The sequence below is a fragment of the Prolixibacteraceae bacterium genome (assembly GCA_019856515.1).
GTDB lineage: Bacteria > Bacteroidota > Bacteroidia > Bacteroidales > Prolixibacteraceae > Halosquirtibacter > Halosquirtibacter xylanolyticus.
This window is the reverse complement of the sequence record CP082230.1, coordinates 115,343-346,028: the sequence shown is the minus strand read 5'-3', so window position 1 is coordinate 346,028 and position 230,686 is coordinate 115,343. Positions and strand designations below refer to the sequence as shown.

The following is a 230,686-nucleotide window of genomic DNA, read 5'->3' as shown; positions in this document are numbered from 1 at the left end:
AATCAATACCTAAACGATCTTTAAGGAACTTTAATTCTGCACCAATTTCCCATGAATAAGTTGTCTCAGGTTTAAGTTCCGAATTTGGCAAGGTATTGGGTGTACTATAACGTGGAACTCCACCAAAATTCGGCTGATAGTTTGTATAAGTCTCTTTCAAAGAGTATGGATCAGTATCATTACCAACCATTGCCCAACCAGCACGAATCTTACCAAATGAAAGCCACTCATACTCTTTCATAAATTCAAGAGAAGATAGCACGACACTTGCAGTAAATGAAGGATAAAAAAATGATCGATTCTCTTTTGGCAAAGAAGATGACCAATCATTACGGAAAGTTCCATCCAAGTAATAAGTATTTTTATACCCTAAACTAAAACTTCCATAAGCACTTACAACCATTTTCTCTTCCTCAAAATCAGTAACAGTTGCTGGATCTTTTGAGTTAGTAGTTGTATATAAGTCAGGAAGCACTAAACCTCCAGCTGTAGTCGCTGAATTAGAATAATAATTATTCGTTCTAATATTGGCACCAGCTAGTGCACTTAAATTAAAATCATCAGTCAACTGCTTATTATAATTGAACATCATTTCATAATTGTTTTCAATTGATTGACGAACCATTTCATAATAAGATGAAGTTTCTTGTGATCCAAGTGCAATACGCTGATTAATTCGAAATGTGTATGAATCATGATATGCTTTTAAACTACCTTTCAAACCATCTAAAATATCATATGTCAATCCAATATTCCCAATATATCGATTCCTTTGATCCTCAGTATAATTCTCATAACGAATCCAATAAGGGTTATTTGAATAAGCAGGCGTAGCATCATCGTATGCCGTTCTATTCCAAGATCGTTGACTACCATCAGGAGCTTTATAGAAACTTAAATGATCCATATCTAATTGACGTTGACCCCACTGAGTAAATTTCACCATAACATTACCATCACCATATCCAGTCTCTGGTCGTCCTTTAGCTTTAGTATTTATATACGAGACCCCAGCCTGAATCATAAGTTTCTCGTTTAAATATCTAGTACCATTAAAACTAACAGTATATTTATCCAAATTAGAGTGAGGCATATACCCGTTAGTATTCACACCTGAAATAGACATGCGGAACGATCCTTTATCATCGGCTCCAGAAAAGGCAACAGAATTATTATATGTAACGCCAGTTTCGAAGAAATCCTTAACATCGTTTTGTGAGGCTTGCCAAGCCCTTGGATTTAAATAATTAGCAGAATCATACTCATCATATGCATCCCAATGTAAAACTTTATGAGATGAGTCATATTTCGGTCCCCAACTAGTATCTTCATTATATTCTACAGCATCATACTGAACACCATCTATCGTTACCACATCAAACTTACCGGAACTACCTCCACCATAAGAATTTTGATAATCAGGTAAGCGATTAACAGATTCAAAACCAATACCCATATTTACAGAAACACCAAATGACTTAGCTCCACCTTTTTTGCTTCCTTTTTTTGTAGTGATCATAATAACACCATTCGCTGCTCTAGAACCGTAAAGTGCAGCAGCAGAAGGCCCCTTCAAAACAGTCATTTTCTCAATATCCTCTGGATTAATATCCTGGGCCATACTACCATAATCATAACCACCTGCACCTCGAGATGCATCCGTGGAATTAAAATTAGAGTTATCAATAGGAATACCATCCACGACAAAAAGTGGTTGATTATTTCCTGTTACAGAACTAGCACCGCGAATCAAAATTCGGCTAGAACCACCCATCGAACCAGAAGCTCCAGAGACTTGAACACCTGAAACCTTACCAGACAATGCTGCAATTACATTGTCTTGTTTGGTTTTATTCAACTCATCACCGCCTACATTTTGGACTGCATACCCCAATGCTTTCTTATCTCGAGATATTCCTAATGCAGTTACAACCACTTCATCCACACCGATCATCTTAGACTCCATCTTAACATTTACAGTGCTCCCTTTTATTTCGACAAGCACTTCTTTCATTCCAACATAACTAAATTTCAGCACTTTAGTTCCAATAGGAATTTTTAACGAATAGAATCCATCAATATTTGTTACGGTACCAACTGAAGAATTAGGAACTGTAACAGAAACGCCTGGAACGGTTTGCCCATTCGCTGCATCCGAAACAACTCCGGTTATGATTTTAGTTTGACCTCGAAGAGAAAAACTGATCATCATAAATAGACTTGCTACGATAAAGATCTTTTTCATAAATTGAAGATTTAGATTGAACATCAAAAACAAAATATTTCATATTAACAAACCTATTTTAGGTTAACTAACACAAAATACTGTTAACTGTTATCAATAGAAAAACAAACGACACATCCATTTGTTAATGAAAATCAATCTTTTTTTTGAATTTAGTTCATGGCACAGACTTTGTGTAACAGTTAAACAATTGACTATGAACATTATTAGCCTAAATCTTGTTTTATAGAATATTATGCATTTTTTAAATCACACACTATGAAAGGTAGATTTCAAGTTATAGCCATCACACTATTATGTTCATTATTCTTCTCCATTTCCATGCTACAAGCACAAGAACCCGAGAAAGAAATGACTAGAAAAGAGAAAAAAGCTCTAAAGAAAAAACAGAGAGAAGAGAGTGAGAAACTTCAGTTTGACAAAGCATCTAATGCATTAAAAAATGACAGGTGGGTTCTCGAAGCAAACACTGTTTATAACAAACGAGGTCAATCACTTCAGGTAACATCAAATACAAACTTTGTTACAGTACAAGGAGAAGATGTATATGTACAGCTAGCTTTCACCAATTTTGTAGGAGGGCCTAATGGTATCGGTGGGATAACTTTAAAAGGGAGACAAACAAAGAAAGAGTTAAATACAGACAAACATGGAAACGTTACACTTAGAATGTCTGTTATCGGAAATGCCTTAACTGTAGACATTACTGTAAACCTAACAACAGGAGGTAATTATGCTGATGCAACTGTCGAAGCAATCACTCGTGGCACAAGATTAAGATTCTCTGGAAACTTATTCGATATTGCAGAAAGCACATATTATAAAAGTGGAATGGACTTCTAGAGTATACTGTAACACACCAAAATAATAATGGGTTGCACTTAGCTAAGAACAACCCATTATTATCTAGATACACATAAACAACAGACTCGATGAAAGTTAACTACTTTAACTCTATTGATTTACCAATAACTGTCATCCCTGCTTTGTTTACAAACAGATCTGCTTTATCATTCTTGTCAGGAAAGAGTAAACTTGTCGAGATAAAGATCAATAAGCTTATAAGAACTCCAACAATAGCCTGTGTCGAAGATGCTATTTCCCAGCACACAGGAAGAGATAGCCCCATAGCTACTAGAAGATTATATGAAGAGAACAATAGCCCAAACAACATCGACAAGATTGCACCAGTAGCACTTCCTCTTTTCCAAATAAACCCTAACACTAAAGGAATAAAAGCACCTGTAGTGAGAAAATCTGATCCAATCCAAGAGATCTTTAATACAGAATCAACCCTCATGGCTATCAAAGCTGCCAAACCTCCCATAATAAGAGTTGATACTCTTCCGACCATCACATTCTTTTGTGGAGATACCGAAGGTGAAATATATCGTTTAAATACATCTATTGTTAATGACATCGCACCTGTATTAAGCAAGGAGTCCATTGTCGACATTATCGCAGAACAAAGTCCAACAAATATAATAGAACTTAACAATGGATTACTAATATTACGAACCATATCTGGAACAATACCACCAGTTGGAATAGATGAGTAAGACACTAGACTAAACATGCCTGTAAAGGTCACCATCAAGTAAAGTGGTATAAATGCAAAAAAACTAATCAACATCATCTTCTTTGCTGAAGTAGCATTTTTTGCTGCAGAAATTCTTTGCCATATATTTGCTTGAATCATCCAAGATGCCCCAAAAGTAATCACGTAAGCTAATTGATCTGAAACATTATGAAACAAAGAGGTATATCCTATTTGACCTTTTTTTTCTGCTAAACGTGAGACATTCTCTAGTCCTCCCGACGTATCATATGCAACATAGAATAAATAGATCGCAGTAAAAAGGAAAAATACAAATTGAATAAAATCAGTCAGTACAACTCCCTTAAACCCACCAAAAAAAGAGTAGCTCAGAACAATACCTGTTCCAATTAAAATCCCTGAATTATAACTTATTCCAAAAAATGAATGAAAGAATTTCCCAATCACGATAGCCTGAACAGAAGCTGTCAAAACCATAAAAACAATAATAAAAACAGTAAGTAATAGTCCAGCCCAACGATTATATCTTTGCTCCATCAATTGAGGTTGTGAGACAGTCCCAACCTTCCTTATTGCCTTCGCGAAAAGAAACATCAAAAAAGTTGATAATAATACAGGAACACCATAGATCCAGAATGAGTTAATTCCATTCCTAAAGGCATGATCAACCAGATCTATGGCTGAACCACCACCCCACCATGATGCAATAAAAGTAATCGCCAGAAGCCATGAAGGTAACCTTCTCGAAGCAAGAAAATAGTCCTCACTATTTTCACTTTTTCGATTATATAAACCTACAGAAATAATTAGAATGGTATATACCGATAAAAATATTATAGAGAGTGATGTTGTCGAAATCATTATACATTGTTTTTAGTCTAAACAAAGATAACATGAAAAAAAGGACTACCATAACAGACAATTACCATTTACATAAAAAACACCTAATTTTAATCTTTTGCCAATGAGTAGTACTTGGTGACACATATATTGTAATCAAAGAAAGAAGCACTTATTTGAATTAAAGTATCAATTGAACTAGGTTATTTGGAGATCTCGCTCCCAAACAACCTTAGAGAATAGAATATAAATGTATATTCTCTAATAAATTGACGGTAAAATAAAAAATAATTTTACAATCTTATCGCCATAGAACATTCATCTATTTAACATTTTAGATGAACCAAGTATCAACAAAGTATCCTTGAAGTATCAACAAACTACGAAGGAAACCTATAGAGATCCAAGATGCATTGTACATTTTAGACGCACGTCACTATTATAATCCATTGCTTAGATAGGGGTTGCTCAGAAAGTTTCAGAAAAATAAAATTGGCTCAGCGCCTCTATTTCTACTCCACTGATGGTAATCTATATTTTCAGAAAGAAAGTCCCTTAGGATCACTAAAATGCAGTTTAATTTCAGATAGGCACAAGAAAACTTCTGTATAAGTTTTCTTTGAAGTTTCATTAAATTATACACAAGACATATTGAAGCAATCCAGCTTTCACTTGTATCTTGTCTTCGTGCTTTTATATTGTTTAAACCATATTTTCTCTTACATGTTTCAAAGAAACCTTCAACTTCATTCCTCTTTCCCATCTCTTTTTGGAGTATTTTACTCCTCTCTTTTCCTTCTTTACTTTGAGCCTTTCTTCCCAACGGTTTTCCTATAATCTGTATATTTAAATCCTTCAAATAGCCTCTGTTTTCTCTGTTTAGATAGATCTTATCTGCATAAATTCTTGCTGGATAATAACCATGTAAGGTATAGTAGGCTTCCACCTGTTCTTTTAAATATACACCTTCATTATAAGCATTCCATTTTAATTGATCGATCTGTGCAAAACCATTAGAGATGCTTACATTAATCTTTGCACCGAATTCAGTTTTACGAGCCAGTTTGCCTCTCACAATAGGTCGAACAAAAGGCATGTGAAAGCTTACAATACGATCTTTTACTTTTTTGCCTTCAGCGATTTTAAACTGTTGTTCATAAATCTCTTTGATGAAAAAGTATTTATCTACAAGTCTCTTCATAAAAGGACTTTCTGAATTAAACTCCTGAAATAGAATGCTAACGGTAGTAATATTACGACGCAAGTAACGTAATTGTTTCTTACATCCATTCTTATTATTGCGACCTTTTTTATTCATGGCAAATGCAAGGTAGTCTTTTCTTGCCTTTCTACGATAAGTCCGTGGTTTAATAGATCCCTTCCCAGATTTACTCCATAATGAATCAATCATCCTCTCACTTTCTTCTCTTGTCTTATTCAATAAATTAAGATCCAAAGGAAAACGGATATCTGCATCTGCCACAGATGCATCAATCTTTAAGTCTCCATGATTGGTCTCTTCTTCATAATCTAGTTCCGTTACATTTGTCACTTTTAGTTGTCCTTTTTTTACAAAGGATTCGTCTGATATAATCATCGCTTGAATCATTCTCTCTAATATATCTTTTCCTACTCTTTTCCGGATATCCACAAATAACGCTGCACTAAAAACGGGGTGTTTACTGAAGGAAGGTAATCCAACAAAATATTGCAGATAGATATTCTCTTGGATCATTTTAAGGGTGTCTCTATCGGATAAATTCTGCTCATGTTTTATGATTAATGCTCCTAGAACTATACGTGCATCTTTACAGGGAGCTCCGTGGTCTCGACTCATTACACTGTAATAATAAGATGCAAAGGTGTCCCATGGTATAGCATTTGCCAAAATAACCCATCGATTCTTTTCATCGAGTTCTTGATCAAATGGATGTTTAAAACCTTCAAATAGGGACTGTTGTGTACTAATATATCGGATCATAATCTGCAAGCTTTTTGATTCATTGAAGATAAAAAATGATTACTAAAAGCTACTATAAAACCCGTATTTATTTGATAATAAACAATATACACTCTCTGAGCAACCCCTATATATTTAAAAAAGTCGCTCTAAATGTATTAGAACGACTCATTTACCAATCATCAAATCAATTAAATATTTCTGACACAAGGCATATAATAATTATGCATCAACGGGTATCAATTTGATCGTCTTTATATCAATATTCATTGTTTTATATTTTGGATTCTGTTTCTTGAATTCCACAATAGTTGTCACAAAAGGAAAATCTTCCCCTTGATTCAAATATAAAGTATTACGACCTTTTGCTCTAAGTTTTATCGTTCCAATACTCTGGGTTTTAAACCCTTTACTTTGTTTATGCCCTTTACTCTTAGATTTGACCTCTTCATTTCCATCAATCATATCAAGCTTTGCTTTACCTTTCCCACTACCAAAAAGCATAAAAGGATATTTCTCTTCACCAACAGCAAACAAAAATTTCTTATTTTGAAACTTCATCTTATAAGTGATCTCAATTCGATAAGAACCAGGTTTCTTTACATCAATATCCCAACTCCTTGAAAAATCTTTTAATATAGATCGATAACTCTCTTTTCCATATTTACCATAACAGATAGCATCACTCCCTTCAAGTAAAATTACATTATTATCCAGTGGCTCAACGATCGGATCTTTAATAACGAGAGCATTAGACAAATGGACTTTTATACCTGTAAGATATTCATCTTCATTCATATTCGACAAGTCAACAATAATATCATTTCCTTCTTTATGAAATGCAACTTTCTTTGTTGGTTCATTCATCGAGTTTATTGAGACAACAGGGCTACTTAATCCTGGAATTCTTAACTGATCAGACTCAGGCCAATTATACACAAAGAAATAAAGATCGTTGCCTTTCACAGTACACTCTCCCCATGATAATTTCTTAAATGGATTGGTCTCTACGCCCCAAATTCCCTCTTTATGATTCTTCATCCAAGAACCAATACCTTTTAATACATCTTTTTCATACTGCAAAACAGTTCCATCAGATTTAGGTCCAATATTTAACAAAAAGTTTCCTCCTCTAGCTGCAACCTGAACTAGTTTCCGAACCTGTGTCTTTATTTGCACAGGAAGTGTATCTCCTTTTACCCAAGATTTGTAACCCCAAGTGTGATAGAATGTACCAGGTGTTTCCCATGCTAGAGTATCGACAGGGATATCAGGCACATGATTATCAGGCATAGTGATAAAATCACCTTGATTATTCATTACTCGCCCATTAATCATACAGTGAGGTTGTAAATTATGTACAGTATTTGCGAAACGAACACTTTGCTCCTTTGTTGGTTCTCCCATGTCAAAAAACAACTCACAAATATCACCATAATTAGACAGAATCTCTTTCAATTGAGCAACTTGATAATCCTCATTTTCTTTGGAGACCTTACTAAAAACAGAGATCTTCTTATCATGAGGATTGACCTCAGGATTTGGTCCATTAAAATGCCAATCAGGAGTCGAGTAATAAACACCTAATTTCATATCATATTTTTTACATGCTTCAGCTAACTGCTTAAGAATATCTTTTTTATATGGAGAGGCATCCACAATATCATAAGTAGTATGCTCACTTTCGAACATACAAAAACCATCGTGATGCTTTGCAGTTAAGACCACATATTTCATTCCTGCATCTTTTGCCATCTTTACAATTGCATCAGGATCAAATTGCGTCGGATTAAATAGCTTTGCCAACATCTCATATTCATCATTTGGAATATGAGCATGACGTTGAATCTGTTCTCCTAATTTCTCTATCTGTTTTCCTTTCCACACCCCTGCTGGGACAGAATATATTCCCCAATGAATAAATAGCCCAAATTTCATTTTCTGCCACTCTTTAATTGCAGTAACATTCTGAATAGGTTTATTACTCTTAGGCTTTGGTTTTTCTTTACAACCAATGAAAAAAGACTGCATCATACATAGTATAAGCAATCTACAAATCCTCTTTTTTGAAAATTTAAGCATACAAAAATTATTAAAATTAAACGTGCAGCTTATCGGTAAACAAGCTGCACGCATCTATAATTAATTTACTACCGTAGTAGGTGTCCACTTTGTGGACTCTTCAAATACAATACTTTCATCATAAAATTGGTAATCTCTATGATTATACAAATGCTTCTTAACAGACTTTGGTTTAACATATTGACGCATAAAGCGATCTCCTCTTTTTGTTTTTAAATAAGGATGATTCTTCTTGAGTCCAACATATTTATTCTGTAATAGATCTTTAAACATCTGAAGTGTCTTTTGAGAGCCCTTTCTATCTTCCGCTCTCTCATAACCTTTGCCATTATTATGTTGTCCACAATAATAATAACGACCATTGGGCACCCCCAATATTGGATCAACAACTTCCAAAAGGTGATCTCTAGTTCGAAGCATTTGTGTTGAAGCAGAGCATGCCATAATCACATCCTTATGTGTATCACTCTGTCCAGTTAAGAAAGGGGTCATATCAACACCATCACAGGAAAAGTTTTTAGGGTAATCATTTTCTGATAAACCAATGATGGTTGGAAGAATATCAGTTGCATCACATATTTCATGTGTCATACCTCTTTTCTTGATCCCCTTACCACAAACAATATACGGCACATGAACGGCACGTTCAACTCCCCTCGATTTTGCAGTTACTGCAGTTCCATTGTCCGCAGTAAAGATGATTACTGTATTATCAATTTGATTATTTCTCTCAAGAGTTTCATAAATACGACCAACAAGAATATCAATATAATCAATCATCTCCTCAAATCTCTGATCATTAGGCATCTTTGAACCTTTGTTAGGATGATTACTTCCACTCTTCGTTCTCAGAGGTGTTTCGACATAGGGACCATGAGGCAATGTCATTGGATAATATGCTAAAAACGGGGAGCTACTCTTTGAGGAAGTATCAATAAAATCACAAATAAATTTACAGAAAATATCGGGGCCAAAATCAGTAGAATTTGTCTCAACCTCTTTATGGTCTTGGATAATACATGGATGCCAATAACGTGCTGATTTTACACTTTTTGAATTGGTGACCATAGCTGGAGTTTCTGTTCCGCCACTCCATGTCTTATTTGTAATCTCTTTATAAGTTTGAACTCCTTCCCACATACAGTAAGTATCAAAACCAGCACATGCTTCATCTTGATGTTCCGCACCACCGATATGCCATTTACCTGCGACTGCTGTCTTATACCCTTGGTCCTGTAGTATCTTAGAAAAAGTTGGGTGATTATGAAAAATCTTATTTGTATTTTTCCGGTTATTCCCTTCTGGTATTGCAAAAGCATTATAATAAGAACCTGTTGTTGTACCATAACATCCAGTCAAGATCTCCGCTCTCGCAGGGCTACATATGGCTGAATTCCATGCAGTACTAAACACGACTCCTTCAGAGGCTAATTTATCAATATTGGGAGTATGCGTTTTTGCGTTGCCATAACACCCAAACATATCGAAACTCACATCGTCACACATAATAACGACGAAATTCGTTTTCGAATCATCTCTTTCAGAGGCTACCACTGTAGTTGGAGCAAGAATCCCAACAGAAGCCATACCTAAAAGTAATTTTCGCTGTACATTATTAAATAAATCCATTAAAAAAAATTGAGAGTGTGAAATTCAATGTATAAATAATTAGGCGACGTCACCACAACATTGATGATTGCTAAAATATAGCTATTAGAGGTTAGCTTATAAAACGAACATCACAATTCGTAACAATGGAGTAACCATTTGAACACCATAAACAATCAATCACTCTCCATCTCCATTTATGATATATTCTCTATCATTATTTGCAACTATTGTATCACTGTCCTTAAGGAATAAACACAACAAAAAAACATGACACAAAAACAACAACAACCTAATAATAAAACACTTAATATCGATAATAATATGACAAAGTCTAATATTATCACAACTCTAGCTTGAAAAAATATACAATGTCATTTTTTCACTATTCAATCATTATTTCTTTCAATGATATGATTCAATTAATAATAGTTACAATACAGTCATTAATAGAGCACAAAAACGGTATAAATCATATTATTAAACTCTAAAACATCTTCAAATACATTTTTCGACTCTAAGATATTCACAAGAATCATGTCTATCTAAGTATTTTTCTAATATCACCAACCAGATAACACTCGAGGATGACCAAAGAAATTAATAGCGATAACAATTAACAAAAACATTCATTCGAATAATGTGTTAAGAAGCAATATAAAACCCTCAACACTTAGATATTATGAAAACAACTATCACCATTCAAATATTCACCATAGGATTCATGATAATTCTATTCACATCATGTAGTAATGATGTGAATCATGACAGTAACAATCTAATGGATAAAAAGCAAGTCACGTTTACAACATCTATTAAATCACTAGAATCAATCGATGTAACGAAACGTAAAACAGCATTTTATGGTATTAGTTTCAACAACGATGACAAAATAGGCATCTATTCATCTACAGCAACCTTAGCTGCCTCAGGAAATTATTTCGAGAATATCAGTTACACCTCTGATGCAAGTGATAATATTTCACTATCTGAAGGAGAGACTCCGGTTTATTGGCCAACGAACATCAGTTCTTTAAATTTCTTTGCCTATCATCCATATAAAGAAGGAGGAGTAGATGCTGGAACAACAACGTTAAGCTTTTCTGTGGCTTTAAACCAAAACATAGGGAATTCTGCTTTTGATTATGATTTAGTATATGCAAAATCATTAGGTGTAACATCTGGAGCTGATATTCCTCTTTCATTTGAACACAAGCTATGCAGGGTAGCAGTACAACTATTTAGTGGAACAGAGACACTCATTACAAATCAAATCGACAGTGTTGTAATCAATAATGTTTACAAAAATGTGGAGCTAAATTTAGCTTCTGGAGATCTAACAATACCATCACAACCCAAAGTTAATATTCGATTGGATCTCTTTGATGCCGGACAAAATTTCACATCAATCATCCCTCCGATTGATGAAGCTACAGATGTTGAAATAGCTGTATATCGTAATGATGGCAATAGTTTTATTGCATCACTTCCATCTACTACCTTTCAAGGTGGTTACAGTTATAAATATAATGTTTTCTTGGATAAAAAAGTTATTTCAGTTTCACCCGTTACTGTTGGATATTGGTGGTCAGAAGATTCTCAAGATGTCAATGCAACATCTACAAATTAACCATTACAAGAGTCTAAGAACATAATTCTGTTCTTAGACTCCCTCTTTAATAGAAACAACACAGAACCATGATGATAAAGATCTCTTTAATCCTAACAAATATTATCATTTTGTCTTCTTGTTAATACTGATTACACAACGATAAAGGAACCATTGTACATATCCACTCATATCGAAGACAATCACATAAACTCTAATTCTGGAGTTTTTTTTAATGAAGGAACAGCAATAGGAGTCTACTCCAACAATGGAAGAATGCTTACAGGATCCATCAATGTTTTATTTCAAAAAAATCAAAAATACATTTCAGATAGGCATCACTTATTTATGCCTGAGAAAAAACATATTGGCCAGAACATAGACCAATAATTACAATATATGCATATTCACCATACTGGAATACTAACCGATAAACAAATTAATTAATGATTCTCTATTGGCATTTTCTATCTTATTAAATCAAAATATTATGCCTCAAGAGAATGTATTGTATGCAAAAGTTGAAGATTTTGACAAAAGGAACAATAAGCTTCCAATACCATTATATTTTAAACCACTCTTAAATAAAGTCACTGTAGATATAAAAAAATCATTGACCAACTCTAAGGTCCAATCAGTTTCAATATCCAATGTATCTACATCTTTCAAACTATACATCGACAATAATACAAAAGACAAAATTAACCTCAATAAAAATAATAGAACCTCTTTTTCTGCTCTTGTTCCACCAATGAATAGGTATACACATGGTACCCTTACAATAAGCTATCAAAATGGAGATATATTTAAAATTCCTATTCCTCCTATTGATTTGACAAGCAATACTAATTATATCTTCCAAGTTATGATACAACAGAACAACGCTTATATTCAAAATATTGAGATAAACTCTTGGATTAATAGCACAACTTCAATTATTCATGGAACTCAGAATGATTAATTCAAACAACTATGATCATCCTATAAATTTGAGATCTCCAATGAGTAAAAACAAGCAGTTCTGCTACGGAAATTATTCTATAAAAAAAACCTAAATTATTACCTAACCAGAATTTCGCACAAACTATCTTGGAATCTTTTTGTACTTTCATAAGCAAAACACTGAAAATTACATACAACTAATAGAAAAAGTGATTATTATGAAGACAAGAAGAACTCTTTTACTATGGATATTGCTGCTAAACTTCACCAGTTTCGCACAGAATATACCATCTATTTTTCCAACTCCTCAACAAATAACACAGCTAAACATTAAGGATGGAAAGAAATTTGATTTTGATCGCTCATACCAAATAAAGAGTGATCCAAAATTATCTATAGAACACTCCAATTCAATTAAACTTATATTTCCTAATAGTAACCCTAGAGCAGATCTTAAAATAATTATAGGACTCAGTTCATCAAAACACTTTAAGAAGTATGGCAAGGAAGTTCCTAAGAAATCTGGAGCATATAAAATACAGATGACCTCAAACAAACTTTGTCTTATTGGTTTTGATGACAGAGGAGTACACTATGGATTACAAACTCTTAAGCAACTTTTAAAGCAGGAGTGCAATAATATAGAGATTATTGATTTTCCTGATGTTAAACACAGAGGAGTGGTCGAAGGTTTCTATGGAACACCATGGAGCTTTGAAGACAGAAAAAGACAATTAGAGTTCTATGGAAAACACCGTCTAAATACTTACATCTATGGCCCCAAAGACGACCCATATCACAGTTCACCAAACTGGAGAAAACCTTATCCAGAAAAACAGGCCAATGAAATTAAAAAACTTACTGCCATTGCCGTAAAGAATCACGTTGATTTTGTCTGGGCAATTCACCCAGGAAAAGATATTCAATGGGATAATAAAGACCAACAAGCATTGGTTGACAAATTCGAAAGTATGTATAAACTTGGAGTCAGAGGTTTTGCAGTCTTCTTTGATGACATCTCAGGAATTGGTACCGATCCTAAAAACCAGGCATCCCTTTTGAACCATCTTATTGATAAATTCTACTCAAAACATGCCGATCTCACACCTCTAATTATGTGTCCTACAGAATATACAAAACAGTGGGCTGATCCTAGCGATACAGGATATCTAAGTATCTTAGGAGATGACATGAATGAATCGGTTCAGGTAATGTGGACAGGAGATGCAGTGGTTGGACATATTACTAAATCGACACTTGATTGGGTACGAAAAAGAATTAATCGTAATGCTTATATATGGTGGAACTATCCTGTAAGTGATTACTGTACGCACAATCTTCTTCTCGGCCCATGCTATGGATTAACCAGTAAAGGTGCAAATGGTATGAATGGTTTTGTTGCGAATCCAATGGAATATGCAACGGCATCAGAAATATCGTTATTCAGTGCATCTGAATATGCATGGAATGTAAAAGCGTTCGATCCCATTAAATCATGGAATAGATCGATTGAAACCTTATTACCCGAAGTAGCTGACGAATACAAGTTTTTCGCAGACTTTAATGTTGATGCGAACGCATCTTGGGGATGGAAAACTGGAAAAGAATCCATAGAATTTAAAAAACTAATAGATAGTCATAACTTAGAAGCATTGAGAGAGCAATTTCAACAAATGATTATATCAGCGGAGAATATTTTACTTCGACTAGATGATACTGATCTAAAACGTGAAATTACACCTTGGTTACATCAGTTTAAATGGGCTGGTTACCTTGGAATAAACTTACTAGATCAACAAAAATATCTAAACGACGGAAATCTAAAACAGGCTTGGCAACTTTTGCTTACGACATCAAAAATAAAAGATCGAATAGCCTCAATAAGTCAAACGGAAAACCTTGGTCGTGGTGTTGAAGTAGGTAGTAGTGTTCTACAGCCATTTTTAAAAACTACGGATAAAAAACAAAAGCTAGAATTCATTTCAAAAATAACAGGCAATGAAGTAAAAGAACCAAAGTTATTTGGCTATACTACCATTGGAGCTAATTCTAATAATGTATTTGATGAAGACATAAACACAAGCTATACATTTAAAAAGCCTATAAAAGAAGGGGATTATATTGGTGTTGACTTAATGAATCCAACGCCAATACATTCTATCGATATATATCAATCTAGCTCAAGAGATCATATCAAAGAAGGAGTACTAGAGTACTCAAACGATGGAAAATCATGGAAGTTACTATCAAACCAAAAATATTCTGGACCTATTATTCACTTTACTGGAAATGACCATCCTTTACAAGCTCGTTATATCAGATATGTTTCGAAATATAATCCAACAAAAGGAAAAGGTAATTGGGTGAAGATTCATGATATTTTTATCAACCGTAACGAACCATACGCTACATTAATATATTCAAGTCGTCCATTTAGAAATATGCCATTTAATATGGATCAAAATAGTCTTAGTTTTAATAAAAAACTCGAAATTACTACTATTAACCCAAATCAAAAAATCATTCTCTCTTTCTTGAGAAACGAAAACATAAAAGAACTGAACCTTGATCTTGGAGAGCAGTATAATCAATTAGAGTGTTATGTCACAGATAAAGACAACAAAAAAATTGTACTAAAGACAGGGATTATTAATGGCTCTTTTAAAATAGATCGTTCAATTAAAAGATTGGTTATTCAAAATAAAACCAATAAATCCGAGCCTGTAAGACTCTTAAAATTTAATTTGGTATTTAATCATGCTATAGATATTGAAAATCGTCTTTATGATAGAGATTTCCAAACAGCATACCCATTAAAACCAAAAAATGAAATTACGATTACGAAACGGGTAAAAGAACATGGTTATATTTTATTTAAAGACAACACTGATGGTCTTAAAATAGAGTTAACTAGAAATAATGGAGAAATATTACGACATAACATAAATGAGAAGTTATACAGAATTCCTCAAGTTGAAGAAATAATCAAATGTAAATTAATAAACCAATCGAATCGAGTAATTAATATTGTAGAGATACTATAAATCCATAATTTAGAGCAAAGAACGATCTTCTCTTTAAATTATATTGAAAAGAATCAATGAAATAATATCTTTTCATTGATTCTTTTTTATTAGCACAAAGTAGTTAACTGACATATCGAAAGTTTCTTGTTCTACTTCGACTTAAACTTCATCCTTATATCTTTATAAGAATATCATACTCTTTTTATGACCCAAATAGAACGAGATTCGAAATAAATCATCAATAACACACCAATAAGTTAACTTAAGATAAATAACACATCTCCATAAAACATATTTTAACGATATTTAGTTTATATCAATTGAACAATATAAACTAAATGAAAATGAAAATCAATTTTCTAGACAAAATCAAATTTGAAATCAACAAGAGAGACTCATATCAGTATTTTTATCAATACTGGCATTACAAGAACAACCTTGATGGATCCAAATTACAAGAAGCACTTAAGCAAATATATAGTCATTACCCAAAACTAAACAAGAAACTTAAGATCATAGATGATGATTATATGTATAATGATCATAAGTTTTCATCATTTTATCATGAATTAAAACCATCCAAAGAGAGTATGGATGAAAGTATTCAGCATTTTTTATCTATGCAGGTCAATGAATATATTTCAAGCTCTAATGAAGCCCCATTAATTCTAGTACACATTACCACAAAGAGTCAAAGCACATTACTCTTTTTACATAATCATATCTACTATGATGGGCATTCTGCTTTAGCTCTGACTGAACAATTATGGAATATTATTGACGAAAAACAGGTCGAATCACCACCTTATGATGTGAGTGATGCAGAAATCTTAGACTCTCTTAGCCACAAAACAATCCTCAAGAAGGTTAATTTTCCTTTCTGCCTTGCAAAACATCTTATTCGTAGCATGAAATTCTCTAAAAAAGAGAAGTCTATAGAAAAGATTTATACAAAGGCTTCTACAAAAGTAAACTACCACTCCTTTTATATCCGTAGGGAAAAACTAGGAGCAGAGTCTCAAGATTACTCGAACAATACGAAGTTAGTAGCTCTTATTTCTGAGCAATTAATAGAAATGAAGGGTCATTTAACGGCACATCAATGCATTATCTCCATTCCACAAAACATAAGAAACAAAAAACTTGATCTTTTCGGAAATGCAGTGAATAGCATTTCCATAGAAGTAGATAAACACATGAATCTTTCAAAAAAAATGGAAACCATTCACCAAACGATACATAAATATAAATCACCGAACTATATTAAAGCATCTTACCTCCTTTCAACGATTCTGACAAAGAATAAAAAAGACAAAGAGCTGCTTTCTCCATTTGTTAAATTAAGCAAGAAACATCACTGTTATATTAGTAACCATGGCAAATCGGACAAGCTCTTACAGAATCCGGATCTTATTCGTAATGGTGCATTTAATTATCCACTTCAGGAGTACTATGGACTTATTTTCACTCTATCATATACCAAAGAACATTTTTGCATCGGTATCGCCTCCTCAGATCAAATCTTTATACGAAAAGAGTTACACGACTTTGAAATTGGAATAAAAAATAAAGTAACACAATAAGAATTAACTATAAAAATGAAAAATAGAATGTTTATTTCACATATTCAACTTTCACTATTTAACCGATTAAAATTATCATAATATCAAACAATAAGTAATAAACCAATGTAATTATCGCTCCCCTTCAAGTTACCAATACTGTAAAATCAAAAACGTACTATGAATAAAAAAATTATTCTATATCTATGGGGAGCGATTATCATATGTCTAATATCCATATCTGAATCTCCAAACTACTTCATTCATACCAAAACAGGTCAATTTGTTACATGTAGACTCTTAAACCAAGGTCTAACATTTAAACCCAAAGGCAAAAATAGAGACACATTAACAGCGAAAGGTTACATATACTACAATTCAGTCTCGGATTTCAAATGTGCCATCAAGAAATTCCCCAAAGCAAAAACACTTATTCTTGACACCATTCCAGGTAGCTTTGATCAAAATCAAAGCATTATACTCGGCAATATGATTAGAGTTTTAAATATGAACACAGTAATTCCTAAAGATGGGATTGTTTACGGATGTGGGATAAACTTATTCTTAGCAGGAAATAATCGGATGGTTCATGACTCTTGTTGTATAAAAATCCCTGCACTAAACAGTCGTGAAAGGTTAACGGTCACAGTTGAAGAACAAAGAAACAGAGAACAACAGGAATATTACTATCAGAAGATGGGATTAAAACACAATTTCATTGAATATATCGAAGAGAACCAACCACTGAGTCAACTAATTATAACAGCTAAAGAACTAAAGAATTTTCTCTCGAGATAAATTGTATCGTTAAACTTAAACATTTACACCAAAGACTACTCATTCTTGAAGCTAAAGCTTCTCGCATTTAAAGAGTAGCTCTGGTGTAAAAAGCAGGAGACTTTTTTAAAGTTTCAGAATAAATGCCTCCTTTAATTAACGAAATCAATATGAAAACAGAAATTGTACAATTAAAATTAGATTCTATCACAACCCAGTATTTTGCGATAAAACCCATTCTATAATTATTAGACAAACGAATACCCCATTTTGTTACAATTAAAATGTAAAAAAATCATAAACCTGATAATATTACTGTTACACCTAAAATCAATTAAGAACATTTTATCTTCGAACCACATACCTCCTTCTTAATCAAAGGAAATAAAAAACACCTTGACAACAGCCTCTATTGGACTCTAAACATATCAACAAACGAAAAAAAGAATATACTCATCAAAATAAAAACATGTAATCGTATGCCCAATACGAAATAACAAATCATTAAAACACAACTTGACAAATCAACTTCTGACATGGATACGATCTCACTCGACTCTGTCCCGACCCTCTTCCTACTATTATTCGTACATTGGTCATATATTGTTTAGATCTACATCACATATTGTGTGAAGAAGACATAACTAATATGTGCCCAATATGTGAGGGATATATGAACAATAGTCGAATGAGAGTAGAAAGAGAGTCGAATCAGAGTGCTTTGAACTAGGAGCTTTATCGATTTTCAAACAAACAATCAGTCTTTAGGTCATGTTTGGCAGGCAAGAGAGTCATTTATCTAAACTAGTAAGATTGAGATAAAACAAGTAACCTGAAGTTAATATTCATCACATAAACATGCATTACAATCATATCCTTGAAGCTTTTAATTCATTACGTTTTTGTATATCTTAGATCTATATACAAAGTGTAAAGTAACACACCAAGGTACAATAAAAGGATTTAACATGATGAATTTTGCCATAAATATCACCTCTTTTCAAGAACATAAAGATAAAATATGTGAGATCTTTGATGGAGATTGGATTACACCAAACTTCTTACAAGTGGATACTAATTCTGCTTCAGGAATCATCTATTTTCATGAAATTCATCAAACCTACTTTATTCTATTCTACCTCACATTCCATGAAGACATCCACTTTAATATAACTTATCAGAGGAATGATCACTTTACGCACGTCTCTTCATTTTTCAATAACAGTCTTCAGGTGCAGAATCTTAATAATGACAATCTATATAAGTTTCGTCATCAAGGCTTTTATACAAGTACAACGAATATAAATATTAAAGGTGATTACAAAAAGGGAGATCGATTTCACACAATCAAAGCATTCTTTTCGCATAATTCATTTAACCTTTTAACAAATCCCAAAGCCAAAGAGTACTTTGAAAAGAAAGAAAGCTTTTTCTATTACTTCGATGCGAAAGTAGATTTGATCCATCTTCTTAGTTCTCTAGGCCATGTATTTCTTTATGATAAAGAAATACAAACAAAACTTTTCCGTCTAAAACTAGAAGAGCTCTTCTTGGTTTCCATGACCTATCTTAATGAGGTTGAAACAGAACCTATTCCTATTGACAATAAGGTGTCTGATTATCAACAGAAGAAAGTAACCGATATACGTGATCGAATTATATCAGATCTATCACATCGCCCAAATGTTACAGAATTATCAAAAGAGGTTGGTATACACAAGAACCAATTACAAGCATTATTTCAACAGTATTATGGTAAAACTATCTACAATTACTACACGACCATTAGAATGCAGAAAGTACGAGAGATGCTTCTTGCTCAGGAAATGACAATTTCGGAAGTAGCTTACCATTTTGGGTTTAGTAGTATTCAACACCTTTCTAGTAGTTTTACTAACTTTTTCGGGATGTCTCCAAAATCATACCTAGACATAATGAAGTAAAAAAATTAAAGGTTCAAGAAGCTTTTCAAAAGCCAATTGAACCTTTTTACGAAAATCTATAACTGACTTTTATCAATCAAACAATGCTTTTGTAGAAAGCAATTGTTTCACTACACCAACAATATGAATTACAATCAACATACAGAGTAAAAGAAAAAGTAATTGATGAAAAAGCAGTGGAACTTCACTAATTTGACCTTGATTCAATAGTGTTGCCACCCCAGTAATGGGAATAATAAACAACAAAGCATATATCAAAAAATGAACAATATTGATTATTTTCTGATGAAATAGTGAAATATTATTTATCCTTTTGATTTGGGTCTTACGTAAAGATAGCACACGAATAAATGTCAAACAAAAAATCAGTGAGCCTATAATAAGATGGATAATAACACCTATACTAATACGATCAACATCTAAGAAAATATTCACTCCAGAAATTGCAACGAAGATCAATAGTACAAATGTAATCCAGTGTATTAAAGAAATAAACCTAGAGTCATTACGAAGTTTGTTCATAGTTAATATTTTAAATTAGATGAAAGATATTTATAGTCGAACAAATATCTGCATATGCAAGATATGACTGACTTCGCAGCTATGACAGGCTAAATAATATTTTGTTCTATTCTCCTAAGAAGATCTAATATCATATTTTGTTCGTCCTCTCCTATATCTCTCATACTTATTTCAGTTGATGCAATCCAACAAGACTCAACGGCATTCTTTATTTCGTGAGATTTTGAAAGCGCTTCAACATAAGTTATTCGATTATCTTCTGTGGACTTCTCCTTCCTAACATAACCGAGATTAACTAGTTTATCAACGATTCGGGTAATGTTAGCATAATCTTTTCTCGTGACTTTGGATAAGTTGCCAATAGTCATTTTTTCATGTTCCCATAAATAATATAATATTACCCATTGGTCAGGCGTTATAGAAAGATCATAATCTGCAATAATTTGTGTAACCTTCCTTTTTAAAAGCATCGCTATTCGAGCAATATTATAATTAATCGACGTCTCTAAATTAAATTTATCCATCTATCCTATCTTTTATTTTTTGCCATGCATGAGTGCCTTGTAGACAGCATTGGTCAAAAGTATGATACAATTCTTCAAATCGAGACATCGGAATAGCAAAAGTTAATATATTCTCATTAAAATGACTTCTAGCTGCTGGATCGAAGAGTCCAATAAACGTTCGTTTACCTCCGAGACTATTCTCGACTAATGTTTGTGATAATAACGAGCTACATCCCGATCCAAAAGGAACACTAACTGCATCATTATTATTACTATCAAATTGGGCCCAATAAACTAAACCAGAAAGCACATCAGGAGTAGCAAAAAACACCAGTCCTTCAACCATTTTAAGATCCTCAATGTAAGACAAAGGAGCAAAATTCAAGTATTTTGTAGACAAGTTTGGCAAATTAAGTTCATCAATAAAACGTGTAACCAACTCAGGTCTACTTTTAAACTTCTCTTTTCCAGAAACAAACCCACTTAAGAAAGGTGGTTCCTCTGAGAACCCAGCATAGACTTTACCTCCAGGACAACTAATATCATCTAAACCATAACTCAAAAGCCCTCCTTGTCTACATTCATCAAGGTCTTTTAAGTAACATCCTTTACTTTTTCTGCATTGAACAGCAGGTTCTTTGGAATACCAAAAAACAATTGGCAATTCATAGTTACCAAAAGCTGTTCTATAATTCTCAATAAAAGTTTCTTTATTCATAACTCGAAAATGTTTTTTATTCACAACACAGAAATACTTGTCATGACAAATATATAACTTTTATTTGTCATGACAAACATTTCCATATTTGAGAATATTATCAAACCTTAAAGAAAATCATGAAACAAAAGAGTTGTACTATCGGTTAGTAATAAAACATCTAAAACTCTTAATAATGAAAATATCAATTTCTGACTTTCTCCTTAGAAGACTTAAAGAGGTGAATGTAAACTATCTATTTGGCATCCCAGGAGATTATGTCCTCCCCTTCTTTGATGTATTACTTGATGGAGACCATGGTGTTAAGCATATTGGTGTTACCAACGAATTAAATGGTGCATACAATGCAGATGGTTACTCGAAGATCAATGGATTTGGCGCAGTCGCTGTTACTCATGGACCAGGAGCACTCAACACTACAAATGCTGTAGCAGGAGCATACGCTGATGATATTCCTTTAATCGTAATCGCAGGTAGCCCTAAAACGGAAGTATTCAATACACCATCTGATAAATTATATCATCATGTACTAGGAACAGATTTGGATGCTACACTTAGGTTGTTTGATCAAATAACAATTAAGTCTAAACGATTAATGAGATCAGAAGATGCGATAACAATGATAGATGACTTGATTAGAACATCATTGTGCTATAAAAAACCTGTATACATTGAATTACCATATGATTTACAATCCAAGGAAATAGAGTGGGATGGGAATCCCATCAATCTAATGCAAGGACAGTCAAACAAGCTGAATTTAGTTGCTTGTCTTAAACAACTCTCGGTGATGCTTACAAAAAGTAAAACTAGGAATGCTCTCGTAGGACACCTAGTACAAAGAGAATATCTTGAGAAAGATGTTTTATCACTTATTGAAGAGATTGGAGCAACAGTTGCAACAAGTTTTGTTGGGAAAAACGGATCATTTGAAAGGTTAGATTGTTCTGTTGGATTTTATATGGGAGCAATGAGTACTGAACTATGTCTTAATCATGTTGAAAAATCAGATCTTACACTAAAGATAGGAGTCACTAATAATGAATTTGACACAGGTATTTTTAGTGGAAACATAAAGAACGGTGTCGATTTTCTTCAAAGCAAAGTCATTATTGGAGACAAAACTTATGAAAATGTATTCCTTAGAGATATTATTCCTGCGTTGGTTAAACAAGAGAAGCATAATATCTACGACTTTCCTCTCATTAAGGAAGAGAAACGATTTTATTATGACGTTTGTGAAAAGGTCGTACCGACTGATGATCCAATCACTATTGATCGTCTTATGTTGATGTTTGCACACTACTTTGATAAAGGGGATGTCTTTTTTGGAGAGGTCGGTGGCTATATCAACTGCTCACAAATAGGATTTCCTCCCAATACGATCATTCAAGGAAATGGAAATTGGGCCTCATTAGGATCTGGATTTGGAACACTGGTTGGGGCAACTTTTGCTGACATAAAAAATCGCAGGGTAATTGGAGTTCTAGGAGATGGAGGATTCCAAATGACTGCACAAGAGATGTCAACTCTTATTGCACATGACAAGAACATTGTTCTTTATGTACTTAATAACAAAGGATACGCTGCGGAGAGAGCGATTCATAAAGATGTTTACAGATCATACAATGATATTCAAGTATGGAACTATCATCTTCTGCCAATTGCATTTGGAGCACATGAGAATAACGCAAAAGGGTTTGAGGTATATACAGAAAATGAGATGAAAACAGTTCTCAATTTAATGAAAAAACCCAAAGGATTAAATGTTGTAAATATTCATCTTGATCCTAATGATCTCGCCTCTTTTAATGTTGCTTTTAGTGAAAAATTACGACATTAATTTATTCATCCACACTATGTTGTATTATATTATGCAGCATAGTGTTAACTTCTTAATTTCTGATGACACACCAATTGAGACTTAGTATTATTTTTGGAACAATCATACTAATATACCTTTTTTTAACAGAGACATTCGAGATTCGTCATTCTGAATGGGGGCTCATGACTATAGTTGTTATATTCTCGCCATCCAAAGGTCTTTCTGTAAGTAAAGCAATACGGAGAATCTTTGCAACCCTACTTGGAGCACTTTCTCTTATCATTTTTTCCTATATTACTGAAAGTAGATGGTACTACCTGTTATGTTGTCTTTCGATAGCCATAGCAGGTGTTCTATGTATTAAAGACAGCAGAAATTCATATCTATATTTTGTATATATAGCGACTATTGGTGTATTTGGAGTTGGAGTTAAAAATATTGGATTTAATCTTGAATTTATTTCAATCTTAATGTATCGTATTTTGATTGTTGCAAGTGTAAGTATTATTACAGCACTCATCATTACCACATATGATCATATATTTAAGCCAAACTTTGAACAGCCTAACATTCAAAATCATTCTGACAACAAAGTCATAATATATCTCTTCAGGGTTATTATCTGCTATATATTATTCACAGCTTGGATTAAAACATCTCCAGAATCGATGCATGCAGGAGCAGGTGTTATTCTCACAATACTCCTTGGAATAACTGCAACTAAATCACAAATACTTCCCACGATCAAAGCAGTACTAGTGTCCCTTATCATTTCGATTATCATCATTTTTTTATGGAAATACTTATTAATTGAAACTACTCCCAATACAATTCAATATATATTAATTGCAATAATATATTCTTGTATCATGTATGTGTCAATGGGTAACAAAAAACTCAGATCTATTTTACAGTTAACCCTAGTTATGTTTCCACTCATGTACAATATCACCCCTAATTCAATGTCATCCATTAGCCCTTTCATCAAGATATTGCTCATTATGCTTAATGATATTATGATTTTTTTGATTGGCTGTTATCTTGCGACCAAAATCGATCTAATGCTCCTAAAAATGATAAGAATAAAACCCCAATCATAATCCAAAGATGAAATTTGATCAATCAAAAAAGGAAAGGTGATGTGATTATGAAACAGATCTTTACAAACAACCATTTATTTAAGGTCATAAAGAACACATTTTGGTATCACCCATCAAAGTTTTTTGCTTTGAAGGTTACCATATCTATGGTAATCCTAATTTCAATTGCAACACTGTTCAAGAGTGCATTTTTTGCGATAAGCCTCACCACGGGTGTTCTATGCACAGCCATATCTGATGGAGGGGAAGCTACCAATCATCACATTCGTTTTACGATTTTAAACTCGATGGCTTACTTCATTATAGGTAGTATTATTGAGCTGGTTTCACCTCACCCAATAGTATTCACTGTGACATTCGTAATATTAAGTTTTATATTGGCATTTTTGGGTGGTGTTAATGAAATATTCAAAGGGATTACAACAGGAGCAATTCTGATATCAATTTATGCCTTCTTGGGATTGCCACACAGTAGCACATGGTATGAACAACCTACTCTTTTCGCAATAGGAGCATTTGTCTTTGGATCTATCTCATATATTTTTTCGTACTATAATCCATATAGAAAAACAGAAGAGCATCTCTCCAAAGCATTCTTCGCCCTAAGCAAATATATAGAAATTAGAAGCTCGATTCGGTCAATAGAAGCAAACCCTCAACAACTACATGAATATGAATCAACGTTACTGTATGAATCACAACGTTGCTATATTCTTATCAAGAAAAGCAAAAGACATCTATATGAAAAATCATTTCTTATTAATAAACTAAACTTTTTTGAAACAGTATTCGGCTATATACAGATAGAAGTAAAAAAAGAGGATCGTTCAGAAGACACAAAAAATCAACTTATAAGAGGGCAATTCTATATCCTTTTATCGAATCTTTGTAAAGAACAAGCAACCTCTATTCTAGAACAGACAACACACCTCCAGTTAGAACGAACATTCGAAATAATCCAAACCTTCTATATTACCTATCACGATATATTAGAGAAAGAGCCACAGGATCATAAATTTAGAAATATAATTGAAGCATTTAATCTTTCTGAATCCACGAAGGAAGATCAATCAAACCTCAATGGAAGTAATTACCGAAATTACACGATCAGTCTAAAAGACCAACTACTCTCAATCTTCACACTAAACCACTCGTCACTAAGATATGCAGTAAGATTAAGTTTGTGTTTTTTTATTGTATGCATACTAATATATGCATTCTCATTCCCTAAAGGTGGTTGGGTTATTTTAACAAGTTTCTTTGTATGTCAACCGACGATTAATCAAACGACAGAGAAAATTTTTGAAAGAATCATAGGATCTATTATCGGCATATTAGCTGGAGCTGCATTAGCATTTATGGCACCAACATATGCTGGTCAAATTTTTATAATGACAACAGCGAGTTACGGCTTCTTTATATGGTTGAAAAGAAGATATTACATTGCCGTTATATTCATTAACATATTCACAATATCTGGCTTTAGCCTTCTATCTGAGTTGAATGACATCATCATGATAACCCGTATTATGAACGTAGTTTTAGGATCAATAATTTCATTCCTAATCGTAAGGTTCATATTTCACCGTTGGCAATCCAAAGACTATATCTCACTTCTTGAACAGACCTCATCTATTAATCGTAGATTCTTAAAAGAATCACTTTATTCTATCATCCACCAACAACATGACCAAAATAACAGCACTAGAAACAGAGCTATGATATTAGATACCATTCTTATGAATATTTCTAGAGAATTAATAAAAGAACCTTCAACAAAAGAATTAGAAACAGCAATGATTTTTAATCAAATTTTTCTTAATCATACCATGCTGAAAAACGCTATTATTATTAAGAATAGAGTTCTTCAACAATACAGCGAGAGCATAAAACCAATAATCAACGAAACATATCAAATTCTCTTTGAAGAATCAACGACATCATCTCAGACTGATTGGACAATAAAAATAAATCAACTCAATACGAACGTAGACAATCATAGGCAGAATACTTCAAATAATAATGATAGAATCATATTGTATAGTTTGGATAATGTTATTTCAATCTTCAGACAATTGAAACTCAATGACCACAGCAATATGATGTAATAAACTACTACCGATAATAGAACTATCGTATTTTACAACTACAGAATACCTCTGACTACAATACACTTACATCCAACCAGAAAATATATAAGTTCTAAATTGGGATATCACGAGAACAAAATAAGTTATTAATGGTTTATACAAGAAACGAGTAATCATAAAAAAAGATAATCATGAGCGATGAGAATAAAACTCCACTAGTAGCCGTTGCAAGGTATACTTATTTGCATCGTGCTTATCTAGCAAAAGGTTGGTTAGACTCAATGGGTATAGCAAATAGCATTATTCATCAAGGTCTTGACTACTCTATACATACTAATGTTCCTAATGGAATTGAACTATTGGTATATGAAGACGATCTAGACAAAGCAAAAGAAATTCTAAAGAAAATGGGGAGTGTCTATGACAAAGAGAACCCAAATCCTGATGGAATGAAGTTAGACTATAAAGTTGACAAGATTCTTGTTCCCGTTGACTTCTCAACAAATGCATACAACGCAGCAAAATATGCACTTCATGTTGCGAATAAAAAAGGAGCTGAATTAACCCTATTCCATACATATTTCAACCCTATCATAAGTCCTTTGACTTATGAAAACACATTCTCATTCTCTAGCTCCGTCAATGAAGCACTAGCAGATATTGAAAAGAATGCACAAGAGAGTATGGAACGTTTTGTTAAACAGCTTACAGGCTACATTGCAGAACATGATTTAAATCATTTAGCAATTCATACTGATCTTATTGGTGGTATTGCTGAGGATACTATATTGGACTACGTAGAAGAGGCAGATTATAATTTAATCATCGTTGGAAACAAAGGACGAAGTAACAGTGACTATTGGTTCGGAAGTGTTACATCTCATATTATATCTAAAGCTCATGTTCCAGTTGTTGCAGTACCTGAAGATTCAGCATATTTAGAAGGAGAGAAATCCGTTGTTTATGTTACAAGCTTTGAAAAATCAGACTTTGTCGCATTGCATAAATTGATCAACATTTTTATGCCTCACACTCCTAAACTAAATATAAAAGTTCTTCATGCATCTTCCAAAGGGTCTAAATCGCCTTATGATGATGATGAGATTCAACGCTTCGAGATGAAGATTAAAGATGAATTTCAAGATGTGATAGATCTAAAGTTTTATACCGAAGAGATGGATGATATCACCACTTGCTTAGATAGCTTTATCGACAAACATCATTGTGATATGATTGCGATGACAACCCATCGAAGAAACCTTATTACATCACTGTTTAATCCAAGTAAAACAAAAAAAGTATTGTTTCATACAACAAAACCGTTAATTGTTTTCCACGCATAAATGATAGATCAAGAAATGTCACAGTGTTATTTAAACATTAATTTTTCACTATACTAACAGTATTAATTTATACAAAGCATCGATAATTGGTTACATTACTTTTATGCCTTTGGGTCACTTCATTTAAAGAGTTGTGATGACAAAAGCTCTAATAAACAAAAAAGAGAACAGAACTGATTAAAGAAGACCGATGAAGAGAGTTTCTATACAAGGAATAAAGGGGTCGTTTCACGAAGATGCTGCATTGAAGTATTTTAAAAACGAAGAGGTTGAAATTGTTGAATGTAAAACATTCAAACAAGCGGTAGAAATGGTTGACAAAGATCACGTTGATCTCTGTGTTATGGCTATAGAAAACTCTATTGCAGGAAGTTTACTTGGTAATTACTCTCTAATGAGACAATATCATCTTCGTATTATTGGTGAAGTTTATCTTCACATCGAGATGAATTTATTAATGAACAAAGGAGCTGATCCACAAAAAATTAAAGAGATCCACTCCCACCCGATTGCTTTAAAACAATGCATGGAGTATATAGAAAAGCATGCACAAGAGGCAATTCTTCTTGAGAAGAGTGATACTGCAGGTGCCGCAAAAGCACTTATGGAGAGTAAAAGAACAGATGTTGCAACAATCGGAAATACGAGAACATCTGAACTTTATGAGTTGGAAATAAAAGAGAAAGGTATAGAGACAAACAAACGTAATTATACACGTTTTTTAGTTTTAACAAAACAATCGAAAACAACATTGGAGAATAATAAAACATCAATATGTTTTGAATGTGGTCATTATCATGGATCCTTGGCAAATGTTCTAAAAATCTTCAGTGAATATGAAATTAATCTTACTAAAATTCAGTCTATTCCTATTTTAGGTAAACCAGAAGAGTATTCTTTTCATGTCGACCTAGAATATTTAGATCAGGATAAGTATGAGAAAGCTATTCACAAAGCATTAAAAAATGTGAGTAGTCTTTCAATATTGGGAGAATATAAAAAAGGAATTATGCCTAGATAGAATCGATCTCCCTTATAAAAACCACTAACACCTTTATTTTAATTATGAATAAAATCGCTTTAGTTTATGGTCCTACTGGAGGATCAACAGAAAAAGTAGCAAAGTTGATTACTGAGAAATTTGGCAAAGATAAAATTGATCTCATCCCAGTAAAAGAGATCACTACAGAAAAATGGTTATCATATGATAATCTAATCTGTGGTACAGCAACCATTGGAGATGATACATGGGATCAAACTTTCCGCAAAGATGATTGGTCTAATTTTTTTCCAGAACTCCTTAACTTAGACTTAAAACATCAGACGATTGCTTGCTTTGGACTTGGAGATCACATTACTTATTCTGCTCATTTTGTGGATGGATTAGGTAAATTAGTTAAAATATTAGAAGATAGAGGAGTAAAAACTATCGGCAGAGTGGATGTTAAAGACTATGAATTTTCTCATTCTGAAGCAACAGATGGAAATCAGTTTGTAGGCCTACCAGTCGATGAAGATTTTGAATCGGACAAGACTAATGGACGAGTTCTAAATTGGCTTTCATTGATACAACCAGAATTTAACAAGTAAACAGCTCAAAGACAAATAGTTTAAATCAATTCTTCAATTTAAACTATTTGTCTTTTATTTACCTCAAAGGTTAAGCATCTAGGATAAGACAAAACTATTTCTTATATTTAGATCAAATTTATTTCCTATAACATGTGTATAATCATTGCAATTACACACATTTTTTATAAGGATGCGCATAAATACCTTGACATTGCTTAAAACCTAAGATGTTTACCTCACATTATTTCTTGTGAAAGTTGACGCCCTTCATAACCAAATAGTGTTTCACCGCATCATACGACGATAAATACAACAATGAATCAAACACCTATTGAAAACCATATAGTAGCTCGCAATATTCAAAAATTAGAGCTAAAAAGTTTAGATCAAGCTTCCATTAGAGAAATTGTTTTATTGGCAAACAACATTCAAAACGAAAGTGGAGTTCCATTTATTCGTATGGAAATGGGAATTCCAGGAATTCCTGCATTGAATGAAGGTATTCAGGCACAAATAAATGCTCTTAATGATGGAGTTGCATCTCAATACCCTCCGATTGAAGGAGTAGCTGCCTTTAAGAATGAGAGTCATCGTTTTATTAAAAACTTCCTTAACATTAATATTAACCCACAAAATTGTATTCCTACAGTTGGGGCAATGCAAGGAACTTATGCGGCTTTTTTAACATGCAACCAGATAGATGCAAAAAAAGACACTACTCTTTTTATTGATCCAGGCTTTCCTGTTCAAAAGCAACAGCATATGGTTATGGGACATCGTTATGAATCATTTGATGTATACGAGCATCGAGGAGAGAAACTAAAAGCAAAACTGGAAGATTATCTTTCAAAAGGAAATATTCATTCAATAATATATTCCAATCCAAATAACCCTTCATGGATATGTTTAACAGAAGAAGAGTTAAGAACGATTGGAACTCTTGCGAATAAATATGATGTTATTGTATTAGAAGATTTGGCATATTTTGGAATGGATTTCCGACATAATTACGGAGATCTAGGTAACAGTCCATTCCAACCAACAGTGGCAAATTACACTGACAATTACATCCTATTTATCTCTAGTTCAAAGATCTTTTCTTATGCAGGCGAACGCATTGGCCTCATTGCGATCTCTGATAAACTGTCGAAGAAATCATATCCACAACTTAAAGAAAAGTGGAACATTTCAAACTTTAGTGGTGCAATTGTTTATAGAGCACTATATTCTCTTTCATCAGGAACTTCTCATTCAGCACAATGTGCTATGGCAGCAATGTTTAAAGCTGTAAATGATAAAAAAATAAACTTTTTAGAAAATTTAGATGAGTATCGTCATCGTGCAAGTGTTATGAAAAGCATATTTTTGGAGAACGGTTTCAATCTTGTTTATGATAAAGATTTAGGTGAAGATATTGGAGATGGGTTTTATTTTACCATTTCTTACCCGAATATGGACGGAGCAACATTACTAAAAGCTCTTCTTCACTATGGAGTCAGTGCTATTACACTGAACAATACCGGAAGTAACCAAGAGGGATTAAGAGCATGTGTTTCACATGTAAATAGAGAGCAACTAGAAATGTTGCGAGAAAGAATAGAAAAATTTCAATCACAATATCGACAATAGTATTTCACATATTTATTGTCACTAATAAATAAAAAAACCTGTAAGTTATGGCTAAAATAAAAGGAGCTGTAGTGGTGGATCGAGAAGAATGCAAAGGGTGTAACCTTTGTGTTGTAGCTTGTCCGACACAAACACTAAGCCTAAACCGCAACGTCAATGGCAAGGGCTACAATTTCTCCTATATGGAGAATCCAGATAGTTGCATAGGATGTTCCAACTGTTCGTTGGTATGTCCAGATAGTTGTATTACAGTGTACCGAGTAAAAACTGCTTAAAAAGATTTAGATAATGGGAGAACTAAAGTTAATGAAGGGAAATGAAGTAATTGCTGAAGCAGCCATTCGTTGTGGTTGTGATGGATACTTCGGATACCCTATTACCCCTCAATCAGAGGTTATGGAAACCCTAATGAATAGCCGTCCATGGGAAACTACAGGTATGGTTGTTCTTCAAGCAGAAAGTGAAACTGCATCTATTAACATGCTTTATGGTGGTGCGGGCTCTGGAAAAAAAGTAATGACATCGTCATCTAGCCCGGGTATTAGCTTGATGACAGAAGGTCTTTCTTATTTAGCAGGTGCAGAACTTCCTTGTCTTATCCTTAATGTACAAAGAGGTGGACCAGGCTTAGGCACAATACAACCTTCACAAGCTGACTATTTTCAATGTGTTAAAGGTGGTGGACATGGTGACTATAAACTAATTGTTTTGGCACCTTCTTCAGTACAAGAGATGCACGATTTTGTCGAACTTGGTTTTGAGCTTGCATTTAAATATCGCAATCCAGCATTAATCCTTTCTGATGGTGCTATTGGACAAATGATGGAGAAAGTTAATCTTGCTCCACAGAAGCCACGTTGGACCGACGAAGAGATCCAAGAGATATCTGGATCATGGGCTACAACTGGTAAGTCAAAAGATCGTAAACAGAATATTGTCACTTCATTGGAGCTTGATTCTGAACAAATGGAACAGAACAATCTTAAATTCCAAGCGAAATATAAAGAGATTCAAGAAAATGAAGTACGTTACGAAGAGATCGACTGTGAAGATGCAGATTATATCTTTGTGGCTTTCGGATCATCTGCACGTATTTGTCAAAAATCTATGCAAATAGCAAGAGATAAAGGATATAAAGTAGGACTATTACGTCCAATTACTCTTTTTCCTTTTCCAACAAAGCAGATTGCTGCATTGGCAGATAAAGTTAAAGGATTCTTGACTGTAGAGTTGAATGCTGGACAGATGGTTGAGGATGTACGTTTGGCTGTAAATGGTAAAAAGCCTGTAGAGCATTTTGGAAGAATGGGTGGAATTATTCCTTCTCCAAGTGAAGTAGTCACTGCATTAGAGCAAAAAGTTATCGGAGGATAAAAGATGACAGAAATTACAGAAGCACTAAAAAATATTATTAGACCAGAAAACGTTGTTTCACAAAAAAGTTCTGTGCTGACTAATGAAACAATGCATTATTGCCCAGGCTGTAGCCATGGTGTAATACACAAAATTATCGCAGAGATAATTGACGAAATGGGAATTCAGGAGGACACAATTGGTGTTGCACCCGTAGGCTGTTCAGTGTTTGCATACAACTATATCGATATCGATTGGCAAGAAGCAGCACACGGACGTGCTCCTGCACTAGGAACTGCAATCAATCGCCTTAATCCTGAGAAAATTGTATTCACCTACCAAGGAGATGGTGACCTTGCAGCCATTGGTACCGCGGAAACACTGCATGCAGTTAACCGTGGAGAAAATATGGTTATGGTCTTTGTCAACAATGGTATATATGGTATGACTGGAGGACAAATGGCTCCAACGACAATGCAAGGACAAGTTACAGCAACAACACCTTATGGCCGTAATATTGACCTTCACGGATATCCATTAAGAATTACAGAAATGTTAGCGCAACTGCCTGGTGCATGTTATGTCACTCGTCAAAGTGTTGAAACACCTGCCGCAGTTAGAAAGACAAAGAAAGCTCTTCGTAAAGCTTTCGAAAACACAAAAAACAAACAAGGAACCTCTTTTGTTGAAGTTGTTTCAACATGTAGCTCTGGATGGAAGATGACTCCTGAGGCATCAAACAATTGGATGAGAGATAATATGTTCCCATTCTATCCACTTGGAGTTTTAAAAGATGGAGAGAAAGTAAAACCAGAAGATCTACCTAATGTAGGTAAATAATTTGTGTAATTAACAACATTTCTAACGCTTGAATATTATGACAGAAGAAATAATCATTGCAGGTTTCGGGGGGCAAGGTGTTTTATCAATGGGTAAGATCCTTGCTTATTCGGGAGTGATGCAAGATCAAGAGGTAACATGGATGCCTTCTTATGGACCTGAAATGAGAGGTGGAACAGCAAATGTTACAGTAATACTTAGTGATGATCGAATCAGCTCTCCTATCCTACATGAATACGACACCGCTGTTATTCTGAACCAACAGTCTATGGACAAATTTGAAAAGACTGTTAAACCAGGTGGGACATTAATTTATGATCCCAATGGAATCATTCACCCTCCAACTCGAACAGATATTAATATCTATAAGATTGAAGGAGCAAAGAAAGCAGCAGAGATGGGTAATCCAAAGACATTTAACATGATCATTCTTGGAGGTTACTTAAAAGTGAAGCCTGTTGTTCGTCCTGAGAATGTTAAGAAAGGATTAGAGAAATCTCTTCCTGAAAGACATCATAAATTAATCCCAATAAACTTGGAGGCAATTAAGCTTGGGCAAGATAGTATTGAAACGGTTCATCTTGCATAAAACTACAAGTTGATAATCATATTTTTAAGAGAGAGGTCAGAAAGTTGACCTCTCTTTTTTTGTATCACCACTTGAATCAAACGAACACACAACTCCATTTAATTCAAAACATCAATCAGATCACAAAGCCAATACTCATTAAAAAAAGCATCTACATCAGTGGTTAAAATAGTCGAAATTAGTTAAATTACATCAACCTAATATTTTATGGCACAGAGATTGAAATAGATTAAATAGAATCTAAAACTTAAAACAATGATGTGTAATATTAAACGACTAAAAAATGTATGGGGAACTGCTTTGTTATTTACATTAATCCCAATACTCTTTTCTTGTGAAGAACAAGGACCAGAATATGTAGAAGACTACGATTTAGTTGTCACAACTCACGATGCTAAATTCAAATTCGCAGAACCGACTTACTACGAGATCCCTGATACAATAGTACATATTGTACCTGAAAGTTCCATTAAAGATCCTATATCTCATAAATACGATGATCGAACAATTAGCCTAATAAAGGAAGAGCTAAATTCATTAGGCTATTTAGAAGCAAATGAAACTAATGGTGCGACACCACAACTTATGCTTACTGTTTCGGCAATGTCAACAACATATGTAGGTGCCATATCTTATGATTGGTACGATTATTGGGGATGGTACGGATGGGGAAGCTATTACCCATGGTTTGGACCAGGCTATTCTCCTTGGTACCCATATTACAACAGCTACTATGCTTATAAAATTGGAAGTGTCATCATACAAATGATAGATATGGAAAATGCAGATACTAAAAACAAGAAACTCCCGATTGTTTGGGAAGCAAATATCAGTGGACTATTACAAGGTTCTGACAGCTACATACAGTCTAGAATTGAAAAAAATATTCCTCAAGCATTTGACCAATCTACTTATTTAGGTAAATAATAAAACTAGAACGTCATGAACATTAAATTATATATTACACTACTTGTACTTGCAATATCCACGACAGCTCTTCAAGCTCAACGAACCTATGCAAATACAACACCTGCGAGACTTACAGAACCATCTATCAATAGTTTATTTATTGTAAACTATAATATGGGATTCGCAACTGGTGAGATTCAAGATTTCACACAAACCAATAGCTTTAGAGGTACCTCTATTGAATATCGCACATTTGTTAGCAACAAATTATCAGTAGGTTTCAGTGGTGATTTTCAAAACTTCTATGATGCGAAAGGAAAAGAAACAATGGAATATAAAGACATCGTTTTAACAGGAAATGCATACAATTGGGTCTATACGTCATCTTTAATGGGAACGTTTCATTACTACTTAAAGAATCCATCAACGTCAAAACTAGTGCCATACATTGGTATTGGAGCTGGAGGGGTATATACAAGTTACGAGAAAACACTGGGTGGCGTAGATTTCCAAGCAGATAATTGGCAATTTGGAATCGCTCCAGAAATAGGTATAATGCTTAAATTAAATAGTCATCTATTTTTTAATGGTAGTGCAAGATATAATTACACCATCGAGAATAATAATATGGCTTCACAAGAATATTGGTCTATTAAAACAGGTTTTGCCTTCGCATTTTAGACCATTGATATAATTGCTACCAAGAGGAGATACAGTTACATGTACCTCCTCTTGATTTTACACAAAACCTTCATATTAAATGACAACAATCCACAAACACAGCTCTAACATAAGATTAAAATTATTCTAAACTAGTTTGACTGTTTTCTTTAAAACAAGACGATTAGCAGGGAAAGATTGAAACAGTTGGACTAAATACTGCTATTTTTTTCCTATATTTGGGCTTTAAAATTTAGTGCATACTTTTATATCAATCTAGTTACAATGAACAACAAGGTAGTAGATAAAGCAGCGGATAATATTCGAATCCTTTCAGCCGCTATGGTTGAGAAGGCAAAATCAGGTCATCCAGGTGGAGCAATGGGTGGAGCAGATTTCATCAACATTCTTTATAGTGAATTTTTGAGATATGACCCAGACAATAAATTGTATCCTCATCGCGATAGATTTTTCTTGGATCCAGGACATATGTCTCCAATGCTCTATTCGACTTTAGCTCTAGCAGGAAACTATAGTATGGAGGAACTTGCAAATTTCCGCCAATGGGGAACAGTTACACCAGGACACCCAGAGGTTGATTTTGCACGCGGAGTAGAAAATACATCAGGACCACTAGGACAAGGTCATACGATGGCTGTTGGTGCTGCAATTGCCGAGCGATTCCTTGTGGCTCGATTTGGAGAATGGATGTCACACAAAACGTATGCATTCATTTCAGATGGTGGAGTTCAAGAAGAAATCTCTCAAGGTTCAGGTCGTATTGCAGGAACTCTAGGATTGAGCAATTTGATCATGTTTTATGATTCAAATGATATTCAGCTGTCAACGACTACAGACGCAGTTACATCTGAAAATACTGCAATGAAGTATGAGTCTTGGGGATGGAAAACAATTACCATTGATGGTAATGATGCAGATGCTATTCGTCAAGCACTTATTGATGCAAATAATGAGACATCAAGACCTACACTTATTATTGGTAAAACAGTGATGGGTAAAGGAGCTTTAAGTGCTGAAGGAGAATCATTTGAGCGCAAAGTGTCTACACATGGTCAACCATTGAGTGCAGCAGGTGCTTCTATGGAAAACACGATCAAGAATCTTGGTGGAAATCCAGAAAATCCATTTCAAGTATTTGATGATGTAAAAGCACTATACGCAGAAAGAGCAGAAGCTCTACGTTCATGGATGAAAGGCCAGAAAGGCATTGAAACTGAATGGACTGCAGCAAACCCTGAATTAGCTGATAAACTAGTTAAATTTTTCAGTAAGGATGCAATAGACTTTGACTTCGATAAGATCGAACAAAAAGCAAATAGCGCAACCCGTAATGCATCAGCAACGGTTCTTCAATATTTCGCTTCTGAAATTGACAACATGATTGTAGCTTCAGCTGATTTATCAAATTCGGATAAGACAGATGGATTCTTAAAAGGTGGAAGTTATCCTTTCAAGAAAGGTGATTTTACAGGTAGCTTCTTTAATGCAGGCGTTTGTGAACTTACAATGGCTTGTATTATGAATGGTATGGCTCTACATGGAGGTATTATCCCTGTTTGTGGTACTTTCTTCGTATTCAGTGACTACATGAAGCCAGCAATCCGTATGGCAGCTTTGATGGAACTTCCTGTAAAGTATGTATGGAGTCATGATGCTTTCCGTGTAGGAGAAGATGGGCCAACGCATCAACCTGTAGAGCAAGAGGCTCAAATTCGTTTGATGGAGCACCTAAAGAATCATAAGGGTGAAAACTCAATGTTGGTTCTTAGACCTGCAGATGCACAGGAAACAACTGTTGCTTGGAGATTGGCACTAGAGAATACATCAACTCCTACAGGAATGATATTTTCACGTCAAAATGTTCAAGATCTTCCAACAGAAGATTCTCGTTACGAAGATGCTAAGGCTGCAGCGCAAGGAGCATATATTGTTGAAGATGATGAAAATGCAGAAATTATTCTTCTTGCATCTGGATCAGAAGTATCCACATTAGTAGAAGGAGCTCAAAAACTTCGTGCTGATGGTATTGCTGTTCGTATTGTTTCAGCACCTTCAGAAGGACTTTTCCGCAGTCAGTCTGCTGAATACCAAGAAGAGGTTTTACCTACAGCACTTCCTAAATTTGGACTTACAGCTGGTCTTCCTGTAACACTACAAGGCTTAGTAGGAAATAATGGATGTGTATGGGGATTAAGCTCATTCGGATTCTCAGCACCTTATACTGTTCTTGATCAAGAGCTTGGATTTAATGGTGAGAATGTCTATAACCAAGTAAAAACATTTCTTGGAAAGTAAATTACTCTAAGAAACTGTATATTATTCACAATGGGGATGGCATTAGCTATCCCCATTGTTATATCAACACTATTTCACTTTAAAAACATAAGCCTAAAAGAAACGTTTTATATCTTTACAATCAAGAGAACTATCGACCGTTCTCAAAAAATCAATTATTAGCCTTATGAATACTATTGGAAATATATTACGATTAACAACTTATGGAGAATCTCATGGAGCAGCAGTAGGAGGCATACTAGATGGTTGTCCTGCTGGAATAAAAATATCCTTAGATGATATCCAGTCAGAATTAGATAGAAGAAAACCGGGACAATCTCATATCACGACACAAAGAAATGAATCTGATACAGTAGAGATTCTTTCTGGAGTACATGATGAAATGAGCACAGGAACACCAATAAGTTTCATTGTTAGAAACAAAGATCATCACTCATCAGATTATAATAATTTAAAAAATATCTTTAGACCTTCTCATGCTGACTATACCTATATTGCAAAATATGGAATAAGAGATCATCGAGGGGGAGGCAGGTCGTCTGCAAGAGAAACAGTTGCAAGAGTAGCTGGTGGAGCAATAGCAAAAGCTATTCTTTCACATTTTAAAATTGATATTGCAGCATATGTTTCACAAGTCGGTGATATACACTTAAACAAAGACCACTCCTCTTTAGACCTATCAAATATTGAAAGCAATATCGTACGCTGTCCAGACAATCAAGTTGCAGAAGATATGATTGAAGCAATAGAGAATGCTAAAAAACAACAAGACTCTCTTGGCGGAGTCATAACTGGCATTATAAAAGGAGTTCCTGCTGGATTAGGAGAACCTGTATTTAACAAACTCCATGCTGACTTAGGTGCAGCAATGCTAGGAATAAATGCTGTAAAAGGATTCGATTATGGTTCAGGGTTTGAAGGGACATCTCTACCTGGATCAGTTCATAATGATTCTTTCTATAGCAAAGACGGAGAAATACAGACAAGAACAAATAATTCTGGGGGAATTCAAGGTGGCATATCCAATGGAATGGACATTAATTTTAGAGTCGCGTTCAAACCTATTGCAACTTTAGTTAAAACTCAAAATACGATCAATAGACAAAAAGAAGAGGTAACCATCCAACTAAAAGGACGTCATGATCCATGTGTTCTACCAAGAGCAGTTCCAATTGTTGAAGCTATGGCAGCACTGGTTATTGCAGACCATCTTCTTATTCAAAGAACTAGACAGTTATAACTATTAAAAAGCGACAATAGATATCTATTGTCGCTTTTTAATAGTTATAACTTATCCCCCTAAAACATTTATTGAGGCCAAGAATTTACACCATTACCAAAAGTCTTATTCGGCTCTGCACTCATAAAGAATTCAAGTTTAGACCCGGATAATATATGATCAGTTGTTATATACAGTTTATTATAATCCTGACCATTTAATTTCACATGATCAACGTATATAGCATCTGCGGACTGTCCATGAGCAACTACTTCAAAATGTTTCCCATTTGGTAAATTCCACTTCACATGATCAAATATCGGTGATCCTAATACATACTGATTAGATCCGGGTGTAACAGGGTAGAAACCCATGGCACTAAAAATATACCATGCAGACATTTGACCACAATCTTCATTATTTATCATTCCATCGGGAGTGTCGTTATACATTTCTGACATAATCTGTCTTACATATTTCTGCGTTTTATAAGGGGCACCTACATAGTCATAAAGATATGCAGTAGAGTGACCAGGTTCATCACCATGAGCATATCCTCCAATAAATCCAGAAATATCTACATGTTGTTCCCCCTTCATATTCAGAGGAGTTGTAAACAAAATATCTAAATCTTTTTCAAAAGCATCTGTACCTCCTTTTAACTTAATTAATTCAGCCATTTGGTGGGGAACAAAATAGTCGTAAGCCCATACATTTCCAGAAACCCAATATTTATTTAATCTTTTCCAGCTATCTGTTTCAAAAGGCTCAATCCATTGTCCCTTTCTATCTTTTGGCCAAAAACGTTTCATGTTATTATTGAACAACGATTTATATGACAAAGCTCTTTTACGATACTCGTTCTCTATAAGAGTTTCGCCTAAATCCTTAGCCAATTCTGCAACACACCAATCGGCATAAGCATATTCTAACGTTTTTGAGACAGATTTCGGAATCGTTGCAGGAACGTATCCTAATTTCATATAATCCTCAAGACCGCCATCACCATCAGAACTACTTATTTTATTATGCGTTGCTAAATCAACCATTGCTTCTAGAGCTTCGTATGGATCTATACCAGGAACTTTTTGTTGTATAGCATCATAGATAAAGATAATAGCTGGATTTCCAATCATACATGTATTGTCATGTCCTAACAACTCCCATAAAGGGATGTGTCCTTTTGAGTCACGATATCTTGAAATTAACGAATTAACCATATCAGACACATCGTTAGGGCGAATCAAAGAGAGGAGAGGAAATGTACCTCTAAAAGTATCCCATGTCGAAAATGTACTATAATTAGTAAACTCTTTAGTCTCGAAGACCTTTCCCTGTGCAACAAAAGACCCATCTGTATCCATCCATAAATTGGGAGCAATAAAATTGTGATAAATACCTGAATAGAAAATTCTTCTTTGTGATTCAGTACCACCACTCACCTCAATAATATTTGCAACCTCATGCCATTTCTTTACTGTTTCACTTTTTGCTTCATCAAAAGACAGTTGCCCACCACCAAGTATTAAATTATTATTTGCTCCTTCTTGACTAACTCCAGAGATTGCCACTTTTACTTCTAAAGGTTTAACTAAACTTTTATCAAAAAAAACAATGACTCTCGATGATTTATCATCGAAACTTTTACGGGCATTAACTTCTTTATTCCCATCTGTAAAAATTACATCTTTGATTGATTCAGAGAACCACGCAGTAAAATAGATATATCTATCACCACCCCATCCCGTACTATGACAATATCCTGACACTGTGTTATCATCAATAACTTCAACCTTTGTGTCCAATACCTTTCCAAATATTTTGTTCGTTGGATCAATTACTACCCATTTATCTTTCGTATCATTGGAATAAGTGTATCGATGAAAACCGACACGTTTATTGGCGGTCAACTCTACATTTACATCACTATCTAGTAGTTTGACTTGATAATACCCAGGAGACGCAGACTCCTCTTTATGTGAAAATCGTGATCTCCACCCCTTGTCGGGGTTCGATTTTGGACCAGCATCTAAGAAATATTTACCCGAACCAGGCATGAGTAAAATATCCCCTAGATCAGACCAACCAGTACCACTCAAATGATTATGACTAAATCCTTTTAAATTTGTATCAGAATAATGATACCCAGCACACCAATCCCAACCCTTGGTATCAGCATCAGGGCTCAATTGAATCATTCCAAAAGGATATGTTGCTCCTGGGAATGTATGAACATGCCCTCCCGTCCCAATAAAAGGATCCATGTAAGAATATAAATCATCTGTAGACACCTTAGCTAGCACACCAGTACTTGAGGAGGAAGATTTCGAGCTACACCCCAATAATAATGAACTTGCCATGATTATTGACAAGCAACATATAAGAGTATTTTTTTTTCGTTGCATAAGTAATGTTTTATGTAGTATAATTAATTCGTCTCAAAAGATTCGATTCGCATAATAAATATAGCCAATATTATTTGATGTAAAATTAACAAGAACATCATAATTTAAAGAGAAATGCATCTTAACATTATCTATCATACACATTAATGAAGTATCTTATTTTAAAAACGCTTAATAAAAAAAGGGAACCCCAACAAATAAATACTATATAACCATAATTTTCAGGTCAACTTTTTTTACATTTGTAATTCACTTCGATACTATAATATAATCTATAGATCGATTTTGGGAAAATTAATTTCATTACAAACACTTCTTTTCATATTTACTTTTAATGATGCTAAACAGATTTTTATTCGTCATTGTTTTTGTTCATTGTTTATTTCTTTCCATGGGTCTCATGGCACAATCCAATGAAGACACTAAGGTCGTAGTGGGGAAAAAGGTATATATCCTTCACAAAGTAAAAAAATTGGAAACAGTTTACTCAATACAAAAAAAATACAGTATTAAAGCGTCAAAGCTCTACGAGGTCAATCCTAAATTGTCTACAGAAGGATTGAAATCTGACACTTATATAAAAATCCCAATCATTAAGAAGAATCAGAAGAAAGAAAAAAATCTCCTCTTCAACAACATCCAAGATAATGACTCTATTCGTTTTCATAAAGTAGAAAAAAAAGAGACGCTATTTTCAATTGCAAGAAACTATGGTATTTCTGTTAAAGAACTCGAAAGAGCTAATAGCCTTCAAAGCAATGACATCATAAAAAAAGGAGATCTTCTTCGTATTCCTATTGAAATTAAAGAGAAGAATGATGTCATTAATGAAGAACAAAGCATATCCAACTATCAGAAACATATAGTTAAAGATGGAGAAACGCTCTTTTTCCTTTCTCGAAAATACAACATCCCTTTTGAGAATATAAAAAATCTAAATCCGAATATTTCATCTAGTCTTAGTATCAATGACACAATCTTGATTCCAACAATCATTGGAACAACAATTGATAATAAAACAAACAAAGTGATTGAAAATAAATTCTTTCACTATAGAATATCGAGCAAAGATTCATACTGGAAGTTAGAGCAAAAATATGGTGTAACTAAAAGTGATATACTTCATTTTAACCCTATTCTTAATGACGAACTAATTCCGAATGTAGTCATCAGATTACCATATAGAAGAACTACAAATGAGGTTGTTCGAATCCTTGACAATGATAACTTTTATCAATACCATGTAGAAGGAAAAGAGACTTTATATACGATTGCAAATCAACATGGAGTTACGGTACATATTCTTAAAGAATTAAATCCTAGATTAAAGATCCAAGGATTAATGAAGGGAGATGAAATTACGATTCCTAAACCTGAAGTAGCTCGCAGCTTCGAATTAGGAATAAATGACTCTCTACTACAAGCATCATACTTAATTGATAAAATAAGCTTCTTATCAACGAAAGATTTTATTATCAACCCAAATGCTGAAATATTTAATATCGGAATAATGCTCCCAATCTATTCAGAAGTTAATCTACAACTGAATAAGGAGAGGTTTAGTTCTTCAAAAAATGATTCAGTCAATGTTAATTCACCTCGTTTATATTCAAGGTCTAAAAAATTCTTATCCTTTTATGAAGGTGTAATGGTCGGAATTGATTCACTTAACAGAAAGGGGTTAAATGTTAAACTATATCTTTTTGATACAGAGAAAAAGACCCATAGTATTGATTCCCTTTATGCAAAAGGCTTATTTAGTAATTTAGACCTTATTATTGGTCCTATTTTTCCAACGACACAACAAGCATTAATGCAGCATCTCGGAAACAAACATGTCCCAGTTATCTCTCCATTATCATCAGATTCTCAAACGACTAGAAATTATGAGAATCTATATCAAGTAAACCCATCGGCTTCGTTCAAAGCAACAAAAACGGCTGAGTATGTCATCGATACTTATGCAGATAAAAATATCATTACAATTAAGACAAATGATAAAGGACTAACCAATGAGCTAATCACTCCAATAAAGACGGCTCTATTTAAAGAACATATTAATCAAGATAGCATCACTCACTATACAGAGTTTAAACTTGGATTATATGGACTAGAAGGACTTCGATTCATATTAAAGAAAGATCAACCCAACATAATACTTTTACCATCACGTAATGAAGCAATCGTGAGTCAAACTTTAGGACAATTAAATGCGCTCTCTCTAGATTTTGACATCACTGTTATTGGTTTTAATGAATGGACAAAATATCGTAGTATTAAAGAAGAGGTATTACACAATCTAAACCTTCATTATCTTGCTCCTTATCATGTTGATTACAACAGTACAACCACTTTATCATTTATTAAACGCTACCGCAGCTATTTTAATGTTGAACCCAATAATTATGCACTCCAAGGCTATGATATTTCACTCTATTTTGGATCGGCAATGTTAAAATTTGGTAGCAACTATACCCAAATGATCTACAATAACAAAGTTAATCTAAATCAGATGGATCCTAACTTTGTCAAAGTGTCAAAATTCGGTGGTTTCATGAACAACACCTTGTTTATCATGAACTATAGTAAGAACTACGAAATAAAAAAGATAGATACCATTGGTAATAGTAGATCTATTCCAATACAGTAGTTAACACTTAGACGACTGACCGAATCTACAAACAGTCGTCTAAATGTTACCATTTTATGAAGTAAAGAAGGTCAATAAAGAAGACATAAGCAAGGCCTTACAACAGTGCCTCAACACAGGGAAAACGCTTTTAAAACTATTTGATTATCAGGCATTAATTATTACAGAGGAATGCATTCAATAATTTCTCACGGTAGTTGTCATCTAATGTCGACCTTGTAATTTTCTCTTTAAATGAACCTTTTTTTTCTTTACTTTTCCTATCATCAGTCATTTGCATTAGGTTGAGTGCTATTTTATAGATTATACTAAAGTTGGCAGCTGAATTCTCTTTCTTACGCTGTTTATTGTCTTCCCTAAAGATTACATCTAAGCACCAATGAAGATTGTTCTCGATGGCCCAATGCAATCTAATAATACGATTAAATTCCTTAGCACTAGTATTTAGTGATGAAATATAATATCGTGTCTGAACTGTTTCTTTGTCGCTATCCTGATCTATTACACAAGAAGTAACACGAATGAGACTTTGTATACCTTTCCATTTTTCTAGCGTAGAATTCTTCTCAAAGTTTGTTATTATCTCACATATACGAGTCTCAATCCGACCATGACCAACATCCTCTGTAATATTCGAATCATCAACTAGATCTGGATTGAATTGTATCTTTAACTCCTCTTCTGTCTTTTCTTGATTCCCTTTTACCTGTAGAACATAATCTCCTTCTTTATGGATAATCTTTTTTGCTATTTTTGTTTGACATCCCATAGCATCTATTGTAATAACCTTGTCTTTTATCGAAATAAGATCTATTAAATCAGGAATGGCAGTAATTTCATTACTCTTTTTATCTGTGACAAGCTGACTAAGAGAAAGACCCTGTTCCGAAGCGAATGCTGACACGATGTGTACTCCACCTTTTTTACGTTTAGCCGAACCTTTGATACATTTGCCATCGATGCTTATAACACTCTCCTTATTGGTAAAAGAATACTTAGATATCCATTCAGTAAAGCAGTCATTAAAGGCCTCATTATCTATCTCTTGAAATAACTTTGAGATCGTGTCATGGGAGCTTATTCCTTTTTCATAAGGAAAGTATTTCCTTAACCAATCAATTTTAATTTCCCCGAATATTACAATGTCATTATAAGTGTCACGCCCAGATAGTATTGCCGAAATGGTGAGAAATAAAATCTCCAGCATTGGGTAAGTATAATTGCCATTAGTTGTTCTGCGGGGATCAATTAATGAAGAAAAGGATGAAATAAAGTGTTTATCATAATGATATGAAGAATCTGTATACATGGTTTTTTTTTGAAAGGGAAACCTCCCTTTTGTCATGAATTACCTGAGTCGATAAACAACAAAAGCATAACGTCCTAAATATACGTATTTTTTATGTAAATCTTAAAAGCGTTTTCCCTGGTCCTCAACACATCTTTACCCATAAAAACGGTAGCTCTCCCCTGCTTCAATACAGTCATATAACGGCTTTGATACGGTTCGAATACGGTGATGATTCATACTTCGTTCAAGGTTCCTTCATAGTTCACTCAAGAATCAGGTCTTTTTCATAAAGCAACTTCGAAAGAGGCTTGAGCTATGTTAATAGGATCACCGTATTTGAACCGTTTCGACTCCGTATTAATACCCTTTATGGTAGAGGTGTAAACATTGTTTAATGATAGTATAACAACCACTTCACCAATTCCAACAATAGTAAAACTTAATAACTTAAAATATAGAAGGTTGAGTTAACTTCACATCATCTTGACTCACATTACTTCAGTCCTATATCAATAATTGTCATAGATCATTCGGGAAACTATTTCACGAATACAGAAGCCATATTTGTTATATGGAGTGAATCACAAGATATTATCTATAGAAACTGTATTGTAGTCACTCCTATCCCTTCCTATCAATAGGAATATAGTTTAAGGATACTTGGCACTACAAAAATATAATATAGCTCAATAGTCTATCAAATTATAATGTTTACAGGTTCTAAGTAATTGCATTCATATATTGCACCTATCCTATTTTCACGACTTAGAATATTTTATGCTAAAATTTAAATAATGTATGAAATCATATACACAAAAAGCGGATAAAATATATCTTAAATATGAGGCTAATTAATCTTTAATTGAGTTATTTTATTCGCGTTTCCATTGAAATTAAAGAAGGCACAATTCTCCCAAGAAGACCCTGTTCCCCATTGATCTTTCATAGAGGTCGTTATCCAACATGGTTCCCAGTAGAAAACACCGTCACAATTTGCTCTTTTCATTATGTCTAAAAGCGTCTTCCAATACTCGGCTTGCCCTTCTTCGGAGTAAGGAAAACCCGAAATAGGATCTTGCTTATAATAAATATTTGCATAGTTGTCATTATTTTGTTCTGTAAAAGGATATGCTGTTTCCATTATCATTACTTTCTTCTTAAACTTTCTTTTGGAATCCACGACAAGTTTCTCAAGATTAAAGAAGTCAACTTCAGTATGCCAGATATGATAATAAGAAAAGCCTATAATATCATAATCTGTAACAGCACCATTTTGTGTTATATTTGTAAACCACCAATCAATATTTTTGGGATCTGCAATATGAAGCACTATATCTATATCACATGAATTCTCTTTTTCGAAGTCCCTTACCGATCTAATCGCACTATTAATTAATTGTCCTTGTGCTCTCCAATTACCATCAGAAATTGAAACATTAGGAAAAGAATCTAGATTCGGAGTTGACATAATTCCATTGTTTATCTCATTTCCTATTTGGATTAACTTAGGAATAACAGTTTTATCTTTAAACGAATTTAATACCGAATAGGTATAACTATATATAAGCTCATTCAACTCTGTCAGACTTTGAGTATTATCCCAAGCTTTAGGGGGAGACTGATGCAGTGGATCAGCCCAATTATCAGAGTAATGTATATCTAAACATATATCCATTCCATTTTCTTTCGCTCGTACAGCATCATTAACAACCTGACTTATGCTACTATAGTGTGACCTTGGATTATTTGATTCAGCGACAGGACTCCAAGTAGGGTTGTGCCAAAGTCTCAAACGAACGATATCATTCCCTATTTCAGAAAACAACTGATACGAATCAACAACACCTCCTTCAGTTTTAAAGCTACCTCCATTATCTTCTAACTGACTTACATAACTAAGATCCGCACCAATCAGCATAGGTTTTTGAACAATTTTATCCACTTCATTTCTTTCATCATTCTTATTACAAGAAACAAGGAAGAATGAGACTAAAATAACGACAAACAGGTATTCTTTGATCACACAAAAAAGATCTTCTATATATTGCAATATATTCTTCATAATGTATTTATCCATTTTAAATAATGACAAAACCAATTATCTTTAAGACCATCACCTTTTCCAAATCCATGTCCTCCTATATCAAGAATAAACTTCTCATGATAAACGGAGAACTCTAAAAGTTTATCTAAATATAAAACAGAATGTTTAGGTGAGATCCGTTGATCATCTCGTGCATATATAATAAAAGATGGCACAGTATTAGATGAAATTAAACACTCTAATGAGTATAACTTGATGTTCTCCTGAATATTCCAATCACTTCCAATCTTAGCTAAACATCCTTCGTCTTTAAAACTCTCTATCATAGATACAACAGGATACCCCAAACACAATGATTTTAAATTAAACCACAAAGAATGATGATCAAAAGGAAAGTTCACGAGATTTGATATTAATCCAGCAAGGTGACCACCGGCAGAAAAGCCAATAATGTGCATATTATTCCAATCAATTTTTTTACCAATCGGAGATAACCAAAGTTTATGCAATGCATAGTATATAGAAGCTAAAGAGTCACGAATATCACCATAAGGTAAGCAATACTGGACAATAATCGCATCATCACCATGTAAACAAATATCTCTAGCAATCTCAACTCCTTCTGTATTCATAGAAAGTTTACGATATGCTCCTCCAGGAAATATTAAAAAGCAACGATTTTTTCGATTGTGATTTGAAGCAAACAGATGTAGTATAGTCTGATTACTCTCAAATAAAATTCCATCGTGATCTAATTCAGCAAGAGTCTTTTTATCTTGATCAGAATACAGACACTTCTCTTTTTTATCGTATGTTATTACTGTAGCCATATTTTACCAAACATTTGTAATAATATAACTGTTCCATTTATTAAAAACAACTATATGAGAGTATTAATCACAGGAGCAACAGGATATATTGGAAAAAGGCTTATAAATGTTTTATTGAAAGAAGGGCACCAACTCTACTGCACACACAGAGGTCACAATGAAATGATTGAAGAGTTAACACAGACAGACAATCTCAAGTGGATAAAACATGACTTTTTAGATGATGAGACAGGGCTTCATAATCAATTTCAGTGCGATGTGGCATACTACCTTATTCATGCTATGAAGAGTAGTAATAAAGGCTTTGAATCTTTAGAAATACAAATGACTAAAAACTTCTTGCTTTTAGTTAATTCAATCGGGGTATCAAAAATTATATATTTGAGTGGAATAGTAAACACACAACAAACCTTATCCCCTCACTTTAGATCTCGATTTACCGTGGAGAAAATTCTAAACAATGGAAATATACCTGTAATCACATTAAGAGCAGGAATTATTGTAGGATCAGGTAGTGCTTCTTTCGAAATAATACGAGATTTAGTTGAGAAATTACCCATAATGGTAGCCCCCAAGTGGCTTCTTACAAGATGTCAACCAATTTCTATTCGAGATGTATTATTCTATCTTGCACAAGTAATCCATCTATATCCTGACCGTTCTATTCATTTTGACATTGGTGGCCCAGAAGTATTAACATACAAACAAATGTTAATACAGTATGCTGAAGTTCGTTCGTTACATCGATATATCCTTACGCTTCCAGTAATGACACCAAGACTCTCTTCTTATTGGTTATATTTTGTGACTTCAACAAGTTATAATCTAGCAATCAATCTTGTTGAAAGCATGAAAATTGATGTCGTGTGTCATGAAGAAAATATCAAAGAGTTATTTCCCTCTCGATTACTAACATATAAAGAGGCAGTAAAATTCTCTCTATCTCACTACGATGGTAATGATGTGGTTTCCAAATGGAGTGATGCTCATCTACTATCAAACATATATGACGCTATTTCTGAAGAAAAAAGAACAGCTCCATATGGAGCATATCAACAATTATTTAAGAAAGAAATCACAAAAGAAGAGATTAGTAATATCACAGAGAAAATATGGGCCATTGGGGGAGAAAATGGTTGGTATTATGGAACTATTCTATGGAGACTAAGAGCCTTCTTAGATAAATTGGTTGGTGGAGTAGGATATCGTAAACGAAATAACAAAAGCACGTTGAACAAAGGAGAGGCACTTGACTTTTGGAGAATAATAGAAGCTGATAAAGACAAACCGATGCTAACACTAATAGCCGAAATGAAACTTCCTGGGACAGCCATGCTAAAGTTGTACATAACTTATCATAACAACAATTACTACTTTATTCAAAATGCACTATTTTATCCTCACGGGCTTTGGGGAAGAATTTATTGGTGGTTACTTTACCCTGTTCACGTATGGATATTCAAAGGAATGGCACGAAAGATTTGTGCACAATAATAATATCGATGAGATTGTTTCTAAAAAACAATCTCATCTCTTACCTATCCCGCCTTCGGAATAGTTATTTTATATTGCTCAATTTCAACAAGAAAACTGCTTTGCAACGCATCAAAACGAACAATAACTTTCTCTTTTCCATGATGTTCAACCATCTCACCAATATAACCAATAAAGGGACCTTCAATTACTTCTACGGTTGTTCCTGGTCGTATTCTATCACTAACAATTTCAATCTGAACCGAGGTCTGTTCAAGAAAAAGCTTTAGATTTTCAATTTCAACATCTCGGATTACTGCATCACGTTGAAGATGTCTTACGAATTGAATTACATTTTGACATTTTAAAACAATCAAACGCTCAGCAATATTAATACGAACAAATACATAACCACTAATTGCAGGAGTTTCAACAAGTTTCTTGCGGTCACTCCACTGACGCCACTCCCGTTTTAACGGCACATAATTTTCAATACCTAATTTACACAGCGCTTCACCTATCTTTTTCTCTGTTCGAGATCGTACATAGATAGCATACCACTGTCTTTCTTGCAATGCCATATTTGGTTTCATAATTTGAGGTTACACAACAATTTGTCGATGCTAAATTATCAAACATACTAATTTGCAATCTTTGATAAATCAACAACTCCATTCATTCTTTATACTTCTTCTTCGTAAAAAAGAAAAATCAGATCTTTCGATAAGCAAGAATAAACCACAACACATATCATAAACAACGTTAATATTATTCATAATATTGCTCACCTATAATTCATCTGTAAAATAAAAAACATACAATTATAATAATATAATGAAAGACAAATGGTTATGACAAGCGACTTTTTGTTTTTTTAATATCCGATTCTCTACTCTTAATCACGGATGGTATTATAACTGTTTCAGCAATTGATTTATCATCTTCTATCAATTCAATTAAACGTTCAACAGCAACTTTCCCCATCTCCTCACCAGGTTGTCTCACAGAGGATAACTTCGGTGTCAACACAGCACTAAACGGCTCATCACTAAATCCATGAAGAGAAAAATCCTTAGGAACAGATAGCCCTTTCTCTTGTGCTACCTGTAAAAAACTCAGCGCTGTTGTATCATTTGAACAGTAAATCGCATTGGGGAGATTATTCGACGACAAGATTTCCTCAGCTATTCGACGACCTGAAATTCGAGTCAAGTCACACTCTCTATATAATGTTTCATCCCAAACAGAACCCATTTCAAAAAGAGCTTGCTGAAAACCTTTTAAACGATTTCTAAAAACTAATATATTTGATGGACCATTCACAAAGAATATTTTTTTATGTCCATTGCTCAATAATCGTCTAGTTACTTTAAATGAAGACTCTTGATCATTAGTTACCACTCGGTTGAGCTGATCATTATCAGGTACACGATCAAAAAACACGAGTGGAATATTATTCTTAATAAACAAATCGAAATTCAGCTCATTTTCAGTCTCTAATGAAGTCGATACCAATAACCCATCCACACGTTGATTAAACATCGTTAGTACAGCCTTACTTTCAGCAATAATAGATTCTCTACTTTGGGTAATCAAAACAGAGAATCCATGTTGATGTGCATATTGCTCGATAGAAGAAATTATAGTAGATAAGAAGTGACGATCGATCCTAGGAACTATAACACCAATGGTTTCAGTTCTCTGCTTTCTCAAGTTAGATGCAACAACATTTGGACGATAACCATTTTCTTGTGCATATTTTATTACCCTCTTCCTTGTTGCTTCACTTATTCTTTTATCATCTTTAAGAGCCCTAGAAACAGTCGACGCACTGACGTTCAATGCCTTTGCAATATCATGTATAGTAATATGTCCTTTATGTTTAGCCATTCAATTAACTTTTATGATTATTTAGGTAGTGAATTACAAATTTAAGCCAAACATAAAGAACTAAAAAATTTAATGTGTATTAAAACTGATATACAAGTCCCACTCCAATATTAATATTTGAAGTGTAAGAATTATAAGAAACTTCACCTACTTTTTCAATTGGAGTTTCATTTGTGACCTCCTTGGGAACATAATTTTGAGAATAAGTACTTTTGACGTTTGCTCCAGACCAATCACAGTTAAATCTTAAATATATTAGATCTTTAATTGGAATGCTATAGGCAACGCCAACGACAGATGCTAAACTCATATTTTGATCTTTCTCAGAAGATTCTATATACGTCATATTAGGTCTATTAGGCACATTCGGATTACTTAACTCATGCTGAGGAAGAAACCATATCTGAAGACCTAACATCCCATAAACATCTAAATGAGTATTATAGATTGTCCATCGATATTGCGCTCCAGCTAAAATGGCACCTGATAACCAACCATTTATTTCAAAGTCGGTATCTTCGTCATCTGCCTCAAGAGCCATTCCGGGGTAGGATTGCGCTACAGCACTCTCATATGCAGAAAGGTCATCGATTGGATTATTTACAAACCTAACTCGCCCAACCCAACTAAAAGAGCTGTTTACTTCATAATATGCTGAGGCATCTAAAAAGAATCCAGGGTCTGCAAACCCGGACTTACTGTTTGATAAATCTGAGGATGCGTAATTGCCGATAGGCAACGATGTCCCCATAGACAATCCGTAGCTCCAATCATTAGATTGTGCAGAACAAACAAATGAGCTAATATACAAAACGATCAATATTGCTACTTTTTTCATATATAGTGTTTTTGATTTTAAGCATAAATCGAAGAACTAATATACTACAAATTTACTAGTATACATCCCCTCAACAGATACAACCTTTAATAGATAAATCCCAGGATTCAATGTAAATGACTCTTCATTAATACCTTTGAATTGAAAAGACTCAATCTTACTTCCTAAGACATTAAAAATCGATATTTGTTTTTCAACCTCCGTTAAAGACCTAATACATACTCCATGATAAATATTTTGTATAAGAACCATATTAGACATTTCTTGCTCTATAATGTCAATATGAAGTCGAAAGCGATTAGACTCAACATTACCATCCACAGATAATTCAATTTCACCACCCCTTTTAAAATCCCAACACTGTCGATCACCAACTTTCTCAATCCAAAGGTGAGTATTCTGTTCTTGATAATTCATTTCGTCAATTGTCAATATAATTTGCTTCATCTTGTCACTCTGAATCTGAAACTCAATCTTCTGATTTTTTATCTTCCGTTGATCTATCACAAGATTCTTGCCATCAACAACAGAATAGATCTGAGGCAATCCATTCTTTTGATATATTAACTTCACTGCATCTTCTTTAAGAAAATAAGAGTCACTAGCATTCTGGCTTAAAACGACCTTGAGATTATCTTTTTCAGATCTATCCTCATTAAAAACATTCATTGTTATGGAATAGTCATTTTCATGATTCTTACCAGATGATTTCACCTCCACATCTTCTGCATTTGGATTCCATGTAATAGTTCCATCACTTAACTGCTCTACAAAAAATGCTTCATTAGGTGCAATACCTGTAAAAGGAGTTTTCTCATCTAAACTCACCATATTTCCATTATAAACCTGATACCCTGGCTTCTCAGAATCAAAAACATAAATAAATGAAGTTGTAAAATCTTCAATATCATGAGGAAATCCATGATACAAACCACAAGGATTTCCAATAAGAGCCCATTTTTTTACCTCAACTTCTTCATCAATAGTATAATACTCGGTTTTTTTCGAATCACAAAACATAAAATTATTTTCAACGCATAAAGCAGACTTTGTTGAATAAATAATGTAACCTTGATTATGTTTAAGTTGCTCTGTAGGATCTAAATCGACCCAACGACCATTCCATCTTTTTATATACAAAGAACCACTTTCAGGCTCCCATTGCTCCATATTACAGATATTTTCAGTTGGACAGATATAATACCATTGACCTGGCGAAATAATCTTATGACAAGACAAAAATTGATTTGGAGTTAAATTATTAAGACCATAGAAATGTGTTCTATCTGAATATATTATATCGTTTGCGACGATTCGGTCATCAAAAGTGACAGAACCAAATGTTTTTGGAATTACTACATCTGAATAAGTCGAAATACTTTTATGATACATCCAATTTTCCGGATCACAAAAACAAGATGGATTTTTCCCTTGCCAAACCATCTTCCCAATACTTATTCTTCGTCTATACTCATTAATCATCTTCAGCTTAGATAAATGAATAGATCTAAGTTCTCGATCACAGTTGTGGGTCGTTAAAAAGAGACACCACCTATCCTCTATGTTCTCTGTAATTTCTTCGGACTTACACGACACTGATGGAACAACATTATCAAAGAATGAATCTTTAGGACTTTTACACACTCCTATTTTTTGATACTCTATCAGCTTTTCCTTATAGAACAATGCAACCGAACAAGGTTCGATAGAGACGTTCTTAGCGTTACTCATAATTGGAGGTAGCAGCACTGACATACCACGATTTGCTCGTTCAACAAATTCTTCTGAAATTGGAACAACATCTAACACTTCGCCATTTATATCAAACAGTTTAATACTTAAATCTTTAAAAACATCATCTCTAAAAGCTTGTTCAACACAAACACCAAAGGCCCATTGCCCATTTTCAAATTTACCGCCACCATATAAGAAGATCTCGGGGATAGAGCTATGCAAACCGGAAAACACTTGTTTTATATTAATACTTTTTTCTTGAAGAAGTATTCCAGTGTCACCTTCATAATTAAAAGGGATCACCTTTAAGTAGACTTTTTTTGATTGAAATGGAGGTACAATCTTTGCAGATCGTACATCTTTTGAATATTTATGAACATAGTAAGTTCCATTGGAACAATAATTATTAGGATCAAAAACAATAGTAGGTGTTTTCGAAATGATGAGATAAAGTCCATCATAATCACCCTGATCACTCTTCGATTCCCAATTCACATCCAAAATTTCATATTTATCTATTGAAGTTTTAGTAATATCAAATTGTGTAGTCGAAATAGGTGTTTTCACAAGCCGTGTCAGAACAATTACTTCGGGATCCATCTCTTGATCATATTCAAATTCTATTTCATGAGAGTAAACACCACTTTCATGATGTTTGCACTGAACAAAGAATCGAACTTCACCATTTGTAAATTCACTCTTCTCAACTACATAAGATTTTTCAAGACTCCACCACTGATTCTTATCTCTTGATATACGCACTTTCGAATCCGCATGAAATATAACATCCTGAACAAGATTCTTTGCGGTGACATCGATACTTCCAATATCTCCCCATTTATCACACCAATCATTTGCTGCTGATGGTTCTACAAGTTCAAGTTCTATACTAGGCAACAACCTTGTTGTACCTATGTTCTTTTCAAAAATATCACCTGAACAAACAAATCGATTACAATACTCCACCCGAATAAGATAATTGGTTAAAGGTGATAATTGATTGAAAGAACAGTTGTACTGCTGAGATAATTCTACATCTATTCGTTTTTGACTCACGATATGATTGGTATTTTCATTCAGAATTGTCACATTAAGATATTCGGTATTGATATCGTTGGCGATATAAGTAAGGTTAATCATGTTTGAAAAGGCTTTCAATACAATTTCTTGATCGACCCTAGGAGTGATGGCTTCGATCAATATTTTATAAGTATCTGAAACAGTGACAGCAGACTCATCATCTTCTATCTGAATCAAAAAACTTTTCTCACCTAAAGAATTAATATAGCCACTAAAAACCCAAAGTTTTGTTGGTTCATCATAAGTTCCATCCCATTTTATTCCACTCTCTTTAAATGTCAGAAATGCACTCTTTACCTTTCCATCTTTGTCCTCAAAAAAACCTTCTATTCTTACAGTCTTTCTATAATTACATTTTTCATTATAAACAACACTCACAATATGTGGAGATTTATTTTTATTATACACTGGTACGCCTGATAGAACAGGTGGAGGAGGAGGAACAGACTGTCCAAAGATTACACTATGAACGGTTAAAAGTATTAGTAATATTAATAATTTAAATGCAAAAGGCTCTTCTAATAACATTATCTTTTTTTGACTACTTTTACAGTCCAATCTAAGAAAAGTGATCATGTCTAATAATTTAATTAATAAAAAAGAAAGAGATTATTTGAAATCTCCGATGTATTCCTACCTAATCGTTCTGTCATTTATTGTTGCCATTGGATTCCAAGGATGGAGGACATTATTTAACAATTTCGCAATAGATTTAGTTCATTTAAACAGTATAGAAATTGGAGCGATTCAATCTATTCGGGAGATTCCTGGGTTTTTATCTTTACTAGTAGTATATCTCTTACTTGTAATTAAAGAGCATAAACTAGCTTCGCTATCAGTGCTTTTAATGGGGATAGGGATATTGTTCACTGGAGTATTTGATTCATTTTGGGGAATCGTTGCAACAACCCTACTTATGTCAACAGGCTTTCATTATTATGAAACGACAAATCAATCATTAACGCTTCAGTACTTTAAGCCAAACGAAGCCGCATTAGTTATGGGCAAAGCCAAAGGATATGCAGCAGGAGCAAATATACTTGCAGGAATATGTATTTGGGTACTCTCACAGATTCCTTCGATATCTTACAAAATACAATATTTTATTTTTGGAGCTCTTGTGATTATCGTTGCTCTTTGGGGATTAAAATATAATCCAACGCAAAAATTAAAACATGCACAACACAAAAAAATAATATTAAAAAAGAAATATTGGCTGTTTTATGTTCTTAATTTTCTTAGTGGATCAAGAAGACAAATATTCGTTGTTTTCTCTGTATTTATGCTTGTAAAGAAGTATCACTTCTCCATTGAGTGGATTACAATACTTTTTATTATCAATAATATTATTGGTTTTTTTGCGAATCCTTTTATCGCCAGATTGATAAATAAATTTGGTGAAAAGAGAATGCTTACCGTTGAATATATTGCTCTCACATTGATCTTTTGTGGTTATGCAATTTTCGAAAATGGCTATATAATTGCATTTCTCTATGTATTAGATCATATCTTCTTTCCATTTTCAATGGGTATACGTACCTGGTTTCAGAAAATAGCAGATCCTAAAGATATAGGGTCTTCAATGGCAGTTGGATTTACTATTAACCATATATCTGCAGTAGTTATACCTTTTTTAGGGGGGATTCTTTGGAGCATCAATTGGAGAATCCCATTTATATTTGGAGTCGCGATTGCACTTACATCTCTCTATTTTACAAGATTCATAAAGACCCCTATACGCAAAATAGAAAATCACTAATATACTTGAGAAGAGATTGAAGTGAAATACAAACGGTCGCCATCATTAAATGTGGCGACCGTGAAAGAAAGAATACTTATGTCTCGTTAGACCTTTAAATTAAAACCAGCAAAATTAAAGATCTGTATTGCAAACAGAAGTATTACAAAAATACATGATAAACAAAATTTAACATACTGTATTTCATAATATTAAGATAATCGGGTAGATGGCTGGAAGATATTTAATCTTCCAGTACACCTCCCACACCACCGTACGTACGGGTCTCGTATACGGCGACTCCCTAAATCACGACTTTACTTTCTGATAATAATCACTTAGCGTAATATAGCCTGCCTTCTCCAAATTCTTATTCGTTATAGTCGTTTGTAGAATTGGACTCTTTGAAATGAAATGCGCCAATACTTTTTCCTCGTATTAGCATATTCATACGCTTTGCTCTTCAAAACTCCGATCAAATATGCCGCATGAAATAATGATAATTCGCCATCGGGTTAACACTTACCTTTTCGTAGTTCTGTTATTAAAACTTTTCGATGAAATCTGAGATAATCTTTTAAGGATTCCACCTGCATCTCATCAACTCCATGACTCCCTTTATTTCGATAAACCTGTAAATAAGCCTTATTTAGGTTATCTGATTCTAGGACTCGTTCTAATAAATTATCTGTTGTAATGGTCGTTTTCATAATGGCTTCAGTTATCCCATTGAAAGTGTGCGCTCTTGAGTTATTATCGAGTTCCGCTCTACCTTCACTCAAGTAGCTATCTTCCGATATTTTCTGCATTGATCCCTTCATTAGGTAACAGTCTGTATTATGAACAATTTAAGATTCAGTCCTTCCTGTAAAGTGGATACAGTACTATGACCTCGGCTGACTTCTCACAGTTAACTTTTTGTGAATGGACAGGAAAAAAAATACACTGTATCCATCTGTGAGACCTCCCATGGTAAGGAAATTAACTTTCACTCCATCTATCCGCCACATCTACGGTATAAACTCCGTGTAGAATTCGGACTTCACTTTGTTTGGCAAGCTTATCCAGTTATATACCGCCTAATGAGATTCGTATACCTCGGATCAGAGTTTTGCATACGGCTTCCTTCAGGTTATACCTCACGATAAGCACCCTTGCCTTCTGCTAGGTGGTTGGCTCTACAAACCTCCACTACGGACTTGCACCGATTAGTTAATTTACATGCATGGCACACCAAAAAGCTAACAATAAAATACTTTTTTTGTTACCACTACTTATGTATTTCATAAATTTTATAATTATCATAAGAACCAATTGCAGGAACCATAAGTCTTATGGCTGTTTGACCTCCACCTAATGATCCCTCTTTCGTTTCATCAGTAAAGCTAAAACACAACTTATTGTCAATATACCATGCAATATAATTTTTATATTTAACAACCTTTAGTCTGTGTGTTCTATTTGGATGTTTCAATGTTAGATCTTCACCCTTTACTGTTAATATTCTTCCAGGACATTTCCTCATATGTGAAGTCCCACGAAATGGAGCAAAAAAAGATATCCTATAATTTTTAAGATCACCTTTAGTATACTGCGCAGCAACACCACAACGAGGGTTAAGCTTTTTATCAAAAACACTCTGACCTTCGATTCCAGTACAGCTAAACATCAACATATGTAAAGCATGTGGAGATAACGATTTAAAGTCACAAGAAAGAATATAGTTATCAGGAGTATGAAATTTGTTCCAATAAACAATATGTCCTCCTTTAAAAGCTCCTTCATAATAATACTTCTTCACCTCATCTCCAATTTCACTTTCTATCGCGTCTTCAAGAGGTTTATAATAATCAGTGATCCTACCATCAAATATTTGTCCTTTTGATGAAAAATAATCAGCTACTACTTTCTGATAAGAAGGGGTAAGAATTAACTTCCCATTTCTAATGGATGCCACCCCAGGACCTTCCATCACCCAATCATTTAAATCCTCTTGTTTAGAAAAATTACAAGAATAAACGAGTTTCTTTTTGTAATGTTCTCGTTGTTTAGCATGTGTTAATGTTGACATGACACAAAGTAAACAGACTACGATAATATGTTTCATTTTTACCATTTAATTTGATATTGATGCAGAGGAATATCAATACTTTGACCATTCTTCGTTAACACCTTAATCTCTGTATTATTTCCTAAATATTTAATGGATACTAATTGATCCAACTCCTTCTCTGGTTTCCACTTTCCATCTAGTAAAATCGTAACAATTTCCCCTCTCCCATTGGCATGTACAATTGAGTTAGGCATAAAAGACATATTATGATTCCATTTTGCAATATTTAAATCTGGATTTGCAACCGTCAGATGTACTTTATTTTTTTTATTCACTACATAAGCGAGGATCGGATGATTTACAGATTTAATCAATCCATGTCCATCAAATTTCTTCGAATCAAATATAGCAAATGCAGTTGTATTCTTAATCTGGTGCTGAACAATATGAGCCACTTCATCCTGTTCTATAACTCGATATGGGACATTACTCTTATACGACATTGCTTGTTTCCTACTATGATTCATCAACATTGCATACTGATAATGACCTCCTTTAGGAGTAACCCCATGATCAAACCACGCTTTGACATGTAGAGTCTTAATTGGAACATATTTACCTTTTTGATTTAGAAGTGATGACTGTTTATTGTAACGAATAACTAAAGAGTCTGAATTCTTTCCGATAACATATTGTATACCTTGAACATCTGTTATACATGACAGTGAATACTTTTTAGTTTCCCCTAAAACATTTGGGAACTGTTCATTATTAACCCATGGCAAACCCTTTGAAGGAGTAACATCCTCTAAGTTTGTCTGAAACAAAGTTGTTACAGTATGATATTGTTTATCTTGATTAGATATATTCGAACCTAAGCATATAATTTCATCATCAAAGTAAAAATATGATTTTCTTGCTCTAAATGTATCATCAAATAGAACTCCATCAGTATTAGGCCCAACATCATCTCTAAGCTCCATTGCATAAAGTCCATTTTTATGATTCGAAGATAAACCTCCCGCAAAAGTAGTATTTGCAAAACTTCGATGATACCCTTCCTTATATTTACCCGTCGGTTTATTCTCATAATAGACCTTTTCAATTGGCAAGGCTTTTGTCGTAGCACCTGGCAGATATGCCCAATGAAAACCTTTATTTTGTTCAATTCCGGCACGTCTCATAGCATCCCTAGGTGCCCCTTTTAATGCGAGTACTGAGCCAAAGCTTAAATAACGACCAAGATTATTCTCCCCTTTATGTCCTGTTTCATAATCCCAAATATATTTGTTATAACCTTTCACTGAGAAGTACCAATCTTTACCTCTTTGTACAGATAAACTGGAATACGGCATTGATATATTTTGAGCTTTAGGAAGTTCAACGACATGTCCCATCTGTTTGTGTACTATATCAATTAAAGACAAAGTTCCAAGAGTACCTGTATAGGTTAATTGTGGAAATGTCAATGCATAGCAAGCTTCTGGAGAAGACAATGAGTATATATCATTAAGACGTGCTGCCAAACTTCTATCTTCCACTCGCTTATCATCTACACTTAAAAAGGCAAATGAAGTAATTAAATAACGATCTAAAGCTGTATTCTTGTAAGGGAAACGACCACAAACACCCATGTTTAAATAGAGACCATAAGCAATATCACTCTGCCTCAACAACACTTTCTTCAAGAAATCTTTTTTACTATTAGAGAGACTAAAGCTACCATCATCCATCAACCAACTTAACATCGATACTGTATTCAATGTTTGGACTCCATATGAATTTAAATAAGTTCCTCTATGATGATAAACAGAGTAGTCTGGCTTAAAAGTATCTGCATAACCAGGTGCAACTGAAGCAATATGTTCCAAATATCCATTGAAATCATTCATTAATTTATTCTTTTTTGCTCCTGAATCCATTAACAAAATAGAAATTAGTTTTGGTAATGCACCACCTCGAACAAGATCTGTATTTTCCCCCAACGAGTAATCCATTGAAATGATATTCCCTATTCGAGTATGCCATGCCAAGCATGCCTGTATACGATGTCTTTGCTCATCACTCATATCATTTCTCATCAAGAATGCAGAAACAGCAAATCCATTTAGTCGTATTACATGATCTAATGTACCAACAGCACTTCCAGCAGCCCAACCTTGATCCTCTAAATATTTGTATAATGTAAAGACCTTATCTTTTGATGATTTTGTATTATTAAACCTATAATCAAAAGACAATGGGAATAGTGTTGATTCAATCACACGCTGAAAGTTATGCCCATATAATTCTCCTTGTTCATCACGACAAGAATATAGGGGTACCCCTTTAATTCCCTTAGGTGTATCTTTTATCTTCAATTTACTATAGAAATCATTTGCTGTATTAATTCTTTTAGAAAGTTGATCACTGATGGAGCCATAATGACTTTTCCAATCATTAGCTTTATCACCTAAAATAAGATAATCCAAACGATTCTCAATATTTTTAAAATCACCCTTATTTACTACAGTGTTCCTTTCATTCTTCTTTCCAATCCCTAAGTACTTCTGGTAAGAGCTATAAATCTCATATGTATCTGATCTGACAGCTTTTTTGTTATTCTTAAACACTAAATCAGAATGCCTCTTATATGATACAAAATCAACCAATTGAAAGTGATCAAAGAATATTTTACCCGAAGAAATTGAGTTGTTAGGTTGAAAAACAAAGGTATTTACCTTGTTATTTCCCTTATATGATTTCACTTTCGCATCCTCTTCAAACTGAACCCAAACGGCTCTCCATCCAGTAAAATTAAGATTCATCGAAAATCTATATTTAGGGTTAGTCAAAGCTCCTTTTTTTCCATCACCTAAATAACACCACATCTCTCCTTTCTTGGCTTTTTCTTGATATATCCAAAACTTCACACCTCCATATTTATTCTTCCCATAGTATGCAGGCTCATAAACTTCAGGTTGACCTCCTGAATATTCTGATGTAGCTCTTTTAAGACCGATAAGACCATTGACTACGAGAGCATCATCGCTGCTCATAGACCACAGCAAAGAACTCTTCCCATCTTTTTGATGAGATCTACTTAATTTCACCTCTCCTGTCAAAGATCTCCAACTTGACAATACCGAGTTATCTTCAAAAGTGATCTTTTCCGCAATAATCTTATCCTGGACAACAAGTTTCTTTGCAGCAAAAGAAGAGTTGCCTACCAATAGTAAACTCATCGCGAAACCTAACGCTGTTTTTTTAATCTTTTGTGTTATCATATTGAAATCGGTTGTAACATTTATTACTTGATTTAGTAATAGCAATTTTACGAAACACTCATGACACGATATTTCTTTTACAATTCAAATAACCTAATCAATGTTGAAACGATTTCAAATACGTATTTCGACATTCTTTAATCATAGTAATAAAACGATATTCTCAACAAAAACAAACAAATAAGACACAGACGCAAAACCTCTAATAATTAATGTATTGCAAATTTAAATAAAACAATTTCAAAAGTAAATTCAACATTTGCAAACCAATTAATCAAATGGTTTTAGAAAAAAATGAACTACAAATAAGACGATTCAAATTACCTTTACAATAATTAAAAAACAATAATGCCGGCACAATAAAACATACTACAATGATAAAAAAGACTTTATACATGATCAGTTGGATAGCTATACTATTCACAACAACTGGAGCCCTCTCACAAGAAAAGCAAAATACAAAACAGCTATTAAGTAGACTCAGTGCACAAAAAGATATCGCAAAAAGAAATGAGATAATCGACAATAAGTTTATCATTATTGGGAACAAACCACCACATGGAATTGTAAGCAGAGAGGTTACTACAACCGATACGATCTATCATTTTCAGGCAGATAATAAAGCCAACAGAATCGAGTTTACGACCTGCTTTGCTTCTGAAATAAATCTAAAAGGAGTCACCTCGAAAAAAAGAGAAACATTAAGCAAAATAAAAAAACTATATAAGTATAGCCACCAAGGCAACTATGGAGATCTTGTTACTTATGAGTGGAGCGTACGGTTCCCTGAGAAGCTAACAAAACAACATGGAGGCATCTTTGCCCAATGGCACGGTCGCCCAGATAGGTCTCTTTTGAAAAATCCAAGAGGAGAACTAAAATATTGGAATGAAAACACCTTCGCATCGATGCTTGACACCATGTATTTTAAAAAGAATATTGGTTACAGCTACAAAACAAAAAGAAAAAATGGCTGGCAGGTAGAGCAATCAGCTGGTGGACCAATTGGAGCTTTTATTATTAAAGAGGGAGACATCTATCTTATTATGAGAAGTGATGCAAACAGAATGTCTGATCCCTCATTCAAAGTGAGACCAAAACCATTTAATGATAAGTATAAAGATGTAGGTAAAGATGGTAAATTTGGATCTGTGGTTTATGAAAATAAAATATCGTCTATCGCATTTAATCAATGGATCAAAATGAAAGTTGAAATTAAATACTCAACTTATAGTAAAACAGAAGACCTCTCAACTTCGAAAGGAAGAGTAAAAGTTTGGATAAACAACAAAATGGTTGCTGATTGGAAAGGTTATGTTGGAAAAAATGATATCCAAGGTCCATACTTTAAATTCGGAATCTACAAACCAAAAGAACTCGGACTAAAAGTAGATTGTAAAAATTTGAATATAAACATTGAAACCAAGTAGTTTTAAAGAACACAATTCACTCTTACCATAATATCAAAAACAGGAGGCACTTTATCACGATCTCAAATAACGTATGACAATTGCCTCCTGCATCTTTTTACAGACAAAAAGTACATTTTGAACGTCAATATTAAACCTCAAATAAATTGAATGATATTCATAGCAAATGACAAAGAGTCTATTTCATTATCGTTCTTAAAATGGTAGTTCCATTTTCCGTGTCTCCAACCAGAATTTGCACTTTAAATGTACTTTAAGAGACATTAAGTTCTTTGAGTACAATACGACGTGTACCATATTATTTATGAGGAATAGGGACATTTTTTATTCAAAATTGAGTATTCCATAACAAATATATAGTCTATCTTGTTGCTAGTATTTAAACACATGCAATATGATCGAAAAGAAAAACAAACTACACCCCAAAGAAGCTTTTAAAATAGCACCATTTAGAAAGCATATAAGAAAAACAAGACCACATATTCATCACGGCTACTTAGAAATTGTCTACCTGTATCAAGGTCAAGGATCTCATACTATTGATGATCATAGATACGAAATAAATACTCCTTCTATTTTTATCGTAAAGAATGGACAAGTCCACCATTGGGATTTACGATCTGAACCTGATGGTTTTGTGATTCTAATACAGAAAGATTTTTTTCCAAATTGCAGCGATCAAGAGCTCGAACTCTTAAAGGTTAAATTAACTCAATATGAACACATTGAAATAACATTCCAAAATAGTTTAACAAATTTACTCGGTGTCCTCAATGAAGAATACCCAACACTGAACTTAACATTTTTCCATAGTCTTCTTAAAACTATATTCTCTAAAATCCTAGAATTTGCAACTGAACCATTAAGAGTAAAGAAACATCAAACTGATTACAATACATTCTTTCAACAAGTAGAACAATACGCAACCAAAGAACGGAAAGTTAGCTTTTATGCAGCCAATCTAAATACCACACCTCAGAACCTTAACTCAATATGCAAGAAATGTGTCGGGATGGCAGCATCCGAAATCATATCAGATGTAATTATAAAGGAGGCTAAAAGACAAATAAAATATACATCTCTATCCATTTCTGAGGTAGCATATAATATGCATTTTAAGGACCCATCTCATTTTGTGAAATATTTCAAAAGGGTAACGAAGCAAACACCCAATGATTATCGCAAACAAATCTAATTATACCATTTCTTTTTCATTTATACCATAGATAGAGTAAGTAGTTCTATTCTTTTGCATATAGAGAAATATCATAACTTATGTAGATTCTTCTTCACTTAAAATGATTATGCAATCGATAATACAACAAAACTAAATATTTATGAAAACGAAACAACTACTTGTTTTTATTCTTCTCTTGACAGCAAATACACTATTTGCTCAGAAAGGAATTAAAGGACTAGTCAAGGATGCAAATTCAGGAGAGACACTTCCATTTGTGACAGTAAAAGCCATAGAAAAGGCTTCAAATAAACCATTTGGTGTTTTCACTAACAACAATGGAACATATGAATTAAAGCTTAAAGAAGGTAAATATGATGTCATATTTTCATTCATAGGTTATCAAAATGACACGATAAAAAATATCTCAATTACCCAAGGAGGAAAATGGAGATCTCTTTCAACAACGTCACTTTCAACTGCCACACATAACATTGGTGATGTCAATGTCATTGCAAAAAGGAGCACTGTTCAGGCAACCATTGAAAAGAAATCATATAACACGAAAGATTTCGAGACTGCAAAAGGAGGTACTGCAGTAGACATTTTGAACAAACTTCCTTCAGTTGATCTTGATGCTGATGGAAATGTTAGCGTCAGAGGAACTACAGATTTCATGGTATATTTGAATGGAAAACCAACACAAATGGACCCATCTGTTCTTCTTGGTCAAATTGCAGGCGATGCCATTAAATCAATCGATGTTATCACCATACCAACAGCAAAATATGATGCTCAGGGAAAAGGTGGAATCATTAATATCGAAACAAACAAAGGAACAACGGATGGATTTTCAATTACAGCCAACGGACTTATTGGAGGTTCTCCGTGGGGAAACCTTACAGATAAATACAGTGGATATGAATTAAATGATAACAGGTATAGTACAGGGGTTAATGCTTCGTTCACAAAAGATAAATTTTCCATCTATGGAGGTCTTTTCTACAATAAAAAGAATGTAAATGGAAATCGCTCTGGAGATGCTCGATTATTACAAAAAGATGGTTCATACTATCACATGGTAGCACAAGGTGAAAGACCAGAGTGGTATGAATATTACACAGCACAACTTGGTGCAGATTACAGCTTCACGGACAAGACAACATTATCCGCATCATATTTCTATGGAAATAGAAATGATGGACGTTCGGCATTCTATGTATACGACACATTTTATGCTGATGAAAACAAAAAAGATATTGCTGGCATTGACAGAAATGAGAAGTGGATATACAATCCGAACACGGATAATAGATATGGTCAATTTCACTCTTCAGACTTGCATCTTGCCCATAAATTTAGTGCAACAAGTAAGATCGACATTGACCTTCTTTATGAATACTCTGCATTGAGTCGTGAGTTGGATAACAGAAACTATGATTTCAATAAACCACTTGATCAAGTGGAGACTAAGACAGATCATTTTAAACAGACAGACGACACACCTTTACATGCTTACCGTGCGAGTATCGATTATGAAAAACAATTCGATAACAAAAGTCAACTTACAGTCGGATTCCAACCTCAATGGATGAGTATTGCAGGAACATTCAGCTATGATACATTAAATGTGAATACCCAAAAGTGGGGTGATTATAGTTCACTTGAAAATGGAGTAGATATGAATCGTGGAATCTATGCATTCTATGCAGACTATCGAGGAGATATTGGTGCATTCAGCTACGTACTTGGACTTAGAGCAGAGTACATGGACCAACAGATGAAAATCGACAACCCTGATTACTTTAACATTTTCGACCGTAAGACGGATGATCAATATAACACCCAAAAATTAGATTGGTTTCCTTCTCTTCATTTAAACTATAGTCTTAGCGAGAATAACTCTATTTCGGCTTCTGCAAGTCGCAGAATTAATAGACCTGCACTAAAAGACATGGCTCCTTTCCTATATCGCCGCCACTACGAAGTGTATGTCGTGGGAGATCCTACTCTTGAACCTGAATATTTGAACAACTTGGAAGTTCAATATGGATGGAAAGGATCAAACGTTTCTATCAACCTGACAGGATTCTATAGAGGAACTGACAACGCAGTATTCCGTGTCAACACGGTTTATGAAGAAGAGAATGTACTTATCAGAAGTTACACAAATTCAGGTAACACTCAATCATTAGGAGCTGAATTAAACTCTTCGATTAATATGGGACGTTTTGGAGATCTATTTCTTGGTGGATCACTATACAACTATAAAGTAGAAGGGAATATCTTTGGTTATAAAGAGAGTAATCAAAGTACAAATTGGAGCTTCAAAGGAAACCTAAACCTGAATATTACTAAAACGATCAAATGGAGTAGTGACTTTAATGTAAAATCGGCAACAGTTACAGCACAAGGTCAGAATGAACTATACTACCAAGCCAACACCGCTTTAGTTTATAAACCAACAAAACTAAAAGGATGGGACTTCTCTGTAAGAGCACTAGATATACTAAGCTCGAATATTACAGGTTTAAGTACAAGAGCATATGATACAAATGGAGTTCAAATCTTCTATCAAGATACTGAATACAGAAGAAATGGCCCAATACTAGAGCTAAGAGCATCCTATAGCCTAAACAAGATATTTAAGAAGAGTAAAACCGACAGTGCATTCGGTAAATCTCAATTCTAGAAGAGACTGTTTCTAATTGGCGTTAGTCTATAGTATCTAGAGGATGGTAGTCAATCTACCATCCTCAAATTTTATTCTACAACGAGAATCAGACAGACTCTATTTTAAATAATCGACAAATTGCTGTAAATATATCTTGTTGAAATAAAGCGATTCATCTAAATAACAAGAGATCTGTACCATCATTAATCACGAGAATATATATCAATATTCTTAATCAATACGGAGGCAGGAAACCATAAGGTACCTCTTGTACGAAGAACAATATGACCTTTTCCATAAGCGTTATCATCTACGGTATTAAATAAAAGTTTACCATCTACTTTCATCCAAACTTTATGGTCAACTTTCCCCACTTCCACACGATAACATCTACCTGGTTGCATTACATTTTGCTTAGCCATCGCTAAAAATTCATTTCCCTTCTTTGGAACTTTTCTCACAAAAGGAGGATAATTATGTGCGAGATTGTGATAAGCAAAGAAATAGCCATCCACCTCTTTTGTCCACATACTAATAGCTCCATCATAGTCTTTCGGGATAATCAATTGGCCGTCTTTATTTCCATGATTCGATACAGAAAGCATTGATACGACAACAGTCATAGAAGTTAAAGGCACAACATCATATTGTAAAACAACATCTTCTCCATAACTCTTTGGACTAATCAACACCACGCCTCTTGACTTCTCTGATTCAGCCATACAAAACTGTTTATGTACATCTCTCTTACCTCTGCCAATTCCATAAAAACCCCAGTTCTCTAGGTCAAAAGAAGTAACACTCTCATGGGTGAAATGTTTCTTCAGTGCCCCCTTCCCAACTTGACTATATCCAAATTGTAATCCTACAAACATTAGCATCAAAAACGTTGCAACCGATCTTTTTATCATACCTACTTAAATTAATAAATTTATCTCACTTATAATAATTCCAATAATACATCATAACGTGTCAATTTTCAAAAATAACAACCTCTAACCACACTCTTGTGAGTCGACGCACATCAACTTATCAACTGAATACGAGTTAATTTATAAACATACAAAGACAAAAACGATCTATGGTTCAACATTTCACCAAATCATTCAATTCAACATCTTTTAAGTTAGCCTCAACCATACTATAACAATATCTGTATTGAAAGCATAGAAAATGAGAAACTCATAAACGAATCTCTTCATGACATACATACATTTGTTAAAACAGAAAAGAAGTCTAATAACTAACATCGAATAACAATCACTCATTAAATATGATCAAGAAAGGTATACTATCGCTTATCATTGGTTGCACATTATTGTCATGTAGTAACAACGAGCTTAAGAAAGATAACATCAAGTCAACATTTGACAAAACCCCCAAATGGGTATCCAAATCATTTAACACCATTAATGGACATGCAAAAAACATGCTCTCAGAAGTTCTCAAATTTAAACAGACACCGAGATCGACAGAAAGAGGACTCAAACCATCACGCGATTGGACCAGTGGATTTTACCCAGGAACATTATGGTATTTATATGAATATTCCAGAAATGACCAATGGCAAAAAGATGCCCAGAAAGTAACGCAATTGCTAGAAAAAGAACAATACAATACAGAAGATCATGATGTCGGATTCAGAATTTATTGCAGTTATGGAAATGGTTGGTTACTCACAAAGAATAACAGTTACAAAAAAGTAGTTATCCAAGCAGCAAAATCATTAGCAACAAGGTTTAATGAAAAAACAAAAACCATTCAATCTTGGAATGCCAATGAAAAAAGAGATTGGAAATTCCCTGTCATCATAGATAACATGATGAACTTAGAGTTAATCTATGAAGCATATAAATTATCAGGAGACAAGAATCTTAAAAGGGTTGCTCTAACTCATGCAGACCAAACAATGAAATATCATTATCGTAAGGATTTCTCATGTCCACATGTTATTGACTATGATCCAGAAACAGGAGAGTTTAGAAAGATGGATTGGAATAATGGTTTTTGTGATCCAAACACTGCAGCATGGAGCCGAGGACAAAGCTGGGGGCTTTATGGTTACACGATGATGTATAGGGAAACTAAAGATCCAAAGTATCTTAAGTTTGCTGAAAACATTGCCAACTTTATCACAGATCACCCTAAAATGCCAAAAGACTTTGTTCCCTACTGGGATTACTCTTGCCCAAAACCAAAGTCAATGAGAGATGCATCTGCTGCTGCAATTATGGCTTCAGCGCTCTTAGAACTAAGTGAATATAGCGAACAATACGGTCAGAAATACTTTAATATCGCTGAGATTGCTTTAAAAAGCCTCTCCTCAATTGAATACTTAGCTCCAGTAGGCACCAACGAAAACTTCATTATCAAACACACAACAGGAAACTATCTTGCAGGCAGTGAAGTAAATGGTTCGTTAAGCTACGGAGACTACTATTACACAGAAGGATTAATTCGATATCTTAAAATAATTAACAATCAAAAACTCTACTGAAAAAAATGACAACCAACACCATATCCAGATCATTACTTCTAGGAGCTGTAATCACAGCTCCTTACTTCTCATATTCAAGTGAAAAAACAGAGAAAGAGGCTTCTCATCCTAATATCATTATTCTATTCGCAGATGATATGGGGTATGGAGACATTGCAGCCTATGGATCTAAAGTAAACGAAACACCCAATCTTGATAAACTAGCAAATAGAGGAACACTATTCTCCTCATTTTATGTTGCTGCAGCATCATGTACACCCTCAAGAGCTGCATTACTAACAGGATGTTATCCACAAAGAGTTGGATTAGAAAGTGTCGTAGATGACAATTCCAATAAAGGATTGAGTAGTCATGAAATCACTATTGCAGACCTTCTAAAACAACATGGTTATCACACAGGAATGTTTGGTAAATGGCATCTAGGACATCATTTAGAATTTATGCCTAACCAACATGGTTTTACTGAATTCTTTGGTATTCCATACTCTATGGACATGTGGCCTTTTCACCCTAAACCAAACCATGATTACCCACCTCTGCCCGTATACGAGAATGAAAAAGTCATCGAATATAACCCTGATGTCAATCAGATGACAACCAACTTTACCAATAGAGCCGTAGAGTTTATCAAAAAGCATAAAGAAGAACCTTTTTTCTTATACCTACCATACTCACAACCACATGTACCACTTGGTGTGTCCAATAAATTCAGAGGCAAATCTAGAAATGGCATATACGGTGATGTTGTAATGGAACTAGATTGGTCCGTTGGACAAATTACCACAACACTGGAGAAGTTAGGTATAGATAAAAATACAATTGTTATGTTCTCGTCAGATAATGGACCTTGGCTTACATACGGTAACCATGCTGGAAGTGCTGGAGACCTTAGAGAAGGGAAAGGTACAGTCTATGGTGGAGGACATAAAGTTCCATTTATTGTATCCATGCCAGGAACGATACCATCTGGTATAGTCAATGATCAAATGATTACAGCAATGGATATCTTACCAACGATTATGCATATGACCAAAGCGGAATTTCCTCGAATGAACCCTATCGATGGTAAAAACATATGGCCTATACTATCTGGACAAAAAGGGGCTAAAACACCCTATAATTATTTCTTCTTTGTCAATAAAAAAGATGTTCAAGCTGTTCGTAAAGGAAAATGGAAACTACACAAAGCCCATAACTATCGTATTCCAGGTACCGTAGGAAAAGATGGAATGCCAGGAACACAAGATAACGTTGGTGGGTATACTGGAGTTGCACTCTATAATATAGATAAGGATCCTATGGAGTCAACAAACGTTGCGTCAAAACACCCTCAATTAGTCAAAGAATTAACCCAACAAATAGTACTATTTCAAAAGGATATTGATAATAACCACCGTCCTGTAGGCATAGTAAACAAATAATTTTCATTCATCAGTTATGAGAAATTTGGATTCTCATAACTGATTTACACCACATACAACATGGCCACAAAGAAGCTAAATTCGTTTCTATTAACAGCTATTGCGTGTTTTTCAATGTCATGCACGAAGAATCGTAAGCAACCACAACCCAATATCATTGTAATCATGGCAGATGATCATGCCACCAATGCTATCTCAGCATATGGTTCTCATTTAGCCTCAGTAGCACCAACCCCAAACATTGATCGCATTGCAAATGAAGGTGTTTTATTAAACCACTGTTTTTCAACCAATGCTATCTGTACACCAAGTAGAGCAACACTCCTCACAGGTCAATACAATCATATCAATAATGTACGAACGTTAAAGGATCATTTCTATCCTAAAGAAGATCACCTCGCACAGATCATGCAAAAAAATGGTTACCAAACTGCTATATTTGGGAAATGGCATCTACATAGCGAACCAACTGGATTTGATCAATGGCAAGTACTACCTAGTCAAGGTCACTATTTCGATCCTGAATTTAAAGTAAAAGGATATGATAAAGATACCTCCTATGAGGATCGTAAGATGGTCAAACAAAAAGGCTACGTAACCGATATTATTACGAATCTTTCTTTAAAATGGTTAAAAAACAGAGACACAGAGAGTCCATTCATGCTCATGGTCCATCAAAAAGCGCCACACGCATTATGGGAATACCATCCCAAATATAGATCTCTTTTTAAGGGTATTACCCTACCCGAACCTCCATCCCTTTTCGAAGACAAAACACATCGAGCAAAAGAGACAATTGTAAAACAAAATGATCTCCATCGTTTGGCTCAACGAATGTCAGGACAAATAAAGATATCAAGCGTTCATAATTACACGGAGTGGCCAACTGGAGCATTAGATATTGAAGGATTATCTGAACATGATATGATCAAAGCAACCTATCAGAAATATCTTAAAGATTATCTACGGTGTGTTGCATCAGTAGATGAAGGGGTTGGAAAAATATTAGATTATCTCGATCAAAACAACTTGACAGAGAATACAATTATCATTTACACTTCCGACCAAGGCATGTTTCTAGGAGAGCACGAATACCTTGATAAAAGATGGTTCTTTGAGGAAGGCATTCGTATGCCCTTCATGATAAAATGGCCAAAAGAACTATCACATGATCAGAAACGAAACCACATCATCTCAAATGTAGATTTTGCTCCAACAATTCTAGATATGTGTGGTATTAATACACCTAGTCGTATGCAAGGAAAAAGTTTCCTTCCTGTTTTAAAAGATGAAAATACAGACTGGGAGAATCTCTTATACTATCGCTATTGGATGCATCGTGACATGACACCTGCTCATTTTGGAATTCGTACTCCTAACTACAAACTAATCTACTACTATGGAATGAACTTAGACACCCATAGCTTTGGCCATCCAAATAGCAAACCTGCTTGGGAATTCTACGATCTTAAGAATGATCCTCACGAAATAAATAATCAATACCGTAACGCCAATTATCGTAAAACAATCGATTCATTAAAGATCGTATTAGAAATGAAGCGTCAAAAAGTAAAAGATTACGATCTACAGTATCCCGACCTTCTTTCCAATTACATGAAGTCCAACTAGGTTAAACAAATGCCAATGATCAACATGCTTCATTGGCATTTTTACACTCTATTACACTCCGAATACCCCTAACACTGAATGGAATACAAAAAAAGAGTGCCACACCATTATTACAGATGTAGCACCCTTCGATAAATTTGACAATCTATAGAAGTTTATCCAATTGCACCATTAATCATAAATGCAGCAGCAAAAGCTACAATAGCATAAAGCTCAGGGAATACAGCAAGAATTAGAGTCTTACCTGCAACATCATAACCTGCGCCAACAGCAGCAATACCGTTTGCAGCAACTTGTCCTTGACGAATTGCTGAAAACAAACCAGCTAATCCTACCGCAAGACCAGCACCAAATACACCTGATGCTTGTAACCAACCGATTGTTTCAGGATTTAATGCATCACCAAAGTTTAAGAACACGAAGAATGCAGCAAAACCATAAAGACCCTGTGTTCCTGGAAGGGCTGACAACATCAAATAGCTACCAAACTGATCAGGATTTTTTTTCATTGCACCTACAGATGCATTACCTCCAATCGTTACCCCATAAGCACTACCAATTCCAGAAAGTGCCAACATTAATCCAACTCCGATATACGCTAATGTAATAGGTTCCATGATAAAATTATTTTATGAATTATTTTTTATTTTCTTATTTCAAACGTTACTTTACTCTTTTACGGAAAGGGTTATATCTTATCCCACCTCCTGTAAAACCAGAGTTCTTATAGAACTCCACAAATGTCAGACGTACAGGGTGAACAAATGACCCTAATACCCCCATAAACAAGTTCAATCCGTGACCAATTATAAGAATTATTGTCATCACAATGATCTTGCCTACTATATTCTCTGGTGCAAACTGAACTGCCAGATTATTAAATACAAATCCTAAAATTGAAGACGAGATACCCAATGCAAACAGACGGATATAAGAGAGAATATCTCCCATCACTCCTGTTGCCATATTATAACTATCCCACACTCCTGCACCTACATTCGCAAAAATAGAACGATCTGGATTACTAAAGAACAGAGAAACCAATGCCCAAAATCCAACCACTACATATCTGAAAATCGACACGAATCCTTCGGAAACGCCAAAGGATGGAAGGAAGTAAGATAGAACTAATCCAACAAAAAGAGTAATCCATCCAATTGTTCCAACAGCATAACGAACTCCAAACTGTTTGGCTTCATTCACGGCTTTCAGTACCATTCCAAAAATAACCTGAATGGCTCCAAAAATCAAAGCCAAGTTAAACAGGTGATCATTCATGGTCTTCCCTTGCGCTTTCAGCATCTGACTCAAATTACCATAGAATCCCCAGCCTTCATCATAAAGGTTAATACCAAAAAAAGTACCCCCTATCAATCCAAATAGAATCGTCGAAGCTCCAAGCCACTTACATAGTTGCATTGCACTCTTGGTTGCACCAGTAGTTTTAGGAGTAAATACAAAACCAAGAATCATTAATAACAATCCATAACCTGCATCTCCCAAACAGAAACCAAAGAACAATAAATAAAATGGTGCAAAATATGGTGTCAAATCTAACTCCCCATATTTAGGCAAAGAGTAGAGGTCTCCGATCATCTCAAACATACGCACAAAACGATTGTTCTTTAACAATACAGGAACTTTTTCCTCATAAGAGGGAGCACTCTCCTCATAATAAACTCTCTCTTTCTCCAAGAACGCTCTTATCTCATCCGCTTTCTCTTCAGGAACAAATCCTTCGAGTAGATAGACATGGTTCTCCGCCATCTTATCTCCATTCAAGCGTACTTTAGCAAAATCAACACGATCTTGTATCTCCAATTGATAATCTTCAAGCAATGGTAATCCTACCTTTGTAAGACGAACCAACTGTTCTTCAATTAAAGCTATTTTGTCTTTTACTATATCTGCTTCTCTATTCGATTCACTAAAAGAGATCTCAGGTAGTTCAACTTTATCTGCCTCAATACTTACGGTATCCTCAGCAGAAGAAATCACAACAAAATATCGATTCACACCAATTTGAGCAACGTTAAGAATGTCATATTTATCATCCCATTCATCATTCCAATCACGTGAATTACAAGAGTAGAACTCAAGGTTCCAACCTGCATCTTTTAACTTCTCTAATTTCGAGATATCAAAATCTCCCCATGGCAACCAAACCTCTTTGAACTTCTCTACTTGTTGTTGTCTTGCCACTAGTGTATCACGTTCTTCAACAAGCTTATTATAAGCTTCAAGAACTGTATCTACACTCTCATATTTCTGTACGCCAGCCGAATCCTCTAGCGTATTTTTATCTCCGTTGAGTTTTACAAACTCCTTTACTAAGGCATCTACCCGCGACAACTCTTGGATTGTTTCGTCAAATTGTGGATCTTCTACTCCACCCTCTTTCTCATTCACATGAATCAATCCAATAGAACGTAATTGTTCTAAAAATGATTCATACTCTTTATGAAAAAGAAGGAAGGAAAATTTCTTCATCTTTACAATCATAACGTTTCCTCCTCTATATTTTGTTGACGCGACTTCACGATTTTCTGTGCCGACTTTGAAAGATTTTCTTCATCCTCCATAAAACGCTTAATCTTACGAATGGCATCCGCATAACCAGGTATCTGAACCTTCTCAAAAAGATTCACCTTCTGCGTAGTCTTTTTACGAGCATACTCAAGCAGTCCCATCTTACGAGCAAAAAATTCTCGCTCGATACCCACTTTTGCTAACTCTTTTATTAATTCCATACCATCTAAGAACCACAATGGAGTACTGAATAGGCTAAATGGTGTGATTTCAAAATCCACCCCATCCAAGACAGGAGTCATAACCCCTGCAATCTTTTTTACCGACATTCGAACATCGCGAACACGAATCAGTGACGTATCAAACTCTCCCCACAGTGCCACCATACTATCGTACGATCTCATGGCAGTCTCTAACTGTAAGTCAAGTCGTTTCACCTCATCTTTGGCCTTCTTCACCTCCACACGTAGAGCCGACTCCTTACTCTTGATCGTAGGCAATGCACGCTCACGAACCTTAAGGTCCTTCTCTAACTTCTGGAGCGAAGTTTTATTATATTGAAAATTTATAGCCACAATGTTCTGTTTTTAAGGTAAACAACCGATGAAATATCACTCCTAAGCCTCTGGCCAGTATTTATCAACCATCTCTTGCTTCATAGCCACCTCATCCTGAGTAAAGTGACGACTGAATAGATCCCAGCCTTTATCTAGCATCTCAGTGGTATTTATATTCACATCAATTGCAAGCAAATCATTCGAATACTCTTTCGCAAAGGCCAAAGTCCTCTCGTCGTAATCACTTAGGTCAAACCCATTCTCCATCTTTGTCTTTGCATTGGCAGCATCAGCAAACAGACGAACCGCGGTATTCATCACTTGTGGGTGATCTTCACGCGTCTTCTTACCTGCCACCAACTGCTTCAAACGAGACAATGAACGGAAAGGATCGACAATCACTTTACCAATATCAGTATCTTTACGCAAGAATAACTGCCCCTCAGTAATATAACCCGTATTATCTGGAATAGCATGAGTAATGTCACCACCAGCTAATGTTGTTACCGCAATAATGGTAATTGAACCACCCTCAGGGAACTGAACTGCCTTCTCATAAATCTTCGCCAAATCTGAGTAAAGTGATCCTGGCATACTATCCTTAGAAGGAATCTGATCCATACGGTTTGACACAATTGATAATGCATCAGCGTACAATGTCATATCGGTCAATAGCACCAACACATTCTCATTCTTCTCAACGGCAAAATACTCTGCAGCTGTCAAAGACATATCTGGGACTAAAAGACGCTCTACAGGAGGGTTCTCCGTAGTATTAACAAACGAAATAATACGATTTAATGCACCTGCATTCTCAAATACATTACGGAAATACAAATAATCATCATTTGTCAAACCCATTCCACCCAAGATAATTTTATCGGCTTCTGCTCTAAGAGCTACATTTGCCATCACTTGGTTAAAAGGTTGATCAGGATCAGCAAAGAAAGGAATCTTCTGCCCCGAAACCAATGTGTTATTCAAATCAATACCTGCAATACCTGTTGCGATCAATTCTGAAGGTTGCTTTCTTCGTACAGGATTCACAGAAGGACCTCCAATAGCCACCTCTTTACCTTCAATAGCAGGACCTCCATCAATAGGATCACCAAAAGCATTAAAGAAACGACCAGCCAATTGATCACTTACCTTCAATGTCGGCGATTTACCTAAGAAAGTAACTTCAGCATTTGTCGGAATACCATCGGTTCCACCAAATACCTGCAAAGTCACATCATCGCCCATCATTTTTACCACTTGGGCCAATCGCCCATCCACCGTAGCCAACTCATCATATCCAACCGCTTGGGCCTTCAAAGTGATCGTTGCTTTGGTTATCGCAGTAATCTTTGTATATATTTTTTGAAAAGCTTTTGTTGCCATTTCACTCTTTTTTATGATTAAAAACTCATGTCACGAACTACAATACAGCTCTCTCAGCAACAAGATCAAATAACTCCTTTTCAAGATCTTTAAACTTATCCGTTTCGAATTCAGAGTAATTCATCTGACGCATCTTATTAATCAAACGCTTGAAGTAAACTGACACTTCTGTAAAAGAGTCAAATTTAAAGTCAGTATGAACAATCCTCATCACCAAGTTCAACATATATTCTTGACGTACAATAGGAGTCATCATATCAATAGCATCGAAAGCATCCTGTTGTAATATAACGAAATCGATCATCTCAGACTTCATAAATGTCACATGATAATCAACTGGTACACCATCATCACCAAGAATATTGATCTGCTCACTCACCTCAAGACCTCTCTGAAGAATTGTTTTAACCTCGTTGATCATTGGAATCCAATTGTCGCCAATACGATCTTGAATATATGCCTCAAATTCAGGATACTCAAGATACTTCGAATACGAATCAATTGGATTTACAGCAGGATATCGTTTACTATCTGCACGACTCTGTTGAAGTGCATAGAAACAACGTGCGGCTTTCTTTGTCGACTCTGTTACTGGCTCTTTCAAGTTACCCCCTGCTGGAGATACTGTTCCGATGAACGTAATCGATCCTACGGCTCCATTGTTCAAATAAACATACCCAGCACGAGCATAAAAGTTCGCAATAACAGCAGAAAGGTCCATTGGGAAAGCATCCTGTCCTGGAAGTTCCTCCAATCTATTCGACATCTCTCTTAAAGCTTGTGCCCAACGCGAAGTTGAATCGGCCATCAAAAGAACACGTAATCCTTGCGAACGATAATATTCAGCAATAGTCATTGCGGTATATACCGAAGCTTCACGCGATGCCACTGGCATATTTGAAGTATTCGCAATAATGGTAGTACGCTCCATCAATTTACGTCCTGTATGTGGATCATCCAACTCAGGAAACTCGGTAAAGATCTCTACCACCTCATTTGCACGCTCACCACAAGCCGCGATAATTACGATATCGGCCTCTGCCTGCTTTGAAATAGCATGCTGTAATACGGTCTTTCCAGTACCGAAAGGACCAGGAATAAATCCAGTACCCCCCTCTACAATAGGATTAATCGTATCAATAGTACGAACACCTGTCTCTAGAAGTTTAAAAGGACGTGGTTTCTCTTTATAACCTTTAATAGGTTTTTTCACAGGCCACTTCTGAACCATAGTAACCTTATGTAGTTTACCCTGTTCATCCTCAAGCTCAGCAATGGTGTCATGAATACTATACTGTCCAGCGTCAACCAAAGTCTTCACCGTAAAGCTACCGTTCATAACAAATGGAACCATGATCTTATGAGGCTGACCATTTTCATCGACCTCACCAAGCCATGTAGCAGCTTGAACACTGTCACCTACTTTTGCAATAGGCTTAAAGTCCCATAATTTATCGTTATCTAAAGGATAAGTATAATCTCCTCTTTGAAGAAATACCCCATCCATCTTATCTAAATCATTCTGTAGTCCATCATAATTCTTTGATAGAATACCTGGGCCCAAAGTTACCTCCAACATGTGACCATCAAAGTTCACCTTATCGTTAATCTTCAGCCCTCGTGTACTCTCAAAAACCTGGACATAAGCATTCTTGCCAGTTACTTTAATCACCTCAGCCATCAGCTTGGTGCCAGCGGTTTCTAGGTAGCATATCTCGTTCTGCGAAACAGGACCATCAGCCTCCACTGTAACTAAGTTGGCAATAATACCTCTTACTATACCTTTTGTTGACATGCTTAATATTAGCGTTTTAATGAAAACTCATCTTCAAAACGGAAAGATGACTTTAACTGGTTAACAAACTCTCTAAATACTACCATACCCTCTTCCTCATTCAGCCCGCTCCATCTTTCGATCATTTCAAGCTGTATAAGATATCCAAAGATCCTCTCTAAACTAAAATAGAAAAAGAATGTATTCTCCTCTATATAGTTCCAATACAACGCATCCAATGCTTTCTCTCTATCATAGAAATTTGGCATCTCCATCACTTTCATGACTTGAGAAACATACGGAAACTCCACGGTGACACCAAAATCTTTAGCGTTACTTGTCTTCAGTTTCAATGAAAACTCATCTTCTCCTAACACATAAATAGTTCGATCCAATTCAAATTTACGACATTGAATAGCTGTCATAATATTACGAACACTATACTGAAACTTAAACCATTCAGCAATATATCCGTTAGAACAATCTATTCCGGCTTCATAATAAACCGTCGTCAATTGATCTTCCCATGACATATTTGGAAACAGTGTGTCATTCGTTTGATATGCGGGAATAAATCGACGAAACCAACTAGGAATATTAATGTGGCGAGGATCCTCTTCTTCTTGAAATGCCGTTAACATCTCTTTGACCTCCTCTTCACTATAATTTCCTCGATGATCCCACGACCCTTCCACAGCACCTAAACTAACTAATAAGTTTTGGTTATCGAACTTTCCATAGTAGTAAGCCAATAGATTCCAGTCTTTCTCATTGACGGTCTCTGAAAGCAACTCTTTTATAGAAGATGTGGTATGATACGCTTTTGCATCTTGAAGTTGTATCTCTGGCAATCCTGCTACGAAACTGTAATAATTGCTCATGATATCCTCCTCAATTATTTATTCTCAAATAACAATTCAACAACCTTAGGGCGCAACTGCTCTTGAAAATAAGCATCAAAATCAGAATCTGTAAAACGCATCTTAAATCCTCCTGAAGCAGGAGCCATCTCAAATCCACTAGTTAATGTTCCACTTGGTTTAACAGAGAAACCTTTCTCTAATGCGTCTTTAACTGCACTAGACAATTTTGTCTCCAACTCTGTAAACATCGCTTCTGGAACACGTATCTCCATCTCTGGATTATCACTAGAAGACCAATTTAGAATTAATGATTCGATCACCTTTTGTACAAAGGATACATCCATCATAGAAGAAGTAACTGGCTCTGATACGACTTTACCATCTATAAGGGAAATAATTTCCGACTTAAGACGTTCTTTGGCTTGATTCGATGCCATTCGTAAATCAGAGATCGTAGTCTCTTTTAAGTCTGCAGCTTGTTTCTGGGCCTTAGCTACAATATCAGCAGCTTCTTTCTTTGCTGCATTGATAACATCGGCTGCTTCTTTCTTTGCATTAGAAAGAACTTCATCTGCAGCCTCCTTCCCCTTTTGTACACCTTCTTGATATAACTTATCCGTCAGATGTTGAAGTTTATTGTCCATAATAAAACAAATATTTTGGGATTAATTTTTCTTCTCAACATTAATCAATCAAAACAAGCTCTTTTCATACAAAAGAACTGTTCTTTACTCTCTACCATTCATCTATAAAAAATCACAGATGAGACATAGATCATTCCCAAACAACAACAAACTCTCAAGCAAAATGTTCAGACTAAATCATAGCCTAATTCATTCATAATTTATTTCTCAACAACAGTTCGAATAAACAAATTAATTCGTGTCTTTCCCAACACTCAACCGTTTATTAACATTTATTTAACACTTCCAGTCTTCATAAAAAGATGAAGCCCATTGTATAAGATACAGTTACATTTATGAAGTGATAAATCCTTTTTATGACAAAAACAATCACAAATCAACACATTCGATTGAAATATTTCATTTCGAAATAATTATACATCTTTTACAACAACTTCACAAAAGAAACACCATAACAACCAACACTACAAGCAATTACCCCTCACATATTATACAACATACGAATAAAACTCTTTATTCAACACAATTTAGTTTGCATCCATCTAAAATCCATACCATTGGAATATATTCATAGAAAAAGGCCTTAAAAGTTTTAAAACACAATCTTTCCTTTTCTATAGACAAACTAAGGACAATCAAAAAATAGACTTAACAAGAACAAATTAATATAACACCCTTCCTTAATTTGCCTTCTCCATAGCGATAAAAGAACTCTGATTTTCAAAACATGGATTTTATTCCTACACTTTTCAATAATCGGGTAGATGGCTGGAAGATATTTAATCTTCCAGTACACCTCCCACACCACCGTACGTACGGGTCTCGTATACGGCGACTCCCTAAATCACGACTTTACTTTCTGATAATAATCACTTAGCGTAATATAGCCTGCCTTCTCCAAATTCTTATTCGTTATAGTCGTTTGTAGAATTGGACTCTTTGAAATGAAATGCGCCAATACTTTTTCCTCGTATTAGCATATTCATACGCTTTGCTCTTCAAAAACTCCGATCAAATATGCCGCATGAAATAATGATAATTCGCCATCGGGTTAACACTTACCTTTTCGTAGTTCTGTTATTAAAACTTTTCGATGAAATCTGAGATAATCTTTTAAGGATTCCACCTGCATCTCATCAACTCCATGACTCCCTTTATTTCGATAAACCTGTAAATAAGCCTTATTTAGGTTATCTGATTCTAGGACTCGTTCTAATAAATTATCTGTTGTAATGGTCGTTTTCATAATGGCTTCAGTTATCCCATTGAAAGTGTGCGCTCTTGAGTTATTATCGAGTTCCGCTCTACCTTCACTCAAGTAGCTATCTTCCGATATTTTCTGCATTGATCCCTTCATTAGGTAACAGTCTGTATTATGAACAATTTAAGATTCAGTCCTTCCTGTAAAGTGGATACAGTACTATGACCTCGGCTGACTTCTCACAGTTAACTTTTTGTGAATGGACAGGAAAAAAATACACTGTATCCATCTGTGAGACCTCCCATGGTAAGGAAATTAACTTTCACTCCATCTATCCGCCACATCTACGGTATAAACTCCGTGTAGAATTCGGACTTCACTTTGTTTGGCAAGCTTATCCAGTTATATACCGCCTAATGAGATTCGTATACCTCGGATCAGAGTTTTGCATACGGCTTCCTTCAGGTTATACCTCACGATAAGCACCCTTGCCTTCTGCTAGGTGGTTGGCTCTACAAACCTCCACTACGGACTTGCACCGATTAGTTAATTTACATGCATGGCACACCAAAAAAAAGAGACTGCTCACTAACGAACAACCTCTCTCTTTACCATATAAAATAGACCAATTGAATTATGCAATGAGCAATAAAAACTTGCGAATTTATTTTGTTTAGACAAGGCACATAAATGGTATTATAGCTTTCCCTTCGGGGATATTTTAACGACAGATAAACAACACAATCAAATAGCCCAACGAATAAATTCAATTGATATTGATATCAACCTAAAACTCACGCGTTACTTCATGTAAACGAACCAACTTGGTCAATAAACTCTCCATCTTATCTAAATGTAACATATTAGCACCATCAGAAAGAGCATTAGAAGGATCTGGATGCGTTTCGATAAACAGACCATCACACCCAACTGCAATTCCAGCTTTTGCTACAGTTTCGATCAACTGAGGCTTTCCTCCAGTCACACCACTCGTTTGGTTAGGCTGTTGTAGAGAATGTGTAATATCAAGAACCACAGGACATGCATTCTCCTGCATCTCTGGAATACCACGATAATCGATAACCATATCTTGATATCCAAACATCGTACCTCTTTCAGTCAACATCACATTCGGATTATCCATTTCACGAACCTTCTGCACTGCAAATTTCATTGAACCAGCTGCAAGAAACTGACCCTTCTTGATATTCACCATCTTACCAGTTTTTGCCGCAGCAACCAAAAGGTCTGTCTGACGACATAGGAAAGCCGGAATCTGAAGTACATCAACATAAGCAGCAGCCATCTCCGCATCCGCTTCCGTATGTATATCTGTCACTGTTGGAATATCAAAAGTCTCACTCACTTTACGTAAGATCTTCAAAGCTTTCTCATCTCCGATACCAGTAAAACTATCCAAGCGTGAACGGTTTGCCTTCTTAAACGACCCCTTAAAAACATAAGGAATACGAAGTTTATTGGTTATCTCTACCATCTTTTCCGCAACATGCATTGCCAAAGACTCACTCTCCACAGCACAAGGCCCTGCTAATAAGAAGAAATTACCACTATCGGTATGCTTTATTTTAGGTAACTGACCAATCATATCTATCTATATTTAATATTCTCAGAATACAAAGGTCGCAAAAAACTCCCTATTCACCCAACAAAATAGAGGTGAGTAATTAAAATCTTTACCCCCAATCCAACAAGCACAACCCCACCAAACATCTCAATGCTTCCATTCATCTGATTTCCCAATCTCTTACCAAGATAAACTCCTGCAGATGAAAACATAAATGTAGTCAATGCAATAATAAACATAGTGAGTCCAATATTAATCTCAATCAGCGCAAAACCAACACCTAATATCATAGCATCAATGCTTGTGGCTACGGCAACACCAACAAGCCCCAATATACTATTTGTAAAAAGGGTCTCTTTACATCCATCTTCCCCATCATGTGTCAAACCATCATAAAAGAGTTTCCCTCCAATGACTGCTAACAACAGAAAAGCAATCCAATGATCACAAGCCTGAACCTGCTCCTTAAAAGCGAATCCAACAATCCAGCCAAGACAAGGAAGAGCACCTTGAAAAAAAGCCATACATGATGCCACTTTAAACACTTCTCGTCGTCGGATATCCACACTGCATGCTCCCATAGTAACACTTGCAGCCAAACTATCAATAGAAAGCCCAATCCCAATTAGGATAATGGATAGAATATTCATTTTGCCATAGATTTAAATATAGTGTCACAAAATTACGTCAAATCAAGAAAACGCAATCACCAATTTCTTATTTAAAGCCATTACAAATACACCTTCATCCCTTTGAATCTCATACGATTTAATATTTTCTTTAAAGACGTACATTCATTGAAAACTAAAATCTAAAACCATAAGCCCTTCATAATTTGATATTTTTAACATATATTTAAATACATATTAATTTAATTACGCACTAAATGAAAAATTATCTATCCTCAAACATTTCATTAAAAGGATGCATTATTCCAATGATCTTTATGATCATCACATATGCAACACTTATCTTTACAATGAATCCACAAAGTAGTTATGTAGCTTATGGCTTTCTATCATTCATCGCCTTTTTTGCATCTGCTATAAGTTTATCTTTCTGCATGAGGAAAGGTATTATCAATGGACTATTTATTGAAGAAGAACCATTAAAATTCGATGGATCCTTAGGCAGATATTTCTTAATATTGATTGGCTATACTCTTTTATCCATGATTACAGTGGGAATTACAATACCTCTATTGATAAAGAAAAGCCAGTGCTTTTTTATTGATAATACAACATACAAAAAGGAGGCATTTAAGTTTAAAGGCAAAATCCAAGCAATGGTAATATTCATGATAATCTACCTTGCTGCATTCATAACAATATCGATAATAGCTGGAACTCAATTAAAAAATGGCAATATTCCAAGTGGATCAAATTTCCTTCCCTTAGTTATAGTATATCCTCTTATCCTTGTCTTAATTAGTTTTATATCCGCTTATCTATATAACTGGTACGCAAATATAGACTACAAAAACTACAACTTCCACTTTAGATCAAGCTTCAGCGCATATATCACACCATGGTTGTTGACAATATTGGGAACAGTATTCTCTTTAGGTTTAGTAACTCCATTTCTGAACATATGGATTGCAAAAAAATATATAAACGACTTAGAGGCTACAAATGAAGAAAGCACTGTTACCTTCTCTGAAGAATTAGATATTAAAGAAGATGGTATTTATTTACTAGGACAAACGATCCTTACAATCTTTACCATCGGAATCTACCTCCCAATCGCACAACAAAAAATATTGAATCGTATCATCCCTAAGATTGCTTACACCAAAGAGTCGTAATCAATCCATGCTATAATTAACAACAAAAGCATAGAGTCATCTCTATGCTTTTGTTATATCCAGACAATCAAAAGATTTGGCAAACCAAACCACTACAATGAGGTTGGATAAAATAAGAACCAATGTTCATCTATTGTATCATCCGTATTCCATCACGTGTACCTCATCCCATCGTGTCTTTGGACTTATTTAAATCTGTAGTCATCATTTTTTAGACACAATCATTGTGTCTCTACCAAGTATGGAAATTCAAAGAAAGATCCGTTTAATCCGTGGCCACATCTCCCATACACCTCAACCCTTCGTAGCTTAGTGTCTTTGGGATTCTTTTTAATCTAAGGCCGGTCTCTTCTCTATAATAAAAATCGCCAACTTTTATGGATAAAGCTTAGCACAGAAGGCTACTTATTACTTTTTATACATAAATTTGTTTTTTATCATATAACTATTAACATTTACCATGAAAAAGAATCTTACAGCCAATATCTCTCTACGTAACTGCATTTTACCGATGATCCTTGCAATCATTATCATAATATACATTTACACACCGCCAATCATTCCAATTTCAAACATATACCTGTCCACCTCACTAGGACAACTCACAAGAATAATATCTTGGCTTAGTTTATCCTTCTTATCATTTAAAATGGTCAAAGGAATTCTAGAGGGTATAATGATTGACAATGAAGTACTGGAATTTCATGGCATATTGAAAGACTACCTAAAGATAGCACTAATCTACAGTGTCATAACAATCATAACTTTGGGTTTAGCATTTCCACTATTCCTTAAGAAGAAGTATGAATATCTCGTGGCGAACACAACCTATAAAGGGCAACCACTTCAATTCAGAGGTTGCATAAAAGCAATGACGATATTTATATCGGTTATAATGTGCTCAATTTACGCATTTCTTGCCATCGCCATGTTGGATATAAATATTCCATTCTCATTCGACCTATCTGGAGACGCACAGTTTGCAATATTCTATCTACTGCTTATATCTTTCGTAATCATATCTACTGCCTATCTCTACCATTGGTATGCAAGATTCAATTATAAAGACTACAAGCTAGGATTCAAAAATCACTTTACTAGCTATATCCCATACCTACTTCTATCATTTGTTGGCTCAATACTGACATTAGGACTAGGCTCAATATTTTTCAGCTTATGGGTTAAAAAGATATACATTAAAGATTTCGAAGCAAAAAGCGAAGAACAGCTAATTACATTTTCTGAAGAGATCGATATATTTAACGACGGCTTCTATATTCTTGGACAAATGCTACTAATAATAATTACTATTGGAATCTATACTCCAATAGCTTATCAAAAAATATTGAATCGTATCATCCCTAAGATTGCTTACACCAAAGAGTCATAATCAATCCATGCTATAATTAACAACAAAAGCATAGAGTCATCTTTATGCTTTTGTTATATCTAGACAATCAAAACATTTGGCAAACCAAACCACTACAATTAGGTTGGATTAAATAAGAACCAGTGTTCATCTATTGTATCATCCATATTCCATCCCGTGCACTTCATCCCATCGTGTCTTTGCACCTTCGTGGTGAATTAAATCTGTAGTTATCATTTTTTAGACACAATCATTGTGTCTCTACCAAGTATGGAAATTCAAAGAAAAATCCTTCTAATCCGTTAAATCCGTGGCCATATTTTCTTAGAGCCTTTGTGTCTTAGTGGTTCCATTTAAATCTATTTCATCTGTGTGTCATACCCTGCACATCACCCAGCCTCCTTTTTAAAACCTAGACTTCCACCACTTCCTTAAACGTTCGAGAATCTTCTTCTCTTGGGCATTCTCTTGCGGCGTATAGAAACGGCCATTCTGCAACCCTTCAGGAAGAAACTGCTGGTCAGCAAAATTCCCATCATAAGCATGAGAATACTTATACCCTTTCTTATATCCGAGATCAGACATTAACTTAGTTGGAGCATTACGCAGGTGTAATGGGACAGGCAAATGACCCGTACGACGAACTTCAGCAATAGCCTCATTGATGGCACTATATGCAGAGTTACTCTTAGGCGAAGTAGCCAAGTAGATCGTACATTCCGACAGTAAGATACGAGACTCTGGCATTCCCACTTTATGTACCGCATCAAAAGTTGCATTAGCAAGAAGCAATGCATTCGGATTTGCTAACCCTATATCTTCCGAAGCCAAAATCACCAATCGACGCGAAATGAACTTTACATCTTCTCCCCCCTCCAACATTCGGGCAAGATAATACACCGAAGCATCAGGATCCCCACCTCTCACCGATTTAATGAAAGCAGAGATAATATCATAATGCATCTCTCCTTTCTTATCATAGAGAGCCAAATTCTCTTGTAAATTCTTCTGAACAGCATCATTATCAATCACAAGTTTATCCGTATCATTTTGAGAGACCATCGCATTAACCACGATTTCGATCACATTCAAAAGCTTACGTACATCACCACCAGAAAAACGCAACAATGCCTCATACTCTTTAATCTCAACAGATAAAGAAGCCAGATATCGATCCTCATCTAAAGCCCTATCAACAATTTTCTTCAATACCGAAGCATCCACATGCTTCAACACATAAACCTGACATCGAGACAACAGAGGAGATATCACCTCAAAGCTGGGATTTTCAGTAGTCGCACCAATCAACGTCACCACCCCCTGCTCTACTGCACCTAGAAGAGAATCTTGTTGCGCCTTACTAAAACGATGAATCTCATCAATAAACAAGATCGGATTAGGCGTATCAAAAAAACGCTGCTTCTTTGCCTTATCAATCACCTCTCGAACATCCTTTACTCCTGAATTTATAGCACTCAACTCGTAAAAAGGTCGTTCCAATAATCTCGCCACAATCTTAGCCAAAGTGGTTTTCCCCACTCCAGGAGGCCCCCATAAAATAAACGATGAAACGGACTTATTCTCGATCATTTTGCGAATAGGACCATTAGGACCCACCAAATGCTCCTGACCAAAATAATGATCTAGATTCTGTGGGCGTAATCTTTCGGCCAAAGGTTGATTCAAAATACTATCTCCTTCTCTTTAAGAATGTGTTATACGAATTCAATAAAAACATCAACTCAAAGATACATATTTTCCTTCGCTGCTCCTTTATTTCAGACAGAAAGAATGATCACATCGAATTCATCTTATATCACAACACATATCACCCACAACACACCCACATCAACCAAACATCTATCTTACAACAAGATACACAAAAACAAAATCAACATAAAAAACCATCAATACTCCAACCCAATTTCACACCTCTAATTCCACCCATAAACACGGAGCCATTTTAACATATCACCTAGGAGGCTTCATAAAAAATGTATATATTTGTTCCCATTCAAATAAGGTTCCATAGTTCAACTGGATAGAATGTAGGATTCCGGTTCCTATGATAGGGGTTCGAATCCCCTTGGAATCACCCAATTAGAATAATGAAGCCCATAAAATGGGCTTCATTTATTTTACTCCCAGCCAATTACATAACTCTTCAAAGTTTTTCGTATCTTTAATAATAGAGCAAAAATCGGATGTTTGTGATACCCGTTTGTTACACTTAAATTATAGAAACGAATGAAAGCAAAATACAGTTATGTTTATAATAGAAGGAACAAATTAAATAAACAAGGGACTGCTCTTGTTCAAATTTGTGTCTATTTTAAGAGTCGGCAAAGAGTTTATATTTCCACTGGAATATACATTCGTCCAGAAGAGTGGAGCGACAAAGATAAATGTATTTGCAAAAATCCCAATGCTATAAAATTGAATCACCAAATCCGTTCTTTGAGGAATAGAATCGAGGACAAAGAGATGGAACTTTTGGATAGAATAGTTGTATTTGTCGCTTGAATCCACGAAAAAACTATGTTACTTTTAGATATAAGAAATCGCGCATAAAATGATTCTACGAGATTACATGCGTATATCAGTATATTAGCAATAATTTGTGAATGACATGATTCGAAATAACAGATTTGAATAGCATAATATAGTAATAACCAAAAATCGAAAAGGTATAACTTTATGACTAGAAAAGGCTTTTTAAGAATCTCAATATTCTATTTGATAGGGATAACACTTTCAAATGTATTCAGATTTGATTTATTTAACATATATGAATCAGGAGAAAAACTATCTGTAATTGAATTATTATTAACATCTTCTTTAGGAGCAATTGGATTGCTAATTGGATCCTTAATTTCGAGACATTTATTGAGTAAAGAGATAAAATTACAGTATAGTCTATTTGGGACATCTTGGAAATGGAGTTTAATAATGCTAGTTATTCCTATCATCCTTCTTGTCATATTTGGAGTGCAAAACGAGAATGAGATAAATGTACATTATTACGGTTTGATCGGAGGGATTGGAACTCTGTTTTATTGCTTTTGTGAAGAAATAGGTTGGCGAGGATATTTGCAGGATGAATTGCAGTCTGTAAAAGAATGGAAAAGAGTAATATTAATTGGATTCTTATGGTATTTATGGTATCTATCATTTATTTCAAATCAAAATTTCATTGATAATATTCAGTTTCTGGGATGGATCATTTTTGGTAGTTGGGGTCTTGGAAAAGTTATAGATTCAACAAAATCAATAATCGCATCTACCTGTTTTCATATGATTATTAACTGATGTTTCCCATGTCTTTATTCAGGTTCATAAACCATTGATTCAATGAGCCTAAAGAATTTATTATTTTCGGGTTTATTTTTAAGTACACTGATTATCAATTCATTAAAATCACTATCGATGATTTCTGCGAGAGTTCTCATCAATTCGAGGATAAAACCCCAAATTCGTTGTACTATTACAAGTTCCATTCCTTGATCTTTTACATGAGCAAAGATTCCACCTAGCGTCTCATATGCCTCGAACCTTTTTGCTAAACTAAAAACGTTAAACTCAATAATAGCTACAGATAGATCTGCTATTTGAGCATCAAAATCACTCGATTGAGATTTTCCTAAACCAAAATAGTTCTTTGATTCCTTAAAAAAGACCTCAATACTCCATCTAATACTATATATCTGATAAGCTTTCTCTATGCTCAGCTTTGTATTTGAAGATACCAATAAATGCCATTTCCCTCGCTTACTGTTCTTGCAAAAGAATAGTTTTACATCTGTACCTTTATATTTCACTGTGACTTCTGCACAATATAGACTAAGTGACTTTACCCATTTTACTCTCTTTCGCTGTTTAAGTAAGAGAGCAAGTTCTTTGGTGCTATATTCTTTGTCTTTGAAAGAATATTTAGCACTAGACATCTTAGCCATTGCAACAAGATGCATACCATTAGAGATCACAGTTTTTAATATTGAATCACAGAAGAACCAACTGTCCATAAGTATGTAGTCTACTGTAATTCCTTGTTTAATAGCATTTACCATCATCTCTTTTGCCATCGTTATTTTATCAATAACGAGTTCTTTCTCTCGGTTAAACCCATTACTCTTTGTTGATCGTTTCTTTGAGAACTGTTTTTTACGTTGTTTGGCAGTGAGTCCAAATGGAGTCTTTTTATTCTTCCCTCTTTCTTTATGTAGAGAGAAGTCCAATGTAAAATAGCTTTTGCCATCCCATAAACCTAGAAATAATCCTTTAAAACCAAATATATAACGATGGGTTACATGCGACCATATTTTACTAACATGTTCAGTTTTGTAGGTAGACTTCTCAAAATCAGTATCGTCAATAATTAAGCATCTTTCTGCTTGATTACAGTCATCAGAGTGAGAGTTTTTGGCTATTTGACCAAAGAGTTTATTATTACATGATGAAACTATAGTACGCCAATCTATCTGGCTGTTATTTTTAAATCGATAGAATGTATTCTTTTGTGCTTCTAACATCTCTGATAGATAATGCTTACTGTAGCTATAAATATTAGGGATAGAGAAAATTGGGAAAAGTAGTAAGCCTAATAGTATGTCACCTTTGAAGTAAGTAGACTGAGGCAACTCTTTATTTCCTAATTTCAGTTGTCTTAAGTTGAGTAACTTGTAAAGGCTAATAATTCGATTAATTCCTTTTTCACTTGAACTGAAAAAACTCTGTGTCTCTGAAAAAACTTTTGTACTTTTATTCTGAAGCATGATTTATTTGGTTATTGGAACAACATTAATTTACTGATAATTAATGAATTATCAAAATAAACATGCTTCTTTTTATGCTGTAAATCAAGATGTTAGCCTACATGGGAAACATCAGTTATTAATATTATGATGTTTAATGGGCAAATGACAAAAGGGATTGAAAATACATCAAAACATTACATTCTTGGAATTTCTGTTGCTTTATGGATTGTTATAATTGTAATATGGGGAAAACAAGAAAAAACTATTGCTAACAAATTATAAACGTAAAGCGAGCGAAGTGAGTAAAATGATAGAGGGTGAAATATACAACGATAGCGGCAACTTGAAAGTGTAGTGCGTTAAAACCCGCACTACACTCATAAAGTGGCCGTTAGCCATCATTAAAAAAAATCTATGGCTCTTTCCGAAACTTGGTAGGTAACCATATGGCGTTGCAACCAAATCATCAATGCAACGCTATATTCTCCAATCAAATTACGATAAACAGACCATCGTTTATTGTAAGTTTATGCTTTTTGAACCCATATCGTTATGGTTTGTTAACTCTTTTGCATCACTAAACCTATAGCATGACAATAGAATATTGATCTATTAAACATTTTTGATGAATGAAGTATCAATGAAGTATCCTTGAAGTATCAATAAACTACGAAGGAAACCCTATCTAAAATGTCGGTTATTTCCTAAAGTAGAAGCACTTTTCCGATCCAAGTTATCATAAGAACCATGAACCACCTTAAAGGGGCAATTCATGGTCTTTATGCACCTCTTAGAAACACGCAGCTACAGTTCGGAAACAGAATCGATTGCAATTACACTCCTGTATTCTCCATGCCACATATCGCCTTCACCAAAACTAGTAACATAGAAGAGTTTAGATGCCTATTAAAGCAGTGCAATTATTGAACAACACATTCAAGGTTGAAGAAGATGACGAATCATTGAAATAGTAGCCTAAAGGACACAACCTGCGAGATTAAGACGTTTTAGATAAATAGTGATTCATAAAGAACTCTTAAAGCCCCCATCACCTGACTAACATGCTACTATCCCCTGCTTTTTCTTGGGTATCAATCCAAGTATATTCGAAATTCCCTCACCCAAAATGGGAAATCGATGAATGAACTTCGAGTGAACTTGGAAGGAACTTCGAGCCATCTCAGGGGAAAAGCAGGAGCAAGTAGCTTGTTGGTCAGAGTAAGGTGATATTGATGTGGTCGGATGTAATAATGGTATTTAAGTATTGTTCTATTTAATATGGTCACCCTCCAAGTTTCGAAAAGAGCCTTATTTTTTATGGGGAACAAAATTTTGACCATAGATCTTGTATTAGATTGGAATTGTCAAGTGGATTTTTGGGATGATCGTTTTATGTGATATGAACTGAGGCTGAGATAACATGCAAACGTCTATATTTCAAAGCATCTATATTGATCCACTGGAAGTTCTCCTACCTGTTTGAAAATGAAACCCGGGAGTGTGAATTTTACACTACCTTACACTATCACACACTCCTCATATTTTAGAGATCTTCTTTTATTTTTCCGATTTTACATTGACACAACTAGATGATTAATTGCAGATTATGGAACTAAAATCTATTATCATCGGACTTACAGCCCTTCTGTAATTTTTTCACTAATATCCAGCGCTTCGCACTGGATTAGAAAGTGTAGCCCTTTCAGTGTATGTTGCAATAACGTGGATTAGAAACAATCAATCTAATTTCTACGAATAAGATACCGGTTAATTTGCATGGTGGTGTATTCTGCGACTCTTAGGGTTGCAAGAACAATAGCGACGGCATCAATGACGGTAAGGGTATGTCTAGAGTGATGTGCTCCTGTGTTTCCACTAGATTGTAGAAGTCGGAAATAAGATAACATCCAACCAGCATCTTCAAGAATCTTTGTATGAAGCATGGAGAGCATCTCATTTAAAGAGAGTGTAGTCGTATCTATATCTGGAGACCAGATGTTAATTAGACACTCACTACAAATCTCTGCTAATACTCGTCCTGCAACCGCAATACTTTTGACCGAAGGAGTGGGGGTATTAAGGAGGTTATTGATCTCTTCAATATGAGGTAATAGTGTTTCACTGAATCCACCGATTTTCCCCTCCAGCTCTTGTTGACATGTGCGAAGTAGCTCTAGGGAAGTTGTACTGGAAGGTGCGGTGTCTTGTCCAAAGAATGCATCGATAGTATGGTTTAATTTTGATGCTGCTTTCAGGTCATATGCAAAAACTCTTACGGTCTTCAAGGAATCACAACGCATAGCCCATTTTCGTACGACACTCATAATTCCTGTTGCGGTTTCATCTAGAGATAGATTCTGGGCTCCCGATCCTAATAGGGGGATCGAGATGGACTCTAACTCAAGGTACTCGATCACGTCAATAAGCTTTTCAAGTCGCTTCATCGATGCATAGAAATTGGAGTTCTGCTCCTCTCCTGCCTCTTTACGATTGGTCATCTCTAATACCCATAAACATTTATATGCTTCTGTTTTAGGACTGCTTAAATCATAGATACCTTGTCGTAATTTGATGGCATTGTCGGGTAGACCATTCTGAAACGATATATCAAAGCGTTCATGAATACGTCCTAATACGGTTCTTTTGGTTGGATTAAAATCTCCTTGAAATGCAGAGACCAACAATATATCAGAATAACGAGATGTAATATCTCCACCATAAAACTCTAGCGTTAAGGCCTGTCCATTATTACTAGGAATCTCTGTAATATTAAAAATAAAGCTATTGTCCAATCATCATAAATTTAGGAATGACTATTTGTAGACGTATGTGTTGTCACGTCCATTGTAAATATAGAAAAATATGATCACGGATTAAAGGTTAATGCGTAAGGTTTATTAAAAAGAAGCCCAAAGACGCAAAGGCACGAAGAGTTGATGTGGTAGGATTATTAAAAGAACCACAAAGACGCTAAGGCACGAAGGTTGATACGCATGGATTATTAAAAGAAGCCCAAAGACGCTAAGGCACGAAGGTTGATACGCAAGGATTATTAAAAGAATCACAAAAATGCAAAGGCACGAAGAGTTGATGCGGAAGGGAATGTACCGCAAAGACGCGAAGGTTGATTCGAAAGGACGGAATACGGATGATAGGGATAAACTGATTTTTATTCACGCTCCTCATCCGACAGGGACAGCCCTACGTAGAGAAGCGATGGTCGCGTCTAAAAATAGTCGTAGGTTCTTTCAAGAATGTACTCAGGTCTACCATTCATGTGGTCGATACGCTTTGTCCAATTACCATGCTTGTCATACTCATAATGGGACACAGTTTTACTGTCAGGGTCTCCTTTTAAGTCGTATGAAATTCTCTGGCTACGATATCCATTTTGATTGAAGTCAAACGACAATTTATAGTCCAATTGGTTGTCTGCATTAAAATAACTTCTCTCAACACATTGCCCATGATTATCATACCTCATTAAGAGTTTACTGATCAAATGAGACTCTGAAGTATATCTCTTTTCCTCAACACATCGGTTGTCATGATCAAAACGATAGGTGTAGCGATACTCTAAGTTTGCCTCTGCATCATAATCTTCTTGTGCAATACAATTATCCCGAGTATCATATGTAAAGATAGATTTATTCATCAATCCCTCCTGTAAAGAGTAATTTTGTTTTTCCACGCAAAGCCCGTTGTTATCATATACCATGATAGACCTATTCACTAAAAGATCGTCTGAATTATAACTGTTTTGTTCTATACATCTACCATTATTATCATAAACAAGTTGTTGATCATAACCATATGGCCTAGCACGTATGCCTTTAACCACAACATCAGCACTATCCTTTGCGCGATATGACCATTCGGTAAACGATCTCACCTCCCCTTGTAGACGATCCTTAGTCCAATCGTTATAGTGCTTCTTACTGGAACAGCTAAATAAAAATATGGAGAACAATAGTGCTAGAATAAACTTCATATGTTATATAATTTGTATCATGATATTGGGGGCATTCTTCTCTTTCGAAGATGCTCTTTGCATAGTACATAAATTCTGTTTTATTTAAAAACATTATTACAAAAATTATGAGCTACTCTTATGTCTAAAGATAAGAATAGCTCATTGCAAGATGTAATTAGTTAATTTCTAAATATTAGTGACCTCAAATCTATGAAGGGGTACCGATTGGAAGATAGACATGGATGCTCCCTAGACCATGAGGAAAGTATTTGCTTTTCGTTTTCATATCTACAGGAATGATCTTCTTCACCGACATATAATCAGAAAGAGAAGGTTTCTTGCTTGCATGATATGTTTTCAATTGGGTATGACAATGATCGCCATTGACCGCTTCTCCCTTTAGTTCATATTCACCATCACAGTTAAAAAGTACACCTCGATCTTTTGTCGCCACTGCATCGTCATGAAGTTGCATTCCACAAGAGATCACAATCTGAATATCTACAGCTTCTATTTTACCCTCTTTTAAGTAATCAGCCAATCTCTTGCGACGATGATCAAGACATATCTCCACTCCTACCTTAAGGTTTTTACACTTGATATTGGATAGTGGAAGGGTATCCACAGGGTTTATTTTGGCATCTATTGAGGGGTAGTTAACCATTGTTTGAAGATAATAGTCGACATGATCCTCTGTGGCAGAAGGGTTGTTCAGGATAAAATCCTCTTTGGACTTATGTTCCTTTTGAATAGCATAACTGTTTCCAGCATAATATACAAAACAGCGGTTATATACCATCTTCTTTGCCAACGCGTCACTGAGGTCTAATAGATCTGTTAGTAATGCGGAAAGGTATTTTTCTTTGTCACTATTTGATCTCTTCTTTTTATCCGCAATCTTTACCACATTGGCAAAAAGTTCACGTATATGGCTGTTTGATACTGGATCAAGAATATTATATACCCCCAAGTAATCGTTCCCTAATTTCGCGAGCGTTTTATCCTCTTTTGTGACACTATCGGTGATATCATGGGTCGTAAGAATAGAACCAAAAAGGAAGAGCCAGTCATCTAGATTATACTTTTGCTTGAGTTGATCCACCATATTAATAAGCTCTGATGTAATCTTTTGGTAGATACGATCCTCTTTCTTTACATCGTAGTGATATGCTCCCTTGATTCCTCTCCAAAAGAATTCAGGTAAGGCAAAGATTTTTAACGTAGTATTGGTGTGATCAATCTCTTTTGCCTCTAGCAATTGTAATAATACAGAACGAACGACATCCAAACGAGTTTGGATGTCGTTGGCATCCTCCTTGTCTCCTAGATATTTCCCCCAATCACTCATTCCTTCCACAGAAACTTTCAGTTCTGGTGTTGTGGAAAGTGCATGTCCTATAAACTGTACTTGCAAATATTGACTTTCAGCGACCATAGATTAAGTATTAATGGTTAGATAAAATACCTCCATATGAGATAACACCGTATAAGTTAATAAATATCAACCACATAACAAAAAACGAGCAAGTACAAAAGAGGCATTTCACGATATAGATCATATTCATCAGGTCGATAAGGTAGAGCGTATGTGAGTGAAACGCATCCTTTGATGATAAGAGAATTCTTGGCTTTAGGTTATATTGTGACGCACCGAGGAGTTATGCCCATTAATAATTCGATGGGGATAGACTATCTCTTCTTTTGTGATCTCATTGTATGAATCACTGTAGCTAATCCGCCAATTGTTATGATATTCCCTATCCATCCCAACCAAGAGACAAATTGAGGTTCCTTATCAACACCGTAATGTAGTCGTAGGATTGTAAAAGTCAGGATAAACATCGACCCCACACCTATAATTATTGCACTTCTTTTCATATGATATAATTTATTTTTGACTCATTAATCAATAACAATGTTTAACAAATACAATTAAAACTTACACACTAAAATACAGTAAATCAATGGCAAATTTTCAATCATCGAGTCCTTTTAGAAGAAAGAGTTTAAAAGATTCATCAGCCCAAAAGCTACTGAAGTTAGGCGTATGAGGTGCAAAAGAGGTTATCGGTGTAATTGGAGTTATTTGTTTCATCGACTTGTATGGCTCAATACTACTTACAGTCCCCATTGCTTCTTTTGTCTTGGCCACAATCTCTCCGTCATGATTATAAAAGATACTCTTATCAATCCAACCAAGATGGACACCATTAAAACCAAACACATTCATCACGCCATCTTCTCTTTCGATGAAAGCCACAGGGGTACCATCCCATAGAAATATTGGAAGGTCATCATCTTCGGTGTCAATATAGGCAATACACTCCCCATCCTCATTAAATAGTGTAATCTCATCTTGAGCTTTTGATATCAGACTAGATATCAAAATAATAAAAGCAAACACACATCTCTTCATATTATTCGTATTGGTTAGTTAATAAATAAGCTCTACACAATTGATTGTTTCAAAACTAAGTTGGTATTACGATATTGTCTGATAGATGAAAGGGTAAGCGGACTAAGTAGAACTCTTCCATAAAGATCGTCGTATCCATTAAACTTTGTATTAAAATATTTTGTCTATAAAAATCAGTATTCCTATAATTAATGAGATAAATGCAGTAACAAGGACACTTGCTGCGGATAGATCTTTTATCTTTTTTATCATCTCATGTTTATTCGGGGACACATAATCTGCAATATTTTCTATGGCAGAATTAATAATCTCAAGACTTATAACCAAACCTATGCATAAAAGAATAGCTATCCACTCTCCTATGGATATGTGGTAATAGAAACCGGCAGCTACAACAAGTATGGTTGCGAATAAATGAATGCGTGCATTATGCTCTTCTTTGATTAATACCCGCAACCCATTGAATGCGTACTTAAAACTTTCTAGCCTCTTTGATAATGAAAAGTTCTGTTGCTTCATAAGAATTGATTTTTCTATATTGTTCCATAGAGAGTAAGTACGTTGAAATGGTTATATTAAAGTCTCCAATTACACGCAATCCGAATGACTTGATATCTGTAAAATAGAGACTATTATATAAAACGAACACAAGGTAATGTTTATTTAAGTTAAAACAACACCTTGTTTATTTATGGAAACACCAATAGTATCTCTTTTCGAGTTGTGAACTACTCTTTACAATCAATCCTTAACTTTTTTCACCGAATAGTAACTATAATACGTATTTACAATAGGTCCAATTGCGCCGAGCACTGCAAATAGGATTCCTGCAGATACCCTTCCAATAATGATAAATGAAATTGATGCCCCAACTAATGTTAAGCATACAATAATAGTAAAAATAGAGGCACTTTTTCTAGCATTTACAAGAGACTCTGCATTCAACTTCTTTATCTCAAGTTGTTCAGATTCTAGTTGTTGTTTATGTAATCGTTCTTTCTCAGTCATAGACATTATCCTCTCAGGAAAACCAGAATCAATATCTCCGTATTGTTTCATAAGTTCCGGAGACATTACCAATTCTCCTTTTTGTATATTCTCATGTAGTTCAGAGGATTGAACACGACCCATCTTTATTGTTTCAATTTCTTTATCCATAACGCAGTTTTATTTATACAACATTAATTTTGCCAAATAAATTATGAAATGAGCTATAAACCTTGATTCTACACTGTTCATACTTCATAAAAAGATAACACTGAAGGGAAAGCTATGCTACCATTTTTGTGGCTTTGTCTTAACAAAATAAATTTACAAGCTAGGATTGCTCATTTCGAAATTCAGCTGGTATTATCACTTCTCATCATACGAACAATAGAAATATCACTTTGTTTACTTTTGACATGGTAACGAGACGGAATTGTGACACAATAAAGGGACAAAAAAAGTACTATGAATCTGCTCTATGCTAATATCAATATTGAGAACTGGAGTGGTTCTCCTCAACAGATTACAGAGAGCATATAGTAGGAAATTTTGTAGAAGAGAAATTACGATAGATTAGTATAGAAGTAGAAAATCAGTACTTCTATACTAATCCATTCAATGCTTAATGCTTCTTTTTGGGGCCGTAATTATAATTTGGTTTTTTCATGATTCCACTCTTTTCTGACCAAGAAATATGTCGATCAAAAAGAGTAGAGTAGATTTCATAGTTATGTCCTTTTACCGAGTTTCTTGACCATACACTAACCTCATTATCATACAACTTTCTCATTTTAATTAGTTGTCTCTTCGCAGAAGTCTCATTAACTATATTGTGCATCTCATAAGGATCATCATTCAAATTGAACAACTCCTCTGTTGGCTCCATTCCCTCACCATAAAACCAATAAAAGTATTTATAACCATCTGCAACTAGACTAAGACAGTGTGTTGGATTTTCGCCCCATACTTGTATTAAGATTTCATGATCTTTCACTTCTCTCGTTGGATTTGAAAAAAGAGGAGAGAGACTCACTCCATCCATATTAGAAGGGATTTTAACTCCTGCGGCATTCAATATTGTTGGTGCGATATCGACATTGGAAACCAATGCTCCACAATGCTTTCCATTCCCTTTTGCTCCCGGAACGTAGGCTAAGAGTGGTGCTCTTGAACCTTCTTCGTAAGTTAGCACTTTACCTCCAAAACCATGTGCACCACAGTGGTAGCCATTATCAGAGGTAAATATGATTATCGTATTCTTATCCAGACCTTGGCTTTTTAGTTGGTCAAGAATCATCCCTACAGCTTTATCGACACCATATATCTGTTGGTAATATTTTGCGAGCTTCTTATCATATTGAGCAGGAGACCATGTGTCGTTAATTCGTTTATATTGACGGCCCTGTTTAGATTGTTTTGCAAGGTGCTCGCCATTTTCTTTCCAATAGTTTTCCTTTTTGGTAAAGGTTTTATTGGCATAAACATGGTTATATTTCTTATCAGGACTCATCGGACCATGTGGCGCTTTAAAACTTACGGATAAACAAAAAGGTTCTTTTTTATTTCCATAGTCTTCTAGAAATTCAATCGCAGCAGCTCCCAAAGCCCCTGATACATGTGGGTACTTTTTAGCATAAGGGATCATATACTTATTCTTTTCGGTTTTATAGTCTCCTTGTCCAGGCCACCCTCTCCACCAATCGAATTTATCGACAGGTAAGTCTTTATACTCGTGGTATCCACAGAACTTAGAATTTTTTCCTCCTTTAATAGCATAACCAAACTTCCCAGCAAAGCCGACCTTATACCCCGCTCTCTTTAGTAGCATTGGATAAGACTTTTCAAATTTATCAGGTGTCATGGCCCCATGAGAGAAGTTGCAACCAGTTTTGTTTTCGTACATCCCAGTCATAATTGTCGCTCGTGAAGCCATACATATTGCCGTCGTATTATAGTATTGGGTGAAGATGATTCCTTTCTGTCCAATTTTATCAATGTTAGGTGTCTGTATTTCATTATTACCTAAACACCCTACTGCTTGATAACTTTGGTCATCTGTTAAAAGGAAAATGATATTGGGTCTCTCCTCTTTCTCTTTTGCAAAAGATTGATATGCCCCAGTTGCCATTAAGAACGTAGCAATAATGCTTTTCTTCGTTAAGTTCATAGTCTTCTTTTTATAGTTTATTGGAAATAATTATTTACGTCCACAAAACAGCAACAACAGTCAATATGAACTGACTAAATAATCATTCAAGGCAAATATATTATAAAGAGATCCAAAGGGATAACACGATTATTACATTGGGTAATACACCTCAAATTAGGACGTCCCAATAGTGAATTACAAGTAACATGGTTCGATCATCTTTTGAAGGTCAGATGTAACATAAATTCCCTTTATCTAATTTAGTCTATGGATATCATTCAACTGATTATCAACACAAAAAAAGCATATACCCAAAAGAGAGATATGCTTTCTTAATGTTCTTTTCACGACTTCTTTAATAGGAGAAGCTATTCGTTCCACTCTTCAAGATCAAAAGTTGTATTTAACTTCTTTTCAGTCCATTCCCATAGTTTTAGAGCAGCTACGGGATCTTTTGAGATACGTGAAGAATCAACTACAGTAGGCTCCCCTTTTAACTCCTTAAAACCGTCAGGTCCAACAAAGCTCCCAGGGTTTAGATATGGATCAAGTAGAGCTCTTAACGTAGGCATCGAGCCATCTTCCGCATCTTGAAACAAGAATCGCTCTAAAAGCCTTATGAATGGTCTTTGTATTGGAGAAACATACTGAAAGAGGTTGGTTGAGGAAGCCCCTGGATGTGCAGCATATGACTTCACATGGCTACGACTCCTAGAGAGTCTACGTTGAAGTTCGTAAGCAAACATTAGACAAGCTAATTTACTTTGCCCATAAGCCTTCTTCTTATCATATGTAGACTTTGAGTTGTAATAATTCCATCTTGTATCCCCCCAGCGGTGTGCAATGCTACTTAACTGAATAATTCTTCCTTCAGGGGCATTTTCGATCATCGGGAATAGTAGGGAGGTAAGTAGAAAGTGTGAAAGATAGTTTACGGCCAATTGAGACTCGACATCCTCATATTGAAGGTCTAGTGGAGGCATCATGATCCCAGCATTGTTTACAAGAAAATCAATCGTATCATATTTTTTCTCAACTTTCGGCACAAACTCTTCTATTGATCTTCGAGAAGAGAGATCAAGAGGCATAATTTCGATCTTTGCGTCAGGTAAATCTTCAATGATCTCATTCTTTGCTTTGGCTGCTTTTTTAAGATTACGACAAGCCATAATTACAGTAGCCCCCTTTTGGGCAAGCACTTTGCTCGTTTCAAGTCCCAGTCCGGAGTTGGCACCTGTTATTAATGCTACTTTTCTATTTAAGTCAATTGTAGATTCGTAATCAAAATAATCGTCGTCCATTTGTTTATTTAATAATGAATTAGGTATTAATTATGACAATTGTTTCTCCTAAAAATAAGAAATAGATTGAATAAACCACACGATTTATTCGTTATATATTAAAAAATATTTTTTTCTATCTCTTAACAACAACATTAATGTGTAACTTGTTTACTTTATAGAAATTGTCTTATAGTTATACCCATGAAAAATGTAGTTCTACCACTTGTGATTATTATTCTTTCATTATCTCGCCTATTTGGACAGGGTACTGGAAGTTATGGTGGGTACCCACTACATCAAGACTGGAAGTATATCGAAACTGATATTGCCAGAATTGTCTATCCCAAAGGGTTAAAACAGACAGCTGAAAGGGTCATAAATATGGTTACCTATATTTCTTATGAAAAGAATTTATCTATCGGAACCAAGAAGAAGAAAGTAGCTATTCTAATTAATAACACCAATGGTATATCGAATGGTTATGTATCGGTATTTCCTTTTCAAAGTGAATTTTATACACTCTCTCCCCAAGACCTGTATCAACTAGGATCAACCAATTGGATGGATCAATTGACTATACACGAATATAGACATGTTCAACAGTATGTCAATATGAAAAAGGATGTTGTCGCATTTTTATCATACTTTACAGGAGATTATGCATGGGCTGGTATTTCGAATCTAATATTTCCAAAGTGGTTTTTTGAAGGAGATGCGGTAGTTGCAGAAACTGCATTATCAAAAGGAGGAAGAGGTCGTCTGCCAGCTTTCTTTAAAGAGCAAAGGGCACTTATTTATGATTCGATACAGTATCGGTATCGAAAGATGGAGAATGGATCATTAAAAGATATTGTTCCCAACCATTATAATTTGGGCTACAATATGGTTAGAGAAGGTAGAGAAATCGCAGGTCCCAATGTATGGAATGATGTTGTAAATAGCTCAACCAAGTTTAAATTAAAGAATCTATTCTATCCATTTTCTGTATCCACAAGACAGTATGTAGGGATGAGCAGTAAGAAGTTGTATCAGAGGATGCAGAAGAACCAAGAGATCAGATGGAGAGAAGAGTGGCGTAAGATGAGTCTAGATAGCAGTTATCAGATCCCCCTTCGCACTTCCGCTCATAGAGTTTATTTCTATCAATATCCAACGTTGGCAGAGAATAAAGAGATTTATGCTGTGAAATCGAGTTATAATCGAACATCAAAGATTGTACAGATCACAGAAAGAGAGGGATGTAAGGAGAAGACCATTACCAATATTGGTATTACTCAAGACCGATCTATCACTTATAATAATTTTAATTTGGCATGGACAGAGTCTGTGGTCAATCCTTTTTATAAAGAGAAGGTTAGGAATAAAATTATGATTTATGACCTAGGCAAAAAGAAGAAATTTCAGTTGGGTAAAGTCGGATACTATTATGCACCAGAAGTTAGTCACGATGGTAAAAGAGTGGTAGTGGTGGAGAAGAGTGATGATTTGACATATAAGATGTTAATCTGGGATATTGAAAAAGAAAAGATTATAAATACCTTACCCAATAAGGACAACTTCTTCCTCTCACAACCCCAGTGGAGTATGGACGATGGAGAGATACTTTTTATAGCTCAAAAAGAGGATAAAGTGGCTATTATGAAACAGTCGTTATATAATGAAATGCCAACGTCGATGATTACGTCATGGAGTCACCACACCATAAGCGGATTAGACGTAGATGAGAAATATATCTACTTCGGTGCTTCTTTTAGCGGTATTGACCAGATTTATAGTGTTTCTATAACTGGAGAGAAGCGAATACGTCAACATACCAATGATAAGATTGGTGCATACTATCCGACTGTAGATCCAATTTTAGATACTCTGATCTACTCTAATTTCACGTCTAAGGGCTATCGTTTAAGAAAAGTTTCAAAAAGGGACTTTGTAAAAGAAGTACCTCAAATCCCATATAATGCGAATACCGTCGGTGGAGAATTGGTTTTAAATGATGAGGAAGAACCCATAGAAGAGATAAAATTTGACACTTTACATCAAGAGAATAGTTTTCATAAGCCATTATATCATTTCCGACCTTATGCATGGACCATCTATTTCGATCAAAACTACTTTGGTGGACAGGTTCTTTTTTCAGATCTTTTTAAAGAGCTATATGCCAATATTGGGTTTAAATACAATTCGATGGATGAGATCCTCCATTTTAATGGGGAACTAATCTATGCTAGATACCCAGTCCATCTATCCATCAAAGCCGTGATGAAAGAGAATCATGTTCCTAGAGATGATATAAACAGCTATGAAGATTATCGTTGGAGCCTTGGGGCTAACCTTCCGCTACTATGGTATTACGACAATTTTTCCATAGGGATAAACTTATCTGGCAGTTACACATATCATCGGGTTTATTTAACAGGACAAAAGAAGAAGTCGAAACCTGAATCATACCTTATATCAGGAGATCTAAGTGTTATGCATCAAAAAGCAAGAAAGAATATATATCCTAAATTTGGACAATATGTACATTTACAATATCAAAAGGTTAGATCAAGTCCTGAAATCGTATCGAGCTTAGAAGGGGCTACTTATATTCCTGGTCTGGCAGTAAACCATGGAATAAAGATTGATTACGGTTATCAGTCAGAAACACCAAGTTATATTTTAGATGATACATTTGATTATTCAAGAGGTTATAGCAATCGGTTACCTTTTATTGATAAGACAAAGAAGATAGGGATCAATTATGCATTTCCACTATGTTATCCTGATTTCAGTATTGCAGGAATAACTTATCTCAAAAGGTTGAGAGCAACTCTTTTTTATGACTACCAATCAAGTCAATTAAATAATTATCAAGAGTATGTTGATGTCTATAAGTTGATAAACCCGAGCGCTTCTGATGAGCAGATATACAATAGCATCTACCATGGAAAGGATGTACAGGAGGGGCTTACTGAGAACTGCAATAGATATTTTCAACGAAGCTATGGGGTAGAGCTTTATTTAGACTTAAATATTTTTAACAGCGCACTGATAACTGTGGGGGCTAGAGCAAGTTACTTACTAGATCCATCGCAATACATTAATTCCAATATGGCATACAATTTTATTTTGGCAAAAAACTTTTAGAAGAGTATTCTGTCTTTATTTAAGAACTACTATATTTACAATAAGTTTCAAATCAGAAGGCATATCATGAGTAGAAAGAGTGTTGGTGTATTGCTTATTAATCTAGGGACACCGGAATCAACAAGTGTCAAAGACATTAGAAAATATCTAAAAGAATTTTTAATGGACCCACGAGTCATTGATATATCTACATGGAAACGCTGGTTGCTTGTCAATGGTATCATTGCTCCTTTTAGGGCTCCTAAAGTTCAAAAAGAGTATCTCAAACTTGCATTACCTGAGGGGTTGCCACTGCGTATCATCAGTGAAGACCTTGAACGACAATTACAGGAGAACACGGACTTCGAAGTAGTGTTGGCCATGAGGTATGGTGCTCCTAGCATAGCGTCACAGCTAGATATTTTACGTGATAAGATGGTAGATCAGATCATTATACTTCCACTATTTCCACAATATGCATCTGCAACTAACGGCACTGCTATAGAGGAGGTATTTCGCTGTATTAAAGGATGGAATGTTATTCCAAATATGAGAGTGATATCCTATTTTCATGATCATCCATTGTATATTAAAGCGATGACTAACAAAATAAAAAGAGATTTAGATCATCATCAACCGGATCACCTTTTGTTTAGTTTTCATGGAATTCCTGTAAGCCAACTTAAATCACTTGGAAACCATTGTAAATGTATCCAATCCACAACACATTGTGATGTATGTTCAGTTTATTGTTACCGTTCAGCATGCTTTCAAACGGCATCTCTTATTGCAAAAGAGTTAGGCATTTCGGAGAAAGATTATAGTGTGGCTTTCCAAAGTCGATTAGGAAAAACACCATGGATTGAACCATATACAGACCAGACTATCAAACAGCTAGCGAAACAGTATAAAAAACTTCATGTGGTAGCTCCATCGTTTGTTACTGATTGTCTTGAAACCACTATTGAAATTGGAGAACAGTATAGGGAGTTGTACTACTCTTTCGATGGGGAGCAGTTTACTTGGACCGAAAGCCTTAATCAAGACAAAGAGTGGATTGAAGCTTTATCTCAGATTATACAGGAAAAGGTCGTTTCATAACATATTCAGAAAATGGAATGCATGCTTTCAAATAAATATTATCTGCATAAACCATATTCTATCGCCCATTCAGTTCATATTTGACCTTATTATGAAGGGGATATATGTTAAAAAAGGAAGATATATAGATATCTTCCTTCGACCTTGCACTAAATAAAGTGCAATTAACAACCTTTAATTCACATTTATTATTTATATACTTCTAGCACACAATAAATTATGTGCTAATCTGAAATATCACAATTAAATAAAATTCTATCTCTCTTTTTCATATCCGAACACTACTACTCCTCGGGATAAAAGAGGAGTAGTAGATAAAAACATGAACGGATGTTTATTAGATAAACTACCTAATTAACAACTCAAAAAGATGTAACAAATATTATTCTTCAAGAACAATATTTGCAGTACTAAACACAGTTCAAATATATCGGTTTGAATTCAATTATGAGTTAGCAATTTGTACACATATTTTGTGAAATTATAAAGAGTTGAATAGATCGGAAGGTTTCAGACCCGTCATTTTCACGACAAATCGTGAATAGGAGCTTTGGCTATCAAAATGGAGATAATGGCTAATTTCTTTATGAGAAAACTTCTCTATAATCATTAGACGCTTTATCTCAACAATCAAATATTCATGTACAATCTCCAATGGTGTTTTGTCAATATCTCCTTTAATTTGTTTACTCAGAGTCGTTGTAGAAACAAATAAACGATCTGCATAGTTTCGTATATTGCGATCTTCCTTAAAGTGTTTCTGTACCTCATCAATAAATCGTAAAGTTAATGTAGAGACCTCTTTTTCATTACCTCCTTGTAATCGTTCGTGTAGGTCACATAAAAAGAAAGATAAAAATAGTTTTATCTTTTCATTAAATACTCCATTGCTGTCTTTTAATAGCTGATCTAGGATTCCCATATACTCTAGTAGCCGCCTTGTTGTATCATGTTCTAATTTTAAAGAATTTTGGTTTCTTAGTGTAAAAAGAATTGCAGAGGAAAGGTATGGCAAACATGACTCAATGATCTTTTGGGAAAATTGAATAATACATCCATCTTCACTCATTTTACGTTGGATTAAATGAGCTTGGTTTGGAGCAACCATATAGAGCATATCATTCTCTATGGAGAATTGCTCAAAATCAATGACCTGATTTCCTCCTGCACCATTTTCAAAGAGCAGTATCTCATAATATGTATGACGATGAATCTTTGAAAAGTCATAGTGATTTTTGTAAGAGATAGGACGAATGAATATATCTCTATCTTTTGATTCGAGGTTATGTGTCTCCATTGGGATGATTTTTAGTTGTCGCTAATTACAAAGAAAGAACAATCCTCTATTGCAACAAAAAATGATACTAAATAGTTTTTATTAAGATGAAAGTTAATTCCACTTAAATTAAACCTATCTTAAATAGACCAATTTAAGATAGAGATCTATTATCATTCATTTTGAAATAAAAATGATCATACATTAAATGACATTTTCCTATTCAAAATTTAATTAATATCATTTCAAGCACATAAAACAACACCTATCACACTCACTATCAATACACATAAAAAGGTAACACACCATTGTCACATCGTCTCGTTTATCATACATAACGTTTGTGTTATTGTTCAGTAATATTTTTCTATATTTTAACATCTGAAAACAACAACATTAATAGTCTATGAAAAAAATAATTATTTTAATTTATCTAATCACATGGTTATCTCCTGTGATGGGCATGCGGAATCTCCCAGCATCACAAACAGATTGGGAATTTACTGAAATCACCATTAATGGAGACAAAGGTATAAGCCTCAACAAGTATATCGGCAATGATGTTTCTATTGAGATTCCTTATAGTATTAATTCACAAAAAGTTTTGGCAATATGTTATGAAAACAATAGACATCGAGGACTCTTTGACCAAAGTATTATCAACCCTAATTTTACGATTGAAGAAGTTAATCTATTAAATACAGATGTAAAAGTTATTGGTGCATACACATTTGCTTATTGTAAAAGTAGGAACTTTAGAGTACACTTTAATCACTCGGTAGAGGAAATTGGAAAATTCTGCTTTAAGGAGTGTACTGGCATGTTTAATTTTCAATTCCCAAATCAACTAAATAAGTTAGGCCCCTATTGTTTTGCTGGTTGTGAAGATTTATCATGGACTTCTGTACTTCCTAAAGGAGTAACAGTAATCGAATCAGGTACATTTTCAGGATGTAAAGATTTATATGCAACCCTTAAAGGAGACCTTCTTCACGATGAAGTTGAACGTATTGAGGCATATGCATTCTATAAATGCATTAGCATCCGAGGTAAATTATACCTTGGCAATGTTAACTTTATCGGAGAAGCCGCATTTTCTGGGTGTACAACTTTGATGGGAGATCTAATCATTCCCAATAGTGTTGTGGAGATGGAACCTTATGCATTTAGCGACTGTACAGGATTTAATGGAATAATTAAATTATCAGACAATCTGAAAACAATTCCACATTCTGCATTTACACGAGATGAAAATATTACTGGAGATTTAACCATTCCTGAAGGAATTAAAATAGTTGGCGCTGCATCCTTTTTAGACTGTAAAGGGTTAAATGGGCAATTAACTTTACCTTCGACATTAGAAGAGGTTAAATATTCCGCATTTTTAAACTGTCATAAGTTACAAGGCTCGATTAATCTATCAGATAAATTATATGCTATTGGGTTCTCTTCTTTTGAAAACTGCACTAGCTTAAAAGGAGACCTAAACTTTCCATCAACACTAAATACAATTGGCTCTAAAGCATTTAAGAACTGTACTGGGTTGAGTGGTGGTCTTAAGTTCCCAGAGTCAATATCAGAGCTTAAAGGAGGCACTTTTAGAGGATGTAAAAATTTAGATGGGGAGTTAGAACTCCACGAGAAGATTCGCTCCATAGGAGAATACTGTTTTGACGGTTGTAAAAACTTAAAGGGAAGACCAAAAACAAAAGATGCAATTCATACTATTGGAGCAGGAGCTTTTAGAGGTTGTAAAAGCTTTGAAAGAGGCAGTCCCCTCTCCTCTAATATTTACAAAATCAACGACTATACATTTACAAATAGCAACTACTTTAAACGAGATCTTTTCATTCCATCTAAAATTGAATATATTGGGTATAGTGCCTACCAAAATACAGATGGAGATAGTAAGGGTATCAAGACATTAGATTTACCAAAGAATCTAAAGACCATAGGAGAACAAGCATTTCTAGGTAGTACGAAAACACTAAAACAGATAACGATTCATGCAGTAGATCCTCCTGCCATCAAGATGTGGCCAGCAGGCACTTATTCTATTAGTCGATCGCACGCAGACGAAATAATTGTTTTCAACAAGGCTGCTTATAAAACAACAAGGCTGATAGTACCTAAAGGATCGCTTGCAAAGTATCAGAATGCGAAACTATGGAAACGTTTTATTAATATAGAAGAGAATAAAACGACAGGAATTAGGGATATAGACCAAACAGATATCTATAAGTATTGTAGCAATAGAAAAACGTTAGAGTTAAGCTCCTATAATGAAATTCACAAGATTGTATGTTACAATATAATGGGAAATATCATCTTGAATATTCATCCTAATACAAGCATAATTCCGCTTCCAATTAGATCAAATGAGATTTATCTACTTCAAATTATATTAAAAGATGGCACTGTTTTAAAGGACAAATTGATGTAAGATAATACTTACATCAAAAAAAGAGGATCAAATGGATCCTCTTTTTTTATATGAATCAAATATATGACCTATCGATCTTTATACTCTTGAAAGAAATCATTCCCTTTATCATCTACAATAATAAATGCAGGGAAGTTCTCAATACGGATCTTACGAACAGCTTCCATCCCTAACTCAGGGAAATCAATTACCTCTACCGATTTGATGCTTGTTTTAGCAAGAATTGCAGCAGGACCACCAATAGACCCTAAGTAGAAACCACCATGCTTTGCACAAGAATCAGTTACTTGTTGTGAACGGTTTCCTTTTGCAACCATTACCATCGCACCTTTATTGCTCTGGAACAGATCTGTATAAGGATCCATACGTCCAGCTGTAGTTGGTCCAAAACTTCCAGAAGCCATTCCTTCTGGTGTCTTAGCTGGTCCAGCATAATAAACAGGATGATTCTTCATATACTCAGGCATCTCCCCTCCATTATCCAAAATCTCTTTGATTTTAGCATGAGCAATATCACGAGCAACCACCAGTGTACCACTTAGATTCAATCGTGTTTTTACAGGATATTTAGAAAGCTCTGCACATACTTCCTCCATTGGGCGATCAAGGTCAATATCGATTGCCTTTACCAATTCTGGAGCATGCTCAGGAATAAATTGAGAAGGGTTCTTTTCTAATTGCTCTAAAAAGATCCCATCTTCAGTTATTTTCCCTTTTACATTACGATCAGCACTACAACTAACACCAATACCTACGGGACAAGAAGCAGCATGACGAGGCAGACGAATTACGCGTACATCATGAGTAAAGTATTTGCCTCCGAACTGGGCACCAACACCATACTCTTCGCACATCTTCTGCACTTTTGCTTCCCATTCAAGGTCACGAAATGCACGACCACTCTCATTACCTTCAGTTGGCAAATTATCTAAGTAACCAGCAGAAGCTTTTTTCACTGTAGCGAGGTTACCTTCAGCAGATGTTCCACCAATAACAAGAGCCAAGTGATAAGGAGGACAAGCAGATGTTCCTAAATCTTTTATCTTAGCCTTAACAAACTTAGTTAGTGCTTCCTCGTTTAGAAGAGCTTTTGTCTCTTGGTATAAATATGTTTTGTTTCCTGACCCACCACCTTTGGTTAAAAACAAGAACTCATACTTATTTCCTTGATTTGAATAGATATCAATCTGAGCAGGGAGGTTAATACCAGAGTTTTTTTCATCAAACATGGTAAATGGCACCACTTGAGAATATCTTAAATTACGATCCTGATATGTGGTGTAGATTCCTCGAGAAAGTGCTTCTCCATCATCTATACCAGTATAAACATCCTCTCCTTTTTTTGCAACAACAATTGCAGTACCTGTATCTTGACATGTTGGAAGTTGCCCTTCGGCTGCAACCACTGAATTTAACAACATTGTGTGAGCAACAAAACGATCATTATCTGTTGCCTCTGGATCTTGAAGAATCTTTGCGACAGATTGCAAGTGAGCCTTTCTCAAATAGAAAGATACATCAGCCATTGCCTCTTGTGCAAGAAGTTCTAATCCTTTAGGATCTACCTTCAAAATTTTTCTACCATCAAACTCCACCAATTCCACATAGTCCTTGGTTAATAAGCGATACTCTGTAGTATCTTTACCAAGTTGAAAAGGCTTTTCGTAAATAAATTCAGCCATGACTTATTTTTTCTTTTAGATTACTATTAACTACATAAATAAGAAGAACTATCGAATATTAGTCCGTCTTCTTCAGATATGCTAACAAAGATAAGGCTTCATTTATATTAGACCTCGAAGAATGAATGGTTTTTCCCTTTACATGATCGTAAAAGCATCAATTTAAAAATGGTCTAAAAACGAAAAGAACCAATGAGAGATCAACTCGTGTTTTACATTTAATTATTAATTCACACAATATCAAACGATACTGCATGTGTTCATTGCATCTAATTCATCACCGACAATCTTATTCAAAACCAAACTTACTCAATAACAAGAGGAGCATCTCTCATTAAGACACCCCTCTTGTTTGCTTTCATGTCTACACAAAAGACTAATTTGCTTGTATTTTCAAACTTGCAGGTCTTCCTTTCACATTCCATGATATCTCGTTGGAATAAGAGACTGTCCCAGTATCATCTGTGACTCTTACTGCAACGTCATGAAGCCCTTTAGGTAGTCCGACAAAATCAGCTTGGTAATTTGTACTATTGACTTTCTTAAATACGACAGTGTTGTTCACTACACCATCCAATAATAATTCTATTGTACAATCTCCAATCGATCCTACAATAGTCAACTCTAATGAGGTCGATTCATCTTCACACAGAACGATTGTTGGATCGGTAAGAGACAATATAGGATCTAACTCATGAATAATGATGTCGAATGAAACTTCTGCACTCGAATTACCACCAGCATCGACTCCCTTATATCTGATAGAATGTGTTCCTATTGAAAAGCTACTACCACTTGGTTTTCCTTCAAGACGTGTCGGTATAATACCTGTCGTACAATTATCCTCAAATATAGGTTCAGTATAACTAACCACTTTTGAAGTCACTCCCTTAGGAACACTATAGACTTGACTAGAAGGAGCATCTCCTTTTAAAATTGGATCAATAGGATCAACAACAGTAAAAGTTGTTGAACAACGACTGGTAGCTCCCTTAGGATCACTAACAACTAAATCCACTGGAATATCCGTTCCTACATAACCACAATCCAATGTGACACTTGTTGCACTACCCCAAAGTACAGACTCCATACTATAGGTTAAGGCTTCGCCATCAGAATCCGAAGATCCATTATCTAACATAGTAGCATTGAACTCTACGTCTCCTGTACTTGTTAAATGAAAATCTGCAGGTTTTTGACATTTAGCTATCGGAACTTGGTTCAATTTGCTTATCGTGACTTCAACAGTTCCAGTTAAAGACCTTTTACTTGGTTGCCCATCAATACCTAAATCATTTACTCTATAAGTGATAACACATACTTCATCTACTCCTTTTTTAGGCGTAATCTTAAGCATGTTATCTTCATATACAACAGTCGCTTGTCCGGTTATACTTTCTATAGCGAAAGAACTCACATCAATAGTATTCTTTCCATCAATATCATTATCGTTTACCAAAGGATCAATTTCTACAGGAGTTTTATCATTAGTACTCACACGATCATTTGTTAATATTGGAGCCTCATCATTATAATAAGCTACTTCTATTTGGCATTTGCCTACTGAGGTTTGTGTCGCTTGTTTTTGATCAACAATTCGGTATGTAAAATAATCTTTAGGTACAGAAGGAACCAAATCATCGCTAGAGAAAAACTGAGGATCTGGATTATACGTAAAACTACCATCTTCATTTAATACAAGTGTACCATGTTTTACATCTTCTATTAACTGTACTTTCACCCCATCTCCAAGTCCAACATCATTCGATAAGACATTTTCTGTTAGTGTCGCATAACTTGGGTGTGTTCGCTCCTTTGAAGTATATAAATCATCATTAGCCACAGGAATATCATCCACTTCTAGAACACGTACAAGCACTTTTGCAGGAGGTGTTACATCTCCATCCGCATCTTCAATAGTGTAGCTTAAAGAATCAATTCCAGAAAACTCTCTTGGAGGTGTGTAAGAAAACTGTCCTGTCGTTTTATCAAATGAGATTTGAGATACAGGAAAACTCGACTTTACAATCGTAAACCCTTTTGAAGGTAAATCCCCCATAAAATCATTATCACCTAAAGAACGCACCAAGCCTTCTCCTTCGTTTATAGTATAAGAATCATCTCTAGCAATTGGAGTTGAATCATTATCGTTAATCATAACAGAAAGCCTATCCACAGGCATCTCAACTAACGTATTAGAGGTAGTAAAACGTATTTCAAAATCTTCATCCCCTTCCTCTTCGGTATCTTCAATCGTTGTAATATCAAAACCTAGTGCAGCGGCACCGGCAGGAATAGTTATCTGACGTGTAAGTATTTGATAATCTTGTCCAGCTTTTGCACTTCCATCAATATAGTTTATATCCAAAACCAGATCACTTCCAAGTGGAGTCGTCAATGTCACATTAACACGTGCCACTTGTCCCTCTTCAATAGACCCAACAGCAAAAGAGAGCTGTGGTTTTGCATTGATATCTAAAATCGATAAATCGACAAATCGAGTGACATCCACTATCTTACTGGTTCTAAATTGCATCATAAATTTCTCCTGGACTTCAGCCAATCCATCAACTAATGTTGATACAGTGATAGCCCCATCTGTAGTACCTGGTAGTAATTGGACATCTGTCAACGGAACTTCTGTATAATCTAAATTCGCAGTAGCATAACCAGAACCAGCCTTGGTAGTCGTCTTGTACCCAACAGTAAATGTAGAATCCAAAGGAGTTGTTAAATGATATTCCACTCTAATATCATCTCCTTCACGTGCAGTTAACACACTTGATCCTTTAATTGCTAAAGATGGCTTTGTTTCATCATCAACAATAAAAACCTCTTTCTTTGGGTCGATAGACAACTCAGCTTCAGAAACATTATTCAACATTAATTTAAATGATTCTTTGCTCTCAATATCATATAAATTATCATCTATAACCATAAGATGGATCTCTTTTTCCAACTCACCTGGAGCAAAAGTAATAGTCCCTGGGGTTGCATTATAATCTTCACCATTTTTGGCTGTAATATCAATAAATTCATAATCTACGGAAACAAAATACCCTGTTTTTTCAGAAAGTTTCAACGACAATGTAATATCTTTTCCTTCTGTTCCAGCCTCATCAATTCCATCCTTCCAATTATCCTGCTGTAAATCGACACTAAGCTTTGGCAAATCATTATCATTTTCTTTAATCGTAGCTACACATGTTCCAATATTAATTTTCGACATGGTACTTCGAGTAATACGAACCGTAAAATGCTCTTCAGGTTCTCTTATGCTGTCATCCATTAAATCAAAGGATACGGTTGACAATAAAGTATTTGCTGGAATGGTAATTCCCGTTAAACTTCCAATAACCTTGTAATCTGTACCATGGGTTGCAATACCATTACCACTTTCCGAAACAATTTCTAAATCATATGTAACAGGAAAAGGAACTGATTCTGACAAAACAATATTAACATCTAATTGCTCTCCTTCTGTAGCACTTGCTAATCCATCAATATTGATACAAGGGAAAAGATATATAGGATCAGAAGGATAAGTCTTTGACACCCTCCCATTACAATTTAATCCAGCTTCAACAGAGTAATAACCACTACCATTTGTCGTATAGGAAGAACTTGTTGCTCCATCAATTTTTTCTCCATTCTTATACCAATTATAGGTCCATCCTGGCTGGTTATTCTGAACAACAATTCGTGTATTCTCGCCACAGTTTTCCACTGCTCCATCCACAGACAATTCTGGAACAGTAATAGGACGTGTTCCAAACCCAGAAAAGTATCCTGCGGCTCCAACATTCCCACTCTCCCCATACAGTGCTACATTGATGGGGTCTTTTTGAGTATTTTCAACTACATAATGTCCATTACGAGGAACTTGATAAGAAAATGAATACCATCCAGAACCTCCAGGCACTGCTGTATAACTAGAATTGGAAAGAGCTGTACCATTAATCGTAATATTTCTACTTGATGTAGAGCCTTTAATCACAGTATTAAGAGACCGATTATTTCCATTATAACTACGACCACTACCATCAGCTTCAAAGGCTCTTGCAAAAGGAATCGTCACTTTATAATCCGAAGTACATTTTAAAGGAGGAATAAAGCTCATTCCTGTCGTCTGATCTTTATCTCTTACTCCAGTAATCGTTTGATAAACATAAATTGGTTTAGTCGACTCTAAATAAACTGAAGGTAACATCTCATAAGGATCAATATCCCCTGTTCTATAATTATACCATATACGATATCCATCAATTGTTCTTCGTCCTCTAACGCTAGATTCGAAATATTTATCAAATAACTCCTGATCAATAAAGGCAGCATCCCCTTTTTTTGCTAATGTTATCGTTCTTGAATTACCTCCGTTACCATGATAAGTTACGACAGTATTGTTTTTAGTAGCAATAATCACTGCAGCCTCTCCATGTTTGGTTTCATCAAAAGAGGAGTTTGGACTCTTGTTCCCTTGCCCTTTCACAAGAATATACTGATCACCAACAACATTTACAGGAACAATTTGGTCAAAACCAATATCTCTTGCTTGCAAACCCGATGGGCTCGCCGACCAAGAACCTGAATTTACGACGATAGGCTTTGTTGCTGTTATTTCTGTTCCATTTGGACTCTCAAAGGCCACTCCATTTGACGGAAGTCTGCTGCTCGCATTACGAAACTGATCATTATCATAACCTAAAGTAATCGTTTCGCCCTTATTCAACCTGCGAGAATATTTATTCTGTGATGCTCTTTCTAACGTCCAACCTGATTGATCATTCTGATTGCGAGAAAACCAATTAAAATTTTTGTTCTTAATCGACACCACTGTATTATTAGATGTCGCCATGATGGATATAAATTGTGAATTATTTCCATTATATGGAGAAAAGCAACTTTTCATAAATCCCGCAAAAAAATGAGTTCCAGCCCCCACTAAACCTTTTGAAGTCAAACTAGCACCTTGTGCTCGTGTAATGATTCTTACATTAACAAAAAATTCATGATCTCCTTCTAAGACAATTCCCTTATCCGAAAGCACCTTACCTCTGTCCGATGCTTTTATAAATAAAGGTTGCTTATAGGTTACAGAATTCTGTAGAAAATTTTCAATGAGAGTCGGCAATTGGTAATTTACTGAATTGCGAACAGATAACCCATTAATTGTCGTAATTAAAGTCCCATCTCCTCTTTTTATTGTCACATCAAAAGGAGTAGTCTCGTTAGTTGACAAGTATAGCGTAAAATACCCTCTAGCATCATGCATACTAGAAGTAATATTACCATAAAATGGAGGCAAATAGTGTTTCTTCGACAACTGACCTTTACTGATCACTGTAACTAAAGATAACCAAAGAATTAAGACAAATTTGGAAAAGTTATTCATATGCACGTCGTTACTGTATATAAATCATAATTTTATCAAAAATAAACATTATACGTAGACACACAATAGATTACCACTAGAATAACAAACAACAATAAAAGATCAATAATACATACACACAAGACTCAAAAACAACAACATAACAAATAAAACATCCACAAACAGAGAAACAAAATAACTATTAAGGAGCAAATGGCTATTTCACCTCTTACACTTTTAATATTTAAAGGTCTTTATTTCCATATTACTCAATAAAAAAAACCTCAATAAACTAGTTATTAAGGTTTCCTTACAGAAAAACATCTGCATTTAAATCTATCTAATACGATCAGTTGCTCTTACCAAAGCTTCATCTTTTCCGATAGAACGAATTGCCAAATAATCAAAAATCAATGCAATAACAGGAAAAACTAACACATAGTTTAACTTTACATCTCCGTGAATAAGCGAAGCTGTAGTTGAAGCATAAAAATAAGCAACACCAACAACACCTAACTTTAAAATCAAGTTTACCACAGTGATTCGCATTTGCATAATACGATTACGATACATAAAGATCGTGATCAATGATAATATTATAATTAAACCCACAAATATTACTAGTGGTATTAAAGACACATTATCAGCATCGGTTAGTGGCAACGCAGGTGTAAACTTAGTCAATCCCATTGCAAAAGTTTCGCTCTTTGTTTTAATCCACACCAATGTCGGCACGAATAAACTCGTCATCATGATAGCTGACAGTAAAAGAAATAAACTTTGTATTCTTTGAATCATAATTAAACTACTTTTTGATTAAGAGTCACTATTCGATCGACTCTATAACACATTTTTCTTATACAAAGAACGGATAAATAATTATTTATCCGAAAAGTTTAATTAATTATTTCCTAGAATTAGAGGCAATCCATCTTTACTAGAACCAACAACAATTACTTTACTATTATTACTCTTCGATAATTCTAAGGTTGCTTCAATTCCACGCTGCTTCAACACATTATCTGAAAGTGAAGCACTAATAATTTTATTATAATCAGCAATACCATTAGCTTCGATTCTCTTTCTCTCCGCTTCACTCTTCTCTCTTTCTAACTTAAATCGATATGCCAAGGCTTCTTGTTCCTGCTTCAATTTGTTCTCAATTGCTTGTTTAATTTGATCCGGCAAATTAATCGAACGAATTAATAAGGCACGCATTTCAATATGATTCTTCTCCAATGAGGTCATCGACTCTTCAATAATCGATTTCTCCACTTCTCTTCTCTTTGTAGAGTAAATCTCTTCAGCGGTATAACGTCCAGCAACTTGCCTTACTGTAGATCTCACTTCAGGAACAACTAATTGATCAATATAATTACGACCAAAACGTTCATGCAGAAAACCAATCTCATCGTATACTGGATTAAAACGAACTGACACATCAATATTAATTGACAATCCATTCTTATCAAGAACATCCATTCTCTCTTCACGTTTCTGCTCTTTTACATTATATATCGTTATCGTATTCCACGGAGCCTTAATATGGAATCCTGGTTGATAAATATTTTCTTTATCTAATCCGCTCGAATATGGGCGGAAAATCACACCTCTCTCACCAGGATTTAAAGTAAAAAAAAGTTGGCTACCAAAAGCGATGACTCCTAATACCGCAAATACAATTACACCAAGAGTTATTGTCTTTTTATTCATAATCAAACATTTTACATGAAAATAATACTATTCATTACTCTTTCCGAAAGATACTGCTTTTTATTCAATTATAATACATGTGAAAAAGTCATAATTTCATTTCAAATAAAATAATACTTTTACAGTCTTTCTCAAAAAAATTAGATAACATAACGCTTTTTGCTAGTAAAAATTAAATCTATATAATTATGAAAACATTTAAACCTTCAGAACTTATCATCAATCCAGATGGCACTATATTTCACTTACATTTGTTACCAGGGGACATTGCGAAGAAGATTTTATTGGTAGGCGATCCTGGGCGAGTGAGGTTAGTTGCAAGTCTCTTCGAGAATATAGAATTTGAAAAGGAAAATCGAGAGTTTGTTACTATCACTGGAACATATAAAGGTGAAAGATTTACGGTGCTTTCTACAGGTATAGGAACTGATAATATTGACATCGTTGTCAATGAATTAGATGCTTTAGCTAACATCGATTTTGAAACGAGAACTGAAAAAGTAGACAAGACTCAACTTACACTAGTTCGTATGGGAACTTCAGGAGCTCTTCAACCGAATATCCCTGTTAACAGTTTTGTTCTTTCAAAAACATCAATTGGGTTTGATGGTTTATTGAATTTCTACACCGCTGTCGAGAAGATTACAAATATTGATTTTGAAAACAAGTTCATGGAGCACACTTCATGGAATACTCGTTTAACGACACCATATGTTGTGGATGGATCAGATGAGATTTACAACAAGATGAATTCTAATCAAACAGTAGAAGGAATTACAATATCAGCTCCTGGTTTTTATGCACCTCAGGGACGTGAACTTAGAATTCCTCTTTTAGACCCTGAATTAAATGACAAAATTGGGGCATTCCGTTACGAAGGCCGCGCCATTACTAATTTCGAGATGGAATGTTCTGCAATCTATGGACTTTCAAAGCATATGGGACATAAAGCCATGACTATCTGCACCATTATTGCAAACAGAGTTCGTAAAGAAGCTAATGTAAACTATCACGGAAGAGTAAAAGAGATGATTGAATACACTCTTGAACATCTTCTGGATTAATCATTACACACAAATTTAGAATCCCGATAAAATTACATATTACTCCTGGATAGGATTCTCTTATCGGGATTCTTTCTTCATCTTTTCTAAATATTGCAAAAAAGTACAATCACCCAAGAGCCTCATATCCAATATTATTTTCATTTATATTTATATTCTTCTTATTGGGGTACTAAAATCTATTTGACTTACACTCCATAATTATGATTTAATACTTAACTTTAAGCAACGATTAAATCATTGTATTATGACGGATTTTCAAAAAATTCCACTGACATCTATCTACAAAAGACAGAAGTCTGACAGAGATATCTTTCAAGAGTTAATGCCCACAAAAGTCAAAGAAATACTAGTTGTGGCAACCGTTTATGATGCTTACTCTATTGTCAGAGAAGGACAATTTTCTGATAAAATATTTGGTGAATATCTTCAATTGAACCTATATGCATCTCCTCGTTTTAGCTCAGTAAATTCACAAGAGGATGCCCTTCAAATTATACACAAGAAACACTTTGACATGGTGATTATTATGGCTGGTGTCGATAAAAATCTTTCTATCGAGATTGCAGAGAATATTCATTTCTCTAAAAGTCGACTTCCAATCCTGATGCTTGCCAATAACAACCATGGACTTGAAGATCTTCAAAGAGAAGTCTCCAAAGTACCTGCGATAAACCGTCTATTTGTTTGGAATGGAAATTCCAATGTCTTCGTTGCGATGATTAAGTATGTCGAAGACATGAAGAATGCTGCACGTGACACAAAACTAGGTAATGTTCGCATTATTCTTTTGGTCGAAGATTCGGTTCGATACTATTCACGATATTTACCAGTCTTATATACGGCAATCATGACTCAAACACAGAATCTAGTCTCAGAAGAGTCTTCCGATGAGCTACATATGATTCTAAAAATGAGAGCACGACCAAAAGTACTTCTAGTTAGCAATTATGAAGATGCCATTAAAATCATTGACGAATATAGTGAAAACCTTCTATGTGTCATATCTGACGTACGATTCCCTCGCCATGGCATAGACGATGAGGATTCTGGAGTTAACCTTCTTATTGAGGCACGCAAAAAACTAAAATACTCAATTCCGACGCTTCTTCAATCTCACGACCCATCAAACAGAGAAAGAGCTAAAAAGATTGGAGCTAATTTTATAGATAAAAACTCAGAAAAACTGTCGCTTGAGATCATGAAATTTATCAATGATAAACTTGGTTTTGGTGACTTCATTTTCAGAGATCCAGATGGGAACAAAATTGGTATTGCTACAGATCTAGATGAATTTGAAGAACTACTACATGAGGTCCCTAGTGACTCTCTTATTCGTCATGCAAGAATCAATGCATTCTCTTCGTGGTTGATGGCTAGGGGTGAGATTAATATTGCAGAACAGCTTTTACCTTATAATATTGAAGACTTCTCTTCTCCAGAAGAGCTTAGAGAGTTCTGTATCAGAGTATTTCTTGATGCCAAACAAAAAAAACATAGAGGGCAGATTATTAACTTTACCCCCAAATTATGTACAGGAAACAGGTATATTGTAAGAATGGGGAGAGGATCACTTGGAGGTAAAGGACGAGGACTCGCTTTTATCTCGAATTTAATTGAAAATATCGATTTTAAACACTTAATAAAAGGTATTAATATACGTCAACCAGCCACAGCTGTAATTGGAGCTGTTGAATTTGATCGTTTTATTGAGATGAATAATCTATATGACGATATTTATCAAGAAAGACCTGCCGAAGAGATCCGAAAACTATTCCTTGAAGCAGAAATTGGAGTCGTCCTAAAAGATCGTCTATACAACTATCTAAAAGAGATGAAAAAGCCACTAGCCATCAGGTCATCAGGGCTTTTTGAAGATTCATTACTACAACCTTTCTCTGGGGTATATTCTACATATTTAATCCCGAATAATCATACGGATATAAACACACGATTAGAGCAACTATGCAAAGCGATAAAGCTGGTCTATGCATCCATTTTCACTGAGACTGCCGAATCCTATTTTCATGCTGTAAACTATAAGATTGAAGAGGAAAAAATGGCAGTAGTAATTCAAGAAGTCGTTGGACATGACTATAATGCTAAATTTTATCCAAATATTAGTGGCGTAGCTCAATCCTATAACTACTACCCATTCTCATACATGAAGCCAGAAGATGGATTTGCTGTGATTGCTGTTGGATTGGGAATGCATGTCGTAGGTGGCAACAAAGCATTCCGTTTCTGTCCAGCCTACCCACGTCTTATCAATGGATCATTACAAGATCAAATGAGGGATTCACAGAGATTCTTTAATGCAATTGATCTTTCAAAATCTGAGATAAATTTAGAAGAACAGGATGAAGATGCTGCAATTCTTAAACTTCGCATTGCAGATGCTGACAAAGATAACAACCTCAATGACTGTGCATCAACATATAACCATATTAATGATATTGTTGAACCTGGGACATTTATTAAAGGTCCACGAATTATTAACTTTGCAAATATTCTTCAATATGACTCTATCCCCTTAGCACAAACGATACAGTTACTATTAAACCTATTCGAGCAGGCGATGGGATCACCTGTTGAGATGGAATTTGCTGTGGATTTAGAAAAAGGTGAAGATAACAAGCCTACATTCTATATTTTGCAGATCAAACCATTAATTCAACAAGAAAAATCATACCACATTGATTTAGATCAAATTGATGAGGAAAAACTGATTATGAAAGCAAAAAAAGGAATGGGCAATGGGAAACTTGACAATATAAAAGACATAGTATATATTGATCCTGACTTATTTGACAAGCTTTCTACCAAAGAGATGGCAGAGGAAATTCGAAAGATTAACACTGAGATGGTAGATCAAAACAAAGAATATGTCTTGATTGGGCCAGGTAGATGGGGAACAAGAGACCCTCATACTGGTATCCCTGTACTTTGGGCTAATATTTCAAATGCTAAAGTTATCGTCGAAATAGGGCTTCCTGATTTCCCTCTAGACGCATCTTTAGGCTCTCATTTTTTTCATAATGTTACTTCAATGAATGTTGGCTACTTCTCAATACCTTTTCAAAGCGAAGACACGTACATCGACTTGAATAAAATAGCAGCAATAGGAGAAGTTACATCATACGGGAAGTTCACCAAGCATGCACATATTGAAAATGGGGTCACCGTACTTATGGATGGAAGTAAACAAACTAGTATAATCCAGATCAATTAAATATTCAATTCTCAATATACAAAAGATGGCCTCCTATATGACCATCTTTTGTATATTCTCACATCCACGAATAATCAATCATTAAGACAATCACTCCAAAATCAATCTCTTATATTAGCTTTGATTACACAAACACATACTGCCTAAATATTTAAGGTAGAATTGAGGTAAAGCACCTTCTTTATTTTCATTAAAATAAAAACAACCAAACCTCCCTAGATGACAACAAACAAGAAAAAAAACCATAATTTTCGTCAAATATTAATGCTACCTTCATTCTCTGAGAATGATATATAAGATTTAAATCTAGTAATATTCGGTAAATATTTAGGAAGAAACGGTGAAATGGATTTAATAATTACACCTTTTTAACGAGGAGTACTATATAGTAATTAAACAAACAATAAAGACCCGTAAGAAAATGAATACAACCATTTTCTTACGAATAAAACACACCTATTACATGAGCCTAAACTGTCCCCATTCATAAGTTTCCAATAACTCATGATCTAAGGAGCGTAATTCCACCTTGAAATCTCGAATTACCGCATAAGTACCGACTCCATATTTCCCTTTTGGGATAGAGATAGAACCAGGGTTTACCATAAAAGTTCCTTTATGGATTTTACACAATGGAACATGTGTGTGACCTGTAAAAATCCAACGATAACTAGAGGTATCTACATGATCAAGATGACCGTGCGTTGCAATACAAAGAGTATCATGCCACTCAAACTCACGATAATCATCCATCATTGGAAATGATAACAACATTTGATCTACCTCACTATCACAATTCCCACGACATGCATGTATCACCGATGCATATTTATTGAGTATTTCAGCTACCGAGGCAGGATCATAATCTGTCGGCAAAGAATTTCGTGGCCCATGATACATCAAATCTCCACACAGAACCACTTGAAAACTCTCTTTCTCATTCGAAAGGACATCATCCAAATGGTCTAATGCTGCTTTATCACCATGAATATCCGAAAAAACATACAACTTCATGATCCCTTATGATTAAAACTTATGAATAATAAATATAGCAGGGCGTTTATGTAGAGATGGTTTATTCTTCTTCCACTCTGCCACGGTAGCTGTTTTAATATACTCACTCTCAAGTGTAATATCACATGCTACACATATATGTGTGTTCGATGCACAAGTCGATAAAATATCATCAAACATCGTATCGTTACGAAACGGGGTCTCGATGAAAACCTGAGATTGTTGTTCTTGAAAAGAACGCTTCTCCAAGTGTAGTATTTTCTTCACTCTATCAGGCTTTTTCATTGGCAGATACCCATTAAACGCAAAACTCTGTCCATTCATACCTGATGCCATCATTGCCAACAAAATTGAAGAAGGACCAACCAATGGCACTACACGATATCCTTTCTTATGAGCTAACTGTACCACTGAAGCACCAGGGTCAGCAACCCCAGGACATCCAGCTTCAGAAATCACTCCAACATTCTCTCCTTTCGCAAGTGGTTGAATCATCTCTTCAATTTCACGACTCTTAGTTCTTTTGTCCAAAACATAAAAAGTAAGAGTATCAATGTCGATTGCTTTGTCTACACGCTTCAAAAAACGTCTAGTAGTACGGATATCTTCAACAATAAAAACTTTTACACTTCTGATGATCTCTTGAACTTCTAATGGAATTACTCCACCAACTGGTGTTACCCCTAAAGTATTAGGGATCATATACAATGTTGCCATACGCTTTATTCGAAGGTTTCTTTGTGATTAAATCGCGAAGATACAGGTTATTTTAATATGCCAAAAATTATATTTCGTCTCTTTTACGTCGCTGATTTTCCATCATCAACACAACAGAACCTAAAATAAAAACGATGATAGCCATCAGCACCATAGAAACATGCAATCCTAACCTATCGGTCACACCACCTAAAATAGGTCCAATAACCGCAAACAATATACGTATTAAGAAGTTACGAATCGACAATACAGTTGCTCTAATAGATGATGTAGTTCTTTGGTTTACCATATTCTTTAAAGTCGGAGTTGCAACTCCCCGTGTCAAATAAAATATAATCACAAAAGTAAACACCCAATAACCACTCACCAAACCTACAGCCAGGTAGCCACCAACAACACCAATAAGAATAATTACTGACAACCATCTAGATTGAATCCGCTTTTCAATATAAAAAGCACGAATACTCCCCCAAGCAACCAATAAATTCAACCCAGTCCACAATACACCATATTGAGAAACCGGTATGGACATTTCCTTAAACAACAGCTGAAGTAACCAAGCCATGGTTAAAGTTGCCGTTCCGATAATCGAAGAAAACAAAAGTGCATTTCTTAATGCAATATGTTCAACGAACGAAGATTTCACAACCTGTACCACTTCACCAAACGAAGCAATACGATGCTCCGAACTTGAAGACGGTTCGCGTAGCATTAACGCCGCCGGAATACCAATTAAAGAGACAAATGCCTGTCCTATCATAGGATATCGAATAGAGTATGTTGCCAATAAGCCAGCCAACACCCCAGCAACAGCTTCCAACAGATTTCCCCAAGAAGTAATTCGTCCTTCAACTAATAGATAGTCTGATGTTCGCTGTTCATCTTTTAATGTGTCATATAGAAGTGCTGAATCCGAACCAGAAATACAGCTTTGACCTATACCCAACAATATCTCTGCAATTAAAAAGAACCAAAAACCCGAAGAGGTAGCATAACATCCATACCCCATAGCACCAAATACAGTACCCAATACCAAAGCATTCTTTCGCCCCCATACATCCGAAAGGTAGCCAGAGGGTATCTCACACAATACGACCATTACCGAATAGACTGCTTTCAAAATAAAAACTTGTTGCACATCCAAATGAGCAGATTCATAAAAAAGCATGATCACTGGCATAGCCAGCATAAACCATTTTGCGGCCTTTATCAAGTAAAGTTGTACAATATTTCGACACATAAATACTCTCCTAATTAGAATATCGCACAAAGATAATAGGAAAACGATTCATTCTTCAATAAGCACTACAAATCCGAAACTATCATAACATCAAATTAAACTATCCGTACCTTTGTGTATTCTAAATAAGACCTAAATAATCAACTTTCTTTGTGTTATTGTCTATCTAGAATACTTTTACATTAGAAATCACAAATTTTAATGATGCACTAAAGAGAATATCATGATCTCATTTATCCAAGAATTTTTCTTCGAATTCATACGCCTATTCAATGAAATGTCCATATATCTTATGGTTGGATTCTTCTTTGCAGGGCTATTACATAATTTCCTTAAAAAAGAGAGTATTGTTAAATATTTAGGCACCAACTCAAAGAAGTCTGTGTTTAATGCCGCTTTTCTTGGTGTTCCTCTTCCATTATGCTCATGTGGAGTAATTCCCACAGGACTTTCATTATATAAACATGGTGCGAGCAAAGGTGCCACGAATGCATTTCTTATCTCGACACCACAAACGGGTGTTGATTCTCTCCTTGCAACATACTCTCTTATGGGATTTCCATTTGCAATTTTCAGAGCCATTGCAGCTTTCATTACAGGTATTTTCGGAGGAGGGATCACCGATTCACTCACCAAAGAACAAAAGAAAGAAGAGATTCCTTGTCAAGAAACTAAACAGGAAGTTGATACGAATTTTAAAGATAAAGTTATTGGCACATTCAAGTTTGGATTTATCGAATTTCTTGCCGACATTTCTAAATGGTTGATCATTGGACTAGTTCTTGCGGCACTTATTAGCACCATTCTTCCGGACAACTTCTTTGGAACCTTGTCCTCAACTCCATTGCTCAACATGCTGTTGGTACTTCTAGCATCTATCCCTATTTATGTATGCGCAACAGGTTCCGTCCCTATTGCAGCAGTATTAATCATGAAAGGTCTAACACCAGGGGCTGCCTTTGTTTTTCTTATGGCTGGCCCTGCTACTAACATTGCGACACTAGTAGTATTATCTAAAACAATTGGTAAAAAAGCAACCATTATCTATCTTTTATCAATAGTCGTTGGAGCCATTAGTTTTGGTTTAATAATTGACTATCTTCTTCCTGCTGAGTGGTTCACTTTTGCAATGAACCATACAGGACACATCCATAAAGGAGTATCTTCACTGCAAATCATATCATCTATTGTATTTGCAATCCTTCTAATAAGAGTATACATACTTAAGTGTGTTCATTATTTCCAACAAAGGAAAAGAGCCCAAAAGAGCTATGGGGATCAATGTGAGTACACTATCAAAGGAATGGGGTGCAATAAATGCAAAATAAAAGTAGAGACGAATTTACAGCACATAAATGGAGTAGAATCAGTTCAAGTAGATCTTTCGACTGGAAAAACTGTTATTTTGGGAGAACACCTTTCACCCAAAGAAATTCAAGATAAAATAACATCTTTAGGCTACAAGATAGATTGAACGGATTCTCTCAATATCAATACACGATACTTGAACTGTATAAAGAATTCAACCAGCAAAACAGTCCACCAATTAAATCTACACTTAACTGAAATTAAATATAGAAAAAATATAAAGCACCTACAACTCCTTATTATTAGTAGAACCTAAAGTTGATTAAAAGCTGAGGCATGTTTAATAGAGATAAGATAGATGTTACTACAGTTTCAGAATAAAATTGCTTCAACAACCTAAATGGAGTAGTATATCCAAAGCATATATTTTAGGCATTAACGACAAAACACATAAGAGACAGAGAATGAAAAACCTAAATATATAATCCTTTGTTGCATAAAATAATGTATTTTAACAGCCGGTTCAAATACAAATATGGTTCTAAATAATAGAAGCAAAATACTGGATCAAAAAAGCAACGGATATGATAAAAAACTACATTCAAGTCAACCATGACATTAAGTTCAGATGCATCAAAGATACCCCCAATGATAATGAATGGTGCTGGAGGGCAAAAGTTCTTTTAAATAGTAGAAACATCGAAGTAGAGATTGATCAAGAGTTTCATAATAACACTGAGATTGATTGGAAACATGTTGAACAATTTATCGGATTTCTTCAATCCGATGCTCCTCTAACCAAGCTTTTAGAAGAAGGAAAGGCAAGACTTTTACAGCTAGGACTAAATCTCTACGAACACAAGGAAGAGGTCAAGCAATGGGAAATGTTATTCGATCAGACAATTTACTACAATGGGCAATCTAATAATAACAGTTCGAAAACATCCTATTCTCTAGTCTTTAATTTTATGAAAGATAAAAAGAATAATATTATTGGAGATAAATACGGAATGTATCTTGTCGAGGTTGAAGACCAAGAAATTATTGATGTACAAAGAATCGAATGTTAACTTCATAAACTAAATTCGTATAAAAGAGATGTCCAGTATAGCGATGGACATCTCTTTTTAGTTTTATCCTCAATCAAAAAAAATGGAGACCTATTATTTAAAAATAGGATTTTGTTTACTTACAGAAACCAACACGATATTATTTATCGCAATATTCTCTTCATCAACATCGAATAAGATGACACAGAACTGCCATCTATTCATGTCTGACTACAATGAACATGGTTACTTCTGCCACCACATAGAATCACCCAATGTTGCCGATTTATTATACTCATTAGGATTTAGGTTCTTCTCAACTTGTGGATAAGCAATTCGGCTTATAAATTCACCATTGAGCCCAGCTGATGGATCAGGAGAAGGAACAGGAATAAAATCAGGATAACCCGTTCTTCTGAACTCAGTCCAACCTTCAAAACCATCAGGAAATAGAGCAAGCCATTTCTGTGTACTGATCTTCTTCTGATCAATAGTCCCTCCTACTTCAGTAATATAATTAGAGATCTCTTGTGACGATGGTACTGGTCCAGAATAAGTATTACTCTCCTCTTCGCTCCATTGAAGCATACTGGCACGAATTCCTTGATCATAATTGGTCTTCACATCACCACCTAAACCCCATCGAAGACCAGCTTCTGCTTTTAAAAAACACACCTCAGCGTAAGAAAAGATAAACATTGGCAAAGCTTTACCTGCATCAACGGCTTGATAAGTTTGATTTTCTGCATCATAGTTATATTTCGATGCAATTGGACCAACATTTGAATAACCACCTAAATTATCTAATGGAATATTACTCACAGCCAAGCCATTCTGTACTCCTTTAAAATTTATCTCATCATATTCATCAACAACATTATTTCTTTTAGCAATTGGAGCCCAATACATCTTCAGTCGAGGATCAACAACTCCAAGTTTGTCTCCATTCATATAGACTTCCATGGTCTTACTCATACGGAACTCATTCCAATAGGCTATTTCATGAATTGGATTTGTTGCTTCACGGTTATTCGGATCACTTGGTAAAATAGCTGCATCTGAATTAGCACTCATTACACCAGAAGCAATAGCTTTGGTAGCCACATCTTGTGCAAACTCAGTATCGACATTCGACATATGAATAGCAATACGTAAAAGTAATGAGTTTGCAAAACGCTTCCACTTGTCTGTTGCACCTTGATAGATAACATCAGCCGATCCAAATCCACCAGCTTCTTGCGAACTATCTAACTTTGAAATTGCATCCTGCAACTCATTCACAAGATCACGATAAATTGACTCTTGTGAATCATATTTTGGTTTTGAAATTCCACGACTCGCTTCGCTATAAGGAATAGCCCCCCATGTATCAGTCCAACGTTGATATAAAAAAGCACGATAAATACGTGCAATTTGCACCCTATTAATATTTTCGTTTGGATTCTCTACAATTTGATTCAACACACGAAAATGCTCACTATAGAATTCATTCCAAACCCCTTCAATCCAACCATTGTTCATGGTGTAACGATCAGAAGGGAAATAGCTTGTTGTATTTGCCCAATATTGAGCATACTGATTTACATAAAGACTTTGCATCAACTGATAAATTCCCCAGTTCGAAAATCCACCTCGTTTCTCTACTGTAGTGAAGAGATATTTAGAGTCTAACTCTGTTACTTTTGTTGGGTCTGTGTTCAATGAATCGAAATCGGAAGTACAGCCCGATAAAATTATCAATGCTACACAGATCTTTAGTATATTATTTTTCATCATCTTATGTGCTTCTTAAAGGTTAAATCCTAGATTAAAACCAAAACTTCTTGTATATGGCTGGCTAAAAGCTTCAATTCCTTGAACTGAATCATAATTACTAGACGAACTATTAGGCACCCACCCATTAGTATTTTTATAAGCATACCATAGATTGCTACCATATACACCAACAACAACATTCGTCAAACTAAACTGATCATTTCCAATCGTTCCAACTTTATAGCTTAAAGAAAGATTGCTTAATGAAATATACGAAGCATCATAAAGGAAAGGCTCAACAGCACCATTCTCGCCACCAACAGCTTGCCAATATTCTTGTGCAGTTACTTCCTTGGTATTCGGTTTACCTGTTTTTGCATTTACACCAGATATAATCATACCACCTTCACGGTTGTCTGTAGTAAATGAAGCATTACCATTTCCTGCAAGAACCGAATTAGTCCAAGAGTAGACATCTCCACCAAAACTCATATTAAACATGAAGTCTAATGTCCATTTTTTATACTTGAATGTATTACCCCATCCTAATAATACATCAGGCTGATTATTTCCAAGATTTACATAATCTGAAGTTAGTAACGGAAGGCCATCATCTCCAACAAGGACATTTCCATCATTATCTCGCTGAAAACCTCGACCATAAATATCTCCATAACCACCTCCTGCAGTAATGCGAATATTTGCAGGAATAATATTGGAGTTAGACATTACTGAATAATAAGGAAGATCATCAGTTAACGAAACGACGTAATTTGTATTCTTACTAAAATTAATATTACTTGTCCAATTTAGCCCTTCCTTATTCTTTAAAACATCACCTGTAATAGTTAATTCATGACCATAATTCTGAATTTCACCAGCATTAACGACTCGTTGTTTGTATCCTGAAGATGGAACGTCATCAATTACTAATATCTGATCCTTAGTACTGTTATTATAGTAAGTATAATCCAATGAAAGGCGACCATTAAAAAGCTTAAACTCTGCTCCGAATTCATATGATGTAGTTTGTTCAGGTTTCAAATCCTCAGCAGGCTTAATCGGATCAACACGTCCAAATTGATTACCATCTACCCCAGGTTCAAGCTTATAAGTATAATTAGTTAGATAAGTAGGTGCATCATTACCAACAATTGCAAAAGATCCTCGTAGCTTACCATAACTCATCCAACTTGGTAATTCAACACCACTTCTTTTTAACATATCACTCCAGACCCAACCCAAGGAAACAGATGGATAAAAGTAAGAACGATTACTCGCAGGAAGTGTTGAAGACCAGTCATTACGAGCAGTTACATCAAGGTAAGTACTCGCAATGATGTGTTTTATGCTATTTCTATATGATTAATTTAAGGTAAAACACTTATTTACAGATATTTAAATATTCTAAATAATCAGAATTAATAACATAAACTAAATAGGTTGATGTACTTATAAAAAGTGTCCATATGATATCTGACCGAAAGCATATAGAGAATTAATCTTCTTCTCTTCATGATTCCAAAGAGTGATTGGACTCGGCGTATTCGTGATAGAAAACCAACCAGGAACTGTAAGTTGCTCTGCTTTTACTTCCGTATTATCAAAGTAGTGATAATACATATTTCCACCAGCTGAAAATGACGCAGACCAGTTCTCATTAAAATCTTTTTGTGCTGTCAATAAGAAGTCATTATTGATATCAAAAGATTTTGCATTAGCTTCAGCATAGCGTCCTTGTTGGAAAGTAGGGTTTGCATACTTTGAATCAGATGTAAAACGACTGTAATAGTCTACGCCACTACGAACAAATAGAGATAACCAATCATTCAACTGATAAGATAACTTAGCCATTGCAAGTGTACGGGTTTTTCTCGCTTCTGACATAGTATTCTCTGTTAACCAATAAGGATTTAAGAAAATAGTATTCTCATTAAAGTAATGATATGCATGATCATCAGTCACATAACCTTTCATAATACTGTTTGGCATCGAAGTTGGTGTATACACCAACCCTTTCACTGGATTAGCAGCAGAGCTTCCGAAATCACGCTTGTTCTGATCATCATTATGAATAAGATTAATTTTTGTATCAAGATCAAACTTTTCACTTAAATTAAACGTAGTTCGTAGACTCATATTATACTTTTCCAATGAAGTGTTTGGAGAAACGCTGTTCATATCAGTATAAGTAACACCGAGTGTACTTTGAACCTTGTCAGTTCCTCCAGAAACGTTTACGCTATTAACAAACTCATGACCTGTTTCATAAAAATCACTATAACGATTTGCACTTTGATTGGCATTATATTTTGTTCCATCAGGAAGAACTAATTCTTGTCCTGTATTTTTAGGCCCCCATGAGCTATATAGGTTACTATTGTTCCCAGTTGTTGTTGTAAATTGTCCATTATTTCCTTGGACATAATCATACTGTAAACGCTCATCATTCTCTTTTGCTACAGTATTAAAAGTAAATTTCCCACTATAACTAACATTTATCTTCCCTTTAGCCCCTTTTTTTGTTGTTATCAAAATAACCCCATTGGCGGCTCTAGATCCATACAAAGCAGCTGCTGTTGGACCTTTTAATACAGACATACTTTCAATATTGTCTGGATTTATATCGGCAGCAGTATTACCATAATCTTTACCTCCCCATAAGTCATCACCACCTAAGCTACGGTTATCCAGTGGGATACCATCCACAACATATAGGGGTTGATTATTTCCTGCAATCGATGAGCTACCACGAATAGTGATACGAATAGATCCCCCTTCACCTGAAGCAGAGTTGTTCACCTGAACTCCTGACACCTTTCCGGAGAGTGAACTAAGAGGGTTCGAATCCCCCTTATTAATATCATTTGCATTAAGGTCTTGAACAGAATATCCTAAAGATTTTTTCTCTTTTTTTATACCTAAAGCAGTAACTACTACTTCATCTACATTTTGCACATCACTCATTAAAGTAATAGAGTAAGGCATCTCATTATCAACAACAATCTCTTTTGAAGTCATTCCGACATAAGAAATAAGAAGGGTTGCTCCTTTTTCAATATTGATTTTAAATCGACCATCAAAATCTGTTATCGTTCCTATCGTTGTTCCCTTTACGACCACAGATGCGCCCGGAATTGATAGTTGATCCTCTCCTAAAACCTGACCTTCTACAAATAGCTTTGTTTGGGCCTGCGTAAAGATGCTCAGCCCCATAAATAGCAACCATAACATCCCTTTTTGTCCTATTCTCCGATATTTCGAAAAAAGTATAATACAAGAATTCATAAACTGTGTGATTTAATAGTTTTACAACTTTATTAACCATTTTCAACATTGTGGTTTTTAACACCATAACATGTTATTGAATCAATCAATGGTCAAAGTTACGTTCAGATGTATGTGACTATTTAGAATCGACTAGTCTATAAAACAGACCAAATTATTTGCCATTATACAATATCTTATCTTAAAACTCGTTAGACACTATTGTTAAAAAAACACAAGGTCACAAACTACTACTAATAAGGACACTACAGAAATGTTAAATACTTACCCATGGTTTATATCTTATCACATTAGCACAGCTGCAATCGATTTAAATCATTAAACTATGTCAATATACTTGACATAAACAAATAACAAATCTTCTCAAAAAAAGAACTTTTTCATCCTATGACATTTTTATTTACGAACAGCTATTTGTTTTACATCTTTAAATAGTATTTTACCCAACGGAAATTACGCCTTAAGCTCAATGCATATTAGAATCAATTATAAAGATGCAGTAATTGACAATAGTTTCTCACGACACCCATCAACGCAAACAGCTCTATTTCAGAGGATTTTTATTGTCAACATCCAACTTTAATATAGTCAAAGCATATTCATCATATCTCCAGCATTATTACCTTTCTTGTGTTGTTGTTTATTTTTAGAGGATTAATCTCTCATCAGAGGAAGATCATCCTCTGATGAGAGATTAAACTTCATAATGTGGTATGAAGGGAAGAAATATATTATCACAGCTCTTTCTATGATTATTCATCACTCTTTATCGAGATAAAAGTGTGATAAATCCCTAGGATATAATTAAAGTACAATTTATTTTGATATAATCTCATCATAAAAGCTTCATACTCCTTTTCTCCTAGTCCTTTGTATAACTGTTGATGATAAGTAAGATTTAAACGCTGAATTTTCTCATTTGCATTATCTTCTATAGTCAAGTTTTGAATCTTAGTTCGAAAAGAAATATATTGTTCTTTCACTTGATCTAACAGTACTTTAGAACAAGTTGTAGTACCATTAAGAATATTACAATAGATAAATGATTTTTCTTGGATCGCATCATGGTCGTTGTGAATGTATAAACATTTATCCTTAAATTCACCTTCCATATATTGTTTAAGATAGCTCAATGTATCTACGACACCTATAAGGCTAAAACTATAGGTTTCAAAGTCTAACACTTTTAATTTAATAAATTCAAAGTGTACAGACTGATTGTTTCGGCAAGAATCAATATGCTGTTGCATTTGACTATACAGCTCAAGTCTTACATTATACCTTTTACGATCAAGGTGGATTCTTTTACCAAATTCTTTATTTAAACTATCTCCTAACAAAGATCTAATAGTATTATTATACTTCTTCAGTAGATTACTATAAGCATACGATTTCTGTTCTCGTAACATCATCTCACGTGCAATCTTACCTCGTTCTGTGCGATAGTAGAAACAAAAATATCTTATATTATCCGCAATTGTATCGTTAACACGACATGCTTCGATACACATATCTGCGTAAAGGTTTGTAGCCAGATGATTCTCGGATTCATTTAAATATCCATAATACCAATAGTTATTTTGCATCTGTTGTACCAATAAATTTTGCTTTTGTAATAACAAATCTAGATAACCATTGGGGATGATATTAGGAATAACATATTTATCTTCTTTATGTACAAACTTAATTTTCTTATTCTGCACGATGAAATCTTGATTATTGCCTGAAGGAATCATAAATACAGAAGCATTAAGTAGTGATTCTGATTTCATTTTAATCAACTTATCGTGTAAAGCAACCACTTGACGACTCCATCTATTATAATTATTCAACTCTTTACGCTGAAAATGACGTAAAACCATATAAAGGCTATCTCCCAAAATCCGTCGCTCCTGTTGCGCCTTTAAGTTCTTCGCATCTCCGAACTCATGAGAATTAGAACCTAATCCAACAGAAGTTGCATTTATGTTATAACAAACATCACAATAATCATTATTAGTTTGACGAATACGCTCAACAACATCCTTAATAAAACTTTCGTTATTCTCGAGAACAGACATATACGATCCAATATATTTATCTCTTGTCTGAAGGTGAAATGGTAAATAGCTATTATAATTTGATCGAAGTAGGAGTAATAGGCTATCGTATTTAAATTTAATCTGATCAAACTTCTTATTGCAAAAATTTGTGCTATTTTCTTCTTTCTTTTGGGTTTTCTTCTTGCGAATAGGACAACTCAGAGTCTCATTTGAAGATAATTTTAAATTACCAGCATCACACTCCTCTGAAGTTATCAATACAGCGATAACAGGTACTAAAACAACGGTTAAAAAAGTCTTTAAAGAAAATAATCGCCTAGGAACAGTATTTTTAATAATTCTCGAAATCCCCGTCCCATAGAATAAAAAGATGATAACACATACTCTTTTTATTATCCAACTTCTCCTTTATATAAAACACAACAAATGACACTCTTGTTTAAAGGGAGTAACTTTAATTCAAATTATTATGAGCTTACGAGACTTGCGATAAAACGTTGATTGAGATTATAGATTCCTAAATCGGGTAGATGGCTGGAAGATATTTAATCTTCCAGTACACCTCCCACACCACCGTACGTACGGGTCTCGTATACGGCGACTCCCTAAATCACGACTTTACTTTCTGATAATAATCACTTAGCGTAATATAGCCTGCCTTCTCCAAATTCTTATTCGTTATAGTCGTTTGTAGAATTGGACTCTTTGAAATGAAATGCGCCAATACTTTTTCCTCGTATTAGCATATTCATACGCTTTGCTCTTCAAAAACTCCGATCAAATATGCCGCATGAAATAATGATAATTCGCCATCGGGTTAACACTTACCTTTTCGTAGTTCTGTTATTAAAACTTTTCGATGAAATCTGAGATAATCTTTTAAGGATTCCACCTGCATCTCATCAACTCCATGACTCCCTTTATTTCGATAAACCTGTAAATAAGCCTTATTTAGGTTATCTGATTCTAGGACTCGTTCTAATAAATTATCTGTTGTAATGGTCGTTTTCATAATGGCTTCAGTTATCCCATTGAAAGTGTGCGCTCTTGAGTTATTATCGAGTTCCGCTCTACCTTCACTCAAGTAGCTATCTTCCGATATTTTCTGCATTGATCCCTTCATTAGGTAACAGTCTGTATTATGAACAATTTAAGATTCAGTCCTTCCTGTAAAGTGGATACAGTACTATGACCTCGGCTGACTTCTCACAGTTAACTTTTTGTGAATGGACAGGAAAAAAAATACACTGTATCCATCTGTGAGACCTCCCATGGTAAGGAAATTAACTTTCACTCCATCTATCCGCCACATCTACGGTATAAACTCCGTGTAGAATTCGGACTTCACTTTGTTTGGCAAGCTTATCCAGTTATATACCGCCTAATGAGATTCGTATACCTCGGATCAGAGTTTTGCATACGGCTTCCTTCAGGTTATACCTCACGATAAGCACCCTTGCCTTCTGCTAGGTGGTTGGCTCTACAAACCTCCACTACGGACTTGCACCGATTAGTTAATTTACATGCATGGCACACCAAAAAAAACGTACTTCTATAAAAAGAAGTACGTTCGACCTAACTATTAAAACAACTAATAACTACTCCACTGACAGGATTAAACCATCGAGGGCAGGTATATCTACAATGAAAAATGCATCTTGTGATTCCACTGTAATCGTGGATGTAATTTCATGTCCTAAATGATCTTTTAGAACCACTTGATGATCTTCTATTTCCCAATTTTTCACTATAGATAATGGGATATGGATTTTAACATTTAACAACTCCTTCTCAGAAAAGTTTGAAAGGATGAGGAGATTCTCTTCATTAGACCAACGAGCATGTATAAATAACGACTTCACATAAGGGTTCCCCATCGCATCATTAAAACGTGTAAGGTCCTCATATTGCCCCATTAAAGCGGTACTATTTATCGTAAAGTTTAATAACTTATTATAGAAATTTCTTAATGATTTCTCTTCAAGGGAAAGTTGACCGCCATCAAATTTTCCATTATTCATCCACCTTTGATGATGTGGAACTCCTATATAATCAAAGATTGAAGTTCTTGAATGATTTCCGAATCCAGCATTTTCGTTGCCAGGTTCACCAACCTCTTGTCCAAAATAGATCATTGTTGGTGATGTTCCTAAAGTAGCAGAAACAATCATTGCAGGAACTCCTTTCTTAGCATTGCCCGCAAATTCAGGGGAAGCAATACGCTGTTCATCATGATTCTCTAAAAAATGCAACATATGGTGTTCTATATCTGACGTTGCTTCCACAACACTAGTAATATTACGAACATCTCCGTGACCTTGCATTATATGCTTTAGAGTATCGTACAAAGCAACCTTATCATATAGGTAGTCCATTTTTCCTTTATTGATGTAATCTCGATAGAGTTTTGGTTGATAAACTTCAGCCATCAAAAACGCATTTGGATTCTTCATTTTAATTGATGAATTCATAAAACTCCAGAACTCTACGGGTACCATTTCTGCCATATCATATCGAAATCCATCAACACCTCTATCTAACCAAAACAGAGCAATATCACGAAATTTAATCCATGAACTCGGCACTTTTTTATCTTTCCAATAAGCATAGTGATTTTTGTAATCTAAAGTATCTGCTCCATCAGGTAACTTCAGAAAATGGCTCTTTCCTGATGGATCTATGCCATAATTAATCTTAACTGTTTCATACCAATCATAAAAATGGGGTTTCGCACTTCTTGATCCATTTCCAGTCCATTTGGCAGGATGCTCATCAAATTTCCCATCCAGCATTTCTGCCTTATCTCCACCTAGTGGCATATATCCGTTTAATGGATCAGGAACCTCAAAATGGCTTTGGGGAATATAATAGAAATTATTATCCACGTCAAATACAATTGTAGTATCATCCTCTGCTCCAAAATCGAGCTCAGGTTTTGTTATACTATGATAAGAACGAGCAACATGATTCGGAACGATATCAATAATTACTTTCATATTATGCTTATGTGTACGATTAATTAATGCTTGAAATTCATCGAGCCGTTTTGACGGATCGACTGCCATATCAGGGTCTACATTATAATAATCTTTCACAGCATATGGAGATCCAGCACGACCTTTGACCACATCAGGGTCATCCATAGAGATACCATACTTTGTATAATCTCCAACCAATGCATGATGAGGAACCCCCGTATACCATATATGTGTAACCCCTAAATCATTTAATTCAGACAGAGCTTTATCGCTAAAATCATTATACTTACCTACGCCATTTTCTTCCTTAGTTCCCCAAGGTTTATTCGTAGTATTAGTATTACCAAACAATCGAGTAAATACTTGATAAACGACAACTTTCTTTGGAACTTCTTCTTTTATCTTCGTTACATGAGGCTGGCAGTTTAAGAACACCAATCCTAAGAGAAATAATATCGATAAGTTTTTTGGATTCATCATTTATTCTTTATTTTAAACTACAATTCTTGATTAAACTTTGAGCAATCTATAAACATATATACAAAACAGCAATAGTTCATATAACCTTTCATTATGCACACGTTTCCACAAACGTTTGCAGGCTGCATGTTATATAACACATACTAAAATTATATCATCTACTCACAAATATTCAGAAATGAAAATCACCATTTTAATTGACAACACCCCTCATCCAGGGTGGATATCAGAGCATGGGTTATCACTCTACATCGAAACAGAAGAGATACAAATTTTGTTCGATATGGGAGCGACTGATGGATTCCTTCATAATGCTAAAAAAGCAGGAATCACATTAACAAACACTACTCGAGTTCTTAGTCATGGGCATTGGGATCATGGTAACGGACTAATATACCTACAAGAAGGAAAATTGATTGCTCACCCGTCTATATTCACACAAAGGTTTAGAGATAAAGATAATTCATATTTAGGACTAAACATGAATAAGGCAGATCTATCAAAACGGTTTGATTTACATCTTACCAAATTGCCACTATGGCTTACTGATCAAATTGTTTTTCTTGGCGAAATACCAAGAAAACGCAAAGGAAAAACGAACTTCCACCTAGAAGACTTTTCGCCTGATAATATTTTTGACGATTCAGCGATTGCGATAAAAGAGAATAATGGTATTCATATCATAACAGGATGTAATCATGCAGGAATATTTAATCTAATACACCATGCAATGAATGTAACAGAATCTCAAAACATAATAAGTATATCAGGAGGGTTACACCTAAAAGAGATCAATGACGAGCTTTTAGAGTATATCGATTTGCTGAAGAAGTATCAGAATCTTACCCTTGTCCCTTTACACTGTACTTCCCCCATTGTAGTTAATAAGCTAATGGAATCACTTCATGTAATTACACCCAAAATTGGAGAGACTTTTCACCTCTAGTCTGCTTATTTATAAAGATTACGGGATTGTATCATTATTCAGTCAGAGAAGAGATTTAAACGACACTGCGAATAACTGAACATATCCATCAAATAGTTGTTTTAAACAACAAAAGAACTATAACAACAATGCTTATGGGAGCTAAAACGATACTACTAGATAAAGAGACCTTCATCGAAAGAGTGATGGATTTCACCAAAGATTTAGAATGGAATTATAAAGGAGATAAGCCATGTATTATTGATTTTTATGCAGATTGGTGTGGTCCGTGTAAAGCAATTGCTCCTATACTCGAGGAACTTGCAGCTACTTATCATGAGGATATATACATTTTTAAAGTCGACACAGAGAAAGAGATGGAAATTAGTGCATTATTCGGGATACAAAGTATTCCTTCTCTTCTATTTATCCCATTAGATTCAAAACCTCAGATGGTACAAGGGGCACTACCAAAGAATGTACTTGAAGATCATATAAATTCTATTTTGTTAGATTAATTTACAAAAAAGGACCTCCGATATTATTATTGAAAGTCCTTTTTAATGTAATAAATACCGCATCAAATAGAATACTGAGTCAATATCTCAACACAAAAAGAAAAAGTTCATAACTCCTACCATCAAAAGCCAAGACTCGTCAATATCTTTTCGTTTAATTTACGGTTTTTCCCTTTATATGGAAAACAATGAATATGAATGGCAGGATTAAAATTCATTTCAATGATACCGTAATTGTTATCTGAAGCAACATCCTTTATATCTTGTATCATCATATCCAACCCCGTGATTTCAACACAGATAACTTGCGCCGCATCTTCAGCAATTGCATAATAAGAAGGATGAATATCATCAGTGTAATCAATACTATCGCCACCAGTACTTATATTCGAATTCTCTCTAAGGTATACAACTTCACCATCCTTCGGAATATCGAGAGGTGTATGTCCAGTCTGTTTTAAAAAGAAAATTTCTTCTGCTCCTAAATGTAATTTTTCTAAAGGAGTACGATAACCTTTACCTCTTAATGGATCGAGGTTTTTTAGTTCAACAAGTTGTTTTATTGTATGAGAACCATCTCCTAACACATTAGCTGGAACCCTCTTTAATACAGCAACAACTTTCTTATCTATTAAGAATATACGATACTCTTCCCCTTCAATAAAATGTTCAACTAAAACACTTTTATCATATCTAAAAGCCAAATCTAGTGCTTCAGCATAATCACTTTCTGAAAATGACGGATGCAATATCGTGATCCCTAATCCGAAGTTTGTTGACTGAGGTTTTACAACCAATTTATGAGACCTGTATACAACATATTGACTTTTAGCTTTAGCCAAACTATCATATGTATTTCCAGATGGCACATGAATACCAGCACGATTCAGAACCTTCTTCGTTACTGTTTTATTCTCCATCATCAACACGACGCTATATGGATCTAAAGAGGTTTTAGTCGCTTGAACAACATACTCTTCTTTTGTCGCATTAAAAAGTCGAATAAAATTTTCTTGGCGATCCATTATCTCATAATGAACACCTCGATGTAAAGCTGCTCGAAGAAGAAGTTGGGTAGATAGCTCCATATCTTCCAAACCATGAAATTGATATCCTTGCATCTGTGCTTGAAGTTTGAACTTCTTGGCTTGTTTCATATGAAATGCGACAAACCCTTCTCTCTGAATATTTTCTACCAAACGAACTGCAACTCTATTATCGGGCACAATAGATAAAGACTCAACCTTTGCTAATGAATCGACATAACAGTCGGGAAGTTTCAATCCAATCTTCTCAAAATCATCAACCATCTGTCTGATAAATGACCTGACGACATCTTTGATCTTTACTTCTGAATCATTTGGAAGTACTCCATCAGATTGTAGACCATTGCAACAAATCCAATCTTGAAAATCTTGTATCTGTTTTTGCTTATCCACATCAAGTACATCTCTCTCTTCAATAAGAAGCATATGTAATAGAAAAAGATGAACAAAACGTAAGGTATCAATATTAATTCCAGTCTGCTCAAATGGGTCAATGTCTAATAACCGAACTTCAACATGGCTGATATCATCATTTATTGTCTTTATTCTTATTGGAAGATAAAGCTCCTGAGGGCCAATAAGTCGACCTGCCTTAACATGTTTATCAATAGACTTTTTAAATCTATCCCATGTTGAATAATCTAGTTCTATCAACTCATGATTTCGATAACCTAAACGTCCTGATCGAATACTAACCCCTTCTAAACAGACCGGATGGATTTTCTTTTCATCAAAACCATCAATCTTTTTAACCTTTAAGGAACCATCTGCAATAGGACTTGCACCAAATAACCATATTAAAATCCAACGATAACGAATAAAATTACGCATCATCTTCATATAAACAATAGGCTTCAAGTCACTCCGCTCCTGACTCTGATCAAGAGTCCAAATTTCATCAGACAAAGACACATTAAAATGTATTCCAGAGAAGGTTTGCACTTCTGGACCGTAGGTATCTAGAAGATATTCTCTATAATCTTGCTTACCTGAATGATCTCCCGTAAACTTAGCGATTGGAATCATATGAGAGTCTGGAAGCAAACATGGTAGACTCTGAGGCCATAAATATTCATCATCAATATTATCAAAGACAATATCTTGTGCTGTTTCAATAAATCCTAATGCTTCTTTTATTGTAGACATTGGAGGTGAAATCAGCTCAATCTGACTTTCTGAAAAATCCGTTGTAATAAAAGCGTGAGTTGACTTATCACCTAAAGATTTGGGGTGGGGAAATAAAGATAATAATCCTTTTTCATCCACTCTCAGAGCCTCTTTTTCAAGCCCAAACAACCCATCTAACAACAAGCCAGGAGCTTGTTTATTTATATTCTTTAACCACTGTTCCATTATAACCTTTTCTTTTATGAAACACTATCAATACCATAACTGTTAGAACAATTCCTTTTAGGATACTTGTTGCAGAAATACTCCACCATATCCCCGTTAATCCAAGCGAAGTCGAGAACGCTAAAAAATAAGCGATAGGAATACGAATAGAAGTTAACAAGATACTATTAATTGGAGGAAGGACCGTCATTCCTAAACCATTTAATGTTCCCATTCCGATCATCTCAGAGGTCATAAATACCTGTGAAACTCCTATTATTCTGAGATACCATGCCCCTCCTTTTATGATTTCAGGACTATCAACAAAAAGTCGAATAAGATATTCAGGGATTAACAAAAAAGTTAGAGTTAATATAACTCCTGCACTTCCCGATAACAATAATGCCTGCCGATAAGTTTGTTTAATTTCATTATACTTTCCAGCACCATACAGTTGTCCAACAATAATTGTTGATGCTTGTGAGATCCCTGCGACTAATGTAAATGTGATCGATTCTATCTGAATTCCTATTTTTTGTATCGCAATTGCATCTGTTCCAAATGTAGCGATAAACTTCCCCATCACGATATATATCAAACCAAAAATGATTCTCTGTACAGATGTAGGAAAACCTAAGCGAACAATCTCACGAAGACATCTGATTCCATCATTATTAATAGACACTCGAATATAAGATTTACGATAGACTTCTATAGCCAGAAAGTATAAGGTGACCGCTTTAGATATTAGTGTCGCGATGATTGCCCCTTGTACTCCTAAATCCAATAGAAAAATCAATATTGGATCTAATACGATATTAAGTATAAAACCTATCGAATTTATCTTAAATGCTCTTTTAGTCTGCTTATAACTGTTAAGTATGCTGATAAATAACAGGTTTAAGAAAGTGATTATTGCCCCCCAAGAACCTAAGAAAAGATAGTTACTTGAAGCTTCATTTACCCATTGATTATCCATCTGAAAAAGAGATATCCAATAGTCTGTATTGCTTCCCATTAATACGGAAAACAATAAAGCTAAGAACACCATTCCAAGTAGGCCACTTTTAGCAATGACCTTAGATTCCAACTCTTTCTTTGCTCCTATGGATTGGGATAACTTCACATTTACCCCTACAGTAATAATAGAGGCTAATGCCCATCCAAGGTTCAGAAAGAATCCAGCAGTCCCAACAGCTGCGACAGCATCTCCTCCCAACTTACCGACCCAAATCATATCGATAAAATTATAGGTAAGTTGTAGCAATTGAGACCCAACCATTGGTATTGCCAACGTCATAAGTGAACGAAGACCTTGTGAATATTTTTGTTGTTTTAGAATCATCTACGTCTTGAAAATTTCAACATGTTTCGCAAATATACGAACATAGATCCTTTAGCTTATTAAAGAGTGTTATTCTTATAGAAAATTAAGAATTCTATATCACAGTAACATGAACCAACCTTTTTACTAATAAACAACTTAAGTCCCCAAATGGGTTTGACAACAGATAGAAAGAGTGTGAAATAATATAAAAAAGTTACATTTGCGTCTTTAAGACAAAGAAATACTGGACTTAAATAATTTCACAATGAATGTAATATATCAAAGCCAACATCAGGTACACTCTTTCCAAGTAGATTTTCGTAAACAAATGCGCCCATCCTCAATGGTGAGAATCTTTCAAGAAGCAGCAACAGTTCATGCAGAACAATTAGGAATAGGTTATGACGCGCTTATAGAGAAAGGACTTTTTTGGGTACTCTCGAAGATTGAGATGAATATAATCGAACCTTTATATTGGGAAGATGAGTTTGTTATCGAAACATGGACTGTTGAATCCGAAGGACTGCTTTTTCGTAGAGATTTCCAGTTTAAAAAGGAAGATCGCGTAATCTGCAAAGGCAGTTCAGGATGGTTAATTGTGAATGAACAAAAAAGAAGACCTGTACGTCCATCAACAATAAAAACGGATTTACTTCCTTTTCAAAACGAAGGGACAGAGCTATATTTTGAAAATAAGATTAAAGTAGAAGACGATCAAGTCAAAGGGCATATTAGAATTGGTTATAGTGATATTGATATGCACCAACATGCCAATAACACTCGTTATTTTGATTGGCTACTACAATGTATACCTCAGGAGACACTTAAAAATAACCAGATCAAATCCATAACAATTGAATATATAAAAGAAGCAAGTTGGGGCGAAATCTTAGATGTAAAAGCAACCCAAACTGTAACAGATGAGACTTCTTCTATAAACGTAGAGACGGTTCATCCTAACGATGGTAAAATATGTTTTAGGGGCAGGTGTATTCTTGCATAAAAGAGTATATACTTCTAATAATTGTCAGTTATTTCATCCCCCCAATCACGAAATGTGATTGAGGGAGATCTATTATTTTGTATACAATCGACCTTGATAGGTATCATTTGCTTCTAATTTCTTCTCTAATTTAGCAACAAATTCAAAATTCTTTAATCCCCATTTAGGTGCCACTAATAGCTCTGGAGGAGCCGTACTAATAAAACGCTCAACAATGATATTGGGGTTCAATATTTCCAAATAAGCAATTACTAGATCCATATACTCTTCGGCACTATATAAAGAGAACAACTCTGGGTTTTCTCTATATTGGCGAAACATCTTAGTTCCTTTATGGATCTGAAGTTGGTGTAATTTTAAATTCTCTATAGGTAGCTCAGAAATCACACGTGCTTGTTCTAATAGCATCTCTTTATCCTCACCAGGAAGACCTAATATAGTATGAATACAGTTATGAATTCCTCTTTCATGAAGCGCTTGGATTGCTTCGAGCGTCTCTTCATGTGTATGTCCACGATTGATAAATTCTAATGTACTATTGTTGGTCGATTCAACACCCAACTCAACCATTATATAACATTTCTTTGACAGCTCAGCTAAATAATCAAGTATCTCAGCAGATAAACAATCTGGACGTGTTGCAATCACTAAACCAATCACATCTGGATGAGATAAAGCCTCTTCATAGAAACGCTTAAGTACATCAAATGGCGCATAGGTATTTGAAAAAGCTTGAAAATATGCTAAAAAAGAGATTGCATTATACTTCTTTTTAAAAAACTCAACTCCTTGATCTATTTGTGTCGTAATCGGAACTTTTAGGTTTGTATATGAAGGAGTAAAAGTATCATTATTACAATATGTACATCCTCCTCTTGCTTTTGTCCCATCCCTATTTGGACATGTAAATCCTGCATCTATAGATACCTTTTGAACCCTTCTTTCAAACATACGTTTAAAATGGGTGGAAAAATCATTATATCTTTTTGGGTGTCCCCAATTATATGTGTTACTCATCTATCTTTCTTTCCATTAATATTTTGGCACAAAGATACAAAACCATATTACGTATAAAAGATTTTACAAAAAGATGTCAAAAGTCCCATACTGGTTGGTAATTTTTTGACTTTATTCAACATTTTGCTTAACTTGAAATCAAAATAAACTCTATTTTCCAATGATGACAAATAAACTTACCGATCAAAATTCTCTCGTCTCAGAAAAGCAGATTCAACATCAATTACAACAATTTATTGATGGTTTTCCTAGTATTGTACTTAAAAAAAGTGCAACTATTGGAGATGGAATCCGCAAGTATGATAACACAGAAGTAAAGAATAACATTTTGTATTACCAAAATGAAATAGGGCGTGGACTTAAAGTTGAGAAATTTGTTCCTGCTTCAGGAGCAGCGACAAGGATGTTCAAACATCTTTTTGAATTAAAAGAACAACTTGAAACAGGAAAGAGTCTCGATCTAAACGATTCAAAAACATCTGCTTTTTTTTCAAACTTAACAAAGTTTGCCTTCTTTAAAGAACTATGTGATATACATCCAGCAGCAGCTAATATTGACATCGATAACCTAAGTGACACTCTCGCTTTAGAAATTATAGATTCTCTTTTAACTTCAAAAGGACTGAACTATGGCAACCTCCCTAAAGGGGTTCTAAAATTTCATCTATATGAAGATGAAGTTCGCACTCCTCTTGAAGAGCATCTTTTTGAAGCAGCTCATTATGGAATGGACAAAAACAGACACTGTGCAATCCACTTCACTGTTAGCCCTGAACATCAATCAATATTTAAAGAACTCACACAAAGCACTGTTCCTGTTTTTGAAAAGAAATATGACGTTAAGTATGACATCACTTTCTCAACTCAAAAAAAATCGACTGACACCATAGCCGTTAATCCCGACAACACCCCATTTATCAATGATGATGGAACTCATCTATTCAGACCAGGCGGACATGGTGCTTTAATCGAGAATTTAGATGATCTCGATGCAGAGATGATTTTCATAAAGAACATTGATAATGTAACAGTAGAAGATCGTTCAGAAGATACCACGACCTATAAAAAATTATTAGCTGGAGTACTCTTAAAAGAGAGAGATACAATTTTTAGTTGGCTAAGGAAATTTGATGATAACAAAATAAGCACTAATAATATTTCTATTTTAGAAAACTATGTATTAAATAAATTATGTGTCATTTTACCAGAAGATTATCCTCAATTAGAATTCAATAAGAAAAAAGATCTTATTTACACTATTCTAAACCGACCTATTAGAGTATGTGGTATGGTTAAAAATGAAGGAGAGCCAGGTGGAGGACCATTTTGGGCAAAAAACAATCATAATATTTTTTCTTTACAAATCGTAGAGAGTAGTCAGATGGATCATAATGATTATCAACAACAAACCCTTATAAATGGAGCGACTCATTTCAATCCTGTTGATTTAGTATGCTACACTCGAGACTATCATGGCAATAACTTTAATCTAAAAAACTTCATTGATCCTGAAACTGGTTTTATATCACATAAATCAAAGAATGGTCGTCAACTAAAAGCATTAGAATTGCCTGGTTTATGGAATGGTGCAATGGCAAATTGGAGTACCATTTTCGTTGAAGTTCCATTATCAACCTTCTCTCCCGTCAAAGAAGTCAACGATTTACTTAGAAAAGAGCACCAATTGTAGTTTTTTTCATTTTTTTGTTGGAAAACAAATCGTTCTCGTTATATTTGATAGCAAAATAAGGGATTTTTTTAACATTTAACTATATATAGAGGATCCTTCTATATCATTTCAATAATAGTCATCAACACCAACCTTGACTATAAACTGGAGTCAAATGATATAGAGGGAATTTCTATGGTGTAGTATGTTCAAAATGATTAAGCATGGAACAAGAAACCAACAACAACCAACGATCAGGGTCGTGTGCAAAAGAAGCACATGAACTCATTCGTCGTCTTAATCAAGGTGATGCAATCTATTATGATGTAGATCAATATGAAAACTTCATTGACTACTTTATCCAGAAGAATCAACTATCAAACTCTTTAAGAGTTGTTGAATATGCAAATAGACAACATGATGGAGCCATTCCTCTATGGATAAAAAAGTCTCAAATTATATTTAATCTAGGTCAAATAGATGAAGCAATCTCTCTTGCCAAACACTGTATGAAGTTTGAACCATCTAATGCAGAATTATACTATTTAGTTGGAACAGGATACTTAAACAAGAATGATGGAGACAGAGCAAAAAAATATTTTGAACATACCTTCCATTGCGAAAGTGAACATCTAGATGAGGTGCTTTTTAATATTGGATATGCTTATGAGCAAGTACTTGACTATCATAATGCCATATTATTCTTTCGAGGAGCAGTAAAGAACAATCCCAAAAACACCAATGCAATTTATGATCTCGCTTACTGTTATGATAAAATAGAGAATTATAAAAAAGCAATATGGGCATATAAACACTACCTAGAACTCGACCCTTATAATACATCTGTATGGTTCAATTTAGGAATTGCATTAAACCACGAACAGAAACAAGATGAAGCACTTGAAGCATATGAATATGCTCTTGCTATCAATGACAAACATACTGCAGCACTATTCAACAAAGCCAACATCCTTGCGAATCAGTACCTGTATGATGAAGCGATACAAGCATATAAAGACTATATAGAGCTTGATTCAGAATCAGATGAAGCTTATTGTTATATTGCAGATTGTTATTTTAATAAAAGAGAGTATCGTGAGGCTTTAAATTCATATAAGCAGGCAATAAAGATCAATGCTACCAATGACTGTGCATGGTATGGTGGCGCATTAATACTACTCCTAACGGAGGATTACGATCAATGCATGACGTTCTTAAAACAAACGGTAAACATTAACCCTGATATTTCTGACTATTGGATATCAATTGGAAAAGTATCGTTAGTATTAAATCACTACGAAGAAGCGGAATATGCTTTTGAAAAAGCCATTTCACTTTCACCACATGAAACGGAAGTATGGACTGAGATGGCTTCCTTCTACCATCATTACGATCAGACAGCAATGGCTGTTGATACCCTTAATAGATCAAAAACATTTATTCCCAATGATGTAGAAATACTATATGCACTATCTGCATACGCATATATTGATCATCAATTAAGTACGGGGCATCAGAATCTTAAAAAGGCTCTTTCTATTGATTCTGATTCCGCAGAATCATTATTATTTGAAGTATTCCCAGAACTTGAAAAGATTACAGAAATAAAAGAATTACTACATAATCACAAACAAAAAACTACGGTTAAAGTTCCATAGTATTCTCAATTAACGTAACATCTATTAAAGTAGGATATTCAACATTGATTGAATATCCTTTTTTTGTGTCAATTAGGAGGTTATACAAGGGAGTATTGCTAAGTTAATCTTATACCGTCCTAAAAAATTACCGAACTCGACACCCCCAACATCCTACACGCATTGAATTAATCTTAACTCACCTACTAGAGCTACCTAGTAGAATATAACAGTCAAAATATGCATCACAACAGAGCTCAGTTTTATCTATCTCCATATTTTTATATGAAATAAATTCCAAATTAACTCTCAAACCAACAATCTCGACACACCAAACGAGAATCAAATCAATCTAACTTCATATGACAACACTATGACCATACGAACACGACACAAACAAACAACACCTAATATAAGACCTAGCTATCAAATACTTGGACAAACAAACACATTAAAAACACGTCTTGATAATCTATTATAACCATAAAATTTAAAAGTTTGTATTAACTAAGTAAATAATCAAATCTTTATAAATGAAAACAAAACACATTATCATTATTCTTCTTTTATGTTGTACATTAACTACATATGCAAAGAAATACAGTATAGAGAATCATTTTATAAAAAGAACAATCCAAGTAGACGATGGTATTGTTTCAACTGTTGCAGTTCAAAATAAACTAACCCACAAAAAACTAGTTATTGATAATCCTATTGACTTTCAATTGAGGTTGTCTAACGACGTAGACAGTCACACTGGAGATATATACCTCAACAACAAAGACTTCTCTTGTTACAAAGTAGATAACACAGATAAAAGACACCTAATCTTTTTCTTAAAGAACAAGACACAGAAATTATCTATCCAATTACATTATTTAATTAATGATAGCAATAATTTCTTTCACAAATATCTTGTAATCACTTCCCAAAAAGAGATTACTATTGAAAGAGTGGATGTAGATATATTAAAAAATAATGATATCTATCAGCCATATAAAGAGAAGCAACTAACTGCTCAAGGTCCAGCTAAATGGAGGCCAGGACTAGGGCAACCACTCTATTCAAAAAGAACAAACCTATTCTTCGGCGTAGAATTTCCTGGATCATATAATTTTGTAAAAAGCCAAACAGCTTATTGTGGCTATCTTCAAGGGAAGAAACTATCAAAAGGTCAAAGTTATACGACATATAAAGCGGTAATTGGCGCAGGATCAAAGAATAGAACAATTCAAAAAACTTTCTTCTCATACATAGATAAGATTCGTATCAGGCCTCTTAGACTCCAAACACAGTACAACAGTTGGTTCGACTTCTATCAAGGTGTAACTCGTGATAAATTTATTAAAAGTGCAAACAAAGTACATCAAGAATTAGTAGAAGAGAGAGGGGTTACCCCTTTAAAAGCATATGTAATTGATGATGGATGGGAAGACACAAAAAAAGATTGGTCAAAAGAGATGTGGGCTGTTAACACAAACAGATTCGACAATGATTTCCATACAACACAAACTAATATTATCAACAAAGGAAGTAAACTAGGCCTATGGATGAGCCCTGGATGTAACTTTGGATCACAAAGAGCTGTTCCACAAATGAGAAAGAGTGGACTTGAGGCTCTCGACAAATACATGTCGCTTGCTGGTCCTAAATATATGGGGCTTCTAGAAGATCGAATGGTTAACCTCGCATCCGATGGTATTTCTTATTTCAAACTAGATGGTCTTTGGGGGCATCTAAACAGACGAGAATTTGACCTTCATGGCAAGTCATATGGATTACCTGAATTACCATATCTAAAAACAGATGGTCTATCTCCTGCGGATAAACGTCTTAATGCTGTCAAATATGATGAGCTAAAAAGTTACTATTTAGTTCAAAGTACTGAGCGATTAATTGAGATTTTCAATAAAATGGGGAAAGTGAATCCAGATGTATATATTGTCATTTCAAATGCTGCCTACCTAAGTCCATGGTGGCTAATGAGTGTAGATGCCGTATGGATGATTAATGCAGGAGATGCTGCTAAGGGTGCTGGCAGAACTCAAGAGCTAGTCTACAGAGATGGCGTTTACTATCAAACTTGGGTAGAAGAGAAAACACAATATCCAATCAATGCCATTTTCAACCATGAGCCTAAAAAGGTTAAAACGGGAGAATCATCTAAAACCTTTAAGGACTATTTGTGGATGAACCTTTCAAGAGGAACTGGATTTGTTGAACTATACCTGAAAACAACCAAACTATCCTCTTCAGATTGGGATATCCTTGCTGAAGGTCTTAAATGGGTAGAAAATGTATTCCCATATTTCGAATACGTTCAGATGCATGGAGGTGATCCTCGAAAAAACGAAGTGTATGGTTATACAGGATGGTCATCTAAAGGTGGTTACATTTCAATACACAATCCAGACACCACCAAAACACAAACATATCGAATAGCTCTGAATAAAGAGATAGGCACTGACAAGTCATTAAAGAATTTAAAAACGATCTCTGTGTTGAATACTGATGATAAAACACTTAAAACGAATTACAAATATGGAGAGACCATAGAAATCAATATATCTCCTCAAGAAGTTGTGATTATAGAATTACAAAAAAGGTAATACCAATTGAATTATGGAATGAAATATAAAAGCTTGCCAACATATTTTGTTTAGACAAGACACCAAAATAGATGTATAGCTCACCCAACGATGTTATCTTTTAACGAAGTCGAAAAACACAAAGATGTAGCTCATTGCATGATTTAATTGATAAAACACACCTCTGGTTAACATATCTACAGAGCAATGCAATATAGATATCGCAACTTAATGAAAAGGTCTTCTTAACAAGACCTTTTCTGCATTCTATACTCGGAAGGTGTTGCAAGAAATCGCCCTTTAAATGATTTATTAAAGGAAGCTCGACTCTCAAAACCTACATCAAAAAGTATATTATAGATGGGCTCATCTGTTGTTTCTAAAAGCAAGGCAGCCCTATCTAAACGTAAATTACGAATAAATACTTTGGGGGATACCTGGAAGCAATCATGTGTCATTTGATATAAACGAGTACGGCTCACTCCAACATCTCTAGCAAAATCATTCACCGTAAAAGAAGTATTCTTAAGATTCTCTCTCACCACCATCAGCAATTGCTCATTATATCTCTCACACTGCTCATTATCCAAAGTTGCAATGGAATCTTTTTGTACTTTTCGAACTTTTATTATCCCCAAAAACATCAACAATACAATTAGAGCAAATATATAACGAGGCCTAGTTGATCCAACATAAAAAGTACTTTCCAACGTCGAAGCAGATTGCCTATACACCTTCTTAATCTCATTTGAGGTCAATAATCTATTCCATATCAGAAGATCATCAATAGCTCCGATATAAGAATCATTCCAAGCAGAACTACCAATTTCAAGATACTTGGGAACATCCTTATAGGCCTCCCATTCAAATGTTTTCACAACAATGCCATTATAATATATCTTTCCACCAACTCCCTCTTTAAAAGAAAAAGCCACATGTTGCCATTCATTGTTTTTAATCAAATTTCTCTTCGAGGCAAAATCACGAATTTGGGGAATAGTAAATAATAAAGCACCTCTCGGGTTCACACGAAAAGCAAAAGCATGTCCCACAGAAACCAACGCATCATACTTCTTTTCATCCCTTTGCGGCGAGATCCACATAGAAGCTGTAATCTCACGATCAACCTTAAGAGGATCTATCTTAGCATAACTTGAAGACTTATCAAACAGAATATAATCACCCCTTAACGAATCTTTTTCTTTTCGTAAAGAAGACTGCTCCATTTTTCTTCCATCATAGAATCCTCCTTGATAGTGAAAATATGGAAATACCGCAACCAAATTATCAACATAAGGAAATGAGGATACCATTGGCCTATACTGTTGTTTTACCTCATCATCATTTAATGCCCTATCATATAACTCTATTCCTCTCATTTTCCCATGAAAATGGTCTTTCCAAGAGTCCTTACCAATAATAAAACGATGGGAATCAATAATTTTATTTTTAGGAGACTTCACTTTGAAACTATCCACCACAACTCCATTAAAATAAACTCTTGTTGAGTGCTTTGATACAACCATCGCAACTTGACTCCAACCATATGAATCCATATCACAAATAGCGGTATTGTTATCCACTAAACCTGGTTGTGTTAGTTGCAACGTTCTCATTGGAGTCGTTCTAAACCAAAATCGAGAAGGGATACCTGCAATCGACATATTCTTATTCACCAAATCAAAAGGCTGTATCCATGTAATAAAAGTAAAGTCGTCACTATGTAATAACGGCAACGACATATAGGAATTCTCCCCATTAAAGAAGTAAGTAGTATAACCATTTCTGCTATCTTCTTTTACAACTTTATGCATTTCAACATGCTCATCGAATATTAGGTTATTCGAAATACCATAGACATGATTAATACAGCCACAATGTCCTAATAATAGGAAAAAGAACAAAAGGAATCTCCTATTTAAATCTACACTCCACACGCTTCAAATAATATATTTTAATAAGACATCCAACTATGAAACGATCCAAGTCCAGCCTATGTCACCGAAACCAGATAATCGATTTGTTCTATCAAACTCACCATCTTCCATATCCAAACCAATAAAGCTTTGGTCCATACTTACAAAACCTTTCTTAGCATCTTTTGACTTTTCAAAGAATGACCCTACAATATCTGCAACATCCATAATCGACTTGCCTACTGTATACCAAGGCATCGCTCCACCTAATAAGTTTGAAATAACCTGATCAGACTTATCTGCGCCACTAACTTGTTGTAACACTTCACCCAGATTACGATTTCTATCGCGACACTGAACCACCCATAGTCGTGCTTTTATACTAGCATCCTGTGGCATATCGCGCTCTAAGATAAACAAACCGTTCAAATCACCAGCATCCCCTTTCGGTTCAAAATCAATTCTATTCTCATCTCGTGGATGAAGACGAATAGGATGAGACGGAGCAATGGTAATAACGGTCTGACGTGCATCTTGAGGATCCTCAGTAGCAATCAGAAAATATAAATTCCACCGCTTCCTTCGACGTTCAATTTCAATAAAATCAAGTTCTAAACGTAATCTTTTCATAATAAGTAAAGTTTGAGGTTTGCTTAAAATTACAGAAAAAAAAGCAAATGATTAAAAGTTAGACCTCTTTTCTTAAGGCTCTTTCCTAACTAAATGGAGGTATCAAATAATCATCTTACGATCAAACCTCACTTATCATGAAAAATTTATTTTATTTCAGAATTACATATTGAGAACCCATCTATTGATAGTTAACATCTATTTATTTTGTATCAATGGAACGGGATAAGCATCAATCTCTCTCTGAGGAATATAACATACCGTTTCATTCGCATCAAAAGCCACTTCAAGACGTACCGCATCTTTCGTTCCAAGTGTATGAGTACCAGGATAACGTCTATCCAGCACTTGTTTTGTTCGAAAAACATCATATTTACGATGTCCCTCATAAGCGAGTTCAAGACGTCTCTCTTTATACACTCTATAAAGTGCTTGCTCCATATCTTTAGGCACATCAGGGTATGATGAAATATTAGCTCTACGTCTTATTATATTAATATCATCATTGGCCTCTTTTAGTTTACCTAATTGAGCACTAGCTTCTGCTCTATTCAGATAGATTTCAGCCAAACGAATTACAATAGGAGACCAATTATGTGTCTTACCCTCTTGCTTCGAACATTTTAGAACATAGTATTTCGGATACCCATTTCTTACATTCATCATATAAGTTTTCAAAACTTCTATACGTTCTCCTCCAAAGAGGATATAATAGTGTTTGACTCCATGGTCTATAACAATTTCGCCTTCTTCAGTCTTTCCTCCTGTCTCTTTATAAGTAAATAGACTGTTTGTTTCCGAAACCACAGAAGCTTGATGATAACGATAACTCTGATGACCTTGTTTCTCACTAAAATAAGATTCAACCCACTGAATGGCATTCGTTTTGATCTCATCTGTTTTAGTATACTGTGCTTCAATAAAACTCCATCGATAATCTTCAGGATGCTCTCTCAATAGTTCCAAATAACTATACGAAGCATACATTTCGCCCCAACCAGCACCATCAATACTAGCATACATGGAACCTACCGTATACCAAGCACTATTAGATGGCAACTCCACATCGGTGATCGTTCGAATAGCAAATATTGTCTCCTTATTATCCTCTGGAACAAAAGTTGAATACTTTCTATAACTCTCCCCCTGCAGCAGTTCATATCTCTGAGATTTCATTACATAATCACAATATTTACGACACATATCATAAGCCCCCATATATAAATAAACTCTCGACAACAACGCTTGGGCTACCTCTTTTGATGCATAACATGACGACTTATTTGATTCCATCAACTGTTCTGCTTTCTCCAAGTCAACTATAATCTGCTTATACACCTCCGCTACACTACTCCTTTGAGGGTAATCATTCACATCAGAACTCAACTTAATTGGGACACCAAGTCCAGCACCTTCATCTAAGGTATATTGGTGACCAAAAGCATTTACTAAAGTAAAATATAGATACCCTCTCAAAAAATAGTTCTCTCCTAGCAGTTGGTCCATCTCTGATCCTTCTCCTTCTTTAATTCTCTCAATAAGTTTATTACACGAAACGATCACTTTATAACTATTACCCCACAAGCCAGAGAGATGACCATTATTCATATTCCTCTGATAATTATACAAATAAAACAGTCCATCTGTCGTCGAGCCACTTAAAGCTACATTATCGCTACCAAATTCAGGGATATAATGATTGGGTTTAATAAAATACTCCTGCTTGAGAAATGAGTAGTTTCCCACGGTAGCTTTTTTCACCCCTTCTGGAGTAGCCAAAACATTATCATCATTAATACTTTCATATGGGAATCGTTCAATATCGCAACTATACGACAGTAGCATTAAAATAAAAGGGATATATCTAGTTTTTTTCATAATTCATTGATTTGAAAGTCGATTAAAAAGAGAGGTTGATACCAAAGATAAACTTACGAGACTGAGGGTAAAGTGAATCTGCAGTTCCCTCTGAAAAGTAATCACCACTTACCTTAACGGTATTTCCGACAATAGCAGCCTCAGGGTCCATTCCAGAAAATTCGGTCCACGTAAATAGATTATCACCTGATACAGACACAATACAAGAATTCACACCAATTTTCGACAACAGCTTATCAGGCAATTGATAGCTAAGAGATAAGTTTCTTAAACGCAAATAATCGCCTTTCTCTAAATAACGAGAAGATGGTTTATAAGCCTGGTTATTGCCTCCTTCAACTCCTTTTGGATGCGTTGCAATATCTCCCTCTTTCATCCAACGAGACCAACCATCTTTCAACTTCATCTGATTATACGTACTATATCCACCATCGCTATCAAAAGTCTCTCTAGAACGATGATAAATATAATTTCCAATCGAATAATTAAACCCAGCAGTCAAAGTCAGATTACGAAAAGTAAACGATGTTTGTATTCCACCAAACCAATCTGGATCAGAACTCTCATCCAAAAGTTGCCTTGTAGCATTACTATAATTCTCCGTAATCTCCTTTGTCCCATCTTCTAACTCCTTAAACCACATGGGTGCTCCTGTTTTAGAGTTGACACCAGCCCACTCCTTCAGGTACCATTGATTCATGTTATGTCCTTCTGTATATCTTTTGTTACCTGAAGTCATCGCTTTTCCTTTATACAGTTCATTGATACGATTGACATTCTTTGTTGCATTTAACGACAAGTCCCAAGTAATACTTTTTCTATCGATCAGTGTCAGTCCCAAATTTAGCTCAACCCCTTTATTGTTCATCTCACCTATATTTTGCCACTGGCTACTATATCCAGACACTGTAGGCATGGAGACACGATATAGTAATCCCGAAGTGTTTTTACTATACAAATCCATCGAGAAGTCAAGACAATCCCACAGACTTAGCTCTATTGCAATATCTGTCATATACGATTTCTCCCAAGTAAGCTCATCATTTTTCAATTGTGAGGGGAAAGCACCAGGCTCCCCATTATAGCTATAAGAATTAGAGTATAAACCCAATGAACCATAATAGGAAGTAGGCATATTACCAACCGATCCATAACTCCCTCTTAATTTAAAGAAATCCACCCATGACAAGGACTTCATAAATTCCTCTTCATGAAGCGACCATGCCCCACTTATCGTTGCAAAGTTTCCATACTGCTTCTCTTTCCCAAATCTAGATGCACCATCTCTTCTTGCCGAAAACTGTAACATATATTTCACATCATACATATAGTTCAGATTAAAGATATAGGACTGTATCGCATCTTCTTGTTTCCGTCCCTCTACTTCTTGAGGCTTGGAAGCCAAATCGAGTATCTCAGCACCTACAGGAACACCTTTACCATTCGCCTTAGTTGTCGAATATTCAAAGTCAGAATACTCATAAGCAAACAATGCTCTCACGTGATGTACATTCTCAAAAGAGTGGCTAAAGCGTAGCAATTGATTGGTAAATTTCTGCACATCCGTATAGTGGTAATCACTCAAAACCCCTTTATCTGCTTTTCCTGATGTCGAACGAGGGTCTGTATACGTTTTCGACACATAATGATTATATGAGGCACTATTTATCGACTCAAAGGTGACCCCTTCCGCAATCCTAAAATCAAAACCTACATTCAAAGAACCATTATAAGTAACACCATTCAAATAGTTCCATTGCAAATCATACAGATAGTTACTTTGATCACGACCTAACCAATAATCACCATGATCGTTAACAGTAGTTCCCTCATCTCCTCTCAACATCTCCCCTTTGCTATTATAAGGCTGGTCCCATGGTAAATATCGATACATAGAGTAAAGAGAATGTTGACGATCCGACACATCTTTGTACGAAGCAGACACTTTCGTTTTTAAACGAAAACGATCACTAAATTGATATTCGTTGTTCAACCTTGCTGAATACTTAGTGTAAGAATAGCCCTTAATCGCACCATCTTCACTATAATAATCCCCGAGAACATAAGTACTTGATTTCTCACCAGCTCCTTGAAAGGCAACATTAATATTTCTAACCTCTCCCACTTCTACTGCTTGGTCAAACCAATCATAATTACGCTCTTTAAGGCCTTCAGTAAACCAAGGGTTTGTATTCCACTGTTTATGATAGTCATATAATTCATGACTATTCATCAGCTCAAAGTTCCCCATATTTAGTTTCGACACCCCGAAAGTTCCATTTACATGAATTTGGTTAACGCCAACTTTACCTTTCTTAGTGGTCAACACAATGACACCATTGGCTCCTCTTGATCCATATAAAGCAGTCGCAGAAGCATCCTTGAGTATTGATACACTCTCAATTTCATTTGGGCTCAGAACACTTCCATCTGCCCCTACGACACCATCGACAACCCACAGGGGATCGACATTAGAACTCAATGATCCTTTCCCTCGGATACGAATTTTAGCAGGGCTTCCGGGTTGTCCACCTGCATTAGATACAAAAACACCAGAAGCCTTCCCTTGCAGTGCTGATTCAACCCTTGGAGACGTCACATCTACCAATGACTCTTGATCAATAGAAGCAACAGAACCAGTCAATTCACCCTTTGACACCGTCGAATACCCCACCACCACAAGTTCATCAATCATCTCAGTGCTTGGAATCAGTACAAAATCAACAACGGTCTGCCCATTGAGATCCATCTCTTGGCTTTTATAACCAATATAAGAAGCCACCAAAATACCCTCTTTTGATGGTAGCTTAAGCACATACTTCCCATCAATATCAGTTACTGTTCCTACAGAACTACCTTTCAAGAAGACACTCGCACCCACCACAAGCTGCCCATCTCGATCTTTTACAACACCTTTTACCACTTTTTGATGTTGTGCCACCATCTCCTTAGGAGAAGCCATAACATGCCCATTAAGCATAGGGGTATACAATGCCCCTATCAACATTAGGAAAAAACAAATACTTCTAATTTTCATCTAGGTTATATTATTGATTATAGATAGTTAACCCCTATATCATTAATAAATCATATAGAGATAAGATAGTTTCAAAAACGATGGTTAATACGAAGAGAAAAACATAGACCAACCCCAGTAGATAGTTTGTTTCAATTAAAAATGAGATACAATATTGGTTACAAGAAATCCAACATATTAAGATCCCCCCATGCGACAAACGATCAATGATCGTTTTAATGCACCAAAAAAAATTAGCCAACCAACATTACAATCCACTTTAACATCAGGACAATGTCTAGATCCATTACGAACCTCTTTGCATAAACTAAATTTAACAAATAATCTTATAGATCATTAAACAAACCTCCTGTTTTACAACAACCACAAACTAAAAGTTAATTTAAACAAACAATTTCAAAGAAATTCATCACATCTCAATGCTCATTGAGAAAGTAATCATCCCACTACACTCAGAATGAAAGATGTTCACAAACAGACAACAGATACCGACTAGAACAATACACTGCATCTGACTCCTTATTAGCATAGCAAATAGATGAAGTGCATTGTATCTACCCCCTATTCAATTTCAAGTAATCAGAATGCAAAAACCTTTAGACAAAACAACGTTGTTAGATCTTAAATAACCAATCCCTATTCCACACAATAAAATGATGAACTTCCTTCTTGGACCCAATTACTACAGCTTAATGATAATTAATAAAAACAACTATTATCAAACTCAATTAACCCTCATAACAACGATACAATCATGATTAACAAAGAGATAACTTCAACTAAAAATCAGAACAAAACAGTATAACATAAATATATTTTATATACATTTATCAACCAATATAAAAACCCATTATATATCCCTAGTCATTACATTATTGTTATGCGGACCTCTGAAACTAAGCAACAACTCAGAGCGACGATAACCTCTTTACACATGCTCCTTTGTAGTACAAACTGCATTAAGGACAACAACACGATAACGTATGAAAAAAACACAGACATTGGTCATTGATATGAACGATCAATTCAATGCCATCATCGAAGATGTACATGCGATGGAAGCATCCATCTATCGCAAACAGTATCAAGAAGCTGGGAAATGCACCCTCGAAATCTTAGAACAAAGCGACAGGTTGGTCGAAGATGCTTGTAAAAAAAGAGGTTGTAACCACCTCAACCCTTTAGACAAGTACAAAGAACAGGATTTTAATAACATTATCGCTTTTTGTGGTGAGAGAGGTACTGGAAAAACCTCCACCATGATCAGCTACGCCCAATTCCTTGTCGAGTCAAACAAAGAGAGCGAAAAGACTTTTTGGGGAACAGACCATCCCATCTATAATGACAAAGAGAACACATCAAAACACTTACACCACTACGAATACCATGTCACGGATGTGATTGACCCTTCGGCATTCGAAAACAACGAAAACCTATTTGAGCTGGTCTTAGCAAAAATGTTCTCCAAGACCATTCAAAAAATTCAAAGAAGTCATCCCAACGAACATCAAGAGAAAGAAGGCAAACGACAACTTCTCGAACTCTTCTCTACCGTCTATAAAGATCTGGGAGCCATCCACCAAAAAGAAGAGGATCGCTACAAAGGCGAAGCACTCGAAACCTTAAGTCGCTTGGCATGCGGTTCCAACCTTAGAGACAATTTCAAGAAGCTAGTTAAAACGTACTTGCGATTCCATAACCATGACCATTACACCAACAAACCTGGGGTGTTATTAATCCCCATCGATGATTTTGACCTTAACACGGAAGCCGCAACAGAAATGGGCGAACAGATACGCAAATATCTGATGATTCCTCAAGTAGTAATTCTGATGGCGGTTAATATGGATCAACTAACAAATGTCAAAGAACAAGCCGTTCGCAAAAAATTTGAAACTCTAATTAAGGCAGACCGTCTTTATGAGGATCCCAAGGAGTTTGCCGTAAACTATTTGGTAAAACTTATTCCATACTCAAGAAGAATACAACTCTGTTTTCTAGATGATTTTGCAAAAGACACTACACTTCAATTAAAGCAATGGAGGCATCGAGAACCTCAAACAAATAAAGGCAGGTCTATTGAGAATATTGAAGAATTTACTCTCAATATTCTTTATGAATTAACGGGATTACTTTTTATCCCAAACAACCTTGGAACACACTTCCTAATCCCCAAAACATTAAGGAAATTTAGGACTTTAGTCTACCAATTAGGTAAACTTTCTCCTACACTTGGAAAATGCAAAGAACAACCAATTAGTGAGATACAGAAACAAAACTTTAAACAATTCAAGAAATATATATACAAGCAAATAATTAATGACAACCTTGATAAAGACTCAAAAGAACTTGTCGAATCTATTATTGCCGCAGATGCTCAATATCAAAATAAAATAACGATCGATGGAATCTATAGACTTCTTGATAAAAGGTTTAGAAAACGTATTGGAACAAATCAACCCATACAAGTAGAGAGCCTATTCTCAAAAGTCAATTCAGCCGACACTCCAGATCAACTTCTTCGAGATATATACAATTCAGATAATTTATCCCACAATATATCTCTAAGAGATGTAAGGTATATTCTATCTAAATTATCGAATGTAGCAGATATTGATAACAACTATACATTAATAGAAACAATACGAGTTGTAATTTATCTTGAACTCTTTTCAAAAGCAATTATCGATAATAAGACACTAGATTTTGAAGTTCTTTGCGGAGAGAGTATCTTACCATTTTTCAAAAAAACCGTTGAATTACAAACTTGGCATCAAATAAATTCATCTTATAATATTCGAATTAATCTAGACGACACATTCTTAAAACTTAGACCAGTAGATAAATATAAAGACCATGAGAGATATAAAGAAATCATAGACGAACTAAACATATTTCAACAAAACAATTATGTAGTTGCACAAGATGAAGGAAGTAATCTATATGTAATTCATAATTACTTAGATCGCAGAAAAACATCTTCTACGACAGAGCTCACAGCAAGGGTTATTAAATCTGATAGTGATCCGTATTTCATTAATGAAAGAATTGGAATTCATCTTAATGTTTTCAACGAATACATCGCGCTAAAAGAAGTCAAAAAGAAACCATGGTTATTGAGTCTTGATGTAATAGACCAATTATTCATGGGGATCAGCGAAATTCCTACAATATACGAAAACCCATACCCTACATCAAGTAATGATATTGATGAGGTGATAAACAATAATACTTTACCGCTCATTCATGATTTTTTTCAGAAAATAGAAGATACAATGAATAGCAATACTATTCTTAGACGACACTCTATTCATAGTTTTAGTAGCAAGAACCTTATTTCATTGTTTACAAATATCACAAAATACCTTTACGTATACAATGTCGAAACAGAACACCAAAAATATTACACAATTGAAGAAATAAATAGACGAGATAAAGTCACTCGAGACAGAGAGAGACGGAAGTATGAACAGAATATTTATAGTCTAAAGGATGACATCGATGAACTAAGAACTAGGATTAAAGATCATAAAATGTATTCACCGAAAGTTATCGAATCTATTTTACGATCCCAATACTCTCAGCTAACAGATGTAATTGTTCTTGACAAATTACTCGAAATGTACCCTGACATTTTTGAAGGGTACAATCCAAGCTTACTCAAAAGCCTAAAAAAAAGATATCAGAATCAAGAATATATCAAGAAAAGCACAGAAGAGCAAATTCATGACATTCTCGTTTTCACAAATATGTTCTAAAACCGACACCGATTATGACTACACAAAATTTTAAAAATACATTGGTCGTAGACCTTCATGAGCAATTTAATGCCAAAGTAGAATGTTGGGAACAACTAAACAAATCCATATTCTACGACAAATATCGAATTGCAGCAGGTTGTACTGTAGAGATTATTCAAAAACAATGCAAAGCCATCAATCCTTGTGGAGAGAAATACCCTAGTTATCTCCGTTATCAAGAACAAGACTTTAATAATATTATCGCATTTTGTGGAGAACGAGGAACAGGAAAGACCTCTGCTATGCTAAGCTTTGCAGCTTACTTAGAGCATATCCATAAAGATGATAAAGAAGTATTTCAGCATCACTCAAGATCTTTACAGCAACATCATTTCCATATTACCGATACCATCGACCCCTCTCTTTTTGAGAACAATGAGAACCTCTTTGAAGTGGTTTTAGCAAAGATGTTTGCCAAAACTATAGAAAAAATACAAGGCAGGCATGAAAATGAACACCTCGAAAAAGAGGGTAAAAGAAAACTTTTGGAAGCCTACTCCAAGGTCTATAAATCATTGGCTGCCATCCACACCAAAGAAGACAAACGTTATGAAGGAGAAGCACTCGAAACTCTTTCTAAACTATCTTCGGGGGCAAATTTAAGAGATGATTTTAAAAAGTTGGTAAAAGAATACCTCACCTACCATAAAAAAAATAGTTGTAGTCGAGATCCATTGAAACACCAAGATATATTAGTTATTCCTATCGATGATTTCGATCTTAACACCAAAGCTGCAACTGATATGGGAGAACAGATCCGTAAATATCTAATGATTCCCAATGTAGTCATTCTAATGGCAGTCAATATGGAGCAGTTGACCAATGTCAAGGAACAAGATATTCGTACGAGCTTTAAAACAATGATCGATGCCAAACGATTATATGAAGATCCAAAAGAGTTTGCTGTAAACTATCTAATAAAACTCATTCCTCACAACCGTCGAATCCATCTCAATGCAACCGAACTTTTTGTTAAAACGACAGCCCTTCAGTTGATTAATTGGAAACACGAACCACTTCCAAAGAACCCCAAAGACGATGATGGTTCAACAGAAATAAGCATCGAAGAATTTATTCTTCAAACCATTTACCAACTCACGGGATTAATCTTTATTGCTCCTCCCCAAGAACCACATTTTCTTATACCAAAGACCTTAAGAAGATTGAGAGGAATGCTCTATTTATTAAATAGCCTCGCCTCTAAGTCAGATTCAATTAATGTAGTTGAAGTTCCCCAACGCAACATAGAAGCATTAATTATAGAGAACTTAAAGAAGGAGAATATTCAGATCAATGACAAGGAGTTGGAATCATACCGATGTGCCTTAGATAATTTGTCAAAAGTAGTCATCAAAGATCCTCAATTGTCTGAAATACAATTAACAGGAATCCTACCAAACCATGAATCAGATCAAAACCTTTCAAGGTTTAAGGAGTACGTTTTAATCAATTATCTTCCTGAAATCCTTCATATAAATCAAGTTAACATAGTAGAAAATTTTATTAACACCACCCCAAAATGCAAGAACAAACACTTAATTCAGAATATACGCAACTACTTAATTGACACAGCAGGTAAAAAGAATAAAATAGAAGGAGATATGTGCGCTTATTTCCTTCAAGATATATTGTTCATCAAGGAAAACAAGAGACAAAACAGCCATTATGATCTTCTAATGCAGATATTAAACACTGACAATAAATCAGATAATATCTCTTTAAGAGACGTACTATATTTTATCAATACACTGGAAAACTGCATCTATATTGATCATGCCAAACAGATGATTCAAGCTATCAAGCTAATCTACAGCATAGAATTATACGGACAGATGATAAACGAAGATACGCTTTGTGATGCACAAACCATGATTGGTGAAAGCATTGTACCATTAATAAAAGAGATGGATGAAAATCATAATGGAGATAATTCGTCAGTATTCCTTGTAGATATTTTATCTTCAACAAACTTCAAAATTAATTCTAACGAAGACAAGAGTATAATTATTCCTAAAGAGCTACAACCGTTTCTCACCTACTATCCTCCAAATTACAGCATCACAGAAAAATCAAATTCAAGACCCCAAAATCGTAGATCATTCACTCAAAATTATGCCTTACAAGATGTACAAAAACAAATAACTCCAGATACTTTTATTCTATTATTTGACCTATGGAAACCTCTTCTTCAAACCAAAGACAATAAATTCATAAACATATTTTTCCATAGTATCGACCTAATTGAGTCTATTTTTAGCAAAGAAATAAATATTCTAACAGGCAAGTCTGATTTTGACACATTCCAATCATTAATAACTCAAGTGCTTAATGACCTGAAAAATTTAAATTTAAATGCCAATCTAAAAAATAACATTTTAACTTCGTTTAACAACTTGCAAAATCACCTTCTTCGTAGCCAAACAGAAAAAGAAAGTAATCCTCTTAAACACTTTAACTCTCTAATTATCCCATTAAATAGATTTGAAGAACTTCTTAGAGATGACTCTAATAAGGATAAATATTTATATAAATTAAAAGGAGTAAGCAATCTCGATGCTACTACAAAAGAGATAATTGGATGGATTACAGAGGATTTTATTAAACATATAGAGGCAACAAAAGAATTAGATAAGGATCAACAGTTAACAAAGAAATCTAGTATAAGATCCTTTAACGAACATAACTTTATTGATTTTTTTAACATCAGTAAATATAATTATATCGCAAAGATAGAAGCAGGAAGAGCTGCAAAAATTAAGGAAACTGCAATCCGTTAATAGAATGTGACAAGTTTTAGACGATAAATAATCAATATGAAAACACTTAGAGCATCCATACAGTTATTCTTTCGGCAAGTAGATATTTCAGACTTAATAAAAAAACGATATAGTAGTAATAGTATTACGCATAGGAAAGCATTACGTCTGATTGAAGAGATACTTTATGATGAAGATATAACGCATCGAGGGTTCGAAGAGATCTCGGGTTATTCGATGGACGATTCGGAAAGAATGCTACAGAAAGTACAAGAAGATTGGGCCAAGTCGGATCGCAATGAAGGACGTAGGGCACATATATTTGGTTTGATATATCGCTTCTGTACCCATGTACTAACATTAGAACATAACAAACCGACGATACAGTTTGATCATATGTTGCGCTGGAGGGAGCTTAGTCTCCTTCTTGGCGAAGATCTCTTTACATGCCTGTTTACGGCATATGAAGATCTAAGATATCGTCACCAGCGCAACTACTTTGACTGGGCGCCTATCATTAGTACCAATAACTTACGTCTTAAAAACCTTTTAAATAAGGGAATTGCAGAGAACCACTTCCATCTTTTTGGTTCTTCCAACCATTATGATTTAAGCTGGATCAACCTGATGAATAATATCGAAGGCAGATCAAAAGCCTTTAATAAATTTAAAACACATAAATCTAGAAACGAACGTTTTACCTCTAAAAATGATTTAGAACTACTGGTCTGGAAAGCGGCTTATATTCGCTGTATGCTTTTCAATAAGATTAAAGAGCTAGATATTATCGATGCAGCTGGAGATCCATGTAGAGAAACGAAAACAGAAAAGATAGACGGAAACGAAAAAGAGAGTAGTGAAAATAAAAAAGCAACGACCTTAGATGAACTCTTCTCAAAACAGACGGAACAGAGTTGGATGGAGGCAGGCAAAAAGGAAATTCGATCTCGCCTCTCCCAACTGCAAGTAAAGATCGATGCATTGAAAATGCAATATGGCACCGCCTATACCATTGCTGATACTACTGGTACACCAGACTACTGCTATGGACATCAGATTGTCGCAAAAAACAGAGGTGCCAACGAACTACTGACAGGGGAACGGTGGTTCCTCTATCGCTGTTTTCGAAAGGTTGCTGCAGAAACCCCAGCATTTGCACCCTATGAAGACCTACTCTACCTGTATCTATTGATCAAACAACAATTCAGAGACGAAATTATTCAACAAAACAAACAAGTCGGGTTTGCCAATTTCTCCGCCTATCAAAATAGGAAATGGCACTTCTTAGATGGTTACCCTCTGTTTGGTTCTGCACTATGCAGTATGGCTGTCTCGACCACGCTTTTAAATCAAACCATCCAATCTTTAGAGGCCCGTATAACACCAGAAGACACCCCTGACGAAATGTGTGCTAACATCCGAAAAAACGACCGGCTCTGTTTAGAGAAGTTCAATGAGGTAGAACATTTTATGGCAAAAAATGGCTTGGACCAAGACCTGCCTTACCTCAAAGACAAAAACGAAAGTCCGTTGTTCTACAATATTCACTTTATAAAAAAGCCCGACAGCTCAATTAAAAAACTAGGGAAAGAAATATCCAAGACGATATATGAAACGGCAACCCATATCGCCTTATGCCGCCATGACCAATTGAGAAAAACTCTTAAAGTACAAGCTCTTTCCCTTATGAATACCAAGTGGAGTACCAGAAAGGAGGGAAAAAGGATACAGGGAATCGATGCCGCCTCTTCAGAGTTTAGTGCACGTCCTGAAGTCTTTGCCCAAACCTTTCGCTATCTGAAATTCTGCCGCTCTTCACACAACGACGACAACCTTCTTGAGGAGCTTCCAGAGAAACTCCCTGCCACATTTCATGCAGGAGAAGACTTCTATGATATAGCGGATGGGCTAAGAGCCATCGACGAATCGATCAAATTCCTTAACCTAGACAATGGGGATCGTATAGGTCATGCGCTCGCCTTAGGGATCGATGCCGAAGCCTACTATCGATGTAAACACAGTGTGATTATGCTTCCTCGACACTGGCTATTGGACAACTATTCTTGGCTAATTTCTCGTATCCACAAGTATAACCTCACCCAATTTTCAGCCTACTGTGGCTCCCTAGAACGAGAATTTGATGTACTCTTTCAGGATATCTATGGTGATTTTCTCAACGAGCATCAGCACAAAGGAGCAAATGGCATACAAGGTGAGAATCTTCAGAATCAGATCAATGACTACAACGAATTTGTTGCATCCGAAGAAGATGGACCATTTCATATGACCCATATCACACCAACGCTCTATTTTGAAGCGTGGAAGTTACGAGGAGACAACCCTTATTACTACACCTCCACAGGCTATTTCCAACGCAAACGAATGTATTCGCTATGGGATGAAGCGGGAGAGAACTGTATGTATCCCACAGGAGGCGTAAAACGTAGCTCCCGTTTGGTCAATGCCCTCTACCACGCCTACCACTTTAACTATCAGGTAAGAAGCAGAGGTGAAGAGGTCAAACAGTTTAAAGTATCACACACCTACAAGCAGCTTATTACGGCAGTCCAAAAAGCAATGCAAAGAGAGATCGCCAGTCGACATATTGCCATTGAGTGTAATCCATCGTCCAATGTGCTTATCGGAACTTTCCGACGCTACGACAACCATCCCATTAAGGAATTTTTCAATACGGGACTGGTATACGATCAAGAGAAGCTCAATGAATGTGCCCAACTATGCGTCTCTATCAATACGGATGACCAAGGGGTGTTTAGTACCACCTTGGAGAACGAATATGCACTAATGGCAGGAGCCTTAGAGAAGGTGACAGACAAAGAAGGAAATCGAATCTACAAAGAGTCGCAGATCTATCATTGGCTGGAACATGTCCGTACCATGGGATTACAGATGAGTTTTAGAAACCATAACAAAGAGAAAAGATGAATATTGCCAAAATATTACCACTAAAAGAGATCTTCACTGCGATTCTTACAGTTGCGGTCACCTCTATTACATCATTAGGGTTTAAACAGTCCACCACTACGGTGGTCTGTTGCTCTATCATCATTTTAATGGTTGTATTATTTATACAATACAGAAGCAACAAAGAGAAAAGAGAGAAAGCCATTGCAGAAACGCTAGCATACGGTTATTTTATGAACTTTATTCTTAAGTTCTCAAATAATCTACTGCTAGATCAGAAGAACCATTTCACCGTAAACATCGATGGAAAATCAGAAGACCAATACTATCTATTAGACAATATTGAAGTACAAATCATTCTACCCGAAAACAAAACCAAATTACAACAGACAGCAAAAAAATACAATGAACGCAAGCTATATCGTGTTCAAGTACAAAGCATAAAGGATAAAGATGCCTTCTGGTTTAGAGCAGAACTATTAGGAGATAAAATACGTATCACAGACTATCCACGTACCCTCTTCTCTCTTGAGAATATGTATAGCTTAGAGAACAAGAAAGAGTATACTGAAGGCATGTCAAAGAAACAGTATGGCTACTTCAATCAGAAAATCAAACAACTGATACAACAGAACACAGAAAACCAAGTACTCCAACATTTTGATATCCGTTCAAATTGATGAGACTTTCCAAAACTTAGTGAGTAACCATATAGCGTTGCAACCAAATCATCAATGCAACGCTATATTCTCAAATCAAATTAAGATAAACAGAACATCGTTTATTGTAGGTCAAAGCTTTTTGAACCCGTTATTATAATAACGGGTTCAAAAATATCACGAACACATATCGTTATGGTTTCATAACACTTTTGCATCTCCAAACCAATAGCATGACAATAGAATATTCATCTATTTAACATTTTTGATGAAGCAACTATCAATGAAGTATCCTTGAAGTATCAATAAACTACGAAGGAAACCCTATCTAAGATGTCGGTTTTTTCCTAAAGTAGAAGCACTTTTCCGATCCAATTTATCATAAGAACCGTGAACGACCTTAATGGGGTAATTCATGGTCTTTATGTATCCTCTTAGGAAAACATAGCTCTAGCTGGGCAACAGAATCTATTGCAATCACACGCTTGCATTCTCGATATTCCTGTATTCTCAATGCCACATATCGCCTTCACCAAAACTAGCAACATAGAAGAGATTAGATGCCCATTAAAACAGTGCTATGATTGGACAACACATTCAAGATTAAAGTAGATAACGAACCATTGAAATATTATCCTAAAGGATACAACCTGCGAGATGATGACGTCTTAGATAAATAGAGATTCATAAAGAACTCTTTACTGCCAGTCTCTCCTGACTAACATGCTACCATCACCTGCTTTTTCTTGGGTATTATTCCAAGTTTACTCGAAATTCTCTCACCCAAAATGGAAAATCGATGAATGAACTTCGAGTGAACTTGGAATGAACTTCGAGCCATCTCAGGAGAAAGGCAGGAGCAAGTAGCATGTTGGTCAGAGTAAGGTGGTATCGATGTCATCGGATGCGATAATGATATAATAGAGATCTCTTTGTATATCACGATAGCAGTAAGCATAACACAAAAATTATCACATATACCTGACTGAAATTTTATACATCTAGAATGTTAGAAGGATAATATTATATCAGAATTCAATGAATACCTTTTGCAGGATGGTAGCATTAAAATATTATATATTTCAAAGAGGGTTGTTGTCGTATCTATTTGTTATTTTAAAGATGAATCCAGTCAATGATTTCTTAGATCAATAGTAGTATTTTTTTTAAGAACTCAGAATAGGTAGTCGTTGCTGAATAAAGTTATCCTGTTAAAATTAAATGACCTTTACTCTTACAACTTGCACAAACAAACTGAGGTATAAAAAAAGAGGAGAGCCGAAGCTCTCCATCCTAAAATCTATGTATAAAACTACGACGAGCGTATTTTTTCGTTTTGTGCTTAATGCACAATTTTCTTTGTCTCTTGATCCTTATAAAATGACATAACTATCCCCTAGTTGCCATTAAAATATGGTCTTAAAATATATGAGAATAAAATTTGTATGAACTTAAATATAGATCATCATAAGAAACCACCGATAATCTCGATGAAAATAGATGCCTATGTCTAAAGAAAAGTGATAATAGAAATATTACACCATACAGATATGCCAAAAGTCTCAGTATAATATGGTGTTTATTTACATGCGTCTCTTACCCCAAAAACCCCTCTAGGATAAGATGGATACAAACATATACCTTTTTTTTATTTTTCCACTATAATCAGTATGATTTATTATCATAATAATACAAATTGTGACATTTGAATTATAATTTCAAACATTTCAGAGAAATTACTTAAGGTTGTACTCATTAATTTATTCTTCTTTTTAGGATTTTATAGACATTCGTCAGAATCACTATCTTAATAATTTAGAATAGTTAAAAACAGATAGAAACAAACAATAGATCAATAGTATCGGCAGAGATGACCATCAGTAGAGTATTTTTATTTGGCAGCACATCTTTTTTAACAATTTTAAAAGATATACCTTTGCGTAGCTTTTAGAAAAATTATCATGAGCAGTCATTTATACATAAAGAAGGAGCAACATCTTCTATTTTCTTCTTGATATTATTACTACACCATTTTTTCACACCGACTTTCACGACATGAGGGTTGCAGATGTGTTATATGCATTACCAAAAACATTCCTAATATCAAATACATCATTCGAATATGAAAAGTCATATTTTTTATCCTAAATTATGGAGTACGCTTCGTTTGGGATATGACAAGAAAGCACTTACGCAAGATATTCTTGCGGGAGTTATTGTGGGTATAGTAGCCCTCCCTTTGTCCATTGCATTTGCAGTTGCTTCAGGTGTATCGCCTGAAAAGGGATTAATTACAGCGGTTGTAGCAGGTTTAATGATCTCTTTTTTTGGAGGCAGTCGTGTACAAATAGGTGGGCCTACAGGAGCCTTTATTGTAATTGTAGTTGGAATTATTCAGAAGTATGGAATCGAAGGGTTAATGATCTCAACCATCATGGCAGGGGTATTCCTTATTCTTTTTGGAGTTTTCCGACTTGGAACATTACTTAAGTTTATTCCACATCCTTTGGTTGTAGGGTTCACCAGTGGGATTGCTTTGGTTATCTTTTCCACACAAATTAAAGATGCTCTAGGGCTAACAGTGGACGGGATACCATCTGATTTTATTTCGAAATGGGGATTCTATTTTTCACATCTTGATACAGCCAACTTTTATGCCATAGGTATTACTCTATTTACCATTCTAATCACCATTTATAGTTCAAAGTGGATTCCCAAGGTACCAGGTTCATTTATTGCAATTATTTTATCGACAATCGCAGTAAAAACATTAAGCCTTCCTGTGACAACCATCGAGACAGTTTATGGCTCCATCCCAAGCACTATTGAGATGCACATCCCCTCTTTCAGCTGGAGTGCACTTCCTCACTATATCGAGCCAGCTATTACAATCGCACTTCTTGGAGCAATAGAATCCTTGCTCTCTGCAGTCGTTTCTGATGGAATGATTGGAGGTAACCACCGCTCAAACACAGAGCTTATTGGACAAGGAATTGCGAATATTATTACTCCTTTCTTTGGTGGAATACCTGCCACGGGAGCAATTGCTAGAACCGCAACCAATGTTAAAAATGGAGGACGTACTCCGATTGCTGGAATTGCCCATGCATTCACCCTACTTCTGATTATGCTATTCTTTGGTCCATGGGTCAAGTGGATCCCAATGTCATCATTGGCAGGCATATTAATTGTTGTCTCTTATAATATGAGCGAATGGCGATCATTTAAGGGGATTTTAAGTACATCCTTTTTTGATATAGTGGTACTATTAGCTACTTTTTTCTTAACCGTTTTGGTTGATTTAACCGTTGCCATTGAGGTTGGAATGGTTTTGGCAGCACTACTTTTCATGAAAAGGATGGCAGATCATGTAGGCCTACAAGAGGAGGTAGATCAAGATGTTCTAGACAATGATGAGACACTGCCTAAAGGAATTAAAGCTTATGAAATTAGTGGACCTTTCTTTTTTGGTTCGGCTAGAAACTACTGTAATATATTAAAAGAGGTCCTTCCTGAGACGAAGGTTCTTATTCTTAGAATGCGACATGTACCCTTTATTGATGCTACCGGAGCACATCACCTAAAAGATTCACTAGATGAACTGAATGCCAAGAAAATAAGCTATATAGTAACAGGAGTAAATCCTTCAGTTAAACAGACCTTAATGGCAATGGGAGTGGAATCCAAGAAGATATATGATCAATTTGACAAAGCACTAGAGAATCTACCTTAAACAACATTCCACATGATATATGATCCTTATTTAATCTATCTTACTCTACTAAGAACCTTTGATAACAAGTGCAGTAGTTATTATAAAGATTATAATTTAACATAGTTATTTACAATATAATATCTTAGTTTTACATCACATGATTTCATTTTTAATAAGTAACTTGTCAATTACTTATTAAAATCAATAGTGAAAATTAATAACACAATAACTAACCCTAACATATAGATTAACAATGGGAATTTTTGATAAAATACGTGGTGAATTTGTCGATATCATCGAATGGCTTGATGATTCTAACGATACAATGGTTTATCGATTTGAGCGTTATCAAAACGAGATTAAGAACGGAGCTAAACTTACAGTTCGTGAAGGACAGGTGGCTGTACTTATAAACGAAGGACAGTTGGCGGATGTATTTCAACCTGGAATGTATCAATTGACAACGTCCAATATGCCAATTCTTTCCACTTTAAAGGGATGGAAATATGGTTTTAACAGCCCCTTTAAAGCTGAAATATACTTTGTAAATACCCGTAATATAACGGCACAAAAGTGGGGAACAAAAAACCCTATGATTTTAAGTGATTCTCGCTTTGGCATGCTAGAGATTAGATCCTTTGGCACATACACCGTGCGCGTAAAAGATGCATCTATCTTTATTAGAGAAATTGTAGGTACAGATGGGCACTTTACAACCGCTGAAATTGCAGAACAACTTAAAAGTTTAATTGTCACTAGATTTTCCGATGCAGCAGCTGAAGCAAATATTCCTATCGAAGCGTTTGCTAGTAACCTAAATGAGCTGTCCGACTATGTACAACAGGTATTAGCACCCGAATTTGAGAAGTATGGTATTGAGATTACAACATTCTTAGTAGAAAATGTTTCCATGCCAGACGAAATTAAGAAAGAGATATTTGAATTGAGCCGTTTAAATGCTGTTGATCTAAATAAATTAGCACAGATGAAAGCTGCTAAAGCAATGGAGAAAGCAGCAGAGAACAGCAGTGGAACAGCAGGTGCCGGAATGGGTATGGGAATGGGATTCGCAATGGCGAATCAAATGGGGCAAGCTTTTTCAGGTGAGCAACAAACCACTACTCAACCCCATCAGGCTTCACCACCACCAATACCTCCATCTTTATCTTTCTTCATTGTTATTAATGGACAACAAAATGGACCATTTGATCTAACTACATTAAAACAAATGGCTATGCAAAATCAATTTACCCGAGATGTATTGGTATGGCGAGAAGGAATGAGCAATTGGACTGCTGCAAATGAAGTAGCAGAACTAATGAATATATTTAGTAGTATACCACCTCCAATTCCTGGACTTTAATACCACTAAGATATAAAGATCATCGTTATTTATAGATCCTACTTTATTACACTTTTAAAGTAATAAAATAGGATCTAAGGTGATGACTCCACTCCTTACATCTACAAATGCAATATATATTTGCAATAATTTAAATCTATTTCTTAAATATAATTTGGCTAACCTATTCATTATGGAAGAAATTCAAGAAGAATTAAATATAAACACTTTTGCTTGTACCAATTGTGGAGCCGATTTAAAATACAAAGCTGGAACAGATCATCTATCTTGTGATTATTGTGGGGCTTTAAATGAAATTCCTAAGAGTGAATCTAAAATTGAAGAGCACGATTACCTCAAATTTCTAGCAAATGAATCAGAACAGAAGGAAGTTTTTGATGAAAGTTTTGTAAAATGTGAATCTTGCGGAGCCTCATCTACGATTTCGCCCAATATTACATCAACATTATGTCCATACTGTACAACACCATTGATTGTTGAGCAGACTAGAAATGAAAGGATTCTTTTACCAGAATCATTATTGCCTTTTAAATTAGACAAAGATGCTGCATCAGACGAATTCAAAAAATGGATTAATAAGTTATGGTTTGCTCCAAATGCTTTAAAAAAAGCGGCATTAAGTTTTGACCATTTTAAAGGAGTTTACATTCCATATTGGACTTTTGACATGGACACCCACACTCCATACATTGGACAACGAGGTGTGCATTATTATGTAACAGAGGAGTACACAAAAACAGAAGATGGCAAGACGGTCACTGAAACACGTGAAGTCCAAAAAACGAGATGGAGTACTGTTACTGGAAATATCCATAGTTTTTTTGATGACATTTTAACAGTCGCAACCACATCGTTACCTGAGAAGTATATTAACAAACTTGAGCCATGGGATCTAGAAAATTTAGTTCCGTTTGATAAAAGTTATTTGAGTGGATACATCACTGAGAAATACCAAATCGAGATAACGGAAGGATTTAAGATGGCACAAGAGACTGCTGAGTCAGAGATCAGAGATATGATAAGAACTGACATAGGTGGTGATGAGCAACGAATTACGTCGATGGAAACAGACTATAACGACATTGCATTTAAACATTTATTATTACCAGTATTTGTATGTGCTTATCGATTTAAAGGCGAGTTATATCAATTTCTCGTTAATGGGAGAACTGGTGAGGTACAAGGTCGAAGACCATATAGTTGGATTAAAATAGCCTTGACAGTATTAGCAATTGTATCAATAATAACAGCCATCATATTTGTAATTAGATACTATAACGGCTAATATCGAGAACAAGCGTAATATTTTGAACCTCAACACAAGTCTATGAGGGATATTCGATGATTAATAAATTTGAAAAGGTAAAAGGTATCATCACATGAAGAGAGCATTATTTATTTTATTATTACTCCCATTATTAACAAGAGGACAAGGTGAAGAATCATATTCAAAACTGATTAATGAAACCAATCATCTTTTATATATTTACACTGATCTCTATCCCTTTAACAATGAACTTCTGAATATTTCAGATTTAGAGCTAACGCAAAAGGAAGAAAATGACTTAATTTCATCTGCTAGCAAAAATAACAGCATTGATTTATCTGAGAACAATGATTCAATTAGCAATTGGTATGTTATCGGATTTATTCAAAGAAAGATAGTAAAACGAATAAAACAGATAACACATCATTCTGATTTTCTTCATAGTAATATTCGTAAGCTATTAACTTCTGACGAGATTTCAATTGTCATCTCTGATGACAAAAAACTTTTCAATTTTTCTATCGATGAAAAAACCGGAGGATCATATCGTTCGAGGCTATCCATTATGTATTACACAGACTTTAAAGCTGCCAATCCAGTTCAAGAAGAGAAGTTTCAATCCTTTTTCTGTTCTGATGGATACTCTGATATCTACACACTAAACACAAAAGAGGGAGTGAAATATGTATTAACCAATATGGTTCGTTTTTGTTCGATGTGTTTTAGTACATCAGCAAGATTAATTTCATACCAAGATGGCATATTTAAAGAGGAGTTTATTCACTCAAAAGAGAGTAGATCCTGGGAAGGAGGTGTCTCATATAACCCTGAAACAAAAGAGATTGACGTAAGTTATCATCTTGACGACATGGATTCAAGTTGTCATTGCTATAAGAACAAAAAGACAAAACCCGGATGGACTGAATCTAATGGTTCTATTTTTAATTACACTTGTAGATATAGTTTCGTTTTCAATGGATCGAACTTTGAACAAGTTGATGGGTCTCTTTCAAAGGTTATTAGCAATAATAAAAATATTTCAGAGATTATGTCTTTCAAAATTTCGAAGAATCAGAAAGAGGTAAAACTCATCGAATATAATTCCAATTTAATCTACACATTCTTAAAACCAAATAGATTGGTGGAGTTTTCATATCCGTATCACGTTGATTCTGACAATATTGAATTCGAAATAAATCAAGACCATGAAACTCTAACTTTTTATAATGGAGATATTATTTATCAAGTCTATGAAAGATTTGATGTTTTGGGAAATAAGGAAATTGGTATTCTCGTTACGATTGGGAATAAGAAATATGATTTAAAAGGAGAACCAAACTCCTTAACAGGAACATTAGACGATATTAACATCAATAAAATAAATAATATTCGTGTGGAATAATTTCACTTTATTGTGATTCAACACATTTAAATCCATTGTCCATTACAAATCAAGCAGATAAAAACTTGGTTATTATCTGCTTGATTACATGTTGGTCATTGCCTTCATTGGTCCATTATAATAAGATTTATTATTTCTCGACACTCTCCAGCGCAACATCACGAATGGGCTTATCATCGATCATAACCTCTTCAACCAAACTATTTCCATCAAGAACTTTTACGATCGCATACGTTTTACTATTGGAACGTTTCATCGACTTACGGTGTGCTTTTTCTGCAGGTAACGCCAATGACTCTTCCATATAAAAACGTTCAAAAGGGAATCTCACCACAATCTGCTGCTTTTCTGCTTTTACATAGTTGATCTCTGCTTTTATGTAGTCATAATCGTCATTGGGAACATCAGTTGAAACTCTTTTTATGGAAGCATAACCGTTTTGATTCTTTACAATCGTAAGGAACACCTTATCTCCATATCTGAATGCCTTTGCATTTTGTACCTTTAATGTTTCGACATCAAATGAGAGGTGAACATATTTACCTCTAAAGATATCCGTTGGATCAACAGGAGCCGTCTTAAACTTATATACATTTCCATTTCGTAAAATGGCTTCATTATCCCAGACCATTTTCATTGGAATAAACCATTGAATCAGGACCATTACGATAAACAGTGGGAAGATATATTTTATATTTTTCATAACTACTTGACTCTTTTACGCATTAATATCCAAATGTTTGCACCTATAAAACAGCCCCCAAGCAAGATAAAGAGGATGCCTTTTACGACGAAGTCCATTTTCATGTCAAATAGTCGAAATTGGGTCCACACAAAAAGAATAAGAAGACCTAAATTAGTAGATTGCCATAGATTCTTTTTATAGCCATCCAAGATATAGTAGATGCCAATAAACAAAAGCAATATATTTGTAAACAACTTTCCGACTGGCAGATAAACACTTATCAGAAAAACGGGAATATATAATAATATACTGTAAACCAAAGGTGATAATGACCACCTGCGTTTCTGTAACTTGATAACACGATAAAGAAGTACGGCAGATACCACAACACATACGATTGTGCACCAAATAGACGGCTGCATAATCATATCACTTAATGAGAAGGATGCACTAGATAATTTACGCCAATAATGGTCATTCGAGAGTGTAAAGAGAACTGATAGTGCTCCCAACGAACCAACCATACTATATGCGGAATATTTGGCACTTAATGTTTTGGCAAAGCCTCCTATTCCAATGAGATATAAGGTAATGAAAACGGATAAGTATAGAGGTACTATCCAAACCACCTCTGCATCTTTAAATGCAGTTAGAACAACCAAAGAAGTTGTTAAGACTACAACCCAATGAAGAAGTGTGGTCATAGCACCACTGGGAGCTCTTTTTATCAATGATATATAATAAGGTAACATAGGTAAAAGCAGTCCACCATAACTTAATAAGAATAGAAGTGGATCACTTTTAGGGCCTAACGATCCTGCATAGATGGCAGCACCTATTACATAGAAGGCAGTTGCCATTGAAGATCGCATAAGATAGATTACAGGTAAGATTGGAATGATCCATGAGATCATAAAGGAGGACATCTCTCCATCCATATGATATGTTTGACTGATCAATGAAATACTTGCTCCTATAGCCATCACGAGAAAAGAGGCTGCCGCTTCATGCCATATGGATAATTTTTTCTTTTGGAATAGGGTTATTCCACAGATAAATTGACCAATAATCAACGGTGACATCGAGAATATCCCTTTAGTTAAACGACTAAAGGAATCCCAGTTATGGGCAATAATTTCGATAACACCTAAACCAATAAGCAGGGCACCAAGAATGCTAAATATCACCGCAAGACGACGGTTAGCCCCGCCTGATTTCTCTTTATAGAAAGCGGTGATTTTCATTGCGGTGACATCATCGATGACCTCCGCTTCGATCAACTCTTTCAGTTGTTTGGTTGTAATCATAAGTTTATCTAATTTTCATCCGATTCATTAGTTTATAGTGTAAAGTAAGTATTTTCATTAAAAAATGATCCACTTACACCACTATTTTCGTAAAAAGTCAATAGAAAAATGGAAAGTACACGATGTCACTGATCGCACAATTACAACCATATTACAAATCTCATCTTGTTTACTCGTTGACAAGAAACAAGACTCCACAACGGATTTCCTTCTACCCATAATATAAAAAAGGGCACTTATGAGCTTTCACACACAGCACCCTTAAACATCACAATCTGCAAGCAGATATTGGATGATAAAATTCTTTATTTCAACATAATCTTCTCCTTTAATATCGACCCATCAACCATTTCAACGGTCATCATAACAACACCATGGATACTTAAAGGCAACTCCCATTGAGAATCAATATGATTTAACTTAGACAGCATTGTTCCTTTAATATCGTATAGCAGCACCGATTTTACATTAAAAGGTTGTTTGAAATTGATGATTCTCCCATAGTTCGTAATATTATAGACTTCATCTCTCTTTTTCGAATTACTTGAAAGCTTAATCGTGCCATCATCTTCCGAGATACTCTTGAACTCTTTCCAGATAGCAGCAGATTTATAGTTATTCAGCGCCCCAACAGGAACTAACAGTTGTGTATTTTCATAAGCAGCAGCATCAAATGCTCGTTTATTACCAACCGTTGGTGGAGTTGAAGAGAGTACACGAATGAATTTAGTAGTTGAAGTAGACCTTTTAAAGGCATCCACCCCAATGGTTGTTATAGATTTTGGTAATGTGATCGACTCAATCTGCTTTCCATTATATATAAATCCCATAAATGGATGCTCACCAAATGCATTTTCTTGTATTTCAACAAGTCCCTCTGAAAAGACCAAATCTTTTTTATATGCAGAGCTATTAGCAAAAGCATTTCTTTTGATTATTGTAAGATTTGATGGCATATCCGTTCCTTGTTCTATACTACTACAACTTGAAAAAGCGAACTCTTCGATTACATTCATCTCGTCAGATAAGCTCAAATGTCCAGTTAACTTATCACAATCAGAAAAGGCAAAAGGTCCAATATACGAAACTTTTGAATGAACATATTTCTCTATATCTCCTTCAATAGAAGAAGAGAATGTTTCAGCAAAAATATTTGTTACAGCAATAGGTAGGCTTGTGGTCTGTTTTAAAGACGACGATGTAAATGCATTCTTCCCTAAATAGACAAGTGATATAGGAAATATAAACTCCTTAAAGCCAGCTCTTTCAAATGCATTAAATCGAATATATTTCATACTATGAGGCAAAGTTATTGAGATATCTTCATGCACACAATGAGCTAAAGCCAATGGACCAACATATAACAGCGGTGTGTTTTCAGCATTTACTTCGACAAGAGTTCTATTTGGGGCATCAAAATATTGATTAAAAAGCCCATGTAGTCCTTTTACATTACCAATTAATGGAATCCATTTACTTTCATCCTCAGGCTTAATGTAGCATAATGCGATTACACTTTTGCTACCGATAGATGAAGGAATAGTGATTTTCAAACCATTAACAGAAGCATCCCCCAGATATCTGTTTAAACTAATCCCTTTCACACCATCAATGGTCACCTCACTAATATCCCATAAAGATTGTGATGCAGGTAAATTCAGGAGATCCTGACTTTTACTCTGCAAGGAGAGAAATAAGGCAATAAATAAAAATAGTTGTTTCATACTCTTGATTTATATATTTAAGACTAATAATCCCAACAATAAAATTCAACCCATTATGATTATGATGAGTTCATTAATAATAATATGGATTGAATAGATATGTCTTTCAATTAACAACACTCATGTCATTAAATAACATACGTTACTTTAAGTCAGAATTAGAAAACAATAAGTATTAAACATCGACTTCTAAGAGGAAAGAATCAAACGTACAACAATAACAGATATTTATCATAATCACCCATTTTAAAACATTAAATATGTGTTAATTAAATAGACCGCCTAACAACCTTTGATCTTTCATATATTTCATCCCATCGAACAAAACTCTTGATATAGATAAATGGAATTTTATAGCAGAGTCTAAATTTAAGTCCATCTCAACATCGATATCGAACAAGCTTACTTCAATATTTATTGAGAAAAGTCATGTTTCGACACTTTACTCTATGCGATTATTAAGTATATATTATCAACTACAGTTTTCCTGTATGGTAAGGAGGTTTTTGGATTTCTGAGAAAAACAGAATCATATATTTGCACCTATCAAAACCATTACCATAAAATCTTCGTATCTTTAATTAAAAGATGACGAAGGAGCATTTTTACCATATGTAAGTTTCTAATTACAATATAAAAATTGACCCAAAAATGATTCTATTTTTCGAAGGAAGTCAGAGTATCTTAGCAGTGGACAGTTTCCAACAGCTAACGTCTGATACGATTGAAAAACTCACTTGGCTTTTTGGAGACGCCCAACTTCTAAAAGAAGCCACCATGAAAGGGACTTTTATTGGTCCCAGAAAAGAGATGATCACACCTTGGAGTACGAATGCGGTGGAAATTACCCAAAATATGGGGATCAATGGGATTCGTCGAGTAGAGGAGTTCTTTCAAGTAGAGAACAGTGACCCCACATTTGACCCTATGTTGCAGAGAAAGTACACCCAACTTGACCAGCAACTGTTCACCATAGACAAAACACCTGATCCCATTCAATATATTGAAGATATTGAAGCATATAACGAAAAAGAGGGATTGGCTCTTAGTTCAGAAGAGATAGAATATTTAAGAGGGCTTTCCAAAGAGATTGAGCGTCCACTTACCGATAGTGAGGTTTACGGTTTTGCTCAAGTGAATTCGGAACACTGTCGTCATAAAATATTTAATGGGACGTTTATTATTGATGGAGAAGAGAAGCCTTCTACCCTATTTCAACTGATTAAAAAGACTTCGAAAGAACATCCAAATACAATTGTATCGGCATATAAAGATAACTGTTCTTTTACCGAAGGTAGCCAAGTTGAACAGTTTGCACCGATTACACATGATGGTCCAGATTATTATCAGATTAGAGATATCGACACGGTACTTTCATTGAAAGCAGAGACGCATAACTTCCCAACAACTGTTGAGCCTTTTAATGGAGCTGCAACAGGAACGGGAGGAGAGATTCGAGACCGTATTGCAGGAGGTAAAGGTTCACTACCCATTGCAGGAACAGCCGTTTATATGACTTCCTATCCACGCAACAGTGAAGGGAAACGATGGGAAGAAGATAAAGCTCCTCGCCCATGGTTATATCAAACACCAGAGGAGATACTAATCAAAGCCTCCAATGGAGCTAGTGATTTTGGTAATAAATTTGGACAACCTCTGATTAATGGGTCTTTAATGACTTTCGAGCATTTCGAGCAAGATCAGAAGTTTGGTTACGATAAGGTAATTATGCTCGCTGGAGGAATCGGATTGGCCAACAAGAAAGATGCATTGAAAGATACTCCTAACAAAGGAGATGCAGTCGTGTTAATCGGAGGAGACAACTATCGTATAGGTATGGGCGGTGGCGCAGTCTCGTCTGTAGATACAGGTAATTTCTCTTCGTCGATCGAATTGAATGCCGTTCAGAGAGCCAACCCAGAGATGCAGAAACGTACTTATAATACGATCCGAGCTTTGGCAGAGGAGGAGAACAATCCGATCTCGACAGTGCATGATCATGGTGCTGGAGGACATTTAAACTGTCTTTCAGAATTAGTAGAAGAGACTGGAGGACGTATCGACATGGACAACCTTCCTGTTGGAGACCCTACCCTTTCGCTAAAAGAGATCTGTGGTAATGAGTCGCAAGAACGTATTGGCTTTGTTACTTCAAAAGAGAATCTAGAGAAGATTGAACGTATTGCTAAAAGAGAACGCACACCACTTTATGAAATTGGAGAGACAACTGGAGATGATCGTTTTGTCTTTGAGAGTAAAAAAGCAGGAAAAGCACCAATTGATCTGGCATTAAAACACTTCTTTGGAAGCTCTCCTAAAACCGTATTGACGGATAAAACATCGCAGCGTAAATTTGCGCCAGTGACATACGACAATAAAGAGATCACAAGCTATATAGAGGAGGTATTATCCCTAGAGAGTGTTGCTTGTAAAGATTGGTTGACCAATAAAGTAGACCGTTCAGTTACAGGAAAGATTGCCAAACAACAATGTGCTGGTGAGATCCAGCTTCCATTAAATAACCTTGGGGCTATCGCACAAGATTTTCAAGGAGAGAGAGGGATTGCAACATCATTAGGGCATGCATCGAGTGCAGCACTTATTGATGCTGCCAAGGGATCAATTCTCTCTATTGCAGAGTCTCTGACCAATTTGGTATGGGCACCAATGACTCATGGTATTAAAGGTGTTTCGTTGAGTGCAAACTGGATGTGGCCTGCAAAAAACAGAGGAGAGAATGCTCGTCTATATGAAGCAGTGGAAGCAGCTAGTGAATTTGCTTGTGGATTAGGGATCAATATTCCAACAGGAAAAGATTCGCTATCGATGACACAGAAGTACAAAGATGATGTGGTATACGCTCCTGGCACAGTAATCATCTCAGCATCAGGTGAAGTAAAAGATGTAAAGAAAATTGTTGAACCTGTTGTCGTTAACGATGAGTGTAAGGCGATTTACTATGTCGACTTTTCAAACAGTGAATTGGCTCTAGGTGGTTCAGCCTTTGCTCAGATTAACAGCAAACTAGGCGTAGATGTACCAACAGTAAGTGATGCATCGTTCTTTGCCAAACAGTTTGAGTCGTTACAACAACTTATTCTAGAAGGATTGGTTGCCGCAGGACACGATGTTGGATCTGGTGGATTAATCACAAGTCTATTGGAACTTTGCTTTGCCAACACAAAGGGAGGACTAAACTTATCGTTAGACGGCATTAGCGATAAAGATTGGGCTCATATTCTATTTTCGGAGAACCCAGCAGCAGTGGTTCAAGCGAATGACACCAATGTTTTTGAAACACGTGCTAAAGCTTTGGGTCTAAAATATACATCTTTAGGATCTCCTTCCAAAGAGAGAATGCTCACTCTATCACATAAAGAGGAACAACTGACTTTAGATATTGACTATTTGAGAGATGTTTGGTATCGCCCATCTTATGAACTAGATAAAATGCAGAGTGGCGAAACACTTGCAACCGCTCGATTTGGAAACTATGCTGAACAGCCTCTTGCCTTTGATTTCAAAACGTTTAACGCATCTTTATCTAAATTAGGCATTACACCTAGTCGAAGAGAGAGAAGTGGTCTTAAAGCGGCTATTATACGTGAAAAAGGAGTTAATGGAGAGAGAGAGATGGCTTGGAGTTTACATCTTGCAGGTTTTGATGTGAAAGATGTTCATATGACAGACCTTATCTCAGGAAGAGAGACTTTGGAAGACATCCACTTTATTGTTTTCTGTGGTGGATTCTCCAATTCAGATGTACTTGGTTCAGCCAAAGGGTGGGCAGGTGCTTTTAAATATAATCCGAAAGCCCAACAAGCATTACAACGCTTCTATGCACGTCAAAATACAATGAGTTTAGGTGTTTGTAATGGATGTCAATTGATGGTTGCTTTAGATTTAATATCATCTAATGATGTCAACTTAGACGTCAAAATGGAGCATAATGATTCTCATAAATTTGAATCTAACTTTGTTGGGGTCACCATTCCATCAGATACAGACTCTATTATGCTTAAAAGTTTACAAGGAATGTCTCTTGGAGTTTGGATTGCACATGGGGAGGGTAAATTTGTCTTCTCTAGCAAAGAACAACCATCTGGCATTGCAATGAAATATAATTACCATGCATATCCTGCCAATCCGAATGGATCGGATTTTGATACTGCAGCAATCGTTTCTAAAGATGGTCGTCATTTGGCAATGATGCCACACTTAGAAAGATCAGTCTATCCATGGCAGTGGGGACATTTCCCTTCTGATCGCAATAATGATACGATCACTCCATGGTTGGAAGCCTTTGTAAATGCTCGACAATGGATTCAGAAACAAATCTAAAAGGGCAATGCTATCCTCTTTTATGGGGATAGCATTATTCTTTTTATGTTAGCTTATCCTTAATTCTTCCGATCACCTTCCCCCTCCACTTTTTGTTTATTTAGAATAGACCTCCACTCCTCCCTCCCCCCTCATCTTACTATACACTATATAACAGCACAAAACAGTCATTAACATTTCTCTTTGTGGGCAGAACGATTCTAAACAACACTTATTTGCCACTATAAAACATCCTCTCATTCGCTATTTTATAGAATCCCAACTTTTAGGGATTTACTTATTCTGCTATCCCCCGTAGCTTTGTAGCATATAAAAATTAAAATAACCAAAATAGCGATGAGATTCAATTCAAGGATTTCTAACCTAATCTTCTTGACAGTCCTATATCTAGGCATAATTGATCAGGTTTGTGCAATAAATAGAGAAGCACAAGGGATTCTTATTCATCAAGACACAAAAAAGCCTATCATTTTTGGAGAGATATATGTTGGTAAAGAGCACCAACATATTTTCACTAATGACAAAGGACAATTTACGTACACGAAATCTCGAGAACAATTCACTCGAATTATAGTTCGTTGTATGGGATATGCAACAAAAGACACACTCATAGATAACCGATCAGTTGGCCCCATTAAGATATATCTTTCACCATTAAGCTTTAGACTAAAAGAGGTTCAAGTTTCAGCTGAGATAGATGATATGGGGTCAGCAACGATCATTAAATCGATGGCAATAGACCATATTCAAGCTTCAAGTTTTTCCGATATACTGCAAATGCAACCAGGAAATTTAACAACTAAACCAAACTTAAGTGAACCTAATTTTATTCGTTTAAGGGAAGCAGGATATGATACCAACAGCTCTTTAGGAGTAGACTTTGAAGTGGACGGAGTATCTCAATCCAATGATGCAAGCTTTTTCACTAATACCAATGCAGGTGTGGATATGCGAAACATTACTACAGACGAAATCGAATCGGTAGAAATTATTACGGGAATTGCATCAGCCAAGCACGGAGATATTACCAATGGTAAAGTAATTATAACTGAGAAAAGGGGTGAAACCCCTTTAAGTGTTCGTTTGAAAACAGAACCGTCTAGTAAGTTAGTTTCCATTAACAAGGGGATACAACTGTCGAATCACTGGAGTTGGAATATCTCTGGTGGCTATCTTAATAGTCTTAATGACCCAAGAACGACACTCAATGGTTATACTAGATTATCTCAAAAAAATAAGTGGAACTATAAGAAGTTAACAAGCGAAACATTAAAATCATTTTTTATTGACTTGAGTTTAAATCAGTCAGTAGACAATGTGAAATCGGATGCGGAGATTATAGATGGCACACAAAACTATATAAAGAGTCGTTATACCAATATATCGTTTGCTATTACTCATAAAATTGAGAAAAAAAGAGGGTTCCTACGAACATTTACGTGGAATATAAATAGCCGTTATACCAATAATTATAGAGAAGAGTTAAAATCGTTAGTCTCTGGTGCTACTGCCGTTAGTATAAGCAAGGAAGATGGTCCTTCTGAAGGAGTATATCTACCTGCTATTTACGATGCCTATCAGACCATTAATGACAACCCATTACAATTGAATGCAAGTGTCAATGCAAACTTCTATAAGAAGAGTTTTGGCATGATACATCGGATTCAAATTGGAGGGAGATGGAAAGGACAAAAAAATACCGGAGAAGGGGAAAATTACAATTTAAGTAGACCTATGAATGTCCCTAATAATTCTCAAAGAACAGTGACATACCCTCGAATTCTTAAAGACATTCCCATGTATCAGACTTTGTCATTCTATTTAACAGACGACCTCACCCATGAAATAGCAGGGATGAAGATCAAACATCAAATAGGAATTAGAGGAGGTGTAATATTAGGTCTATCGGATAAATATAGTATGAGTAATTCGTGGATAGTAGATCCTCGATGGAATATGACAGCAGAGATATATAAAGGAGATATTTTAGGAAAACGATCTTCTCTAAAGTTATTGGGAGGGCTAGGTATAATGAGCAAACTTCCAACTATGGCACATTTGTATCCAAACACGATCTACTTTCAATATCAAACCCTTAACTTTTATTCTCAAAATGAACAAGCCAGAAGAACTGATTTTTGGAATCAAGCGATTGATCCTACAAATTATGAAATTAAACCTTCGGTAAACAAAAAAGCAGAGATTGGAGTGCAGGGACGAATAGGAAAAACAACCTTTCAGATTACCACTTTCTATGAAAAAAACAACAGTGAGTTTAGTGTGCATACAATCCCTTATAACCAAAAAGTACAGATCTACGTCGAAGATAAGGATAATGCACCGATCTCCACAAATAAGAAACCTTCCTTGGAGCAGTTTTCGACACAGAACATCTCCTCCAACTACCTAATTAGCAATTATAACAATAACGAAAGAAAAGTAAAACAAGGGGTGGAGTGGAATGTTTCGCTTCCTAAGCTTAACACTCTTAACACCAGTATAAGATGGAGTGGGGCATGGTTTAAAACCCACTATGATAATTATAACTCTGACATTAAGAGTTACGGGATTATCCATGAAACACATACAAATCATATTTATGGAATATTTTATAATAGCGAGAACAGAATCATCCAATCGTTGAATAGTCAATTAAGGTTTCATACTCATATTCCTAAATTTGGGATGATCATTAGTACAACCATCGATAATAGAATCTATAGTATGACCCAAACACTTTATCATGATGGACTTCCAGATTACTATGTTGATGTAAATGGAGACACAAACCTTTACAAAGATGAACATAGCACACAACTCGTTTTAAAAGAATTAGTACACAACTACAGTGATTATAACTTTATGAAAAGGGAAGTGCCTTGGGAAAGTCACATACACTTAAGAATGACAAAAGAGATTGGACGACACATGACCTGTTCGTTCTATGCCAACAATATATTCAACATAGAGAATAACTACACCAACTACCATGGTCAAGTTATCTCAAGAAATAGCACGCCATACTTTGGTGCGGAAATTAAATATAAATTTTAAACTATCATGAGAAAATTATTACCTCAACTACTATTAATAACACTATTTATCGGGATGGTTATTTCCTGTAAGCAAGATAAAGTTCTTCCATTCACAGAAGTAACTCTTCAACTAGAAGCACCTAAAGACATGATGGATCTAGCGTTAGACGGATTTAAAGTTACTGCAACCAACAGAAATAGTAGTGCAAAAACGAAAGCGACGAGTGATGTGAATGGTATAGTAAAATTCAATATTGAAGAAGGGATATATTCTTTTAATGTCAATACTTCTAAAGAAGTTATTTTAGACCAAACGACCGTTGATAAAAGTAAAATATCATTTGCTGCATCTAATCAAGATGTAAGTGTAATTGGGGCAAAACTTCAAGTGGAGTTACCACTTACACGCTCTTCTGCAACTAGCGATTGGGTGATCAAAGAGATTTTTATTTCCGCAAGCGACGTTCCTAACTCAAAAAGGATGTATTACTATGACCAATTCTTTGAGATCTATAACAACAGTGATAAGACTTTAAATGCAAAAGGTCTTAGTATTGGAGAGACAGACCAACATTCAGGACCCAACAACATCAATGCTTGGGGACATATTGACGAATATACGGTACTTCAAACAGCTTATTCGATACCAACAGACAAAGATTATATGGTCGCTCCAGGAGGAAGTATTGTTATTGCCTCAAGAGGTATTGACCACACGAAAGACAATCCAAACTCAATTGACCTTTCTAATGCTAATTTTGAGTGGTATGATGGTTCAAGAGATGTTGATGTTCCTGAAGTCGATAATTTAATCAAGAACTTCTCTTACTCTGCATTCATTTGGGTTGCTACAACACAACTTAATCGATCATTTGTCATTTTTAATGCACCAGACATCAATAACTATATCATCTCACATATTGAGAATAAACCAGGGTCTACAAGATCAAAAGGAGTGAAAGTGGAAAACAAATATATTCTAGATGCAGTTGAACTAGCAAGAGAAAACAAATTTGTTGCTAAAGTGCTAGATGTATCATTAGACTTCTCATATGCAATGATCACAGGTGGAGTAACAAGAGGAAAATCTTTACGAAGAAAAGTAAAAGAAGTAGTAAGTGGAAGAACGGTATATCAAGATACGAATAACTCAAAAGACGATTTCGAAGTAATGGATAAACCAACACCATTTATACAAGCAACAAAATAAAATAACCATCGATTATAGATATTCCATTTTTGAATCGAAGGAATAATGTTCATTTCAAAAGAGTAGGGTGATTCGATCCCTACTCTTGTATGATTTACAATAAACCAAATAGTTGAACCAATGTACTCTAAGGTAAATATTATCACTCTTCTATTATTTCTAGGATCCTTTTCAACCTATGGACAACTGTCGTCGGTGGAAGATTCCGTGATTTTAGGTAATACCTACCAACACCCCGTAGCGAAACAGCTTCACCCATTGGTGGGTGTAGGAGATGTACGATTTGGTTATCAAAACAGTTCTATTCCAGAAGAACTACAGTTTCAAAGTGGAAATAAAATTTCCAGGGTCAGTTTTCAAACGGAACAGATTATTCATGAAAAAAACTGGACCTATTGGGGAAACGCAACTTATCAGTATGACAAACGCTATGGAAAATATGGCTCCATACTAACAGAACCATGGCGACTTGGCCCCTATCAAGTCACCGATACTATTGGAGGAAATCAAACACTGGAGACATACAACCTAAAAGGAGGAGTTTCAAAAACAATACAGAATCTGGAACTTGGACTCGAAGGAGGCTATAACTTCTCACAAAGTTATAGAAGAACTGATCCACGTCCCAGGAATAATACATCTGATGTTATGATTGCTCTCTCTTCAGGCTACAAAATAGGAAATATAATGCTAGGGATCACAGGAAGATATAATGTGTATAAACAAAAGAACCAGACACGTAATTATATTCCGAACAGAAAAGATTATATCTTTTTGACTCAGGGCATCGGAAATATATCTGAAAGTTACACGGATAATGACGGTGCTTTCAGCATTGACTATCAAGGTTATTTCTGGAGTGGAGCTCTATTCTTTCATACTCTTGGACAAAAGTCTTCATGGAGAGGAAATATCTTGGTCAAAGTAGAGAATATTGAACAACGTATTAACCTAAATAAACAGAGACCATATCAGTATACTCCACATTTGTATCAATTAGAGGTTGGACACACCTATAAAAAGAGTGCATGGGAATGGCAAAGTATGGCAACGGCTTCATTTCATCATAACACAGGATTAGAAAGACGTTATAAGGAGATTCTTCTTGATAAAGAGGCATACATAACCGATTATATTCTTATTACAGAGTTAGAGAAGTACAAAGAGCAATACTATGACCTTCAATGGCAAAATATTATATCATATAAAAAGAGGAAATTACACAGTTGGTTTAAAGTCAATATAGGTGCTTATGATCATACAATACAAAACCTAAGTCCTAACGAATATTTTAAACAACAATATATTATCCCCTCTTTAAGTTTAACACAATCGCTGTTTATCGGACGTTTTAAACTAGGCTGGAATATAGGAGGGGAAAGAAAACTATTTATTCAGAAAGATAATAAAATAGATAGTAAACTTCATAAAGTTCCACACTATGCTGAAGGACTTCAACATAAATTAGAAACAGCGTATTCAAAATACCATTTGAGAATGACTTGGTCTTATTCTTTACCTAAGAATAAACAAGTCTATATAAACACGAATGGATTTGTATGGCAAACGAAGAAGAACTACTACTCAGCACAAATTATTTTAGGATTAAAACTATAAAACAATAGATATCATGCAACCGATCATCGAATGTAATAATATAACCCACTACTATGGAGAACGATTAATATATCGAGATATCAACTTTCAAGTGGAGAAAGGAAAGATATTAGGTTTACTAGGCAAGAATGGAACTGGAAAAACAACTATCATTAATATCCTTACAGGGTATTTAAAACCGACCTCTGGAACATGTAAGATTTTTGGAGAATCTATGCAGAACATGTCAACGAAAAACATCTCGAATATTGGTCTTCTTCTAGAGGGACACATACAACACGACTTTTTTAATATTCATCAGATAGAGAAATACTATTCACGCTTTTTTAATAATTGGAAGCCTAAAGCTTATTGGAATTTGATGCAACACCTCAAAGTTGGACCAAAACAGAAGATAAGCACGATGTCATGCGGTCAACGCTCACAAGTGGCACTAGGCCTTCTGTTAGCACAGGATCCTGAGTTACTTATTTTAGATGATTTCTCAATGGGGCTAGATCCCGGATATCGTCGTCTGTTTGTGGAGTTTCTAAAGGAATATGCACAGAGTGAAAATAAAACCATTTTCTTAACCTCTCATATCATTCAAGATATGGAGCATCTGATCGATGACTGTATGATCATGGATTATGGAGGACTACTCCTTCATAAACCAACCAAAGATATTATCGAAGGGTTTAGACGCTACACAATTCCTAAAGAGGTACCAATTTCTCTTTTTTCAGAAGGTCAGTTCTATTCTACAGAAGAGAAACAGACACACATTGAGACCTATAGTTTCTTATCTATAGAAGAGACAAGTCAGCTGATCTACAAAGAAGCGGGAAAGAACTTAGAGTTTAAATCAGAATTGCTCTCTTTAGAAGATGCTTTTATAGGACTAACAGGAAAATATTAAATCAAATGATACAATCGATACTATTTAAAGAGTGGATAAAAACAAAACTTATTGTCTATATTATATTGATTGGCATGTTGGGGCTAGCAACTTATGTGATGATGAATATCTTTCATTCCATAAGATATAACGGACAAGTTATGTTGTGGGATATGATTATTCACAAAGACTATATCATGGTCTCTTCATTTAAATATGCGCCAATTATAGTAGGAGCACTATTAGGATTATTCCAAATGGTTCCAGAGCTTCAACATAAACGACTAAAGCTGACACTACACCTTCCCATACCAAGACATAAAATGATTGGGATGATGATGGGTTATGGTGTAATGGTTTTAACTACAATATTTATAGTTTCAATTGGAGTTGCGATGACAATTCTTTCATTCTATTTCTCTTCCGAAATCATGTCGGCATGGGCTTTAGCACTACTACCATGGTTAGGTGCAGGATATCTCACATACTTAATGATGTCATGGATCTGTATCGAACCAACATGGAGAATGAGAAGTGTGACACTTATAATATGGGGGTTATTTGTGTCTCTATTTCTATGGAGTGGCTATTCACAGGGGGTAATATTTATGTTCCCATACTTTGTGGCCATTATTCTACTAGTTGCAACCACAGTCTTCTATGCCACCATGCGTTTTAAAGAAGGTAAACAGGTATAAATATTTGTATCGTTGAATACATTTAGCACACGACACTATGAATTGTTTTAAGAAAATTATCAGATATAGTTGGGTATTATTAATAACCCTGTTATTGTTATGGATTATTCCAGAAACAGTACAAAAAGCATTAGAAGAGAAAGAAGCATATCCCTTCACGTATTATAGCTCAGTAAGGAAAGAGTTCTGTACAACAAATACTATTTCAAAAAATAATGTACTGCGTAAGGATGAATCAGGCAACAGTTACACTGCAGAAGGCTTTGACACAATTATGCCTCTCTTCTTTTATCGCCAAATGCTCTCAAAGGGAAAGATGCCCGACTCTATTAACGGCTACCCGATCTCTCTTAGAAGTATACGTACCGACGGATTCTACTTGCGATTTAGCCCGAATGAAACGGACTCTCCAGAGATTCCTCTTTACCCCCTATTCGAAGCCTATACAGGGAGGGTAAAATTAGAAATGCCAGAGGATGTTTTCCGTATTAAAAATGGTATTGAATTCATTAATGTTAGTAATAACAAAGTCAATAATGAGAAAAGCAATTATTTTAGTCATGCATTAGATAAAGTAGGTCTACAATATCCCGTAAAGGGGTGTTATGGTAATCCTACGGCACGTAAATCGTATGATGAAGGCTATTTTATTCAAGATGCAGAAAACCATCTGTTTCATATGAAAATGGTTAACAGTAAACCATTTATTCGTGAAGTAAAAGAAGTTAGAGACATTCCATTTGTCTACTTTAAAATGTATGAAATTGGAAATAGAAACTTCTATGGATTTATATTTGATAAAGAGCATAATGTCTATCTCCTTACTACGGATAATTATAAACTAAAGAAGCTACCTTTTAAAATTGACCCCTATACAGAGAAGTTGTTGATTATGGCAAATCCTGTTTATTGGACTGTTCAAATTACGAATAAAGATGGACGTCAATATTATGCTGTAGATGCACATTCATTAAAGATTATTAGAGAGATAACACAAAGTCAAACGATCGATTTATGGGAAAAAATTAATCCATACCTCTTCCCAATACGTATAACGTTTGAGAAATATAATTCGGGGTATGTATATCCACGTATATATAAAGGAAATCTCTTCTCTATCGTGATTGGTATTGCACTTGCATTAATACTATTTATTACCAATAGAAGAAAAAGTAATTGGTGTTCATTCATTTGGATTATTCTGACAGGTTTTGCTGGATTTATTTCACTATTTTTACTTAAGAAACATTAATAAAATTCATTGTACACGAAACATTTCAGCTATTGATTAGCTAAATATATTTTATCAACATTTCAAATATAATAATTATGAGAATGAAATTATTTTCCCTAGTTCTTGTGGCTTTCTTGGCCTTTGCATGTAACAATACATCTAAAAAAAATTGTAACGGTTGTGATAAAACAGAAAAATGTGCTGAGGCAAAAAAATCTTGCTGTGATAAAGAGAAGGAGAAAAAGAAAGATAGCTGCTGTGATAAGAAAAAGAGTGTAAGCAGCGAAGTATATACACTAGAATCATTAATGTCAAATGCCGAATCTCTAGTTAATAAACAAGTGCAAGTAAAAGGAAATGTACTACATACTTGTAAACACTCAGGTAGAAGATGTTTCTTGGCAGGAGATGATGAAAAAGTTAGTATTCGTGTAGAAGCAGGAGGCAAAATCAAAGGGTTTAACCAAGAGTTGGTGGGATCTGAGATTATTGTTACAGGTATGATGAAAGAGCGTAGACTAACTAAAGAGTATATCGAGCAATACGAGCATGAACTTAAAGAAAAGCAACATAAAGAAGATGGTTCAGCCGAGTCTTGTGCTGCAGAAAACAACAACCTTACAAAAATGCGTAGTTGGATGAAAGAGCATAACAAAGATTACTATGCGATCTACTTCATTCAAGGAGAAGATTACGAAACGGTACAATAGTCCTTATAAATGAAAATAAACATGAAGCATTGGATGCGTGTCATCCATAGAGATCTAGGTTTCTTAATGGTTGGAATTACCGTTGTATATGCCCTTTCAGGTTTTTTATTAAACCATATGAACGGGAAAGATCCTGCATACGAACAAATTGCAGAACAGTTGGTGGTAACCAAACAGATGAACAGATCCCAATTAGAAGCTTTTTGGAATGCTGATGACTCTTACCCTTCATTAAGAAAAACCACTCAGATAGATGACGAAATGATCCGACTTTATCTACAGGGAGGTATAGGAGTCTATAATGGAAAAACAGGAGAACTAGAATACCAAACGAGTAATAAGAGACCTCTTATCTTTTGGATAAATAAACTCCATTACAATAAACTAAATGGATGGTCTTGGATGGGTGATTTCTTTGCCTTCTCTCTAATATTTCTTGCAATATCCGGCATATGGATGGTGCCTGGGAAAAGAGGGATCAAAGGTCGTGGGAAATGGTATATACTCATCGGTATACTCATACCAATCATTTATGTGATTCTAAATATTTAAGTATTAAAAGGTAGATTACAGATCATTATAGTAATCTACCTTTTTTTTTATATTAAACATTTAACCTCGAGAAACATCATCACAAATACCACTTCAATAAGTGCTACCACAGAACCAATTGCTTATGCATAATTTTTACATAACAATTCTACCAGACCTTCACCGTTCATGTCTACGAAAATAATAATGTGCACATAAATGTAGCAACCCCAAATTTATCAAGAAAGGATAAAAGCCTTTATAAGAAGTGATAATAAAGATCTCAAGAAGTGTGAATTAACCTCACATATAACTTTTAAAGCTTAATTATTTCCCCATAGTCAGCTATTAATAAAGACATTATTTAAATAAGGTGCCATCTGGTTCCGTATTTGAAATAATGTTTTATATTTGAACTATCAAATCATTTTTAGACTAACTTTATGAAACCATTAAAACATGGGTGGCTTGTTCTATCTGCTTTTTTAGCATCTTGTGGAACAAAAGAGGCCCCTCAACCAACACAACCTAATGTTATATATATCCTAGCTGATGATCTAGGTTATGGAGATATCGAAGCATTTAACTCATCATGTAAAATCAAAACCCCTCACTTAAACCAGTTGGCTAAGGAAGGTGCAATGTTTACTGACATGCACACCTCATCTGCAGTATGTACACCTACAAGGTATGGGATCTTAACTGGAAGATACAATTGGCGTTCATCATTGAAAAATGGAGTAACGTGGGGGGATTCAAAAGCATTAATTGACTCTTCGAGAAATACCGTTGCCGATCTATTTCACAAAAAAGGATACCAAACAGCTTTTATTGGCAAATGGCACCTTGGTTGGGATTGGACCATGAAAGAAGATAAAAGTATTGACTTCAGCAAACCAGTAACAAATAATCCCAATGATGTAGGTTTTGATTATGCCTATGGTCATGCTGCCTCTTTAGATATCCCACCATATGTATATGTTGAAAATGGAAAAGCAACTGCAATTCCTACTCGTAAGATAGACAAAGTAACGGGATATGGGTTTTATCGAAAAGGATGGATCGCTCCAGACTTTACGATTGAAGATGCAACGCCAAACTTCTTTAGACGTGCAAAGAAATATGTTGCTGAACAAGTTACGAATAAGAAACCATTCTTTTTATATCTTCCTATTCCATCACCTCACACTCCAATTGTTCCAACGAAAGAGTGGCAAGGAAAAAGTGGATTGAATCCATATGGTGACTTTGTAATGATGATTGACCATTATGTAGGAGATTTAATGGCAGAATTGAAGAAGCAAGGTATTGATAAAAATACAATTGTAGTCTTTACATCTGATAATGGATGTTCACCGATGGCTCGTTTTGATGTTTTAAAAGAAAAAGGACATGACCCGAGTGCCAATTATCGTGGGCATAAGGCAGATATCTTTGAAGGAGGACACCATGTTCCTTTCATTGTTCATTGGCCCAAAGGTATTAAAGCAGGAACAAAGATCGATAAAACATCTTGTACAACTGACTTTATGGCTACTGCTGCTGAAATCATTGAGCAACCATTAGAAGACCGTGATGCAGTAGATAGTTACAGCATGCTATCTATGTTACAAAAAGGAAATACAGGAGAATACACTCGTGATTACACAATACATCACTCTATCAATGGTAGCTTCGCAATTAGACAAGGAGATTGGAAATTAGAGCTATGTGCAGGATCAGGTGGATGGTCTGCTCCAAAACCTAAAAAAGCCAAAGAGCTTAACTTACCAAACATTCAACTCTATAATATTGCAAAAGACCCACAAGAGACCAATAATGTTTTCCAAGATAATCCAGAGGTAGTCAAAACAATGTACACGACGCTTATGAAGTGTATCAATGATGGACGAAGTACCGTAGGGACAAAACAACAAAACTCAGAAGGTTCTAAAGGATGGCCTCAACTAAAGAAGCTAAATAATTTATCGCAAGAAATTACAGCCCTTTAAGAATATAATTCAAAGCAAATACAAAAAGCCTATCAATCATATGTTGATAGGCTTTTTTTTAATACGCTAGAATGAATTAAAAGAACAAAAAATGTGGGAAGCATAATGCATACCCCCCCGATGAAACCTATTTACGATCTTTTTTACAACAGTATGCACAACTCTCAACATGAGAATATTCGCTCTGAGCATTATGAATAGCCATATCGACATTCTTATAAGCTCCAATATACCTACGATCGATACTACCTGGAAGAAACGGACAGTCTGCGGTATGCACCTCGTGCACCCCTTCGCTCTGATACTGATTATTGATATAGTAACTCTTCATAATTCAATTGATTTGATTTATTTAGCTATCTCAAAATACAACTTTTAATTACGAAGAGGAATGATATTTATCAAAAATATTGATTGAACGAAGTTGTTTTACAACATTAACCACCTATTTGATGATAATTTAACATCAAATTTATTCCGACTCAAGAATATTCCCTCACTTCAATAAGCCTTTATGACAAGGAGGAAATAGTGCTATCCTACACAATAACATATCGCATATAACATGAGTTATTTAATGACATTCATTATATAAAAACAACAAAAGAGACCAATTGTGTTCTATAACACATTTGAACCAACCCACCCTATTAAACTAATTAACAACAAGATAACAACAATATACAGACAATTCAATATTTGCTACCACACAATAGTAGACACAAAACCGTACAATAAGGTCATATGGTAAAACAATTATTAAGAACCTTTGCAATGATTAAACCATAAAACGACTATTATATGAATATACGTTACCTTTTAACACTCCTGATCGTTATCGGGATATTTGCCAATGATACAATTGGACAGACAAAAGAGGAAGGAATTGATTATTTTAGAACCTATTTCTCCAACCATTCTTACAGAGGACACGAATTAGCTAAAGCAAAACCTCTTGACGAATGTCTAACAACACTGCAAAATGATGGACGCTTCTCAGATCTTATTGATCAAGAAAATGATATCATGAGTAATAAGAAATACTCAAAACCTTGGACTACTCCTCAGAAGACAGTTAGCACATTAACGGGGGATGCCTTACTTCGCATTTGGAGACTTGCAGAGGCGATACAAAAGAATCGAATAAGCAACGAAGAGAAGAGCCTACTTATACCGAAATTATACAAAGCGATAATTATATATGGTAACATTGAAACGTTAAGAGGCTCAGTAACTGCTGGGCGTTTTCATACAAGTTGTTTTGCAATCCCAACGGCAGCTGTTAACAGTTATTTTTGCCTGTTTGATTTGATGGAAGAAGCTGAAAAAGGAAGCAACAAAGATGCTGATCTTATTCAAGCAAATCAAATGCTTAAATCTCTAAGTTATCAATCATGGACACAACCTTTTAGAAACGATAATACTGATAACAATGTAATCAGTGTGGAACGATTCAGAAATCACGTATGGTGGGTTGGAGGAAATGCATTAGCATATAGATCTTTACTTCCAACTGCTGCTGCAATGAAATCGATCCCTATGATGGATGTACTGTGTACAGTTGCACAAAATGCTCTTTCAACAGTTGCACAAAACACTATTGAGACAGATTTCTGGACTGAAGGTTTCACTGCTGATGGTGCAGGATGGGGACACGGTCGCCAAAGTATCGTTTGGGGGTACCCAATCGATGGAAGTATTGCTGCATTAGATCTATTGGGATACTTTTTAGGAACCTCATGGCAACAAGGTCTCTCTGTAACGAATAAAAATGCAATCTTTAACTACTTACATGGTAGCTCTTGGTATTATTATAAAGGATTCTTACCCATCGGACTTGGACGTGGAGGTATGGATTATAACAACACTGTAGCCAACTCGATTAAGTCTACGAAAATTGTAGACAAACTACTATCTAAATGGAGTGATAGTTTTAATCCTGATGAACTTAAAGAGCTTCAACAATTTCAAAATACAGCAAAGACAAATCTTATCGAGATGAGTAGTGCTGAGCCAGGAGAATATGATGGTACCAGATGGTTCTATAACAATGATGATTTGGTAAAGAAAAATAGCAACTACTACATTTTTATAAATACCGCATCTTATAGAACCGACGGAACAGAATCAGCTCCTGATGAGGGGGATCGATATAACTTCTACACAGACTTAGGGATGACTCTTTTCTTGAAAGATGGAAATGAGCACTATCGTTCAATGGGTGCCTGGGATCTTACATCTATACCTGGAACTACTGTAAGACAGAATGTAAGTCCTATGGTAGCTCGCACAAATTGGAGTGGATATTGCAGTAAAATGAATTATGCAGGTGGTGCTACAAATGGGGGTGAAAATGCTGTTGCTGGATATGAGTTGCAAGTGATGGATGCCAAAAAGAAATCAGAAGGTATTATATCTGATCCAAGTGATCCAAATCCATTCATATATGGCGTAAGGGCTTTCAAATCATACTTTATCTTTGGTGACTATCTTTTGGCATTAGGCTCCAATATCGATAATATGACAACATCAAAAGAGGGAGATATATGGACAACAATTGAACAAACAGTTTGGGAAGGAGACTATCAAATATGGAATAACATATCGACAGTACAAGATAGTAGGACTTCTCAAACATTCACTTTTGATTCAAATAACACCACTTTATATGGTGCTTCACAACCAGGAAAATTTGCTTATGCAGTAGTACCTGAATGGACTTCGGGTGAAGTTATTCTTAAAACGGAAACAAGATCGACAAACTGGAAAGAGCTCAACTATAAAAATCGAAATCGTGGGGATATGAATACTACGGAAGATATATTCCATATGTACATCAACCATGGACGTAACGTTACTGATGCAACCTATGCATATATGGTTTATAGTGGGAATCAATCAGCAAATGAGGCTTTCAAAACAATGCCAGTGAACATTCTGGATAACAGTATTGAAATTCAAGCTGCTGAGAGCACTTTATCTCGTTCAATGGGGGTCGTATTTCATAAAACGACAAAAACGTTACAAGCTGGAGACCTTTCCATTTCAACCAACAAGCCAATAGTTCTACTGCTTGAAGAGGTAGATGGATTAATTCAAATTACAGCAAATGACCCTACCATGGACCCATCTATAAGTTCCATCTCTTTAACTCTAAATGGCAACTTATGGAATAACAGCTTTAACAATAATACCATCGATATCTATCTTCCGACAGGTCACCATGCTGGAAAACCAGTAAAATTTACGATCCTTGAATCAGGTGAAACAAACCAAGATAAAGAGGGGGTGAATACAGATAATATTGATCATAAATCAACATCAATCAAAGTAGTAAAAGAAGGAACCATTTCATACTTAACAAGTGGAGAAACAATCTCACGAGTAGAGATCTTTAACACAAGTGGCATGCTTATTTCACAAGAAATTCCGAACAACAATAAAACTGCCTTAGTAGTACCTCAAGAAGGATTATATTTTGTAAGAATTGTTCTCTCAAACGGCGAATCAGCAATGAAGAAAGTATATCTTTAATTGACTATTTATATTCATATCACAAACAGCACCTTAAAGCTTTGCTTAGGGTGCTGTTCTTTAATGTAGATAGTATAACGAGCTTCATTATTAAACTGACAGAAGTATAACGACATTGAGATATTTGTAAAGCACTAAAAATCAAACTACCATAAAATAATTGATGGTAATATATCGATGTCGGATTAATAGCCATCTTATAGCAATACCTCACTATCTCTATTTTTGATTTAATATCAAAGCATTTAAACATTGCCCTGAGCAATGTAGAATTAACTCGGACAAAATCTCTTAAAGTAGTAGACAAGACTGTATTCATTTGGTACACTCTTCTCAAACTTCCAACCCATATAAAACACCCATGATAGACTAATGACTCTCACCTATTTAAACCTAAAACAACCAGCTTATTACAATATAACTACGAGCGTTTTTTATCACAATTAAGAGACACTTCTCTTACGTTTAGCTTACCTATAAGTCCTGTGGAGGTAATGGAAGGGTAAGTTAAAGGTAACTTAAGGGTAAGTTTAGTATAGGGAAGGTACTTGTAAATATGCTATCTGTATCCTAGTTATTATCCATGAAGTACTGCCAATATTTAGAACGAAAAGCAAATCACTGAGAATATAGATAGATGGTTCTACATGATATATACAATATGCGAAGAGGCTGAAGTAGCCCTCTGTATTGATTTATTGATATACTCGTCCAATAATATTTACAAAGATCTCTAGATATGATGAGATGGCGAACTTCGGAGGGAAAGAAAATTTAGCACATTACAGCATCAGATTAACTTATGCGTTCACTAAAATAAAACGTCATACACGATACGTATATAAAAGTGTACTATTTATTCATCAAATGACATAGGTATTTCCCTCCTTTGTAAGGAATAAACCATTAAACGAACAATAATGAATTTACGTTACATTGTAATCACACTTCTACTCTTTGTAGGGGTGTTTACTCATGAAGCAAGCAGTCAAACCAAGGAGGAAGGGATAGATCACTTAAGAACTTACTTCTCGACTCATGCTTACAGAAGACATGAGTTAGCAAAAGCTCAATCATTAGAATACTGCTTATCTAAACTACAAGATGATGGTAGGTTCTCGGACCTTATCAGTTTAGAAGATGACATTATACGAAACAAAAAGTATTCAAAATCGTGGACAACACCTCAAAAAGAAGTTAGTGAATTAACGGGGGATGCACTTCTAAGGGTATGGCGTCTATCGGAAGCAATACAAAAAAAACAGATCTCATCAGAAGAGATAGAGATCTTACTTCCCAAACTATACAAGACAATCATCATTTATGGAGATATAGAGATCTTAAGAGGGGCTATTTCAAAGGGACGATTTCATATTAGTTGTTTTTCTATTCCAACATCTGCTGTTAACAGTTATTTCTGTCTGTTTGACCTGATGGAGGCAGCAGAAAACAGGACCAATACAGATGTCAATCTTATCAAAGCAAACAAAATACTTGTTGACTTAAGTTATCAATCGTGGACACAACCATATAGAAATGATGAAACAGACAAAAATGTTGTAAGTGTAGAACGTTTCCGAAATCATGTGTGGTGGGTTGGAGGAAATGCCCTCGCTTACCGATCACTTCTACCAACTGCTGCTGCAATGAAATCGATACCCATGATGGACGTATTATGCACTGTGGCTCAAAATGCACTTTCTACAGTTTCTCAAAACACTATTAAGACAGACTTTTGGACAGAAGGATTTACAGCTGATGGCGCAGGATGGGGACATGGACGACAAAATATTGTATGGGGCTACCCAATAGATGGAGCCAATGCAGCAATTGATATTCTAGGATATTTCTTAGGTACAGCATGGCAGCAAGGGTTGTCAATCGCAAATAGAGAAGCATTAATAAACTATATACGTGGCAGTTCTTGGTTCTATTACAAAGGGTTCTTGCCCATAGGCATTGGCAGATATGGAATGAACTACAACAACACCAAGCCAAGTATTGTCAAATCAAAGAAGATTGTTGATAAGCTAATAAACAAGTGGTCTGACAGTTTTAGTCCAGACGAACTTAGTGAGCTTAAATCATTTCAGAGCACCGCGATAAACAATCGGATCAATATGAGTGATAAAGATCAAGGGTTATATGAAGGGACTCGATGGTTCTACAATAATGATGATCTTGTCAAAAAGAACAAAGACTACTATATCTTTATAAATACAGCATCATATCGAACCGACGGAACAGAGTCTGATCCGAATCAAGATGATGCATACAACTTTTATACTGACCTTGGTGTAACACTTTTCTTAAAAGATGGAAATGAACACTATCGTTCGATGGGAGCATGGAATCATTCATCCCTACCAGGAACAACTGTTAGGCAAAATGTTGATCCTATTAAGCCTCGTAAAAATTGGAGCGGTTATTGTAGCAAGATGAACTACTCTGGAGGGGCCACTAATGGTGGTGAAAATGCGGTTGTAGGATACGAACTAGAGGTGATGGATTCAAATGTGAAATCTCAAGATATTATCTATAGTCCTAGCGATCCAAATACTTTCTTATACGGAGTAAAAGCATTTAAATCATACTTTATCTTTGGGGACTATCTTCTTGCATTAGGCTCTAATATAGATAATATGACAACATCAAAAGAGGGAGATATTTGGACTACGATAGAGCAAACAGCATGGGAAGGAGACTACCAAGTGTGGGATGATATCCATGCGATACAAAACAACAACTCTTCTCAGACATTCACTTTTGATCCAAATAACACCACTTTATATGGAGCTTCACAACCTGGAAAATTTGCTTATGCAGTAGTCCCCGAATGGACATCAGGTGAAGTTGTTCTTAAAACAGAGTCCAGATCAACAAAATGGAAGGAACTCAACTATAAGAATCGAAACCGTAAAGATATGAATACGACAGAGAACATCTTCCATATGTACATCAATCATGGACGTAATGTGACCAATGCAACCTATGCATATATGGTTTATAGTGGGAATCAATCAGCAAATGAGGCTTTCAAAACAATGCCAGTGAACATTCTGGATAACAGTATTGAAATTCAAGCCGCAGAGAGCACTTTATCTCATTCACTGGGAGTCGTATTCCATAAAACAACTAAAACATTACATGCAGGAGACTTCTCCATTTCGACCAATAAACAAGTAGTTCTACTTCTTGAAGAGGTAGATGGATTAGTGCAAGTCACAGCTAATGACCCAACAATGGACCCTTCAGTAAGTGCCATTACCTTAACCTTAAATGGAAACCTATGGAATAACAGTTTTAACAATAATACCATTGAAGTGTATCTTCCAACAGATCACGATGCAGGGAAACCTGTAAAATTCACTATCCTTGAATCGGGGGAAACGAATCAAAACAATAACTCTACATCAAGCCTGAGTAAAGATTCTGAGCACCCTCTATCTAAAGTAATATATGGGAAAAACAACACATATATTAGCAGTAGTAAACAGATAATGAATATTGAATTATTTAACCCCAATGGTGTGCTTATATCGCAACAAAAGCCCAATAGCAATGATGTGATTCTAAAAGCACCACAGAAAGGTATCTATATAGTAAAAATTAATTACTCAAATGGAAAATCAGAAACAAAGAAAGTCATTCTTTAATTGACTGCTTTGATTTTATCATTCGACAGCACTTTCAAGCGTAGCTTAGAGTGCTGTCTGTTAAATTGTAATTGGTAATTGGCTCTTTCCGAGACTTGGTGTGTGACCATATTAAATAGAACAATGCTCATACACCATTATCACATCCGATGACATCAATATCACCTTACTCTGACCAACAAGCTACTATCATCTGCTTTTCCCCTGAGATGGCTCGAAGTTCATTCAAAGTTCACTCGAAGTTCATTCATCGATTTCCCTTTTTGGGTGAGGGAATTTCGAATATACTTGGAAAGATACCCAAGAAAAAGCAGGTGTTAGTAGCATGTTAGTCAGGTGATGGCGGCTTTAAGGGTTCTTTATGAATCTCTATTTATCTAAAACGTTATCATCTCGCAGGTTGTATTCTTTAGGATAATATTTCAATGATTCGTGATCTTCTTCCATCTTGAATGTGTTGTCCAATAATTGCACTGCTTTAATAGACATCTAAACTCTTCTATGTTACTAATTTTGGCGATATATGGCATCGAGAATACAGGAGTCTGATTGCAATCGATTCTGTTTCCGAGCTCGAGCGGCGTGTTCCTATGAGGGGGCATAAAGACCATGAATTACCCTATTAAGATTGTTCATGATTCTTATGATAACTAGGATCGGAAAAGTGCTTCTACTTATAGGAAATAACAGACATATTAGATAGGGTTTCCTTTGTAGTTTATTGATACTTCAAGGATACTTCATTGATAGTTGCTTCATCAAAAATGTTTAATAGATCAATATTCTATTGTCATGCTATAGGTTTGGTGATGCAAAAGAGTTAAGAAACCATAACGATATGTGTTCGTGATGTTTTTGATGAAATTATTATAGTAACGTGTTCAAAAAGCTTAAACCTACAATAAACGATGGTCTGTTTATCGTAATTTAATTGGAAAATATCGCGTTGCATTGATGATTTGGTTGTAATGCCATATGGGTTACACACCAAGTTTCGGAAAGAGCCTTTTAATTACATCTTATTTCCTAAATAGGAAATAAGATGTAATACGTCATTGTTCCCATCATCGTTTTTTTTAACTTTAGATATCAAATAATTGCTTAATATTAAAGTGACGGGAATGGACCAGAGAATTCAATTTACACCTGAACAACAGGAGATACTATCAATCAGAGAAGGAAATCACTTTATTATCGCTCCTCCTGGTTCAGGGAAAACAGAACTACTATCACAGTGGATTTACCAATTACTAGAAGAGGGAGAGACGCCAAAAGAGATTATTTGTTTGACTTTCACCAATCGTGCAGCATTAAGCATGAAGGAGAGAATTGAACGTTATCAGTTGGATTCTCAAGTGTTGGTAGGTAATGTACACCACTTTTGCAGTCAGTTCCTCTTCCAAAACAATCTAATTTCTAGGCACAAACAAATTATAGACGGAGAAGATCAAAAGCAAATTATTCAAGATATTCTTGATGAAACGGATCATATCTTATACAATACAGGATACTCTTTTAAAAGACTTTCTGCAGGTAATTTTATTGCAATAAACTCATGGTTCAAACAAGAGCGTTTGGGTATAAATGAAGCGCTTCGTAATAATGAGACAAAGCAATATTTAAGAGTAAAAGATAAAAAGCAACTGGTTACAGTCTGTGATAAATATGAGAATATAAAAACCAATTACCATCTTCTAGATTTTGACGACATCCTAAATCTAACATATAATTTTCTTCATAATAGAACCACGGAACAGTATAAGCTCACGAACTTCTCTTGGGTTGAAGTTGATGAAGTTCAGGATATAAATCCCATTCAATGGAAGATTATAGATTATATTTCTCAAGGTAGTACACGACTATTTTTTGGAGATCCATCACAATCCATCTACTCTTTTATTGGAGCGCAATCATCTCTTTTTAAAAGAAAGATTACAGCTACACAGAAGAGTGACCCATCATCAATTCATACGTTGAGTGTAAATTTCAGATCTCCATCCTATCTTCAGAGAACGTTTGATTTATATCAGAGAGAGAATATTTCCAACGACTATTGGAAAGAGCAAACATCACATCAAGTCTTCTCCGTACCTCCAGCGATGGCCTTATGTATACGAAATATACCGGGGCATCATAGTTATTATGAAAAATGTTACATCATTCACCATATCCTACCATGGTATCTAAAACAAGAAGAGAACAAAACAGCTATTCTTGTTCGTACAAATAAAGAAGCAACAGAGTTAGATGCCATATTAAATGAGCAAGATATTCCATATTTTATGGTATCAGGTACCGATTTTTTCTCTCGTAGAGAGATTAAAGATCTAATGGCTCTGCTATCAATTTCCATTGATCCTATTGACTATGTGTCTTGGAGCCGTATACTTTCTAAAGATATTAGTGGTCTAACATTAAAACAGGCTAGACGATTTATCAAAGACCTGCAAGACTGTGGAATGACTCCTAATGAACTTAGTTTAGATCCGTCTGAAGTTCCAATTGTTTCATACTATCACTCTATCAAAGACGACACATTAATTGTGTTTGATACAGAGACAACAGGTAGAGATACAAAAGAGAACGATATCATTCAGATTGCTGCGGTAAAAATGAAAGATGGCAAGAATATCGCTACCTTCAATCGTTATATTAGAACCAATCAAGCACTAGATCAAACGGTAGAAATCCACCATATTACACCACAATATTTAGATAAACACGGAGAAGAAGCCGAAGTTGTACTTAGAGACTTTATTCAATTTATTGGAGAAGATACTAAGCTTGTAGCACACAATGCACCCTTCGACATCCAAATGCTCAAAAATAATATCGATAGGCATATTGGTGAGAATATTTATAAAGAGTACCCGATCATTGATACCCTTGTAATGAGCAGAAAGCTTTACCCTACAGAGAGATCTTATCGATTGGAGTATTTACTTGAAAGGTTCAAGATTGAAGGTAAAAACAGTCACAATGCACTAGATGATGTCTTAGCGACTTGTAATTTACTCTATTTTACTGTAGATAAAGCAAAAGAGATGATCGATCGTCAGAATAACTTCTTTTCACTTAAAGAGACACTGAAGATTCGAAAGGCTCTACAGACTAGTTTTCTTCCTCGTTATAATGCATTTTTAAAGATCATACGAGAAAGAGTCTCATTTATACAAATTATCAATGGAATCATAGGAACGACACAACAGGAAAAGTGGATCCAAACAGACCTAAATATCCAAAAGTGGTTAGATCATATCGAATATTTTACAGAAGGGAAAGAATATGAATCGGCCTATGAAGGAATGCTAGAATTAGTGCCTTACTACAAAAACTGTAAAGAAGTAGACCTATATTTTGGAAAGGAAGATCTCTTGATCTCCACCATTCATAAAGCAAAAGGTCTTGAGTTTGATAATGTAATTATACCAAGCATCTCGTCAAAAGACTTCCCTCACCCCATGGCTGATAGAGATGAAAAGGATGAATCTGCTAGACTTTTATATGTGGGTATAACACGTGCAAAAAAACGATTAGCACTTACGTTTACAGGTAGAGATATTTCTCCTTTTATTGGAAAGATTTTACCACAATTTAATATTAAAAGTGTCGATATTGAGCAAATTAGATCATAGTCCAAGTAAAGATGTAGTCGAACTCTTCCAATGGCTTTAAATCTACTTATTACAAAATTACGTTATTAACAATATCATCATTCAAAATACAAAAAAGACAACTCGATAATTGAGTTGTCTTTTTTATAAGGTTTATATTAAAGCCCTAGTTATGACTTAGCCATTCCGCAGGAATAGATGTCGGCTTTTTGTTACCAACCTTTACTCGAAGTCTAAGTGTATTCCCACCAGTACCTTCGAAATAACGAATACTAATAGGATAGGAGCCTGATTTTAGAGCTATGATATCTGATTTCCACTGCATTCCATGGGCGCCATCATTATTAACGAGCATCTTATCATTAATTGACAAAGTAGAACCATCATCAGAACCAATACTAAACGTGTAAATATTGTCTTCTGGGACAGTGATTACCCCGTTAAATATTAAACCAAAATGATCTTCTGGCGCACTCTTTACAATCTTCACGTGCTTCGCAGTAAAACGTTTTCCATCCACGACCTTAAGCTGACTACATGACGAGACCTTCTTCTTTATTAAGTATCCATCCAACCCACTTTTCGTTCCTTTTGAAACATTGGCCTCGATATATGAGATCTGTTCTACAGGAACAGAAACAATAGTACTTTTCTCTTTTGGAGAAATGATGTTTATACATTTCACCACACCAGGTTTAGTAATCGTTATAGGACCATTATATTTCAACGACTTACTCGTTGGAGTGGATCCATCTAATGTATAAAAAAGATCTCCATCAATTGAGGTATTTTCAAAAGCTAATTCACCTTTATCCACAAATCGAAGGTTTATAACTGATGGTTTAGGAGCGAGTACTTTATCAAAGAAATTCACACCCAAAAGCTCTAAACGCTTCTTATGATCTTTCATATTCTTCTTAAATCGACTGAAGGACTTTTTGTCAGAAGATAACCATGCCACTTCAGACAATGCACAAGCTCTCGGATAGACCATATATTCAACATGATCACTATTAGGCATATACTCGGTCCAAACATTTCCTTGAACACCAATTATGTGCTTCTTTTGATCAGGAGTTAATGATGCAGGGAATGGATTATAACTATATACTTTACTTAATGGAAGGAAACCACCAATTGCCAAAGGCTCTTCACTCGCAGTATTCTGATAATGATCTAAATAACAGTGTGAACCTGGAGTCATAACAACATCATGCCCCTGTTTTGCAGCTTCGATACCACCTTTTTCACCTCTCCATGACATAACAGTAGCATTGGGAGCTAAACCACCTTCTAGAATTTCATCCCAACCAATTATTTGTCGTCCATTAGCATTTAAGAACTTCTCAACACGCTGGATAAAATAACTTTGTAATTCATGTTCGTCTTTACAGTTCTCTGCCTTCATACGTTTCTGACACTTCTTACAGTGACTCCAACGCTCTTTGGGACATTCATCTCCCCCAATATGAATATATTTAGATGGAAAAATATCCATCACCTCTGTTAGAACATCTTGTAAGAATTCAAAGGTTTGCTCATTACCGGCACAATAAACTTCTTTAAGGACTCCCCAACGCTTTGACACCTCATATGGTCCTCCTGTACATCCTAAATAAGGATATGCAGTAAGTGCAGCCTGAGAGTGACCAGGAAGTTCTATTTCAGGGATAACTGTTACAAATCGTTTGGCAGCATAAGCAACCACTTCTCTGGCCTCTTCTTGTGTATAAAAGCCACCGTATTTCTTATTGTCATAATTAGACCCACTTCTTTGATGTCCAACAATCGTTCCATTTCGATAAGCTGCTACCTTTTGCAATTGAGGATATTTTTTTATCTCAATACGCCACCCTTGATCTTCGGTCAAGTGCCAATGAAAAACATTCAACTTATGATATGCAAGAAGGTCGATATACTTCTTTATAAATGAAACAGGAAAGAAATGACGACCCACATCTAACATTAAACCTCGATACTTCAATAATGGTGCATCTTTAATTTCAACACAAGGAACAGTCCATTCTTTATTCGCAACGACCTGCTTAGACTCTATCTCCACAGGTAACAATTGGCGCAAAGACTGGAAGCCATAAAACAAACCAACTGGAGTATTAGAGGTAATTATAACCTGATCCTCATTAACTGTCAATTGATAACTCCCTTTTACTCCTTGTAAAGAAGTATCCTCCACAAATCGTACAACATTACTGTTGTCTTTGTCAAGTTTAGAGACATTAAGTTTATACCCTGTGGCTTTGGTGATAAAATTAGCAAATTCAGAGGCTACAAAAGCAGCATCATCTCCTCCTTTGTATTCTATTTTAGTAGAAGTGTCGACAATAAATTGTCCTTGTTTGGGAGATAAACTTTCTGGATAAGGTATCAATGGATACTCATTCACAGTAGTATTTTCACTACAGGATGATAGAAAAACTGCTACGAGTAAAGTGCAGATAATAATACATCTTTTTTTCATTCTCAATGTGTGTTTAAATTCAGTTATTATTAAAGAGACTTCTATAACACTAAAGTCTCTTTATGTTAATATCGTTTCAATATAGTCATAATCATAAACATATGAAATTTTTTTATATTCATTCCATTGAATATAAAAAAACACATTCATAATTAGTCCATAAAAAACCGCCATTGAGTAACACTCTTAAATGGTTGATCTGGAGTAATAGTTGTAGATGGAAAAGAAGGAATGTTCGGACTATTCGCAAAATGCTGCGTTTCAAAGGTTACTCCTCCATATTGCGGATAATAACCTCCATCCCAATTCGAAATCGTACCATCTAAATAGTTTGCAGTATATATTTGTACTCCAGGTTCTGTTGTGTATACCTGTAAAGTAATTCCAGACCTATCCTCTTGTAGAATTGTTGCTAACATTAGTTTGTCATGCTTGGCTTTTTCTCGACTTAAAACAAAATTATGATCATATCCTTTCGCGATCTTTATTTGGTGGTTTGTTAAGTCAAACATTTCACCCATTAACGAGAGTTTACTAAAATCAAATGGGGATTCATAAATACTCTTTATATGCCCTGTTGGTATCATATTTTCATCAACAGGAGTATACTTGGAAGCAAATATTTTTAATTTGTGTTGCCATATATTCGTACGACCTCCATCATATAGATTAAAATATGTGTGATTAGTTAAATTTACAACAGTAGGTCTATCAGAAGTAACATGATAAGCTATCGAAAGACAGTTTTTCTTTTTTAATGAATAGACAACTTGACATTTCAACTCTCCTGGAAATCCTTCATCTAAATGTGGGCTTGTAAATTCAAGGATTACTCCAATGCTATCTTTTGTCTCAAACATAGTCCCTCTCCATAATTTATGACTCAACCCCTGATTTCCTCCATGAAGAGTATTTCCACTGTTATTCTTTGAAAGCTGATAATTTTTCCCATTTAAAACAAAAGAACCTCCTTCTATTCGATTGGCATAACGACCAACGACACAACCAAAATACCCTTTTTTAGATAGATATCCATCGAGGCTACGATGACCTAGAACAACATCCCGTCTCTTCCCATACCTATCATCGACTCTTATTCGCTGCACAGAAGCGCCATAATTTATTATCGTAACTTCCATACTTTTACTTTTGAGACAATATGCATACACCTCACCTCCTTCAGGAGTTATTCCAAAAGGTGTCCTAGAGCAACTTAGTTCCTCAGACCTCCCCTCACAGAAAAAGCAGCAACAAATGTATATTAACAAAATTAGCATCCCTCTTATCCTTCTCATTGTATTTGCAGTTTTATTGGTTCGTTATGATAATGATAAAAAGAAATTCTATTACAATACACTAGTTTTCATCATTTAACATTGTCCAATAAGATAAATATATCTAGAAATGAAGTAAACATTACAGTCAAAATCACGCGTACTCGTTCTAGTATGAATAGATTACAATGATACCCCTAAACATTGCTATTACATAATACACTCAATATGAAGATCTAAACTCAGGCACATGAATCGTTACACTATTGTATCTATATCCTAATATTTCATTTGGATATAGAAATCCGTTCTTTAGTTTAGGATTGAAGATCTATGGCAAACAAGGTCAACGAAGATCATCAATAAAAAGAGTTGTCATCTATTCAATGATAAAATAACACTAATTTTACTCATTCACAGAAAGATAGATCACCACACAAAAGACCCAAAGGTGTGAATCTAAATTTGAATGAATACAAATAAGCATTATAAGCTATTTTACTATACCTCTAGAGGTAGAACGAAGCCAAATGTTTCATAAATTTGCTTTACGTTTTATTGAGAAAATCTAATATTTTTAAAATTATGGCTTACGTTATTTCTGAAGAATGTATTGCTTGTGGAACTTGTATCGATGAGTGTCCAGTAGAAGCTATTGCTGAAGGTGATATCTATAAAATTGATGCTGATCTTTGTACTGATTGTGGTTCATGTGCAGAGGTTTGTCCTGTAGAAGCTATTTCAGCAGAATAAGAAAAATCCTTATGGATTCTTATCATAAGAGGCTATCTCATAGAGATGGCCTCTTTTTATTTAAAAGCTATATTTTAATCGGATATATGCACTATTAGGCTGATTTCCATATTCCGAAAGGCTTTTTCCCCAGAACACTTGCCCCATTGTCATCAGGTCAAGGTTATCAAGAATAGAGAAAGTAACACTGGGACCACAATATCCAGATCCGTCAGAAAGGTTTGTAATGACTGAACCTGAAATATAGGTTATTGGCGACAGCTGATAGCTCGCTTGCACAAAGCCCTCATATTTTCCTAAAGACAAATTCTTTGCAGATAAATTCGCATCAACATACAACAAATTTTCTTGGTCGATATCACCTGTTGTACCTAAGCTATTAAACAGGAAACTTGTTTGAAGATAGAGTCCTTTTGGAAAGGTATAGTCTAATGATAAAGAAGCGACCAAAGCTTCCTTAGAATCATCTTTATATCCTGTCATTGGATGGAAATATGACATCTCTCCTCTAAAACCGGCTCCTTTGATATTACCAGTCCAGCCAGTCCCCAACACAAGATCATAACCTTTCCAACCTCCTATAATCTGGATATCATACCCCTTCAGGTTGAAACGATAGGATGCTGCAAGAGTTCTATCAATCATTTCATCAGCCATTTTATACGCCACCTCAAGAGAGGCTGTATAACCAAAGTATCTAGTTAACTTTACCGCATCAGCACCAGGTCTCTCTTCATAATCAAAATCGAGATAGTTGTATGTATTAAATAGATCATTAGGATTCCAAACAAAATTTATCCCCCAATTGATTCTCTGCCTACCAACTGTTAAATTCCATAACTGATATGTATAATCGATATATAGACGATCTATATTGGTATTCAAAAACCAATTATCTCCAGTTGCTATATTCCATGACATATCCACCTTGCCATTATCATATGCGGTATAATCTGCAAAAAATGGAATATCTCGAACCATACTTCCTACATAGAATCGATTCCTCATTTGTACTGTAAAGAGTAAATCTGAAGTGAAAAAATAATCAAAGTTAAGCCTTTGATGCGTAAGGTTATAGTCCATCATATTAGTCCCCAGTTGTTCCTCCATGGAGGAACCAAGAAAGAAGACCCCCTCCATATTTTTCACATAACCAGACACTTGATATTTCTTATCTTGCGCACTCACCGAAGTAAGGCACAAGATAAGTATCCCGATCATGGATATTTTTTTTATTATATTCATACGTAATCGAATCATTGATCTTCTACCTCTTTGGTGTAATCACGGATAATTTTTCCATCTTCGATTTCAATAATACGTCTAGCTCGTTTCATTACTCGTGGATCATGCGTCGAAAACACAAAGGTCATACCTTCCTTTTCATTTAACTTTTCCATCGTTGATAGTAGTGATGATGTAGCATGAGAATCAAGATTTGCTGTCGGCTCGTCGGCTAAAACAAACGATGGCTTGGATGCTAAAGCACGTGCCACAGCCACTCTTTGCTGTTGTCCACCAGATAATTTACTAGGTCGATTATTCTCACGTCCTTCTAATCCGACCTCTTTCAAAAGAGAGACAGCCCTTTCATGTCTTTCTTTTGCAGATTTACCTTGTAACTCCATCACAAAACCGACATTCTCTTCCGCACTTAATACAGGAATTAGATTATACGCTTGAAAAACAAAGCCAATATTGTTCAATCGAAAATCTATACGCTCTTTGTCACTCATCTTACCAAGATCATTATCCTTCACTAGGACCTCCCCTTTCGTTGGATAATCTAATCCTCCAATAAGGTTTAAGAGTGTTGTCTTTCCCGATCCTGATGGTCCAACAATTGCAGTAAATTCGCCTTTGTTGATTGAGATATTAACCCCATCTACGGCACGAATTTCAGACTCTCCGTCATGATATATTTTATATAGTTCTTTCGTTTCAATTACAGACATAACGATAAATTAAATAGTTCGAATTGATTCACAAGGATTATTCTTTAATGCTTTTTTTGCTGGTACAATTGCAGCGAAGATTCCTGTAAGGATTACTAAGACAACAATAAGTCCCAACTCAGAAATATCGATATAAGGTCTTAATATTGTACTATATCCCATTGCTTCAAAACCTTCCGCCTTAGATGAAATATCAATACCATCTTGCGAAGCTAAAATTGCAACTAGAGATAAAACGATTCCTGTAACACCTCCAATAATACAGAGCCATACGGATTCTAAGATGACCATCCAAAATATTTTTGCTCTCTGCATTCCGATAGCCATCAATATTCCAAACTCACGAACGCGTTCTAGTACAACCATCATCATAGTATTAACGATTCCAAATCCCAAAGAGATTAATACGACAATAACAAAAATGAGCATGTAAAACGATGACACTTCCATCGAATACCCTAATTCAGGAGATATCTTCTTCCAAGTTAAAACCTCCTCTTTTGCAAAAAGTTGGGTCACGACAGAAGAAATTTCATCTAGTTTCTCTGGATTGTTAATATGAATTGCTACCTCATGAATATTATTAGCATCTAATGAGGCAATCCGTCGAATATCGAGATCCTTAACATATACAAATTGTTCTTCGAAACGACTATCTGTTGTATTGTAGATACCTACAACACGAAATGCAGCTCCAACGATATCTCCTTTCTGGTTTTGAAAAGAGAGAATCACCTTTGACTTTAGTCTCACCTTCAATTTCTCAGCCAATTTCTTTCCAATAACAATTCTGTTTCTTTTTTTACTTCCATCAAGCCATGTTCCATCTGACACCATAGAAGCAATCGTGGTAGTATTAGACTCCATGACAGGATCAACAGCCAACATCTCAACCCCTCTTCCAGTCTCCGCTGTAGAGGCCATAGCTGTCATCTTATATCTAGGAGACACACCGTCCACTCCATCAATATCAAAGAGACGCTTTTGACGTTGATCACTCCAATGCATGGTCAAGCTCGGGTCTAAATCTTCACGAAACTGCTGTGCATGAATTTGAATAAAAGAAGTTTCTACTTCAATCCCTTCTTTAACCTTATCTTTTATCATTCCTGTGGCTAATGCTGATGCATATATTGCAGCAAACATTCCAATAGCTACTGCCGCAATTACCACTCCACTACGAACCTTATTTCGCCAGATATTGCGCCACGAAATAGATATTAATTGTGAAATCTTTTTTTTCATCATTCCTTGCTTATTATTCACGTACAGCCAAATGTTCTTTCAATCTCATTACACTAATCCATGGATATATTGAAATAAATACCATCATTACAACAAGAACAACTCCTTGCTTTACTAACATCAAGATATCATTAGAAAAATTCATTACAGGTTCCCATCCCATTTCTAATAGCATAACACGCATGTCACCAGTAAGTGGAATTGGATTTTGCACAAAATAAGAGAGGATAATATACGAAGTGAAAGTACCTATTGAGACTCCAATGAATGTCATTATAAAACTTTCATATATTAATATACGAGCAAGTTTCTTTCTCGCCATACCAACAGCAAGCATAATGCCTAGTTCACGTTTTCTTTCCGCAACCATCATAGTTACTGTACCTAAAAGACCAAAACCAATTACAATAAAAAGAATAATTTTAAATACATCACCACCAACACGATCACCTTCAATTTGTTGAATTAGTTCAGGCTGTAATTCATCCCATTTTTTCACAACAAGTGAGTTTGGAATTTTAGATCGTAATTCATCCTTTAGAAGAACACCATCAACGCTATCTTTCTTTAATACCGCAACTGATGAAACTCGATTTGTAACACTTAAAAACTCTTGAGCTGTAGCCATAGGCATATATACCAACCGTTTGTCTACAGAAGGAATTGGGTCTTTAACAATTCCCTTTATTGGAAGGAGTGCAGCAGCAGATTGCCCATGGTATCCTTGTCCTAAAAAAACCAGTGAATCTCCCAAAGAAACATGTAAATACTTTGCAAGTGCATATCCAATAATCACAGATTGATCTTTAGCATTAAGCATCTCGCCTTCTTTCAGTTGGGCATCAAAATGACTCATCTGAATCTCTTTCATCACATCTATCCCTTTCACCAAGACTGGTCTAGACTTTTCTTCAAATGCCACTAGAGCATATGTATCTAATTTCGGAACAAAGGTTGTTCCTGACACAGACCAACGTTGAAGCAGTTGATTATCAAAAGGCATCGAATTATTAATGGTCTTGTCTTCCCAATAATGCTCCTCTTGTATTTGATAATAACCAAGATATTTATCCACAGTATTATTAATCATAGAGGAGTACATTCCTTCCTGCATTCCTGTCATAAAGCTACAGATCAATACTCCGAAGAACATCGATGAAATCATGGTCCATGTTCGACGTTTATTACGCCAAAGATTTCGCCATGCAATTCTTATTTCATTGCTCATAATTACCTAACTCTTTTGGCATTTTGAATACTAAAGAAATTATCATTTAATTTCTCACCAAATCGGATTATATCCATACTCATGGTGGTCTTTTGACCAGGCTTATCCGCAGGAATCACTTCGTAAAAGGTAGGAATTGTTCTGTCTCCAACTTTTTTCACCTTCGACATGCTCTCAGTATTTACTAACTCCTCATCTTCATCATAATACTTATTTTGAAGCGTATATCCATTCTTTTTACTAATCATTGAAACAATTTTACCCCAAACGACAGCTGCATCCTCATGTGGCACCAACTCTATTTCCCAACAATCTTCGCCTCCAACACTCTCTTCACCTAGAATTTTATGATCATAATCATCCACAATAGACGACTCCTTAACGATATCATCATTTGTTAGATCTGACCCCATCCATGACTGATTCATCATACTTGGTGGAATCTTGATCATCCGCCTAATTGACGGCATCCAATTCCACATTTCATTATCTCTTTTCAAAGATACTTGCCCTTTATCTTTGGCTGGTGACATTACATAAACCAACGAATAGTCAGTTCCTTTTGACCATGATTTAAACTGAAGTGTTCTAGTGTATCTTGGACGAATAATAGCCATCGTTGCCTCACTATAACTGGAAGTCCCTCTCATCAAATCATAAGATTTTTTGACAATCGCTTGGGCATCTTGTGCAGAAGCCTTCATACATCCTATTGCTATTATTAAAAACAGCAATACTGATTTAACATTTCTTTGCATACACATCTAATATATGATTACGTACTATATTTATATCTATAAATTCTGGGGCCGAAACATATTGAATACTTATCCCATCTATCAAGGCTCCAACAATAATTATTTCTTTTGCTGGATCTTCAAACCCCTGTTTTTGCAAATAATTAAAAAGCTGCTCCTGATACCACCCCATCACATCTTGTATTTTTGGAGACATTAAGAATTCTTTCATCTTAGATTGCAAAATCAACTGAGTATAAATTTTCCAAGTAGCGACATTATTTATCACATGATCGAACAGTCGATTAATGCGATTTGTAAAATCATCAGGTCCTTCAATCACTTTATTTGATACAAGAAAGATCTCCATTATCTCATCAATCGTACTATTCATAATAGACAACTCTAATTCATCCTTGCTCTTAAAATATGAGTACATAAGACCTTTCGAAACACCGGCCTCTTTTGCAATAGTTGCAATTGAGACTTCAGTAGGATTCTTTTCTGAAAATAACCTCATTGCAGCATCCATTATCTGCTGCTTTCTCTCGACTCTTATTGTCTTATTCTGTTCTTCTGTTCTTGGCATTATTTTTATTTTGACCAAACGTTCAGTCAAAAATATTACATTTAATCAAATTAAGAAACCCTTCTGATTAATTTTAACACAACATAACATTTAACCTAACTGTGCACTATAATTTAGAGTATTGTTGTCATATTTTTTTAAAAATTATAATGATCTTTACATATCAAATTTAACAAACAAGCAAACACCATGTTTAAACGTATCGAAAAGATCCTTTTAAAGTCAAAATCACTAGCACCAATTTTGACAATGGGCTTTTTAACCTTGGTCATTACGACACTATTTAGGTTAGCATATATGATAATCTATTGGGATCGAATTTCAATGGAACCTGAATTATGGAAAATATTTATATTAGGTCTACGAATTGACTTAATTCCAATATCTTATTTCTCTCTAATACCTCTACTCGTATTCACCTTCGTTCCAAAGAGGTTTATACTTAAAGTGAAGACCATCTGGACACTGTATTTCACGCTCTTTGTGACTATTGTTTTTATGATGGAGATGTCAACATATGCTTTTATTGAACAGTACGATTTACGCCCTGACAGAATCTTCATTGAATACCTTGACCATATGAAAGAGGTATCTCAAACGGTTCTAGGTAACAATCCATGGAGTGTACTTTTCACGATAATATTTACGACTGTTGTTGCCATTCTATCTAGAAAAATATTTAGTAGTGTTATTAATAACTACACCCAGTTTACTATCAAAAAAAGTATTATTGCTTTCCCTTTGATGGCTGGTCTAGTGTTTATAGGAGCAAGGTCTAGCTTCTCTCCTCGCCCTGCCAATATTAGTACCGCATATTTTAGTAACGTCAGTAAAATGGCAAACGAGTTGAGTCTTAATTCAACTTTCTCTGTTTTTTGTGCCTACTTAAAGATGAAAGATGAAAAAGATCCTTCTAGAAGATATGGTCAAATGCCTATTGCTGAAGTAATAAAAAGAATTGAAAGAACTAGTCAGGCACATTGGGACAAAGAGGTTAATAGTGAAATTCCATTTTTTCATAAACAAACCCCTTCGATAAAGTCAAATAAGCCTAAGAACGTTGTTATTTTCTTACAAGAGAGTCTTGGAGCAGAATATGTTGGATGTCTAGGAGGGCTACCTCTAACACCTAATATTGATCGCTTAAGTAAGGATGGAATGTTATTGACAAATTTATATTCAACAGGTACTCGTACCGTTAGAGGAATTGAAGGTACTGTCGCTGGATTTTTACCAACTCCTGGAAGAAGTGTGGTTAAACTAGGTAAATCAACAAATAACTTCTTTACTGTTGCCGCTCTACTTCAAAGCTTAGGCTACGATACGAACTTCGTATATGGTGGAATGAGTAATTTTGATGACATGAAAACATTCTTTAAAGGGAATGGCATCCAGAATGTATATGACGAACCTACTTTTAAGAATCCTATTTTTAAAGGAGCGTGGGGAGTTTGTGATGAAGATCTTGTCATCAAAGCAAATGAAGTATTTAAACAAAAGGGGGATAAGCCATTCTTTGCACTTATGCTTAGTACTTCTAATCACGCACCATTCGAATATCCTGAAAATAGCATTGAGCTTTACGACAAAGAGAATCCTGCAACCGTTCATAATGCAATGAAATATGCAGATCATGCTATAGGTCAATTCTTTGAAATGGCAAAAAAGGAAGAATATTTTAAGAACACTATTTTTGTGATCATTGCAGACCATAATACAAGAACGTATGGAGATGCTATTGTTCCTGTTCATAAATTCCATATTCCAGCACTTATACTAGGGCCTGATGTTCCAAAAGAACGTTTAAACACTCTTTCGAGTCAAGTAGATATTGTTCCAACGGTTCTATCACTCGCAGGAATTGAAAGTAATCATCCAATGATTGGCAATGACTTGACGACTCTACCTAAAGATAAAGGTCGTGCAATCATGCAATTTGGACAAAACCATGCCTATCGTACTGGTAATAAAGTTGTAATACATCAACCAAACCTACCAGCAAAGACATATCTTTATAAAGAGAATAAACTAGAACTGATAGATTCTGATACAGAAATGGAAAAAGATGGTCTAGCATATGCCCTCTTACCTTGGTATCTATACTCTAACCGACTCTACACCTTAAAGAAACAAGATCTTTAGTAGATAAAATAGGTTCTAATTCATTGAAATTAGAACCTATTTTTTGCAATACATATTATTTTATGTTCTTTTGCACACACATGGAAAATATATTGAACCCTCTTAACACATCGTGGACTATATGGGCACTTACGGCTTTATGTGCTTTTATCACAGGTTTAAGCAAAAGTGGATTGAAAGGATTTGCAATGGTCACCATTCCAATTCTAGCATTTCTTTATGGAGCCAAAGTCTCAGTGGCAATCTTAATGCCATTTCTCATCTTTGGAGATCTATTTGCAATCATTTCATACCGACAAAAAGTCCCTTGGCACTATATTAAGAACTTCTTCCCTTGGGCTATACTAGGAATCATTCTAGCAGCAATTTTTGGCAACCATATTAATGACATCCAGTTTAAATATACCATGGGGATTGCTGTATTAGTTTGTCTATGTCTTGTTTTATGGAAAGAGCTTCGACCACAAAGTAAATTAGAGCTCAACAAAGGGATCTTTTCTTATGCAGTTGGGATTGCAGGAGGTTTTGCAACAATGATAGGCAATGCCGCTGGTCCTATTTTCAACCTCTACCTAATTACGCTAAAGCTTCCCAAAAGAACTTTTGTATTTACAGGAGCATGCTTCTATCTCACATTAAATACTCTCAAAATCCCACTCCATGTATTTTACTGGCATACTTTATCTTGGGATACACTAAAATTAAACTTTGTATTGCTTCCATTCCTCTTGATAGGTGGTTTTACCGGGAAATATATTATTAAATTCATCCCAGAGAAAGTATACAGAACATTTATTCTTGTTGTAACATTTATCTCTGCAATTATGCTATTCTTATAATACTAGGCAGACTTATAGTCAAGCAATTATTGTGATTCGAGAAAATCAAAAACACCACGATTTAATAGCATTAATAATATCAAAAAAAGAGAACGTAGTTCCTTTTTTCCTCATGTAGATAAAATAGAATCTACAAAATATTAGCTCTTCATGCTATTCGAACTCTTATTCTTGGCTCTCTTAATTGGATATCAATCCGACGCTCTCTCTATTGTTTACAATGACACACATATATCAAATTAACATTAGATTTAGACCTGTATCCCATACCCCTCCGATATCAATTATTTAAACACAGCACTATATTAATTGAATATAAATAATTCCATTTTAACTTATAAAGAATAACTTTCTCACATATCAAATCAAGATAGATAATTTAGGGTCAACACAAAACCCAAACAGACATAATCAACTAATTATCAACTAGCAACAAACTAGAACATGATCATCAGCGTTAAAATATAGAATCAACGTTAAAATTGATTTCTTATTAACAGTTTATCACTCTAGCACCGCAAAGAAAGGCACAACACCAACCCATTTATGGTTTTTTACTTTCATTTTATATATTTGTCGGTTGGGAAATAAGTGAAAATTGCAACAATTATTAATCTCTATACTATATGTTTGACACAATTGAAAAAATGATCAGCCAATTTGATGGCTTTATTACATTGTACCTATTAATTCCAGTACTACTACTTGCGGGGTTATATTTCACATTTAAAACAAAGTTTGTTCAGTTTACGAACTTTCGTGAAATGTTTAGATTGCTAACAGAAGGGAATAACGAAAAAGGGGGAATTTCGTCTTTCCAAGCATTTACAATTAGTTTGGCTAGTCGCGTAGGAACAGGTAATCTAGCAGGAGTAGCATTAGCAGTAGCTGCAGGGGGACCAGGGGCTGTTTTTTGGATGTGGTTAATCGCACTGTTAGGATCGGCTTCAGCATTTATTGAAAGCACCTTAGCACAGGTCTATAAAGTTGAAGATAAAGAAGCAGGCGCATTTAAAGGAGGGCCAGCTTACTATATGGAGCAAGCTCTAAAGAATAGAAAACTTGGAATTGCATTTGCCATCCTTATCACCATCTGCTATGGATTTGTTTTTAATGCAGTACAATCAGATACTATTTCAGCTGCTTTTAATAAATCTTTTTCAACAAATCCCGAGATAATGGGGATTATACTTGTAATTCTAACGGGGGCAATTATTTTCGGTGGTGTGAAAAGAATTGCGAAAGCAACGAATGCGATTGTGCCTATCATGGCTATCTCTTATATAATGGTTGCACTATATATCATTATTACAAACATCTCATTAATACCACACCTCTTCAAGACAATTCTAGATGGCGCATTTGGTATTAACCAAGCTGCTGCAGGAGCTCTAGGTGCAGCAGTCACTCAAGGAATCAAAAGAGGACTATTCTCAAATGAGGCAGGTATGGGATCTGCTCCTAATGCAGCGGCGGCTGCAACCGTTAGTCATCCAGCAAAACAAGGCCTAATTCAAGCATTAGGTGTATTCACGGATACTTTAGTTATTTGTAGCTCTACGGCTTTTATGATTCTTATCTCAGGGGTTCATACATCAAGTAGCAATGATGGTATTCAGTTAACACAAGAAGCTATGATTACAATGGTGGGACCATGGGGTAGTATCTTTATCGCGGTATGTATTTTCCTTTTTGCTTTCAGCTCTATTATTGGTAATTACTACTACGGTGAGTCAAATATCAAATTTATCACCGAAAAGAAAAAATACCTTCAACTATATAGAGTTCTAGTTTTAGGGATGGTTATTTTTGGTGCACTAGCAAGCTCTTCATTAGTTTGGAATCTTGCCGATATATTTATGGTATTTATGGCACTTCTTAACTTATTTGCGATAATCCAATTAGCACCTATTGCAATTAGAGTATTAAAAAACTATACTCAACAGAGAAAAAAAGGCAAGAATCCTGTATTTAAGGCTAAGGATGTTGGTCTTGACAATGAAACACAATGTTGGAATTAATTCCAATAAGATATAACAACAAAGCACTCTTTCCATGTTTGAAAGAGTGCTTTGTTGTTTCACCACTCCTTTTAATCCACTAAAGTAGAACGAAATACCCTAAACATTACAATCAAGAACTAAACATCTGTTTCATTATTCAATTTCACAAGTAAATATATCAGATTGAAAGTTGCACAATAAAATAATTACCAACAGAAAATTTATTGCTATTCATACATTCTATTTAAGAAAAAGAAATATATCTTTAATGTCCCAAAAAAAGCAAAACTAGTCATTGTCTATCCGTATTCCATACAGGTAATTATTTAACTCGGAACATATATTATTGATTGACTTAAACAATGAGATACGAAGAAGCAAGTACTAAATTTGATCTAAAATATACTCCATGGGATGTTGAGAGTATGAAACAGGCCTTAGATAAGTATACACGATTGATTGCTACTGGTGAAGCATTCGAAGATGACTATTGTGTGGCGCATTTCACGCTCGATCTTAATCTCCTATCAGATGAACTTAAGATTTATCACAAAGATTTTATCCAAGGACTCACTGAAAATAAACAATGTCACACTGGAGAGCATCAATTCTATCAAATTGCTGTGGAGATCCCTGGACTGAAAGAGTCCATTATCTCGTCCTGTAGAGCAATGGTTCAATATGCTAGAGACAGGAATGATTCATCCCGAATGTGGCTTACATGTGAAATGCCTTTTGGAATTGAACCTCTTTACCTTACAGCAACCAAATACCCAGAATATGGATACCTACTAGCAAGCTTTTTGATATCTAATTGGGATACAGAACATATGTATGAACCTATTGGTTATCTTCGCATGTGGAGTGAACCAATTGGAATAACAGAAGATACAATTAAAGCATTTTGTTATTGTGACAACAACCTAGCAAGAGAAGAGATGCTTGGGTTTACAACCTGGGATGGGGGTGGAGAGGAATATGTTGGAGAGACCAATTTTGATCTCATTAATCATTTCAGAAAAGATAATAGTGCATTCTATAGCTTTAGAAACACACTGATATCAAGATATAAGGACATGGCTATTCTTATAGATGATGAAAATCAGAATCGTTATAATCCAATAAAACAGATCATTATTGAGATTATGTACCCAACCTCTCCTTATGATGTATGGGATGATGATTTTGATTTAGATCAGTGGCTGATTCAAACATTTATTGATTCCTCTGCAGAGAAAGAAATTGAAGACAGTACCTTATATATAGAAAAAGTACTAAAGCAGAAGATCACCACCCTTTTCACTACAAAGAAAGAGGTTGAGCTAGACTCTGTAAACCCAACAGAAGAAGAATCCGAAGAGGAAGGAGTAAAAAAATGGCATGATCTATTTCTTAAGATTTATCCTAATGGTGCACGACTTTGGTCTTACGTACAAGAAGGACAACACAAAGAAATACTTGAGACAATAGAATCCATTGATATCGTTAAAAAGGCAAAAGAGACAAAGGCTCTTTATTATGAAGAATTTAAAGAAGCTTGTAGCTACAAAACACCTATACAAGACGAATTAAGCAGCTTTTTTAGGGAGTATTACAAAGCTAGAAAAGAAGGAGATCATACTGAGACAGAATTATTAAATGAAATCACTCGTATATATGATGTAATTCATAGAAGTTTAGGCTACCCAATAGTTAGCGATGATCTTAGATATTACTTTTCTCGTACTATCAAGGTAATGAATCGTCATCAAATTATAATTCGTTACCCACAACATTGGACCAATGAATTACCTCACCTAATTGGGTCACTTGATTGCAAACATGGAAGTAACTCTAACAACTTAAAAGTTCTTAATAGACTTCACTCTATCATTCAAGAGAATAGAGAAGAAGCTTCAACCATTATTCTAGATTATTATAATGATAGCGAACTAAGAGACCGAGCATCTAGTAGAAGAAGTCAAAAAGATGTATCAAAGATAGCCTTAACGGTAGTTGCATTAGCAATAATGTATTTTGATCAAGAACGCAAAGTGAAAGACAAGCTTACAAATGCATCCTATAAATTTACTGAAGAGCATTTGAAAAGAATACTCATAGAAGAGATATATAGTGAAACTCAATTCCCGTCATCTTATGAGATTGAGCAGTATAGTGCTGAAAAGGTTTTCGATGATCAACTTAAAAAAGGGAGACAAGCTGTCATACTAGAAGATATTTTGATGTGGAAGAAGGTACTCAACTTCTTGAATACAGAACATATCTTAGACGCTGATGCAAACTTCAAGCATTGTCTATATATTTTAAAAACAAAGCTAAAATATGATGATCGAATAGATATCGCTGAAGATCAACGAAATTACGACCTATACTCTTTTAAGGAAGAAGTTGCACCTTTGATTGTCACGGCTTGGCTGACCCAACAAATAAAGAGTGCTCCTCATAAAGAATTTATGAAACGTTGGTTGAAATTATCCTTTCAGATTGCCCCATTGCGAACTGCAGGTATTATTGAAACCTTAAACCCTTCATTAAAAAAACCAGAGCAGTTTGAATCCTATATTCAAGCAGTGGACTCCATGAAAACAATGGGGTTGACAGATGAAGCTTATTGGGCATATCAATTAGAGTCTTTACACAAACAATTGGTGGATAGGGATCTTGATATTAAATCATTAGACAAAGAGCCCAAATATGTACAACAATATATTCAATTGATCAGGCTACACATTGATTCCTTAGATGACATCACAGAACCGAGCAATCCAATTGGTTTAGTAGCTAATCACCTAACCAATTTGAAGGTTAATTTAAACAATGGTATCCGAAAATATATTGAACGAAATAGTCATTCATCGTTTGTATTTCGTGCAATGGAGGTATTTGGAATAAAAGCACCTTATCAAAATAAACTAGACTCATTAGCAATAGAAAAAATAAAGAGAGATCTTTACGATACCATCTGTGGCCCAGAAAAGTACTACGAAAGCTACTTAAATAAATTTGGTATCGAGAATAGCATTCAAAAATATTATACTGGAGATCCTAATTTTATATCAAGCCTTAATGAAATTCAAACTTCTGAATTAACAGATCAGCAATATGAATCCCTAAAGAGGCAGTATTATACACACAAATCAGGATGGGTCCAAACAGCAATTGTACTAAGAGAGAATAAAGGAAGATCACTCTATAATGCTGATGTACTCAATTATCTTGCTGAAGCTGTTAAAAGAGGAGAATCTTTTGTGGTTAGTTCTCTTACTGTACTATATGTTGCCCCATGTAATGAACAACACCTACAGGCAATAACAGCATACGAAGGATTAGACTTTAATAATACAATTATGAGCTTCATTGATGCTTATTTTTTCGAGAATAAACCGTTCTCTTTTATTGAAAAACTACTAGATTTTTCTTTTTGGAATAATGGTTTATACTGTGGTATTACAAATTACTCTGAATTCTCTTTAGCAAATACTTTTCTTCACCTTAGTCCTAAAATTCAAGAACAGATATTAAATATCATCTGTACACTTCACATGGAAGATGTAGATGAGTTATACCGTTGTAATCAAACAGAAGGACGAAAGAAAATCTCATCTATCATGTATGAGAATGATATGAATCCGAAGATGCAATTTAGGTTTAACGTATTTTCCATGAATAGGCCAGGCCTAGTAGCATTAGCTGAAAAACATGACTGTAGCAATTGGATTAAAGAATGTAATATTGACAATACCATATATGCACTAAAATGTTTGTCTTATATGCCCAAACATCATGCACTTCTATGTGAATTACAAAATCATCCGTCATTGAAGATAAAACGAGCTGCGAAGAGTCTCATTAATGCCTATAAGATTAATGAAGCAGATCTCGCTCTTTACCATATCATTGACTACGGCACATATAAAATGTGTAAGGAGGAGAAAGTTGTTGATAGAAAAGAAAATGTAACACGAGAAGCAAATGCCCCTGTTTGTATTAAACAAACCACAACCATTAAAGCTACACATAACAGTTACATGGGACTCAGATTCACGTCACTACACCCTGCAAAAATGGGAAAAGTGTGCGAACACAGGGTAACCATAACACACCCAGCTAGAAACAAGGATGGAGTTGTTGAAATGATTCAGTCTGGATGGAACCAAAATGGCTACAATGACAGTGCGATATTTCTAGGATGGTTCTTCGACCCTTCTGAAGAGATATTAGAAGGAACTTACCATTTAGCCGCTTTCGATTTAAATGGCAAACTACTTGTAGAGAAACAAATTGAAGTAAAAAAATAGTAAATTAGGGTAGGAATAATCTCCTACCCTAAATATAATTTATTTTTGTACCACTGATGGCAATTTCCATGTACCGTCTAATACTGACTCTTTTGGCCAATACATCCTAAACAAAATCTTAAACTCTTTTTGTGGTGCAGGAATCCAATTATATTCTGCTACCCCTTTGGGCTTCTTGAATGACATATATAGATCTAAACTACCATCTTTATTATATTTTAATGGCATATTGCTACCCGAAGCATATCTATTTTCACTATTTTTCTCCAAATATCCTTCTATATTATATGTTGTAATTGACCAAAAAGCTCCAACGTCAGGTTCACCACCTTTATCAAAATGAATAACATATACCTTTCCGCCATCTAATGATTTCATATCAGAGTCTAGTTGGGTTACACCATACACAGCATCTTCAACTAAATTTGCTCCTAATCCCCACATTGCCCAATAAGCTCTTTTTTTATAATTATCACCCCATACTCCCATCTCTGTTGTATCAAATATCCATGGCTTCTTTTGAGATGACCCTTTGTAGAAAGCTTCTAAATATATCTTTTGTTGAGCAACGAGGCCATCAGTAAGAACTTTTTTTGATGTAGAAGATAGTTGATCAAACGATAATGTTTTACCTCGTTCAACACCAAATTTACCAAGCAACTTAACCATCTCTGTATCAAATGAAAAAGTTTGATTATTAGCAAACATTTTCAGAAATAGATCGTAGTACTCTTTTGCACTCATCTTAAGAGTATATGGAACAGGCTTACGAACCTTTAACGCTGAGTATTGTGCTTTCCAAGTTTTAAATGGATTTTCACCACCATTATACTCTTGATATGTCATAACAACATATTTATCTTGTAACATTGCTGCTTTTTTTGCATCATCATCGTTGTCTGCCTGAATACGCCCAGTTATCCAAACCATATTGGTAGGACATACAATCTTCTCAAAGCCACTTGGGGTATCCCCTTTAAACGAATCATTAACAAGAAAATACTTCTTTGGACCTTGACCTGTTGTTCTTGATCCAATACTTTTGAATGTATTCGTCCAAGCATCAATAAGAGGCATAACAAAATAACGTTCACCCATATCAGGAAAAGTAAAGATCACAGGACCTTTACTAAGGTCTATCCATCCAACAGTATACAACGTATTACGGTTACCCAATACAACAGCTTTATTCTTCGGTTGTGCTAGTTGTTTAAATTTGATCAAACAGTTTGGTTTCTGTTTTGGTCGTAAAGGGTTATCTAACATTAAATCTTGACTAAGCCCCATAATTACTAGAGGATAGGTATAGTCATACACCTCAATAGCATCATCTACATCCACAGTTTTATCTGAATTCTTCTTCATTTTACCACCACAAGAAGAGAGAAATACGATACAAATTGAAATAAGTAATGCAATATTTAATCGCTTTTTCATAACGTTTAAAATTTAAATATAAATACTTTAGAATGCTTGAGTAAAACGTAGGTAAACCCCATGAGACCCTTCTTTACCATAACCAAAGTCTGCATTGATATCTGTTCTAGATTTTAGAATACGAGCCCTAAAACCAATACCACCAGCTACATTCACATATTCAAATTTATCATTGTCTTCTGTTACAGAGTGAGCATTGATAAAACCAGTTAAACCAAACCATTTCTTTACATTAATTCGGTATTCAGCTTCAGCGTACAACAGTTTTTCTCCAAGATATCGGCCTGCAGTATAACCACGACCTGATGTATACCAATCATCACCTCCAATACGTGGCAAGCTAAAATATGGAGTATCTCCAAACGTTAAATTTGCCATCCCCCAAAAAGCTAAAACCTGACGCTTATTTTCACATAACGGGATATGATACCTTGCATCAATTAATAGACTCTGAAAATCACTTGTACTACCTAACCACTCACCATAATAGGTATATGCTACATTGACATAAGCTCCTTCATATGTAGAGTTTACATTATCTCTTGAATCAAGTAAAAAATTCACTCCAATACCAGAAGCAACCGAATGATCACCCGTTCCATAGTTATAATCTCCAAAAGGAGTATAATAATACTTCTGCTGAAGTGCAACTGCATTTGACGGATCGTATTCTGCTTCAAAACCAGAATAATTAATTCCCTCAGTTACCCAGAACTCATCTAATCCATCATTAAACTCTTTGTCGATTGCATCACTAGCTGTCGTTGCATCAGGGCTGCTAGATATAATATTCTGAATATCCACCGCATCTTCATCTTCAATTTGATATTTCCAATCTAATGAATAGTTTACTCCAATATATATATTCTCTTTAATCTTCTTATAAGCTCTTAAAACAACTTTAAATGTCTTTGGCTCTACAATTGTTTTCCAATCTT

Annotated in this window: 151 protein-coding genes and 1 tRNA gene (2 of these 152 cut by a window edge); 75 read left to right on the top strand and 77 right to left on the bottom strand. The window is 35.1% G+C overall.

The genetic code is table 11. From position 1 onward, the window contains the following. A protein-coding gene (locus tag K5X82_01160) for a SusC/RagA family TonB-linked outer membrane protein (protein QZT37516.1) crosses the window boundary here: on the bottom strand, positions 1 to 2,245 show its 5' portion. 983 nt of this gene lie to the left of the window's left edge; only the first 2,245 of its 3,228 coding nucleotides appear in the window; it begins with the start codon at positions 2,243 to 2,245; the stop codon falls past the left edge of the window. 258 nt (positions 2,246 to 2,503) lie between these two features. Between K5X82_01160 and K5X82_01155 the strand changes: the two genes are divergently transcribed. Continuing rightward, positions 2,504 to 3,088: a DUF4251 domain-containing protein gene (locus K5X82_01155; GenBank protein ID QZT37515.1), complete on the top strand. Its 585-nt coding sequence runs from the start codon at positions 2,504 to 2,506 to the stop codon at positions 3,086 to 3,088. A gap of 100 nt (positions 3,089 to 3,188) precedes the next feature. Here K5X82_01155 and K5X82_01150 read toward each other — a convergent pair whose 3' ends face one another. The 4 genes from K5X82_01150 to K5X82_01135 form a co-directional block, all read right to left on the bottom strand. Next, entirely contained in the window at positions 3,189 to 4,664 is a 1,476-nt protein-coding gene (locus tag K5X82_01150) for a sodium:solute symporter family protein (protein QZT37514.1), read from the bottom strand. 457 nt (positions 4,665 to 5,121) lie between these two features. Beyond that, positions 5,122 to 6,624 (bottom strand): IS5 family transposase, encoded by a 1,503-nt coding sequence (locus K5X82_01145; protein QZT37513.1) that lies wholly within the window; start codon positions 6,622 to 6,624, stop codon positions 5,122 to 5,124. A gap of 201 nt (positions 6,625 to 6,825) precedes the next feature. Then, entirely contained in the window at positions 6,826 to 8,637 is a 1,812-nt protein-coding gene (locus tag K5X82_01140; GenBank protein QZT37512.1) for an alpha-L-fucosidase, read from the bottom strand. Positions 8,638 to 8,745: 108 nt separating this feature from the next. Then, entirely contained in the window at positions 8,746 to 10,314 is a 1,569-nt protein-coding gene (locus K5X82_01135) for a sulfatase-like hydrolase/transferase (protein QZT37511.1), read from the bottom strand. A 661-nt stretch (positions 10,315 to 10,975) separates the two neighbouring features. Between K5X82_01135 and K5X82_01130 the strand changes: the two genes are divergently transcribed. From K5X82_01130 to K5X82_01105, 6 genes are all read left to right on the top strand, one after another. Next, the gene (locus K5X82_01130) at positions 10,976 to 11,923 is read left to right on the top strand and encodes a fimbrillin family protein (protein QZT37510.1); all 948 of its coding nucleotides are present in this window, start codon (positions 10,976 to 10,978) and stop codon (positions 11,921 to 11,923) included. 469 nt (positions 11,924 to 12,392) lie between these two features. Further along, positions 12,393 to 12,863 (top strand): hypothetical protein, encoded by a 471-nt coding sequence (locus tag K5X82_01125; GenBank protein ID QZT37509.1) that lies wholly within the window; start codon positions 12,393 to 12,395, stop codon positions 12,861 to 12,863. Between the two features lie 199 nt (positions 12,864 to 13,062). After that, positions 13,063 to 15,888: a beta-N-acetylglucosaminidase domain-containing protein gene (locus K5X82_01120; protein QZT37508.1), complete on the top strand. Its 2,826-nt coding sequence runs from the start codon at positions 13,063 to 13,065 to the stop codon at positions 15,886 to 15,888. Between the two features lie 326 nt (positions 15,889 to 16,214). After that, on the top strand, positions 16,215 to 17,453 hold the full coding sequence (locus tag K5X82_01115) for a hypothetical protein (GenBank protein ID QZT37507.1): 1,239 nt from the start codon (positions 16,215 to 16,217) through the stop codon (positions 17,451 to 17,453). Between the two features lie 159 nt (positions 17,454 to 17,612). After that, positions 17,613 to 18,230 (top strand): hypothetical protein, encoded by a 618-nt coding sequence (locus tag K5X82_01110; GenBank protein ID QZT37506.1) that lies wholly within the window; start codon positions 17,613 to 17,615, stop codon positions 18,228 to 18,230. A gap of 947 nt (positions 18,231 to 19,177) precedes the next feature. Continuing rightward, on the top strand, positions 19,178 to 20,152 hold the full coding sequence (locus K5X82_01105; protein QZT37505.1) for an AraC family transcriptional regulator: 975 nt from the start codon (positions 19,178 to 19,180) through the stop codon (positions 20,150 to 20,152). 72 nt (positions 20,153 to 20,224) lie between these two features. Here the strand turns inward: K5X82_01105 and K5X82_01100 are convergent, their stop codons facing one another. The 3 genes from K5X82_01100 to K5X82_01090 form a co-directional block, all read right to left on the bottom strand. Continuing rightward, entirely contained in the window at positions 20,225 to 20,674 is a 450-nt protein-coding gene (locus K5X82_01100) for a cytochrome b/b6 domain-containing protein (GenBank protein QZT37504.1), read from the bottom strand. 89 nt (positions 20,675 to 20,763) lie between these two features. Further along, on the bottom strand, positions 20,764 to 21,198 hold the full coding sequence (locus K5X82_01095) for a MarR family transcriptional regulator (protein QZT37503.1): 435 nt from the start codon (positions 21,196 to 21,198) through the stop codon (positions 20,764 to 20,766). After that, positions 21,191 to 21,898, bottom strand: a complete 708-nt coding sequence (locus tag K5X82_01090) for a DUF169 domain-containing protein (GenBank protein ID QZT37502.1) — start codon at positions 21,896 to 21,898, stop codon at positions 21,191 to 21,193. The genes K5X82_01095 and K5X82_01090 overlap by 8 nt, the downstream gene beginning before the upstream one ends. Positions 21,899 to 22,073: 175 nt before the next feature. On the opposite strand from K5X82_01090, the gene K5X82_01085 reads away from it, so the two are divergent. The 15 genes from K5X82_01085 to aroC all read left to right on the top strand — a co-directional run bounded on the left by K5X82_01085 (position 22,074) and on the right by aroC (position 39,364). Beyond that, complete coding sequence (locus K5X82_01085; GenBank protein ID QZT37501.1) at positions 22,074 to 23,741, top strand: hypothetical protein; 1,668 nt, start codon at positions 22,074 to 22,076, stop codon at positions 23,739 to 23,741. Between the two features lie 62 nt (positions 23,742 to 23,803). Next, complete coding sequence (locus K5X82_01080; GenBank protein ID QZT37500.1) at positions 23,804 to 24,823, top strand: FUSC family protein; 1,020 nt, start codon at positions 23,804 to 23,806, stop codon at positions 24,821 to 24,823. Positions 24,824 to 24,870: 47 nt separating this feature from the next. Then, entirely contained in the window at positions 24,871 to 26,931 is a 2,061-nt protein-coding gene (locus K5X82_01075) for an FUSC family protein (protein ID QZT37499.1), read from the top strand. Between the two features lie 173 nt (positions 26,932 to 27,104). After that, complete coding sequence (locus K5X82_01070) at positions 27,105 to 28,256, top strand: universal stress protein (GenBank protein QZT37498.1); 1,152 nt, start codon at positions 27,105 to 27,107, stop codon at positions 28,254 to 28,256. Between the two features lie 190 nt (positions 28,257 to 28,446). Then, complete coding sequence (locus tag K5X82_01065; protein ID QZT37497.1) at positions 28,447 to 29,277, top strand: prephenate dehydratase; 831 nt, start codon at positions 28,447 to 28,449, stop codon at positions 29,275 to 29,277. A gap of 44 nt (positions 29,278 to 29,321) precedes the next feature. After that, complete coding sequence (locus K5X82_01060; protein ID QZT37496.1) at positions 29,322 to 29,846, top strand: flavodoxin; 525 nt, start codon at positions 29,322 to 29,324, stop codon at positions 29,844 to 29,846. 297 nt (positions 29,847 to 30,143) lie between these two features. Further along, positions 30,144 to 31,457 (top strand): pyridoxal phosphate-dependent aminotransferase, encoded by a 1,314-nt coding sequence (locus K5X82_01055; GenBank protein ID QZT37495.1) that lies wholly within the window; start codon positions 30,144 to 30,146, stop codon positions 31,455 to 31,457. 47 nt (positions 31,458 to 31,504) lie between these two features. Beyond that, positions 31,505 to 31,732, top strand: coding sequence for a 4Fe-4S binding protein (locus K5X82_01050; protein QZT37494.1), 228 nt, complete (start codon positions 31,505 to 31,507; stop codon positions 31,730 to 31,732). 31 nt (positions 31,733 to 31,763) lie between these two features. Then, a complete protein-coding gene (locus K5X82_01045) occupies positions 31,764 to 32,831 on the top strand; it encodes a 3-methyl-2-oxobutanoate dehydrogenase subunit VorB (protein ID QZT39066.1) in 1,068 nt (355 codons plus the stop codon). A 3-nt stretch (positions 32,832 to 32,834) separates the two neighbouring features. Next, the gene (locus K5X82_01040; protein QZT37493.1) at positions 32,835 to 33,650 is read left to right on the top strand and encodes a 2-oxoglutarate oxidoreductase; all 816 of its coding nucleotides are present in this window, start codon (positions 32,835 to 32,837) and stop codon (positions 33,648 to 33,650) included. A gap of 37 nt (positions 33,651 to 33,687) precedes the next feature. Then, entirely contained in the window at positions 33,688 to 34,239 is a 552-nt protein-coding gene (locus K5X82_01035; GenBank protein ID QZT37492.1) for a 2-oxoacid:acceptor oxidoreductase family protein, read from the top strand. 255 nt (positions 34,240 to 34,494) lie between these two features. Then, positions 34,495 to 35,166 (top strand): DUF4136 domain-containing protein, encoded by a 672-nt coding sequence (locus K5X82_01030; GenBank protein ID QZT37491.1) that lies wholly within the window; start codon positions 34,495 to 34,497, stop codon positions 35,164 to 35,166. Between the two features lie 15 nt (positions 35,167 to 35,181). Then, positions 35,182 to 35,829, top strand: coding sequence for an outer membrane beta-barrel protein (locus tag K5X82_01025; GenBank protein ID QZT37490.1), 648 nt, complete (start codon positions 35,182 to 35,184; stop codon positions 35,827 to 35,829). A 264-nt stretch (positions 35,830 to 36,093) separates the two neighbouring features. Next, entirely contained in the window at positions 36,094 to 38,124 is a 2,031-nt protein-coding gene (locus K5X82_01020) for a transketolase (protein QZT37489.1), read from the top strand. A 166-nt stretch (positions 38,125 to 38,290) separates the two neighbouring features. Next, positions 38,291 to 39,364 (top strand): chorismate synthase, encoded by a 1,074-nt coding sequence (gene aroC / locus K5X82_01015; GenBank protein QZT37488.1) that lies wholly within the window; start codon positions 38,291 to 38,293, stop codon positions 39,362 to 39,364. A 68-nt stretch (positions 39,365 to 39,432) separates the two neighbouring features. Here aroC and K5X82_01010 read toward each other — a convergent pair whose 3' ends face one another. Next, on the bottom strand, positions 39,433 to 41,748 hold the full coding sequence (locus K5X82_01010; protein QZT37487.1) for a GH92 family glycosyl hydrolase: 2,316 nt from the start codon (positions 41,746 to 41,748) through the stop codon (positions 39,433 to 39,435). A gap of 400 nt (positions 41,749 to 42,148) precedes the next feature. Here K5X82_01010 and K5X82_01005 point away from each other — a divergent pair, with 400 nt between their 5' ends. After that, positions 42,149 to 44,398 carry a LysM peptidoglycan-binding domain-containing protein gene (locus K5X82_01005; GenBank protein ID QZT37486.1) on the top strand — a complete coding sequence of 750 codons (2,250 nt, stop codon included), beginning with the start codon at positions 42,149 to 42,151 and terminating at the stop codon, positions 44,396 to 44,398. 154 nt (positions 44,399 to 44,552) lie between these two features. Here K5X82_01005 and K5X82_01000 read toward each other — a convergent pair whose 3' ends face one another. From K5X82_01000 to K5X82_00990, 3 genes are all read right to left on the bottom strand, one after another. Continuing rightward, positions 44,553 to 45,707: an ISAs1 family transposase gene (locus K5X82_01000; protein ID QZT37485.1), complete on the bottom strand. Its 1,155-nt coding sequence runs from the start codon at positions 45,705 to 45,707 to the stop codon at positions 44,553 to 44,555. An 829-nt stretch (positions 45,708 to 46,536) separates the two neighbouring features. Beyond that, positions 46,537 to 47,751 (bottom strand): arabinogalactan endo-1,4-beta-galactosidase, encoded by a 1,215-nt coding sequence (locus K5X82_00995; protein QZT37484.1) that lies wholly within the window; start codon positions 47,749 to 47,751, stop codon positions 46,537 to 46,539. Next, on the bottom strand, positions 47,748 to 48,563 hold the full coding sequence (locus K5X82_00990; protein QZT37483.1) for a hypothetical protein: 816 nt from the start codon (positions 48,561 to 48,563) through the stop codon (positions 47,748 to 47,750). The genes K5X82_00995 and K5X82_00990 overlap by 4 nt, the downstream gene beginning before the upstream one ends. Before the next feature lie 54 nt (positions 48,564 to 48,617). Between K5X82_00990 and K5X82_00985 the strand changes: the two genes are divergently transcribed. Further along, a complete protein-coding gene (locus tag K5X82_00985) occupies positions 48,618 to 50,057 on the top strand; it encodes an SDR family oxidoreductase (protein QZT37482.1) in 1,440 nt (479 codons plus the stop codon). 44 nt (positions 50,058 to 50,101) lie between these two features. On the opposite strand, the gene K5X82_00980 is transcribed toward K5X82_00985, so the two are convergent. The 4 genes from K5X82_00980 to K5X82_00965 form a co-directional block, all read right to left on the bottom strand. Further along, the gene (locus K5X82_00980; GenBank protein QZT37481.1) at positions 50,102 to 50,629 is read right to left on the bottom strand and encodes a UpxY family transcription antiterminator; all 528 of its coding nucleotides are present in this window, start codon (positions 50,627 to 50,629) and stop codon (positions 50,102 to 50,104) included. Between the two features lie 256 nt (positions 50,630 to 50,885). Next, the gene (locus tag K5X82_00975) at positions 50,886 to 51,926 is read right to left on the bottom strand and encodes a LacI family transcriptional regulator (protein QZT37480.1); all 1,041 of its coding nucleotides are present in this window, start codon (positions 51,924 to 51,926) and stop codon (positions 50,886 to 50,888) included. A 79-nt stretch (positions 51,927 to 52,005) separates the two neighbouring features. After that, positions 52,006 to 52,764 carry a hypothetical protein gene (locus tag K5X82_00970; protein ID QZT37479.1) on the bottom strand — a complete coding sequence of 253 codons (759 nt, stop codon included), beginning with the start codon at positions 52,762 to 52,764 and terminating at the stop codon, positions 52,006 to 52,008. A gap of 36 nt (positions 52,765 to 52,800) precedes the next feature. After that, entirely contained in the window at positions 52,801 to 56,106 is a 3,306-nt protein-coding gene (locus K5X82_00965) for a T9SS type A sorting domain-containing protein (protein QZT37478.1), read from the bottom strand. Positions 56,107 to 56,152: 46 nt separating this feature from the next. On the opposite strand from K5X82_00965, the gene K5X82_00960 reads away from it, so the two are divergent. Continuing rightward, positions 56,153 to 57,337, top strand: coding sequence for an MFS transporter (locus K5X82_00960; protein ID QZT37477.1), 1,185 nt, complete (start codon positions 56,153 to 56,155; stop codon positions 57,335 to 57,337). 494 nt (positions 57,338 to 57,831) lie between these two features. Here K5X82_00960 and K5X82_00955 read toward each other — a convergent pair whose 3' ends face one another. The 3 genes from K5X82_00955 to K5X82_00945 form a co-directional block, all read right to left on the bottom strand. Further along, on the bottom strand, positions 57,832 to 58,125 hold the full coding sequence (locus K5X82_00955) for a hypothetical protein (GenBank protein ID QZT37476.1): 294 nt from the start codon (positions 58,123 to 58,125) through the stop codon (positions 57,832 to 57,834). A 461-nt stretch (positions 58,126 to 58,586) separates the two neighbouring features. Next, entirely contained in the window at positions 58,587 to 59,423 is an 837-nt protein-coding gene (locus tag K5X82_00950; protein QZT37475.1) for a YesU family protein, read from the bottom strand. 2 nt (positions 59,424 to 59,425) lie between these two features. Further along, positions 59,426 to 62,593 (bottom strand): hypothetical protein, encoded by a 3,168-nt coding sequence (locus K5X82_00945; protein ID QZT37474.1) that lies wholly within the window; start codon positions 62,591 to 62,593, stop codon positions 59,426 to 59,428. 437 nt (positions 62,594 to 63,030) lie between these two features. On the opposite strand from K5X82_00945, the gene K5X82_00940 reads away from it, so the two are divergent. From K5X82_00940 to K5X82_00930, 3 genes are all read left to right on the top strand, one after another. Further along, on the top strand, positions 63,031 to 64,065 hold the full coding sequence (locus K5X82_00940; protein QZT37473.1) for a polysaccharide lyase: 1,035 nt from the start codon (positions 63,031 to 63,033) through the stop codon (positions 64,063 to 64,065). Between the two features lie 394 nt (positions 64,066 to 64,459). Beyond that, positions 64,460 to 65,260 carry a helix-turn-helix transcriptional regulator gene (locus K5X82_00935; GenBank protein QZT37472.1) on the top strand — a complete coding sequence of 267 codons (801 nt, stop codon included), beginning with the start codon at positions 64,460 to 64,462 and terminating at the stop codon, positions 65,258 to 65,260. A gap of 142 nt (positions 65,261 to 65,402) precedes the next feature. Next, on the top strand, positions 65,403 to 67,934 hold the full coding sequence (locus K5X82_00930; GenBank protein QZT37471.1) for a TonB-dependent receptor family protein: 2,532 nt from the start codon (positions 65,403 to 65,405) through the stop codon (positions 67,932 to 67,934). A gap of 185 nt (positions 67,935 to 68,119) precedes the next feature. Here the strand turns inward: K5X82_00930 and K5X82_00925 are convergent, their stop codons facing one another. After that, positions 68,120 to 68,827 carry a hypothetical protein gene (locus K5X82_00925; GenBank protein ID QZT37470.1) on the bottom strand — a complete coding sequence of 236 codons (708 nt, stop codon included), beginning with the start codon at positions 68,825 to 68,827 and terminating at the stop codon, positions 68,120 to 68,122. Between the two features lie 362 nt (positions 68,828 to 69,189). Here K5X82_00925 and K5X82_00920 point away from each other — a divergent pair, with 362 nt between their 5' ends. Genes K5X82_00920 through K5X82_00910 form a run of 3 tightly spaced genes read left to right on the top strand, consistent with a single transcriptional unit; the run spans position 69,190 to position 73,463 of the window. Then, positions 69,190 to 70,413: a glycoside hydrolase family 88 protein gene (locus K5X82_00920; protein ID QZT37469.1), complete on the top strand. Its 1,224-nt coding sequence runs from the start codon at positions 69,190 to 69,192 to the stop codon at positions 70,411 to 70,413. A 5-nt stretch (positions 70,414 to 70,418) separates the two neighbouring features. Then, entirely contained in the window at positions 70,419 to 71,834 is a 1,416-nt protein-coding gene (locus tag K5X82_00915) for a sulfatase (GenBank protein QZT37468.1), read from the top strand. Positions 71,835 to 71,894: 60 nt separating this feature from the next. Continuing rightward, positions 71,895 to 73,463, top strand: coding sequence for a sulfatase (locus tag K5X82_00910; GenBank protein QZT37467.1), 1,569 nt, complete (start codon positions 71,895 to 71,897; stop codon positions 73,461 to 73,463). Between the two features lie 155 nt (positions 73,464 to 73,618). Here the strand turns inward: K5X82_00910 and K5X82_00905 are convergent, their stop codons facing one another. The 10 genes from K5X82_00905 to K5X82_00860 all read right to left on the bottom strand — a co-directional run bounded on the left by K5X82_00905 (position 73,619) and on the right by K5X82_00860 (position 84,649). Then, positions 73,619 to 74,080 carry a V-type ATP synthase subunit K gene (locus tag K5X82_00905; GenBank protein ID QZT37466.1) on the bottom strand — a complete coding sequence of 154 codons (462 nt, stop codon included), beginning with the start codon at positions 74,078 to 74,080 and terminating at the stop codon, positions 73,619 to 73,621. A 46-nt stretch (positions 74,081 to 74,126) separates the two neighbouring features. Then, positions 74,127 to 75,953 carry a V-type ATP synthase subunit I gene (locus K5X82_00900; GenBank protein QZT37465.1) on the bottom strand — a complete coding sequence of 609 codons (1,827 nt, stop codon included), beginning with the start codon at positions 75,951 to 75,953 and terminating at the stop codon, positions 74,127 to 74,129. Between the two features lie 8 nt (positions 75,954 to 75,961). Continuing rightward, entirely contained in the window at positions 75,962 to 76,567 is a 606-nt protein-coding gene (locus K5X82_00895; protein ID QZT37464.1) for a V-type ATP synthase subunit D, read from the bottom strand. Between the two features lie 42 nt (positions 76,568 to 76,609). Next, entirely contained in the window at positions 76,610 to 77,932 is a 1,323-nt protein-coding gene (locus tag K5X82_00890; GenBank protein QZT37463.1) for a V-type ATP synthase subunit B, read from the bottom strand. Between the two features lie 37 nt (positions 77,933 to 77,969). Further along, positions 77,970 to 79,727, bottom strand: a complete 1,758-nt coding sequence (locus K5X82_00885; protein ID QZT37462.1) for a V-type ATP synthase subunit A — start codon at positions 79,725 to 79,727, stop codon at positions 77,970 to 77,972. A gap of 8 nt (positions 79,728 to 79,735) precedes the next feature. Further along, a complete protein-coding gene (locus K5X82_00880) occupies positions 79,736 to 80,587 on the bottom strand; it encodes a DUF2764 domain-containing protein (GenBank protein ID QZT37461.1) in 852 nt (283 codons plus the stop codon). 14 nt (positions 80,588 to 80,601) lie between these two features. Further along, positions 80,602 to 81,213, bottom strand: a complete 612-nt coding sequence (locus K5X82_00875) for a hypothetical protein (GenBank protein QZT37460.1) — start codon at positions 81,211 to 81,213, stop codon at positions 80,602 to 80,604. A 1,051-nt stretch (positions 81,214 to 82,264) separates the two neighbouring features. After that, a complete protein-coding gene (locus K5X82_00870) occupies positions 82,265 to 82,558 on the bottom strand; it encodes a hypothetical protein (protein QZT37459.1) in 294 nt (97 codons plus the stop codon). Positions 82,559 to 83,201: 643 nt separating this feature from the next. Next, entirely contained in the window at positions 83,202 to 84,020 is an 819-nt protein-coding gene (gene kdsA / locus K5X82_00865) for a 3-deoxy-8-phosphooctulonate synthase (GenBank protein ID QZT37458.1), read from the bottom strand. 53 nt (positions 84,021 to 84,073) lie between these two features. Beyond that, positions 84,074 to 84,649 carry a manganese efflux pump MntP family protein gene (locus tag K5X82_00860; protein QZT37457.1) on the bottom strand — a complete coding sequence of 192 codons (576 nt, stop codon included), beginning with the start codon at positions 84,647 to 84,649 and terminating at the stop codon, positions 84,074 to 84,076. Positions 84,650 to 84,885: 236 nt separating this feature from the next. Here K5X82_00860 and K5X82_00855 point away from each other — a divergent pair, with 236 nt between their 5' ends. Together K5X82_00855 and K5X82_00850 are read left to right on the top strand one after the other, a co-directional pair. After that, positions 84,886 to 85,803 carry a DUF898 domain-containing protein gene (locus tag K5X82_00855; protein ID QZT37456.1) on the top strand — a complete coding sequence of 306 codons (918 nt, stop codon included), beginning with the start codon at positions 84,886 to 84,888 and terminating at the stop codon, positions 85,801 to 85,803. Between the two features lie 460 nt (positions 85,804 to 86,263). After that, on the top strand, positions 86,264 to 87,193 hold the full coding sequence (locus K5X82_00850; protein ID QZT37455.1) for a DUF898 domain-containing protein: 930 nt from the start codon (positions 86,264 to 86,266) through the stop codon (positions 87,191 to 87,193). A gap of 384 nt (positions 87,194 to 87,577) precedes the next feature. On the opposite strand, the gene K5X82_00845 is transcribed toward K5X82_00850, so the two are convergent. Continuing rightward, positions 87,578 to 88,861, bottom strand: coding sequence for a replication-associated recombination protein A (locus tag K5X82_00845; GenBank protein QZT39065.1), 1,284 nt, complete (start codon positions 88,859 to 88,861; stop codon positions 87,578 to 87,580). 333 nt (positions 88,862 to 89,194) lie between these two features. Between K5X82_00845 and K5X82_00840 the strand changes: the two genes are divergently transcribed. The 3 genes from K5X82_00840 (at position 89,195) to K5X82_00830 (ending at position 90,481) form a co-directional block, all read left to right on the top strand. Further along, positions 89,195 to 89,267: transfer RNA gene (locus K5X82_00840), tRNA-Arg, on the top strand. 152 nt (positions 89,268 to 89,419) lie between these two features. Continuing rightward, positions 89,420 to 89,695, top strand: a complete 276-nt coding sequence (locus K5X82_00835; GenBank protein QZT37454.1) for a hypothetical protein — start codon at positions 89,420 to 89,422, stop codon at positions 89,693 to 89,695. A 174-nt stretch (positions 89,696 to 89,869) separates the two neighbouring features. Further along, positions 89,870 to 90,481: a CPBP family intramembrane metalloprotease gene (locus tag K5X82_00830; protein QZT37453.1), complete on the top strand. Its 612-nt coding sequence runs from the start codon at positions 89,870 to 89,872 to the stop codon at positions 90,479 to 90,481. A gap of 14 nt (positions 90,482 to 90,495) precedes the next feature. On the opposite strand, the gene K5X82_00825 is transcribed toward K5X82_00830, so the two are convergent. From K5X82_00825 to K5X82_00780, 10 genes are all read right to left on the bottom strand, one after another. Beyond that, entirely contained in the window at positions 90,496 to 91,944 is a 1,449-nt protein-coding gene (locus K5X82_00825; protein ID QZT37452.1) for a transposase, read from the bottom strand. A gap of 1,724 nt (positions 91,945 to 93,668) precedes the next feature. Then, positions 93,669 to 94,718 (bottom strand): hypothetical protein, encoded by a 1,050-nt coding sequence (locus K5X82_00820; protein ID QZT37451.1) that lies wholly within the window; start codon positions 94,716 to 94,718, stop codon positions 93,669 to 93,671. A gap of 434 nt (positions 94,719 to 95,152) precedes the next feature. Further along, positions 95,153 to 95,917, bottom strand: a complete 765-nt coding sequence (locus K5X82_00815) for a hypothetical protein (protein QZT37450.1) — start codon at positions 95,915 to 95,917, stop codon at positions 95,153 to 95,155. A 190-nt stretch (positions 95,918 to 96,107) separates the two neighbouring features. Further along, positions 96,108 to 97,334: a hypothetical protein gene (locus K5X82_00810; protein ID QZT37449.1), complete on the bottom strand. Its 1,227-nt coding sequence runs from the start codon at positions 97,332 to 97,334 to the stop codon at positions 96,108 to 96,110. Between the two features lie 254 nt (positions 97,335 to 97,588). Further along, positions 97,589 to 97,777: a hypothetical protein gene (locus K5X82_00805; protein ID QZT37448.1), complete on the bottom strand. Its 189-nt coding sequence runs from the start codon at positions 97,775 to 97,777 to the stop codon at positions 97,589 to 97,591. A 97-nt stretch (positions 97,778 to 97,874) separates the two neighbouring features. Then, positions 97,875 to 98,315 carry a hypothetical protein gene (locus K5X82_00800; protein QZT37447.1) on the bottom strand — a complete coding sequence of 147 codons (441 nt, stop codon included), beginning with the start codon at positions 98,313 to 98,315 and terminating at the stop codon, positions 97,875 to 97,877. Between the two features lie 150 nt (positions 98,316 to 98,465). Next, the gene (locus K5X82_00795) at positions 98,466 to 98,834 is read right to left on the bottom strand and encodes a diacylglycerol kinase family protein (GenBank protein QZT37446.1); all 369 of its coding nucleotides are present in this window, start codon (positions 98,832 to 98,834) and stop codon (positions 98,466 to 98,468) included. Positions 98,835 to 99,056: 222 nt separating this feature from the next. Further along, positions 99,057 to 99,473, bottom strand: a complete 417-nt coding sequence (locus tag K5X82_00790) for a DUF2335 domain-containing protein (GenBank protein QZT37445.1) — start codon at positions 99,471 to 99,473, stop codon at positions 99,057 to 99,059. Positions 99,474 to 99,924: 451 nt separating this feature from the next. Next, the gene (locus K5X82_00785) at positions 99,925 to 101,469 is read right to left on the bottom strand and encodes a sulfatase (protein QZT37444.1); all 1,545 of its coding nucleotides are present in this window, start codon (positions 101,467 to 101,469) and stop codon (positions 99,925 to 99,927) included. 350 nt (positions 101,470 to 101,819) lie between these two features. After that, positions 101,820 to 102,752: an SDR family NAD(P)-dependent oxidoreductase gene (locus K5X82_00780; GenBank protein ID QZT37443.1), complete on the bottom strand. Its 933-nt coding sequence runs from the start codon at positions 102,750 to 102,752 to the stop codon at positions 101,820 to 101,822. Positions 102,753 to 102,935: 183 nt separating this feature from the next. On the opposite strand from K5X82_00780, the gene K5X82_00775 reads away from it, so the two are divergent. Both K5X82_00775 and hemH read left to right on the top strand, forming a co-directional pair. After that, on the top strand, positions 102,936 to 105,863 hold the full coding sequence (locus tag K5X82_00775; GenBank protein QZT37442.1) for a hypothetical protein: 2,928 nt from the start codon (positions 102,936 to 102,938) through the stop codon (positions 105,861 to 105,863). A 66-nt stretch (positions 105,864 to 105,929) separates the two neighbouring features. Beyond that, positions 105,930 to 106,943, top strand: a complete 1,014-nt coding sequence (gene hemH / locus K5X82_00770; GenBank protein ID QZT37441.1) for a ferrochelatase — start codon at positions 105,930 to 105,932, stop codon at positions 106,941 to 106,943. 481 nt (positions 106,944 to 107,424) lie between these two features. On the opposite strand, the gene K5X82_00765 is transcribed toward hemH, so the two are convergent. Continuing rightward, positions 107,425 to 108,240 carry an AraC family transcriptional regulator gene (locus tag K5X82_00765; GenBank protein QZT37440.1) on the bottom strand — a complete coding sequence of 272 codons (816 nt, stop codon included), beginning with the start codon at positions 108,238 to 108,240 and terminating at the stop codon, positions 107,425 to 107,427. Between the two features lie 385 nt (positions 108,241 to 108,625). Here K5X82_00765 and K5X82_00760 point away from each other — a divergent pair, with 385 nt between their 5' ends. Beyond that, positions 108,626 to 110,662 (top strand): leucine-rich repeat domain-containing protein, encoded by a 2,037-nt coding sequence (locus K5X82_00760; protein QZT37439.1) that lies wholly within the window; start codon positions 108,626 to 108,628, stop codon positions 110,660 to 110,662. 68 nt (positions 110,663 to 110,730) lie between these two features. On the opposite strand, the gene K5X82_00755 is transcribed toward K5X82_00760, so the two are convergent. From K5X82_00755 to K5X82_00740, 4 genes are all read right to left on the bottom strand, one after another. Next, complete coding sequence (locus K5X82_00755) at positions 110,731 to 112,344, bottom strand: fumarate hydratase (GenBank protein QZT37438.1); 1,614 nt, start codon at positions 112,342 to 112,344, stop codon at positions 110,731 to 110,733. A 376-nt stretch (positions 112,345 to 112,720) separates the two neighbouring features. Then, positions 112,721 to 117,736: an HYR domain-containing protein gene (locus K5X82_00750; GenBank protein QZT37437.1), complete on the bottom strand. Its 5,016-nt coding sequence runs from the start codon at positions 117,734 to 117,736 to the stop codon at positions 112,721 to 112,723. Between the two features lie 315 nt (positions 117,737 to 118,051). Continuing rightward, positions 118,052 to 118,513, bottom strand: coding sequence for a DUF4293 domain-containing protein (locus K5X82_00745; GenBank protein QZT37436.1), 462 nt, complete (start codon positions 118,511 to 118,513; stop codon positions 118,052 to 118,054). A 102-nt stretch (positions 118,514 to 118,615) separates the two neighbouring features. Next, positions 118,616 to 119,428: a prohibitin family protein gene (locus tag K5X82_00740; GenBank protein QZT37435.1), complete on the bottom strand. Its 813-nt coding sequence runs from the start codon at positions 119,426 to 119,428 to the stop codon at positions 118,616 to 118,618. A 188-nt stretch (positions 119,429 to 119,616) separates the two neighbouring features. Between K5X82_00740 and K5X82_00735 the strand changes: the two genes are divergently transcribed. Both K5X82_00735 and K5X82_00730 read left to right on the top strand, forming a co-directional pair. Next, positions 119,617 to 120,492, top strand: a complete 876-nt coding sequence (locus K5X82_00735; protein ID QZT37434.1) for a nucleoside phosphorylase — start codon at positions 119,617 to 119,619, stop codon at positions 120,490 to 120,492. A gap of 247 nt (positions 120,493 to 120,739) precedes the next feature. Beyond that, positions 120,740 to 123,724 carry a pyruvate, phosphate dikinase gene (locus K5X82_00730; protein QZT37433.1) on the top strand — a complete coding sequence of 995 codons (2,985 nt, stop codon included), beginning with the start codon at positions 120,740 to 120,742 and terminating at the stop codon, positions 123,722 to 123,724. A 459-nt stretch (positions 123,725 to 124,183) separates the two neighbouring features. On the opposite strand, the gene yfcE is transcribed toward K5X82_00730, so the two are convergent. The 3 genes from yfcE to K5X82_00715 all read right to left on the bottom strand — a co-directional run bounded on the left by yfcE (position 124,184) and on the right by K5X82_00715 (position 126,695). Then, complete coding sequence (gene yfcE / locus K5X82_00725; protein ID QZT37432.1) at positions 124,184 to 124,738, bottom strand: phosphodiesterase; 555 nt, start codon at positions 124,736 to 124,738, stop codon at positions 124,184 to 124,186. A 12-nt stretch (positions 124,739 to 124,750) separates the two neighbouring features. Then, positions 124,751 to 125,455 (bottom strand): SAM-dependent methyltransferase, encoded by a 705-nt coding sequence (locus tag K5X82_00720; protein ID QZT37431.1) that lies wholly within the window; start codon positions 125,453 to 125,455, stop codon positions 124,751 to 124,753. Between the two features lie 67 nt (positions 125,456 to 125,522). Then, positions 125,523 to 126,695 carry an MFS transporter gene (locus K5X82_00715; protein QZT37430.1) on the bottom strand — a complete coding sequence of 391 codons (1,173 nt, stop codon included), beginning with the start codon at positions 126,693 to 126,695 and terminating at the stop codon, positions 125,523 to 125,525. 223 nt (positions 126,696 to 126,918) lie between these two features. On the opposite strand from K5X82_00715, the gene K5X82_00710 reads away from it, so the two are divergent. Both K5X82_00710 and K5X82_00705 read left to right on the top strand, forming a co-directional pair. Then, the gene (locus K5X82_00710) at positions 126,919 to 128,169 is read left to right on the top strand and encodes a permease (GenBank protein QZT37429.1); all 1,251 of its coding nucleotides are present in this window, start codon (positions 126,919 to 126,921) and stop codon (positions 128,167 to 128,169) included. 418 nt (positions 128,170 to 128,587) lie between these two features. After that, positions 128,588 to 129,073: a hypothetical protein gene (locus K5X82_00705; protein ID QZT37428.1), complete on the top strand. Its 486-nt coding sequence runs from the start codon at positions 128,588 to 128,590 to the stop codon at positions 129,071 to 129,073. A gap of 225 nt (positions 129,074 to 129,298) precedes the next feature. Here the strand turns inward: K5X82_00705 and K5X82_00700 are convergent, their stop codons facing one another. The 6 genes from K5X82_00700 to K5X82_00675 form a co-directional block, all read right to left on the bottom strand. After that, positions 129,299 to 130,828: a SusD/RagB family nutrient-binding outer membrane lipoprotein gene (locus K5X82_00700; GenBank protein QZT37427.1), complete on the bottom strand. Its 1,530-nt coding sequence runs from the start codon at positions 130,826 to 130,828 to the stop codon at positions 129,299 to 129,301. Between the two features lie 12 nt (positions 130,829 to 130,840). Then, positions 130,841 to 132,157, bottom strand: coding sequence for a TonB-dependent receptor (locus K5X82_00695; GenBank protein ID QZT39064.1), 1,317 nt, complete (start codon positions 132,155 to 132,157; stop codon positions 130,841 to 130,843). A 102-nt stretch (positions 132,158 to 132,259) separates the two neighbouring features. Then, a complete protein-coding gene (locus K5X82_00690; protein QZT37426.1) occupies positions 132,260 to 134,095 on the bottom strand; it encodes a SusC/RagA family TonB-linked outer membrane protein in 1,836 nt (611 codons plus the stop codon). A 752-nt stretch (positions 134,096 to 134,847) separates the two neighbouring features. After that, entirely contained in the window at positions 134,848 to 136,395 is a 1,548-nt protein-coding gene (locus K5X82_00685) for a hypothetical protein (protein QZT37425.1), read from the bottom strand. Positions 136,396 to 136,954: 559 nt separating this feature from the next. After that, positions 136,955 to 137,248 carry a hypothetical protein gene (locus K5X82_00680; GenBank protein ID QZT37424.1) on the bottom strand — a complete coding sequence of 98 codons (294 nt, stop codon included), beginning with the start codon at positions 137,246 to 137,248 and terminating at the stop codon, positions 136,955 to 136,957. Between the two features lie 487 nt (positions 137,249 to 137,735). Further along, positions 137,736 to 139,595: an alpha-amylase family protein gene (locus K5X82_00675; protein ID QZT37423.1), complete on the bottom strand. Its 1,860-nt coding sequence runs from the start codon at positions 139,593 to 139,595 to the stop codon at positions 137,736 to 137,738. 178 nt (positions 139,596 to 139,773) lie between these two features. Here K5X82_00675 and K5X82_00670 point away from each other — a divergent pair, with 178 nt between their 5' ends. Both K5X82_00670 and trxA read left to right on the top strand, forming a co-directional pair. Further along, a complete protein-coding gene (locus tag K5X82_00670) occupies positions 139,774 to 140,541 on the top strand; it encodes an MBL fold metallo-hydrolase (GenBank protein QZT37422.1) in 768 nt (255 codons plus the stop codon). 134 nt (positions 140,542 to 140,675) lie between these two features. Beyond that, entirely contained in the window at positions 140,676 to 141,038 is a 363-nt protein-coding gene (trxA, locus tag K5X82_00665) for a thioredoxin (protein QZT37421.1), read from the top strand. A 122-nt stretch (positions 141,039 to 141,160) separates the two neighbouring features. Here the strand turns inward: trxA and gshAB are convergent, their stop codons facing one another. Both gshAB and K5X82_00655 read right to left on the bottom strand, forming a co-directional pair. After that, positions 141,161 to 143,437: a bifunctional glutamate--cysteine ligase GshA/glutathione synthetase GshB gene (gene gshAB / locus K5X82_00660; GenBank protein ID QZT37420.1), complete on the bottom strand. Its 2,277-nt coding sequence runs from the start codon at positions 143,435 to 143,437 to the stop codon at positions 141,161 to 141,163. Beyond that, positions 143,409 to 144,761, bottom strand: coding sequence for an MATE family efflux transporter (locus tag K5X82_00655; GenBank protein ID QZT37419.1), 1,353 nt, complete (start codon positions 144,759 to 144,761; stop codon positions 143,409 to 143,411). Before K5X82_00655 ends, gshAB begins: the two co-directional genes overlap by 29 nt. Before the next feature lie 247 nt (positions 144,762 to 145,008). Between K5X82_00655 and K5X82_00650 the strand changes: the two genes are divergently transcribed. Continuing rightward, positions 145,009 to 145,746 (top strand): hypothetical protein, encoded by a 738-nt coding sequence (locus tag K5X82_00650; GenBank protein ID QZT37418.1) that lies wholly within the window; start codon positions 145,009 to 145,011, stop codon positions 145,744 to 145,746. A gap of 72 nt (positions 145,747 to 145,818) precedes the next feature. On the opposite strand, the gene K5X82_00645 is transcribed toward K5X82_00650, so the two are convergent. Beyond that, on the bottom strand, positions 145,819 to 146,763 hold the full coding sequence (locus tag K5X82_00645) for a TIGR01212 family radical SAM protein (GenBank protein QZT37417.1): 945 nt from the start codon (positions 146,761 to 146,763) through the stop codon (positions 145,819 to 145,821). A 160-nt stretch (positions 146,764 to 146,923) separates the two neighbouring features. Here K5X82_00645 and K5X82_00640 point away from each other — a divergent pair, with 160 nt between their 5' ends. The 3 genes from K5X82_00640 to K5X82_00630 all read left to right on the top strand — a co-directional run bounded on the left by K5X82_00640 (position 146,924) and on the right by K5X82_00630 (position 152,678). Further along, positions 146,924 to 148,453, top strand: a complete 1,530-nt coding sequence (locus tag K5X82_00640) for a DUF4301 family protein (GenBank protein QZT37416.1) — start codon at positions 146,924 to 146,926, stop codon at positions 148,451 to 148,453. 203 nt (positions 148,454 to 148,656) lie between these two features. Continuing rightward, complete coding sequence (locus K5X82_00635; protein QZT37415.1) at positions 148,657 to 150,090, top strand: tetratricopeptide repeat protein; 1,434 nt, start codon at positions 148,657 to 148,659, stop codon at positions 150,088 to 150,090. Positions 150,091 to 150,602: 512 nt separating this feature from the next. Further along, positions 150,603 to 152,678, top strand: coding sequence for an alpha-galactosidase (locus K5X82_00630; GenBank protein QZT37414.1), 2,076 nt, complete (start codon positions 150,603 to 150,605; stop codon positions 152,676 to 152,678). Positions 152,679 to 152,902: 224 nt separating this feature from the next. Here K5X82_00630 and K5X82_00625 read toward each other — a convergent pair whose 3' ends face one another. The 4 genes from K5X82_00625 to K5X82_00610 all read right to left on the bottom strand — a co-directional run bounded on the left by K5X82_00625 (position 152,903) and on the right by K5X82_00610 (position 160,118). After that, a complete protein-coding gene (locus K5X82_00625; GenBank protein ID QZT37413.1) occupies positions 152,903 to 154,471 on the bottom strand; it encodes a helix-turn-helix domain-containing protein in 1,569 nt (522 codons plus the stop codon). A 156-nt stretch (positions 154,472 to 154,627) separates the two neighbouring features. Then, positions 154,628 to 155,203 carry a hypothetical protein gene (locus K5X82_00620; protein QZT37412.1) on the bottom strand — a complete coding sequence of 192 codons (576 nt, stop codon included), beginning with the start codon at positions 155,201 to 155,203 and terminating at the stop codon, positions 154,628 to 154,630. Positions 155,204 to 155,401: 198 nt separating this feature from the next. Continuing rightward, positions 155,402 to 157,081 (bottom strand): RagB/SusD family nutrient uptake outer membrane protein, encoded by a 1,680-nt coding sequence (locus tag K5X82_00615; GenBank protein QZT37411.1) that lies wholly within the window; start codon positions 157,079 to 157,081, stop codon positions 155,402 to 155,404. A gap of 22 nt (positions 157,082 to 157,103) precedes the next feature. Continuing rightward, a complete protein-coding gene (locus K5X82_00610) occupies positions 157,104 to 160,118 on the bottom strand; it encodes a SusC/RagA family TonB-linked outer membrane protein (GenBank protein QZT37410.1) in 3,015 nt (1,004 codons plus the stop codon). Between the two features lie 983 nt (positions 160,119 to 161,101). Here K5X82_00610 and K5X82_00605 point away from each other — a divergent pair. The 4 genes from K5X82_00605 to K5X82_00590 are packed head-to-tail and all read left to right on the top strand — an operon-like array spanning position 161,102 to position 170,279. Continuing rightward, positions 161,102 to 163,876 (top strand): hypothetical protein, encoded by a 2,775-nt coding sequence (locus K5X82_00605; GenBank protein ID QZT37409.1) that lies wholly within the window; start codon positions 161,102 to 161,104, stop codon positions 163,874 to 163,876. A gap of 14 nt (positions 163,877 to 163,890) precedes the next feature. Continuing rightward, complete coding sequence (locus tag K5X82_00600) at positions 163,891 to 166,695, top strand: hypothetical protein (protein ID QZT37408.1); 2,805 nt, start codon at positions 163,891 to 163,893, stop codon at positions 166,693 to 166,695. 36 nt (positions 166,696 to 166,731) lie between these two features. After that, positions 166,732 to 169,620, top strand: a complete 2,889-nt coding sequence (locus tag K5X82_00595) for a hypothetical protein (protein QZT37407.1) — start codon at positions 166,732 to 166,734, stop codon at positions 169,618 to 169,620. Next, on the top strand, positions 169,617 to 170,279 hold the full coding sequence (locus tag K5X82_00590) for a hypothetical protein (GenBank protein ID QZT37406.1): 663 nt from the start codon (positions 169,617 to 169,619) through the stop codon (positions 170,277 to 170,279). Before K5X82_00595 ends, K5X82_00590 begins: the two co-directional genes overlap by 4 nt. A gap of 697 nt (positions 170,280 to 170,976) precedes the next feature. On the opposite strand, the gene K5X82_00585 is transcribed toward K5X82_00590, so the two are convergent. Beyond that, the gene (locus K5X82_00585) at positions 170,977 to 171,216 is read right to left on the bottom strand and encodes a hypothetical protein (GenBank protein QZT37405.1); all 240 of its coding nucleotides are present in this window, start codon (positions 171,214 to 171,216) and stop codon (positions 170,977 to 170,979) included. Positions 171,217 to 172,380: 1,164 nt separating this feature from the next. Between K5X82_00585 and sulP the strand changes: the two genes are divergently transcribed. The 4 genes from sulP (at position 172,381) to K5X82_00565 (ending at position 178,005) form a co-directional block, all read left to right on the top strand. Next, positions 172,381 to 173,991, top strand: coding sequence for a sulfate permease (gene sulP, locus K5X82_00580; protein ID QZT37404.1), 1,611 nt, complete (start codon positions 172,381 to 172,383; stop codon positions 173,989 to 173,991). A gap of 235 nt (positions 173,992 to 174,226) precedes the next feature. Next, on the top strand, positions 174,227 to 175,336 hold the full coding sequence (locus tag K5X82_00575) for an SPFH domain-containing protein (GenBank protein ID QZT37403.1): 1,110 nt from the start codon (positions 174,227 to 174,229) through the stop codon (positions 175,334 to 175,336). 172 nt (positions 175,337 to 175,508) lie between these two features. Continuing rightward, positions 175,509 to 176,621, top strand: coding sequence for a hypothetical protein (locus K5X82_00570; protein ID QZT37402.1), 1,113 nt, complete (start codon positions 175,509 to 175,511; stop codon positions 176,619 to 176,621). Between the two features lie 94 nt (positions 176,622 to 176,715). After that, a complete protein-coding gene (locus K5X82_00565) occupies positions 176,716 to 178,005 on the top strand; it encodes a hypothetical protein (protein QZT37401.1) in 1,290 nt (429 codons plus the stop codon). 130 nt (positions 178,006 to 178,135) lie between these two features. On the opposite strand, the gene K5X82_00560 is transcribed toward K5X82_00565, so the two are convergent. The 3 genes from K5X82_00560 to K5X82_00550 all read right to left on the bottom strand — a co-directional run bounded on the left by K5X82_00560 (position 178,136) and on the right by K5X82_00550 (position 181,721). Then, entirely contained in the window at positions 178,136 to 178,708 is a 573-nt protein-coding gene (locus K5X82_00560) for a GDYXXLXY domain-containing protein (GenBank protein QZT37400.1), read from the bottom strand. A 2-nt stretch (positions 178,709 to 178,710) separates the two neighbouring features. Next, positions 178,711 to 179,997, bottom strand: a complete 1,287-nt coding sequence (locus K5X82_00555) for a DUF2157 domain-containing protein (protein ID QZT37399.1) — start codon at positions 179,995 to 179,997, stop codon at positions 178,711 to 178,713. Between the two features lie 305 nt (positions 179,998 to 180,302). After that, positions 180,303 to 181,721 carry a leucine-rich repeat domain-containing protein gene (locus K5X82_00550; GenBank protein ID QZT37398.1) on the bottom strand — a complete coding sequence of 473 codons (1,419 nt, stop codon included), beginning with the start codon at positions 181,719 to 181,721 and terminating at the stop codon, positions 180,303 to 180,305. A gap of 651 nt (positions 181,722 to 182,372) precedes the next feature. Between K5X82_00550 and purL the strand changes: the two genes are divergently transcribed. The 10 genes from purL (at position 182,373) to K5X82_00500 (ending at position 197,965) form a co-directional block, all read left to right on the top strand. Next, a complete protein-coding gene (gene purL, locus K5X82_00545) occupies positions 182,373 to 186,062 on the top strand; it encodes a phosphoribosylformylglycinamidine synthase (protein QZT37397.1) in 3,690 nt (1,229 codons plus the stop codon). Positions 186,063 to 186,398: 336 nt separating this feature from the next. After that, a complete protein-coding gene (locus tag K5X82_00540; GenBank protein ID QZT37396.1) occupies positions 186,399 to 189,116 on the top strand; it encodes a TonB-dependent receptor plug domain-containing protein in 2,718 nt (905 codons plus the stop codon). Positions 189,117 to 189,122: 6 nt separating this feature from the next. After that, positions 189,123 to 190,307, top strand: a complete 1,185-nt coding sequence (locus K5X82_00535) for a DUF4876 domain-containing protein (GenBank protein QZT37395.1) — start codon at positions 189,123 to 189,125, stop codon at positions 190,305 to 190,307. Between the two features lie 120 nt (positions 190,308 to 190,427). Beyond that, positions 190,428 to 191,924 (top strand): hypothetical protein, encoded by a 1,497-nt coding sequence (locus tag K5X82_00530; GenBank protein QZT37394.1) that lies wholly within the window; start codon positions 190,428 to 190,430, stop codon positions 191,922 to 191,924. 13 nt (positions 191,925 to 191,937) lie between these two features. Next, on the top strand, positions 191,938 to 192,822 hold the full coding sequence (locus tag K5X82_00525) for an ABC transporter ATP-binding protein (protein ID QZT37393.1): 885 nt from the start codon (positions 191,938 to 191,940) through the stop codon (positions 192,820 to 192,822). A gap of 5 nt (positions 192,823 to 192,827) precedes the next feature. Beyond that, positions 192,828 to 193,499 (top strand): hypothetical protein, encoded by a 672-nt coding sequence (locus K5X82_00520; protein ID QZT37392.1) that lies wholly within the window; start codon positions 192,828 to 192,830, stop codon positions 193,497 to 193,499. Positions 193,500 to 193,536: 37 nt separating this feature from the next. Then, positions 193,537 to 194,751 carry a DUF4857 domain-containing protein gene (locus tag K5X82_00515; GenBank protein QZT37391.1) on the top strand — a complete coding sequence of 405 codons (1,215 nt, stop codon included), beginning with the start codon at positions 193,537 to 193,539 and terminating at the stop codon, positions 194,749 to 194,751. A gap of 83 nt (positions 194,752 to 194,834) precedes the next feature. After that, positions 194,835 to 195,443: a hypothetical protein gene (locus K5X82_00510; protein QZT37390.1), complete on the top strand. Its 609-nt coding sequence runs from the start codon at positions 194,835 to 194,837 to the stop codon at positions 195,441 to 195,443. A 9-nt stretch (positions 195,444 to 195,452) separates the two neighbouring features. After that, positions 195,453 to 195,995: a PepSY-associated TM helix domain-containing protein gene (locus tag K5X82_00505; protein QZT37389.1), complete on the top strand. Its 543-nt coding sequence runs from the start codon at positions 195,453 to 195,455 to the stop codon at positions 195,993 to 195,995. A 422-nt stretch (positions 195,996 to 196,417) separates the two neighbouring features. Then, positions 196,418 to 197,965, top strand: a complete 1,548-nt coding sequence (locus K5X82_00500; GenBank protein ID QZT37388.1) for an arylsulfatase — start codon at positions 196,418 to 196,420, stop codon at positions 197,963 to 197,965. A 127-nt stretch (positions 197,966 to 198,092) separates the two neighbouring features. On the opposite strand, the gene K5X82_00495 is transcribed toward K5X82_00500, so the two are convergent. Next, positions 198,093 to 198,296: a hypothetical protein gene (locus K5X82_00495; protein ID QZT37387.1), complete on the bottom strand. Its 204-nt coding sequence runs from the start codon at positions 198,294 to 198,296 to the stop codon at positions 198,093 to 198,095. 470 nt (positions 198,297 to 198,766) lie between these two features. On the opposite strand from K5X82_00495, the gene K5X82_00490 reads away from it, so the two are divergent. From K5X82_00490 to K5X82_00480, 3 genes are all read left to right on the top strand, one after another. Further along, positions 198,767 to 201,499, top strand: coding sequence for a hypothetical protein (locus K5X82_00490; GenBank protein ID QZT37386.1), 2,733 nt, complete (start codon positions 198,767 to 198,769; stop codon positions 201,497 to 201,499). A 920-nt stretch (positions 201,500 to 202,419) separates the two neighbouring features. After that, positions 202,420 to 205,155: a T9SS type A sorting domain-containing protein gene (locus K5X82_00485; GenBank protein QZT37385.1), complete on the top strand. Its 2,736-nt coding sequence runs from the start codon at positions 202,420 to 202,422 to the stop codon at positions 205,153 to 205,155. Between the two features lie 1,121 nt (positions 205,156 to 206,276). Beyond that, entirely contained in the window at positions 206,277 to 208,790 is a 2,514-nt protein-coding gene (locus K5X82_00480) for a UvrD-helicase domain-containing protein (GenBank protein ID QZT37384.1), read from the top strand. Between the two features lie 145 nt (positions 208,791 to 208,935). Here the strand turns inward: K5X82_00480 and K5X82_00475 are convergent, their stop codons facing one another. Continuing rightward, entirely contained in the window at positions 208,936 to 211,248 is a 2,313-nt protein-coding gene (locus K5X82_00475) for a family 20 glycosylhydrolase (GenBank protein QZT37383.1), read from the bottom strand. 152 nt (positions 211,249 to 211,400) lie between these two features. Further along, a complete protein-coding gene (locus K5X82_00470) occupies positions 211,401 to 212,387 on the bottom strand; it encodes a galactose mutarotase (GenBank protein QZT37382.1) in 987 nt (328 codons plus the stop codon). 720 nt (positions 212,388 to 213,107) lie between these two features. Here K5X82_00470 and K5X82_00465 point away from each other — a divergent pair. Then, complete coding sequence (locus K5X82_00465) at positions 213,108 to 213,275, top strand: 4Fe-4S binding protein (protein ID QZT37381.1); 168 nt, start codon at positions 213,108 to 213,110, stop codon at positions 213,273 to 213,275. A 60-nt stretch (positions 213,276 to 213,335) separates the two neighbouring features. On the opposite strand, the gene K5X82_00460 is transcribed toward K5X82_00465, so the two are convergent. From K5X82_00460 to K5X82_00435, 6 genes are read right to left on the bottom strand one after another with little or no spacing between them, the layout of a single operon-like run. Continuing rightward, complete coding sequence (locus K5X82_00460; protein ID QZT37380.1) at positions 213,336 to 214,496, bottom strand: hypothetical protein; 1,161 nt, start codon at positions 214,494 to 214,496, stop codon at positions 213,336 to 213,338. A gap of 35 nt (positions 214,497 to 214,531) precedes the next feature. Continuing rightward, complete coding sequence (locus tag K5X82_00455; GenBank protein QZT37379.1) at positions 214,532 to 215,230, bottom strand: ABC transporter ATP-binding protein; 699 nt, start codon at positions 215,228 to 215,230, stop codon at positions 214,532 to 214,534. A 9-nt stretch (positions 215,231 to 215,239) separates the two neighbouring features. Then, positions 215,240 to 216,478, bottom strand: a complete 1,239-nt coding sequence (locus K5X82_00450; GenBank protein ID QZT37378.1) for an FtsX-like permease family protein — start codon at positions 216,476 to 216,478, stop codon at positions 215,240 to 215,242. A 10-nt stretch (positions 216,479 to 216,488) separates the two neighbouring features. Beyond that, a complete protein-coding gene (locus tag K5X82_00445; protein QZT37377.1) occupies positions 216,489 to 217,703 on the bottom strand; it encodes an ABC transporter permease in 1,215 nt (404 codons plus the stop codon). Positions 217,704 to 217,705: 2 nt separating this feature from the next. Beyond that, complete coding sequence (locus K5X82_00440; GenBank protein ID QZT37376.1) at positions 217,706 to 218,461, bottom strand: outer membrane lipoprotein-sorting protein; 756 nt, start codon at positions 218,459 to 218,461, stop codon at positions 217,706 to 217,708. Beyond that, a complete protein-coding gene (locus K5X82_00435; GenBank protein QZT37375.1) occupies positions 218,445 to 219,029 on the bottom strand; it encodes a TetR/AcrR family transcriptional regulator in 585 nt (194 codons plus the stop codon). The genes K5X82_00440 and K5X82_00435 overlap by 17 nt, the downstream gene beginning before the upstream one ends. Before the next feature lie 189 nt (positions 219,030 to 219,218). Here K5X82_00435 and K5X82_00430 point away from each other — a divergent pair, with 189 nt between their 5' ends. The 4 genes from K5X82_00430 (at position 219,219) to K5X82_00415 (ending at position 228,311) form a co-directional block, all read left to right on the top strand. Then, the gene (locus tag K5X82_00430; protein ID QZT37374.1) at positions 219,219 to 221,171 is read left to right on the top strand and encodes an LTA synthase family protein; all 1,953 of its coding nucleotides are present in this window, start codon (positions 219,219 to 219,221) and stop codon (positions 221,169 to 221,171) included. An 80-nt stretch (positions 221,172 to 221,251) separates the two neighbouring features. After that, positions 221,252 to 222,010, top strand: coding sequence for a sulfite exporter TauE/SafE family protein (locus K5X82_00425; protein ID QZT37373.1), 759 nt, complete (start codon positions 221,252 to 221,254; stop codon positions 222,008 to 222,010). A gap of 626 nt (positions 222,011 to 222,636) precedes the next feature. Beyond that, positions 222,637 to 224,031 (top strand): alanine:cation symporter family protein, encoded by a 1,395-nt coding sequence (locus K5X82_00420; GenBank protein QZT37372.1) that lies wholly within the window; start codon positions 222,637 to 222,639, stop codon positions 224,029 to 224,031. 344 nt (positions 224,032 to 224,375) lie between these two features. Further along, complete coding sequence (locus K5X82_00415) at positions 224,376 to 228,311, top strand: DUF3859 domain-containing protein (GenBank protein ID QZT37371.1); 3,936 nt, start codon at positions 224,376 to 224,378, stop codon at positions 228,309 to 228,311. Positions 228,312 to 228,350: 39 nt separating this feature from the next. On the opposite strand, the gene K5X82_00410 is transcribed toward K5X82_00415, so the two are convergent. After that, the gene (locus K5X82_00410; GenBank protein QZT37370.1) at positions 228,351 to 229,748 is read right to left on the bottom strand and encodes a DUF1254 domain-containing protein; all 1,398 of its coding nucleotides are present in this window, start codon (positions 229,746 to 229,748) and stop codon (positions 228,351 to 228,353) included. A gap of 27 nt (positions 229,749 to 229,775) precedes the next feature. Further along, a protein-coding gene (locus K5X82_00405; protein ID QZT37369.1) for a BamA/TamA family outer membrane protein crosses the window boundary here: on the bottom strand, positions 229,776 to 230,686 show its 3' portion. The gene runs 478 nt beyond the window's last position; the window shows 911 of its 1,389 coding nt (coding positions 479-1,389); its start codon lies beyond the right edge, outside the window; it ends in the stop codon at positions 229,776 to 229,778.

What these genes read in the sequence shown, in the direction of transcription:
- K5X82_01155 (QZT37515.1), top strand. Translation starts at nt 2,504, where the DNA reads ATGAAAGGTAGATTTCAAGTTATAGCCATCACACTATTATGTTCATTA.
- K5X82_01150 (QZT37514.1), bottom strand. Translation starts at nt 4,664, where the DNA reads ATGATTTCGACAACATCACTCTCTATAATATTTTTATCGGTATATACC.
- K5X82_01145 (QZT37513.1), bottom strand. Translation starts at nt 6,624, where the DNA reads ATGATCCGATATATTAGTACACAACAGTCCCTATTTGAAGGTTTTAAA.
- K5X82_01140 (QZT37512.1), bottom strand. Translation starts at nt 8,637, where the DNA reads ATGATGCAGTCTTTTTTCATTGGTTGTAAAGAAAAACCAAAGCCTAAG.
- K5X82_01135 (QZT37511.1), bottom strand. Translation starts at nt 10,314, where the DNA reads ATGGATTTATTTAATAATGTACAGCGAAAATTACTTTTAGGTATGGCT.
- K5X82_01130 (QZT37510.1), top strand. Translation starts at nt 10,976, where the DNA reads ATGAAAACAACTATCACCATTCAAATATTCACCATAGGATTCATGATA.
- K5X82_01125 (QZT37509.1), top strand. Translation starts at nt 12,393, where the DNA reads ATGCCTCAAGAGAATGTATTGTATGCAAAAGTTGAAGATTTTGACAAA.
- K5X82_01120 (QZT37508.1), top strand. Translation starts at nt 13,063, where the DNA reads ATGAAGACAAGAAGAACTCTTTTACTATGGATATTGCTGCTAAACTTC.
- K5X82_01115 (QZT37507.1), top strand. Translation starts at nt 16,215, where the DNA reads ATGAAAATCAATTTTCTAGACAAAATCAAATTTGAAATCAACAAGAGA.
- K5X82_01110 (QZT37506.1), top strand. Translation starts at nt 17,613, where the DNA reads ATGAATAAAAAAATTATTCTATATCTATGGGGAGCGATTATCATATGT.
- K5X82_01105 (QZT37505.1), top strand. Translation starts at nt 19,178, where the DNA reads ATGATGAATTTTGCCATAAATATCACCTCTTTTCAAGAACATAAAGAT.
- K5X82_01100 (QZT37504.1), bottom strand. Translation starts at nt 20,674, where the DNA reads ATGAACAAACTTCGTAATGACTCTAGGTTTATTTCTTTAATACACTGG.
- K5X82_01095 (QZT37503.1), bottom strand. Translation starts at nt 21,198, where the DNA reads ATGGATAAATTTAATTTAGAGACGTCGATTAATTATAATATTGCTCGA.
- K5X82_01090 (QZT37502.1), bottom strand. Translation starts at nt 21,898, where the DNA reads ATGAATAAAGAAACTTTTATTGAGAATTATAGAACAGCTTTTGGTAAC.
- K5X82_01085 (QZT37501.1), top strand. Translation starts at nt 22,074, where the DNA reads ATGAAAATATCAATTTCTGACTTTCTCCTTAGAAGACTTAAAGAGGTG.
- K5X82_01080 (QZT37500.1), top strand. Translation starts at nt 23,804, where the DNA reads ATGACACACCAATTGAGACTTAGTATTATTTTTGGAACAATCATACTA.
- K5X82_01075 (QZT37499.1), top strand. Translation starts at nt 24,871, where the DNA reads ATGAAACAGATCTTTACAAACAACCATTTATTTAAGGTCATAAAGAAC.
- K5X82_01070 (QZT37498.1), top strand. Translation starts at nt 27,105, where the DNA reads ATGAGCGATGAGAATAAAACTCCACTAGTAGCCGTTGCAAGGTATACT.
- K5X82_01065 (QZT37497.1), top strand. Translation starts at nt 28,447, where the DNA reads ATGAAGAGAGTTTCTATACAAGGAATAAAGGGGTCGTTTCACGAAGAT.
- K5X82_01060 (QZT37496.1), top strand. Translation starts at nt 29,322, where the DNA reads ATGAATAAAATCGCTTTAGTTTATGGTCCTACTGGAGGATCAACAGAA.
- K5X82_01055 (QZT37495.1), top strand. Translation starts at nt 30,144, where the DNA reads ATGAATCAAACACCTATTGAAAACCATATAGTAGCTCGCAATATTCAA.
- K5X82_01050 (QZT37494.1), top strand. Translation starts at nt 31,505, where the DNA reads ATGGCTAAAATAAAAGGAGCTGTAGTGGTGGATCGAGAAGAATGCAAA.
- K5X82_01045 (QZT39066.1), top strand. Translation starts at nt 31,764, where the DNA reads ATGAAGGGAAATGAAGTAATTGCTGAAGCAGCCATTCGTTGTGGTTGT.
- K5X82_01040 (QZT37493.1), top strand. Translation starts at nt 32,835, where the DNA reads ATGACAGAAATTACAGAAGCACTAAAAAATATTATTAGACCAGAAAAC.
- K5X82_01035 (QZT37492.1), top strand. Translation starts at nt 33,688, where the DNA reads ATGACAGAAGAAATAATCATTGCAGGTTTCGGGGGGCAAGGTGTTTTA.
- K5X82_01030 (QZT37491.1), top strand. Translation starts at nt 34,495, where the DNA reads ATGATGTGTAATATTAAACGACTAAAAAATGTATGGGGAACTGCTTTG.
- K5X82_01025 (QZT37490.1), top strand. Translation starts at nt 35,182, where the DNA reads ATGAACATTAAATTATATATTACACTACTTGTACTTGCAATATCCACG.
- K5X82_01020 (QZT37489.1), top strand. Translation starts at nt 36,094, where the DNA reads ATGAACAACAAGGTAGTAGATAAAGCAGCGGATAATATTCGAATCCTT.
- aroC (QZT37488.1), top strand. Translation starts at nt 38,291, where the DNA reads ATGAATACTATTGGAAATATATTACGATTAACAACTTATGGAGAATCT.
- K5X82_01010 (QZT37487.1), bottom strand. Translation starts at nt 41,748, where the DNA reads ATGCAACGAAAAAAAAATACTCTTATATGTTGCTTGTCAATAATCATG.
- K5X82_01005 (QZT37486.1), top strand. Translation starts at nt 42,149, where the DNA reads ATGGCACAATCCAATGAAGACACTAAGGTCGTAGTGGGGAAAAAGGTA.
- K5X82_01000 (QZT37485.1), bottom strand. Translation starts at nt 45,707, where the DNA reads ATGTATACAGATTCTTCATATCATTATGATAAACACTTTATTTCATCC.
- K5X82_00995 (QZT37484.1), bottom strand. Translation starts at nt 47,751, where the DNA reads ATGAAGAATATATTGCAATATATAGAAGATCTTTTTTGTGTGATCAAA.
- K5X82_00990 (QZT37483.1), bottom strand. Translation starts at nt 48,563, where the DNA reads ATGGCTACAGTAATAACATACGATAAAAAAGAGAAGTGTCTGTATTCT.
- K5X82_00985 (QZT37482.1), top strand. Translation starts at nt 48,618, where the DNA reads ATGAGAGTATTAATCACAGGAGCAACAGGATATATTGGAAAAAGGCTT.
- K5X82_00980 (QZT37481.1), bottom strand. Translation starts at nt 50,629, where the DNA reads ATGAAACCAAATATGGCATTGCAAGAAAGACAGTGGTATGCTATCTAT.
- K5X82_00975 (QZT37480.1), bottom strand. Translation starts at nt 51,926, where the DNA reads ATGGCTAAACATAAAGGACATATTACTATACATGATATTGCAAAGGCA.
- K5X82_00970 (QZT37479.1), bottom strand. Translation starts at nt 52,764, where the DNA reads ATGAAAAAAGTAGCAATATTGATCGTTTTGTATATTAGCTCATTTGTT.
- K5X82_00965 (QZT37478.1), bottom strand. Translation starts at nt 56,106, where the DNA reads ATGTTATTAGAAGAGCCTTTTGCATTTAAATTATTAATATTACTAATA.
- K5X82_00960 (QZT37477.1), top strand. Translation starts at nt 56,153, where the DNA reads ATGTCTAATAATTTAATTAATAAAAAAGAAAGAGATTATTTGAAATCT.
- K5X82_00955 (QZT37476.1), bottom strand. Translation starts at nt 58,125, where the DNA reads ATGCAGAAAATATCGGAAGATAGCTACTTGAGTGAAGGTAGAGCGGAA.
- K5X82_00950 (QZT37475.1), bottom strand. Translation starts at nt 59,423, where the DNA reads ATGAAACATATTATCGTAGTCTGTTTACTTTGTGTCATGTCAACATTA.
- K5X82_00945 (QZT37474.1), bottom strand. Translation starts at nt 62,593, where the DNA reads ATGAGTTTACTATTGGTAGGCAACTCTTCTTTTGCTGCAAAGAAACTT.
- K5X82_00940 (QZT37473.1), top strand. Translation starts at nt 63,031, where the DNA reads ATGATCAGTTGGATAGCTATACTATTCACAACAACTGGAGCCCTCTCA.
- K5X82_00935 (QZT37472.1), top strand. Translation starts at nt 64,460, where the DNA reads ATGATCGAAAAGAAAAACAAACTACACCCCAAAGAAGCTTTTAAAATA.
- K5X82_00930 (QZT37471.1), top strand. Translation starts at nt 65,403, where the DNA reads ATGAAAACGAAACAACTACTTGTTTTTATTCTTCTCTTGACAGCAAAT.
- K5X82_00925 (QZT37470.1), bottom strand. Translation starts at nt 68,827, where the DNA reads ATGATAAAAAGATCGGTTGCAACGTTTTTGATGCTAATGTTTGTAGGA.
- K5X82_00920 (QZT37469.1), top strand. Translation starts at nt 69,190, where the DNA reads ATGATCAAGAAAGGTATACTATCGCTTATCATTGGTTGCACATTATTG.
- K5X82_00915 (QZT37468.1), top strand. Translation starts at nt 70,419, where the DNA reads ATGACAACCAACACCATATCCAGATCATTACTTCTAGGAGCTGTAATC.
- K5X82_00910 (QZT37467.1), top strand. Translation starts at nt 71,895, where the DNA reads ATGGCCACAAAGAAGCTAAATTCGTTTCTATTAACAGCTATTGCGTGT.
- K5X82_00905 (QZT37466.1), bottom strand. Translation starts at nt 74,080, where the DNA reads ATGGAACCTATTACATTAGCGTATATCGGAGTTGGATTAATGTTGGCA.
- K5X82_00900 (QZT37465.1), bottom strand. Translation starts at nt 75,953, where the DNA reads ATGAAGAAATTTTCCTTCCTTCTTTTTCATAAAGAGTATGAATCATTT.
- K5X82_00890 (QZT37463.1), bottom strand. Translation starts at nt 77,932, where the DNA reads ATGGCAACAAAAGCTTTTCAAAAAATATATACAAAGATTACTGCGATA.
- K5X82_00885 (QZT37462.1), bottom strand. Translation starts at nt 79,727, where the DNA reads ATGTCAACAAAAGGTATAGTAAGAGGTATTATTGCCAACTTAGTTACA.
- K5X82_00880 (QZT37461.1), bottom strand. Translation starts at nt 80,587, where the DNA reads ATGAGCAATTATTACAGTTTCGTAGCAGGATTGCCAGAGATACAACTT.
- K5X82_00875 (QZT37460.1), bottom strand. Translation starts at nt 81,213, where the DNA reads ATGGACAATAAACTTCAACATCTGACGGATAAGTTATATCAAGAAGGT.
- K5X82_00870 (QZT37459.1), bottom strand. Translation starts at nt 82,558, where the DNA reads ATGCAGAAAATATCGGAAGATAGCTACTTGAGTGAAGGTAGAGCGGAA.
- kdsA (QZT37458.1), bottom strand. Translation starts at nt 84,020, where the DNA reads ATGATTGGTCAGTTACCTAAAATAAAGCATACCGATAGTGGTAATTTC.
- K5X82_00860 (QZT37457.1), bottom strand. Translation starts at nt 84,649, where the DNA reads ATGAATATTCTATCCATTATCCTAATTGGGATTGGGCTTTCTATTGAT.
- K5X82_00855 (QZT37456.1), top strand. Translation starts at nt 84,886, where the DNA reads ATGAAAAATTATCTATCCTCAAACATTTCATTAAAAGGATGCATTATT.
- K5X82_00850 (QZT37455.1), top strand. Translation starts at nt 86,264, where the DNA reads ATGAAAAAGAATCTTACAGCCAATATCTCTCTACGTAACTGCATTTTA.
- K5X82_00835 (QZT37454.1), top strand. Translation starts at nt 89,420, where the DNA reads ATGAAAGCAAAATACAGTTATGTTTATAATAGAAGGAACAAATTAAAT.
- K5X82_00830 (QZT37453.1), top strand. Translation starts at nt 89,870, where the DNA reads ATGACTAGAAAAGGCTTTTTAAGAATCTCAATATTCTATTTGATAGGG.
- K5X82_00825 (QZT37452.1), bottom strand. Translation starts at nt 91,944, where the DNA reads ATGCTTCAGAATAAAAGTACAAAAGTTTTTTCAGAGACACAGAGTTTT.
- K5X82_00815 (QZT37450.1), bottom strand. Translation starts at nt 95,917, where the DNA reads ATGAAGTTTATTCTAGCACTATTGTTCTCCATATTTTTATTTAGCTGT.
- K5X82_00810 (QZT37449.1), bottom strand. Translation starts at nt 97,334, where the DNA reads ATGGTCGCTGAAAGTCAATATTTGCAAGTACAGTTTATAGGACATGCA.
- K5X82_00805 (QZT37448.1), bottom strand. Translation starts at nt 97,777, where the DNA reads ATGAAAAGAAGTGCAATAATTATAGGTGTGGGGTCGATGTTTATCCTG.
- K5X82_00800 (QZT37447.1), bottom strand. Translation starts at nt 98,315, where the DNA reads ATGAAGAGATGTGTGTTTGCTTTTATTATTTTGATATCTAGTCTGATA.
- K5X82_00795 (QZT37446.1), bottom strand. Translation starts at nt 98,834, where the DNA reads ATGAAGCAACAGAACTTTTCATTATCAAAGAGGCTAGAAAGTTTTAAG.
- K5X82_00790 (QZT37445.1), bottom strand. Translation starts at nt 99,473, where the DNA reads ATGGATAAAGAAATTGAAACAATAAAGATGGGTCGTGTTCAATCCTCT.
- K5X82_00785 (QZT37444.1), bottom strand. Translation starts at nt 101,469, where the DNA reads ATGAACTTAACGAAGAAAAGCATTATTGCTACGTTCTTAATGGCAACT.
- K5X82_00780 (QZT37443.1), bottom strand. Translation starts at nt 102,752, where the DNA reads ATGGACGACGATTATTTTGATTACGAATCTACAATTGACTTAAATAGA.
- K5X82_00775 (QZT37442.1), top strand. Translation starts at nt 102,936, where the DNA reads ATGAAAAATGTAGTTCTACCACTTGTGATTATTATTCTTTCATTATCT.
- hemH (QZT37441.1), top strand. Translation starts at nt 105,930, where the DNA reads ATGAGTAGAAAGAGTGTTGGTGTATTGCTTATTAATCTAGGGACACCG.
- K5X82_00765 (QZT37440.1), bottom strand. Translation starts at nt 108,240, where the DNA reads ATGGAGACACATAACCTCGAATCAAAAGATAGAGATATATTCATTCGT.
- K5X82_00760 (QZT37439.1), top strand. Translation starts at nt 108,626, where the DNA reads ATGAAAAAAATAATTATTTTAATTTATCTAATCACATGGTTATCTCCT.
- K5X82_00755 (QZT37438.1), bottom strand. Translation starts at nt 112,344, where the DNA reads ATGGCTGAATTTATTTACGAAAAGCCTTTTCAACTTGGTAAAGATACT.
- K5X82_00750 (QZT37437.1), bottom strand. Translation starts at nt 117,736, where the DNA reads ATGAATAACTTTTCCAAATTTGTCTTAATTCTTTGGTTATCTTTAGTT.
- K5X82_00745 (QZT37436.1), bottom strand. Translation starts at nt 118,513, where the DNA reads ATGATTCAAAGAATACAAAGTTTATTTCTTTTACTGTCAGCTATCATG.
- K5X82_00740 (QZT37435.1), bottom strand. Translation starts at nt 119,428, where the DNA reads ATGAATAAAAAGACAATAACTCTTGGTGTAATTGTATTTGCGGTATTA.
- K5X82_00735 (QZT37434.1), top strand. Translation starts at nt 119,617, where the DNA reads ATGAAAACATTTAAACCTTCAGAACTTATCATCAATCCAGATGGCACT.
- K5X82_00730 (QZT37433.1), top strand. Translation starts at nt 120,740, where the DNA reads ATGACGGATTTTCAAAAAATTCCACTGACATCTATCTACAAAAGACAG.
- yfcE (QZT37432.1), bottom strand. Translation starts at nt 124,738, where the DNA reads ATGAAGTTGTATGTTTTTTCGGATATTCATGGTGATAAAGCAGCATTA.
- K5X82_00720 (QZT37431.1), bottom strand. Translation starts at nt 125,455, where the DNA reads ATGGCAACATTGTATATGATCCCTAATACTTTAGGGGTAACACCAGTT.
- K5X82_00715 (QZT37430.1), bottom strand. Translation starts at nt 126,695, where the DNA reads ATGTGTCGAAATATTGTACAACTTTACTTGATAAAGGCCGCAAAATGG.
- K5X82_00710 (QZT37429.1), top strand. Translation starts at nt 126,919, where the DNA reads ATGATCTCATTTATCCAAGAATTTTTCTTCGAATTCATACGCCTATTC.
- K5X82_00705 (QZT37428.1), top strand. Translation starts at nt 128,588, where the DNA reads ATGATAAAAAACTACATTCAAGTCAACCATGACATTAAGTTCAGATGC.
- K5X82_00700 (QZT37427.1), bottom strand. Translation starts at nt 130,828, where the DNA reads ATGATGAAAAATAATATACTAAAGATCTGTGTAGCATTGATAATTTTA.
- K5X82_00690 (QZT37426.1), bottom strand. Translation starts at nt 134,095, where the DNA reads ATGAATTCTTGTATTATACTTTTTTCGAAATATCGGAGAATAGGACAA.
- K5X82_00680 (QZT37424.1), bottom strand. Translation starts at nt 137,248, where the DNA reads ATGCAGAAAATATCGGAAGATAGCTACTTGAGTGAAGGTAGAGCGGAA.
- K5X82_00675 (QZT37423.1), bottom strand. Translation starts at nt 139,595, where the DNA reads ATGATGAATCCAAAAAACTTATCGATATTATTTCTCTTAGGATTGGTG.
- K5X82_00670 (QZT37422.1), top strand. Translation starts at nt 139,774, where the DNA reads ATGAAAATCACCATTTTAATTGACAACACCCCTCATCCAGGGTGGATA.
- trxA (QZT37421.1), top strand. Translation starts at nt 140,676, where the DNA reads ATGGGAGCTAAAACGATACTACTAGATAAAGAGACCTTCATCGAAAGA.
- gshAB (QZT37420.1), bottom strand. Translation starts at nt 143,437, where the DNA reads ATGGAACAGTGGTTAAAGAATATAAATAAACAAGCTCCTGGCTTGTTG.
- K5X82_00655 (QZT37419.1), bottom strand. Translation starts at nt 144,761, where the DNA reads ATGATTCTAAAACAACAAAAATATTCACAAGGTCTTCGTTCACTTATG.
- K5X82_00650 (QZT37418.1), top strand. Translation starts at nt 145,009, where the DNA reads ATGAATGTAATATATCAAAGCCAACATCAGGTACACTCTTTCCAAGTA.
- K5X82_00645 (QZT37417.1), bottom strand. Translation starts at nt 146,763, where the DNA reads ATGAGTAACACATATAATTGGGGACACCCAAAAAGATATAATGATTTT.
- K5X82_00640 (QZT37416.1), top strand. Translation starts at nt 146,924, where the DNA reads ATGATGACAAATAAACTTACCGATCAAAATTCTCTCGTCTCAGAAAAG.
- K5X82_00635 (QZT37415.1), top strand. Translation starts at nt 148,657, where the DNA reads ATGGAACAAGAAACCAACAACAACCAACGATCAGGGTCGTGTGCAAAA.
- K5X82_00630 (QZT37414.1), top strand. Translation starts at nt 150,603, where the DNA reads ATGAAAACAAAACACATTATCATTATTCTTCTTTTATGTTGTACATTA.
- K5X82_00625 (QZT37413.1), bottom strand. Translation starts at nt 154,471, where the DNA reads ATGCATAAAGTTGTAAAAGAAGATAGCAGAAATGGTTATACTACTTAC.
- K5X82_00620 (QZT37412.1), bottom strand. Translation starts at nt 155,203, where the DNA reads ATGAAAAGATTACGTTTAGAACTTGATTTTATTGAAATTGAACGTCGA.
- K5X82_00615 (QZT37411.1), bottom strand. Translation starts at nt 157,081, where the DNA reads ATGAAAAAAACTAGATATATCCCTTTTATTTTAATGCTACTGTCGTAT.
- K5X82_00610 (QZT37410.1), bottom strand. Translation starts at nt 160,118, where the DNA reads ATGAAAATTAGAAGTATTTGTTTTTTCCTAATGTTGATAGGGGCATTG.
- K5X82_00605 (QZT37409.1), top strand. Translation starts at nt 161,102, where the DNA reads ATGAAAAAAACACAGACATTGGTCATTGATATGAACGATCAATTCAAT.
- K5X82_00600 (QZT37408.1), top strand. Translation starts at nt 163,891, where the DNA reads ATGACTACACAAAATTTTAAAAATACATTGGTCGTAGACCTTCATGAG.
- K5X82_00595 (QZT37407.1), top strand. Translation starts at nt 166,732, where the DNA reads ATGAAAACACTTAGAGCATCCATACAGTTATTCTTTCGGCAAGTAGAT.
- K5X82_00590 (QZT37406.1), top strand. Translation starts at nt 169,617, where the DNA reads ATGAATATTGCCAAAATATTACCACTAAAAGAGATCTTCACTGCGATT.
- K5X82_00585 (QZT37405.1), bottom strand. Translation starts at nt 171,216, where the DNA reads ATGCTTACTGCTATCGTGATATACAAAGAGATCTCTATTATATCATTA.
- sulP (QZT37404.1), top strand. Translation starts at nt 172,381, where the DNA reads ATGAAAAGTCATATTTTTTATCCTAAATTATGGAGTACGCTTCGTTTG.
- K5X82_00575 (QZT37403.1), top strand. Translation starts at nt 174,227, where the DNA reads ATGGGAATTTTTGATAAAATACGTGGTGAATTTGTCGATATCATCGAA.
- K5X82_00570 (QZT37402.1), top strand. Translation starts at nt 175,509, where the DNA reads ATGGAAGAAATTCAAGAAGAATTAAATATAAACACTTTTGCTTGTACC.
- K5X82_00565 (QZT37401.1), top strand. Translation starts at nt 176,716, where the DNA reads ATGAAGAGAGCATTATTTATTTTATTATTACTCCCATTATTAACAAGA.
- K5X82_00560 (QZT37400.1), bottom strand. Translation starts at nt 178,708, where the DNA reads ATGAAAAATATAAAATATATCTTCCCACTGTTTATCGTAATGGTCCTG.
- K5X82_00555 (QZT37399.1), bottom strand. Translation starts at nt 179,997, where the DNA reads ATGATTACAACCAAACAACTGAAAGAGTTGATCGAAGCGGAGGTCATC.
- K5X82_00550 (QZT37398.1), bottom strand. Translation starts at nt 181,721, where the DNA reads ATGAAACAACTATTTTTATTTATTGCCTTATTTCTCTCCTTGCAGAGT.
- purL (QZT37397.1), top strand. Translation starts at nt 182,373, where the DNA reads ATGATTCTATTTTTCGAAGGAAGTCAGAGTATCTTAGCAGTGGACAGT.
- K5X82_00540 (QZT37396.1), top strand. Translation starts at nt 186,399, where the DNA reads ATGAGATTCAATTCAAGGATTTCTAACCTAATCTTCTTGACAGTCCTA.
- K5X82_00535 (QZT37395.1), top strand. Translation starts at nt 189,123, where the DNA reads ATGAGAAAATTATTACCTCAACTACTATTAATAACACTATTTATCGGG.
- K5X82_00530 (QZT37394.1), top strand. Translation starts at nt 190,428, where the DNA reads ATGTACTCTAAGGTAAATATTATCACTCTTCTATTATTTCTAGGATCC.
- K5X82_00525 (QZT37393.1), top strand. Translation starts at nt 191,938, where the DNA reads ATGCAACCGATCATCGAATGTAATAATATAACCCACTACTATGGAGAA.
- K5X82_00520 (QZT37392.1), top strand. Translation starts at nt 192,828, where the DNA reads ATGATACAATCGATACTATTTAAAGAGTGGATAAAAACAAAACTTATT.
- K5X82_00515 (QZT37391.1), top strand. Translation starts at nt 193,537, where the DNA reads ATGAATTGTTTTAAGAAAATTATCAGATATAGTTGGGTATTATTAATA.
- K5X82_00510 (QZT37390.1), top strand. Translation starts at nt 194,835, where the DNA reads ATGAAATTATTTTCCCTAGTTCTTGTGGCTTTCTTGGCCTTTGCATGT.
- K5X82_00505 (QZT37389.1), top strand. Translation starts at nt 195,453, where the DNA reads ATGAAAATAAACATGAAGCATTGGATGCGTGTCATCCATAGAGATCTA.
- K5X82_00500 (QZT37388.1), top strand. Translation starts at nt 196,418, where the DNA reads ATGAAACCATTAAAACATGGGTGGCTTGTTCTATCTGCTTTTTTAGCA.
- K5X82_00495 (QZT37387.1), bottom strand. Translation starts at nt 198,296, where the DNA reads ATGAAGAGTTACTATATCAATAATCAGTATCAGAGCGAAGGGGTGCAC.
- K5X82_00490 (QZT37386.1), top strand. Translation starts at nt 198,767, where the DNA reads ATGAATATACGTTACCTTTTAACACTCCTGATCGTTATCGGGATATTT.
- K5X82_00485 (QZT37385.1), top strand. Translation starts at nt 202,420, where the DNA reads ATGAATTTACGTTACATTGTAATCACACTTCTACTCTTTGTAGGGGTG.
- K5X82_00480 (QZT37384.1), top strand. Translation starts at nt 206,277, where the DNA reads ATGGACCAGAGAATTCAATTTACACCTGAACAACAGGAGATACTATCA.
- K5X82_00475 (QZT37383.1), bottom strand. Translation starts at nt 211,248, where the DNA reads ATGAAAAAAAGATGTATTATTATCTGCACTTTACTCGTAGCAGTTTTT.
- K5X82_00470 (QZT37382.1), bottom strand. Translation starts at nt 212,387, where the DNA reads ATGGAAGTTACGATAATAAATTATGGCGCTTCTGTGCAGCGAATAAGA.
- K5X82_00465 (QZT37381.1), top strand. Translation starts at nt 213,108, where the DNA reads ATGGCTTACGTTATTTCTGAAGAATGTATTGCTTGTGGAACTTGTATC.
- K5X82_00460 (QZT37380.1), bottom strand. Translation starts at nt 214,496, where the DNA reads ATGATCGGGATACTTATCTTGTGCCTTACTTCGGTGAGTGCGCAAGAT.
- K5X82_00455 (QZT37379.1), bottom strand. Translation starts at nt 215,230, where the DNA reads ATGTCTGTAATTGAAACGAAAGAACTATATAAAATATATCATGACGGA.
- K5X82_00450 (QZT37378.1), bottom strand. Translation starts at nt 216,478, where the DNA reads ATGATGAAAAAAAAGATTTCACAATTAATATCTATTTCGTGGCGCAAT.
- K5X82_00445 (QZT37377.1), bottom strand. Translation starts at nt 217,703, where the DNA reads ATGAGCAATGAAATAAGAATTGCATGGCGAAATCTTTGGCGTAATAAA.
- K5X82_00440 (QZT37376.1), bottom strand. Translation starts at nt 218,461, where the DNA reads ATGCAAAGAAATGTTAAATCAGTATTGCTGTTTTTAATAATAGCAATA.
- K5X82_00435 (QZT37375.1), bottom strand. Translation starts at nt 219,029, where the DNA reads ATGCCAAGAACAGAAGAACAGAATAAGACAATAAGAGTCGAGAGAAAG.
- K5X82_00430 (QZT37374.1), top strand. Translation starts at nt 219,219, where the DNA reads ATGTTTAAACGTATCGAAAAGATCCTTTTAAAGTCAAAATCACTAGCA.
- K5X82_00425 (QZT37373.1), top strand. Translation starts at nt 221,252, where the DNA reads ATGGAAAATATATTGAACCCTCTTAACACATCGTGGACTATATGGGCA.
- K5X82_00420 (QZT37372.1), top strand. Translation starts at nt 222,637, where the DNA reads ATGTTTGACACAATTGAAAAAATGATCAGCCAATTTGATGGCTTTATT.
- K5X82_00415 (QZT37371.1), top strand. Translation starts at nt 224,376, where the DNA reads ATGAGATACGAAGAAGCAAGTACTAAATTTGATCTAAAATATACTCCA.
- K5X82_00410 (QZT37370.1), bottom strand. Translation starts at nt 229,748, where the DNA reads ATGAAAAAGCGATTAAATATTGCATTACTTATTTCAATTTGTATCGTA.